This is a genomic window from Clostridium sp. 001, assembly GCF_019056555.1.
Lineage (GTDB): Bacteria > Bacillota > Clostridia > Clostridiales > Clostridiaceae > Clostridium_B > Clostridium_B ragsdalei.
Genome location: NZ_CP020473.1, coordinates 1,441,072 through 1,671,757, shown reverse-complemented (window position 1 = coordinate 1,671,757; position 230,686 = coordinate 1,441,072). Strand labels below are relative to the sequence as shown.

Below are 230,686 nucleotides of genomic sequence, written 5' to 3'. Positions count from 1 at the left end.
TACACCCTGAAACAAAGGTATGGGAAACATGTACACCGTATTTTGAAAAGAGAAACATTCATTTCTATGTCAATAAATGTGGGTTTCATATTGTTGAGTTTTATAACCCACTCCATCGAGATCCAAATATGCCAGAGACTGTAGGTGGAATGCCAGCTGATAAAGGTGATTATTTCTTTAGATTTGAAAAAAATATGAACGGAACTCTTTTATAAATTCCAATTTAAAACAAGACCTTCTGGGGATATATTTAAATTAGGAAGGAGATGGACTTTAATTATGCAAATAAATAAACTTATTTATTTTTTAAGTGTAGCAAATCATTTGAATTTTACTAAAGCAGCACAAGAATGTTATTTAGCACAGTCAGCAATTAGCCAGCAGATTACTTCATTAGAACAGGAAGTTGGATTTCAATTATTTAAAAGAAGTAGTAGAAAGGTTGAACTTACTGAGGCTGGGAAGATATTTTACGAAGAAATAAAAGATGTAGTAGAGAGATATAAAAATGCAGTAAAGAAAGCCGAAAATATTGCCCACGGATTTAAGGGTATGATAACAATTGGAGTGTGCGGAGATATAGAAGAAATATTTTTGCCACAAATATTAAATAAATTTAAGGAAATGTATCCATTAATTGATATTAAGTTTAAAAGGGCATCCTTAGAAGATACAAGGAAACAATTAGAAAATAAGATTTACGATGTGGTATTTACATGGCCCTATGATATTGAGAATTTAAAAAATATTGATTACAAAGTAATATTTGAAGAAGATGCCTGCGCTATGATGAATTCTGATAATGATTTAGCCAGTAGATCCGCTGTTTCTAGAGAAGAGCTTGCTGGAGAAAATAATATAATGGTAGAATATAAAGAAAAAACAAAGAATTATAAGCATTTTTGCAAGTTTTACAGTAAATATAACATCATTCCTAAATCTATTATAACTGTACCGGACGGCAGTATATTAAATTTGATGATAGATTTAAATATGGGTATAAGTATTGTACCTAAAATAATTAAAAAATTAAATAGACCTAAAGTTTCTTTTGTGGAAATAGAAGGAGAACCCCACCCTATTAAATTTTGTTTAGCATATTTAAAGGATAATACAAACCCTTGTGTGGAGTTATTTGTTAAAGAAGCATCTATAAGTTAATCTTATAGATGCATTGCTTTATTGTATTTTTAATAAATAAAAGGAGATGTTATAATAAACGCATAGTACAGGAGGGATATTATGGATAAGAATTCAAATATTTTTAAACCTATTCATATTGGGAAGGTTATATCTAAAAATCGTATTGAAGTTGCGCCAGCAGGAGCATTTTTATGTTCAAGAGATGGTGGAAATAATTCTGAATTTTTAGCTTATCTAAAATCATTAGCCAAATCAGGAGCGGGAATTGTTACCTTAGGAGTTTCATCAGTAGATGAACAAAGCTCAGGAGTACCTGTTACTAATGTTGGAAATTCACTGTATATATCTGATTTAGCTGATATTGCAGAAGTAATTCATAGATATGGAGCATTAGCAAGTATAGAATTAATATCTGGACAATATATGCTTATGCCGCCTGAAGTTGTGGCAACGGGAAGCAGTAAGAAATTAATTAAACATATCATAGAGTTATTTGCAAATGCTGCTGAGAGATGTATGATTGCTGGCTTTGATATGATTATGATTCACGGCGGACATGGAAACGTTCCAGCTATGTTCTTTTCAAAAAAACATAATCATAGAACTGATGAATATGGCGGATCTTTTGAAAATAGATGTAGATTTGGACAGGAACTATTAGAAGCAATACGTGTAAAGGTAGGAAATAGAATAGCAATAGAATATCGTATAAGTGCAGAAGAATTACTAGAAGGTAATTCAGAGATAGAAGAAACTTTAGAATATGCAAAGAAAATTCAAGATAAAATCGATATTATTCATGTATCAAGAGGATTACTTCAAGAAGAAGCGTTACTACCTTATATATTCCAACCAACATACTTTCCACGTGCAATGAATCTAGAGGCAGCTAAAAGATTTAAAAAGGAATTGAATATTCCAGTATCAGTAGTTGGAAGCTTTGATTTAGAAACTGCAGAAAAAGCTGTTTCCAGCGGCGATGTGGATGTAGTTGCCATGATAAGGAATATTTTAGCAGATACAAACTGTGTAAGTAATGCTTATAAAGGCAAGAGTGATCAGACGAGACCTTGTGTACGTTGTAATACTTGTATTAATAGAACACATACACAATTCATACGTTTAAGATGTGCAGTTAATCCATTAATAGGAAGGGAAACTCAATTTCCTGAGATTGTGGAGACTAGACACAGTAAGAAAGTAGTTATAATTGGTGGTGGTCCATCAAGTCTTGAAGCGGCTAGAGTAGCGTCAAAGAAAGGTCATACTGTAGTTATTTATGAGAAAGATAGTGAATTAGGTGGAGCGTTAAAAATGGCTGCTGCTGCATCATTTAAAAAGGATTTAAAACGTTATCTTGATTGGTCAATAAGATCCGTTATCAGTGACCCTAAAATAGATGTCAAGCTTAATACATTAGCAACTCCTGAAAACATACTTGGGCAAAATCCTGATGTCGTTCTAATTGGAGTTGGAGCAAAACCTATCATTCCTAAGTTTACTTTAAGTGGTACTGATAAAGTTGTCTGGGTTGGAGATGTAGAATTAAAGAAGGTTCCAGTAGGTGAAGATGTTGTAATTGTAGGAGCTGGATTCACTGGATTAGAAGCCGCTCTTTCTTTAGCAGAAGAGGGCAAGAAAGTTAAAGTTATAGATATGATTCCAGAAGAAAAAATAGGTGCTGATGGTATAAAAATTAGCATGATTGGACTAAAGGAGTTACTTAAAAAAGCAGGTGTCACCTTTATTTGTGAAGTTAAGTTATCCGATGTAACAATGGAGGGAGCTGTTATAGAAGATAAGAATGGAAACAAGGAAACTATTCCATGCGATACTGTAATTTTATCCTTAGGGGTGAGGGCTGATAAAGAACAAGTTGAATTATTTAGAGACCTAGTAGAAGAAACTTATGTTATTGGAGATTGTAATACAAAAGGTGGCACTTTGTGGAATGCAACAAGAACTGGCTTTGATGCTGCAATGGAATTATAAAAAGATGCTATTATGGTGTTAAAGACTGATTTAGCATATAAAAATCTTAATACAAATAGTAATTTGTTGTGGGGATTAATTTATAAAAGAGGGCGTGTAAGTGAAGAGTGTATATGATATAAAATTGTTCGTGAATCTATATGATTGTTTCATGAGAAAAATCATGTTCCCAAGATGCTTTAATACGACAATAGAAACACATATGGGCATATTAAAAAATGAGTTGAAGGATATACATGGAAAAAAGGTGATAGAGTTGGCTGCAGGAACTGGGAGTACGTCAGAGATTCTACCTATAGACAATTCTTATATTGGAACAGATGTAAGTATGAGAATGTTAAATATAGCAAAATCAAAGTTTAAAAAGATGGGTTTTGAAGATACTGTATTTGAAATAGCCGATGCATGTAATCTTAAATTTGAGGCTGAATACTTTGATTTGGTAATCTGCAACTTGGCAATGACCTATTTTATTAATATAGATGATTTTGCTGATGGACTATACCATATTTTACGGCAGGGTGGAGAATATCTATGCAGTGTTCCAGTGTCGTTAAAGAATGGAAATAAAAAATATAGAATCAATGAAAAAATATCCACACCTCAAAAAATCAAGGATTTATTTGTGAGGCATGGTCTAGTATTTGAACCGCTAAAAAAACAGGCGGGAGAATTATTATATTTTAAAGCATATAAAATTGGGAAACAAATTGATGAAATTTAATAATGATGATTGTTTGACAAATTCCAATTTTAAGTTAAGCATTATAAATTAGTAATTTAGGGGAAGGATGAATGCATGATAAAATGAAATTAAAAATAAGCATGGCATTTTTATGGGTGGCTATATACTTCGTAGTTATGATGATATATACTTTTTTTGATATTGCTATATGGCGAAAAATTACATTAAAGTATTCAAATTGTTTAAATATTGTTTTTATTATAGCATGTGTTATTGCATTTATAATTCTACTTTGTAATAGAACAGGATATAAAGTTAAAATTTTTAAGAATGTAACAATTATAAATATCTTATTAGCAGTGGGTTGCTCTGTGTTATTTTATTTTCTTTTAGATAAGTGCTTTGACCCAATATTTGAAAGCCTTTATCCTGCCAGTGAGCAGGCATATGAAAATACAATACAATCGTTATTAAAAACGCCAATTACGAGTTTACTGCAAGTATGTATTATTGCACCCGTTATTGAAGAAATACTTATGAGAGGATTTGTATTAGGTGGATTAAAAGATTCTTATGGAAATGGCATAGCATTGCTAATATCAGCAGTTTTATTTGCAGTGCTCCATTTTAACATGGTTCAGACAATTTCTGCCTTTATTTGCGGAATTATACTCGGGATTCTTTTTCTTAAAACAGATTCAATTTTGAGTTGTATAATTGCACACATCGGTTATAATTTAATTTCATTTGCTATGATGATTATGCCTTATATAAAGAGATAAATTCCAATACCTCTATAATTATTTATTTAACCTATAGGTTGTACACTGTTATAAGAAAGATAAAAATCTTTTTTCTGCATATCTAATAAATATGCTGGAGCTATTCTTATAATTTTATCATTAACTTTTATTACTATGGTTTCATAAAATTCACTTAAACAATTTAAATTTGTTTTCTTAGTTGAGTATCCTATGATGTCACATTTATAAGTTTCATTTTTATTTTTATAATATATGTCTTTTAAATCAGCTGCTGTACGACTTAAAAGCTTCCATTCCCTTAACTTGTTTATCTTGTCATCTAAAGTGTTAAAAATAATAGTTGAATTTAAATCAACAACTTCATTGGAATCATCAAAACTATTTTCTTTATTGGGAGTTTTGATCAATTCTAGAAATTTGGATTCATTTAAAATTTTTATAGAAGATCCATTTTCATTCAACTCAGCTGCCTTTTCTTCCTTGGAACTCATTCCATTTTCACCTACAAGAGATTTATCCTGATTCCCAACTATTAAGTAATCTGTCTTTTTAGATACACCACTTTTTAATGTGCCACCTAAGTTGACTACTTTTTGCATAGACTCTTTTCTACCTAAACTTTCAAGTTCACCTGTAAAGACTACATTTTTATTATAAAATGGGCTGGATGTATCAATAATATTGTTATTGTCAGGTTTAATTTCAGATATTTTAACTGTATTGAATTTGTTATTAGTGAAACTATTTTTAGTATTATTAATAAAACCTTTTTGAGGATTCAGATCTTTAAAAGTTTTTATTGGAAGGCTAGTATATGTATGACAAAAAGATTCAAGATTTTTTTTATGAGCACGTTTTATACATTCAATTACTAAATTGGCACATGCTACAGCATCATCTAAAGAATTATGATGATGTCCTAAATCTACTCCAAAATATTTGGCACGGTCTTCTAAAGATTTACCAATTCCTTTCCCTCTACATAATTTTGTGGATATAGGTATACTGCAGATATAGTTGAAATTAGGCATAGAAATATCATATTCTAATAAACAATTTTTTAGTACTGACATATCAAATACGGCATTGTGAGTAATTATTATATTATCATCAAAATAAGTATGTATATCGTTCCATATATTAGGAAAAAGAGGTGAATTCTCTATGTCCTTAGGAGTTATTCCATTTATGGATATATTCTTTTTATTAAAATCAAGAGTTGGTGGATGAATTAAAAAGTAATCTTTTTTACATATTTCATTATTTTTTACAGCAGCAATTCCAAGTGAACAAGCACTGTTGAAATTATTATTTGCTGTCTCAAAATCTATTGCTACAAAATCAAATAACATAATAGTTTCCTCCTTATATTTTACCCGTCGTTTCTGTCTTCTTTATCATCTCATAATACTTACATTATACATGTTACTTTCTAAGTAGGTATTATGTCAATATGGTGTATCTTCAGGTAAATCCTTAAATAGTATAGCTGGCCTATCTATTATTTTTTCAATTTTTATATCTGAATTTTTGTTAGATAATGCTACTATAATAATAGCAGTTATTGAAAACGAACTAAAGAATAACAATAAGTATCCTTCTGACATAAAAATCTTAATACAAATAGTAATTTGCAAGCATTGAGAAAGAGGGTATAAAGTAGTATGAATAAAGAAATTACAAATAAAAATTTCTGGGAAAAGGTTGCAAAACTATATACACCAATGCAGGAAAGAAAAAATGCAAAACTATATCGGGAATTATGTGAGATTATATCAAGATCGCTGGATGAGAATATGCAGGTATTAGAATTGGCTTGTGGAACTGGACAACTTACATTTCCACTATGTAAAAAAGTATCTTCTTGGGAAGCAACTGATTTCTCAGAAAAAATGATTGAAGAAGCAAAGGCAAGAGCATCTAATTTACCTGTTACTTTTATTGTACAGGATGCAACGAACCTACCATATGAGAATGGAAGGTTTGATACAGTCGTTATTGCAAATGCACTTCATATTATGCCAAATCCTGATAAAGCACTAATGGAAATTCAGCGTGTGTTAAAAAAAGGAGGATTGCTGATTGCCCCCACATTTGTATATGATGAAAAAATCAATAAGGTACGAATTTGGCTAATGGAAAGAATGGGATTTCATACTTTTCATAAATGGGAATCTGATGAATATGTAGAATTCGTCCGAAAAAAAGGCTTTGATATAATTAATAGTTCTGTAATTGCAGGAAAAATTCTGCCGGAATGTATATTGATTTGTAAAAAATAAATTTAATGAGGTGAAATAAATGAGCATAGAAACAATTTACAATAGGAGGAGTATACGAAAGTATAAATCTAAAGAAATACCAATAGATATTCTTAATGAAATATTGGATGCTGGAAGAGCTGCACCATCGGGAAAAAATAGACAGCCTTGGAGGTTCATTGTGTTTGGTGGAATTAAAAAGGAAGAACTTTTATCAAAAATGGACGATGGAATACAGCGTGAATTAAATGAAGAAGCATTATTATCTAATTCAAGAGATGGAATACCAGATGCAAAGAATACTTTACGAATTATGAAAGAAGCTCCAATTATCATCATGGTTTCTAATACAAACGGTAAATCGCCATTTGAAAATATCACTACGGCAGATGAACGATTTACAGAAATTGTAGATACACTTTCTATAGGTGCAGCTATTGAAAATATGTTGTTACAGGCAGAAGATTTAGGAGTAGGTACATTATGGATTGCAAATACATGTTTTGCATATAATGAACTGGTAAATTATATTGATGTAAAAACACAGCTGGTTGGGGCTGTTGCACTTGGATATCCTGATGAAAAACCAAACCCAAGACCGAGAAAGACGCCAGGTAGCATTATTGAATATAGACTTTAAAAATTTACTTGTATTTTACACAGCATATTCAAAATTATGATTATAAAATTAATTACGAGTTTTTTAGAATGGGATATCTTAAATTTGAGATATCCCATTTATTTATCCATATCATTATAAATTTTTGTTCGTGCCTTAGTGACATCAGAAAAATTTTCTTATGCATCTTTATAATTATTTTCATTAATAAATTTTAATACACTATTAAATGCTTCTTTATATGTATTTTCAAAGTAGAAATTCAAATAGAAATGATAAATTATAGAAAAGTTTTAAATAAGGAATTTAATTACATTTTAAAGAATATTATGTAATGAGGTGATTAATATGAAACAAGAAGAAATAAGCTGCATAGTGGATCATGAAAAATTAAAATTACATATAATATATATTATAATCATTAGTATAGCGGTTATAGCAATTTTCATAACAACGTCGTGTTATTGGAATATCAAATTTGTAGATGAAGTGTCTTTTGCAGTGGCAATATCATCAATAATATTATCAATAATTGCTATAATAGTGACAATAAATGGAGAACAGAAGTCTAATAATACAAAGAACAAACTCGAAAATATATCTGATAATCTTGTAGACGTATCGCGAGAGACAAAGAGCAAATTTGAGGATGCATTTGATAATCTTGCAGATGTATCACAAGAAATAAATGTAGCAGCAAACAGACTGAATCAGATTAATGATATGAAATTTAAAATAGAAGAATTAAATAAAAATTTAGATGGAATGGATTCCAAAATTAGTCATAAATTAAGGGATTTGGAATCGACGATGACTAGCTTAATAGGTAATGAAGCTAATAGTTTAGATAGTGAAGATAATGATAGTTATATTAAAACATTGAAAAATTTCTTAAAATATAGTAAAAATAATACAGATAGGAAAATTATTATTTGTACAATATATTGGATTAATTCAATAAGTGAGATAATAAAAACTAATAAAGATAAAAATTTTAAATTTAAGTATTGCTTTGAGCAATATAACCAATATCTCAATGATATTGGTGGGAATAAAGGTCTTCAATATTATTATTTAGGGGTGGCAACAGTATTTGCTAATAATGTTTGGGTTAAAAATCAAATATTAAACGAAATGGAAGAAAAATACTATAATGAAAAAAGTATGCTGCAAAATCAAGTAGAAAAGAGATTCAACGGCTAAAGCAAAATAGATTAAATAGAGCAAGATTGCTAAAAAACTTGCGAAGAAGATATAATTATTCAAATAAGGAATGGGTATAGATTTGTGTAAAAAACCAAATCTATACCCATTATTTTTAGATGAATATTACTTTAATAAATAGAAACAAACTTTAAAGTTTTATGGTGCCATTTAAGCCTTTATTTGACGGCCAATTGATAATTCTGTTATTAAAATTAATTTCAACATGATCATTTAGAACCCTAATACATATACTTCGAGAATTATTTCTATACTTTAATATATTAGCTAAACATATAGCTTTTTCCAGGCCATCTCCCCTTTGATAGTTGCATACTTCATCTGGTTGAGCCATCCGGGAGCCATTATATATGGATACGTTAGGCATATTCTCCAATGTATTTATAACTTCATCCTCACTTAAGTTTTGGTACATATTAATTGAAACGGGATTTCGCTCTAAGGCTGCCTTGATAAAAGGATCCCATTCAGTCCTGGAAAAATCTCTTAATGCATAAAAAGCAAGATCTGCAGAAACGTTTGTGTCTCTAATAGACTCTAAATAGTTAACAATATCTTCACGGCTCATTTCTGACGATAACTGTATTGGTTCTGCTTTAATAAAATTTTTATTCTTTCCAGGAAGCCTTGGATCTATATTGCAAAATTCATATAGTGAAGTTAAAATCTCCTTTAGAGGCATATTAGGGAAGTTAAGTTCATCCATTACACTGATAATATCATTCTCATCATTAAAATCTACCTTGTGTTTTTTAAAGAATTCATCAAAGTTATTAAGACATATCCTATTTTGTATCGGTTCCTGAGAAAATTCATACTCATCAATCTCAGACAGCAATTTGTCTCTCGTACTCTTATTGATCTTGAAAGAGCTAGTATGTTCATAAGCATAGGCTTTTTCAGCGGGAATATATCTGTCACCTCCGTGATACTCATGCTTAATTTGAAAGAATTTTTGAAGATGGCTTTCCTGTCTAAGAAAATTGCATAATATCTCATAATCTATGTCATGTATAAGGAATTTCTTGAGCTTTTTTTCAAAGCCCATATATACCTCATGATCTATGGTTGCTTCGGGATATACCACATGGACAAAACCTGTGTTATGAGAAATAATTGTAATTTGTTCATTTCGTATTGCTCTTTGAGCTTTTACCGTAAGTTCAGTACCGTTAAACCACATATTTTTAGTAACAATCCTTCTATTATTTGTTACTATTCCACCCTTTACATCTACAAAATTTTGTGAATGAAGTGGTGTTGCAAGCAGGTATATGTCTTTAAGTGGTATTTTACATATTACAAACAGTGCAGCTGCATAAAGAGTAGATAAGGACACACATTCACCTGCACCTTTTTCGTAGTTATTTTTGTATTTAAATGCATTCATTGCTTCTACAGTTTCAGTTTTCCAATAAGGAATCATATTAGAGTTATATTTATCAAGACCAAAATGCCGTCTAATATCCATACTAAAATAATATTTGTCTCCTTCATAACCAAACAAGGCATTACTTCTGCTTATTGTTTCAACATTCATAAAGGGTTCAAAACGTGCTATTTCATTCTCTTTAGTTGTAAGTCCCCATGTATCAATATCCAGATTAAAATCATAATTGTCCATTATATACTGCTTAAGTCTTAATATTTTCCTATATGGATTTAATTTGTCAATATCCTTAAACCATTCATCCTTCTTCCATTCCCATATAATTGGAGACATTATGTTTGCTAGCAAGAGACTATATAGAAGTTCCGGAAATATGAAAATCTCCATATCTGATAGGGTAACTGCTGATGAATATTTTTCTATATCCTTATTATTAAAAATCTCAAACACATCCTTTTTATTGATAAAATTATACTGCTACGTATATAAATTTTAACATCTTCATAGTGTAGCTACAAGTCTAGAATATGGTGAAAATATTATTTATGCTTATGAAATTAAAAGTTTTTTGGTAATTTAAGGTTACTTATGACAGATAAAAGTTTTATTTTTTAAGTGATTCAAGTGATCAATTCTTTTGTTTGTAAATAGTCGAGTCTCTATGAAACTTTATCATAAAAATAATACATTTTTTACATATTTATGGAGAAGAAATAGAACTTGTACTATAATAAAAATATATATTAGGATGTTTAATTTTTTGATTATGTAAATTCCTCAATTATAAAAGCACCCACTAATCAGCTGTGAAGGAGAAAAGATGAAAAGAAATTTAAAGTTTTACGAAACACTGTTTGTGTCAACATTTTCAGTTAGCGCTTTCACCTTTGGGGGCGGATATGTGATTGTGCCATTGATGAAGCATAAATTTGTTGATACACTTCATTGGATTGATGAAAATGAGATGCTGGATATTGTTGCCATTTCACAGTCTTTGCCAGGGTCAATGGCCGTCGATGCTTCTGCTTTGGTCGGCTACCGTCTAGCTGGTATTCCAGGAGTAATTGTGGCGCTTATCTCAACGATTTTGCCACCTCTGGTCATTATAGCTGTTGTTTCACTCTTTTACCAGATGTTTAAAACAAATCCAGTGGTAAATGCTGTTCTAAAGGGAATGCAGGCGGGAATTGCGGCTGTTATTGCCGATGTGGTGATTTCTGGTGGGACTGAAATCTGCAAATCGAAAAACGCTCTTTCAATTTTTATCATGATCGCTTCCTTCTGTACAATTTATTTTCTAAATGCAAATGTCATATGGGTCATTCTGGCGTGTGGTGCACTTGGTGGCATTTTAACAGCTATTCAAAACCGAAAGAAGGTGATGAAAACATGATTTATTGGAAATTGCTTTTGAGTTTTCTACAGGTAGGACTTTTTAGTTTTGGCGGTGGTTATGGAATTCTTCCACTTATTCAGCAGCAGGTTGTCACCCAGAATCACTGGCTGACGATGAAAGAATTTGCCGATGTAGTGACGATTTCTCAAATGACACCAGGACCGATTGTCTTGAACGCTTCCACATTCGTAGGAATGAAAATGGCAGGGGTAACAGGTGCTATTGTGGCGACTTTTGGCTGCGCATTTCCAACGACAGTACTAGCAATTATTGTTGGATACTATTATTACAAGTATCGAGACATGACGCTTGTAAAAGGAATTTTTGAAGGGCTGCGCCCGGCTATTGTTTCTCTGATTGCCACAGTTGGGATGTCCATTTTGTTTTTATCACTGTTCAATGCTGAAGTATTCACTTTGAGTGTATTTTCTCATGTAGATTGGAAAGCTGTAGTCATGTTTCTAAGCTGTTTGTTCATTCTGCGCAAGTGGAAAACGAACCCAATTTACATCATGCTTGGTTCTGGAGTTATAGGGATAGTAGCTTATCTTTTCATGGGGTAATATGAAGGAATGTGTAACTTAGCGGAAAATTCCTTAAATGAACTTAGTTTTCTTACTTTTTCTAATTCCTCATCTTCCAAAACATATTTTAAAAATTGAGGATATAACTTTAAAGCTGTAATTATATCTTCACAGGCCTTATTTTCTTCATTAATTAAGGCATAAAAACAACTTCTGTTGTAATATAAAAAATGTACCTTGCTGCAATTATTAATCCCATTAGATAAAACTTTTATACCCTTTTTTGTATCTTTATATTTATAAATTACCGCTAAATTCAAATAACTGTATTCATAATGCTTGTTTTTATTAATTGATCTCTCATAGAAGCCAATTGCCTTTTTTATCATATTAAACTTATAACAAATTACTCCCATATTGAACAAAGCTAAATAATTATTTGGATCTATTTTTAAAGCTTTTGAAAACTTTTTATATGCAAGATCATTTTGATTTTGTTCTTCATAAATACTTCCTAAGTTTAAATTTGCCCAAAAATCTGCAGGATTTAAACTTAACAGTTTTTCATAAGTTTCTATTGCTAAATCCTTTTCTCCAGATACATCGTAAGCATTTGCTAAGAAAAAGTAAGCCTTATGATAATTTGGATTTATATAAATAGCTTTATTGTATAATTTTATAGCTTGTTCATAATTTTCTTCATCATCATATATTGCAGCTAAACCATAGTAAGCTCTTTCCTCGTAGTCATCTATATTTAAAGCTTCTTTGTAATACGCCTTAGCTTTCTCTGATTTTCCCAAAGTGTCATATATTAAAGCTAAATTAATTATTGAATCTACATCTTCACCATTTGAAAGTTCATAAACTTTATTATATAAATTTAATGCTTTAATTAATTTATTCTCTTCAAAGGCTTTCTCTGCTTTTTCTAAATATTTATTAATTTGTATACCATCCTTCATAAATACACTATTCCTATATAAATTATTTTATTTGAATTATCAACTAACTTTTTTTATCATATTAGTGACTGTAATTTTTCAAATAGTTCTGTATGCTTTTTCTTTAAATTAATTATCTTAAAATTATTATTAACAAAAGTGTGTAATGTGCTTCCTTTTGCAATTTCCTTTTGGTCATTTTCTCTAATAACCGAATAGTTAAATTCGGCTTTAACTGGTGTTAATTCTTTAATCCAAGTTTTTATTATTAGTTTATCTTCATATTTTGCACCCTGTAAGTATCTGCAATTACTTTCAACTAGAGGAAACATTATACCGTCTTTCTCCATTTGTGAATAACTTATACCAGTCTTTTTTATAAACTGTGTTCTAGCTTCTTCAAAGTATATATAATAATTAGAATGATGAACTATACCCATTTTATCAGTTTCTGCATATCTAACAACTACCTTTGTTTCATTTATGTACAAGTTTGACACGTCCTCTCCATGATAGAATTATTATACATAATATTATAACACCATTCATTATAAAGAAGAATCCGTGAGAAGTGAAGATAACTGTCATAAACAGAGTTCTAAGTTTCAGGTGGAGTTTTTTTCTCCATCTGAAACTTATTAACAGGATTCTTAGTGCTTTAGCACTTAGAAGGCGTTATCCTTTAGGAAAAATCGTTATCCAGAGGCGTAGCAGCCGTTATCCCACACTTTATAAGAAGATGGGGGTATTACGGCTGGTAGCCATCGGATAAAAAATAATAGAGAGATATTTTGTATGAAATGATATAATTTACTTATAGGTTAATGAGCAGCGGTAAATTTCTGCAATCTTGAAAGAAGGTGCTTTTTAATGTTTATTGTTTGGGAAGCTCTTTTTGTTTGTAAAAATAGAAGATTAAATATTAAAAAGAATTTATGATAGTAGGCTAGTGGAAAATAAAGTTAATTAAGGGAGGAAGTAAAGAATGTTTGGTGAAAAGTCTAATAAAAGATTTGAGGTAATTTTTAAAGAGGGTACTACATCTGGATATAAGGTGATAGTAGATAAAGAAACAGGTGTTGAATATTTATTTAGTTATGATGGATATGCTGGGGGATTAACGTTGTTGGTTGATAAAGATGGAAAGCCAGTTATTAAATCAGATAATGAATAATATTCTTAATTTGTGTATTAGCAGATAGTTCAAATTCAATTCAAATTTGGACTATCTCATAGGTAATAAAATAAACATTCCTGGCATAATTTAAAAATAGAAGGTGGATTATATATATTAACAAAGGAAGCGCTTTGTCTGCAGAAAGGCTTCCTTTTATTTTTGTCTAAAAATTTAATTATGGAGGTACAAAATGATAGATAATGCATTAAAATCAATACTAAATTTTTTTAAGGGTATTTTTAAAAAAAAGTATAGAGTAATTCCACAGAAAATTAATTTAAAATTCAATCAAAATGGGGAATTTAAAATTGTTCAATTTACAGATTTGCATGAGTATTCTTTCAAAAATAAAAAAACTATAAGGCTTATGGAAAATGTGTTAGACACTGAACAGCCAGATCTTGTTGTGCTAACTGGAGATATTATAGACGGTAGGTTTTGTAAACTAAAAGAACAAGTTAAAAAGGCAATTGCAAATATTGCCAAACCAATGAAAGATAGAAAAATCCCCTGGGCAGTAGTTTTAGGTAATCATGATAATGAATTATGTATGGTAAATAGAAAAAATCAGATGAAAATGTATATGTCGTACAAGTATAATCTTAGTCAAAGCTTTTCAAGTGCAATTGGTAGAGCAGGAGATTATAATCTTATCATCAATAACTCTAAAAATGATAAACCTATATTTAATATTTACATGCTTGATTCAGGCAGCTATGACATAAAAGGGTATGGATATATAAGAAAACAACAAATAGATTGGTATAAAAAATTATCAACTAATCTAAAAAAACAATTTGGCAAGACAATTCCATCACTTATGTTTTTTCATATTCCACTGCAGCAGCAATATAAGGTATGGCAAAGTGGAAAAGCTATAGGAGAAAGAAATGAAAAAGAATCCCCACAATCTGTTGATAGTGGATTGTTTTCTGCACTTATTGAAATGGGGGATGTGAAAGGTGTATTTGTAGGGCATGATCATACTAACGACTATATAGGAGATTTAAATGGTATTACTTTAGGGTATGGGCGTAAGACAGGATACAACTCTTACGGAAAAAAAGGCTTTGCTAAAGGAGCAAGAATAATTATTTTAAATGAAAACAATTTAGAAAAGTTTAAAACATATACAAAAATTTTATCTTACATAAATGTATAAAATATTATCATAAATTTCTACATCATGTAGGGTGAAATGTAAACGTATAAATATTATACTATATACATACAGAAGATTTAAAAAATTCAAGGTTATTTCAAAAAAATTATGGGGGTGAAATAATATGACACCAAAAGAGATGACTGCAGTACGTGATAAAAGAATGTTAGCTGCACTAAACATGGAAAAACCGGATAGAATTCCAATTATGCTTTCCGGGCAGATGTATTTTAAATTTATATGTAAGTTTTTTTAAAATCAAAGAGAGAAGAAGGGAGTTTAAAGTTATGAGTAAAGGTATGAGTAAAGGTAAATCAGCAACTATATTCGCAATATTTTCTTTTTCATTTCTGGTTATGGCACAAGGAGCAACTTCTCCTGCACTTGCAAGTATAGGTCAAGCTTTCCCAAAAATAGATTTTAGTGTAGTGGTACTTATAGCTACATTACCATGTTTAACTACGATTCCATTTTCAATGATAGGAGGAAAATTAGCTGGTAATATTATGACATTTAGAAGTGTTACAATTATTGGAATAATTCTTACTATCATTGGCGGTGCTGTTCCTTATTTTGCAAATAGCTTTGTCCTAATTCTTATTATGAGAGCTATAATGGGAGCTGGCGTAGGTTTAATATCTCCAATGCCATCAGCACTTATTATGAACTTTTTCCAAGGAAAAGATGTAGAAAACCTCATGGGTTACAATAGTGTTATTCAGAATATAGGTGGTATTGTGTTCCAGATGCTTGGAGGATTTTTATGTGTTATTAGCTGGCGAACTACCTTTTTAACTTATCTTTTGGCTGTTATATCTCTTATCGTAGTTATTTTCATGTTACCTGAGCCTGCGAAGGTAGAAAAGGCAAAGAATGAAAAAGTAAAGATGCCTGGTATGGTATATGTATGGTCAACAATTTTCCTAGTTTATACTTTAATAAATTACCCAATGTTAACTGGTATGTCATCTTTAATAGTTGACAATAAATTAGGAACTGCAGCTAGTGCAGCGATGGCGCTTACTATGTTCTCCATAGGTGGAATGTTCACTGGTGCGATTTTTGGAAAATTATATCATATAGCTGCAAAGTACACCATAGTTGTAGGAACGGTTCTCCATGCTATAGGATTTGTGATTTTGATCTATGGTAATAGTGCTTTTATGTTTACTGTTGCAGCAACTATTGTTGGAATGGGATTTGGACTTGTAGTACCAGCTGTAATTATGTATGTTGGTATGCCGGTGCCTCAGTCAGCACAGCCTTTTGCAATTTCTATAGCTCTTGCATTTATGAGTATAGGTGGTTTTGTTTCAAGTTTCTTCTTTGCTTTTGTTAAGAATACTTTTAATATATCATCTATGAGATTTCCATTTGTATTTGGAGCTATATGTCTTGTGATCTACTCAATTGTTCAATCATTGGTTAATTTAAAGACATCAAAGCCAGAGTCAATAAGTGTTGAATAACAGAAGTTAAAGTTATTAGTATAATTTAAGAGGTGTATAAAATGAAAACAGGTCAAAGCTTGTACGATGAACATTTAGATCGTTATATGAAAACTGTAGCACTTATGAAAACTGATAGGACTCCGGTGATGATTAATGGGGATTCCTTTTGTGCAAAACATATGGGTGTGAAACTTTCAGACTTTGTTTCAAACCTTCAATTATCTTGTGATACAATTTTTAATTCTGTATCACAGCTAGGAGATGTAGATGGTTGTGCCAGTAATTATGCAAATCCACTTATGTTTTCCTTTGGATTACTTTCACATGTTAAACTTCCTGGAAAAGAGCTTCCTGACAATCAACTTTGGCAAGTAGTCGAAGCAGAAAATTTGAATATTGAAGATTATGATACCATACTTAGCAAAGGATGGAACAACTTTTTACAGGATTTTTTAGAAAATAGACTAAAATTAGATTTTAATGGACTTAAAGCAACTTTAGATTTTGCTCCAAAAGCAGCCAAAAAATTTGAAAATGCAGGGTATATTGCTCCTACATCTGCATTTATGGGAAATGTCACGGAACATATAAGCTTTGGACGTTCACTGTCTAAATTTATAAGAGATTTATACAAGATGCCGGATAAGGTAGAAGCTGTATTAAATGTTATACAGGAAGAAGAAATTGCTCAGTTGAAACAGCAGCTTGAGGAAGTAAAAAAGAATAAAAAGCAACCTCCAATAATGTTAGGGGGTTCCTGTCGTGGTGCTAGTGAGTTCTTTACGCCTAAACTTTGGGAGAGGTTCATATGGAAATATATGAAGGAGGCAACTGATGTTGCCATTGAGGCAGGATTCAAAGTTATGTTCCATGTAGATTCAAACTGGACTAGAGACTTGGAGTATTTTACTGCATTTCCAAAGGGGTCATGTATCTTCGAATCGGATGGTATAACTGATAAGGAAAAATTTTTAAAGTTACTTGGGGGTCGTATGTGTTTTAAGGGAGATGTGCCTGCACAAATGCTTGTTCTTGCTACGCCGGATGAGGTATATAATTATTGTACTAAACTTATTAAAGATTTTGATGGTACCGGATTAATTCTTTCTTCAGGATGTACAATACCATTTAATGCTAAGGTTGAAAATGTAAAAGCTATGGTTTCAGCTGCTACTGGTAAGTAGAAACAACCAAATTATTTTTGAAACTTACAACGAGAGTAAAAACTATTTTAGTTTACTCTCGTTCTTTTATTAAACAGTTTTTAAAAATACTGCATATTTTCTGTCTGCTATCATAATATGGTTACTAATCCATTCAGATAAAAAATCTATAATTTCTAATATTACTTTTCTTTGATTATCATCTATATCCTCTCTAGAAGCAACTTCATTTATTTTATATACGTAAAATCCATGTTCTTCTTCTTGATCATGAATATGATCATAATTATATTTTTTTAGCATATTTTCTTCATACTCAAAATGATATTTTGTATATTCTAAAAGCTCATCAAGTATTGTCATTATTTCATCATATCTATCATATCCATCATCTAGTACTGCAATATCATAGGCTTTTTTCCCTATTTCCATTAGTTTTTTATGTTGTTTATCTATTTCATCGATATTTAAATTAAATTCTTCTTTCCATTTAAATGCCATTTTGCCATCTCCTTTTTATTAATATAAACTATTAATAAATAAATATTATCATATACTTTCACTAAATGCAAGTGTGTTTATTGTTTTACTTAACTTTCCCAGTTTAAAAACTTTGCGAAGCAAAGCTTTTTTAATTAATAGTTAATAATGAAGAATTAATAGTTAATGTGGATTTTTTCCGTTACACTACAAAAAATCTTTGATTAAGTTTTTCATCACTCGTTTCGATAAAGCGAAACATTGCTGATTTATATAAATTTAAAGATTTTTTGCGGCAGCTAAAAATCATCCTTATTTGATATTTGAACTTTGTTCTTTAAAAAATTTTATATGTGTCAAAGTTGAGTATTTAAGTAAACCTAAAAAATACTTTTGCATTATTAGTATAAGCTAAGCAAAAACTATTAGTAACATATGTTATTATGTATTTAAGGGGTGAAAGTATGAACAAGGAAAATAATTATGAGATTTGTTATGAAAATATGTGTAAGGAATTTGTTAAATATGATCCAGAAGAAGTCGCTAAAAAAAGCAGGGCTTATTATGATCTTGAAAAGAAACAATTTACATTAACCTGTTTTAACAAAGAATACTTAATTTCTTATCCAGATGGAAATATTGTATTAAAGAATAATAGAGATAAAGATCCATCTGTAGATATAAATACAATGCTTATGCTTAAAATGCTTATGCTTAGTTATCTATACAGGTCTGCTAATAGCAGTCTAACAAATAAGTGGGTGCCTCTTAGAGAATTAAAAGGAGTTGGTCATGCTTATCAGGGATTTGCAGATCGCGGTATAGATAAATTAGTTGAGTTTTTCGGGCATAAGGGAGATCTTTTCTTGAAAGCAGGTATTAAGTTAGGTGGAAAAAAAGTTGATGTTGGAGATGTGGGAATAAAGATTGATGTATTACCTAATGTGCCTATGATATTTGGGTTATGGACAGCAGATGAGGAATTTCCAGCAGATGCTGCTATCCTTTATGATTGTTCTGCAGTTAATGAGCTGCATGTAGAAGATTTAGCTGGTTTATGCTCCGAAGCAGCTGATGAAATAATTAGAGCTGCCAAACTAATTCACAATTAACAGTTATAGAGTTCCTAAACGAAAAATCAACTTATACGTGAAATATAATGACAAAATTGAAATCATACTTAAAAACTTTTATAAATAAGTCTTAGCTTGGTATTTTAGAAAATCTTAGAAACTTAGATATGTCTGAGGTACGAGTTTATCTAAGTTTCTTTAGGTTTTCAAAATGCCAAGCTTTAGATTTATTAAAAGCTTTTATGATGATGAAATTTGTCATTATATAATATTGTATAATGTAATTTCCAATTTAGAAAGTTGATTTACAGTTATTTTTAATCCTTAATAATTTTGCTCCATTTAGATGCGGAATCTACCACTACTATTATTACTATAGCAATCATTATTGTCATAAGAAAAGAATTTAATATCATATTTTTAGGAATATAGGTTTTGAATATGGACCATGTACCAGCACCTACAGTAGTAACAAGTAAAGCTAACATTGGAATTAAGGTTATGAGGGCATAACTTCTTTTTTTACTATGCTTTAATATTATAGTAGTTCCTATAGTTAAGGCTAAAGTTGCTAGAAGCTGGTTAGCCACACCAAATATAGGCCAGATAGTTGATATGCTTCCTCCAAACAATAAATATCCCCAAGCAAAAGATACCAAACCACTAGTTATTATAATTCCTGGCCACCAATCGGTCCTTTTCAAAGGTTTATAAACTTTTCCTGCTATATCTTGAACTATAAACCTTCCAACTCTAGTACCTGCATCTATAGTTGTCAATATAAATAGAGCCTCAAACATTATTGCAAATTGATACCAATAGGACATTAAGTATTTTAAAAAGGGTATTCTGGAAAATATATAAGCCATTCCTACTGCTAAAGATACTGCACCGCCGGGTCTATGTGCTATATTCTCTCCAACAAGCTGTGAAAGTTGAGGCAAGTTAACAATTTTATAACCTGCAGCCTGTAGTTTGCTAAAGGCTGCTGCACTAGTATTTATGGCAAAATAGTCTCCAGGTTGAAGAACTGTAGCTGCAATTAGTGCCATTACTCCTACAAAACATTCTGCTAGCATAGCACCATATCCTATCATAGGAATACTTTTTTCATTATCTATAAGCTTTGGCGTAGTTCCTGAGGATATTAAGGCGTGGAAACCTGATATTGCTCCACAAGCTATAGTTATCATCAAGAAAGGCCACAGCGGTCCTGGTATTATAGGGCCTCCACCAGCTGCAAATTTAGTTACTGCAGGCATTGCAATTGTAGGTCTAACAAATACTATGCCTAAAGCTAGGACAAGTATAGTGCCTATTTTCATATAAGAACTTAAATAGTCCCTTGGAGCTAGTAAAAACCATACAGGTAAAGTAGCAGCAAGAAAGCCGTAAGCTGGAAGGACAAGTTTTAATTGGGTTTCGTTAAGAGTAAAATAGCTTGCTAAACTAGATGCCTTGACTGCAGGTCCTAGTACTACTCCTAAAAGTACTAATATAACGCCTATAGCTGAGGCTTCTCCTATCTTTCCAGGTCGAATATATCTCATATATATTCCTATAAACATAGCTATTGGTATAGTAACTGTTACTGTAAAGGTACCCCAAGGATTAGAGTAAAGAGCATTTACTATGACGATGGCAAGTCCTGCCATAGACAAAATTACTATTAAAAGGACTGCTATACTGCTGGCTGTCCCTGTAATCCTACCAACTTCTTCCTTCGCGATTTCTGCTAAAGATTTGCCATCATGTCTAACTGAAGCAAATAAAATTACCATATCATGTACTCCACCACCTAGCACTGCTCCTATAAGCAGCCACAAGTAGCCTGGCATGTATCCAAATTGTGCAGCAAGAACTGGACCTATAAGTGGGCCTGCACCAGCTATGGCAGCAAAGTGGTGTCCAAAAACTACCCATTTGTTAGTTGGCACATAGTCTCTTCCGTCATTAAATTTATTAGCAGGAGTTTCCCTGTCTGGGTCTATCATTAAGACTTTAGTAGCTATGAAATATCCATAATAACGATATGCAATGATTAAAACTAATGCAGCGATAATAACTAAAGTTATTGCGTTCATATTTTGAGACCTCCATTATTCTAAATTGTTATACCTTCCTGGTGATGGCCATGCTCCCCCACCAAAATAGGAATCCATTTCCCTATTTATACTTCTAAATTCGTCATCTTCATAATGTATTGCATCTACAGGACATATTTCTCTGCATTTATCACAGGTTATGCATTTGGTGTCATTAATTTCAAATTTATCATTTCCTTCGTATATTGCATCTACAGGACATTCATTTGCACATTTGTGGCACTTAATACATTTTAAGGTTATAAAATAGCGCATAGTAGCATTCATTATTATCACCTCCCTCATAGTTTTTAAGTTATTACAATGCACTATACTTTATTTATTCCGCATATTTTATAAAAAATACACAAGTATTTGATTAAAAAAGAACCATTGAATAAGTTGAAAAAATATTTAAAATAGCATATATATTATTTGTAATGGCAAAAGGGAAGGTGATATTTATGTATGACCAGCTGGTTAGTTTAATCAGTACCGTTGGGTTTCCCATAGCAGTTAGCATATATCTGCTTATGAGATTTGAAAATAAGATTGACCTTTTAGTCAAATCTGTTGAAAATCTAAAGGCAGCTATATCAGCCGTTATAAAATACCAGGAAAAGAAATAGGCCTAAAACCTATTTCTTTTTCCTTAGCTGAATTGCATAAAAAATTAAATAAAAAATGTGACCATATAAAATGACCACATTTTTTATTAAAAACTATTTTAAATTTTTTGTGCTTTTACTAGTAGAAGAGGTTAAAGCATTTATCATAGCAGTTTCTTGATTCTGAGTAAGGGTACCAGCAGTTACAAGAGTATCTAGCTTAGTTTTTAACAAATTCGTAAATTTTTCTTTCTTAGCTTGAATGTTTTCACTTTTATTAGAAGTAAGTAGATTTTTTATAGCAGTTTCTTGGTCTTTGGTAATAGTGCCTGAAGTTACTAGAGAGTCTAAGAAGTTAGTTTTTCTTGCAGTTTTTTTACTTTGAAAATAAGCTTTACGTTCAGTTTGAGTCATATTTTTGACTTTATCCATTTCAGCTTTTTTTTGAGATTTTTCTTGACTACTGCTATTTAATATAGCAGTTTCCTGATCTTGAGTGATGGTACCTGAAGTTACCAAGGAATCAAGAGTAGTCTTCAATGAATCTTTAGACTTTTCCTTTTTAACTTGAGTATTTGATTTTTTATTAGTTTTAGAAGGAGTTAGAAGATTTAATGCGGCAGTTTCTTGATCCTTAGTGATGGTACCTGCTGTTACTAGAGGATCAAGTTTAGTTTTTAAGAAATTTTCATTATTTTTTGTTTTGAAATTTTTACTAGAACAATATACTGATTTTGGTGTCTTGTTAGAAAGTGAAGCTGCATTAACTGTAGTAAATCCTGTACCAATTGATACCATAAGGGCTAAAGCAGATATTATTTTAACGTTTCTTTTTAACATTTTTAATTACCTCCTAAATATTTCTTTGATTTATCACATAATCTCACTGCTCTGTGACAGCTTTATTACAAATAAGTGAATAGGATGTTAACATTGATAAGTATGGATAAAAGAAGAATAAATAGTAGGAGAAAATTCTTATAAATGGTGATATAATTTATTTATATCCTAATTGATAAAAGTAGTTTATGAGATAAAAATCTTTTAAATAAAGGTGAAAAAGATGTTTCTTAAAATATTTAGATTGATAAGAAGTTTTATATTGGCATCAGTATTGGACAAGTATAAAGAAGAATTTGTTGTAAATATTAATGGAATTAATTTAACTAGGGGAAAAATTACAGCAGTAACTTTCATTGTTATAGAAGCTGCAGAGCTTGTAATTTTGTTTACTATAGGGGAAAATATTTTTCCAAAGAAAACCGACATATATTATTCAACTATGGATATATTACTAATTTTGATAATGATGGTATATTTATTTATATTTGCTAAATTAGAAAATAACATTTCTAAACATGAGACAAGTATTAATGTTGTTGGAGTATCTTTTACAATCATGATATTGTGTTGGTGTGCAGGTGTATCTTTGTTGGATCAATTATATTCTGGGCAGATTATTGTATATGCCATATCAATTATAGCAGTTGCTGTAACTCCGATTTTTAAACCAATTACATTATTGATTATGTATTTAATTGTTCATTTACCATTTCTTTTTCTTCTGCCATATTTTCAGAAATCCAGCGATATATTGTATGCAAATTGTACTAATAGTACTATTTTTTTAATAATATCCTGGATGATATCATGTATAAGATATAAAAATCAAGTAGATGATTTTAACAATAAAAAAATAATACAGAAAAAAAGCGATGAATTAGAACGGGTAAATCAAAAATTAGAAAAACTTTCTCAAATTGATAGTTTAACAGGTATCTTCAACCGTTTTGTATTTGATAAAACAATAGAAGCAGAATGGGATAGGTGCAGACGCTATTTTATACCACTGTCATTAATTATGATAGATATTGATTTTTTTAAGGCATTTAATGATAATTATGGTCATCAAGCTGGAGATGATTGTTTAAGGCAAGTTTCGAAGGTACTTTCATCTTCTGCAAGGCGTTCTTCAGATACTGTTGCAAGATATGGGGGAGAGGAATTTGCTGTTGTACTTACCTACATGGAAAAGGAAAGTGTGTTGGAATTTGCAGAACAATTGAGAAAAAAGGTTGAACAGTTAGCTATTCCACATATGTACTCTTCTATTTCCAATTATATTACCATTAGTTTAGGAGTTTATACTGTTATTCCGTCTGATATGTTATCTATTGAACAATTTATTAAGACTGCAGATGAAGCTTTATATGAAGCCAAAAAATGTCGTAACAAGGTTGTCAGTGCATAGGCAGATTAAGTGTATCAAAAGAAGTTTTGGATGAAAGAAAGTAATATTACTATACAAAACTAACTATAAATAACGTAAATACTGGGGATTCATCATCCCCAGCATAAAGGTAATTATCAATGTATTGAAGAAAGAATATTCTGGTTTATCTAAAACTTAAACATTTAGTAGCTTTAATACATTGATATCCTTATAATAATAGAATGTACGAAATTCAAATTATTATACTGTAAATATCAGTGCAGATAAGATTAGAGCCTATCGTTTAATCCAAGCTCATAAGCATATATAATTTTTGAGGTTGTTTGATTAAAATTAGGAAAATCAATTCCTAATTCTCTTGCGGCTTCCATATTAAATTTATCATTAGAATGTTTAAACTTAATATGAGGGGTTTTATTATTTTTTATGTTTGTCATATATAATCACCTCCATTATATAGTGATAACCAATTATACAACCTTATATTCAGAAAAAGTTATGTATAAAATAAAATTAATTACTTATCGAATTAGTATACTTAGAGAAACTTATTAAGTGATGTTCCTAACTTGTAATAACTAATATTGGCAGCAGTAATCTAATTGAAATTTGTCATTATTGATATGATTTATTGAAATGTGATATACTTACTTATAGAAATTTAAGATTTTAATTAGTATCTTTTATTAATAATAGAATTTAAAAATAAAGGCATATAGTGTATAAAACTTATCCAGGGTTTAGCAAACCTATGTACATAAGAACTCTAATGGATTAAAGCCAAAGAGTTCTTTATACACAGCATAAAACTTGCAGCTTTTGTAAAGCAGGCGAGTTGTTTGCGGATGATAACATTGGATAAATTAAATGCGCTATGTGCTTTTTTTATTTTTAAATATAATAAAAATATTTTATCCGATCGCTACCATTAACACCCCCAGCTTCTTCAAAGTGGGGGATAAGCATTGCTACGCGCCTGGATAAGTTCTTCTAAGGTTCAGATGGAGAAAAGGTATTCCTTATAAGCAAACTCCACCTGAACCTAAGAATCACTTGATAAGGGAGGTAATTGATTAGAACCGTTGATTATCTATTAAACTAACCAAAAGAATTATGATAAAAGTGGTGAAAATTGTAAAAATAATTGTACTGAAATGTAAATGAATAACGTTAAAAACCAATATAAATTAATGCCGAGGAGTGAAAATTCATGTTTCTTATGATTGATAATTATGATTCATTTGTATACAACTTGGTAAGATATTTAGAAGAACTAAATGAAGAGGTTAAGATTTGTAGAAATGATAAATTAACATTGAAAGATGTGGAAAAAATGCATCCAGAAGGGATTATAATTTCTCCAGGACCTAAGTCACCTGAGCAATCGGGCATTTGTGTGGATATAATTAAAAAATTTAGTGGTAAAATTCCTATTTTAGGTATATGCCTTGGACATCAATGTATCGGGTATGCCTTTGGTGCTAATATAATAAAGGGTAAGGAGCCTGTACATGGTAAAACATTCAAAGTCCATCATAAAAATATAGGAGTATTTAAAGAAATCAAAAATCCTGTAGAGGTTACAAGATATCATTCGTTAGTAATAGAAAAGGAAACACTTCCTAAGTGTCTTAATATAACCTGTGAAACTTCAGATGGAGTTATAATGGGGATTAGGCATGAAAAGTATCTTGTTGAAGGAGTACAATTTCATCCCGAAGCAGAGCTCACAGAATGTGGACATGAAATGCTTAATAATTTTATAGAAGAAGCAAGAATGTTTAGTAAGGGGGAATTATATGAAGTTCTTCATTGAAGAAATAAAAACAGAATTAGATGCTTTTGATATTTACTCGCTGTTTAAAGAAGACAGAACAGTTACCATTTTAGACAGCGGCATGGGAGCCGAAGATTTAGGCAGATACTCTTTTATAGGATTAAACTCTTTTACTACTTTTAAATATGAAAATAATATTTGTACTATAAATAAAAAAGAATTTAATGGCGACCCTTTTGACCAACTTAAAAAACTTATTGCAAAGTACAAAATTGAAAATAATACAGAGCTTCCATATATAGCTGGGGCTATGGGATATTTATCTTATGATATAGGGAGAACTATAGAAGAGCTTCCTGTTATGACTATAGAAGAAATAAAAATACCTGACTGCTATTTTTATTTCTATGATAATGCAGTAATAGTAGATAACTTAAAAAAGAAGACTTATATTACATCTTTAGGTATATTAAAGTCAGAAAAAGACAGCATTAATGAAATAAAAGATAAAATATCCAAAGGACATAAAATTAAATATAGAAAAGTAAATGATAGTGATACAAAATTTGTATCAAACTTTGGCAGGGAGGAATATGTAGAAACTGTAGAAAAGGTTAGACAGTTTATAAGAAATGGGGATATTTATATTACAAATCTAACCCAAAGATTCTGCTGTGAAACAAAAAAAGATACTTATGAAGTATATAAAGATTTAAGGCATATTAATCCAGCACCATTTGCTGCATTAATGAATGTTGAAGATTTTAGTATAGTATCTTCTTCACCGGAGAGATTTTTAGAAGTAAGAAATAACCTTGTTCAAACAAGACCTATTAAAGGGACAAGACCTAGAGGTAAAAATAAAGAAGAAGATTTAAAAAACAGACAAGAACTTATAGATAGTGAAAAAGATAGGTCTGAGTTATTAATGATTGTAGACTTAGAGAGAAATGATTTAAGCAAGGTATGCAAGCCATATTCTGTAAAGGTAACAGAACTTTTCAAATTAGAGGAATATAGTACAGTATTTCACTTGGTATCAACTGTTGTAGGAAAATTAAAAGATAAGTATACAGCAATAGATTGTATAAAAGCATGTTTCCCAGGTGGTTCCATAACTGGTGCACCTAAAGTCAGGTCTATGGAGGTAATTGAAAAATTAGAACCTACTAGAAGAAATATTTATACAGGGTGCATAGGATATTTAGGTTTTGATGGTAATGTGGATTTAAATATAGCTATTAGAACTATACTTATAAAAAATGGAAAAGCTTATTTAGGTGTTGGTGGAGGAATTACCTGGGAATCTGATGATGAAGCAGAATATGATGAAACACTTGATAAGGCTAGAGCTTTAATGAAAGTATTATAAAGGGGTGAATAGCAGTTATGATGCTCTTAAATGGTAAGATGGTAGAAGATGATAAAGTTTTTTTAGATACCGGCTTTTACTTTGGAAGAGGACTTTTTGAAACTATGCTTGTAAACAATGATCCACTTTTTCTTGAAAATCATTTATATAGGATAAATAAAGGTCTTTCTATTATAGGAATAGATAAAGAAATTACTGAAGACGAAGTTATGGATGCTGTTAACAAGCTTCAGTGTAATAATTGTGTGCTGAAGTTAGTAGTTACAGAGGAAAATACGTTGTTCAATACTAGAAAGAACAATTATACTGAGGAACAGTATAAAAGAGGTTTTAAAGTTAAAATAAGTTCTGTTAGGAGAAATGAATTTTCTCAGCTTACATACTTAAAATCTTTAAATTATTTAGAAAATATATTAGAACATGAAAAATGTATTGATGATGGATACAATGAGGTGCTGTTTTTTAATACGGAAGATAAACTATCAGAGGGCAGTGTATCTAATGTGTTTTTTACAAAGAATGAAAAAATATATACTCCATCTAAAAAGTGTGGATTACTTGAGGGTACAGTAAGAAAGTTTATAATAAATAACTTCGACGTTACTGAAGGTGAATTCAGTAAGGAGGATTTAATGTCAGCAGATAGTGTTTTTTTAACTAACAGCATTATGGGGATAATGAAAGTCTCTAGTATTTATAATAGAAGCTTCAATGAATGTAGTATTATTAAGAAAATAGAAAAAGTTTATCAAGAACAATTAAAAAAACATTAAATATAAAGTTCCTAAATGAAAAATATTTCTGCACATAAGTTGATTTTTAGCTGCAATATATGAGGGTTTCTAATTGAAATTTGTCATTATATGATATTGTATAAGTTGATTTTTCGTTTAGAAACTCTACAAAATTAATGAAATCTATAATATTGGGAAATATATTGTAAGAGAGGAGGCATAAGTATGGATAGAATAGGTGTCAATAACTTTATTTCCATTATTATAGGAATATTTTTAGTTTTAACCTGTTTTTTAATTTTTTATTTTTTCCAAAAGTATCTCTTTAGTAAATACAAAAATAAAGTAAAGAATATAGCAGATAAAGATGATGATTTAAGCTAGCCCCGTTTCTTTAAGATTAAAGCTGCAAAGAAAAGAAACATTTCTAATCCTGTCTCAACAAATGTAGCCATAAGAGGATATGAGTACAAACTAAAGGTTACTAGATCCAAGCTATTTTTGAAGGAAGTTATACCGATAACAAAAGAAAGTAGTATGGAAGGAAGGACCAGAGACTTATATGCATTTAGTCCTACAATTTGAGATATACCCACGCTAAAAGCCCATATCATACTTGCAGATGCTGTAATTGCTGCACCTATGATAATCATAAGCCAGATAGCTTCCACACGTTCAAAAAAATCACCTAAATGAACAAATCTTGTGAGTTCAAGGCTGACATTAATCATATTTCTAGCTTGTGGATAACTAAAAATTCCTATTGCACTGATAACAAGTGACAAAATGACGAAAGTACCTAAACTGACAGCAGTAAATTTTGCAATAAATCCGTTTTCTGGATGATTGCAAATGGGAATATACATGCCCATAATAATACATATTCCTATAAAGGATAGAATAAGAGGAGTACCTGTTAAAGCTGGGTATAGGCCAGCTTCTAGTTGTGGCTTAAGTCTATCTATTCTTACATCAGGAGTAAAAAACAAAAATAGTACAATACAACTAAATAAATAAAAGGGACCTAAAATTTCGCATACTCTTCCTATTACTTCTATTCCTTTTAAAACAGCGTATCCAACCACAAGATAAGAGGAAATAAGAATTATTTCTACTGGAGTTTTTGGAAAAAATGCAGTATTAAGTATTATACTCAGTCCTCTTTGTAGTGCAGAAGATACGAGCAAGAAGAAAACAGGAAATAATATGCCTATAATTTTGCCTAACCTTTTTCCAAGAATAGTCATGCTGTACTGCACCATATTCTGACCTGGAAATCTTATGCCCATATAAGCATAGACAACAGCAAGGAGTACATCTAAAACCCAGGCTAAAATTACAGATAAACAGGCATCTCTTCTTGCTTGAAAAATTAGCAATCGAATTACGTGCAGTCCGGTAAAAGATGTAATTATACAAAAAAGCATCCATATAAATTGATTTGTAGTGATAACTTCTTTTCTATGCATATTTATTCACCTCAATCCGAAACTTATAACTTATTAAAAAATATTTTTCCAATAGATTCAAGTAATTTTTCTATTAAATCTATGGGAGTTGCCATACCTAAATTTTTACTAGTTTGAAAACATAAAGCTATAATTAATAAAATCACAACACATGATAATTCTTTCCACATTTTTTTTTTAACTAGAGCTATTCCCTCAAGTGTTCCTATTAGTAACGATGAAATAATTACAATTGCAGTCATTTAGCATTTTCCTCCTTGTTTGTCATAACAGGATCTTTAATTATTCCTAAATTAGTTAAATTAATTTTAAAAGTAATGTCATATTTTACATTTGGAAATATTTGAGACCAATTTTTTTTTATACTAATCCATTCTTTTGGATTGTTGTTGTATATTTTGGTTGAAAAACCAATGAAGTCTGTATTTAAATCTTTTTGGGATTTATATATTAATTTATTTAAGTGACTTTTTAGTGTGGATTCAATATCATATTCAAGATTATTTATAGCTGTAGGGCTTATACTAATATTTTCTGCTTGCTCAATAAAAGCATTTCCTCTGCATTCAATTTCCATGTTAATGCCATTTTCCGTAATATGAGGAATTATCACGGCAGATTTTTTAAATACATCTATAGTTACGTTACCACTTATGCCTGATTTAATAGGAAAGATAACTTCATGACCCTTTGCATAATCAACCACCCACAAAAGGCTTTTAGATTCTTCACTTGTAAGTATTCCTATTAAATGATTATTTTTAAAAATGGCCATTTTTTCAACTACAATTTTGGCAGCAGTACTATCTTTTGATTTTTCTATATCGATTACAGGGGCAAAGGCCGATTTTGATTCATTTTTTGACTCTATAATAAAATTATTTATATTTACAGGTACAATAGGTCCATTTTTTTTAAATAAGCTCATCATGGTATTTATAGCACTTGAAGTTGCAGAGTCACCAAGTATTCCACTTTGTAAAATTTCTCCAGCTGATTTATTTGAAACAAATACCCAACTAGTACTTCGAATTTGACGATTTCTATTTAAATAATCCATTGCTTCAGAAACTCCTGATTCTGATTCACATAACTCTCTCGATAAAATGATTACCTTGGCATGTGAAAAGTCCAGTAATTGATGATTATTTTTTGAAAAGTTTTGCATTGCACTAAAAATAGAATGACCAGTGCTTACTTGAATAATAGATTTATTTTCTCTTTTAGATATAGAAGTATCACTTTTTGAATGGCTGGGATTAATAATTTCTAATGTTACAAGAAAAGTGTTATTACTGGATATTTTATCAATACCCATGCCACCCACAACATAAATTTCATTTAGTTCGCTCTTATCACTACTACAACCGTAAAGTGAAATTGAAAATATAAAGATTAAAATATAAAATAATGTTGATTTATACTTCATATTTTGTTATCCTTTCTCGTCTTTGCTGTTTTCTGATGATGATTTTTGCCGATGTAGATTATTAGCATTGGCAAAGTGAGGTCTGCATTTCATATAAGGCCAGGGAAATCTTATTAAAGTATCTTTCAAATCCTTTAAATTTAAGGGGGCTAGCGGAGAAAGATAATTTACACCAAAAGAACTTAATGATGATAGATGGATTAAAAGTATAATGATGCCTAATAAAATCCCATATAGCCCCAAAAATGCTCCTAAACACAGCATGGAAAAACGTAAAATACGAATGGCGTAGCCCATATCATAAGATGGAATGCTAAAAGAAGCTATAGCTGTAATTGCTATAACAATAACCATAATAGGAGAAGTAACCCCAGCTCTAACGGCTGCATCACCTATGACAAGGGCACCAACAATACCTACAGTTTGGTTAGCTGGTGAAGGAAGACGGATGCCTGCTTCTCTAAGTGCTTCAAAAGCTGTTTCCATTAACAGTGCTTCAATAAAAATAGGAAAAGGAACTCCATGGGCAGCTCCCATAATGCTAATAAGTAAAGGTGTAGGAATCATTTCTTTATGATATAAAATAATTGCAACAAAACATCCAGGAAGCAGCAGCGAAAGCACAAAGAAAATTAACCTTATGAAATGTACAAATATGGTAGTAGTATATCTTTCATAATAATCCTCACTAGTTTGCAAAAATTGAATTAAGGTAGCAGGAAGTATTAAAACACAAGGAGTGCCATCTACTAAGACAGCTACTCTACCTTCTAAAATTCCAGCGGCAACTCTATCTGGCCTTTCGCTGTGCTGAATTTGGGGAAACAATGTATAGTGAGTATCTTCTATCAGTTCTTCTATATAGCCGCTTTCTAAAATGGAATCTATGTTTATTTTTCCAATCCTTTCTTTTAATTCTTCAACAATATGGTTATCTACTATTCCTTGTAAATAGGAAATGCTTATTTTTGTCTGTGTTTGTTTTCCAATTATAAAATCTTCAACTTTTAACTCTGGAGATTTAATTTTTCTCCTGAGTTGTGAGATATTGATGGAAATATTTTGTGTAAATCCTTCATTTGGCCCTCTTATGATCTTTTCAACATCAGTTTCCGATACGTCTTTTTCTTTCCATCCAGGAGTTACCACTTCTAAAGCCATATCATCACCGTCTAATAGAAGTATAGTATTTCCATTTAGGAGAGCATTTGTAATTTGCCCAATAGTTGATACTTCACCTATTTTTGTAATTTGAAGAAAATATTTTTTAATTATTTCTACAGTATGATCACATTTTAAATCATTTTCAGTAACTTCTTTAATATTCATGATAGAAGGTAATATGCTTTCATTAATTGACCTTATATCTGAAAGTCCATTAAAAAAAATAAGTACGCAGGAACATTTCATTGAATGTATAACAAATTTATGGTAAACAACATCAGCACAATTTGAAAATAATTCGTGCAATACGTTTAAATTATTTGAAAGAGATTTATTTAAGGGCAAATTATATCTATCATCAGATAACTTTTGCACATAAATAGGATCTGAAGTGTTTTTAGAATTAAAAAACTTCTTCACAATTAAAGATCACTCTCCTAGAAAAAATTATTTTATAATTTATCCGATGACTGCCTGCTCTAATACTCCCACTTATCCAAGTGCGAGTAAAGAGTAGCTACGTCCCTGGATAACGATTTCTAAGCATCTCATGCCAAGAACTCTGTTTATGCTTATTCTCTGCATTACAGGTAAAAATATTCAATTTTCATTTTTGTACTTTTACAAAAAAATATTAATATATTATAATTATACACAGGTATATTTTAAATAAATAATAAAAATATTAGCATATTTTTATTAAATATACATTAAATTATAAAAGAGGGATAGAAAATATGATTGTTACCTGTAGAAATATATTGAATTTACCAGGACTTGAAAAAATGAAAGTTGTAGCTGGAAAGGGAGGTTTAGACAGGGGAATTACCTGGGCACATGTAATAGAAGTCCCTGATGTTAGTGATTTTGTAAAAGGAGGAGAACTTTTATTTATTACTGGTATAGCAATAGGAAATAATTCAGAAGTTCTCCTTAAATTTATTAAAGATATTACCTCTAGAAATTTATCTGGTCTTGTTATAAATATAGGTCCTTATATAAAAGAGACACCTAAAGAAGTTATAGATTTTGCAAATACTGCAGATTTTCCTATATTTGAGTTACCTTTTGAGGTTAAATTGATAGATGTAACTCAAACTATCTGTAGGGCTATTTTTGCACGAAATGCACATAAGGAATCTGTGAATAATTTTATGCGAGAAGTGATTTTTGAAGATATAAATATTGATGAGGAAATGTTGGACAGGGCAATTTTATATGGATACAAAAGAGAAAAGAAATATTGCAGCTTGGTAGTTGATATTGACAACTTTAGTTCTTATATAAAGAAAAAAAATATAGTTGATGAAGAGATTATAGCAAATATAAAAAACCGTGTACAAGATATAGTAGAATACGTTTTAGATGAAAATAATAAAAAATATTTTTATGCAGTTCAAAGTGATGCATTTTATTTTATCGTATGTTCCAGTGTAGAAAATATAGACAGGATTGCAGAATCTATACGAAAGGAAATATCAAAGAGAATGTGTGATATTACTGTAAGCATAGGAATAGGAGATGATTGCAGTGATCTAGAAGATTTTAAATATGTAATACTAGAGGCAATGAAAGCATTAAAGTTATCTAAGATTTTTAGAAAGAAAAATTGTGTTATAAGGTATAAAAGCTTAGGCATATTTAGGCTTTTTTTTGATATAGAAACTAATGCAGAGATGAAAAAACTATTTGATGAAAGTTTACTTAAACTTAAAATGTATGATGAAAAAAACTCCTCTGTGTTAGTAAAAACATTAATTGCATATTTAAAGGAGAATAGAAACTTGGGTAAAACTGCAGAAAAACTGTACATCCATAGAAATACTATAAAATATAGGATAAACAGAATAGAGGAAATATTAAACTGTGATTTGAAGGATGATGAAGCTGTCTTTAATATTATGCTTTGCATAAAAATTGGGGTGTTTTTAAGATTGATTTAAATTCAATTTCTATATGTTGAACAAAAATTTATCCATATATTTGTTTATAGTGGACATACTAATTAAGTTGAAAATATGGTAAATTGTATACATTAAATTTAATAAATAGTTAAATAAACAGCACTTAAATTAACAAATTACAAATTAACTAAGTAAGGTGATGGAATTATGGATTATTCAGTTTTTCAAAGTCCCAAGAAAATAATGTATGGAAAAAATACCGCAAATTTCATTGGAAATGAAGCAGCGGTGTTTGGAAATAAGGCAATGATAGTTACAGGAAAACATTCATCAAAAAAGACAGGTGCATTAGATAAAGTTTACTATAGTTTAAAAGATCAGGGAATAGATCCTGTTATATTTAATAAAGTAGAATCAGATCCTAGTGTTTTTACTGTAAGGGAAGGAGTGAAAGTAGGAAAAGAAGAAAAAGTAGATTTTATAGTTGCCTTAGGTGGAGGAAGTGCTATGGATGCAGCCAAAGCCATAAGTATGGTTATAGGAAATGGAGGGGATATTTTAGATTATGAAAAAGTTCAGCCTAAAACTTATGGAATACCTATTATAGCAGTTCCTACTACAGCAGGAACTGGAAGTGAAGTTAGTAAGTTTTCTATAATAACAGATACTGAAAGAAAGATAAAGATGCTTATTTCAAGTAACTTTATAATACCTGAAATAGCAATTTTAGATCCACTTTTGACTATGATGATGCCGCCTCAAGTTACGGCAGCTACAGGGATGGATGCTTTCACTCATGCAATTGAGGCATATATTTCAAAGGCTGCACAGCCAATGTCAGATACATTTGCAATAAAGGCAATAAATGTTATAAGCAGTAATATTTCACGGTCAGTGCTTAAAGGTGATATTGAAGCCAGAGAAAAAATGTTGCTTGGACAGATGTATGCAGGACTTGCTTTTAGCAATGCATCTACAGCACTTGTTCATTCAATGTCAAGACCTTTAGGAGCTTACTATAAAGTTCCCCATGGAATGGCAAATGCAATTTTGCTTACAGAGGTTATGAAATTTAATAGAGCTTCTTGTGCTGAAAGATTTAAAGTTATAGCGGAAGCTATGGGAGAAAATGTAGAAGGAAAATCTGTAAGAGAGGCAAGCTTGATTGCAGTAGATACTATAAGGTCTATTTTCTTGGAAACAGGACTTCCAGTATCACTTAAAGAAGTTGGTGTAGACAAAGACAATTTTAGAAAGATGGCAGAAGATGCTATGGAAAGCAAAACTACAGCTCTTAATCCGAGAAAACCTACACTAGAGCAGTTAGTAGAAATATATGAAAAGATATATTAAGGAGGAATTCAAATGGCAGTTTTAGAAGATACTGAGTTAGATTTAGAGGTTGATCAAATTAGAGAGTATGATAAAAAGTACAACTTGCATTCCTGGAGTGCACAGAAAAATCTAAAGCCCCTTGTAATTACAAAGGCCGAAGGAATTTATTTTTGGGACAGTGATGGAAAAAAGTATTTTGATATGTCCTCTCAATTAGTTAATGTAAATGTAGGACATGGAAATAAAAAGATAATAGAAGCTATAAAAAGGCAGGCAGAAAAAATGCCATTTATGGGACCTTCCTATGCTGTAGATGTAAGGGCAAAATTGGCTGCTAGGGTAATAGAAAAGGCACCAGATAATATGGCTAAAGTATTCTTTACATTAGGAGGATCAGATTCCAATGAAAATGCTATAAAAATAGCCAAGATGGTTACTGGAAGATTTAAGATATTTTCGAGATATCGTTCTTACCATGGAGCAAGTTTTGGAGCTGCAAATTTAAGTGGAGAGCCAAGAAGATATACTTGTGAACCTGGAATACCTGGATTTGTAAAGTTCTTTGATCCTTATATTTACAGAGAAAAAGTAAGATTTGAAAGTGAAAAAGAAGCTGCAAAATTTTATTTAAGCAAACTTAGAGAGCAGCTTATATATGAGGGTACGGATAAAGTAGCAGCTATTGTTGTTGAAAGTGTAACTGGCAGCAATGGTGTAATCATACCACCTGAAGGTTATCTCCAAGGAATAAGAAATCTATGTGATGAATTTGGAATAGTTATGGTTTGTGATGAAGTTATGGCTGGATGGGGAAGAACTGGAGAATGGTTTGCCTGCAATAATTGGGATGTAAAACCAGATATTATCACATTTGCAAAAGGAATTACCTGTGGATATGTACCTCTTGGAGGAGTAATTGTGAGTGAGAAAATAGCGAAGTTTTTTGATGATAATGTACTTATGTGTGGACTAACATACAATGCACATCCACTAGCTTGTGCTGCAGGCTGCGCAACATTAGATGTATATGATGAAGAAAATCTAATAGAAAATTCTAAGAAGATGGGGGTAATTTTAGGACAAAAATTAGAGGAAATAAAGAAAAAGCATTCGAGTGTAGGAGATGTTAGATATATAGGATTGTTTTCAGCAGTAGAACTGGTAAAAGATAGAGAAACTAGAGAGGCTCTAGTGCCTTATGGAAAAGATCCAGATGGAATAATGTCAAAGATAGTTGGGATGTTAAAAGAGGCAGGATTTTCAACTTATTCTCATGAGAGCTGCTTGATGGTAGCACCTCCGCTTATTATAAATAAAGAAGAATTGGAAGAAGCTATGGATATTTTTGATAAGGTTATGTATTCCATAGATGAATTTGTAAAAAAATTAAAAAAATAAGCGTCCCTTTTCTGCAAAAATAGGACACTCAAAATTAATTAACCAATTATATTATAAACCAATTTAAAAAAATGTAAAGGAGATATTAATTATGGAAGTAAAAGATATGAAAAAAGTAACTTGTGACAAAGACAGGATGGAAGATAAAATCACTACTTTTAGTAAATTTGGTGCTACAGGACACGGTGGAATAACAAGGTTATCTCTATCAGAAGCGGCTCTTCAGGCAAGAGCAGAGTTTACAAAGAGAATGAAATCATTAGGTGCAGATATTGTAACAGATGATATGGGAAATATGTATGCTACTTTCAAAGGATTGGAAGATCTGCCTCATATTGCAATGGGATCTCATTGTGATTCAGTAGTACAAGGCGGAAATTACGATGGAATTTTAGGTGTAATGACTGCAATGGAAGCAGCTGAAACTATAGTTAGGGAAAATATTCCTCATCGCCATCCAATTACAGTTATGATATGGACTAACGAAGAAGGAGCACGTTTTGATCCGGCTATGATGTCATCTGGTGTTGTTACTGGTAAATTTGATAAAGCAAAGATGCTGGCATCAAAGGACCCAGAAGGCGTAACTTTTGGTGAAGCTCTGGATGCAAGTGGATATAAGGGTGATGAAAAAAATAGAATAAATCCTAAAGATTATATGGCTCTTCTAGAACTGCATATTGAACAGGGACCAGTACTTGAAGCTGCCAAAAAGGATATTGGAGTTGTAGAAGGCGTTGTTGGAATGGTTAATTATGAATTCCAATTTATAGGTCAAGCTGGACATGCAGGAACTGTTCCACAAAAATTAAGAAAAGATGCTCTTTTGGCAGCTTCTGAAGCTATTTTATATCTTCACAAGGAACTGGATAAACTTGATGGCAAGTTAGTTTATACTACTGGAAGAATTAACTGCTCACCAAATGTTCATACAATTATACCAGATGACGTTAAATTTACTTTGGATGCAAGACATCAAGATCCAAAAGTAGTACAGCAGGTAGTTGATATAATTAAGAACATTCCATCCGAACTTGCAGGCTGCAAAGTTAGCTACGAGGAATTGTGGGCACGTAAAACTGTCAGCTTCAATAAAGAATTAGTAAATCTGGTTGAAAAAAATTCAAATCTTTATGGATACTCTAATATGAGAATGTACAGCGGTCCTGGACATGATTCTCAATTTGCAGCTGATATGCTTCCTGTAACTATGATATTTGTTCCAAGTATTGGGGGACACAGCCACTGTGAAATAGAAAAAACTCCTCTTGATAATTGTGTAAAAGGTGCCAATGTACTGCTTCAAACTATACTAGACATCGATAAGATGTAAATTTGATTATAAGTTTATCTGATGGCTACCTATTGTAACACTCCCACTTTTATCAAAGTAGAAGATAACAGTAGCTACGCCCCTAGATAATTCATCTAAACTTAGTGGGAGAAGCAAACTCCCACTAAGTAAGATTCATTGATTAAAAGAAAGAGGGGATCTGTATGGAACAGCCAGTAGAAAAAGAAATATATGAATTAGATCAATCCGACACAACTGTTACGGAAAGTAAACTGTACAATGGCGATAACGCACCAGTTCCAGTTAAGGAAAGAACCTGGAATACCTATAATTTCACTGCTCTCTGGATTGGAATGGCTCACTGTATACCTACCTATATGTTAGCAGGAAGCTTGATATCACTGGGAATGAGCTGGAAGCAGGCATTGTTTACAATTACTCTTGGAAATCTGATAGTTTTAGTACCAATTTTATTGAATGCCCATCCAGGTACTAAATATGGAATTAACTTTCCAGTGTTTTCAAGGTTATCCTTTGGGGTATTTGGCGCAAATATACCTGCAATTTTAAGGGCAGTTGTTGCCTGCGGGTGGTTTGGAATAAATACTTATATAGGTGGAAGTGCATTGAATGTATTGTTTTCAGCTATAATTCCAGGATGGAAAACTCTTGGGGGAAGTTTTCAAATAGCAGGACTTAGTTTGCCGTCTGGTATAACATTTATGATATTCTGGGGCCTTGAGATGTTTGTTATATTTAAAGGCATGGAGCAGCTGAAAAGATTTGAAAACTGGGCAGCTCCTCTGGTTATGGTTTTAGCTCTTATTTTGATGGCTTGGTCAGTTAAATCTGCTCATGGCTTTGGACCACTTTTAAGTTCAACGGGGAAATTGCATACTATGAATGACTTTATGAAAGTATTTCCTGCTTCACTTACCAGTATGGTAGGATTTTGGGCAACACTGTCTTTGAATATACCAGATTTCACAAGATATGCAAAAGGGCAAAAAGAACAGTTAATAGGACAATCTTTAGGACTTCCTATAACTATGACAGTATTTTCCGCTATGGGTATAATAATAACTTCTGCTACTGCAGTAATATTTGGCAAAAGCATGTGGAGCCCGGTAGATATAATATCAAAATTTTCAAATCCTTTTGCAATGTTAGTTGGTTTCTTTGGTATAGTAGTTGCTTCTCTTTCTGTTAATATTGCTGCAAACATTGTTTCACCAGCAAATGATTTTTCAAATGTAGCACCGAAACATATAAGTTTTAAAATGGGTGGACTTATTACAGGTATTATAGGAATACTCATAATGCCATGGAAGCTTTTAGCAGATCCTAGTGGATATGTGTATACATGGCTTGATACTTATTCTGGAATACTTGGACCTGTAGCTGCAATAATCATATGTGACTACTGGCTTATAAAAAAGACTAAGGTAAATCTTAAAGATCTGTATCTTATAAAAGGGTTATACACTTATAAGAAAGGTTTCAATCCAAAAGCAATTATTGCACTTGTTTTAGGAATTTTTGCAGCTCTTATAGGTAAAATAGTTCCCAGCTTGAGCGGAATAGTAAATTATGCTTGGTTTGTAGGCTTTGGAGTTTCATTTGCTGTTTATTATTTATTAAGTGCAGGATCTAAAAATTCAGGTAAAATTAATAGCCAACCTGAAGAACTTGAAGAACAAAGCTTTTAGATTATTTTATGAGGTGATAATTATGGATTTGATTATAAAAAACGGAGTTATAATAACGGCTAAAGACACTTATAAAGCAGATATAGGTATAAAGAATGGAAAAATTGTAGCCATAGGAAAAGAAATTGAGGATAGTGGAGAAGAGATAATAGATGCAGAAGGAAAATATGTATTACCAGGGGCAATAGATGCACATACACATCTTGAAATGCCCTTTGGGGGCACCATATCTGCAGATAGCTATGAGGCAGGAACGAGAGCTGCTGCCTGTGGAGGTACAACGACAGTTTTTGATTTTGCACTGCAGCAGAAAGGTCACGGCATAATTCAAACGGCTAGAGAAAGAGATGAACTCTGTGCACCACAAGCTTGTGTTGATTATGCATTTCACGTAGTTATATCTGATTTGAGACCAGAAATTTTAGATGAATTTCAAGCTGCAGTAGATTACGGACTGCCCAGCTTTAAAGTGTATATGGTATATAAAAAGGAAGGACTTATGGCAGATGATGGAGTACTTTGCCAGGTGCTTGAAAAATCCAAAGAAACAGGAGCACTTATTTCAGTGCATGCAGAAAACCCGGATTTAATAGACATAAGAACGGAGAAATATCTGAAAGAAGGAAAAACTTCTGCTTGGTATCACTATATGTCAAGACCTGAATTTGTAGAGGCAGAGGCAGATAAGAGGGCAATACACTGGGCAAAGTCACTAAATGCTCCCCTTTATATAGTACATCTTGCAAACAAAGAAGGCATGGAAGAAGTAAAGAAAGCAAAAGATGAAGGCTATGAAATATATGCAGAAACTTGTCCTCAATATTTATATTTTACAAGTGAAGTTTACAAGAGAGAAGACGGCAGAAATTTTGTATGTTCCCCACCAATGAAAGGAAAAGAAAGTTTAGATGCCCTGTGGGAAGGCATAAAAACAGGTGATATTTCTACCATAGCTACAGATCATTGTCCATTTCAAAGCTCTGAAAAAGATTGGGGAAAAGATGATTTTACAAAGATACCAAATGGATGTATGGGCATAGAAAATATGTATCCATATATGTTGAATGAGGCAAATAAAGGAAGAATTTCCTTTAACAAGGCAGTAGAAGTTTGCAGTGCAAACCCTGCAAAGATATTTGGATGTGATAATCAAAAGGGTAGTATTGTAGTAGGAAAAGATGCTGATATTGTAATCTATGATCCTAAAAAGGAATTTACAATTTCAAAGGATAATATGCATTCTGATGTAGATTATACCATATGGGAAGGAGTTAAATTGAAAGGATATCCAGTTATGACTTTATCAAGAGGAAAGCTTGTATTTAAAGATGGAGAATTTGTAGGAAAACCTGGTTGGGGAAAATTCTTAAAGAGAAAGATAAAGAGGTAATTAGGCATTTTCTTTCAAATGCCCTAATAGGAGGACTTAATATGGAAAAGAAAAATGATATGAGATTTAGTCAGATAATAGAAGAAGTTTCTAGATGTCTTTTATGTTATGATCCACCTTGCAGCAAAGCATGCCCGGGAGGAAAAAATGCAGCAGACATTATAATGTCTCTAAGATTTAAAAATTATAAAGGAGCGTGTCATAAGTTTATGGATGATTTAGATAAATCTGGTGAATGTGGTCTTGCATGCAATAATAAGATGTATTGTCAGAGAAATTGTATAAGGGGAAAAATAGATAGGCCCATAAAGATAAGGATGATACACAAATTTCTTCATGAAGAGAGCTTAAAAGTGGAGGAGGTAATTTAAAATGAGGGACCTTTCTATAGAGTTTTGTGGTATAAAGTGCGAAAATCCATTTTTCTTGTCCTCTTCTGTAATCAGTAATAACTTTGAAATGTGCGCTAAAGCCCTAAACATGGGCTGGGCTGGTGTGGTATTTAAGACTATAGGTTTTTATGTTGCAGATGAGGTATCTCCTAGGTTTGATGTAATAGCCAAAGAGAATACTCCTTTTATAGGATTTAAAAATTTGGAGCAGATATCAGAGCATCCTTTAGAATATAATCTGGAATGTATAAGTAAATTGAAGAGAAAATTTAAAGATAAAGTTATTGTTGCATCCATTATGGGAGAAAATGAACAGCAGTGGACTACACTCGCAGAGTTAGTTACAAAAGCAGGAGCAGATATAATTGAATGTAACTTTTCATGTCCTCAGATGGCTGAAGAATCTATGGGTTCAGATGTAGGTCAAAATCCTGAACTTGTAGAGAAATACTGCAGATCTGTAAGAAGAGGAACTTCACTTCCTGTACTTGCTAAGATGACTCCCAATATAGGAAATATGGTAATCCCTGCAGCAGCTTCAATACATGGTGGCGCAGATGGAATAGCTGCTATAAACACTGTAAAAAGTATAACCAGGATTGATTTGGATAAGTTTTCACCTTATCCAATAATAAATGGTAAATCAGCTATATCTGGATACTCAGGAAAGGCAATCAAGCCTATAGCTCTTAGATTTATAAGTGACCTGGCTAAGAGTGAAGAGCTAAAAGGAATTCCTATAAGTGGAATAGGTGGAATAGAAACTTGGGAAGATGCAGTAGAATTTTTACTGCTAGGAGCATCTAATATTCAAATTACTACAGCTGTTATGCAATATGGATATAGAATAATAAAGGATTTGATAAGTGGATTGTCCTATTATATGGAAGACAAAAAATTTGAAAAAGTAGAAGAATTAGTGGGACTGGCAGTTAAAAATGTAGTGAATGCAGACGAACTTGAAAGGGATTATATAATTTATCCTGAATTTAGAGATCACAATTGTGTTGGATGTGGAAGATGTTATATATCTTGTTTTGATGGAGGGCATCAAGCTATAAAATGGAACTATGAATTTAGAAAACCACAGCTTATTGAAGATAAATGCGAGGGATGTCATTTATGTGCAAATGTATGTCCTACTGGAGATATACTAAGTGGTAAGAAAGTAATTAAAACTATAAAAAAAGTTAAGCAATTAGCTTAGAAATTTAAATAAGTAAGACTATGAGTATGTTAGCTTATAGCCTTATCTTATTTGCAAGAGTTACAGGGCAATTTAATAGTATTATATATTTTTATTATTTTTTCATTCAACATTTTATCAACTAAATCAATGTAATCTCCATCGTATTTTATACTATTATTTAATAGTAATACAGAAATACCGTGTACCACACTCCACATAGTTAATATATCTAAAGATAGATCCTTTTCTTCTGTAGTATTTTTATATACAGATTTTAGGTAATTAATGGCACTTGCTTTAAATACTTGAAAGGCTCCACCTTCATAGGATGAAGTATTATCTTTGCTTATATTTACAGGTTTACTAAAATCGCTTAAGAAAATAAATTTAAAATAATCTGGATTTTCAATCATAAATTTTACATATTGTTTTCCGAGTTCAACAAGTTGTTTTTTTGGATCGGAAGGATATTTGTTTACAATTTCATTCAAAGAGTTTTCAAAGCTTTTTGATACTTCCATAATGATTGCAGAAATGAGTTCATCTTTATTTTTAAAATGTTTATAGGGTGCGGTATGGCTCACGCTGCACATTTTAGCTACTTTTCTTAAAGAAAAATCTTCATATCCACTATTGTTTAGAAGTTCAATTCCCTTTTTTATCATTTCTTCTTTCAAATTGCCATGATGATATTTTTCTTTATCCAACGTTATCTTCCTTTCAAATTGATATATTTAAGGTAATTATAACCTTTGCAGATCATATAGGCAATGTTGTATTAAACATTGCCTGTAAAAGTTAAACATATGAGTAAAGCATTTAATCCTATTATTACACAGGTTATAATCCATCCCACAGTTTTTGTAAGAGGCTTATTGGCAAGGTGCCCCATAAGATCTTTTCGACTGGTTATAAGCAGCATAGGTATTATTGCAAGGGGGAGGGCAAAGCTTAATGCAACCTGGCTTAGCACTAAAGCTTTCATTGGATTCATTCCGAGACATATAATAACCATTGCAGGTGTCATAGTTATAAGTCTTCTAACATTAAGTGGTATATTTAAATTCACAAAACCTTTCATAATAGTCTGTCCTGCTAATGTTCCTACTGCAGATGAAGACAATCCAGATGCAATTAAGGCTATGCCAAAAATTCCACTGGATAAGGAACCTACTAGTGGTTCTAGAGATTTATGTGCCTGTTCGATGGAGTCTACAGCCATTCCATTTTTATAAAATACTGCAGCTGAAACTATTAACATTGCTGCATTTACGATAAATGCAATGTTCATGGCAATTATTATATCAATTCTCTCCATTTTTAAGTGACCAAGTTTAGTTTTTATGCTGTCATTTTTATGATTACGACTTTGAACCAATTGAGAATGCAGATATATAACGTGGGGCATAACAGTAGCTCCTAGCATACTTACAGCTATCAATACAGCACTTCCGTTTGGCAGTATGGGAACAAGGGTATGTATCCCAACAGATGTCCAATCAGGTTTAGCTATAAATAATTCCATAGAATATGCAATGCATATAACAGTTACCAATGTGGTGATTATTGCTTCTATTATCTTTTGACCATATTTCTCCATATATACAATAATATAAGTTGCTAATCCAGTGAGAAGGCCTGCATAAATCATAGGAATCTTAAATAGTAGATACAATCCAAGGGTGCCGCCTAGAAATTCTGCTAAATCTGTTGCCATAGCAGCAAGTTCGGCACAAATCCATAAAAACCAATTGGTTTTTTTTGAAAAAATCATTCCACACATTTCAGGTAGGTTGTGTCCTGTGGCAATGCCTAGCTTTGCAGACATGGACTGGAGGAAGATGGCCATTATATTGCTCCACAGGATTACCCATAGGAGAGTATAGTTAAATTGGGAGCCAGCACTTATATTTGTAGCAAAATTTCCAGGATCTATATAAGCCACGCTTACTATAAAAGCAGGCCCTAAAAATTTGGATAATTCACGACTTTTTCTAAGTATTCCTCTATTTTTCTTTAATACATTTAACTCGTTTTCCATATTCTAAAATTACCTTCTTTATAAAAAATTTGTTAGTCTAGGCTAAAGTTCTTTCACTACTGTAAAATATGTAATGTAGGTTAAAAGTGTTACTGATGCACATGGGAAATAGGGTTATTTAGTAACTAGGACTTAACGTTTTTAACAAACTGTTATGGTATAGATAACATATAGTTAACTTGCAAAATGTATACTTTTTTTGAAGTCAAATTAATGAGGTGTGTTAAATGAGCATAGAGAATGAACTTGAGAAAATATTAGCAGAAAAAAGTATCAATACTGTTTTTCAGCCTATCGTTTCTTTGAAAAATGGTTTTGTTATAGGATATGAAGCACTTAGCCGTGGACCTGAAGGTTCACCTTTGTATTTTCCAGATAAACTTTTTTCGGCTGCAGAAAAGTATAATAAAACATGGGAACTTGAATTTTTGTGTAGGGTAAAAGCCATTGAAAAGGCAAATTCAATTGATAAAAATAAGTTACTATTTATAAATGTAGATCCTAAAATATTTAGAGATGAAAGATTTAAAAGTGGGTTTACAAAGGATTTTTTAGAGAAACACAATATGTCTCCAGACTTAATTATTTTTGAAATTACGGAGAAAACTGCTATAGAAGATTATAAAAGTTTTAAAACTGCTCTTGAAAATTATACTAATCAGGGATATAAAATTGCAATTGATGATACAGGGGCAGGTTATTCAGGACTTAAAACTTTAATGGAAACAAAACCTCATTATATTAAAATTGATATTTCTCTCATAAAAAATGTAGATAAAGATTTATTTAAACAGGAACTTATGAAAACATTTGTAACTTTAGCCAGATCTACTAATATGAAACTTATTGCAGAAGGAATTGAAACGGAAGAAGAACTTTTAACCTTAATTAAAATAGGTGTTTGTGCTGGACAGGGATATTTTCTTCAAAGACCAGCAGGAACATTTTTAGATATTCCTCAAAATGTAAGAGAAAAAATAGCTGATTATAATAAAATATCTGATAACAAAGTTAAATTTGAAAAAAGTTATATTGGAGATATTGCCCAAGAAAATAAAACATTTTTGGTATCAACTAAAAGTGAAAATATAAAAAAATTTTTTGAACAATCAAGTGTTACAGGAGTATGTATAGTAAATGAAGATTTTCCAACGGGTTTAATTATGAAACACAATCTTGATTCTATGCTTGCTACAAAATATGGAATCTCAGTGTTCTTAAAAAGACCTATATCCTTAATTATGGATTGTTCACCTCTTATAGTAGACTATTATGATTCTATAAGTGAAGTATCAAAAACTGCAATGACAAGAGAAAATAGTAAGATTTATGATTATGTAATAGTTACAAAGAATAGCAAATATTGTGGAATTGTAACAGTTAAATGCTTACTTGAATATACAGTGGAATTTGAAAAAAATTATGCAAAAAATCTCAATCCTTTGACTGGACTACCGGGTAATGCTATTATAAATAAAACTCTTAAAGATATGATTGGCTATAAAAATAATTTTTTACTTCTTTATGCTGATTTAAATAATTTTAAAGTATATAATGATACCTATGGTTTTGAAAATGGAGATAAGGTGTTAAAATTTACTTCAATTTTTTTAGAAAATAAAATTAAGGAGTCTTTTCCATACAATAGTTTTATAGGACATTTAGGAGGAGATGACTTTGTGTGCATAATAGAAGATACTGCTGCTAAATGTTATAAATTATGTGAAGAGATGATCCAGGAATTTGATTTGAAAATACTTAATTTTTTTAATGAAAGAGATAAAGAAAATAATTACATAGAATCTTTTGATCGAAAAGGTAATAAAGATATTTTTCCACTTACATCAATTGCATTTGGAGGAATGTATGGAAATGTCAATAGATTTAAAGATGTAGATGAAATTGGTGAATATATGAGCACTTTAAAAAAACAGGCCAAAAGAAATAAGAATAGGAGCGGCTATGTAATTGATGAAGTTTATTAAAATGAGTTCAATTATATTGCAAATTAAATACTAGTATGATACACTGAATAAGTATTAGTGATAACTGATGCTTAGATTTGATTGGATGAACAACATATCTCTTTTAGAAATATATTTGTGAATCGTTTTAGATCTTGATTTTTGGAAAAGGAGGTATGTTTAAATGGCAGATAAAACTATAGTTTGCAAAGACTGTGGAGAAGAATTCGTATTCACTGAAGGCGAACAAGAATTTTATAAAGAAAAAGGTTTTGAAAATGAACCTCAGAGATGTCCTGATTGTAGAAGAAAAAGAAAACAACAGAACAACAGAGGATTCAGAAGATAATAAAGTGTTTATTAAAGCCCTATAGTTTTATGCTATAGGGCTTTTAAAAGTTTAGATGATTTTTACGGAAAGGAAATTGGAAATGACAAACGACAATGTTTGGACTAATAAAAGTACTATGTATCAATATATAAAACAGTATTTACAAATGATGATAGGGTGTATAATAGTAGCCTTTGGATTTAATCTATTTTTAAAGCCCAATGAAATAGCTTCTGGGGGGACGGTTGGAATATCTATATTAGTACAGCATGTATTTAATGTAGAGCCTGCCATTACACAATGGTGTGCAAATATTCCACTGATTTTTGTAGGACTATTTTTTATGGGGAAAAAATTTGCAACGAGAACTGTATTTGGTTCTTTGGTTTTACCTTTATGCATACTTTTTACAACACATTTTCATGCTTTGACATTAAATCCTCTTTTAGGTGCTATATATGGGGGAGTACTATCAGGTATAGGACTTGGCTTAGTTTTTAAAAGTGATGGATCTACAGGAGGAACTTCAATAATAGCTAGTATTGCCAATAAATATACGGCCTTGAGCATAGGAAACTCTCAAGGATTAATAGATGGCTCTGTAATTATTGCTGCTGGTTTTGTATTTGGTGCAGAAAAGGCACTTTATGCGATTATATCCATATATATAACTAGTAAGGCTATTGATTTAATGCAGTTAGGATTTAGTGGATCAAAAGTTGCCTTTGTAATTTCTGATAAATCACAACTAATTAAAAAAGCTGTATTAGAGGATTTAAACAGAGGTGTTACCGTGCTGTCTGGCTTTGGTGGTTATACTGAGGAAAAACGTACAGTTTTAATGGTGGTTATGGATCAATCAGAATTGAACAGATTTAAAACTTTCATAAAAAATATCGATAAAGACTCATTTATAATAATAAGTGATACCCATGAAGTTTTAGGGCAGGGATTTAAATTATATAGTGGAGTTAAGAACAAAAAAATATGAGTAATGATTTGGTAAATAGACGTGATATCAAGTGATTCTTAGACTAAGGTGGGGTTTGCTTATGAGAAATACCTCTCTCCATCTGAGTCTTAGAAGAACTTATCCAGGGGTGTATCAGCCGTTATCTCCCACCTAAAGAGGATGGGAGTGTTACGGATGGTAGCCATCGGATAAATTTATAGTTAATTATTTTCAAAGTTTATAATACAAAACTGTAGAAAATATGTAAACTGTAGTATATAATAATTAATAATTGACAACGGTTTTTTGTAGATTAATATGTTAAAATAGAAATAGGTATGGATAAATTTTAAGATAGAGGCGAGAAATTTGATAGATATAAAAACTGAAAAAGAAATAGGATATATGGCTGCAGCAGGGAAGATACTAGCATCGTGTCACAAAGAAATTAGAAAAATGATTAAGCCAGGTATAACTACTATGGAAATAGATGCTTTTACGGAGAAATATTTAAAAGAAAATGGGGCAACCCCTGAGCAAAAAGGTTATATGGGTTTTCCATATGCTACCTGTGCTTCAGTAAATGATGAGATATGTCATGGATTTCCAAGCAACAAACCTTTAAAAGAGGGGGACATTGTAACTATAGATATGGTTGTAAATTTAAATGGATGGTTGGCTGATTCTGCATGGTCCTATGCAGTAGGAAATATATCTAAGGAAGCCGAGGACCTTATGAAGGTTACAAAAGAATGTCTTTACAGAGGTATAAAGAAAGCTGTTGTTGGAAATAGAATAGGTGACATAGGACACGAAATACAAAGCTATGCAGAGCCACTAGGATATTCAGTAGTAAGAGATTATACAGGACATGGCATAGGAAAAGTAATGCATGACGATGTATGTGTACCACATTATGGTAAGCCGGGAAGAGGACTTAAACTTAGAGAGGGTATGGTAATTACTATAGAACCTATGATAGATATAGGTACTTATTCAACTGTAGTAGATAGTAATGATTGGACAGCACGTACTGCAGATGGAAGTCTTTCAGCACAGTATGAACATACTCTTGCTATAACGAAAAATGGACCTATTATTTTAACTGATCAAGACAGCATTTAAAAAGTAGAAATGAAGCAGCCGTGGATAAGTATCAGCAGTACATGACATTATTCACGGCTATATATTTTTAATAATTAGAAAATAGTGGAACTCAAATTAATTCACAATTTGCAATTCACAGTTTTAGTAGGTTTTTCTTCACTAATGTTGTGAAAAATCTAAAAACTAGTTAGTATGAATATTAAATTTTTAGATTTTTTGTGACAACAGAAAATCATCGTTTCTTGTGAATTGAATATTTCATATTATGAATTATGTTATGATTTACTATATATGATAAATGACATATATAGATTGACATAATAGCCCGTAGGGCTTATTTTTATACGTTAATATATAAATTTGAAAGGAAGGTATTTATGGTAAAAAGTGATATGTCAAAGTTATCTAAAAATGATGAAGTAAAACAAAAATATCTAGGAAATAAAGGCCTTATAATTCTTATTTCCTTATTAAGTGCATTTGTGCCTTTATCTACGGATCTTTATCTTCCAGCCCTGCCTATGATGTCTGAATATTTCCATGTATCGCAGGTTGTTACTAACCTTACGCTCATAATGTTTTTTGTATTTTTTAGCATAGGCATGCTTGTTTTTGGACCTTTAAGTGATAAATACGGACGTAAACCAGTACTTATTATGGGCCTTGTATTTTATTCAATAGGAAGTGTAATGTGTGTATTTGCTCCAAATATGACCTTTTTAATATTTTCTAGAATTATTCAAGCTGTTGGAGGAAGTGCAGCTAGTGCAGTGGCTACAGCTATTGTTAAAGATGTTTACAGTGGCAAAAAACGTGAATCGGTTTTATCTATTGTTCAATCTATGACAGTAATTTCTCCAGCTGTAGCCCCAGTTTTAGGTTCATGGATTTTAAAAGTGACTTCATGGAGAGAAATATTCGTAGGTCTTACCCTCATAGGATTAGCATCTCTAGTAGGATCTATATTGCTAAATGAAACTTTAACAAATTACAATAAAGGTACAGTAATGCAGACATTAGGAAGGTTAGGCGTAGTACTTAAAAATCCAGGATTTTTTTCTATGTTAATTATATTTTCTGTAGTAAATATAGCATGTATGGCCTTTATATCTGCCTCATCTTATATATATCAAGATGGTTTTAAACTTACAAGCGAAGTGTACAGTTATTATTTTACTTTAAATGCAGTGGGAATGTTATTTGGTCCGTTTCTTTATCTTAAGCTTGTAGGTCGTTTTAAACGTGAATCTATCATTGATATTTGCTTTATTGTAATGATAGCTAGCGGTATATTAATTTGTATATTTGACAATAGCAAACCTTGGGTATTTGCATTAGCTCTCTTGCCTTCTACTATAGCATCATGCTGCATGCGTCCGCCAAGTACTAATTTGATGCTTGAGCAGCAGCAGGAAGATACAGGTTCAGCATCCTCACTTATAGGTGGATTTGCAATGATTATGGGAAGTGTAGGCATGGTTATTGTTTCATTTAATTGGTCCAATCAAGTTTTTGTAATAGGGGCTGTAAATGCTGTAATAGGACTAATTTGTGGAGTTGCATGGAAACTAGCTTATAAAAAACCATATATAAGACATTTCTCTGAAATAGATATGGAACATTATGATGTAGCAAAATAAAGATATTTTCTAAATAAAAATGAGTTTATACTCCGGATATTTTTTACAATCACAAGTACGATTAAATACTTTGATAAGTCTAAGCAGAAAATTTATAAAAACATAAGGCCTTTTGAAAACTCATACCTCAGACAATTCAAAAGGCCTAAGTTTTTTATAAATTTTCCACTAAGACTTATATACAAAGTTTTTAAATGTACTTGTTTATTGTAAAAATATGCCTGCGTATAAGCCTATTTTAAGTTATAGAATCTGTATTTGAGTATAAATTAAAACAGTTGTCATACTATGTTAAGCATAAAATTTAAATTATTACATATATGTTTATTTTTCAAAGTGACACTATAGGGATTCCTATTCAAACTTGCTATTATGTGATTTGATATAAGATAACTTTTAATCTAGAAAGCATGTATAAAAATATATTATAGTTGATTCTATAACTATTTGTAAATCAAATAAGAGGACAGAGTTAAATGTGATATTATAAAATTAAATGTTATAATATCTAGAGTTAAGGGGGAATATGTAGTGGCAGATTATAGAGAACTATGGAGTAAATTAGGAATAGATTTAGAAAAACATGATAAATTATGTGCAGTACTTCCAGAATTATACGGTGGCGTTTATTTAACCCAAAAAAATAGACCAGAGGGAATGAATTATTTTAATCTTGTAGTAGCTGAAGTTCATGGATTAAGGATACAGGAACTGGATGACTATAAAGCACAAGGTGGAAAAGTAGTAGGAACGTTTTGTGTGTTTGTTCCTGATGAAGTTATACTTGCAGCAAAAGCAATAGGGGTAGGTCTTTGCTCAGGATCCCAATTTTGGGTTGAAGATGGTGAAAAGGTTTTACCAAGGAACCTATGCCCTTTAATTAAGGCACTTATGGGTGCAAAAGTTGGAGGAACGTGTCCATATTTTCAATCCTGTGATATGCTGATTGGAGAAACAACCTGTGATGGAAAGAAGAAAGCCTGGGAAATATTAAATGACTATGTTCCAGTTCATGTTATGGAATTACCACAGATGAAAAGAGAAAAAAATTGTAAGGCTTGGGAAGAAGAAATAAAGGAATTTATAAGCAAGATGGAAGAACTTACGGAAAATAAGGTAACTGTAGAAAGTTTAAGACAGGGCATAAAGACTGCAAATGCGAAGAGAAGGGCACTTAAAAGATTATATAATTTGAGAAAATATAAGCCGTCTCCAATAAGTGGATTAGATGTTTTATTGATATCGCAAATTGCTTTCTATGATGATCCAGATAGATTTGTAGAAAAATTAAACGAACTATGCGATGAATTGGATGAAAGAGTTAAAAAAGGTGTAGATGAGGGTAAAAAAAGGATTATGATAACAGGAACCCCAATGGCACTGCCCAACTGGAAACTTCATTCTATTATAGAAGGATTAAATGCACAGGTAGTAGTTGAAGAAACATGTACAGGAACTAGATACTTTGAAAATGAAGTTTGTGAAGAGGGAGAAACTATAGACGATTTAGTAAAAAATTTAGCTGACAGATATATGAAGATAAATTGTGCCTGCTTTACTCCAAATACAGGAAGAATTGATGATATAATAAAATATGCAGATGAATATCATGTAGATGGTGTAATTGATTTTAATCTTTCATTTTGCCATACTTATGCAGTAGAACATAAGGATGTAGAAAAAGTGTTAAAAGAAAAGAATATACCTTTGATTCAGATAGAAACGGATTATTCTACAGAGGATTCAGGACAGATAAAAACAAGAGTAGAGGCATTTTTAGAGATGATATAATGTAGGAGATTTATAGTATGGACAATAAAAGATACTATATACTTTTTCCATCTCATACTGAAGGGATGAAGATGGAAAAGTTATTAAAAGGGAGTAAATTAGAATATACAATTGTGCCTACACCTAGGGAAATTTCATCCTGCTGTGGCATATCTATAATGTATAGCAAGAAGGATGAAGAAGAAATAAAGCTGATGGCACAACAGCATAATGTAAAAACCTTAGGTTTTCACTGTGTAGATAAAAAAATTGTGAATCCCTACTTATAAATAACTCAACTTTTTTAGTTAATAATTAAGAGTGAATAATGAATAGTTATTGTGGATTTTTTTCGTTACACTACAAAAAATCTTTAATTAAATCTTTGGTAGCTCGTTTCGCTAAAGCGAAACATGGCTGGTTTATGACTGGTTCTTATAAATTAAAAGATTTTTTGCTATAGCTAAAAATCATCATTCACTATTAACTTTTCATTATTAATTATTAATTTATCTTATATAAAAGGTGGAATTTTGTGATTTACGTAGGTATAGACATAGGTTCTACTGCTTCAAAAGTTTGTATATATGACAGTGGAATTAGGGAAACATTTGCACTTCCAACAGGTTGGAGTAGTGTAAAAACTGCTGGTGTTATAAAAGATAGACTAAAAAAAATAGGATTAGGGAAAGATAATTGTAAAATAGTAGCTACGGGGTATGGAAGAGTATCTGTTCCCTATGCTGATAAAACTATAACTGAAATTACTTGTCATGGAAAAGGCGCTTACTACCTTTTAAAAGATGACTGTACAGTAATCGATATAGGTGGTCAAGACACCAAGATAATTACCATAAAAGGTGGTAGAGTTACTAATTTTACTATGAATGACAAATGTGCAGCAGGTACAGGAAGATTCCTAGAGCTAATGGCTGGCACTTTAGGGTTCACCATAGATGAACTGTGTGAAAAAGCTAAAAGTGGAAATGGAGTTACTATAAGTTCTATGTGTACTGTATTTGCTGAATCTGAAATAACAAGTTTAATTGGAAATGGTACCAGGAGAGAAGATATAGCTTTTGGAGTAGTTGATTCTATTACAAGTAAAGTAAAATCTTTATGTCAAAAGCATGGAGAAGAATTTAATTATTTTTTAACTGGTGGTTTAAGTCAAAATAAGTATATAATAAACACCCTTTCTAAAAAATTAAGCTCACCTGTTAAAAGCAGTAAATTTGGAAGATATGCAGGTGCTATTGGAGCAGCTCTTTTAGCTTCAAAATTAAAATAACATGTTGACTTTGATTTGAAACTGTGATATCCTAAACACAGTAAAAATTAAACAGTAAAAGACCTTTAAAACTAGTCCTGTGAGACTAGGAAGGCATATGTAGAATATAAAATTATTATATTATGGTATAATAATGCCTTCCTTAAAGGAAGGCATTTTTTTACACCTTTAAATTTAGCACGGAGAGGCTGAGAAGGAGGAATTATTAATGTTAAAAGGAAGACATCTAATAGATATAATGGATTTTTCAATAGAAGAATTAGATGAGATATTCAAACTTGCAAATGAAATAATTTCAAAAGAGAAGGATTTTTCAAAGGTATGTGATGGAAAGCTTCTAGCAACCTTATTCTATGAACCAAGTACTAGAACTAGACTTAGTTTTGAATCTGCTATGATTAGGTTAGGTGGAAAGGTAGTAGGTTTTTCGGAACCTAATTCAAGTTCTGTTTCAAAAGGTGAAAGTATAGCAGACACAATAAGGGTAATTGGATGTTATGCAGATATTATAGCTATGAGGCATCCTAAAGAAGGTGCACCTAAGATAGCATCTATGTATTCTACAGTACCTGTTATAAATGCAGGAGACGGTGGTCACCAACACCCAACACAAACACTTACAGATCTTTTAACCATTAAATCTATAAAAGGAACATTATCCAATCTAAAAATAGGCTGCTGCGGTGACTTGAAGTTTGGAAGAACAGTACACTCACTCATAAACGCTATGTCTAGATATGAAAACAATAGTTTTACTCTTATATCCCCGGAAGAATTGAAAGTACCTGATTACGTTAAAAAGGAATTAAATAAAAAAGGTGTTAACTACAGTGAAACTAAAAATTTGGAAGATGCTATAGGTTCTCTTGACATACTTTATATGACCAGAGTACAGAAAGAAAGATTTTTTAATGAAGAAGATTATATAAGACTTAAAGATATATATATATTAAGCAAAGATAAAATGTCTAAAGCGGGAAAAGATATGATAGTACTTCACCCACTTCCAAGAGTAAATGAAATTCCATATGAAATAGACAGTGATCCAAGAGCTTGTTACTTTAAACAAGTTAAATATGGTATGTACGTGAGAATGGCATTAATGCTGAAATTACTTGGAATTAGGTAGGGGAGGAAGATAAATATGCTTACAATAAATAGTGTAAAAAACGGTATTGTAATTGACCATATAAGAGCAGGGTACGGAATGAAAATATTTAATTACCTGGAATTAAACAAGGCAAAGTATTCTGTGGCACTTATAATGAATGCGGTAAGTGAAAAGTTAGGAAGAAAAGATATAATCAAAATAGAAAATAATTTGGAACTGGATTTTACAGTGCTTGGATTTATAGATCCTAACATTACAATTGATATAATAAAAGACGAAAAAATATATAAAAAGATAAAATTGAAACTTCCAGATAAAATTGAAAATATAATAGAATGCAAAAACCCAAGATGCGTTACTTCTGTAGAAAAAAATATACCTCATATTTTTAACCTGGTGGACGAAAAAACAGGGTCCTATAGATGTGAATATTGTGACCAGATATATGAGAATTTATCGAAATATCTTTAAAACAAAGGAAAATTATATTTAAAGAGGGGGCTCTTTATGATTATAGATAAATTGTACGATGATGTTTTAAAAAAGGGAAATGTATGTGTGGGACTAGATACTGCCTTAGAATATATACCAAAACATGTGCTAAGTTCACATGAAAATATAGAAGATGCTGTATTTGAATTTAATAAAACTATAATAGACAGTACTTGCGATGTAGCTGCTTGTTATAAAGTACAAATTGCATACTATGAAGCCTTGGGTATGGAAGGACTCAGGGCCTATAGTAAAACCTTGAAGTATATAAGAAATAAGAAGGTTTTAACGATTGCAGATATTAAAAGAGGAGATATAGCAAAAACAGCAGAAATGTATGCAAAGGCACATTTTAAAGGCGAATTTGAAAGTGATTTCATAACTTTAAATCCTTATATGGGATTTGATACATTAGAGCCTTATTTACCTTACATTAAGAATGACAATAAGGGAATGTTTGTGCTTATACGTACGTCAAATAGAGGAGCAGAAGATATTCAATATATAGATACTAAAGAAGATAAAAAACTGTACAATGTAGTAGGAGAAAAAGTAAATTTTCTTGGAAAGAAATATTTAGGAGGCTGCGGCTATAGTTCCATAGGTGGGGTAATAGGGTGTACTCATCAGGAAGAGGGAGTACAGCTTAGGAGGAATCTAGACAGTGTATTTTTCTTAATACCTGGATATGGAGCCCAAGGGGGAACAGCACAAGACATTGCTGCTTATCTTAAAGAGGGCAATGGCGGTGTAGTGAATTCTTCAAGAGGAATACTTCTAGCATATAGAAAAAGAGAAAACGGTGAAAAGAATTATGGAGAATGTGCTAGAGAAGAATGTATTAGAATTAGAGATGATATATTTAAGGTATTTTCAAAGAAATAACCAGTCAGTATGCTAGTCTATTTTTTATCATACTGCGTCGGTAGAACCCTTAGATAGGATTCACTATCTGCGGAACCTGCCTCCTTGTCTGATAAACAAAGTTCTTAGCACCTGATGCTTAGAAATTGTTATCCATGGACATAGCCGCTCTTTACTCACACTTGGAAAAGAGTGAGTATTAGGGCGGGTTAGTCATCGGATAAAAAATATCCATCGCATCTTTAACTTGTTATTTTCTTTCAAATGCCTTAAGGTATCAAAAAATATTTAGAAATGGAGAAGAAATGTATTGAAAAATGAGTTAAGCTATACCACTGAAAAAGTATATAAAAATGAAAAAACAGCTGAAGGTATTTATAAGCTTGAAATTCAGGGGAAATTTAAGGGCAAACCAGGTCAGTTTTATATGCTGAGATGTTGGAAATTAGAACCGCTGCTTTCAAGGCCTATAAGCGTACATTATTTAGATACAAATAAAATAGTTTTCTTATATCAAGTAGTAGGGCAAGGTACTGAAAAGTTAAGCAAATTGAAAACTGGCGATGAAATAAAACTTTTAGGGCCTTTGGGAAATGGATTTGATATAGAGAATTTGAAAACAAAAACTGCTATTATTACAGGAGGTATAGGAATTGCCCCAATGTTTTATCTTGCTCAAAGCATAAGAAAACAACATGAGAATTGTAAATTAGATCTTTATGCTGGTTTTAGAGATAGTGTATATTCTATAGATAAATTTAAACCTTTTGTAGATGATATACACATTTATACAGAAACGGGAACCCAGGGTACAAAGGGCTATGTAACTGATGAATTTAGGCCTGAACTCTATGATACTGTATTATGCTGTGGACCGGAAGTCATGATGAAAAAAGTAATAAGTATGTGTAGAAAAAAGCAGGTAACCGTATATGTTTCAATGGAAAATCGTATGGCCTGTGGAGTGGGAGCATGTCTTGTATGTACTTGTAGTACTATTAAAGGTAATAAACGAGCATGTAAAGATGGACCAGTTTTCTTAGGAAGCGATATAGTACTGTGACGCTTAAGGTATTTTTAAAGAAATAACTAGTCAGTATGCTGGACTATTTTCTTTCAAATGCCTAAATATAGAAGGGGAAAGGAAGTTTAACCAATTGATAGATATATGCGGTGTGAATTTTAAAAATCCTGTAATCGGAGCATCTGGAACCTTTGGATTTGGTGAAGAATATAATCAAATTTATGATGTATCAAAATTGGGAGGAATATGTTCTAAGGGTCTTACATTAAAAAGAAAAGAAGGAAATGATGGCATAAGAAGCTATGAAACTAAAGCAGGTATATTAAATAGCGTGGGACTTCAAAATCCAGGAGTAGAACATTTTATAAATTTTGAACTTCCTAAAATGAAAAAATTTGATACAGTTGTTATAGCTAACATAGGCGGAACTACTATAGATGATTATGTTGAATCCGTGGAGAAGCTAAGTAGCTCGGATGTAGACATTATAGAACTGAACATATCTTGCCCTAATGTAAAAAGTGGGGGTATGGCTTTTGGAATAAAATCAAAGGTAGCTTATGAAATAGTAAGTGCTGTAAGGAAAGTCTGCAAAAAACCACTTATGGTGAAATTATCTCCTAATGCTGAAGATATCGTAGATATGGCATATAAGTGCTGCGAAGCAGGAGCGGATAGCTTATCCCTTGTAAATACATTTAAGGCTATGGCTGTAGATATTAAAAACAGGAAGGCAGTATTTAATAATATAACTGCCGGATTGTCGGGTCCGGCAATAAAGCCCATTGCATTAAGAATGGTATATGAAGTTTCAAAAGCTGTAAAAGTTCCTGTAGTTGGAATAGGTGGAATAGTAAGCTTTCAAGATGCAATAGAATTTATAATGGCAGGAGCTTATGCAATTCAGGTAGGCACTGCAAACTTTATAAAACCAGATATATGTTTGGATATAATAGATGGTATAGAGAAATATATGAAAGATGAAAATATAAAAGATTTAAGTGAAATAAGAGGAATAATTTAGGAGGACAGTTATGGATAATTTAGTTATAAATACATTGAAAGAAGTAGGAGCACTTTTGGAAGGACATTTTTTACTTTCTTCAGGAAAACACAGTGATAGGTATTGTCAGTGTGCAAAACTTTTACAATATCCTGACAAGGCAAAAGATGTAATAGCAGTTATTGCAGACAAATTAGAGAATGTTGACTATGATAAAATAGTTGGACCTGCAATGGGGGGGATATTAGTTTCCTATGAACTTGCAAGGCAAACGGGCAAACCAGGAATATTTGCTGAAAGGCAAAATGGAAATATGACTATAAGAAGGGGATTTGAAATAAAAGAAGGAGAAAAAATTATAATTTCCGAAGATGTGGTAACTACAGGGAAATCCTCTGTAGAGGTTGCTAAGGTAATTCAGGAATTAGGTGGAGAGGTTGTAGGCATATGCTGCATAGTAGACAGAAGAGCAGAAGGTGTCAAAATAGAATATCCAATTTATAGTGCTGTAAAACTTGATATAAACACTTATGATAAGGAAAATTGTCCTATGTGTAAGCAAGGACAAGAATATGTAAAGCCTGGAAGTAGAGTATTCAAATAAGGGGAAAGAATCAATGTACAATGAACGATGCACAATTAAATTCTTAGATTTTAGATTTTTCATAACACTCACGGAGAAAAATCCACAGAAATTGTGAATTGTGAACTGTGAATTGATTACTTAAAAATAAGCCTATTTCTATAGCACATTAACTGTGTTTTTAGGAATAGGCTTATTTAAGTAAATAGCTTAAATTTGCCTTTCACAATTTTATGGAGTTTTACAAAAAATTATTACTATTTATAAGATTTTTGAGGTATAATAAGTAATGAATTCCTACAATATTATTTATTATATACATGAAGGGTTATAATGATTTTTCATTGCGTATAATTTTATATAATGGATAATCCTTTGGGAATATTAATCAGGGAATCACCACTTTTTATAATGGGTGATTTAACTTCCCATAGTTATTAATACTAAGTATAGGAGGAGTTTTTTAGTGGGTAAACCAAGTATTTTTAGCAAAGAATATGAAAAGAAAATGCAGCGGCATAAGAGAAATAAAGTTATACTTATTGTGGCATGTCTGATGGTAGCAGTGTTAGTTGTAGTTTACATAAGGGGAGCATTTAGGGATGTAGTAAAGGAAACAAGTAAGGTAAAGAACAATATTGTTTCTGAAAACAAACAGACAAAGAATAATACGGATAGTCAAAAATCATCTCAACCAAATACTCAAACTAAGTCTAAGGATGCAGCAAGTCAGAATTCATATAAAATAAAATTGAGTAGTGGAAAAGATGTAAGTTTAATATATCAAGTTAAGGGTAATGACAAAGTATTTAAGGCAGATAGCAGCGGTACATATGATGTAAGCCCATCAGGTAAGAATGCACTTTTGTTTGATGATAAATCTCAGAGTATATTGTTAGTGGATGCAAATGGGAATAAACAGGATATAACAAATCCACAGTATGTATCTACTACAGGAACTGTAATAGCAAAAGATTCTCAATTAACTAATAATCCAGGATATGTATGGTGTTCTTCACCTAAATTTATAGACGACAATAATATTGCCTATGTAAGCCAACTTCCATGGATTGGGAAAACTGCAAAATACGTGTGGATAGAAAGCTTGCAGAATAAGAATCATGTTATGGTTCAGAATATAGAAGGTGAAGATATAAAGTTTCAGGGAATAAATGAAAAGGGACTTACGGCCATTGTAGATGGTAAAACTGTTTACTTAACGGCATCAGGTTCCGTTACCCAGTAGAAGGTGCAGCCTTCTACTGGTTATTTTTACGATAGAAGTATATGATAACTTTGGAGGAATTATGGATATAGGATTGTCATCAGCTAGCTTTTACCCAAATGTAAATACGGAAAATAGTATAGCTTTGATGAAAAATTTAGGATTTAATTTAGGAGAAATATTTTTAAATAGTATCAGTGAATATAGTGAAAATTTTGGAGATATACTTTTGGAACAGAAATTAAAGAACAATTTTACTATAAATTCTGTTCATGCCTTTTCTTCTTCTTTTGAACCTAATTTATTTGATGAATATAAGAGGAGAAGGAATGACGCATTTTTACAGTTTAAACAAGTATGTAAACTAGCCAGAAAAGTTGGAGCTAAGTGCTACACGTTTCATGGAATGAAGCATAAAAAACTCTATAATGTAATTAACTATGATCTGGTTTTTGATGTTTATGATAAATTATTATATACAGCAGGAGAAGAAGGCATAAAACTGTGCCAGGAAAATGTATTTTGGTGTATGTCAGGAAATATTGATTTTTTATATACACTTAGAGAAAAATATGAGGATTCCCTATATTTTACACTGGACATAAAGCAAGCCTATAGAGCTGGAAGGTTACCTGAAGAATATATAGATATTATGTCAGGAGCTATAGAAAATTTACATATAAACGATAGAAATTCAACAAGTTCATGTTTGCTTCCAGGTAAAGGTGATACAAATTATAAGAAGTTATTTTGTAAGCTGCGAGAAGCAAATTATAATAAGGTTGGTATAATTGAAGTGTACAGTGACAATTATAAAGACTATGATGAATTAAAAGTTTCTAAGGATTATATTGAAAAGTGCTTGTAAAAATTAAAAAAAACTATAAAGTTTGAGATTTTTGGTATATAATTATAATACTAAATTTAATTCCTAATAATAAGAAAAATATACAATAAAACCATAAATTTAACTTTTACAATATAATTATTGTGTGTACACCAAAATATTAGTTGAATTTTATGGTGCAATTATATAAAATATCAATATTAAGTTTTACAATTTAAGCAGTAAAGAAAGGCAATGCTCACATCATATAGGAATGTTTATAAATATATGGTATAATAGCATAGTTGATATAAGCATGTATAGTAATTAGTAGGAGGAATTTTATAAATGAATGTTAAGAAGAAAAAGATAGAAGAAAATGTTGTAAAATTGGAAATAACTGTAGAAGCAGAGAAGTTTAATGAATCTATGAAAAAAGCATTTGCTAAAAATGCAAAAAAGTTCAATATACCTGGCTTTAGAAAAGGTAAAGCCCCTATGAATATAATAAAGAAGTACTATGGTGAAGGCGTATTTTATGAAGATGCAATAAATTTCTGCTGTGATGATACATATCCACAAGCTATTAAGGAAAATGATATAAAACCAGTAGATTATCCTGAAATTGATATAGTACAAATAGGAGAAGGAAAAGAATTCATATATACTGCAAAAATAGTTGTATTTCCTGAAGTTAAACTTGGAGAGTATAAGGACTTAGAAGTTAAGAAAAATACATATGACGTAAAAGACGAAGAAGTAGAAGCAGAATTAAAGACAATGCAGCAAAAGAATGCAAGAATAGAAACCAAAGAAAGTGGAAGTATAGAAAAGGGAAATATAGCAGTAATAGATTTTGATGGATTTGTAGATGACAAAGAGTTTGAAGGTGGAGCAGGAAAGGATTATCAGTTAGAAATCGGATCCGGTACTTTCATAGATAATTTTGAAGATCAGTTAATTGGACTTAATGCTGGTGATTCAAAAGATGTTCATGTTACATTTCCTAAAGAATATGGAAGAGAAGAGCTAAATGGTAAAGAAGCTGTATTTAAAGTTACTGTTAAAGAAATAAAGATTAAAGAACTACCTGAATTAGATGATGAATTTGCTAAAGATATATCAGAATTTGATACTTTGGATAAAGTTAAAGAAGATATAAAGAATAAGAAAAAAGAAGCAAATGAACTTAGAACTAAAAGAGAATTTGAAGAAGCAGTTTTAGATAAAGTTTGCTCAAATGCAGAAATCAACATACCAGAAGTTATGATAAAAAAAGAAGTAGATACTATGCTTAAAGATTTAGAATTAAGATTAAAATATCAGGGATTAGACCTTAAGACATATTATCAATATACAAATAATACTGAAGAAAAAGTAAGAGAATATATGAAAGAATCAGCAGAAAAAAGAGTAAGAACAGATTTAGTAATTGGTGAAATAGCAAAAGTAGAAAAGATAGAAGCAACTGATGACGAACTTATGGAAAGAGCAAAAGAAATGGCTGCACAATATGGTAATAAAGAAGCAGAAAAAACTGCAAAACTAATTTTTAATAATCAAAAATCATATTTAGAGACAGATGTGGTTAATGAAAAAGTTGTAAAAATGTTAGTAGATAGTAATAAAGCAACAGCATAGATTATATTTAAATTAATTGCCAGGAGCTTTTCTGGCAATTAATTTAAAATAAAAAAGTTCAAAGGATTCATCCTTATAGATTGATATAAATTAATTTTAATATATATTAATTGCCTTAAATGGTTATATAAGAGGAGGAGAGTTTATGAGTTTAGTACCAGTAGTTGTAGAACAAACAAGTAGAGGGGAAAGGTCTTACGATATTTATTCTAGGCTTTTAAAAGATAGAATAGTAATGCTTAGTGAAGAGGTTAATGATGTTTCAGCTAGTCTGGTAGTAGCACAGCTGTTATTCCTAGAAGCTGAAGACCCTGACAAAGATATATATCTTTATATAAACAGTCCAGGTGGATCAATAACCTCAGGAATGGCAATTTATGATACGATGCAGTATATAAAGTCAGATGTGTCCACTATATGCATAGGTATGGGAGCTTCCATGGGGGCATTTTTGCTTACGGCTGGTGCAAAGGGAAAGAGATTTGCACTTCCAAATGCAGAGATAATGATACATCAACCACTTGGAGGATTCCAAGGTCAGGCAACTGATATTGGAATTCATGCAAAAAGAATATTAGATATAAAGAAAAAGTTAAATACTATAATAAGTGAAAGAACAGGGCAGCCCCTTGAAAAAGTTGAAAAAGACACTGAGAGAGATAACTTTATGACAGCAGAAGAAGCAAAAGAATACGGATTGATAGATGAAGTTATTACCAAAAAGAAATAACCTTTAGTGAGGTGTGGAAATGGCCAAAAATGATGATAAAAAACAACTTAAATGCTCATTCTGCGGTAAAACACAAGATCAAGTTAGAAGATTAATTGCAGGACCAGGTGTATATATCTGTGATGAATGTATAGAATTATGTTCTGAAATAATAAGTGATGAATTTGAAGAAGATGTTCAAATAGATATGACTTCTATACCTAAACCTGTAGAAATAAAAAATTATCTTGATCAATATGTAATAGGTCAGGAAGATGCAAAAAAATCACTGTCTGTAGCAGTGTATAATCATTATAAGAGAATAAATTCAAATAATCAAAATGATGATGTAGAACTTCAAAAAAGTAATATATTATTACTTGGTCCTACAGGATCAGGAAAAACATTGTTAGCTCAAACTTTAGCAAAATTTTTAAATGTACCTTTTGCTATTGCAGATGCTACTACTTTAACAGAAGCTGGCTATGTAGGTGAAGATGTAGAAAATATATTGTTAAAGCTTATACAAAATGCAGACTACGATATAGAAAGAGCTGAACATGGAATAGTATATATAGATGAGATAGATAAAATAGCAAGAAAATCAGAAAACCCATCTATAACTAGGGATGTTTCAGGAGAAGGTGTACAGCAGGCACTGTTAAAGATATTAGAAGGTACAGTAGCTTCAGTGCCACCTCAGGGTGGTAGAAAACATCCGCATCAAGAATTTATTCAAATAAATACTACAAATATATTATTTATATGCGGTGGAGCTTTTGATGGTATAGACAATATAATAGAACGTAGGACTAGAGTAAGCACTTTAGGCTTTGGTGCAGAAATACAATCTAAAAAGGAAAAGGACATAGGAAAACTTTTAAAAGATATAATGCCTGGAGATCTTCTAAAGTTTGGACTTATACCAGAATTTGTAGGTAGAATTCCTATTATAGTAACTTTGGAGGCATTAGACAGGAGTGCTCTTGTAAGAATATTAAAAGAACCTAAAAATGCACTGATTAAACAATATAAAAAGCTCTTTGAATTTGATGATGTAGAACTTGAATTTAAAGAAGATGCACTGGAAGCTATATCAGATGAAGCATTAAAGAGAAATACAGGAGCTAGAGGTCTTAGAGCTATTATAGAGGAAACTATGAAGGATGTAATGTTTGATATACCTTCAAAAGAGGAAATAGCTAAAGTAATAATTGATAAGAATGCAGTGGATACAAAGAAGCCAGAACTTATAGAGGCAGAGGATGGAAAGAGGACACCTATCAAATTAAAAAAATCAAGAACACGAAAGGGCCCTGAAACTGCATAGGTTATTAAAAAGAGAGTACTGGTTTCGGTACTCTCTTTTAAGCAATAGTTAAGTATATAAAATGCTGATATATGAATTTAAACTATTTAAAGTGAGGAGAGAAAGATGGATAAAAACTTAAAAGTTCTTCCTCTAATTCCATTGAGGGGTATTACTGTATTTCCATACATGGTTTTACATTTTGATGTAGGTAGGAAAAAATCCATACTTGCACTAGAAGAAGCTATGCTTGTAGATCAAAAAATATTTTTAACCGCTCAAAAAGAAGCTAAAATTGAAGAACCAGAAGAAGAAGATATTTTTGAAACAGGTACTATTTGTAATATAAAACAAATATTGAAATTGCCGGGAGACACAGTTAGAGTACTTGTAGAAGGTGAAACAAGGGCAGTATTAAAAGAGTGTATAAGTAAAGATCCCTTTTTTAAAGTAGAAGTGGAGATTTTGGAAGACGGAGAAGAGTGTAGCGACAATAAAAATTGTGAAGCTCTAGCCCGTACTATTAAAGATAAATTCGATGAATACATAAAATTGTCTGGAAACATACCAGTAGAAACAATAATAACATTAGATGAATTAAATAATTGTGGAAGATTAGCTGATACTGTAAGTTCATATTTAATGCTAAAGCAAGAAAAAAGACAGGAAATCCTGGAATGTTATGACATAGAAGAAAGACTTAAAAAGCTTTTAAGTGTACTTGTAAATGAAATAGAAATTTTAAAGTTAGAAAGAAAAATAGGAGTAAAAGTAAAAAATAAGATAGATAAAGTTCAAAAAGAATATTATTTAAAGGAACAACTAAAGGCAATACAAGAAGAACTTGGGGAAGATGACGAAGATAAAAAAGAAATGAAAAGGTATAAAAACAAAATAAGTAAAGCAAAGCTTCCTAAAGATGTTAAAGATAAGGCACTGTATGAATTAGATAGATTAAAAAATACAGGAACCTATTCTGCAGAAGGGGGGGTAATAAGAACTTATTTGGATTGGATACTTGATTTACCTTGGAATGCCCAAACTAAAGATAATTTAGAGATAAAGTCTGTTAGAGAAATACTTGAAAAAGAGCATTATGGACTAAAAGATGTTAAAGATAGAATAATTGAATATCTTGCAGCTAAAAAAATGAGTAAATCACTTAAAGGTCCAATACTGTGCCTTGTAGGACCTCCTGGAGTTGGAAAAACTTCTATTGCAAAGTCTATAGCTCATGCTTTAAATAGAAATTTTGTAAGGATGTCCCTTGGAGGAGTAAGGGATGAAGCTGAGATAAGAGGACATAGGAAGACCTATGTAGGGGCTATTCCAGGAAGGATAATATATGGAATGAAACAAGCCAAATCTAAAAATCCACTATTTTTATTAGATGAAATAGATAAGATGAGTGGTGACTTTAGAGGAGATCCTGCAGATGCTCTTTTAGAAGTATTGGATAGTGAGCAAAACAGCACATTTAGAGATCATTACCTTGAGTTAGATTTTGATTTGTCAAATGTAATGTTTATAACTACAGCAAATACCCTTGAAACTGTCCCAAGACCACTTTTTGATAGAATGGAAGTAATAGAGGTATCTGGGTATACTAGTGAAGAAAAACTTCATATATGTAAAGAACATCTTATACCTAAAGAGTTAGAACAAAATGGGGTAGGGGATAATAAAATTATTTTTTCGGATTCAGCTATATACAAGTTAATAGACAGTTACACTAGAGAATCAGGAGTTAGGAGTCTTGAGAGGAGAGTTGCATCCATTATAAGAAAAGCAATAGCAGAGATTATGGAAAAGGGCAGGAAAAATATAAATGTTACTGTAGCTAAAGTAAAATCTTACCTTGGACCTGAAATATTTACTTATGATAAGGTAGATAAGGAAGATAAAGTGGGAGTAGTTACGGGAATGGCATGGACAGGATACGGAGGGGATACTCTTCCTGTAGAAGTAAGCGTAATGCCTGGAAATGGTAAGTTGCAATTAACAGGCCAACTTGGTGATGTGATGAAGGAATCAGCTAAAACAGGATATAGTTATATAAGGGCTAATTCCCATAAATATGGAATAGAAAGTGGATTTTATAAAAACTATGATGTGCACATACATGTTCCAGAAGGTGCAGTACCAAAAGATGGACCTTCTGCAGGAGTCACTATGGTTACTGCAATGATATCTGCACTTAACAAAAATAAAGTAAAACACAATGTAGCTATGACTGGGGAGATAACATTAACGGGAAGGGTTCTTCCTATAGGCGGATTAAAAGAAAAGAGTCTTGCAGCGTATAGGGCAGGTATAGATACGGTTATAATACCTATGGAAAATGAAAAAGATCTTTTGAAAATTCCAAAGACAGTTAAAAGCAAATTGAAATATATACTTGCAGATAATATAGATACTGTACTTGAAAATGCAATCTTAAGAGATAATTAAGCGGGGTATTATTTATGGAAATAAAACAGTCAGAATTTATAATTTCAGCAGTAAGTCCTAGGCAATATCCTGTGGATAACAGAGTAGAAGTAGCTTTTGTAGGTAGATCTAATGTAGGAAAGTCTTCACTCATAAATACCTTAACAAATAGAAAAAAGCTAGTTAAGGTCAGTGCTACGCCTGGAAAGACCAGGCAAATAAATTTTTTCCTAATAAATAATGACTTTTATCTTGTGGATTTACCTGGATATGGTTATGCAAAAGTTTCCAAGAAAGAAAAGGAAAGTTGGGGAAACATAATAGAAAAGTATTTAAATGCTAGACAGCAATTAAAAAAGATAGTGCTTATTTTAGATTGCAGGCATAAACCAACAGCTGATGACATAACTATGTATAAGTGGATTAAGCACTACAACTATGATATTGCTATTGTAGCTACTAAAATTGATAAAGTGTCCAAGAATCAACTGTCTAAGAATTTAAAAATTATAAGAGATACTTTAGAAATTAATGGGAAAGATGAGATTTTAACTTTTTCTGCATTAAACAAGCAAGGAAAAGAGAAAATTTTAGAGGTTTTGGAGTCTACAATAAATTCCTACTAAATGGTAAAATATTAGTGCAGGATTCATAGGATAAAATTTAAATTGATGCAGGCAAATAATAGCAAGGAGAAATTAGTCATGTTTAAATTGGATATTATAAAGGATGTCCTTGTATTTTCAATTGTATATGTACCACCATTTTTAGTGTTTTCAAAGTTTTGGAGAGATAAAAAGAAGAGTAATTTACTATTAGTGTTAATTGGAATAGCCTATGTAATTACCTGTATATTTACGGAAAACTTTATGCCTTTCATATTTGTACTTTTAAACATAAGATATTTAAGACATAGGGATGGACCATATGAATTTGATATAAGAAGATTTAAATTTTTTAAAGCTTTAGCAGCAGTGGTGGTATTTTATTTGATAACTATAGGTATATCTATAACTGAAACTATTATACTTTCTAATTTTAGAGTTGAATTAAAACAGCAGGATATAGTTACACATATGGCTAATATGTCCTTAAATAAATTTTTGATAATGATACCTGTAGTTATAATATTTGCACCTATACTTGAGGAATTTGTATTTAGATGGCTCTTATTTAAAAAAATATTTACTAAAAGAATGGGAGTATATCTGGCTGCAATTTTGAGCAGTTCAATATTTGCAGTAATTCATTTTAGTTTAAATGCATTCCCTATAATATTATGGATTGGCATTTATAATTGCTATTTAATAAATAAAAAGGGATACTGGTATGCAGTGTTCAATCATTGTGCATTTAATTCAGTAACAGTGGCAGCACTTTTATTGCAAAAACTTAATATGATGTAATAATATAAACAGGGAGTGTTCAAAGCAATTTAGAAAATTGCTATTGTAACACTCCCTTTTTGAAGGAGATAATTAAAAAATGTAATTTAATTATTTTTTATTATTATTGGAATTCATAAAACTATTTAATATTTTAGCTGCATCTGGAGAATTTTTAAGTTGTCTTACTGCATCTAATATCTCACTTTTTCCACTGCTATTGTCTTCCGTTTGAGATAATCTCTTTTCCAATTCTGCAAGTTGAGAGTTTATATTGGACTGATTAAACTCAGGCACATTATTTTTCTTGGAAATATCCCCTAAATTTAGATTACTCAACATTGCACCCAATTGGTCATTGGAAGAGTTCCTGGAGTTACCACCTAGGGCAGATATTATTGAGACAAGTTGAGTTATATCTATATTATTTAGAATATCACCTAAATTGAAACCAGTATTGTAATTTTTGCGATGGTGTTTTGACATCATATTCACCCCTTATTTTTAAGTAAATAGATTTGTATTTATTTAAATTAAACATAATTAATTTATAATATATATTATTCATAGGTAAAAAAATTGATACTAAAATTAAAGCTTATACCTAAAATTCTAGATTAAACCAGAACAAGTTTAATTTAGAATAAAGTTTTACTAAAAAGTTTATAAAAAGTAACGATATAAATTATTATAAACACTAAATATATTGGGGGTAAGGACTATGTCTAAAATTTCTAATTTATTAGAAATTATAATAATGCTGCAATATAAAGGTTTAACTACTGCATCAGAATTATCTGAGATTTTGGAAGTGGATAAGAAAACTATATATAGATATATAAGAAATTTGAATGAAGCAAGTGTACCTATATATACAAGAAAAGGAAGAAATGGCGGATTTTATATAGACCAAAATTTTTATATAAAACCTTCCAACTTAAGTGAAAATGAACTGGAAGCTCTTCTTATGGCGGAGGAAATACTTACATCAAAAAATGGTTTTGTGTATGAAAAGGATTTAAAAAATGCTATTTTTAAAGTAAAAAGCGTAAATGTAAATAAAAATGAGGATTTAAGTAAAATAAATAGTAATAAGAATTTCTCAATAAATTATGTGGGAAATATGGAAAATCTAGAAGATAAGATATCTAAGATAAATTATTCTATGAGCAGGGGGAGAAGTTTAAGCATAAATTATTTTTCAGTAAATAAAAATAATTTAACTATGAGAAAAATAGATCCTTACGATTTGATATTTAAAGAAGGAAATTGGTATATAATAGGATATTGCCACATGAAAGGTGATATACGTAGTTTTAAACTAAATAGAGTAAAAAATTTAAAAATTAGTAAAGATATATATATGAGACCTCACACATTTTCACTAAAAGAATATTTGGACAAGAACTGGGGTATATTTATGGGAGATAAAATAAAGGTAGTAATAAAGTTTAGCGAGAAGGAAGCTGCATTTATAAAAGATACTACATGGCATATACATCAGCATATACACCAGCTTGAAGGGGGAAAAATACTTTTTACCATATACTTGAATGAATTGGAGGATATTAAAAAATGGGTACTGAGCTTTGGGGAAGATGCGGAAGTAATTGAACCTATAGAGCTTAGAAAAGATATAAAGAGAGAATTAGAAGAATTGTATAAAAGATATTAAAAATTTTAATTTTTATGAATAATTTGTTTAGAATGGGACATTATAATAAATGTAATTAGGAGATTTAAATCTCCTAGCATCAAGTAATAAAAATGTTATTTGATGTAATAACCCCCCATCCCCCTTGGGACCGCGTGAACGGTCCCTTTTTTATTTAGATCTATACATAGATGCAATTTTAAAATGATATTTTTTTTCACTACTTTTATCTGGTATGAGAGCTAAATTTAGTGTATAGTTTTTTACTATGTTGGTATCTGTGTTAGAGATAGCTCTAAAATTTAATGCCCAGGATAACTCAGAAGTATTTCCATTTGCATCACATTTATTTTCCATGAACAGTGCATCCTGAAATACATAGGAATTGTTTTCACCGGACATGTTACCTATTAGAGACATATTTTCACTGGATATATTAGAATAAAATATATCTTTAGGTTTGTAGGATTCACTTTGAGGAAGTCCCTGGATTAATTTAATAAATGTGCATATAGTATCCTTTCCCATAAAAGTATTGTCATTCTCATAATTATAATTTTTAAATTTATAGTTTAAAAAAATGTAATTTGAAAGTGTCATGTTGTCTCCTTGGAATTTACCAGATATTACTTTTGGCGTCTTGTTGTTTTTACAGTCTATAAATCCTAATATGTTGTTATAATTTGAAAATATATTATCAAATTTATTATTATTGAATGTAAAAACACGTTGAACTGGTTTATTTGCAATGGAACCTTGTACAAATATTTCAGGAATCTTATTCCTGGATACATCCATAAGAATTACTCTAATGGGCCAATAAGGAGAATAACTTTCAATTATAGGGGAATTTCTATCTGTTTGAAAATTAAAGGACTTATCTCCAATTATTACTTTCATTGAATATTTATTTTCATTACGCACAATAGATAATATATCTTCTTTTCCATCACCATTAAAATCTGCTTTTATCTTTTTATTATTTGAAATAGTGTTAAATGAAGGAGAAGAGCTTCTAGATACCATAAAAATTATGACTGCTAATATAAATATCAATAATAATATAAAAAAGTAGATGTATTTTTTCTTTAGAAATATTATCCTGAATTTCATAAATTTCACCTCCACTTAATTATATGAATGTATTATATATTTAATTATTATGTACAAAATAAATTTATAGAAAAAGGGCTTAAATTATATTTAAAGGAGATGATAGAATTTATGCTCAAAAATAAGATAATTACATTTTTATTAATGATAATATTGTTATTTAATTTATCTGCATGTGGGAAAAATACAGAGACACTCAAAAAAAACAGACAGATAAATATATATGTAGGTGTAAAGGACAAAGAATCTTTAAATATAATAAAATTTTTAACAGACGAATATAAAAAGAAAAATCCTAAGGCAAAGGTAAACATAAATAATGCTATAGGAGAAAAAGTGGATGAAAATGTAAGTGAATCCAGTGATATAGATATTGTAATTGCTTCAAGAAATGACATGCTAAAGTTAGTCAGAAAAGGACTTTTGGCGGATATGGGAAATATGTATGAACAAAATAAATTAACTGATAAATATTATACTTCAGTAAAATCTTACGGTAGGTTTAATGATAGATATTATGGAATTGCTGTAATGCCTTATACTATAGAGATACTCTGCAATAAAAGTGCCTTCGATAAGTTAGGCCTAAAAGTGCCAAATAATATAGATGAATTTAATGCTTCTTTAAAGATAATGAACTCTACATCAATGAGAGTACCTGTAGTTCTTAATGAAGGAATGGATATTAATAATACTTTATTTTCTATAATATCAAGCAATATGATTACTATGAAGAAACTTGAAAATATATATGACAGCGGACCTTCTGCATACAAAAAGTTAACTGAGGTTCAAAAAAGTTTCGATTTGTTAAATGATCTTGTAAAAAATGGATCTATAAGCAAAGATACTTTTGAAATAGGAAATGAATCAAGTTTAAAAAAGTTTGATAAAGGAGACATTCCAGTAATAATAGCATCTTCATATTATGTGAACAATTTAAAAAGCAAAAATATAAAATGCTTTGAGTATTATAGTCCAAATTCTAAAAGTCAGTTAAAAGTTCCAATTATGGCAGATGCCATAATGAGTGTTCTTATAAGTAGTAAGAACACAGAAGAGACAAACGAATTTATAAAGTTTGCATTTGGAAAAGATGTTCAAAAAAAGTTAAGTGGCAAAGGTTTTGTAACAGGATTTAAAAATTCAGACATTTCAAAAGATGGTATAAAAAAGTGTGTAATAACTCACTTAGAAAACAGCACGGAAGACAATATAGCATTTATATATAATGTACCAGAAAGTTTTAAAAATAATATATCAAGCAAGGTTGACAGTATACTATCTGGAAAATACACTAAAAATGAATGGAATGAGGTAGTAGATGAGTCCTCTTAAAAATAGGCAGTTACCTTAATTATGAAAGATAACTGCCTTAGATTTTTGCTGCTTACGAGCATTATTCTTTAGAATTTTTTTGGCAGTCTTTACATATGCCGTAAAAATAAACCTGATTACTCAATACTTCGTAGTCAACACAATCTTTAATTTTATCATTTAAATTAGAAAAACAAATTCCTTCTACGTCATCTACTTTCTCACAAACTATGCACTGTATATGAGAATGAGGATGAACATTTCCATCATATCTAAAGTTACCTTCTCCTATATTGATTTCCTGTACTAACTTTACGTCAACTAAAGTTTTTAAAGCTTTATAAACAGTTGCTAGGCTCATAGTAGGATATTCTAGCTGAAGGGCTTTATATATGGTTTCAGCTGAAGGATGCTTCTTAGTAGATTGTAAATATTTGTATACAGCAATACGCTGAGGGGTTAGTTTTAGCTTTTTTTCTCTAAAAATAGAAGTTAAATTATCCATATACACCATCCTTATTTTATAATCTATTCTACTATATAATAAAAGTTATTAGTTGTCAAAATTAAATTTATAGTAATTACTGTTATAAGTGTTATATACTTATATTTATTAAGATAACATGTATATACTTGTTAATAAATATACAATACGTAATTGTAATAAAATCATCATAAATTAATAAAAAGTTATAAAATATATATTTCTTATTATAAAAAGTCTTGATTATTAAGAAAATTGTGGTATTATTAACTTGTAAAAGTTAATAAATTAACATACTTTATACCTAATTCTCATTTAAAATAAGAGAGGAGATTTTCCCTCTTATTTTTTTACGTTTATACTGAAATTTGTATATTTTATTTAGATATTATATAATAACTAAGGTAAGTTAGCATGCATTGCTGGCTTTATGCAGGAGGATAAAACTCATGAATATTTATTTTGTAAGACATGGACAAACAAATGAAAATAATAATAAATATTATTATGGAAGACTTGACGTATCTTTAAATGAAAAGGGTTTAAGTCAGGCGGAACAGACAAAAAACCTTTTAAGTAATATAGACTTTGATGATGTTTATGTAAGTGACAGAAAGCGAGCATCTCAGACAGCTAAGATAATTTTAGAAGGTAATTCTAAGAAAATTGTTATAGATGAAAGATTAAATGAGATGAACCTTGGAAAGTTTGAAGGTAAAAATTACAAAGAAATAATGAAACTTTATCCTGAAGAATGGAAAAAGTGGAGTGATGATTGGAAAAGTGTGTCACCACCTGAAGGAGAAAGTTACGTTGAATTTTATTCTAGAGTAAAAAGCTTTATGGATGATATTTTAAAGTTAAACAAAGATAACGTTTTAATAGTTACTCACAGCGGTGTTATAAGATCAGTTTATTGTTATGTTTTAGATGGTATACTAGATTTTTTCTGGAAATTTGCTTCAAAAAATGGAGACGTTACTCTAGTTAAGTATGAATATAGTAATTTATTTATAGATAGTATTACCCACGTTAATACATAATATTGATTACAATTTTATTCAAATATACTATAGATTATACTAGGAGGAATTACTTTGAAGAATTTAATAAATGATTTTTTTTTAATGGTTCAATTTATGACTAGAATTCCAATTAATAAAAGCTTCTCTTGTGAACAAGAAAATTTTAGGAGAGGCACCGTCTTTATGCCAGTCATAGGACTATTGGTAGGGGGGATTCAATGGATAGTGTACAAACTATGTATAATGGTACTCCCTATAAGTGTAAGTGTAGCTATCATACTTTTACTTGGTATAATGCTTACAGGTGCATTGCATTTAGATGGACTAGGAGATATGAGTGATGGATTTTTTGCTTTTAAAGGTAATGACAAAATTATAGAGATAATGAAAGACAGCAGAATAGGAAGTTATGCTTGTGCTACTATAGTTATGGATATAATATTAAAATACAGTCTTCTTTGTTCTATAGTGCCTAGGTTTTCTTTTATAATAATAGCTGCACCTGTTATAGGTAGATTTTCAATAGTATTTATAGCTTTTATAGGTAAAACGGCTAAGAAAACAGGAACAGGAAACTTCTTTATAGGCAATATAGGAAAGCTTCAGATGTTTTTAGCACTCGTTGTAACTATTGCCATTTTGCTTTGCGGTATGAATCCAAAATATGCTGCTATAATGATACCTTCCGCTTTGATTATGGCACTTTTAATAAATGTATTTTGCAATAAAAAAATCGGAGGCCTTACAGGAGATTTATTTGGGGCAGATAATGAAATGGTAGAAATACTTACTATGATAATAGCTGCTGTTATACTTACTAAGCTATTATAAACAGAGTTATTGGCATGAGATGGAGGATAAAATATGGGAAAGATAACTTTAATAACAGGCGGCAGTAGAAGTGGAAAAAGTACCTTTGCAGAGAAAATTCTTGAAAATGAAGATGACGTACTTTATATAGCAACTGCTGTAGTTACGGACAGTGAAATGAAAAAGAGAATTGAGAAGCATAAACTAAGAAGAAATCAGAAATGGGAAACTTATGAAGGCTTTACTAAGTTAGACAAGGCTATAGAAAAATCAAGCAGTAAATACATAATGTTAGAATGTATAGGAACTATGGTAACTAATATAATTTTTGAAAAAAACTATGACTTTGACAATATTACATCTGAAGACATAGAAAAATTGGAAGAGGATATAATTAAGGAAGTAGACAATATAATATCTTCTATAAAAGATAGTGACAAGCATATTTTAATTGTTACTAATGAAGTGGGATATAGTGTAGTGTCTGAGTATAAGCTAAGTAGAGTATTTGTAGATATTTTAGGAAGGGTTAATCAGTTTATAGCTCGCTTTAGTGATGAAGTATATATGGTAGCTTGTGGTTTGCCTATAAAGCTAAAGTAAATTATTTTTTATTAGAAAGGTTAAATGATATGAAACATAGTAGAAAACTAAATATATTTTTAATTGTCATAATTATAGTTTCTATAATTCCTTTAACTTCTTGTGTAAAAGACAATGTGCAACCTGTTTCAAAAACTGAATATATGCTTGGTACTATATGTACTATAACTGTATATGACAATAAGCCTGAATCAGTTATAGATAAGGCTTTTGTTAGAATTAAAGAAATTGAAAATAAGATGAGTGTAAATAAACCTGGCACAGAATTGGATGCAGTGTCAGATGCTGCAGGCAAGAATTTTGTCAAAGTATCCAAGGATACATTTTATGTTTTAAAAAAGGGAAAATACTATTCAGAGCAGTCATCAGGGGCTTTTGACATAACAGTTGGACCTTTAGTTAAACTATGGGGAATAGGAACAGATAATGCCAGACTTCCTTCTCAAAGCGAAATAGATGAAAAGAAATCACTTATCAATTATAAAGATCTACTATTAGATGAAAAGGATAGTAAGGTAATGCTAAAAAGACAGGGTATGTCTTTGGACCTAGGCGGAATTGCAAAGGGATATTCTGCAGATGAGGCTGCGAGAATATTAAAAGAAAATGGAGTTAAACACGCCATTGTGAACCTGGGAGGAAATATTTTAGCTATAAATACTAATACTAACGGAAAACCATGGAATATAGGAGTACAAGACCCTTTTAAAACAAGAGGAGATCCTGCTGGGGGCTTAAATGTTACAAATAAAACTGTAGTAACTTCAGGCATATATGAAAGGTACTTCGAAAAAAATGGAAAAAAATATCATCATATATTAAATCCCTTTACAGGGTATCCTATGGATAATAATTTAGCTAGTGTTACTTTGGTCACAGATATTTCCATAGATGCTGATGCCATGACTAAAAATATATTTTATCTAGGAGTGGATAAGGGAATGGACTATGTAAACAAAAAAAATGGATTACAGGCCATATTTATTACAAAGGATAAAAAAGTTTATATTACAGATGGATTAAAAGGTAAATTTGAAATTACTAATTCGAATTTTAAGCTTATGAATAAAAAATAATTTTATCTGATAAATAGGATGAAAAGGGTAGAAGTAGAATATATAATTGCTGCACATTATAATATGCGATTATTTGTGAGATGGCAAATAATAAATAGCAAGGAATTATATATAAAACTTGATATATGACAAGTTTAGTAGTATTATGATGGTGACAATATCTATTAGGTAATAATGTACTTAAATAATAAGTACAGACTTGAATTTTATATTGATAAAGATTTGAGTATAAGGTAAGTTCGCTGTATAAAATATATTTAATGTAATTATAATAATGTAGGTGGAGGTATTTAATATGTCTGAAATAACTAAGAATATGACTATAGCTGAAATTATTAAAATGAATCCAAAAAATGCAGAAAGATTGATGACTTTTGGAATGGGATGTGTGACTTGTGGTGAATCTCAAGAAGAGACATTAGAAGAAGCTGCAAACGTACATGGATTAAATGCAGATAATTTAGTAAGGGCATTAAATGCACTATCTTAGGATTAGAATTTGTTAATAAAAAGTATATTAAAAATTAAATGAATATATAAATTAAAAAGTGAAAAGTGAGGTTAAAAATTATGGCAAAGATATCTAAAGATACAACTATAGGTGAAATAGTAAAAATGAAGCCAGCATATGCTGAAACATTGATGAATTTTGGAATGGGATGCATAGGCTGTCCTGCATCTTTAGCAGAAACAGTTGAGGAAGCTGCTACAGTACATGGTATTGATGTTAACAGTTTAGTTAAAGCTTTAAATGAAGTAGAAGATAAATAATAAAAAACATTAAAATAGATAGGATGATAAAATCCTATCTATTTTTGCATTTTGCTGTATCAGCAAGTCTACAGCTATTACATTTATCGTCACAGGATTCCAGATGAATCATTACTTCCGTATTCTGAAGTGAGTGACTCATTTCATTTTCTATGTCATCACACAATTTATGGGCAACTTTTATATGCATATCTTCAGGAAATACTAAATGCACATCTACATATCTTTTATTTCCAGATTTCCTAGTTCTTAATCTGTGAAAACTGCAATATCCGGAACTGTATTTAGATATACAATCTTTTACAATGCTAATTTCCTTATCAGATAATTTTACATCTACTAATGGATTAAAGGCTTTTTTTAACAGACATAAGGCTTCCTTTAAAATAAATAAAGCTACAATTACAGCTATTATAGGATCTAGAAAATGCAGTTTTGTAATCCATATTAGAAAAAGCCCTAAGCCAACTCCAAGGGAAGTATATACATCTGTTTTAAGATGAAGGGCATCTGCTTCTAAAGCAATAGAGTCAGTTTTTTTAGCTACTTTATATAATCTTTTGGATACTAAAAAGTTTATTGCAGCAGAAAAAAACATGACAAAAAATCCCAGACTGGATGAGGCTACTTCTCCTCCGCTTAATATCTTTTTTATAGCTTCTACTATTATCCATATGGATGCAACAAATATAAGCAGTGATTCGATTACACCGGATACATTTTCGAATTTACCGTGCCCGTAAGGATGCTCTGCATCTGCAGGTTTGGATGATATTTTAACAGAAAAAAACGATATTATAGCTGCAATTAAATCCATAGTTGAATGTATGGCTTCTGATAGGATACTAACTGATCCCGTAATTATCCCAACTATTAATTTCATAGTTATTAAACATGCATTAGAAATTATAGAAAGTCTTGCTGTTTTTACTTTTTCATCCATTTAAAAAACATCTCCCCTAAAATTTAGTAGTTATCAAGTGATAAGAACTAATACCTATTATAATAGGACAAAAATCATTATAAGTCAATAGAAAACTACTTCGATATGTATTCTCAATTGATAAAGAAAATTGACTTCAACATAACCTAAATGATAGGGAAATAAACACACAATTTATTATATGTAAATTAAACAAATATGATTATAGGGTTTGAAGTTTGAAAGTAACCTTATACAAAGCATGTAATGACAAATTTCAGCACCATAAAAACTTTTGACAAGTCTAAAACTCGGTATTTTGAAAATCTGAGAACCTTATCTAAACTCGTACCTCAAACATATCTAAGCTCCTAAGATTTTCTAAAATACCTCGCTAAGACTTATGGAAAAGTTTTTAAAGGTGTTTTCAACTTCGTCATTACATTTTGTGTATAAGTTAAAATTTCAATTAGAAACATTATATAGGGTTTCTAAGTGATAATTTAACTTATACTAGGAAACTTCTAGCATAAGCTAATGAATGAATCTTAGCAAAATTAGAATTAAGTTCGTCAAAAAGAATTTTAATATCTGATACTAATTCCCATATACAACTTCTAGCAGATGGTTTAAACAACTTTGCTTTTAGGTTTCTCCACATATTTTCTTGAGGGTTCATATATGGGGAATACCTTGGTAGAAGTACTACCTTCAATTTATCTTTGTTATCATAGTAAAAGCTTTGCATTAGCTTACTTGTATGGGTTTTAGCATTATCCATAAATATTACAATTTTTTTATTAGGATTAAGTTCCATCAGATATTCTATATGCGACTTAATTTTTTCAGATGTTATAGATTCTTGGGAAGAATAAACATCATTGACAGTATGAAAATTATTTAAAATTGAAGTAGACCCTACAATATTTACCCCTTTATGCGAAGCATTCTTCTCTAGTATAGGGGGATTACCTACAGGGCTCCAAGATGAATAGTTGTCCGACTCTATGCTGATACCAGTCTCATCTAATGCATATACAATAGTATCAGATGAAGACTCTAAAGTATCTAGCAGTTTTGGCATTTTTTTTAAAAGCTTCTTGTTCATCTTTATCAGCTTTTGTAGGTTTAGGTTGAGATCTTTTATAAGATATATTATGAGATATTAAAATGGATCTGATAGTTTCATTACAAACTTTTACTCCATATGTTTTTTCAACATATAGAGCTAAAAGCGCTAAAGTCCAAGTATGACATGTAAAATCAAAATCTATAGGGGATTTTTTTAGAACTACGTCTATAAGATCATCAACTATTTCTGGTTCTAATTTAGCTTCACTACCGCCACGATGATCTTTTATAGCTTTGATGCCAACTTCGTTCCAATTTTTAATATGTTTAACTATAGATACTTTACTTAGACCTGTTTCTATCATAATATCTCTATTTGAGCATCCTCGATATCTCATAGTAACCACAGCTAATACTAATCTAGTAAATTTAGAATTCGTAGTGTTTTTTAGCTCAATTAAATCTTCAATTTTATAATCATACAGTGATTCTATTTCAAATGATTTTCTTCCCATAATTAAAACTCCTTTCTCCGTACATTTAGTATTTGGAGAAGAATTTTAATTATTCTGTATAAGTTAATATTTTAGTTAGAAACCCTATAGATTTAGATGGGTATTGTGACTTAAAAATCAACTTATACGTATGAATATTTTTACAATAATGAAGCTCTTTTAAATATTTTGTATATAAGTCTTAATAGTTAGTTCACAATTCACAATTTCAGTAGATTTTTCTCCGCAAGTGTTATGAAAAATCTAAACAATAAGTACTATGAACTTTAAATCTTTAGATTTTCTGTGACAACAGAAAATCATCGTTAATTGTTAATTGCTAATTAGTTACTTAGACTTACCAAAATATTTAACGAGCTGAAGGTTGTAAAAAATATACGAAGTATAAGTTGATTTTTTACTTAGAAACTCTATATTTAAATTAAGAAAATTAACCACCTAAAGTTATATCCTGATCGTTATACCATTTTAGAGCATGCATTAAATGTTCCATTTTAAAATCAGGCCAATAGTCATCTATTATGTAAAAATCTGAATATACAGATTGAACTGGTAAAAATCCACTGAGCCTTCTTCTACCACCCCATCTTATTATTAAATCTACTCTTGATATATCATGGGAATTTAGACTGGATATAATGGAATGTCTATTTGTAGTTGATAAATTTTTAGTTTTACCTAAATCCCATTCCCATCCGTAATTTACTAAAAAATTAACTTTTATTCCCCCTTTACCGAAATTTTTTCTAACCATATAAGGGAGAAGTTCTTTTGGAAACATAGGAGAGTCAGAGTTTCCAACTACTAAAAGAGAAGCATTTTCTTTTGAAAGTATTTTTACAGCTTCTATACAAGCTTTGGTGAAGGCTTTAGCTTGAATTGATGGTCTTTTAGTATTATCTGTAGTGAATCCATAATAGGTTAATTCATTTATCCCTAATTTTTCACATAATTTAAATAATTCTATTCCAGGTTTTAGACCAAAACTATATCCTTTTTCTTTACTTAACCCTCTTTTAACTGCCCAGCGCCTGTTTCCATCTGGAATTATACCTATGTGATTTGGCAGTGCCATTTTTACATCCTCCTCTAGTTTAAGTACTAATTTAAATTATTACCAAGAGTTGGATTATTATTCTACAATGAAAATTAAATATAAAAAACTACAAAGTTTTTTATATTATACGAGTAAATCCTTCTCCTAGTACTTCATTTACATCATTTACAGTAATAAAGGCCTTGTCATCTAAAACTTTTATATAATTTTTTAACTTTAAAAACTGTTTTCTGTCCAAAATGGTGGTTATAACTTCTTTATTGCTATTTTTATAGGCTCCTTTGGCGTAATAGATAGTTGCACTTCTAGATAGTTCATTTACAATATATTTTTTTATATTTTCACCATTGTTACTTATTATAGCCACTTGCTTATAGGAGTTCAAACTTAATATAACTTTATCAATTATAGTAGAGTTCAATATTACTCCAAGAATTGCATACATTCCTTTATTTACTCCAAGTATTAGGGTTGCTGCTATAGTTATTGCGATGTCTGCCATCAAAACAGATTTGCCTATACTTATTTGAGTGTATTTGTTTATTATTTTTGCAATTATATCTGTTCCACCAGTAGAGGCGTTTAAGTTAAAAACAATGCCCATACCTAATCCACATATGAGTATGCCTAATATGAGTTGAATTAAAATATCATTGCTGAAAGGCTTTATATTAGGATACATTTTTCCCATTAAAAGTACAAGAGCAGATATAGAAAAACTACAAAATATGGTTTTACCACCAAACACAGGTCCAATTACAATTATACCAATGGTAAAAAGTATAACTTCCATGCCCATCATTAAAAGACCTATTGGAATACTTGGAAATATACTGTTTATAATTATGGCTATACCGCTTGTTCCTCCAGCTGCTATATGATTTGGAGCTAGAAAAAAATAAGTGCCAAAAGCTACAAAAAGTGAACCTACTAGTATAAGAAAAATATCTTTCAAATTTATTTTCATAAGTCAAAGCCTCCTATATATAATTTCTATTTAATTTCGTAGTTTATTCATCAAAAAAAGCACATAAAACCCAAGTAAGAAATTCTTAGATTTATATGCTCTCATTACACACAAATTCATTGTGAGAATGTCTTTTTAAATTTACTTCCAATAATATTATATAATGATAGATATTTTAATGTCAATGTTATACAATATTTATTAACTCAACTTTCGCAGTTTAAAAACATTGCGAAGCAATTAATTCACAATTAAGGATGATTTTTTTCTGTTAAAACTTCAGAAAATGTAAAATGTAGCACTATTGAAGCAAAGCTTCAATAAGCTTTAAATTTTAAATTTTAAATTTTTCGCAGCACAGTGGAGAAAAATCTACTGAAATTGTGAATTGTGAATTGATTACATTTAACTTGTATTATTTAATTAGTAATATTATAATAAAATAGTAAAGTAAATAAATGTATAAAAGCTATTAAACTTATACAAAATTTATCAAGTTTCGCAGCAAAGCCTTATCAATGAATCTTACTTATTGAAAGTGTTACAGTAGGTAGCCATCAGATAAAATTTAGAATAGTGGGTGATTTTTTTATGCAAGATGTGATTCTTACAGAATCAGGTAAAAAAAAGTTAGAAGATGAATTAGAATACTTAAAAACAGTTAAAAGGGTAGAAATTAAGTTAGCGTTGAAAGCAGCACGTGCACAAGGTGATTTAAGTGAAAATGCAGATTATGATGCTGCAAAAGATGATCAATCTATGACTGAGACTAGAATACAGGAACTTGAAGCTCAGCTCAAAAATGCAGTAATAATAGAAAGCTCTTCAGAAGCAGACGTATTCGATATAAATAAAACCGCATTAGTAAAATTTTGTGACGTAGATGAAACTGAAGAAGTTACCTTAGTTAGTACAGTAGAAGCAGATGTTAAGAATATGAAGATAAGTATAGAGTCTCCTTTAGGAAAGGCACTTTATAAACTAAAAGTAGGTCAAAAGGCAACTGTGGCATCTCCTGATGGAAGTTATGATGTGCAGGTTGAAAAATTATTGTAAAATAAGTGTGTTGAATGTTTTATTTTTATAAGTTAAATTGATGAAAATATGTTGACAAATAATTAGCAGTTTGCTACATTTTATTAAATTAAATATTAAGTTCTTATCAAGAGCGGTAGAGGGACTGGCCCTATGAAGCCCGGCAACCTGGATGTAATCCAACGGTGCCAATTCCAGCAGGTATTACCTGAAAGATAAGAAGTGGAAGAATATTAATCTTCCTGTAGGCTTATCTACAGGAAGGTTTTTTTGAGTATAAAAAGTTTTTAGTGTGATGAAATTTGTTAGTATATGGCTGGTATAAGTAAACTTTCTACTTAGAAACTCTGTATTTTAATTTAAAACTACCTTTTCTTTTTGACGGAAAATCCAAATTTGCCTAGAGGCTTTGAATTTATAGGAAAGTATTCTCCGTGAGAATAACATATGAGATCAGCTTTTTCTAAATGTATTTTGCCCTTATTGTCTATTAGATTTTCATCTACGTGAACTGATGAAATTTCAGCTATAAATAAATGATGGCTTCCAAGAGGAATTATATTTTTAACCTTGCATTCCATGTTAACAGCACATTCTTTAATACAAGGAACGGATATTTTTTCACTTTTTTCTAATTCTAATTTACATTCTTTTATTTTATTAAAGTCTTTGCCAGATTTTACACCGCATAAATCTACAATTCTGGTTAAATTTCTAGAAGGAAGGTTTACTGCAAATTCCATTGTCTCCTTTATGTATTTATAGGATAATCTTTCTGGTTTTATGGCTATAGTAATCATAGGTGGTTTAGTACATGCATTACCTACCCAGGCAGCAGTGAACACATTTATATCTCTATTTTTACTTTTTGAAGTTATAAGTACTGAAGGTACAGGATTCAGCATACAACTGCCTTTAAAAAATATTTTAGACATTGTAAATCTCCTTTTCTATTAAATTATTCTTTTAAAATCTATTTAATATGAAGTATCATGGTAAATGTTGTTATGATAAAAATTTTTGCAATTATATATATAATTTTTATAGATATAAATTTGTAATTATAATTTAGAAACAATATTTTTAAATTACAAAAAGCCCCAAAACCCTTAAATTGAGACATATTCCTTGGGACATAGGGCTTAATTGTTTTATTATAAGACATTTAAACAGTATACTAAAAGTAAACTAATGAGATTTTTTACTTTTAGCCACTTCAACTGAAACTCTTCTTCCCTGAAGTTTTTTACCATTAGTTTTTTTCAATATAATAGAAGATACTCTTTCTGGGACATTTATAAATGTAAATTTATTTAGTATATCTATATCACCTATTTCATAGGCTTCAACTGAAGAAGTTTCACTTATAAATTTTAAAAGTTTTCTAGGAGTTAAATTATCCATTCTACCTATGGATAGGAATAATCTAACATCTTTTTCATCTACAGTTAAGGAATTTTCCTTATAGTCAAAGCTCAATTCTTTGTCAAAAATTATTTTCATAAGAGCAGCTGCTACGTCTACTAGATTGTATTCTTCATCTAATTCAGTTGCTATAGGAATAAAATTTTTATAATTGTCTTCAGATATAATATTTCTAACTTGTTCTTCTATATTTTTATACTTAGCTTCATAAATATCATCTACTGTAGGAATTTCCTTCCTTCTTATCTTGCTTTTAGTAAATTTCTCTATTTGCTTTAAAAGTATGTATTCTCTAGGTGTTACTAAGGAATATGCAATACCTTCTTTGTTTGCCCTTCCGGTTCTTCCAATTCTATGGACATAAGATTCTGTGTCCTGTGGGAGGTCATAATTTATAACGTGGGAAACATTTTCCACATCTATACCTCTTGCAGCTACGTCTGTGGCAACTAAGAATTCAAGGGAACCTTCTTTAAACTTTCTAAGGGTATTTAATCTCTGGTTCTGTCCCATGTCACCGTGCATACCTTCTACATTATATCCTCTAGCTTGCAAACCTTCTACTAATTCATCTACACCACGTTTAGTTTTGCAAAATATTATGGCACTTGAAGGTTCATCTACGTCTAGAATTCTACATAAAGATTCAAATCTATCTTTTTGTTTTATCTCATAGTAATATTGTTTTGTTTTCTCTACAGTTAATGTGTTCTTAGCTATTTTTATGCACTTAATATTTGACTTCATATATCTGGAAGATAACTTTTTTATCTGATCTGGCATAGTAGCAGAGAAGAGCAATGTCTGTCTGTCAGAATTTGCGGCTTTTATTATGTTTTCTATATCTTCTATAAAACCCATATCCAACATTTCATCTGCTTCATCTAGTATTAAGAATTCTATATTGCTAAGATCTAAAGTTTTCCTCTTTATATGATCAAGTATTCTTCCAGGGGTGCCTACTACTACATCTACACCTCTTTTTAAAGATCTAATTTGCCTGTCTATAGGTTGACCACCGTATATAGGTAATAGGGCTACTTTTTTGAATTTAGCAATTCTGGACAACTCATCATTTACTTGAATTGCAAGTTCTCGAGTGGGAGTAACTATAAGAGCTGAGATGTGTTTGCTTTTGGTAGTTATCTTGCTTAACATAGGTGCTCCAAAAGCTAAAGTTTTTCCTGTACCTGTCTGTGCCTGACCGATTACGTCATTCCCATCTAGTATTACAGGGATTGATTCAGCTTGAATTTGCGATGGTTCTTCAAATCCCATATCATCAATTGCTTGAAGAACCTTAGGATCTAAATTTAAATCACTAAAATTAATATTTTCCATTAAAACTCCTCTTTCTTTTTTATATTACAAAACAAAGTTTATCATATCATAGTATATACATATTATCAAATTTTAATTTAATTTTCTGTAATTAACAATTAGTCTAATTTTATGCTCTTTCTATTTCACTGTATATAAATTATAATATAATGTATGATAGTTTTTATTTAAAGAGGAGAATTTATATGTTTGATGCTAGACAAAAAGTTTTACCTAATGGTATAAAACTTATTACTATAAAAAGAGATACTTATATAGCGGCTTTTCATGCTGGAATTAAAATAGGAGCTATATATGAAAGTGTTCAGGAAAAGGGCATATCACATTTTATTGAACATATGCTTTTTAAGGGTACTAAGTCTAGAGACAATAAAAAATTAAACAATGATTTAGAAATTCTGGGGGGAGAATATAATGCATATACAGACAATAATTCTACAGTGTATAGTATTACCTCATTAAGGGAAGAATTAGAAAAGTCTGTGGAAATTATTTCCGATATGTTTATAAATTCTATATTTCCGGATGAAGAAATTGAAAAGGAAAGAGAAGTTATATTATCAGAAATAAAAAGCAGTAAAGATGATATAGAAGCTTATAGTTTTGAAAAAGTAAATAAACTAGCTTTTAAAAAAGGTCCATTGAGATATGATACTGCAGGAGATGAACAGGGAGTAACTAAATTTACAAGGAAAGATTTAATTGAATTTTATAATAATTATTATGTTCCTAATAATTGCTTCATAACAGTAGTTTCTTCTTATGAACACGAAGAGATTTATGATTTGGTATGGAAATATTTTAAAGACTGGAAGTACAAGGAATTTACTAGAAACGACATAATAATTGAACAAAATATACCCTGTAGGGAAGTCTCTTATAAAAAAGATATAGAACAGAGTACTATTGTGTATCTTTTTACTTTTTATGGATTAAATGAAAAAGAGGAATTGGCACTCAAAATATTGAATCATAGATTTGGTGAAAGCAGCAATTCTATTTTATTTAGAAAACTAAGAGAGGAAAAAGGACTTGCTTATGATGTATATACGGATTTGGATTTAACTACGGGAGTAAAGACTCTATATATATATACTTCAGTCAGTGAAAAGAATATAAAATCTGCTATGAATACTATAGAAAAATGCATATATAAAGTAAAGAATGAGGAAATAAAATTTGATGATAATACTATAAACTTAATGAAGAAGATATTAAAAACTGCAGTAGTATTTACCCTTGAAGATGCCACAGATATAGGAAATTATGTTTTACATCAGGCTATAGAAGGTGAAAGTATATATAAATGTATTGATGATATAGATGAAATTGAAAGTATAACTAGAGAAAATATATATGAAGTGGCTAGAACTGTCTTAAAAGATCCAACGATTCATGTTTTAAAAAGAGAATCTAAACGCAGCAGTTTTCACTAATGAAATTATCTGATGGCTACCTACTGTAACACTCCCACTTCTATCAAAGTGGGAGATAACAGTAGCTATGACCCTAGATAATTCATCTAAACTTAGTGGAAGAAACAAAACTCTAAAGAGAAAGCGACTATCATCAAATCAAAGATTTGGGATATCTGCTTTTCCCACTAAGTAAGATTTATTGATGTATAATATGGGGGAGGGCTAGGTTGAGTAATTATACAGTAACTAAAATTGAATTACAAAAGAAAAATAAAGATAGGGTAAATGTATATATAAATGAAGAATTTGCATTTGCCTGCAGTTCAGAACTTGTATATAGTTATGGAATATCAAAGGGAACATCTGTTGATGTGAATTATTTAAAAAGTATAATTGAAGAAGATAATTTTATAAAATGTAAAAGTAGTTCATTGAAAATTATAGAGAGGGTTTATAAAACAGAAAAACAGATTAAGGATAAATTAGTTCAAAAACAATATGATGAAAATGCTATTTCAAGGACTATAAAGTTTTTAAAAGAATACAAATTTGTAGATGATGATAAGTTTACAGAACTTTATATAAAAGAAAAGATTTATTCTCAAGGTAAAAATAAAATAAGATATTCCCTTATTAAAAAAGGAATAAGCGAGGATATTATAAGTAAAAAGTTGGATCTTATAGATGAAGAACAGGAGGAAAAAGCTGCTTTTAACATAGCAGAAAAAAAGTATGCTGTGCTTATAAAAAGCGAAAACAACTTAAGAAAAGTATATGAAAAATTGGGAAACTACTTGGCAAGAAGCGGATATAGTTTTGAAAAAGCAAGGACAGTATCGGATAAAGTCATAAAAAAGTATGCCAAGCTAGAAGATGAGGAAAAGGAAAGTTTTCAAGAAAGTATACAGGAAAAAAGTAAAGATGAACTATATAATCTGGCAAGTAAAAGGTATAGGATAATAACTAAATCAGAAACAGATAGAAATAAAATATATAGGCGGCTTGGAGAATATCTTTTAAGAAGGGGGTATTTATGGACAGATATAAAGAATACATTAAATGAATTATTAAAGGATTAGAATGCTTGTATATGAAGTGATGCACAATCACTATCAATAAATTTTTTGCCATTTAGAGGTGATTATTATTATGAAAGTAAACCCTATAACTTTAATGATAGGGGGAATATTTTTATATCCCATCATAAAGGGATTTTTATTTAAGTTTTCTTCTAATGATTTAAAATTGGATATTGATGATGTAAGCAGAAGCATTTCATTTATAATATCTCTGATAATAGGGATATATTTTGGTAAAAAGATATTTATACAGCATGACCAGGGTATATATGAAAAGATATATAATTTAATACCTCAAAATCTCACACAATACTTTGACAACAATAATTTTATAGTATATGCAGTCCTTCTTCCCATTCTAATATTTATATGTTATAGAATAATAAAATTATTTTTTAATTTAGTAAATCGTATTATTTTCTATCCTGTGTTAGATAGTATAGATAGGTTTTTAAGACCAAAGGGAAATATGTTTAAGAGAATAGCAGGAATGGTATTTGAGCTGCCTAAGGCAGTATGTTATGCTCTTTTAGTTGTATTTGTATTAAATATAATGTCTATATTAAATGTAAGTCCTAAATTGAGCACATACTTAGAGGGCTCAAAGCCTTATAAAAGCATTTGCAAAGAAGTAGTTATTCCCGTTACTAATTCTACTATTGCAAAACAACTGCCAAATGTAATAAATAATTCTTTTAAAATAGTAATAAGAAATGCAAATTCAAATGAAACAAAGAGTGTAGATCAATTAGATAGGGTTAAAAATGAAGCCAATACAGTAGTTTATTATAATGGAGTTACTTTAGATGAAGGAGTAAAATCCAATAGTGAAATAAATAGTTTAGCTAAAGCACTTGCCTCAGAAGGGGGTAATACCAATGAAAGAGCAGAAATGTTATATAATTGGATAGGTACTAACATAAGCTATGACCATGAGAAGGCAAATAAGGTATTGAACAATGAATTCAATGTAAAATCAGGTGCAATCCCAACTTTTTATTCTAAAAAGGGAATTTGTTTTGACTATTCTTGTCTGTATGTAGCTATGGCTAGAGCCAATAACATGAAGGTAAGACTTATAACTGGAGAGGGATTTAATGGAATAAGCTGGGTAAGTCATGCGTGGAATCAAGTATATATCCCTGAAAAAAGTAAATGGATAAATGTGGATACTACCTTTTACAAAGGGGGAAATTATTTTGACAGCAGGAGATTTCAACTTGATCATAAAGATGCACAGATAGCAGGAGAATGGTAGCATAAGTAAGTTCCACTCATATTGTGTTAGAGTGGTACTTACTTATTTTGATTTTGTTATATAGTTTTTTAATATGGCATTTATTGCTTTTTCACAATCAGAGTCCTCATTATTCAGGCACCATGCGTTGTTAAAATATATGAGGGCTTTTTTGTTATCTTTTATCATAGTGTAGCAATATCCCAGGTTAAAAAAGTATTTACTTTCTCTCTTTATATTTAGAGCAGAATTTAATAAGTTAATTGCTTTTTTGTAATCTTTAAGTTTTATGAAACATACTGCTGAATTATACAGTGAGGATGCTTCATTATCTTTTATTTGTATTGCCTTTTCATACATATCAATAGCCTTTTTGTAATCTCTGTCATTGTAGTATTCGTTAGCCTCTTGAAAGTAGCTCATTTTAATCCTCCTCGGTTCCTATGGAATTTCATAGTTCTTTAGTAAATTTATATCCATATTTTCTAAAAATATTCCATTTATATTTAAAAATGTGCTTAGAAGCTTTATATTATTGTAGGATCTAAAGGATTTTAAACAAGGAATACAGTATTTATATAGTAAGATGTAATTGCTTATATAAAGAATTGGGAGATGAGGTAAAATTGAAAAAACATTTTGAAAGTCTTCATATGTCAGATCTAAAGTGTCAGGAAGAGTACATACGAAGAATTCATAAAGTGCAGGATTACATCGAGTATCATTTAGGACAGTCTCTGTCCATTGAGGAACTTTCCAATGCCGCTGGATTTTCTAAATATCATTTCAGTCGGATCTTTCAGGGTATGTTACATGAACCGTTAGCACATTATGTGAACCGGATTCGCATGGAGAGGGCATTGTTTCTGTTGGCACACCGGGCAGATAAAAATATAACGGACATTGCTTATGAACTTGGATTTTCGGATTCAGCTGTATTTTCTCGGGCATTTAAGAATTATTATGGAGTTAGTCCAAGAGAATACCGGAAGGAATATAGCAAGAATTGCAAAGATTCTTTTTTATTGTCTGAGTATAATAAGGACACAGCAAAGAAAGAATGGACGGGTAATCCTTTTTCTGTTACCGGTAAGATTACCATAGAAAATCTCGAGGAAAAACAGGTTGTTTATGTAAGGCATACAGGTACTTATGAGACATTAGCAAAAGAATATGCCAATCTAATAAAGATGTTATTTGTTTATGCAAAGAAACAGCACCTTCTTGTGAATGGTCAGAATTGGCTGCTTGCCATGTACCATGACAATCCGGAATTTGGAGAGGAGAGCCAGTTTCGTACTAGCCTGTGTCTGACGGTTCCAAAGGACATAGCAGTTAAAGAAGATGGAGTTCTTGGCAGGATGGAGTTAGAAGGCGGTCTGTATGCGGTGGGACATTTTCAGCTTCAGAAGGAACAGTTCAGTGATGCCTGGAATTATATGTACCGGGAATGGCTTATGGGCAGTGGCTACATTCCCAGAGATTCATATCCTTTTGAAGTATACCTTAACAATCCGGATGACAGCGAGAGTCATATCATTAAAGTGGACATTTATGTTCCCATTGAGTCCATTCATTTCTAATATGCTTAAAATCTATTTGGGGTGAGTATATGGAACAAATCAACATTCATGGAGCACGAATTCATAATCTAAAAAATATTGATTTAACGATTCCTAAGCATGAACTGGTAGTCATTACAGGCATCAGTGGTTCTGGAAAATCCAGTCTTGCATTTGATATTTTGTTTGAAGAAGGTAAGAACCAGTATCTACGGTCGATTGGCATTATGGCTGGACTTGATAACGAGGATCGGTTCGATACGATTGAGGGAATTGGTCCAACGGTGGCGGTACACCAGAACACCATAAGGCAGAGTAATCCACGTTCTACAGTGGGCACAAAGACTGGAATTCTAAATCAGCTGGCTCTTATCTATGCCAGTGATGGAAAAATTTTGGATGAGCATATGGAACATCTATCTCCAAGTTTATTTCTTTATACAACGGCTGATGGAATGTGTATTAGCTGTAAAGGAAGAGGTTCTTATTATGATATCAATCTTAAGCAGTTAGTTCCAGATAAAACAACAACGTTATTAGAGGTTTATGATAGTCTTAAGGTAACCAGTGGTTTCTTACGGATTTTAAAGAAGAAATACGGTATGTATTTTGATACCTCATTTTGGCAGCTTCCAGAAGATATTCAAGACGAAGTGGTTTATGGAACGTATGATAATGGGAAGCAAAGCTACTGCTTAGAACGGATACTAAGAAATGCTTATGAAAAAGGTGAGGATGTGGAGGAAGTTTATGTGAAAATTATCTGCCCAGATTGCCATGGTGAAAGGGTAGGCGATGATGCGAGAAAAGTCTTTTTTCATGGAAAGCGGATTGGTGAACTGGCACAGATGACACTGGCAGGTCTCCTTGATTATCTAAATGGAATACCTGGAGAAGAACTTTCCCAGTTTAGTAAGAATGCAATAAAAAATGTGAGGCGGAAATTAAATCAGCTGATTAAGTTTCGCTTGGGACATCTAACTCTTTATCGTGAGATGTCATCCTTAAGTGGTGGAGAGGTGCAGCGCATCTTTCTTCATCTTCACCTGGAGTCAAAACTAGATTCACTGATTTATGTCTTTGATGAACCAATGGCAGGATTACATCCATCTGAGAAGCAAAGCATGATTGAAGCGATAAAGGAATTAAGAGATCTTGGTAATACAGTGATTGTGGTGGAGCATGATAAAGAGATGATTAGTCAGGCTGATCATATAATAGAAATTGGTCCGAAAGCAGGTATAGAAGGTGGAACAGTAGTCTACCAGGGGGACTATAAAGACTATGTAAAAGCAGATACACTGCTTAGCAAGTAGCTTTCTCACAAATGTGATATGCCACAATGTGAGAGTAGAACAGATACATTTGATAAGAAAGACTGTATAATCCTAAAACATGCTAATATTCATTGCTTAAAGGACCTTACAGTAGCATTTCCACTTCATGTTATGGTTGGAATTGCAGGGCTATCTGGGAGTGGAAAGAGTTCTTTGATAGAAGACACTTTATTAAAACGCATTACTAGTGCCAGAAAATATGGTCATGCATCTGGTATAACTGGGGTAGAACGGATAAGCAGTTTTGCCAAGATATCGCAGGAGCCTATTGGAAAAAGTGCCATTTCTACACCTGCCTCCTATATAGGAATCTGGGATAAAATCCGCGAGCTTTTTGCAAAACAACCGGAAGCAAAAATAAGAAACATGAATGCTGGATATTTTTCGTTTCATTCCAAAGGGGCATGTCCGGACTGCGGAGGGAGTGGATATGAAAGAATATTTTTGACCTCAAATTTTTCTGTTGATAAGCTCTGTCCTACGTGTCACGGCAAGCGATTTCAGGAAGAGAGTCTTTTGGTGAAATATAAAGAAAAAACCATTACGGATGTGTTAGAGATGAGTATTATAGAAGCTGTTTTTTTCTTTGCAGATCAAAGCAACATTGCAAAACCGCTGCATATCTTAGATCATATGGGCATGGGATATTTAACACTTGGTCAGCCAACTTCTTCATTAAGTGGTGGTGAGGCGCAGAGAGTCAAACTTGCCAAAGAACTGGGGAAGCAACGGGGGGGAAATATGCTTTATGTACTGGATGAACCAACAACCGGGCTTAGCATGTATGATACGGCATTGTTGCTAAAACTATTAGATCATCTAGTTACGAATGGAAATTCAGTGATTATCATTGAACACAATATAGATGTATTAAAAAACTGTGATTATATTATTGAACTTGGTCCAGAAGGTGGAGATATGGGTGGCGAGATAATTGCGAAAGGAACACCAGAACAGCTTACAGCTAATCCAAATTCCAAGACAGGGAGGTATCTTATATGCTCTTGAAGACGAAAATGGAAAAGATAATAAATAGCAGCTATAACAATATTGGAGGAATGATAGTGTTAAAAAATAGTAAAATACTATATGAAAACTACTTTAACGAATGTAATGCTGCTAGTACTTTCCATGTTTTTTCAGTTACCAAAAGTATTGTTTCTATATTGATTGGCATTGCCATAGATAGAGAATATATCAAAAGTATTAACCAAAAAATACTGGATTTTTTTCCCGATTATACAGTTAAAAGAGGAGAAAAGACGATACAGAATGTTACACTTAAGGATATGCTTACAATGACAGCTCCGTATAAATATAAGTCAGAACCCTACACAGAATATTTTGCAAGCGATAACTGGGTAAATAGTGCACTTGATTTATTAGGAGGCAAAGGAAAAATAGGAGAATTTAGATACACTCCTCTCATAGGCCCAGATATTTTGTCTGGTATTCTTGCAAAAACAACTGGACAATCTGTACTTGATTTTGCAGCAAAATATTTATTTTTACCACTGGATATTCATGTGGAAGGCAATATAGTCTTTCATAATAAGAAGGAACAACTTGACTGGTATAAAGAAAAAAATGTTAGAGGATGGGTTGCTGACAGGGCTGGAGTAAATACAGCAGGATGGGGTCTTAATCTGACTACCACGGATATGGCAAAGGTAGGTCAATTATATTTAGATAAGGGAATATGGAAGGGTAAACAAATTATTTCGTCAGATTGGATAAATGAGAGTACAAAGGAACATAGCATATGTAAGCAGTGGAAGCTGTCGTATGGCTATCTGTGGTGGATTATTGATGACAAAGAACATGCTTATGCAGCTATGGGCGATGGTGGAAATGTGATTTATGTCAATACGAAGAAAAAAATGATAGTAGCTATTGCTTCTCTTTTTATACCACGTGCTAAAGATAGATTAAAATTTATTAAAGGGTATATTGAACCAATGTTTGAGAATTTTGCATAAACCATGGCAATAATGGATTGAAGGTTATAAAAACGTTGCGAAGCAAAGTTTCACAAGTTAAGAATTAATAATGAAGAATTAATAATGAAAGATGATTTTTAGCTGTCGCAAAAAATCTTTAAATTTATATAAATCAGCAATGTTCCGCTTTAGCGAAACGAGTGGTGAAAAACTTAATCAAAGATTTTTTGCAGTATAACGGAAAAAAATCCACATTAACTATTAATTCTTCATTCTTAACTATTAATTTTTTACAATCCTGCAATTTAATGAAGCATTATTTTTGTCAGCTTTTTCTCTGCAAGTTCTACTGCTCTGTACATTAGGTAAGCTAAAATTGAAAGTATGATTATGCTGACCATTACTGTATCTAACTGTGATATCTGACCTCCGTATATGATTAAGAAACCAAGGCCTTCTTTTGCTACTAGGAATTCTCCCATTATTACGCCAACCCAGGACAGGCCTACATTTATTTTTAAAGCAGATATTAAAGTAGGTACTGAAGAAGGTATTATAAGGTAAATGAGAACTTGAAGTTTTGAAGCTCCAAAGGTCTTTAGAAGCCTGATTTTATCTCTATCTACAATTTTAAATCCATGAAATACATTTATTATGGTTACAATTACTGAAATTAATATGGTGATTACAATGATAGTTGACATACCATTTCCTGCCCAAAATATTATTATAGGTGCTAAGGCAATTTTAGGAAGTGCATTTAATACAACTATATAAGGGTCAAGTACATCTGAAATGAAGTCAGACCACCAGAGAAGTATGGCAATTATAGTTCCAAGAACTGTGCTAAGTAAAAATCCCAGTATGGTTTCATAACAAGTTATGCCAATATGTCTAAATAGAGTTCCTTCTGCATAGAGCTTTATAAGGTTTTTCCACATTCTAGAGGGTGTACTGGTTAGAAAAGGATCTATCCATCCAAGGTCGCCTGCTATTTCCCATAATGCAAAAAAAGCTATTAAAATTATAAATCTGCTTAATATAACTTTCTTCTTTCTAGTTACTATATTATTTATATATATTTGGTGTTCCTTGTTGTAATCCAACATTAATAATTCAACTCCTTCCATATGCTGTTAAAGTAGATTCTAAATTCTGGATCTTCCCTGCATTTTAAAGGAGAATTATAAGATTCACTGAAAGTTATATCAAATATTTTTTTAATTTTAGCAGGCCTTTTTGAAAGTACTACTATTCTATTTGACATAGATATAGCCTCTGATATATCGTGGGTTACCATTATGACTGTTTTTCTTTCCCTCTTCAATATTTTAAATATTTCATCGCTTATATTTAATCTAGTCTGATAATCCAGTGCTGAGAAAGGCTCATCTAAAAGTAGAACTTCAGGATTTAAGGCAAGAGTTCTTATTAAGGCAACCTTTTGACGCATTCCCCCTGATAATTCGTCTGGATAATAATTTACAAAGTCCATAAGACCATAATTTTTAAGTAAGGAATTTAACTTGTCTTTGTATAAGTCTGGTGATTTATGTTGTATTCTTATACCAAGAGTTATATTGTTCCACACGCTGGACCATTCAAATAGGTGATCTCTTTGAAACATATATCCAAGTTTTGAAGAAGCAGAAGCTAAGGGTTCATTGTCTATAAATATTTCACCACAAGAAGGCTTTATAAGACCTGCTATTATATTTAAAAGTGTAGTTTTTCCACAGCCTGATGGACCTACTATGCTTAAAAATTCTCCTTCTTCTACGGAAAAGTTTATATCAGTCAAGGCTTTAGTAAATCCTTTAAGTGAATGGTAGTTCATAAATACATCTTTTACTGTTAATTTACTCAAAATATCATCTCCCGCCAGTTTACAGTTATTAATTGGCATTTATTAGGCTTAGGCATTTTCTTTCAAATGTCTTATTACAAACTATGATTTATTATATGAAGGCTCGTAATTTATTGTTCCTGACGAAAAGACGATAACAGCACAAAATTCAACACATAACTATGAAAATACTCACATATTAATTTATATTATGGTAGTATTTTAAACTTAAAATTAATTAAGGGGTAACATGTGTTATAATATAATTACTGAATTAGGTTTAAACACAGTTTAAATCCAAATTGTATTGTAACTATGCGGCATATTCGTAGAATTATTTTCTAAATATGGGTTGTGATGGCACATGCTATAAAGCATATGGATAAAAGCTATTATTTCCTGTTTATTGTTAGGTGAAAATATATTACAATATCAATGTACTATTTCAAATTATTATTTTATTAAAAGGTGATTGCTTATGAAAAATTTATTTCATGTAGGTCTTGATGTAGGTTCAACTACAGTAAAAATAGTTATATCAGATATTAAAGATAGTATAGTATATCATAAATACCAAAGACATTTTTCTGATATAAAAAGTACTATAGCTAAAGTTATTAAAGATGCCTATGAAAAATTAAAGGATTCAAATATCACTGTAATGGTTACGGGTTCAGGTGGGTTATCTGTATCTAAGTGGCTTGACATACCGTTTATTCAAGAAGTAGTAGCTTGCACTAATACTATAGAACAATTTATACCGGAGACGGATGTGGCAATAGAATTAGGTGGTGAAGATGCCAAGATAACCTTTTTTGATGGTGGAATTGATCAAAGAATGAATGGAACTTGTGCAGGTGGAACTGGTGCATTTATAGACCAAATGGCATCTCTTCTTCAAACAGATGCGCAGGGACTAAATGAATTAGCTAAAAATTACAAAGTGATTTATCCTATAGCAGCAAGGTGTGGTGTATTTGCCAAAACTGATATACAACCTCTTTTAAATGAGGGAGCTGCAAAAGAAGATATTGCAGTATCTGTATTTCAATCAGTTGTAAATCAGACAATAAGTGGACTTGCTTGCGGAAAAGTTATAAAAGGTAATGTGGCATTCCTAGGTGGGCCACTGTATTTTTTATCAGAACTTAGAAAAAGATTTATAGAAACTTTAAAGCTTACGGATAGGCAGGTGATTTTTCCTGAGAATCCTCAATTGTTTGTAGCACTTGGAGCAGCTATTTCTTCTAAAAATGGAAAAGTTATTTCTGCTGAAGATTTAGTAGACAGGCTTCCTAATTTAAGCAATTCTTCAGCAGATGAAATACAAACTATAAGGCCATTATTTAAAGATGAGAATGAATTAAATGAGTTTAAGAAAAGACACAGTACCAGTGTGGTAAAAAGAGCGAACTTGAATACATTTAGAGGAAACTGTTATCTTGGAATAGATGCAGGCTCAACTACAACTAAGGCGGCACTTATAGATGAAGAAGGAAATTTACTTTATTCTTTCTATAAGGGTAATGAAGGCAGCCCTTTAAAGTCGTCTGTAAGAATATTAAAGGATCTATACAAAAAGATGCCTGAAGGTGCACATATAGTAAGCTCAGCAGTTACAGGTTATGGAGAAAATCTTATAAAAGCAGCACTGCATGTAGATATAGGCGAAGTTGAAACTATTGCCCACTATAAGGCAGCAGAATTTTTCCAGCCTGGAGTAGATTTTATACTGGATATTGGTGGACAGGATATGAAATGTTTGAAGGTTAAGGACAAGGTAATTGACAGCGTAATTTTAAATGAAGCCTGCTCATCTGGATGTGGATCTTTCTTAGAGACTTTTGCTAAATCACTTAATATGAGTGTAGAAGACTTTGCAAAAGCTGCAGAAACTTCCCAAAAACCTGTGGATTTGGGTTCCAGGTGTACTGTATTTATGAATTCGAGAGTTAAACAAGCTCAAAAAGAAGGAGCTTCAGTAGGAGATATATCTGCAGGACTTTCTTATTCAATTATAAAGAATGCTTTATTTAAAGTAATAAAGATGAGAAATTCAAAAGAATTTGGAGAAAAGGTAATAGTACAAGGGGGAACTTTTTATAACGATGCTGTACTTAGAGCCTTTGAAATCATATCTGACAGGGAAGTAGTAAGACCTGATATAGCAGGGCTTATGGGAGCTTTTGGATCTGCAATTATTGCAAAGGAAAGACATCAGGCTGGGTGTGAAAGTACACTTTTAAGTGAAAATGAGCTAGGCAATTTTACATCAGAAGTATCTATGAGAAGATGCGGAAAGTGTGCTAACAACTGTCTTTTAACTGTAAATAAATTTTCCGATGGAAAAGAATTTATATCTGGAAACAGGTGTGAAAGAGGTGCAGGATTAGAACGTAAAAGTCAAGATGTGCCTGATGTTTTTGCCTATAAGTATAAAAGAATATTTAATTACATTCCTCTTAAAAAGAGCGAGGCAAAAAGAGGGATAGTAGGGATACCTCGAGTGTTAAATTTATACGAAAATTATCCATTTTGGTTTACATTTTTCACTGATCTGGGATTTAGAGTAGAAATATCTTCCCGTTCATCAAAGAGAATTTACGAACTTGGAATAGAAACAATACCTTCTGAGTCAGTTTGCTATCCTGGAAAGATGGTCCACGGACATATAATGGACCTTATAAATAGAGGAGTAAATTTTATATTCTATCCATGTATACCTTATGAGAAAAAAGAACAAGAAAATGCAGATAATAACTATAACTGTCCTATAGTAACATCTTATCCTGAAGTTATAAAAAACAATATGGATATACTAAAGGAGAAAGATATTAATTTCAAAAATCCATTCTTGTCTTTGAATAACGAACCCAAGCTCGCAGAGAGACTTGGAGAAGAACTTAAAGAGTTTAATATACCTCAAAAGGAAATATCCTCTGCAGTGGCAAAAGCTTTTGAAGAGAGTAGAAAGGTAAAAAATGATATAAGATCAAAAGGTGAAGAAGTAATAAAATATCTTAAAGATACAGGTAAAAAGGGCATAGTACTTGCAGGAAGACCTTATCATATTGATCCGGAAATAAATCATGGTATACCTAATATAATAACATCTTACGGTATGGCAGTACTTACTGAGGATTCTGTGGCACACCTTGGAGTAGTAGAAAGACCTTTAAGGGTAGTAGATCAGTGGGTATATCATTCTAGATTATATGCTGCAGCAAGTTTTGTAGCTAAACAGGACAATATAGAGCTTGTACAATTAAATTCCTTTGGCTGTGGATTAGATGCAGTAACTACAGATCAAACTCAGGAAATATTAAATAAATACGGAAAGATATATACAGTACTTAAAATTGATGAGGGTAGTAATTTGGGGGCTGTTAAAATAAGAATGCGTTCTCTTAAGGCAGCTATTGAAGAGAGAGATAAATCTGGTTTTAAACCTCATAAAGTTGGAACTGATTATAAAAAAGTACTGTTTACTGAAGAAATGAGGAAAAAGCATACTATATTGTGTCCTCAGATGTCACCTATACATTTTCAATTTCTGCAGGAAGCTTTTAAAGCATCTGGATATAACCTGGAGGTGTTACCTTCTGTAGATAAGAAAGCAGTAGATGAGGGACTTAAATATGTAAATAACGATGCTTGTTATCCTTCCATAATAGTAGTGGGACAAATGATAGAGGCATTAAAATCTGGAAAATATGACTTAAATAATACTTCTTTAATAATTTCTCAAACAGGGGGAGGATGTAGGGCTACGAACTATATAGGTTTCTTAAGAAAAGCACTTAGAGAAGCTGGTATGGAAAATATACCTGTAATATCCCTAAACACAGTGGGATTAGAAAAAAATCCAGGATTTAAAATTACCATTGGACTTGTAAATAAGGCTATGATTGCACTTTTATATGGAGACTTGTTTATGAGAGTGTTGTACAAAGTAAGGCCTTATGAAAAGATACCGGGGTCTGCAAATACCCTTTATAGAAAATGGGTTGATAAGTGTAAGGAAAGTGTTAAAAGTGGAAGTCACAGTGAATTTAAAAAAAATATATACAGCATAGTAGAAGACTTCGACAATCTTGAATTAAATAAAGTTAAAAAGCCTAAAGTTGGAGTAGTAGGGGAGATATTAGTTAAGTTCCATCCTACAGCTAATAACAATATTGTAGATGTTTTGGAAAAGGAAGGTGCGGAAGCAGTAGTTCCGGACTTGACAGATTTTCTTTTGTATTGTGCTTATGATGCTGAATTCAAATATAAATATTTGGCGGGAAGTTACAAGGACAATATCATAAATAAATGGGCAATTAAATGTATTGAATATTTTAGAAGGCATATGCGAAAAGCCCTTGAAAATAGTAAAAGGTTCACTCCTCCATCAGACATTGAAGAACTGGCAAAGTATGCTTCTAAAGTGCTTTCTATAGGAAATCAAACAGGTGAAGGTTGGTTCTTGACTGCTGAGATGATAGAACTTATAAGAAGTGGAACAAAAAATATCGTATGTATGCAGCCTTTTGCATGTCTGCCTAATCATGTAACAGGTAAGGGAATGATAAAGGAATTAAAGAGAAGATACAAGGGAAGTAATATTGCTGCTATAGACTATGATCCAGGAGCAAGTGAAGTAAATCAGTTAAATAGATTAAAACTTATGCTATCTGTGGCATTTAAATCTATGGAAAACGAAGCTCCTACTCAGAAACGGAAAGAGAAATTAGTGCCTAAAGCAGTGCTCGTACAAAGTGGAACTAAATAATATAGGGTTCTAGCTTGAAAGTTACCTTATACAAATCATGAAATGACAAATTTCATTTTGTGTATAAGTTTAAATTTCAATTAGAAAACTCCATAAGTGTAAAATTAAACATTCTATAAAATTATGGGTTTTCTAACTTAAAAATCAACTTATAAGCAAGCATATTTTTACAATAAAGAAGCTCTTTTAAATATTTTGCATATAAGTCTTAGAAAAAAATTCGTAAAAACTTAGAACTTTTGAATTGTCTGAGGTATGAGTTGATTTTTTGTTTAGAAATTCTATAGAGATGATAGAATTTCTAAACATTTTAACATAATTGTAGTATCCTTCATATTAATAATATAAATATTAATGTTTTTGGAGGATTTTATGACTAGAAAGAAGTTTTGCATAAGTTGTATTTTACTCTCCTTTATATTTATAGTTACTATTTTTACGGGATGCGGTGGCAAAAAAGATAGCAAGGCATTAGTTACAGTAAAATTGAATGAGGTAGCGAGGTCTGTATTTTATGCGCCTATGTATGTGGCAATAAATAAGGGAATGTTTAAAGAGCAGGGGATAAATATAGATCTAACAACAGGTCAGGGTGCAGAAGCTGCCATATCAAAAACACAAGAAGACGCAAGCTGTGAGATTACGTCTTCTTAATATTATTATCACATCCAATAAGATTTATTTGTAAAATTTTGTCTTTACCATACCAAACTATATTTTTTATTAAAGAATTTAAAAGCAATTTTTTACTATCAATATCCATTGAAGCAAAGAACTTTTTAAAATCCAAAAGCTGATCTTTTATTGAATTTAAAAATTTTTCAGAACATACAGTTGAATTTGTAGAAGTTGATAATTTAGTTATTTTATTTTCCAAATCCTCATTTTCTTTTTTTATATCAGACATTTCTTTTTTTATTATTTGCAAAATATCTATATTGTCATCCAGAAGGGAGAATTTTCTAATCAAACCTTTAAGAATTTTGTTATTAGCATCAATCTTTTTTTTAAATATAAGTATTTGTTTGGAACACTTATATTTGTTCACCTTATTTGACGGATCTGATTTATAAATACGTAAAAGTGCAGATATATCCAAATGCAAAAAATATTTTTCTACGTATTCTTCTGCCTTATAGGCATTTAGCATTTTATTTTTGCATCTGCTGCTGGCTCTATTTTTTAAATTGCATCGGTAATAGCGTTCTAAGAAATCTTTCTTTTTATTGTAATGAGACCAGGAGGACATGCCTGAGCCGCATTCACCACAAATAATCATCCCTGAAAGCAAAAATTTTCTGCCAGTACCATAGCGAGGAGAAGATTTTTGCTTACTTTCCTCTAGTATATCGTGACACTTTACCCATATATCAGAACTCACAACGGACTCATGTTTTCCCACAGATACAATCCATTTATCTATAGAGTTTTCTTTTTTGCCTCCTGCTTTTTTATTATATACCATAAGTCCGTGCTTTCCGTCAGGGATTCCACAAGTTATAGCTCCTTTACTTTTAAACCAGTTAAATATTCTTTCATCTGCTGTACAGTATACAGGATTTAGTATTATTTGTTGTACAGTGCCCCGGGAAAATTCTCCACCGTTTTTACCTTTGTACTCATTTTTACAAAGATAACTTGCAGTGGAACTAAAATTTTTTTTACTCAAGTATAGTTTATAAATGAATTTTACCAGATTTATTTCAGCTGATACATTGCTTAACTTAAACATTTTTTTCCCTTTACCATTAGAATTTGCATATTTTATAGGTTCAGATTCAAATCCAAGAGGTGGAGTACCTCCGAGCCATCTACCTGTTTTAGCAAGTTCCAGCATATTATCCCGTACTCTTTCTGCTATAGTTTCTCTTTCTAGTTGAGCAAATACTGCAGCTATGTTCATCATGGCTCTGCCCATGGCGGAAGATGTGTCAAATTGTTCCTTAATGGAAATGAAAGATACATTGCATTTATTTAGAATTTCAAGAGTACCTGCAAAATCAGCTACATTTCTTGATATTCTATCAAGTCTGTAGCATATTAAGTGTGTAAATTTTTTCTTTTTTATATCTGCCATTAATTTTTGAAATTGAGGTCTTTTAACATTAGAACCACTAAAGCCTTCATCTTCATATATCTTTATTTCTTTAATATTATCATACATCCGGTTTAAATATTCCTGGCACATATCTACCTGGTTTCCTATGGATTCACCTTTGTCTGTGAATTTTGATTTCCTTGAATATATGGCAGCCCTTATTATGATTATCACCCCCATCTATTTATATAATATTAATCACCTTTTAAAATTAATCTCATATTATGATAAAAATGCTAAAAGGGGTATGGTTATGACCATAAAAGTTATAGTTAATTATCCAAAAACAGAAGAGGCTGTGGAAAAATTAAAAGCTGTTGAAGCTAAGATAGTGCTGGATTATCTTAAAGGTATATTAAATTTTCATGATTTAAATGAACTTATGCGAATGCTTGAAGAAGAAAATATTTAAGTATAAAAAATTCCTACTTCAGTTACAACTTCAGTAGGAAATTTTTTTAGTTTACTATTGACAGAGAGTACATATTGCTATATTGTATATATATGATATATACAATATACATGAAATACATAATTTAAGATAAGGGGTGATTAGTTGGATATCATCATAAGCAACTCCAGCGATAAACCAATTTATGAACAAATATCAGCCCAAATAAAAAACATGATTATAAGAGGTTCCTTGGCTGAAGGATATGCTCTGCCCAGCATGAGGCTTTTGGCTAAAGAACTGAGGATCAGTGTTATAACTACAAAACGTGCCTACACAGATTTAGAGAGAGATGGCTTTATTGAAACAGTAAAGGGAAAGGGAAGTTTTGTAGCAGGCAAGAATATGGAGATTATAAAAGAAGAACAGCTGCGCCTTGCAGAAGAACATTTACAAAAAGCTGTGGATCTTGCAAAGGTAAGTGGCATTAGTTATGAGGAACTAGAAGATATTCTAAAATTATTATATAAAGGAGAATAATTATGGATGAAGCAATAAGTGTTAGGGGATTAAACAAAATTTATAAAAATTTTAGCTTGAAAAATGTTTCATTTTCTGTACCTAAAGGCAGTATCGTAGGATTTATAGGTGAGAATGGTGCAGGAAAAACTACTACATTAAAAGCTATTTTAAATTTGATTAGCAGGGAAAGTGGAGAGATAAAAATACTCGATCATGACAATATAAAAGATGAAAAGTATATAAAAGAACAGATTGGTGTAGTTTTTGATGAAAGTAATTTTCATGACACTTTAAATGCAAAAAACATTTCAAAATTTATGGCAAAGATTTATAAACAGTGGGACAGCAATCTCTTTTTTAGCTACCTGGATAAATTTCAAGTACCTAAAGATAAAATTGTAAAAGAATTTTCAAGGGGAATGAAAATGAAATTGTGTATTGCTGCTGCACTGGCTCATAAGCCAAAACTTCTGATTTTGGATGAGGCAACAGGAGGCCTTGACCCTGTTGCCAGGGAAGAAATTCTTGATATATTTTTGGATTTTATTCAAGATGAAGAACATTCTATTTTGTTATCATCTCATGTAACCAGCGACCTTGATAAGATAGCAGATTACATTACTTTCATTCACGATGGACAGGTAGTTTTTAGCAAAAGCAAAGATGATTTGAGAGAAAATATGGGTATATTGAAATGTGGAACTTCAGATTTTAATAATCTTTCTAAAGAAGAATTTATAAATTACAGAAAAAATCAATTTGGGTATGAGGTTTTAATAAATGACAAATATGATTTTATAAAGAAGCATCCAAAACTTGTGGTGGACAACACTTCTATAGAAGATGTCATGCTATTTTATATTAGGGGTGATAAATAATGAGGGGTTTAATTTTAAAAGATCTATACTCAACTTTCGCAGGACAAAAAGACTAATTTCTCCTTGATATAACAAGGCAAAGCAGCAATAAAACTATCTATTATTGAGTCAATAACGTTCTTTGAAAGAAGAAGTTTTTCAGTTAATACACTTTTTAGAATATCTATAATAATATTCATTACTTCACAAAATTGGATATCTTGAAGTTCATCACAGCATTGATAAAAAAAACCACCAATAGTTCTAACGTCATTATTCTTACGGCTCTCTAAAGTAAGCATAATGTATCTGGTAAAAACTATAGAAGTATGTGAAACCATGGAATCATAAGAACGCCCTTGAAACTCTTTAGCGAGTTTTAGAAAAGACTTGTTCATTTTAAAGAAAACCTCTATATCCCAGCGTTTTCCATAAATTCTTATTATCTCATTGTCATCTAAGGATATATTTGTAGAAATTAAAGCAAGCCATTTTCTACTTCTGTTTCTATCTCTTACAAATACAATTTTTGCTTTTACCTCATTACTATTTTTGTCAGAGCCAATACCTACAATAACAGAAGAAAGAATTTTTGCCTTACCACGCTTTTTTCTTAAATTAGCATAGAGATTTTTAAGGTTCAATAACTTACCGTTGTAATTGTAGTAAACCCTTGGCATTGCTTTGACCATAGCAATAGTATTAAGTTTGAGTTCTAAAATCTGTATAAGAGTTTTTGGGTACGTAAACCAACTGTCAAAAAGAACATATGATGCAGGAATAGCATATTTTGAAACTTGTTTAAGTAAACTAATCATAACCTCAGGTGACTTTAAAACAGCCTCCTTACGAAGTTTAGAACCATTGGTTCTTTTATCAATATTGTGGTTTTCAGGACAAAGTCTGTTTTTCTCCTTTTCGGAAGAAAGCAGAGTGAAAGCAAGAGGTAAAAAAGTATTGCCATCTGACCAACCAAGGGTGAGAAGGCGAAAGCCTTTGACATATTTATGTTCAACATGGTCATGAACTCTTGCAAGAAGTTCAACAGATTTGCTCCTGCACCTACTGTATAAAGAGTCATCAACTACAAGTACATTAACTCTATCTTTTGAAGTAAGTGGTACAATAATATTTTTTATGATTGATGAAGAAAGTAAAAACAAAAACTTTCTCCAATTAAAGTTTGGTGAATTAAGAAATCTATATACAGTATCCTTTGAAAATTGATTATTTTTTCCAGACTCCAAGTTTCTAAATAAGTTTTTTCCAGTAAAAACAAGCATAAAAATATATTGAAATATTTTAATACATGAAAATCCTTTTTCTTTAGAAAAATTGCATTGCCTAAGTATATGTCCAATTTTGTTGTCTTTAAAAAATCTATTTATAGTAAAATTAAATTGTTTATCAGTAGTATCATTTGATATAATAGTATTCATAAGAAACATTCCTTTCTTTGGTGTGGTGTTTTTAGCAATTCTATTATACCAAAAGGAATGTTTTTTTGCTTTATGTGTTTATTCTGAAGGCTTTCGCCTTAATTTTTATGTGCGAAAGTTGAGATCTATATAATTTAAAAAACAATGGCAAAAGTATAATTTTTGTGCTTGTAGTGTTTAGTTTTGTATCTTTTTCACAGAATAACATAGGATTTTTAACTGGTTATACAATACTTTTTGCAAGTATGCTTGTTATAAATACTATGTCGTACGATAACATAGCAAAGTGGGACAAATATGCACTTACCATGCCGGTTGCAAGGAAAGATGTAGTCTTCTCAAAATATCTGGTTTCTATTATATCAAGTCTTATGGGGGCAGCAATATCGGTAGCTTTATGCTTTGCCCAGGAAATTTATAGACATAATTTAGATGCTATGGGGATATTGTCAGTTACTGGAATTATACTGGCAATGGGATTTCTATTTATAAGTTTTATATTACCTATTGTTTATAAGTTCGGAGTAGAGAAATCACGTATTTTCATATTTGTAATATTCATTATACCTTTTGCTGTAATAATGCTTGGAAGATCTAAATTTGCAAAATTAAAGCTTAGCCCTTTAGCTGTACAATATATGAACATTATTTTACAGTATTTGCCTGTTATAGTACTTTTAATAACAATTTTAATTATAGTAGTTTCCTATTCCATATCCGTAAAGATATATAGTAATAAAGATATGTAAAATGTTTAATTTATTCATTTTTACGTATTAATATGATTTTAAATGAGTTGTACAAGTCTTACGATAGATAAAATATTATGTTGATTTATATTAGGGGTGATAAATAATGAATGGGTTGATTTTAAAAGATTTGTATAACTTAAAAAACAGTGGAAAATCTTTACTTATTGCAATTGTGGTCTTCAGCTTATTTTATTTTTTACAGGGCATTAATATGGATGTCTGGGATGTATTTATAATATTTATAGGAAGTACACTTATTGTAAATACTATGGCGTACGACAATACAGCAAAGTGGGATAAATATGCACTTGCCATGCCTGTTACAAGAAGAGATGTAGTCCTTTCAAAATATTTAGTTTCCATTATTGTAATTTTTACCGGAGCAGTACTGGCAACAGCTTTGAGTTTTGCTCAGGGAATTAATAAACATAGCTTAGATGTAATAGAAATATTTACAATCAATGGAGCAGCTATGGCAGGTGGTTTTTTGTTTGTAAGTCTTATGTTACCTGCTATTTATAAATTTGGGGTTGAGAAATTACGTATGCTTATACTTTTAGTTTTTTTAGCACCTGCTGGAGTAGTTATTGTCAAATCCAAATTTGCTAAATTAAGATTTTCTCCTTTATCTATACAATATATACATATTATTTTGCAGTATTTGCCTGTTATATTACTTTTGATAGCAATTTTAGTTATGCTAATTTCCTATTCTATATCCCTTAAGATATATTCTAATAAAGATATGTAAAAGAAATATTTACTTAATGAAAAGATTACTTTTTAATGATTTGTATATAGTTAAAAAGGTAATCTTTTTTTATTGTTAAGAAAAATTTACAAAGTAGAGGTCTTAATTGAGTTTACTTTATATTATAAAAAAAGTAATATTACCATATGAGGATATACTTTGAGAAAGGAAGATTGAAAGATGATTAAAACCAAAGTTGGAAGAGGAATGTCTAATAATCTCCAATCAGCATTAGATGAAGCTACTCAAGATTTTGTTAATCCTAAGTTGATAATTTACTATACGAGTAAAGGTAGGTTTGAACAATTTACCAAATTGTTGCACAATAAATTTCCCAATTCCATATTAATTGGTGCTTCTGCATACAAAGAAATTTGTAAATATGGACTTACGAGTGGTGCATTGCTTGCTATGAGTTTTGAAAATGGCATAGAATGTTCTGCTGGTGTAATTGAAGATATAGACAAGTATCCAGTAAAATATATTCAGAGACTGCAGGATTCCATAAGTAAATTAAAGAATACGGAAAATGCAGTATGTCTTGAATTCTGTGTGGGGACAACCAATAGTGAAGAGAAAGTTCTGTCAACTATTAATTCTTTATTAGAAGTATATGAAATACCTTTATTTGGAGGTACCTCAGCAGATGATGGAGAGTTCCAAACTACTTATGTAGGATTAAATGGAAAGGTATATACTAATAATTGTGTATTTGTGTTAATCAGAAACTTGAGTGGAAGAATAAAAATATATCAGGAAAATATATTTAAGAAGACAAATCACTCTTTTGTGGCTACTAAAGTAGATCCGAAACAGAGGATTGTGTATGAGCTCAATGAAAGACCCTGTGCTGAAGTCCTTGCTGAAAGTTTAAATGTTCCTGTAAGTAGTATTAAAGAACTATTTGATACTCATCCGCTGGGAAGAGTTGTAGGTAATGATCTATACATTTCAGCAAATAGGAATCTAATTGACGATAGAGCAATTTCCTATTACAGCAGACTATATAAAAACACCACTGTGGTTTTACTTGAACCGGATAATTATAAAGAAATATTAAAATCCACCATATCTAAAATAAACAATGATTTTGATCATATCTCATGTGCGATAGTGATCAATTGTATTGCGAGAACCATGCTTTTTGAAAAGGAAGGTTTTGCAGAGAAATTTGCAAAACAATTAGGTGAACTTGGAGATTATGTAGGATTTGCAAGCTATGGCGAACAAATGGGGGATTATCATTTTAATCAAACTATGGTAATTGGTGTTTTTGAATAAATACAAGGGAGGACATATATGCTTAAAATATTTAAAAGAAATGAAGAAGTGGATATGGTAGATAGCAGCTGCAGTGAAAAAAGCAAAGCTAAGTCAAATGTTGATATTGATGAGAATAAATATATTAATTATAGTTTGAATTATATACAAGAAAGAATGTCCAATCTTATGGATAGTGAAATTACAATATCAAAGGCTGTATATGATGTTTCAAATACATTTAATCAAGTTTCTCAAAGTATAAGTAAAATAGAAGATGTGCTAAATAACTTCAATGATAATTTCAGTTATTTTTCGACAAGTTCGAATAATATAAATGCAGCTGCAGATAATTCCATAAAATCTTTAGATGATGCCAAAGTTATTGTTGGTGATTTAGAGAAAAAAATGAGTAATATTCAAAGCAGTATGAATGAATTTGCCGATATGTTTAAGACACTTGAAAGTTCTTTTAATGATATAGGAGAATTATCAAGCAATATCAGTGATATAGCTAATGAGACAAATCTTCTGGCGTTAAATGCTAATATTGAAGCAGCAAGGGCTGGAGAAGCAGGAAAAGGATTTGCAGTTGTTGCTGGAGAAGTTGGAAAACTTGCAGATTCAACTAAAGAATTGGTGGAAGGCATAAATAGAAAGATGTCAGGTATGAATGACAACTTGGGTAAATTATCTGGAGCTATAAAAAATTCTAGTTCAGCTTTAAAGGAAGGAATATCCTCGGCAGAAAGTACAGAACAAGTTTTTACGGAAATTCTTAATTCATCTAAGGAAGTAAAAGAAAGATCGGGAGAAATTAGCAGTTCTATAAGCAGCAATGAGAAAGAAGTTGAAGAAATATCAAATGATATAAGGAACATAATTAACTCTTCAAAAGTTGTAAAAAATGAAATTAGTGATTTAAATATGCAGTCATCCCAAAAGTCAGCAATATTTTCAGATATAATTAATTTTTTAGAACAGCTTGATGCTATTTTTGCAGAAAAGATGAAAGAGAAATAATAGAGATGTAATTAAAAAATACCAGGTAATTTTTGCTGGTATTTTTTATATAATGTTATCCGATGACTACCTGCTCTAATACTCCCGCTTTTCCAAGCTATACATTGCACACATCATTGGTAAGAAATTGGTAAACGAGCTGCAATCCAACCTTGTGCAATATCATTAAGGCGCATTAAACCACGCCATATAACTTTTACACCTGGCTGACCATCGCTTTTACGACCAAGAAATCCACCTAATTTAGCTATCATAAGTACAGCTTCCTGTAGTGTTGGAGGCTGAGTTGGTGGAATAGGTACTCGATTAATTACGCAATGGAGTGCTTGCCACTCATGATCTTGCAGAACTATATCGCATATTGCTTCTGGATTTTGCTCAGATTCGAGCTTTAACCAAAGAAGCTTCCATGCCACTATAGAATATATTGCAAGGGCGTTTTGCAAGCTTTCTGAGGTCTCTAATTGGAGTTCCTCAATATTACAACCACTTTTTAAAGTATAATGATAACGTTCAATTTTCCAACGTTGCCTATACCATTTGATTTTTTCAACTGCTTGTTCAAGGCTTTTTACAAGCAATGTTGTTATAAGAAGCCAATATATAGGTTTAACTCCTTTGGGAGAATTTATCTCCTCTGCCAAAACTAAATATAATTTAAGATTAGGTAATAACTTTGAATCTTTACGATTAACTGGAGGTTTTATTGTAACAGGGCAATATTTGATAGATAATGTAGCTTCTCTAGGTGGACGTTTGTTTTCAGTGTCTCTAGGTATGTTTGTAAGGATTTGACCCATTACAGGACTACTCTCAATTTCTTGAATTAGATGCTTCCCGTTTTCGAGAACTCTCCTTTTTTGGGTGACTCTTACGAGCAAATCTCTTTCTTCCGATACTGCTTTATGGAAGAAATCATAAACGTCAGCTTCACGATCACAAACAGTAACTACATTTATGTATTGTGGAACATCTTTGAGACTTGAATCTAAAGCGTCAAGCCACTTTTGACTTTCTTTATCTGATGTAGAGCGTTCACGTTTGGTAACCCGTTTCCCAAGTTTTTTTGGATCACGTGTCCATACATGTCTTGATAAAATACCAAGAGGGATACCTTCTACTGTTACTGCAAGGGTAGTATGATTTAACAACCCAAGGTCATATTCTGTGTTACCACATATACCTAAACCTCTAGTTGCAGGATGATCTTTATAATCTAATGTGGTGGTATCTTGTATTGCCAAGACAGTGTCATACTTTTTCATACGCTCGATAGTTTGTTCTCTATGGCTCATTAGGATTGCCTCCGGTTTAACTCTATTGTTACTAAAGAATCTGTATGTTGCCTGTGTTGCAGCATAGCTTTTACATGACTGAGGTATTGAACTTTCAGGGTTTTTGTAGAAAGAATTAGCTATTTTAGTTAACCTTTCATTTAGTCTATTATCTGCAAAAGGTGCATCATTAAATTCCTGTAGTACCCAATCATTAGTATGCATATAAGCCTCCTGAAATATTTAATCTTATATGCATATTAATATATTTATTTATCAATGTTCAAATGTATGTTTTGGCTCTGTATACGTTACTTACCAATTAAATTCCAAACTTATGTGCAATGTATAGCTTTTCCAAGTGGGAGTAAAGAGCAGTTACGTCCCTGGATAACGATTTCTAAGCGTCAGGTGGAGTCAAAACTCTATCTGATGCTAAGAACTCTGTTTATGATTGAATTTGAGTTTTCTTGTTTCTATATTCTTCTTCAGTTAGTTCTCCTCTGGCATACCTTTCATTAAGTATGTTTAAGGCATTATTGTTTCCAGCTATTTGGTTATTTGGCTTACTTGATTGATGAAGGTAGCGTATAAGAGCCACAGCAGCTAAAATTGTTAAGGCAATCATACATATCATCATAAAAAGTCCCCAGCCGTATCCCATCATTCCATATCCATAATAACCCATTATTAATATCACCTTCACTTTTTATTGAAAAATAGTTATTAATTTAATTATTTGAATTATATATAAAAATTATTCTTATAAATTTTTTGGCATTTTTTATTGACAAGAAAAGAAAAATAAAATATAAAGAAATTAGAAACATAGAATACTAACTATTAAAAACTCAACTTTCACAGTTTAAAAACTTTGCGAAGCAAAGCTTCGCAAATTAAGAATTAATAATGAAAAATTAATAGTGAAGGATAATTTTTAGCTGTCGTAAAAAATCTTTAAATTTATATAAATCAGCAATATTTTGCTTTAGCAAAACGAGTAGTGAAAAGCTTAATCAAAGATTTTTTGTAGTGTAACGGAAAAAAAATCCACATTAACTATTAATTCTTCATTCTTAACTATTAATCAAAACTTTGTATATCTGAAGGTTGAGTTAAAAAAACAGGTCTTGAAAGGGGTAATAAAATGGAAGTTTTAGAATGCATTAGCGGTAAAAGAAGTGTTCGAGCATATACAGATGAAGTAATATCTAAAGAAACTATAACTAATCTTATAGAGCTTGGAACAAAAGCTTCAACTGGTTCAGGTCTTGAACCATGGGGATTTGTAGTTATTCAGGACAAGGATGAAATAGATTCTTTATCTGAAGCTACAAAACAGTATTTATTGAAAAATATTGAAAAATATCCTTACTTAGGTCAATATGAGAGTTGGTTAAAGAATCCTAAATATAATATATTTAATAATGCAGGTACAGTGCTAGTTATTTACGGAAATAAAGAATCTCACTGGCATGTTTATGACTGCAGTCTTGCAGCAGGCAATATTATGCTTGCAGCCCACAGCATGGGGATTGGGACTTGCTGGATTGGATTTGCAGAAGCTCTATTAAATACAAAAGAATTTAAAGAAAAACATGGGGTACCTGAAAACTACGAATTGGTTTCTACCATGAGTATGGGATATATGAAAATTAAATTGACTCCACCAGAAAGAAAAAAACCTTTAATATTTTCTAAGTAAAATTTATATAGAGTTTCTAGATTGAAAGTTAACTTATATCGAATCATATAATGATAAATTTCATCACGTTAAGAACTTTAATAAGTCTAAAGCTTGGCATTTTGAAAATCTAAGAACCTTAGCTAAACTCGTGCCTCAGGAATATCTAAGCTCCTAAGATTTTCTAAAATGCCTCGCCAAGACTTATGGAAAAGTTTTTAAATGTTCTTTCAATTTTGTCATTATATGTTACTTATAAGTTTAAATTTCAATCGCAAACCCATATAGAATTTTTAAATAAAGTATAAGTCGATTTTTAAATTAGAGGATATATGTTAAAGGATCCTTTTATTTTAAATAATTTTGAGATTATAATATAGGAAGAAATAATATATTATGAAAATAGGAGAATTAATCTTAATTTTTTCTTAAGACTTTCTTTAATATTACTTATCAAAATCACGGTATAATTTGGGCATATAGGAAATCAAGCTATACATTGACATATATATCATTAAATGATATGATTTATTTACAATATATCATTAAATGATATATTGATAAGGGGGGAATTTTATTGAAGGTAAGTCAGATTTGTAAAATCAATCTCTTAATCAAAAATTTGAAGGGATGGATGTGTGAATGATTAAAAAGTGTATATCAGGTCTTCTTGTATCGCTTACTCTTGTCACTTATTCAGCTGTAACACCTGTAAGTGCACAAGCGATTGCTGGGACTGGAACAGCTATAACTGCATCTAAAACTAGTTCAATTGTAGTAAAGGTAAATGATAAAGCAATTATATTAGATCCAAAACCATATGTGAATTCAAATTCAAAAGTTATGATGCCACTTATTCCAATACTTAAACAAATCAGAAGTGATGCTGTTTTACAGGTTAAAGGTAATAATATTACAATAAAAGGTTCTAATGTAAATGTTACATTTACAAGTGGAGATGAGAAAGTAACTGCTAATGGTAAGGCTATTACGCTGTCCACAATTCCAATAGTGAATTATGGACAAGTTTATGTGCCACTTGAGTTTTTTAGTGAAGCATTTAATGAATTAGTTGATTGGGACAGTACTACTCAGATAGTCAAAATATCTGATATGAAAAAAAATACTGAAGATAGCTTGAATAAGCAATTAGTTTATACAAAAGATAAAATAATTGCTGCAAAGTTGGATGATTATTTAACTGCCTTACAAAAATCAGATAATTTTCATGGAAGTGTTTTAGTTGCTAAAGATGGAAATATACTCTTAAATAGAGGGTATGGTATGGCAAACTTCGAACAAAATATTAAAAATACATCTCAAACTAGATTTTTGATAGGCTCAATGACAAAACAATTTACAGCAATGGCAATAATGCAGCTTGAACAAAAGGGACTCTTAAGTGAACAAGATAAACTTTCAAAGTATGTACCTGATTTTCCCCATGGAGACGAAATAACTATCTATAATTTACTAACTCATACATCTGGTATTAAAAGTTTAAATGAGATGCCTGGATTTTTAGATATGAAGCCTGAGGACTTGCAAAATATAAATACTGCAATTAACTTTTTTAAGAATAAACCTCTTGATTTTAAACCAGGTACTCAATTTGAATATTCTAATTCAGGATATTTATTGCTTGGATATATAGTTGAAAAAGTAAGTGGAATGAATTATGAAAATTATTTAAATAAAAATATATTTAAACCACTAAATATGAATGACACGGGAATTGGCTATATAGGAAAAGAAAAAATGTATAATTCAAGTGGATATCAAGGATATTTGGATGTAACACCAATAAGTGATGAAATTATAGTTGATGGTGTACATGGAGCAGGTAATTTGTACTCTACTACAGAAGATTTATATAGATGGAACATGGCACTTGATACAGAAAAGCTTGTAAGCAAGAAAACTATGGACAAAATGTTTTCAAAGTATGTTGAAATGGCAAAAGGAAGCGGCATCTACTATGGTTATGGCTGGATGATAGTTGATGGAGATAATGGTCATGAGGTTTTTCACGATGGAAATGTACTTGGATTTACAAGCAATATAGCAAGGTATACAGATAAAGGTTTAAGTATAATTATACTTACAAATTCAGGGTACTATACTATAAATCCGCTTACATACATGCTTTCAAATATAGCACTTGGAAAAAATAATTATAGTATGCCAAAAGCAAAAAATGTTATAAAACTTGATAATAGTGTATTAAATAAATATATAGGTAAATATAAATCTAAGGATATGGGAGATATTTCAATAACAAATGAAGGTGGACATCTTTATTACTCAGCAGATGGAACAAATCAAAAATATGAGCTTTTTGCTGAATCTCAAGATAAATTCTTTATGAGAATTTTATATGGAGATACTACATTTGATAAAAATTCAAATGGCCAAATTACAGGTATTACCATTAACATGCCTGGTTATGGAATGCAGTATCATGGTGATAAAATTAATTAAAAATTAAACAATATAGTATTTTGTATTAGTAAGGCTGTTGATGAAATATTTTGTCAGCAGCTTTTTGAATTTTAGATTTTCATATACCTGCGTATAAGTTGATTTTTGAGTTAGAAAACCCTATATTCAAAATAGTTTTTATACTATAATGAAAATGTAGAATAAAGGAAAAAATAATATATTATAAAAGTGGGGGAATTAATTGTGAAAGATTTAGAAAGTATACTTGATTATTATAAGAATGAATTGAAATGGGATCCGCCTTTTGCTAAAGCTTTATCTAAATATTGTCCTGATGGATTAAAGGGTTATTTAACCATGCGTGAATCGGTTCAAGAAGGACATTTACCTAAAAAAACAAGAGAATTAATTTTTGCCATATTGGATAGTTTAGATGATGAAGTAAGTGGTGCAAAGTCACATGCTGTTGCTGCCATAGAAGCAGGTTTGACTATGGAAGAATTAGTAGAAGCATTTGTGATTGTAACTATTGTTAAAGGTATTAATGTTTTATGTAAAGCAGGAGTGGAGGCAATAAACGCAGCAGAGAAAAGGTTTGAAGAAATAAACTCTATGAAAGAAAATCAAAAATAGGACAAGTACCACAAAAGCACTTTAAACCATATAAATATAATGGATTAAGGTACTTTTTTATTATTAACTCTGGAGATTGAAAATGATTAGAAAAGTTTCAGGCAAATTCCTTATTTTTGAACAATTTTCTTCCTATAAAATAAGCACCTAGCAAATATATAATGGATACTCCATTTACCATCAGCAAAGAGATTAATGATATATTGTCAGCTCTGAACTTCTCCATAAGACCAAGTACTCCTATAGGCGAAAAGTTACTTGTGATTGTAAGTCTGTCTGAAACAGTTAAAAATATGGAACTTACAATGCCTATAGATATACTAATTGTTGTGTTTTTAAAAAACAAAGATATTATTCCTATAATTAATCCAAATGAAGCAACTGGAATTATTGCAGAAAAATAAATTAATACAATTCTTCCTAAACCATCAAAACTCAATTTAAAAACAAATGCACTTATTGTAAATCCTAATATCAATGTCAAAATAACTACTAGTGCTGAATAAAAAATAATACTAAGTATTTTTGCTTTAAATACATTAACATGATCTTTAGTTAATCTTGCAAAGTATTTCATGTTCCCACTAAAAAAATCTTCACCAAATATGCTAACTGAAAATACAGTCATGAAGAATGCAAAGTATGGTACGACTGTCCTAAATATAAATTCTGTGCTGAATTGCTTTAAAAATATTACACTATTCATGTTCAAGATCTCAATTTTAAGCTGACTGTTGTATTTGCGTGACATAGGTGCATTATTCATTATATGTCCTTTCTCTAAATATATCATATAACATATTGCTGAAATCATGAATATGACAAATACCATAAGTACATATAATTTTTTAGAATGCAGCATTTTTATAATTTCATTTTTAAAAAGTTTGAGTATCAATGTATCAGCTCCTTTTTATTGAATAACTTAAAGTTTAAAAATACAAGAATTATAATGTATATTGAAAATAAGATTATAGAAAATTTATCAGTTTGATTTTTTAAAAGACATTCCCATAGAAATCTTCGTGGAGTTATATTTCCAATTGTCTTAGGAATAAAGTCTGACATTACAATTAAAAGAAATACGAGCAATGATAGTATAGTGCTGTTTTTGTATAGTATAGAAATTAAAACATATATAAGTAATACTGGCATAAGTGCAGTTAAAAACAACAATCCCATTTTTATATCTAAAAGTAAATTAATATGTACTGAATCTTTGAAAATATAGATTACATTTAAAATAGCAAATGTAAAAATTATCATAATGCCTGTTATTAAAATAAGAGAAACTATTTTGCATAAAAGTACTTTTGCTTTGCCTTTATAAATTACAACAAATTTCATGCAGCCAGATTCATAATCACGTGTAATCATATCGGAAGCTATTGGTGCTAAAATTATTGGAAGCATAAACACAAGGGAAGACATATCGTTATAAAGCAAGCTGTGAAAAGTAACTATAGCGGAGGCTTTATCTCCAAATATTACATCATTCAATAAAATGAATATAAATATGATACCTCCATATATTGATATTTTTAAAGGAGTAAAAAATTTTATAAATTCATTTTTTATCATATTAGAGTCCCACTGCTTTCATAAAATAGTCTTCTAGAGAATTAGCACTTTTAAGTAGATTTTTCATAGAATCTTCAACAATTATTCTGCCTTTATTTATCATTGCAACTCTATTACATATATTTTGTACTTCATTTAAAATGTGAGAACAGTATATGAAAGTTGTACCATTTTCCCTAGCTAATTTGTTAATTAAATTTCTCATATCTCTTACTCCTTCAGGGTCGAGGCCATTAGTTGGTTCATCTAATATAACAATTTGGGGTTTAGATAAAAATGCTCTTGCCACTGCAAGCCTCTGCTTCATTCCCATAGAATAATTGCTTACTTTTTTATCTTTATCATCTATCAATTTTACTAATTCCAAAACCTCATAAACTCTCTCTTTGCTGAGATTCAAGACATTTGCATAGAGTATTAAATTTTTATATCCAGATAAATTATTATAAAAGCTTGGATAGTCTATCATGGCTCCTATATCTGAAGGATTGTTTTCTCCATTTTTAAATACATTTTTGCCATCTATGAAGACTTCACCACTTGAAGGTTTTAGTAAACGCAAAATAGTTTTTATAGTTGTTGTTTTCCCAGCTCCGTTTGGACCTATAAAACCATAGATGTCTCCTTTGAATACCTTCATATTGATGTTGTCAATTACTTTTTGACTCTTATAGTATTTACTTAAATTTTTTACTTTTAAAATTGGTTCCATTTTTTATCCTTTCTTAAAAGATTAATTTTTAGTTTGCAAACCTAAACATCCATTACATATTAACAGGTATTAGTGCATATTTTATATATTAGTCCAAAAAGGATGTCCTGAATTCATAAATAGCAGAAGCTGATACGGTTAAGATTAAAAAATTTGCGTTAAAGAAAAAGACACCCTAGTTAGGATGTCCCATGTATATTCTTAATCCATAATTCCTGTATAAACATATTGTCCTCAACGGATGTATTTATAAATACATTATTGTATTTTGTATCTATAGTATCTTTTAAGATATATAAGCCAAGGCCTCTTCCATCTCCTTTAGTTGAAAAACCTTTTTCATATATTTTGTGTATTACTGGTTTCGCATTCCCAAAGTTATTGTGAAGTGCTATAACTACATAATCCTTTTTTACACAAATGCAGAAATATAGCTTAGGCAAATCACATTTCATAGATGCTTCTATTGCATTATCCAAAAGTATTCCAAGTATCCTGCATAAATCCATTATGTTCATATATATTTGAGATATATCTTCTACTATTTCTACTTTTATATTTATTCTTGAGGATAATGCTTTTATTAGTTTTGTAGAAATCAAGGCCTTTAAAGGCAGTATCTTAATATGTTTTAACTTATCTATATTTGTGTTATTCCACTTTATATTTTTGTCTATGTTGAGTACATTATCATAAAAGAAATCCTTGAGATCATTGACATTAGAAGTATCTATATATTCCTTAAGAGGAATAAGCATATTTATGTAATCATGCTTGAATTTTCTCGTTTCACTGTACATTTCTTCAACTACATGTGCATATTCTTCTATTCTATATTTTTCTTCAATTTCTCTTTTTAAATCAATTTCAATTTTTAAACTCTTGTCATAATTATAAATTATTATAAGTATGAGTATTATTGAAATAAGAGGAATTCCAAGAGGAAGATAGCATTCAGTTATAAAATATATTCCAAAATAATTTACTGAATCTACCAGAGGATAAATAAAGAATATACTTAAAGCTATGGGAATACTTATACTGAGAATCATCCTATATCTTATTTGCCGCAGTGAAACTTTTTTAAAATTCCCCAATTTATAAGAAATATGCTTTTTTATTGCATGTATTAAAAGTGTAAAAAATAGTATAATTATGAGTTCAACAATGTAATTTTTAAAAGATATTGTTTTATAAACATCTAATTTTAAAATTCCATTATACATGATGTTAATAAAGTATATTGTAAAAATGGTTATGAGTATTTCTATAGTACTTTTTATGTCTTTACTATTTTTTAATAAAAATATTATTAGTATTGTAAAGATAGGGAGTATTAAAATATATGAACCAGTTTGAAGTACCACTCCAACTACAAAAGATATGACAAAGTACTTTTTCAGTACATTTAAGGTAACCCTATCTTTAAATAATATGTATATTGAAATACAACACAATAAGCTAATTTGCAGTGAAGGGAAGATCACGTCTGTAAAAAGTTTGCTTATGGGAAATTTTTTGATGATCATTTTATAAGACCTCTCTTATATCTAAAAGAAACAAGACATTCTTCTCCATTTACCATAATGATTTTGTTATTTTTCAAATCTATTTCATCAATCTTGTGTTTATTTACAATATAGGACTTATGGCACCTGTAAAAGTTTGGAGTTAGTTTTTGCTCCATATCTTTAAGATTTCCATAAAACTCTATTTGCCTATTTTCCTCATGAACTCTTATCTTATGGGGGGTACTGCTTGTCTCAATAAACAAGATATCAGACAATTTTATATTTATTATTCTAGAATCTTCATTTACTTTAATGTATCCTTCGCTGAAATTTTCTTTAGTATAAGTATTGTAAGCTTTCATAAGACAGCTTGTTACCCGTGCTTTAAAGTCATCTTCGTCTTTAGCAACATAGTCCATTGCTTCAACTTTATATTTAAATACAAGATAGCTCATTTCCATATGAATAGTTGTAAATATTATAAATCCATGTGGATCTAAATCCCTTATCTTTTCACCGAGTTTTATTCCATTTATACTGCTTTTTAAATCAACATCCAGAAAGTAAATTCCAGTTGCTGCATGATCCTGGACATAGTTTAATAATTCCATTGGATTGTGGGTGCACACAGATATATGTAAATCTAAAGATTCCCTCAAAATAGTGTTTTCAATAATTTGTTTAATTTTATCTCTATAAGATTTATTGTCGTCACAAATAAATATTTCCAGCATACTATACCTCGCTTATTATAAAATGATAATATAATTATATCATGATCAATGAATCTTACTTAGTGGGAAAAGCAGATATCCCAAATCTTTGATTTGGTGATAGTCGCTTTCTCTTTAGAGTTTTGTTTCTCCAACTAAGTTTAGATGAATTATCTAGGGGCGTAGCTACTGTTATCTCCCACTTTGATAGAAGTGGGAGTGTTACAGTAGGTAGCCATCAGATAAAATAAGTGGTACGAAATTAAAAATGACAAATCAGTTGTTTATAATTATATGCCGTTACTGCTGCCGTATATTCCAATGATGAAGCTTGAGTTTAGTGAAATATTCTTTGACTGCAGAGGTTCCAGCATTGATTGTATTTGCAGCAGCAACTTATACGTTTATTCGCCTATTCATTTTCTTTGATAACCCTGTATATGCAGATGAAGAAGAAATATTTACTTTTACAAAGCAGGCAGCTGGGATGATTAGCATGATAGGATTTTTGGGCATACTATCTACAATATACTTATGGTTGTAAACAAGCAGATACTTGAGATCCTGAATAATTAATAAAATTTTATGATATATCATGAGGAGTTGTTTAAATGTCAGAATATATTATTCCAATAAAGATAGCAGTAATTACGTTCCCAATTTTTGCAGCATTATTTACTCTGCCATTTTTGATATACCAATATAGAAAACATGGATATATCAATTATTATAGAGCATTTCTGCTATACCTTTTCTTGTTATATTTAATAACAGCATATTATCTTATTATACTGCCATTGCCTAAAACACGGGATGTACTAAGTTTACAGAAACCTGGGACTAAGCACATTCAGCTAGTGCCACTTAAATTTGTGGTAGATATTTTAAGTGAAACAAAGGTTCAGTTAATAAAACCTTCAACTTATTTTCATTTATTTAAAGAAAGAGCTTTTTTACAAGCAGTTTTTAATGGAGTTCTACTGTTACCGCTGGGCATTTATTTAAGCTATTATTTTAAAAACAACATTAAGAAGACTATATTGATATCATTTTGTGTTTCTCTATTTTTTGAACTTACTCAATTAAGTGGGTTATACGGCTTTTACAATGCACCTTATAGAATTTTTGATGTAGATGATTTGATGTTAAACACTTTAGGTGGATATTTAGGTTATATGATAGCACCAGTATTTATGAAATTACTGCCTAATGTTAGTAAGCTGGACGAAAATGTTAAACTTGAGCATATTACTGTTGGTTTTGTAAGAAGATTTTTAGCATTTGCATTTGATTGGTGCATTTTTATTATTTTGTCAATAATTACAAGAGGATATTTAAAAATTTATATATTTGTATTCCTCTATTTTATATTAATTACTTACTTTACTAATGGTAAAACTTTTGGAAAATGGATTCTTAGAATAAAAGTTACAGGTAGGGATGAAAAATTAAAATTTAAAGAAGTATTGATAAGATACGGTGTACTATATTATGTATTTTTTGGAGGAAATTATATAATTTTTAGTAAAAATGCATTAAGTCACAGTATAGGAGGTGGTTATTTCAATTATATTTTAATGATTTTAGTATTTTTATTAAATTTAGCAGTCATTCGAAATATAACAGTACACTTTTTTTCAAAAGATAAAAAATTGTTTCATGATAAAATAAGCAGTACAAGGTTAACAGTGACAAATTAAAATAATGTAATGCTTATAAAAGTGCTATGAATAAATTCAAATTTGATGGGGATTTTCAGCTAATAGTACTTGATTTAATGGTACCTTTCATAGATGGATTTGAAATAATAAGAAGAGTTAGACAAAAAAGTACTGTACCTATACTTGTAATATCAGCAAAGAATATGGAAATGGACAAAGTATCTGCTATAAGTATGGGTGCAGATGATTATATTGTAAAACCATTTTCACTGCCCAAGGCATTTGGGAGAAAATAACAAGTCGAAGATTTTTCCAGAGCTTAAAGCTAAAAGGGGTAACTATTTTTGGTGGAACAGGAGCAGTAAACAAGGACGTTGAAAATGAATTATCAAAGATAACTGGTAAGTAACAAGAAAATAAAATTAGAAAGATGACATACAGGTGTCATCTTTCTTTTTATATAATGTTTAAGAAAGGATGTGCTTAATAATGAAAAAAGAAATACTTGCATTTATTTTTGATGGATATGCTGATTGGGAGAGTGCTTACATATGTTCGGAACTTAATGCACCAGAAACAGAATATATTGTTAAAACTTTAAGTTTTGATAAAGAACCTAAGATATCAATGGGAGGCTTTCATACCATCCCAGACTATTCTATAAATAACTATCCTAAGGAATTTGCAATGCTTTTATTAATTGGCGGAAATGCATGGACGGAAAAGAAAAATAATAATGTTAAACCTATAGTTGATTATGCACTTGATCATAATATTCCAGTAGCAGCAATTTGTGGTGCCACCTTTTTCATGGGCGAAAATGGTTATTTGGATAATAGAAAACATACAAGTAATACATTAGAATTTTTGAAATCTCAGTCACCTCATTATAAAGGAGATAGTAATTATATTGAGAAACAAGCAGTAAGTGATTCCAATGTCATTACTGCAAATGGAACAGCAGCATTAGAATTTGCTAAAGAAATTATGCTATATTTAAAGGTTAAACCTGCAGATGAAATTAATAAATGGTATGAATTTCATAAACATGGAATGTATCAAAAGTAAATTACACTTGAGAAAATAGTATAATTATGATTATTTATATCTAGATATATTTTTAAATATACATTTATAATCAAATGTGTTATAAATGTATATTGCACTCCCAGCCAAGGATAATACCAATAGGCTATATATGATTATAAATTTTACTTTACTATGTTTGTCCAGTTTATAATAGGAATCTGTTTTATACCTAATGGTAAAATTATACGTTTGATAAGCACCTGATGCCATAATAAAAAGTAATATTATCTTACTTTTTAATTTATTTACTGATATAAACAAATATATTAAAAATGGAAATCCAATATAACATAGAATAGGAGATATTGATTCAACTATATGTCCGCCATCAAGAGGCTTTACAGGTATTAAATTGCTCAAATTTATTATTATTGAAGTGAAACTTAATACTAAAAATGTATAATCTCCTGCAATATAATAAATTATATAGCAAATAAGACCACATATCCCTCCTAATAATGGTCCGCCCAGTGCAATAAGTGCATTTTCTTTGCAATTTTTAGGATCTTCATGAGTTATATACGCTCCAATTGGGGTGAACCCTCCAAAAGTGACATTCAGTTTCAAAAATTTTGCTGTAATATAATGTCCCAGTTCATGAACAATAAGAATAGATAGATATCCTACTGCATATTTAAAATTTATAGCAACCCCTAATACTAAAACGGTGAAAGAAATTATTAAAGTATTGGATAATATTTTTTTAACATTTAGCTTCTTATTTAAATTCTTTTTTCCTGTCATTTATGTATCTCCTTGTAATATTTACAGTATTACTTGCAGGAATATTTTTGACAATGCTAAGAATTGTATGGAAGTGTAAATTGAAAATTGAGAGACTTAAACGGAAAGGAATGTAGCCAATAATATAGCAATTAAGAATTCAATCTTGCATAAAGAATACCTTTTTTAATTGCTTCTGCTAATCCTTTAGGATTTTCCCAAGCCATTGAATGTCCTGCTGCTTTTACAATTTCAATATTTATATTGTGTTTTCCAAGCTCAATTTGGTCATCATCTGGAAGAGATTTTTCACCAAATATAAATGTTTTTTTACACTTAAGTGAATACAGCATGTCACGCCATGATGGATTTCCTCCCTCAACTGCAGATTTTGAAATTCTACTAATTGCTGTAGATGAGCAAACTGATAATGCTGATGCCCACATAGAATTATGGATAGTATTTTCATTGATAACTTCATCGAATATACTATTCACAAAGTCGTCTTCTCTAAAGCTCCCAAATTCATAACTTGATGAATCTTCACTGCTTTTATCTAGATTTGATTCGCTTAAAATAATTGCCTCAACACTATCTTTACATTTATCTGCAAGTTCAATTGCAATAGGTCCACCTAAACTATGTCCAAAAATAATAAATTTATGTAGATTTAAACTCTTAACGAAATTATATAAGTACCCTGCATGTTCTTTTACAGTATACAAATAATTATCAGGTTTATCGCTAAAGCCACTTCCAAGCAGATCTACTAATATTCGTCTGTGATTTATTAAATCAACCTGTGCAGCTACTTCTGGATAATCAAATGATCCGGCACATCCTAAGCCATGAATAAATAGTATAGGTGTGTCTTCACCAGGAAAATCATGATATCTCATTTTATTTTTCAAATTGTCTACTATGTATTCTTTCATAAAATCCTCCATATTTAATAAATATACAGTCTTAAATCTGTAATATAAAGTGATAAGTGTTTTTAGATACAAACCTCAAACAAATTCATTATAACATATTTATTGATACTTTTTGAGTTTATGAAAAATTAAGACCAATTTTAAATATGCCTTCTAGTAAATATATGTAGAAATTTTACTTGAAGCTTACGCTGCGTAAGCATTTATATTTATAGATAAGGTTACATTATTTCAAGGAGGGGAAAATATGGATCTTAAGATTCAATATAATTGTTTAAATATTAATTGGGATGACGTATGTGAGATATTGAAAAAAGCTGGAATGTCATATTTTGAAGGAAAGGTGCATGAGAAAGCTTTTAAAAATAGTCATACCGTTATATTTGTTTTTGATAATAATAAATTAATTGGTTTTGGTCGTGCAATTTCAGATGGAACTTACCAAGCTGCAATTTATGATGTAGCAGTATTACCTGAATATCAAGGTAAAAATGTTGGAAGAACAATTGTTAATGGTATTTTAAATCGTATTCCACAGTGCAATTTTATATTGTATGCTTCGCCTGGTAAAGAAGCTTTTTATGAAAAATTAGATTTTAGAAAAATGAAAACAGGAATGGCATTGTTTTACAATAAAGAAAAAATGCAGATAAAAGGCTTTATTGAATAGATCCTGACAAGTGAAAGACAGAAACATTTTTCCAGCCAATTTGCAAAGCACAAGTGCCTTAAGCCCCTTGAATTAAATGGCTGAGGCCACTTTTTTTGCTTGAATGTGAAAAAGTGAAAAACGGTTGCAAAAATTTCAACAGAAGTTGAACCTTAACATGAGATGTATTTAAATAATGGTATAGTAAATTGCATTAGTCCAAATAATAATACTTGAACTTTAACATGAGATGTAAAGATAAAAGATGACAGTAAATATGAGTTTTAGCATGATAGAATATATGGAATAAAATGTTTATCATATATAAATGGAGGAATGATGCCATGGGAGAATTGTCCACCTTGCCCAATATTGGAAAAACAGTTGAACAACAATTAAATCAAGTTGGGATAGAAACGATAGAACAATTAACAAAGATCGGAAGCAGGGAAGCTTGGTCGAGAATAAAAAGCATTGATCATTCTGCGTGTATAAATAGGTTGTATGCTTTGGAGGGTGCCATAGAGGGGATTAGGTGGCATAATCTTTCAGAAGGAGTAAAAGAAGAACTGAAAGATTTTTACAATACATTTAAATAATTGTGCAATTAGTTCACATAATCAAATATAGGATTTCTAATTGAAGTCAGATTCCAAGTTAGAAATCCTATACTTTTAAAAATTAATATTAGCATCCATAAAACTGTAGATATTTTTCAATATTTGATTTTATATATTCGGCACTGTGATTACCACAAAATACATGATTTTGAGAAGTTACGCCTTTTTCCTTCAATATTTTATGTAAAATTAAACAGCCTTCATAAAATCCACCTTCGTCCTTATCTCCAGCATCAAGATATACATCAATATCGGAAGAAATATTATTGTTTCTGGCAATATGTATGGGATCATATTTTTCCCATATATCCATGTCTTTAAAATATGGTTTGTCTTCATCTTCAAGTTTCAGTTCTAAAGCAGGCATATGTCCTCCAACTTTTGAAAACATAGATTGATGTCTTAGGGCATTGTGAAGGGCTGCATAACCACCGGCAGATATTCCACCTATGTATCTTCCTTTTCTATCTTTTATGGTATTAAAGGTTTTATCTGTTAGAGGTATTATTTCTTTTATAAAATAATCTTCATACATTCCAAGATTTATGATTCTATTGCTATTCTCTGGATCAGGTACTTCTTTACAGATTAAGGATGAATTCAAGCCGCGGCTGTTTTCATATCTTGGACATACAATTATCATAGGTTTTATTTTTCTGCTATTTATCATTTCATCGGTTTTAGTATCTATACCAAGCTCAAGAAGTATATTTTCATTTCCACTTCTTCCATGTAGAAAATATAATACAGGCAGGGGAGCTGAGTCATTATGGCTTTCAGGCAAGTATACTGATACAGCCATTTCTTTACGAAGTATATTGCTGTAAAAATTTATTTTTTCTACTTTTGATTTTTTCACTTTTTATCACCACTTTAAAAATTTTGTAATTATTAATAGAAGGTACTTGTATTATAATAATTGTATTGGAGGTATAAAGCAAGAATTGTATTGCTTAAATTTAGCACAATTTTGATCATATATTTGGGTGTTGTTCATATATGATAGTCTGTATTCTATTTTGAATGTATGAAAAATTGATTATTGACTGATGCCTTGGGTACTGGTTTATACTATGAATAGTATCTAAGGGGGAATTTTTAATGAAGATAAGTGAAGTTATGGAGATCACATCTCTTACAAAAAAGGCCATAAACTACTATGAGGAAAATGGACTTATCAGTCCTTCAGTAAATAAGGAAAATAACTATAGGGATTATACTAAAGAAGATATTGAAAAATTAAAGCAAATCTCTGTTTTAAGAAACTTTGATATACCAGTAAAAAAGATTAGAGAAATATTAGTGAACCCTAAAGAAATGGAAAAGATATTTACAGAACATTTAAATAAGATAAAGGCAGAAATTTTAAATATGGAAAGATCCAAGGACATTTTCCAGCTGTGCATAAATGACATTAATTTTCCAAATTCCGATGTAGGCAAAGTTACTGATGACATGATGCTGTTAAAAAGAAGCCTTGACATGAGTGAAAGGGAAAAAGAAGGATATATGAAAAAAGAGCTGACACGCATCTTTCCTGGATTTTTTGGTAGATACATTTGTTTGAAGTATTCAAATTACCTTGATGAGCCAATTGACAGCAGGGAAAAGGAAAATGCCTGGATTCATCTTGTTAAAATACTTGACGACAGTCATGAGTTAAAAGTTAATAAAGAAATATTAGAAAGCATGGAATCAGATGAAATTGATTGGAATTTGCTTGAAGAAATAATTAAAAACAGAGATAAAGATTTTTATTCAATGAATGAAGAAGACATTCAAAATTATGTAGATAATTTGTATGATGCTGAGTTAACTGAAAATGATTTGAAATTATTAGAGCAGTTTATAAATTATGCAAGTTCTAAGGATAATATAAAATATGTGAACGATTTACTTAAATTAATAGATGAAGATTTAAAGGTACTCAGTTCAAAGTACAAAAAATTTCAAAAAAATCTTTCATCAGTTAATTGTGAAATGAAAAAAGTGTACACAGAGAATTCAAAAGTTAGTGCTGATGAAATTGAAAATAATATGGGTACAACTACTTTACCTGAGATGACTTTTGTTGGCTGTGAATATAAAAAAATTATTATACCTGGCAAAACACCTAAGCTAGTTGAGAATTTTAGAAAAAGGATTGATGAAATTAGTAACGTGATAAATCCTGGTGATATTTATACGATAAATGGAATAGACAGTCTACCTCAATATGAAAAGCCTAAAACTTTAATTCACAAATTCAGATTTTCATTTATAGTAGGGGTACAAGTTTTAAAAGCAGAACAAATACCGAAAGACATGCAAGTATTTACTATACCTTCTCATAAGCATGCTTGGTATACTACTTTAGAAAGTAAAAGTTTAAAGAGCTTTATGAAAAATGAAATACCTTTAATTACATTTATTTCCCAGGCACATAAGATTGTTAAGTTTCCCGTGCTGACGTTATATAGAAGTGACTATAAAGGTACCAGGGAGTCAGCTGTTTATAACTATATGCCGGTAGAATAGATGGAACGTACTTGCTTCAGGTACGTTCTCAAATTTTTAAAGCCATTTTATCCTATTTTAACTCACACTTTATTTTGTTTATTATAGTATTATCAGAAATTGTAAATAAATTATCTATAAGATCAGTTCTAAAACTTCCTATACCGGTAACATGCTGAGAAAGTTCTCCGCATATTCCCATAAGTGATACAGCTAAAATAGTACTACCAAATATATCTAAGGAAGAAATATAACTTGCTATAAGTGCAGTAACCATACATCCTGTACCTGTTACCATTGAAAGCATTTCACAGCCGTTTTTTATTAAATATGTTTCGCTGCCGTTAGTTATTACATCTACTGCACCAGTAGCTGCAATAACAGAATTTGTTCTAATGGATAGTTTTTTCACAATTTCTATATTGTCATCTGTTATCTTATCACATTCTCCTGCATCTATTCCTTTTGCATTGCTTTCTATACCACAAATTGATCTTATTTCAGATAAATTACCTTTGATGACGTCTGGATGACACTGAGAAATAAATTTTTTTGCATAATTAAACCTCAATTTACTGCAGCCAACACCAACAAGATCGATTACTTGAGGAATCTTTTCTTTAAAAGCCGTTTTACCTGAAATCAACATGGATTTCATTCTAACATCGGTTATATTTCCAAGGTTAACGCCAAGTGCGTTAGAGGCAGATGTAATTTCAGAAACCTCTAAAGGATGTTCGGCCATGATAGGCTTTGCCCCGATAGCAAGTATTACATTTGCACAATCATTTATTGAAATTGGATTTGTAATATAATGAATAAGGGGTTTTTTTATTTTAACACTGCGTTTTATTTGCAATAGGTTGTTTATCGGTATCTGTTGATTTGTCATAGACTTTTACCCCCAAGTTTTTCTGAATCTTTATAAGCATTCCATTTTTGCTTAATGCTCCTAAAAAAATAAAGGCAATTATTCCACCAATAATTGTAGCAGTAAAGAACAAAGGAATATAAAACATAAGTGAAAGTCCTTTTTTGCCCCAGAAATATGTCATAATAGGCGATGAGACAATAGCACCTATAATACCTGTTCCAATAACTTCACCTAAAACTGCAAAAATTAAAGTATTCTTAGATATTCTATATAAAAGTCCTGCCAAAAAAGCTCCAAAAACAGCACCCGTCAAAGCTAAAGGTGGAATTCCCATAAGAAACATTCTTATAATTCCAATACAAACAGCACAAAGCAGCGCATACCAAGGTCCAAAAAAAACTGCACATGTAATATTTATAACAGAAGACATAGGACACATTCCTTCTATACGAAGAATTGGCGAAATGACAACTCCCATTGCCACCATCATTGCAAGCATAAGTTTTTTTAATAGTTTCGAGTTTCTTTCCATAATAAAATACCTCCATAATAATATTTATTTTCTAAAGTTGTCACATAGGAAATAAACATCATTATTGTAGGCATAATTTTAGAGTAACCAAATAGCAATTCCCTATATGACAAATCATATTGGTCGCGGTCGAAGCTCAAAAGCTTCCTCTCACCTTGAAACACAAGTTCCCTCGCTATTTAGTTGTACTTTTGTTATAAAGCCCCGGGCGCTCCCCCAATGCTTTTTAAATATAAAAAATGGAATATACCTTGTAAGGCACATTCCATTTACACTCATAAAACATATAAAAATAGTATAAATTAAATATTTCCTTACGTCGGCATTATCCGAATCAAGTTATAGGTCGAAGTATATACTTCCTCTCAGCATGCTTAAACAGGCTCCCTTTTTATGAAAATCATACCATATGTTTTCTATGTATGCAAATTTTTTTTATTTTATTATAAATATTTTTTAAATCCTTTAACGACATCATTGTTATATCCAATTGATTCATAAAATTTATGAGCATCTTTCCTCTTGAAAGCCGATACCAACATGGTAAAATAGCAGTCTCTCTTCCTGGCAAAGTTTTCAATAAAAGTCATTAGAGTCTTTCCGATTCCCATCCGTCTACAATTGTTTTTTACAATTACATTTTCAACAACCATAAATGGCTTACATTCGCCGCCAAGGTCCTGGCAAATAATACCTAACAATGAACCAACTAAATTATTATCACCATCTTTTGCTCCAATTAATATATAGTTTTTATTTGAATTAATTAATGTAAACTTATCTTTGAATTTTGGAAAATTTGTTTTTTTACTTAAAAGTTGCTCATATAAATTTGATAAGTCATTTAAATCATCATATGTTATTCTAGTTATAGTAACCAAATTTATTTCACTTCCTTTTTAAAATTCTAAGTTCACATCACATTATAGTTTAGAATTTTACATTTTTTATTGCTTTTACTGCTGTAAATATTGTTTAAAATGCTTTGAAATAAACACTATGCAGAAGGCCATTCTTAAAAATTTTTACCGTGTACATCTGCAGCTGACTGATCTATTTGTGTGCTTTTTTTATTATGCATTCTAAAAGCAGTGAGCACTGCTCCGAAGGCACATACAATAGTCAGAACAATATATACATATCTCATTCCATATACAAAAATATCATCTCTTCCTATAACATAGTCTGTCACACGATATCCAATTTTAATGCTCATAAAACTATATAGGAGACTCGTGGAAAGTATAATTCCTATAATTTGTCCTAAGTTTCTCACAAGAGAATTGACACTGCCGGCTATTCCCAGTTTATTTTTAGGAACTGTTGACATTATGAGTGAATTATTTGAAGGTTGAAATAATGATTGTCCTAAAGCTAATACCACAATATAAATTATAATCTTCGTGATAGAAGAATATTGATTTAAAAATGACAGAAATATAAAACTTATACTCATAAGCAAAAGTCCTAAAAAACTTAAAAGTTTGGAGCCTATTTTATCTGACAAATTTCCTGAAAGCGGAGAAATCACAGCCATGACTAAAGGCTGTACCATCATTATAAGACCTGTTATATTAGAGTTTAGTTTCATTGCATCCTGAAGATAAAAAGGTATTATAATTGTTGAAGCACTTAGACAAATGAATGAAATAGATGCACAAAACAAGCTTAGAGAAAATACATTGTTCTTAAAAATTTTCATTTGTATGAGAGGTTTTTCTATTTTATTTTCTAATACAATAAATACTGCTATAAATAGAATGGATACAATAAATATTGTAATTATAACAGGATTCTTATATCCGACCTTCTGTCCTTGAATCAGGGAACCAAATAAAAGTACCATTGACAGGAAAATAAAGGTTGATCCTTTTACATCAAGTTCACTATTTATTTCTTTATTTTGGGTTTTACTATGAGGCAATACTTTTAAAGCAGTGATAAATGCAATTACTCCGATAGGTACATTGACGAAAAATATATAATTCCAGCTTAAATAGTAGGTAATAAATCCACCTGCAGGTGATCCTATTAAGGTTCCCAAGGCAACAGAGGATGCCAAAATTCCAAGGGCTTTTCCCCTTTCATTTCTTGGAAAAACCTGAGTTATAATACCTTGATTGTTAGCCATGTAAGCTGAAGCACCAATGCCTTGTATAATTCTAAATATAATAAGTTCTGTAAATGAAGTTGAAATGCCGCACATGAAAGAAGCTATAGTAAAGACAACCATTCCAAATTTAAATACCTTCATTTTGCCTATTATATCACCTAGTCTTCCAAATATTAAAATAGTTGAGCAAATCGAGATGATATAACTTGCTACAACCCATTCTATAGACACCATGGGTACTGAAAGTTTTTTTGACATTACAGGCAGAGCTACATTCACAATATTAGAAACAAGACAGGACATAAAAGTCATAGATATAACAACAAGTAAAATTCCGTATTTATTTTTATATTCCATGTTAGTTAGATAACCCCTTTCTTTTTAAAATAGTAGTATTTTATTGATATTTACTAGTGAAACATCTAGATATATAATAACAATATACATATTGAGTTTCATTGAATATATTGATTAATATTAGTACTATATTGATATGAGGAGATGCTGCAATTATGAATAAATCCCAAATTAATTATTATTATAAAGATATGCCCAATAGAAATTTTTTCGTAGATATATTCAAAGTAAAAGTTAATGGGCCGGGAGCTACATTTGAAGAAAACTGGCATGAGCATCTTCAATTTTTTTATTTTATTAAGGGTAGTGCCTTGATCAGGTGTAATTATAAAAGTATTCATGTAAAAGCTGGGGATTTTATAATTGTAAACAGCAATGAACTTCATTACTGTGAAAGCTTATGTGATGATTTAATATATTATATTATAAGGGTTGACCTTTCATTTCTCTTTAGTAGTCAGATGGACTCCTGCCAGACCAAGTTTATGGTACCACTGGCAAAGAACCTTATTTTATTTAAAAATCTAGTTAGAAATGATAAGGACATACTCAATTGTGCAGATAAAATTATTGATGAGTATTTTTCAAAAAGGCTTGGATATGAACTGGCTGTAAAAGCATATATATATGAGATTATTGTATTGTTACTCAGAAAATATGTTGAAAAAATTTTAACAGCAGGTCAATTTAACTGTCGAGTTGATAATCTAAACAGATTAAAAAATATATTTTTGTACATCAACGAAAATTTCACTGAAAAAATAACTTTAGATGAAATTTCAGAAATGGCTCATATTAGTAAAGAGCATTTTTGCAGGACATTTAAACAAATTACAGGTAGATCTCTAACGAATTATATAAATAATCTTAGAATACAAAAAGCAGGTTTATTGCTGCAGAAAACTGATTTAAATATAACAGAAATAGCACTGAATTGTGGATTTAGTGATATAAATTATTTCAGTCGTATATATAAAAAAGTTAAAAATGTATCACCGCTGAATTTTAGAAAAAATTTCTGTAGTAATTCATAGTTAAAAAAGTTTGAAGGATAAAGATATGTTAAAATAATTATTAAGAAGGGAAGCGGATGATATGATTGAAGAGATTTCAGCACGTAGAAGTATAAGAAAATACATAGATAGAGAAGTTGAAAATGGAAAAATACTGCAGGTGATTGAAGGCGCAAGGCTTGCTCCATCAGGAAGTAATACCCAGCCCTGGCATTTTATTGTGGTAAAATCAGAATCAAATAGGCAAAAAATATCACGAGTATGTCATAATCAGAAATGGATGCTTTCTGCTCCAGTTTTTATTGCTTGTGTAGCAGATATACGTTGCAGAATAGATGAAAAAATAGATGTATCATTGGATGAAAACAGTCCGGAAGAGGAACTTAAACAGATAATTAGAGATACTTCAATTTCTGTAGAACATATATTGCTTGGAGCTGATAACCTGGGATTAGGTACTTGCTGGGTTGGATGGTTTGTACAAAATGAAATAAGACCAATTTTAAATATACCTGATGATAAATATGTAGTTGGAATTGTCACACTTGGTTATGCAGATGAAAAGCCTAAACCCCGTCCACGAAAGAAACTGGAAGAAATTATACATTATGAAAGCTGGAAGTAATTGATTATGAATGACAAGGGTAAAATGACAAAAAACCTTATTCTCATAAATGGAACAATGGGTGTAGGAAAGACAGCAGCAAGTAAAGAATTACAAAAACTGCTGCCTAAATGTGTCTTCCTTGATGGTGATTGGTGCTGGAATATATCACCCTTCATCGTTACAGATGAAACTAAAAGGATGGTAATTGATAATATTACATATATGCTAAATAATTTCATTTCATGTTCGGAGTATGAAAATATTATATTTTGTTGGGTAATGCATATGCAAAGTATTCTTGATGATGTATTATCTAGAATAAACGAGAAGGGCTGTAAGGTGTATAAGTTTTCTCTTATATGTTCAGAAAAATCATTAATTGAACGAATTACAAAAGATATTGAAAATGGAACCAGAACAGAAGATGTCATTGATAGAAGTGTTCCCAGGTTAAACAATTATCTAAAAATGGATACAGATAAAATAGATGTAGATGAAATTTCAGCAAAAGATGCAGCAGAAATAATGTATAAACGCATCATAGCAACATAAAAGTAATATGAAATTTATTCACCTAATTCCTTTTTTAAATCTGCTATATAAAGTGACTGCTGTTTTTTTAGATACAAACCTGCAAACAAATTCATTATAGGATTATTTACTGATATTTTTTCTGTAAATTCAATCTGGGTACCATTATTAACAGGACTAAAAGTTCCAATCCAATGACCCTTCATATTTTTATTAGACATGTCAAATTCATATCGCTCATAAGGCTTTTTTAAGGTAATGTTAAATTTAGTAGGAAAATTATTTTTTGTATATTCTGTAAAATAGTTTCCGTCTTCCGAAACATCAATTTTACTTAAATCGCTTCGCCACTCATATTTATTGTTATTTGTAACTACTTCCCATACTTTTTTAATATCTGCTTTAAATGTAGTTGTAATGGTTGATTCCTTCATAATAAACATTCTCCCTCATAAATTTACTATTTATCTATACGGTGTACAAATAAATTATACTATTTTATACAATATATTACTATATTTTGTTAAGTATTTTCCAACTAATTTTGGTGATAGAGATGCCTTAAGCCATTTAAATTCAATGGACGGTGATACTTTTTTTATTGAGTTTATGAAAAGTGAAAAACGGTTGGAAAATTTTCAGCGAATGCCTTTATTATTAAGGACTTTAGGGATATAATGAAAATAGAGAATGGCTATTTTACTGTGGTTGAACCTTAACATAGGATGTATTTAAATAGAGATAACTAAAGTTAATCATTAATAATTGTAATAGTTGAACCTTAACATAGGATGTATTTAAATTGATAATTCGCTCCTTTAAATTTATATTTTAAATCTGTTGAACCTTAACATAGGATGTATTTAAATTGTTCTGCGGTAAGTTTTCCTTTAAATCATCTATACGTTGAACCTTAACATAGGATGTATTTAAATAAATTTATAACATTTCTTCCATTCTCTCTTTTAGGTTGAACCTTAACATAGGATGTATTTAAATAGGAACTTTTAACAAAATATAGTGTATCCATTTTGAGTTGAACCTTAACATAGGATGTATTTAAATGGTGTTTTAATAGGATTTAACGGTAATGCTTTTTCGTTGAACCTTAACATAGGATGTATTTAAATTTTCGTAGCTGTAGATATTGCAAAAGCGCTTGGATAGTTGAACCTTAACATAGGATGTATTTAAATGTATGCTTATACAAAAAATATACATCACTTATTACCAGTTGAACCTTAACATAGGATGTATTTAAATAAAATAATTTTCAAATACTAGATAGAAGCTTCTACGGTTGAACCTTAACATAGGATGTATTTAAATCTTAAAGTGTCTAATGATCTATTTAATTTTTCTTCGTTGAACCTTAACATAGGATGTATTTAAATTTGCTATCCATAGCAGTTATTAATTTTTCTTTTATTGTTGAACCTTAACATAGGATGTATTTAAATAGCTCCAACAGCTATGGGAGTAATCACGGACGTATTAGTTGAACCTTAACATAGGATGTATTTAAATATAGATTTGAAACTGCCAATATGAAAGCAGAACAGGTTGAACCTTAACATAGGATGTATTTAAATACAATTTTACTACCAGTACCCTCTATAGAACCAGAAATGTTGAACCTTAACATAGGATGTATTTAAATGCATATCTTAAACCAAGATACCCCATAACAGTAACTGTTGAACCTTAACATAGGATGTATTTAAATCCGTCAATAGAACCTCCCAAACTTTTTATATTACCAGTTGAACCTTAACATAGGATGTATTTAAATCATTTCTACCCTTCTTCAAATATTCAACAATAGTATGGTTGAACCTTAACATAGGATGTATTTAAATCATTTCTACCCTTCTTCAAATATTCAACAATAGTATGGTTGAACCTTAACATAGGATGTATTTAAATAAGCTTTATTTAAACTTCCCTTGTAGTCCTCTGCTGGTTGAACCTTAACATAGGATGTATTTAAATGCATATTTATAATATGCTTTACTCACTAAAGTTTCTAATGTTGAACCTTAACATAGGATGTATTTAAATTTTTATAATCATTTAAAAATAGTTGAACATCATTTTTGTTGAACCTTAACATAGGATGTATTTAAATGATATTACCTAAAAATAATATAACTACTGTAATTTGGTTGAACCTTAACATAGGATGTATTTAAATCACTAATACAATTATGAACAATATATTATCTCATAATGTTGAACCTTAACATAGGATGTATTTAAATTGCTTTTTAAAAGATATATTTTTAGATTATAACAATTGTTGAACCTTAACATAGGATGTATTTAAATAGTTCAAGGTATTGAAACCTTAAGGCTCTGTGTCCCGTTGAACCTTAACATAGGATGTATTTAAATCGTCTAGCACGCTTTAAAACCTTTAATCTATTAATAGTTGAACCTTAACATAGGATGTATTTAAATTACGATAAAGCAGAGGAAGGGAGAGCAACGACCAAGGGTTGAACCTTAACATAGGATGTATTTAAATGAAGTTTGGTCAACAGCAGTATTAATACTAACAAAGTTGAACCTTAACATAGGATGTATTTAAATGATGATAAAGACACTATTGCACAAACTCTTACATTGTTGAACCTTAACATAGGATGTATTTAAATAGTGCTAATGGATGCATATTTACGCCAGTTCCAAGTTGAACCTTAACATAGGATGTATTTAAATATTTACAAAGAAAGATAAGACGGGAAATATAAAAAGTTGAACCTTAACATAGGATGTATTTAAATAAAACTAATTATAGGTAATGCTTTAAAAGAATATAAGGGTTGAACCTTAACATAGGATGTATTTAAATAAAGCATATTTCCCTTTACTAACCCAATCTTGAACTTGTTGAACCTTAACATAGGATGTATTTAAATAGACCACTAAAATCACCATCAATAGAACCTTCCAAACGTTGAACCTTAACATAGGATGTATTTAAATGAAAAATGTATTATTTTTACAATCTATATATCCTGGGTTGAACCTTAACATAGGATGTATTTAAATTTAAAATTAGCAACACCTTCAGCAATCAAATCAGATAGTTGAACCTTAACATAGGATGTATTTAAATTAACACCCCACCTAATAATTACCGCCCATTTCTCAAGTTGAACCTTAACATAGGATGTATTTAAATCCAGATGATTTTGTGTTAATTGATTCTAAATCTAAGTTGAACCTTAACATAGGATGTATTTAAATAAAAATTAGAGAAAGTCTTATGAGTTTATATGCTTAGTTGAACCTTAACATAGGATGTATTTAAATAAAAAATGACTATTTAAATAATAATTTAATCAATATTGTTGAACCTTAACATAGGATGTATTTAAATTTACAAAAATATTTATGAAAGAAGATATGTTATATGTTGAACCTTAACATAGGATGTATTTAAATAACTACAATGCCTTAAATATATAAAAACTATAGTTAAGTTGAACCTTAACATAGGATGTATTTAAATCTTTTTTAAGACTTTACTTACAACTTTTCTAAACTTGTTGAACCTTAACATAGGATGTATTTAAATAAATACTTTTTTTCTACAGACTTTTCAAGAACTTTTGTTGAACCTTAACATAGGATGTATTTAAATAGTTATATGAGAATTGCATATACATCAATATGGACGGTTGAACCTTAACATAGGATGTATTTAAATAGCTTTAGTATAATATGTTCCCATTGAGAACGCCGAGTTGAACCTTAACATAGGATGTATTTAAATGAAGCAAAAAAAGCTTTCTTTTGGGTGGACACAACCAAGTTGAACCTTAACATAGGATGTATTTAAATCTACTCCAGTAGAAAGAACACTTACAAGTATTGCACGTTGAACCTTAACATGGGATGTATTTAAATTCTGGGACACCTGTTGTAATGCATTTGAATACATTCGTTGAACCTCAACATGGTATATTTTCTGAATAAAAATAATAATCTGTAAATTTTAAAAAATATGTTGAATAGAAAAACATAAATGCTTTATAATTAATACTAAGAAGGATAAACATAAGAGGATGTGGATAAGATTTGATAAAGAAACACGATTTTGATGCAGCGTGGAAATCAATTTTGGAAGCCTTTGAAATAGAAATAGTAGAACTGCTTTTTCCGGAGATATTTAAAAATATAGCATGGGAATATGGAACAGAATCTTTAGATAAAGAACTTCAAGAAATACAAAGAGAAATTTTTGATAGAGACAGTAGTGAAAAAGTAATATCAGATAAAATAATAAAGGTAAAATTAAAAAATAATAAGAGTAAAATATTGTTTATACATGTGGAAGTACAAAGTTATGCCAGCTGTGATGAAGTATTTGGAGAGAGAATGTTCAGATATTTCTATAGAATCTGGGACAAATTTAGGTATAGGTATGAGGACAAATCGGAAATAGTGGCAGCAGCAATATATACATATAAGGGAGAAAGAGGCAAAGACAAGAATTACATATATAGATTACCAGAGATAGAAGAAGACATATTAACGTATAATTTTAGGACAATAGATGTTGAAAATATAAATCTAGAAAATATCAGTGAAGACAACCCGTTAAGGTTAGTGTTTAAAATAGCAAAGAACCTATTAGAAACAAAGGCTGATGATGAAGAAATATATAGGGCAAAGATTAAATTAGCAGAAGAACTAAGAGAATATGAAAAAGTAAAAAACAATGAGCAAATAAAAGCGCTAGTAGACTTTTTAGAATACTTATTTTTAATTGAAGATCCAGAGTTAGAAAAGAAATATGAGGAATATAAAAAGGAAATTGGAGGTGCATTTAAAATGAGTATAGATGAAATCAGAAAATTGCACTATAAGCAAGAGGGAAGAGAAGAAGGACTTGCAAAAGGAAGAGAAGAAGAGAGAGAGCAATCCAGATTGAAGGATGTTGAAAGGGTTATAAAATTACTAAATAAAAAGTTTAAGAATGTAGATGAAACTGTGATAGGAAAGGTAAAATTATTAGACAGTGATAGCCTAAATTCAATTATAGAAGACATATTTGACATAGAAACTATAGAAGATTTGAAAAGATATGGAATTTAAATAATAAAGTATCTTTAAAGTTTTGAAAGTAAGCTTTATGAACCGACCCCCAAAAGTTAGACCTAAAATCTAACGATTGGAGGTTGGTTTTTTATTTGAAATAAAAAAATGACTAGAGAGTTTTGAAAAAAACTTATGGTGTGCTTCAAACTAAATATCACGGGTAGATTTTTTCCAGCCTCTTTGAAGATAGAGGGTGCCTCAATACATTGACATGTAATGGATTGAGGCACTTTTTTTATAAGTTTATGAAAATTGAAAAATGGTTGGAAAGTTTTCAGCTGATACCTTTATTGTTAAGGGGTTTAGGGTTATAATGAAAATAAAGAATGGCTATTTTACTGTGGTTGAACCTCAACATGGGATGTATTTAAATCATTCCAGTATTTGAATATCTTTATTTATTTTGCTAGTTGAACCTCAACATGGGATGTATTTAAATTCACGCTCCTTTATTGCATTATACCACTAACCAATAGTTGAACCTCAACATGGGATGTATTTAAATATAGCTAAATATGGATATTCAATTTAGTCATAATTTAGTTGAACCTCAACATGGGATGTATTTAAATAATGAAGCACAACTATTAATAGCACCAATAACACCAGGTTGAACCTCAACATGGGATGTATTTAAATGAAGTCTGGTCAACAGCAGTATTAATACCAACAAATCGTTGAACCTCAACATGGGATGTATTTAAATTAAAAAGTTAAGCCAAATTAAAAAGAAATTAGAACAGTTGAACCTCAACATGGGATGTATTTAAATAAGAACCAAATAAGATATTGCGATCAAAAGATTTGTTGAACCTCAACATGGGATGTATTTAAATTCAATATATTTTTGAATATCTGTGCTTTTTATATCTGGTTGAACCTCAACATGGGATGTATTTAAATGTGAATTTCTCATTATCAAATTGTACTAATATATTAGTTGAACCTCAACATGGGATGTATTTAAATAAAGAAAAATATAGAGTTTTTATTTTCTCAGCATGGGTTGAACCTCAACATGGGATGTATTTAAATGAAGAGAAGTAGTTGGAACTAAGCGTAATGAGATAGTTGAACCTCAACATGGGATGTATTTAAATGAATGGAGGGATTAAAAGGCATCATTAAAATTTTAAGTTGAACCTCAACATGGGATGTATTTAAATTTAGGAACTTTTACAAGTAGGATATATACACTAGGTGTTGAACCTCAACATGGGATGTATTTAAATGTATCTTCCTTTATACTTGCTTTATACCTATAAGGTTGAACCTCAACATGGGATGTATTTAAATCTGATTAATGTTTTTATTTGATTTTCTACTTCTGTAGTTGAACCTCAACATGGGATGTATTTAAATGCAGCTACTACAGGAAACTGTGCTAATTCAGCTACTGTTGAACCTCAACATGGGATGTATTTAAATAAAATTGAAAAATCAATACCCATTTTTCCACCACGTTGAACCTCAACATGGGATGTATTTAAATGCATATCTTAAACCAAGATACCCCATAACAGTAACTGTTGAACCTCAACATGGGATGTATTTAAATACTCCCTTGTTATGAAGATTGGATTGTATTACGTGTGTTGAACCTCAACATGGGATGTATTTAAATCAAGAATACATTTTAGCATCTTTATCATATACATATGTTGAACCTCAACATGGGATGTATTTAAATGCAACCAAATCCGATATACCCTCTTTAACATGATACGTTGAACCTCAACATGGGATGTATTTAAATTTCCATAGAGCCAATATAAGACACTTAATTTTTAAAGTTGAACCTCAACATGGGATGTATTTAAATTATTTTATTTTTCTTATTGATTATATTATACTACAAGTTGAACCTCAACATGGGATGTATTTAAATCATCCTAAAAAGTTATCTTTTATAGGTATTAACTTTGTTGAACCTCAACATGGGATGTATTTAAATTAATAAAAATCACTCCTTAATATTTTATTTTGTGTTGTTGAACCTCAACATGGGATGTATTTAAATTTAATTTTTTCGCTTATATTAATATTATTATTGCATGTTGAACCTCAACATGGGATGTATTTAAATATATTATGAGTAACAATACAAATAATAATTATTATCTGTTGAACCTCAACATGGGATGTATTTAAATTAATTAAACACTCCTTTATTTATTTTATATTACTAGTTGAACCTCAACATGGGATGTATTTAAATTGCATTATTTTCAATGCTCTTTTTAAGTATCCTTTACGTTGAACCTCAACATGGGATGTATTTAAATAGTTATGTAGCTTTAGGCGATGCTGAATATACCGGTTGAACCTCAACATGGGATGTATTTAAATGATTATTTATGCTGTTAGAGAAAAGGAGGGATTAAGTTGAACCTTAACATGAGATGTATTTAAATATATCTTTTATAGGAGCTTGGACTATCTCAGCTAGTTGAACCTTAACATGAGATGTATTTAAATAAACACCTTGGGATAACTGTATGTCTTCATCATCTGGTTGAACCTCAACATGAGATGTGATTAAATAAGTAATAATTGGAAATAATATATTTTAAGAAAATTATTGAACCATAATATGAAATGTTTTTAAACACTTTATTGGTATAACTTTGAATTATCGTCAAAGTGAGCATAGTTGAACCATAACAAATGTTGTATGAAACAGATTTGTTTAAATTAATTCTAAATATTTCCTAACACTTCAACTTTATTGGTTTTACTATGAATATAAATTTGATCTAGGTACAATAATATAAATGTAAACAAAATTTACTCTATAGAGGATATAAATATAAGAAAATATTGGATTATGATTATCGCCTTTTTTATCATCTACTTAGTAAAATCAACAATAGATATAGATTTAAAGCTAACTATAAAAAGATAATCCTGTTACACTAAATTTATCTAAAAAGCTCCTTGTATTTGCAGGACTTTCCATAAATTAATCGAATAATAACATATATGGAAGACAAATTTTTGTAATATACAAATGAATGGAGGGTGATTATGGAAATAAATGAGATAAACATTAAAGTATACATCCTAGAGAATATTCCCATAGAACAGGCGTTGGAAGATTTAAGCAAATTAATGGATAAATCTTTCTATGAAAATGAGAACATGAAAAGTTTCCACGAAGAAAATATGATGAAAAATTACTGCTTCAACAGCTTGTACCCCTTAGATGTAAAAACTAAGATGTATAAAGAAGGATGCATATATAATTTCCAATTGAGATGCATAGGCTCCAAATTAAAAAATCACTTTTTAAAATTCTTGTCAAATGAATATACCTCTAAGATAAAAGTTCTTGTATGTCAAAGTAAAAACATACCAAAAAGGCCTATAGACAGAATATATAGTATAACCCCTGTAATAGTTAAAATGCCTGGCAGTGAAAAAACTGAATATTGGAGAAATAAATACACTGAAGAAGAATTTTTTGAGTACATAAGAACAACCAGTATAAAAAAATATGAAGTATTGACAGGAGAGGCTGTGGATAAAAATTTAAAGCTGTTTAATTACGCAAAGATAGACAACAAAAAGCCTATAGCTGCTAGTTTCAAAGATAAAAAGATTCTAGGAGATAAAGTAACATTGAATTTGGAAACAAATAGCGATGCCCAAAATATTGCATACATACTCCTTGGAACAGCACTTGCAGACATGAGTCCGAGAGGGTACGGATTTGTGAATTATCAATATATCAAATAGAAAAAGAGGTGAAAATATTTGATAAATGAAATCTGTAAAATATTTAGCAGCAGATATGAAAAAAAAGGTGATGCACTTATTGTGGATAACTATACGCTTTCACCTGGTGACTATGTTGAATTTACATTGGAAGACAGTGGAGACAAAGTAGAAATATTTAGTGTAGACAAGAAAACAGATAAATCACAGGATGATTATAGAAAGTTTGCAAAAATGGATTGTATTAGCGGTCTTATATCTATGAATAAGCCAGTAGATCCGGTAAAGGTAATACACAGTAATAATATGTATACTTTCTATGTGAAAAAAGAAAATTTAGATCCATCTAAGGGAAAGCTGGATGTTGAAGTAATAGATAAATACTATGACATTTTAAAAAGTCCTGGAGGTAAATATAAAAATAAGAAAAAAAGTTTGGAGCTTTATTTAAAGTTTGAAAAAGAACAGGGCAAACCAGATGGAGAACTTATAGACAAAATAAGAGATTGGATAAAGCAAAATATATATAAAATAGCAAGTCGTAAAAGTCTAGATAAAACATACCTTAAATTATTCTATAATACTGATTCTAAAAATTATGAAAGAGAAAGCCAGAGATATATAATACCTAATATCTATAACAGCACGGATTACAATGTTAAGATCGGAGATAAAGTGTATGGACTGCCCGACTTTAATATGGGATTGAATTCAAAAAAGCCCTACCTTGAAAACAAGACTAGAAAAAGCAAGTTACCTGTACTTGTAGATTCAAGTACCATTTTTATGGAGAAAAAATTATTCGATTATTTCATGAACTATGCACAAGAAAAGAAAAATTATATATATGCAGACAGTGACATAGATGCCGTAGACTATAAAGAAAATAAGAAAGATGACTTTAAGGGGTATTTCCTGAGAATAAACAAGGGAAAAGAAGTGGAAATTGCAGACTATGATACCATAACCGAATACAGGTATAAGTTGAAAAAAGCCATAGAAATTCTCCCTATTATAAATGAAGGAGTAGGCAAAGATTTTGAATTGTCCCTTGGAGTTTTAAATAATGTAGGTGAAGTAAAAAGTAGAATAAGTGAAGTGTTCTTTAACAAGTATTTGGAAAATAACTTTTTTACAGAGGCAAAAAGTATAAATTTGAATGATGCAAAAGTTAAAGAGTGCCTTTTGAAATACAGGTATGGATTTTACACCTGGTTTTACAAAGGTGAAGATTTTTTGACAAGCGCATTTTGGAACAGCATGACCTTATATCTTTTGTGTAATTCTATAAATCAAGGAAATATAAACAAGGCAGTAAATCAATTTAACTTAAGGCATGCAGTACTTTGTTATTTTAACAATGAAAAGGGAGGAAAGAGTATGGATGCAGTTGTTAAAAGTGTTCGAAAGAGTATAGACGAAAAGATAAATATTAAAGAAGATCCTGAGTATAAGGTGGAGGCTGAAAATGATGAAGAATATTATTTTTGCATAGGCCAGCTGCTTAAATATTTTTACAGCTTGAATAAGTCTGGAAACAAAAATTATTCTTTTATAAATCCTTTTTTAAATGCAAAAAGCAGTGAGTTTGTAAAGGAAAAATTGAAAAAGTTGTTTATAAAATATGATTATGCTATAAAGCCATCCTTTAGATTTAACAATATGTATTATATGGTTTCTTCCTATAATACAGAAGGAAAGGTGAATCAGGATCTTATAATAGCAGGATTTTTATGTCCCAATTTAATATATAAAAAATTAGGTAATTGCGAAACTCGCTAATAAAAATGAATAAAAGATGTTTAGAAGTTGCAAAAGTATTGTTAGAAGTTTAAAGACAAATTTTTATGATTTGAAATAGCCATATTGATAAAAAAGGGCGCACGAAATAAAGCAAAGTTGGGTTTCTATTTTTTACAAATAAAATTTATGCAATTAATGGTTTTAGGCTTCTAATATATTCATTTTTATGTATTTTATTTGCTACAATAACTGTTATTAGCTGAGTTATACCGGCTAGAAGTAAGTCAGAATGAAGCGTTAGCTCATTTTGTGTCTTACGATCCGCAACGCAATAACTGCCTTTGAAATGGTTGATGTTTTTCTCGACAGCAGTCCTGATTTTATAAGTGTTTTCCCATTGGAGAGTTCCACGAGTAGTTCCAGGATATGCACGAAGATTCTTTTCAGGATAAATGTAAAACATTCTGCCGCAAGAAGATTTTGTACATGGATTTTCACATAGAGTTACACGTTTGCTCTTTTTAGTTTTTTTATTGTATACCCATTTCATTTTGGGACATACGAATTTCATTGATGGAATTCCAGAACGTAAGTGTGTTTTACTGCCTTCTCGTTTCATTGGAAGCGAATGGTCATAAGGACAGCATGGAATACCATTTTCATTTAAAGGGCAGTCGAATTCTTTTGATGCAAGTTTAGTTTTTAATGGAATGAATGCCTTTTCAAATTTCAAATCATGCAAAAGGTATCGATAAATCAGAATGCTGTCAAAAGCAGCATCACCTAAAAAGATTTTTGGATTTATCAAAGGATGTTTTGCAAAGAAATCCATAAGAACAGGTATAAGAGCTTTAGAATCAGCAAGAGATTTATCTTCATCCGGTGAATCAGATTTTTTCTCAATAACAATATCAGGATGTGCTTTTAGAAAATCCTGATTGTAAAATGAAATATCTCTTACAATACCAAGTCCGTTGGTTACAATGCCAAATTTAAAAGCATAGCAAAAATGACCGTTAATGTACATTTGTTGAATGGCCGGATTAGCTGAAGCGTGTGGAGGCATAGAACCATAGGCAGCTTTATAAGGATCATAAGAATCATCTAAAGCATGTACTTTCTTAAAAGTCTTAAGCTGTTTTATGATGCGGTTAGCATACTTAGGGTTGTTTTCAGTAACAAAAGCTTCGATACCAGAAGTATCAAAAATAGTCATAGAAGCAAGTTTGGGGTCAATTTGCTGGCATATTGGTTCAGTAATATCAACGAGATTATCAAATATCAATTGTAAGTCCAGAATAAAATCCTGTTTAAAACGTGTGAATTTAGAAGCATCAGGGACTTTAAGGAAACCGCAGAAATCCCTTAACTCTTGAGAATATTTAAGAAAAATAATCAAAAGGGAATCCGTAGGAATAGAAAAAATGTGCTGCAAAATCAAAGCACGGAGCATGGCGTAAAGACTGTATTTACGGGGCCTTCCAGTAGAAGCATAAAAATGATTTATGAAGGAAGCAGGGATTAAATCATCAAGGTTAATAGTATTTTCAAGTAAAGAAAGAAACTGAGGCTTGTTATTTTCAAATTTTTCTTTGCAATCAGAAAAAATATCTGCCAAAGAAAGCTGTTTATATGGTATCATAAATATATAACTCCTTTCTGAGGTATATGGTGATTTTGTTTCTTTGCAATTCAATTTTACCATAAATCAGTGAGGAGTTATTTTGTTTTGTAACAAAAAATACACCGCATTTATACGGGTTGTAGCGTTTCGCAAACGCCTAATATAAAAAATAAAAACAAGGAGGCAAATTAAATGAACAGAGTATATGGTGTTATCGGAATTAAATCAATTATGGCAAATTGGAATGCTGATTTTAGCGGCTATCCCAAGACAATCAGTGACGGATCTATATTTGGAAGTGACAAGGCACTTAAATACAGTATAAAAAAATATTGGGAAGATAGAGGAGAAAAAATATTATATATAAAATCATTCAAGACTGATAAAGGTAAGATCAGGCCTAGATCTCTTGAAGAACGATATAACCAGGTATTTGATACAACTCTTACTAAAAAAGATGAAAGTACAGTTATACTTAAGAATCTATTTTCTGCTTTAGATGTAAAATCTTTTGGAGCTACATTTGCAGAAGAAGGAAACAACATATCCCTTACAGGGGTAGTGCAGATAGGTCAAGGATTTAATGTGTATGAAGATTCAAGTGCAGAAGAGCAGCAGATACTTTCTCCTTTTAGAAGTGATAAAAAGGCAAAAGAAACAGAAGAGGTAAAAGAGGCAAAGCAGAGTACACTTGGTACAAAAATTGTAAGTGATGAGGCTCATTACTTGTATCCTTTTTATATAAACCCAACTTCCTATAGAGATTATGTGGATATGAAGGTTACAGAAGGTTATACAGAAGAGGACTACAAAAAATTTAAGGAGGGAGCATTACTGGGTGCCACTGCCTTAAATACAAATGCCAAGGCAGGTTGTGAAAATGAATTTGCACTATTTGTTGAAACTGATGAAGAAACTTATCTTCCAAATTTAACCCAATTTATGAAGTTTGAAAAGGGAGAAGATAAAGACATATTGACTTTAAATTTAGAAGAGATTTTGCAGGGTATTGAAGATGATATCAAAAGAATAGAAATTTATTATAATGACTATAAGTTAAAATTAAATAATATACCAAAGGGAGCTGTGCTTTTTAATATATTTACAAGAAAAGAGGTTTAAGGCATGAAAGTAGTAAGGTTCAAACTTTCTGGAAAAACTGCATTTTTCAAAAAGCCGGATGTAAATACTTATTGCTGCTTTACATATGGAAATATACACAAGATAGCTCTTCTTGGAATAATGGGAAGTGTTCTTGGATTTAGAGGCTATAACGAGCAGAGCGGGAATTTTAAGAAAAATGTATATCCTGAGTTTTATGAAAAACTTAAAAACGCCAAAGTTGCTGTAGTGACTATCAATAAGCACGGCTATATATCTAAAAAGGTTCAAGAGTTCAACAACTCTGTTGGGTATGCAAGCAGTGAGAGTGGAGGAAATCTCATAGTAAAACAACAGTGGCTTCAAAATCCTAAGTGGCTGATTTATGTAAAAATAGATAATGTAACAGATGAGTTTTCAAATATGATTAGAAAAAATAAGGCCAAATTTATACCTTATCTTGGAACAAATGATCATTTTGCAGATATAACTAAAGTCAGTGAACTTGAAGTCCATAAAGAAGATGATGTAGACAGAGTAGATAGTATTTTTGAAACGAAGTATTTCAAAATAGATAAATATCAGGATGAAGAAGAGGATACGGATACGGCCTGGAAGTATACAGAATACCTTCCTGTGGCTCTTGACAAAGATCTAAATCAATACCAGTTTTCCGATTTTACGGAGACAAATATGGCTGTAGACTCATTTAATGAAAATGTAGATGTGTATAGAGATGAAGAACTGGACAAAAACTTGTACTTTTTTTAGAAGGTGATTTTTATGTATTTTGATGATGTGGAACTATTTGATTCAGGGTCTTTTATAAATAATTTGGATAATATGTATGCTCATAGAGATAGAAACGACAAAACTAGAAGAGAAAAACTTACCGACCATATAAATTTAACTTACAAATATTTTAAATTTGTATGCAGTGAAAAAAATTTAGATAATGTATTTAACAATTTGCAAAAGAATATTTTAGAAGGTAGAAATGAAGATGTAATTTGTTTGTGGAAGGAAATGCTTGCAAATACAATATACATGCATGACATGGGAAAGATAAATCCCTCATTTCAGTATGCCAATATGTTGAATAAACTCTACAAGGATAATTCGGCAGGAGAAAAAAAGCATTCTCTTTTAGGATCTTATATATATGTGAGCTATTTTAATGGAAGGATAAATAAAATAAAGAAAAGACATGACAAATATTATTTAAAATACTTTATGTATTTAAACTCCTATATAATATCCAGACATCATGGATTTTTAGAAAGTATAGAAGGCTATGGAGAAAAACTGAAGGATTTTTCAGAAAACTATAAAAAGGAAACCTACTACCCTGATTTAAATACGGATGTGCTAGGGAAAAGAGTAATTTACAAGTCCTTTTGTAATTCACAAGAATACATAAAGGATTGCTTCTTAGCAAATAGCAAATTAGATTTTACCCTATACATCTATTCCAAATTACTATTTTCCATTCTTACAGCAGCAGATTATTATGCCACATCCCAGTTCATGAATGGCGAAAAAGTAGATGATATGGGAATTATGGACGATGAATTGAAAAAAAGATTTAGCAGAGATATAGAAAACTATGATATTTTAAAGAGCATAAGAAGTTATGAAAAAAATCCGGTGATAGATGGGAAGTACAGTAATATAAATCAATTGAGATCCGAAATAGCCCTTGAAAGTGAAAAAAATTATTTAAAAAGCAGGAATAGGAACATATATTATTTGGAGGCACCAACGGGAGCTGGTAAAACTATAACCTCCATAAATTTGGCAAGGCATATGTTAAATTCCAATGAGAAAATAAATAAACTCTTTTATGTATTCCCATTTAACACTTTAGTTGAACAGACTGAAAGTGAGTTTATAAAAATATTTAAAAATGACAGTAAAATAAGAGAAAGTATATCTGTGATAAATTCGATAACTCCTATAAAGACAGTGGATAGAGACTATGACGGTGAATCTGATGTAGATTCCAGCAGGAAAATTGACTATGAAAAGTCACTTTTGAATAGGATCTTCATAAATTATCCCTTTGTTATAACCACTCATGTCAACCTTTTTAACTCTTTGTTTGGCACAAGCAGAAAAGAGATTTTTCCCCTTATAAATCTGTGTAATTCCATAATAATACTAGATGAAATACAAAGCTATAAAAATCAAATATGGAAGGAAATAATCAATTTTCTGGATTCATATTCGGAACTTTTAAATATAAAAGTCATAATAATGTCAGCCACCCTTCCCAGATTAAGTAAGCTGGTGGAGGGAAATAGCAATGATTTTATATATTTGATAGAGGACAGAAACAAATATTTCAAAAATCCATATTTTAAGAACAGAGTAAAATTTGAAATGCTAGATTTAGGTGATGAAGAAGAACAGTTTGAAAAGCTTGCCCGTGATATACAAGCTGAAAGCAGAGATAATGGGAAAATACTAATTGAATTCATATTCAAAAAGAGGGCTGATAGATTTTTTGATTATATGAATAAGAACTTTGAAAATAAGTATGGGCATGAAGTTAAAATCATGACTGCCGATGATAATAAAATTGACAGGGCAAAAATTGTAGAAATGGCAAGAGATAAAGAAAAGAAGATTATTTTAATAGCTACCCAGATAATAGAAGCAGGAATTGATATAGATATGGATTTGGGTTATAAAAACATATCCATTTTAGATGCAGAAGAACAATTTATGGGAAGGGTAAACAGGTCCTGCTTGAAAAAAGGAAGGGTGAAATTTTTTAAAATAGATGACTGCAGGGCTATCTACAAAGGTGATGTGAGAAGGGAAAAGGAACTTACTTTAATTCAAAGTGAAGTTCAAAAACTTTTAGAGAAAAAGAATTTTGAAAAGTACTATGAAAAAGTCATAGAAAAAATCAAGTTAAAAAAACAGGAAAGCAATGACCATGGATATGAAGCATTTACTAAAAAATTAGACTCCATAAATTTTAAAGCTGTACAGGACTATATGAAACTCATAGATGAATATCAAAACAAATATACTGTATTTATTTCTAGAGAAATAAAGCTGGAAAACAATGATGTTATATGCGGCGATGATGTTTGGAAAGAATATAAAGATGTTCTAATGGATAAAAATATCGAGTATGCAGAGAAAAAAGTGAAATTATCAAAGATAACCCCCAATTTAGATTATTTCATATATAAGGTAAAAGAAATTCCTGCAGAATACAGTGATATGCTGGGTGATATATATTATATATCAGATGGAGAGAAATATATAAGAGACGGCAGGTTCAATCAGGAAATATTCATAGGGGAAACGCCAGATGAGGCAAATTTGTTTATGTAACTGTTAGGGGAGATGTAAATGAAAATAAACGGTACGCTTATAAATTATTATTTTCACTGCAAAAGACAATTTTGGCTGCATGCAAACAGAATCAACATGGAATATACAAATGAAGATGTAAAGATTGGAAAAGTAATTCATGAATTGAAGGCAGAAGAAAATAAAAATGCAGAAATATCTATAGACAATGTAAAGATAGATAAGATTACAAAGGATTATTTAGTAGAGATAAAAAAATCCGATGCAGATGTAGAAGCAGTAAAATGGCAGGTGTTATTTTATCTCAGTATATTAAAAAACAAGGGAATTTATAGAGAGGGAAAAATTGAATTTCAGGAGAAAAACAAGCAGGACAAAAAAATAATATATGTAAGCCTTACGGAAGAAAATGAAATGAAATTAAAAGAGCTGAATCTTGAAATGGAAAAATTACTTAAAAAGGACATGCCTCCTAAAGTTGGCAAAGTCAAAGGATGCAAAAAATGTGCTTACTATGAATATTGTTATATTTAAGAAGAAGGTGAAACTTAATGGCCAGCGGAACTAAATATTTGATGAGTATGGGAGAACTCAAGCGAAAAGATAATTCTGTTCTATTTCATAATGAAAAAGGTAATTTCTATCTGCCAATAGAATCTACAAGAGAAATATACTGCATGAATGAAATTACAGTAAACAGTAAATTTCTTGATTTTGTTGCAAAGGCAGGTATAGTCATTCACTTTTTCAATTACTATGGATACTACAGCGGTAGCTTTTATCCAAGGGAAAGTCTTGTAAGCGGCAAGGTTACAATAAAGCAGGTGGAAGCTTTTTTAAATAATAGAAATTACATAGCAAAGTCTTTTGTAAGGGGTATAGGGGAGAATATATGTCAGGTACTATATCATTATTACAGGCATGACAAAAAAGAAGTGGAGCCTACAATTAACTGGATAAAAGAAAAAGTTCCAGAGTATTTGGAGGATGGTAATTTAGGTATAAAGCAGATATTGAGAGTTGAAGGGGAAATATGGCAGAGATTTTATGAAAACTTCAAGTACATTTTACCAGAAGATTTTGTACTGAATAAAAGAGTGAAAAGACCTCCTGATAATCCTATAAATGCACTTATATCCTTTGGCAATTCAATTTTATATTCCAAAACTGTATCTCAAATTTACAATACCCATTTGAACCAGACTATAAGTTATCTGCATGAACCATCTGAAGGAAGGTTTTCTTTAAGTTTAGATTTGTCCGAAGTTTTCAAACCGGTGATAGTATATAGAACAATTTTTGAGCTGGTAAACACAAAGCAAATTCAAGTAAACAAGCATTTTGATAAAAAATACAATTACTGTCTTTTGAATGAAGAAGGAAAGAAAATATTTGTACAGGCAATTGAACAGAGATTTGAAAGTGTTTTTGACCACAAAAAGCTCAAAAGGAAAATAAGTTATAAGACAGCCATAAGGTTGGATGGATATAAGCTTATAAAGTATGTAGTGGAAGGTGAAGAATTTAAGCCTTTCAGCCTGAAAAGTATGATGTGATAATTGGAGGAGCTTTATGGGGAAAAATTTTAATTTCAACTATGCTTTTGTGTTTTATGATGTAAATGAGAAAAGGGTAAATAAGGTATTTAAAGTATGCAAGAAATATTTCCACCACCATCAGAATTCTGTTTTTAGAGGGGCTATAACGACTTCTAAAATGATAAAGTTGAAGAGTGAATTAAATAAGATTATAAAGGATAAGGATTTTGTCACAATAATAAAGCTTATGAATGATAGCTGTTTCGAGGAGGATACTTTAGGGATAAATGAAAATAATACTGAAAATTTAATACTTTGATTTTTCCAACCTCTTTGAAGTTTTGAAGTGCTTCAATGCATTGATATGTAATGGATTGAGGCACTTTTTTTATAAGTTTATGAAAATTCAAAAACGGTTGGAAAATTTTCAGCGGATGCCTTTATTGTTAAGGACTTTAGGGTTATAATGAGAATAAAGAATGGCTATTTTACTGTGGGTTGAACCTCAACATGAGATGTATTTAAATTTTGTATGGATATAGTTGAAATATTAAAAATGTATAAGTTGAACCTCAACATGAGATGTATTTAAATATTATTAACTTTTCGCCTTTTTCGTTTGTGTCTGTAGTTGAACCTCAACATGAGATGTATTTAAATCACTATTAATATTTTTTTCTACTCTTTTAGTATATCAGTTGAACCTCAACATGAGATGTATTTAAATCAGAGGAAAATTATTATAAAAAATTACTACAAGATATGTTGAACCTCAACATGAGATGTATTTAAATTTAGAGTTCTGTTATGGTAAACTTTATTATTATGCGTTGAACCTCAACATGAGATGTATTTAAATTTGTAACTAATTGTACCACCAACCTCAATAGAACCGTTGAACCTCAACATGAGATGTATTTAAATAAATAAAGAAACGCCCAAAGGCGATAAACTTACAACGTTGAACCTCAACATGAGATGTATTTAAATTTATTATTTATTTGTTTAGAGTTGATGTTATAACCTAGTTGAACCTCAACATGAGATGTATTTAAATAATCAAACCAGAACAGATAAAAAAAGATATAAAAGGGTTGAACCTCAACATGACATGTACACTTGCAGAAAATTATTTATATAAGTGATGTATTAGCCTATGATATAATAAAAGTATTATTTGTTGGAAGGATTATTATGGAGAAAACAAATAAACAAAATAACTTGTATGAACAATTCTTAAAATATTCATATTGGGACTTAAAAGAATTATTTAAAAATGCAAAAATGAAAGAAGAACAGGATTTTTATATAATGCTATCTAATTTGGTATTGCAAAAAGAATAATAGGTGAGAAAAAATGACTACATATACTATATATAAAGCTTAAAGAAAGGAGCATTTTTGTGTTAACATTGATTGTGTGTGCATAGCAGAGGCTATTGCACAAATACAAATAGCCTCTGTACAATCCTAAAAATGTATATTAGGAGGAGCACGAAATTGGGCTATAAAAAAGCAGCAGATATATTGTCATTAGAACTTGTATCTCAAATTCAGGATTACATTGATGGCGAATATATCTATATACCAAGAAAACAATGCAACAGAAAAACCTGGGGAGAGAAAAGCGGCAGCAGGAATATGTTATTTTACAGAAACCTTGAAATCTACAGTAAATACAGAAAGGGAGCATCTATAGACTACCTTTCTGAAACATACTATCTAGCCCCTAAAACCATACAAAAAATTTTATCAAAAATGAAATAATTAAAATCGTCTTTGGCAGAAAGCTGAAGGCGATTTTTTAATTCTGAAAAAATTTGGAGGTTATTTGCTTCAGCTGCATGCAGTATAATTACAATATATTTAAAGAAATTGAGGTATATAAAATGAACGTATCAATTAGATTGGAAGAAGAAAAAGATTATAAAACTGTAGAATATATGACAAGGGAAGCATTTTGGAATGTGTACAAACCAGGATGTGACGAACACTTAGTTGTCCATAATATAAAAAAAGTATCTGCATTTATAAAAGAGCTGAGTTTTGTGGCAATAGATGGTGATAAAATTGTAGGGAGCATAATCTATTCAAAGGCAAAAATAGTGGATGATAAAAATAGAAAATTTGAAATTTTGTGTATGGGGCCAATTTCAGTACGGCCTTCATATCAAGGACTTGGAATTGGTTCTTTGCTCATGAATCACTCTATTGAAAAAGCAGGGCAGTTAGGATATAAAGCTATAATCATATTTGGAAATCCAAAGTATTATCATCGATTTGGCTTTAAAAATGCAAAAGAATATGGTATTCAAACATCTTCAGGTAAAAATTTTGAAGAATTTATGGTGCTAGAACTTTATAAGGGGGCTCTAGCTGGTATTTCAGGCAAATTCTATGCAGATAAAGTTTTTGAGATAAAAAAGAAGGAACTGGAGGCTTTTGAAAAAGAGTTCCCATATAAAGAAAAACTGATAACAGATACTCAGTTAAATCAAAAACAGTAAATTAAGGAGAATATATAAAATGAAACTGGAGACGGAAAGACTGACTATATGTCCTTTGAACTTGGAGCAATTCAAACTTCTCTTAATTGGAGTAGACAGTATGGAAAAGGCACTTGAATTAAATAGTTCAGGTGAACAGTTAGATGAACATACTCAGGAAGCAATGGAAGGGCTTTATAAGCAAGCTGAAAAAAATGCAAAAGAATATTTTTGGTATACAAATTGGCAGATCATATTGAAAGAATATAACTTGTCCGTTGGAAGTGCTTGTTTTATGGGATATCCTGATGAAAGTGGAACTGTTGAGATCGGATATGGCATTAATGAAAAATATAGGTGTAGAGGTTATATGACAGAAGCAGTGAAATCAATCTGCAAATAGGCAATGAATCAGAAAAATACTTTAAGAATTATTGCAGAGACGGAAAAACAAAATACTGCATCCCAAAAAGTTTTGCAAAAAAGTGGTTTTATAAAATATAATGAAGACAATGGAAATTATTTTTGGGAGATGAAAGAATGAAGCTAAAAGTTTTAGTAGATAACAACACCTATATAGATAGGTATTATTTTGGAGAACCTGCTGTTTCATATTATATTGAAGATGAGGACACTAAGATTCTATTTGACACAGGTTATTCTGATATATTCTTGAAAAATTCAGCTGCATTGGGGGTGGATTTAAAGAACATAGATATAATTGCTGTTTCACATGGACACAATGACCATACAGGAGGACTTAAATATTACTTTCAAAAAAACTGTAAAAATAAGATTTCAATACTTGCCCACCCTGATGCATTTAAGGAAAAAACAGATGGAGATTTAAAGATTTGTTCTCCTATTTTGGAAGAAGAGTTAAAAGAAAAATGTAATCTGATTCTTTCCAAAGAACCTAAAAAAATTAGCAAACATATAACCTTTTTAGGAGAGATACCAAGAACGAATGATTTTGAAAATAAAAAACCTATAGGAAAGCAGGCTTCAGGGAAAGCTTTGGTTGATGATTATGTAATGGATGATACAGCACTTGTGTATAAAAGTGAAAAGGGCATTTATGTCATAACAGGATGTTCTCACAGTGGCATATGCAATATAGTTGAATACGCAAAAAAAGTTTGTAGCCACAGCAGGGTACTTGGAATTATAGGGGGATTTCATTTATTTCAAGTTAACTCCGGGGTTAGAAAAACTATTGAATATCTAAGAAAAAATAATGTGAAAGAGTTGTATCCCTGTCATTGTACCTCCTTTGCTGTTAAAGCAGAAATACATAAATATTTACCTATAAAGGAAGTAGGAGTGGGGCTGGAAATAAACTGGTGAATTTTGGATTTGTTTGATACATAAAGTATGATATAATTACCACTAGTATTTTATTAAGAAATTATCTAGTGGCATATAAGCTGTTATCTCACGTCTAAAGGGAGAGGCAGGGTGGCCATTATTGCAAATAGGAGGATGAACATGATGGATTTAGGTTTAACGGATAAAGTAGCTTTAATAACTGGAGGCATTCGGGGGCTTGGGAGAGCTATTGCAGAGAAATTGGCGGCAGAAAAAGTAAAAATAGTAGTAACGGGAACTAATGAAGAAAGAGCAAGAAAAGCGGCAGATGAAATATCATCAGCTTATGGTGTTGAAGCCCTGGGTTTAAAGCATGATGTGAGTTCAGAAGAATCGACAAAAGAAGTTGTAAAATCTATAATTGCAAAATTTAAAAAGATAGACATATTGATAAATAATGCAGGTGTTACAAGTGACGGCATAGTGATGACCATGAAAAAAGAAAATTGGGATAAGGTAATAAGTACAAATCTTACCGGGACATTTAACTGTACTAAGCTTGTATCAAAACAGATGTTAAGACAAAGATCAGGAAGCATAGTAAATATAGCAAGTGTTGTAGGCATAATAGGAAATGTTGGTCAGGCAAATTACGCTGCTTCAAAAGCAGGAGTTATTGGGTTTACAAAGGCAACTGCAAGGGAACTGGCAGGCCGTGGTATAGTTGTAAATGCCGTTGCTCCAGGATATATTTCAACAGACATGACATCTGTACTTTCTGATAAGGTAACTGAAGAGATGCTGTCTAAAATTCCAATGAAAGCTTACGGAAAAGCAGAAAATGCGGCAAATGCAGTTTTGTTTCTTGTTTCAAATATGTGCCAGTATATTACAGGGCAGGTCATCAATGTAGATGGTGGAATGGCTATGTAAATGGATATTGTTTTTAAAAAGAATAATACATAGAATTTTAATGAAGTCTTATTTAAATTCACCTTTAGCAGTTATTGCTTTAAGGTGAGTTTTTTATTTTAAATAAAATAACTATTGCTAACGTAACAATGTTATGTTACACTGTTTTTGAAAAAGAAATTATTGAGAGGAATGAAAATATGGAAGAGGAAAATCTAATTTCTAAAAAAGAATTGCTTAAAGTAACAGGTATTTCCTATGGCCAATTGTATAGATGGAAGAGAAAAAAATTAATACCTGAGGAATGGTTTATAAAAAGGTCCAGCTTTACAGGTCAGGAGACGTTTTTCCCAAGGGTGGAAATACTGGATAGAGTAGAAAAGATCAAGAATTTTAAAGATGACGTATCTTTGGATGAGCTTGCAAACATATTTTCACCAAATCTTTCGAAAGTGATTTTAAAAGAAAGTGACATATCATCACGTAACGTTGTTTCACAACCTACTTTCACATTATATAAAGATGTTCATAAAGAAAACAGTGAATTCAATTTTAATGAACTGCTGTTTATGACTATAGTAGATAGGTTTTTAAAATCTGGTAAAGTGAGTTTGGAGGAAGCTAAATTAGTACTCGATACTCTGGAAAAAAACTATGAGAAATTTTATGGAAGATATTGTGATGTAGTACTTATAAGGAAGCTTGGAGTTGCTGTATGTTTTTTAATGCTGATACCAAATGAAGTATATGTTGAAACTGAAGCCATACTTGTATTAAAGATAAATGCAGGGGAATGTGTGGAACAATTAAAATCAAAATTAACATTATAAAATAAAGGAGAGTTTTAAAATGGAAGAGAATTTGCAAGATGTAAAAATTTCTGGAGCTGGAATAATTAGAGGTGGAAAGTATGACGAAGTTAAAATAAGTGGGACTGCTAAAATGAATGGGGATATAGAGTGCAGCTCTTATAAAGTATCAGGATCTTCTAATGTGAGCGGAAATTTAAAAAGTAAAATAACTAAAATCAGTGGCAGTACTAAAATATGTGGAAATCTTGATTGTGAAGAAATAACCGTAAGTGGATCTTCTCATATAGTAGGCAGTGTTACTGCAAAAAAAGTTAAAATAAGTGGATCTTCTCGTATGGATAGTAATTTGCATACGGAAGAAATATCAATATCAGGTTCAGCATCCATAAGTGGAGATTGTGAAGCAGAAAATTTTAATGCAAGAGGAGGCTTTAATATAGACGGATTATTAAATGCAGGAAATATAGATATAGAGATGTATGGAAAATGCACAGTAAAAGATATAGGCGGCGAAAATATAAGTGTTAAATTGGGAGAAGGTCATTTTTTCATGAAGATGATAAATCTTTTCTCAAATTCTGCAAGACTTGTAACAGGCACAATTGAAGGAGATGATATTTATCTTGAAAATACATGTGCAAAAGTAGTAAGAGGAAATAATGTTACTATAGGAGCTAACTGTGATATCGAGACAGTGGAATATAGAAATAAAGTAGATGTTGGCAAAAATTCTAAGATAGTTTGTAAAAAAATAGCTGATAATTAAAGAAATAATGAAAAGAAGTAAACTCTCAGGTTAGTAGAACTATTTACTATTTAAAGTAGAAAGATATGAAAGAAGTTTGAGCTGGCTTGGAAATAAACAGAGCTCTTGGCATCAGATGGAGTTTTAACTCCATCTGATGCTTATTAACAGAATTCTAAGTGCTTTTAGCACTTAGAAGGCGCTATTTATAATTCATACTTTAGAGTTAGAGGCAGTAGAATGAAAAAATGTTGACATACAAATTTTGTGATGCTATTATATTACCAATGGTAATTACCACTGGTAATAGGGATGGTGAATTAGGATGAAGACTGATAAAAGCCAAATAACTAAAGAGATTATTTTAGAAAAAACTTTGCAATTAGTAGACCAAAATGAAGGAATTAAAAATGTTACATTGAGAGATATAGCTAAAAAGGTAGGATGTGCTCATACAAACTTATATAACTATTTTGGCAGCTTAAGCGAAATACTTTGGGAAGCCTTGGGACAAGTATTGATCAAGATGATAAATTATTCAAGACATAATTTAACTTTTAAAGATGATCCAGAAAAAGATTATTATGTGCTCCTATCTAATTTTATTGATTTTTCATTAGATCATATTGGATTGTACAAACTTCTTCGGATGGAATCCATAGGTGGAGAGCCTTCCAGTGAAGTAATGAACATAGTGACAAGTGCAAGAAAAGAATTTGATAAGAATATTTTAGAAGCAGCTGGGGGCAAGTTATCAGAAGAAAGGGCAAGCTTTGTAAGTGATGTATTTTTTGCTTACTTACACGGCGAAATTTCACTGTGGATTAACAAGCGGAGACTTAGGATTAGTAAAGAAGACACTAAAGCTAAAATTTTGTCAAATCTCAAGCAGCTGTTTCAAGAATTAGTCATCATGAAATAAATTATGTTAAATGGAGGGATTACAATGAAAAAAGTACTGCAGGTTGTATTAATTTTGTTAGTTGTTATTATAGTGGGAACCATTCTATTTTTTAAGTGGGTAGTAAATGCTAATTCAATAGTTCATAAGAGTGATGAGAGAAAATTACTTTTAAGCAGCAGTAGTAAAAAAGCACTGGTTATTTATCAGCCATCAAGAACTAAGTTAACATCAACTATGGCAAGCAGTATAGCAGAAACTTTGCAAAAATCAGGCTATGAAGTTACAATTAATTACCCATCTCAAGAATTAAACTATGACATTTCTAAATACGACGTACTTGTTTTTGGAACTCCTATTTATGTCGGAAAGTATTCAATCGTTCTGGAGTCCTATATGAAGACAATTAAAGATTTTTCAAATAAAAGAGTGATGATATTTTCAACTGGTGGAGATAATAAGGTAACAAAAGAAATAGATCCCTTAGTGCAATTAGCAAAGGGAGCAGACAAAGTTGAAGGTATAAAACTTTTAAAAGGACAAACAACTAAGGCAGCAGATGCAATAAAGAATTTAGCTGGAGAGTAGAGATAATGAAAAAATATTTAAGGTATGCAGTTCCTAACTTCATTACTTTGCTAAGGGTAGTTTTAACAGGAATATTTACTTTATTTTTGAATAAAAAGCTTGCTTTAGATAGAAATGATGAGTTATTTACTTATTTAGTAATGATTTTTTTTGCAATATATGTAACTGACTTTATAGATGGAAAAATTGCCAGGTATTTTAAATCAGTTTCAAGTTTTGGAAGTTTTCTTGATGTTTTAGCAGACTTTTTGTTTATATTGTGTGCTACAGGAATACTTATAAAATATAAACTTATTGCCTGGTGGTTTTTAATTGTAATAATAGCAAAGATCATAGATTTCTTTGTAACTTCTAAAATCATAAATAATTATAAATTAGGGGTAAAGAAAACTTTTGTATTTGATTTTATGGGAAGAGCAGCTGCTATTTCATTTTATATAATGCCTTTTATTGTACTTTGCATGAATGAATATTTAAATGGTAGATGTATTTTTTTCGCCCTGTTTTTAACATATATGAGTACAATCATTGCTCTAATATCCCTATTTCAAAGAATAATCTTATGTATTCAAATTAAGAGAAGACAAGCTGTAAAGCATGATGGTTCCACAATTTAACCCATGCATGCAGGTTGTCCTCTTATCATATCATCTTTTACAATTCTTGCGGATAATAATCCTAAATTAATTTCAATTGTATATTTAAATGTTATTTTAAGGACTACCTTTTCGTTTAGTTAATTGCTTTCAAGTAAAATACAATATTTATTGTAATAAATGTAAATATAGTTTATAGGTATAAATCTATAATATATGTTATAAATTAGTACTAATAAGAGTAAAATAATCCACTATTCATACCAATAAATGTTATTTGTGTAATTGTTTTTTAGACGTTTTTTATTTTCAATAAAAATATATGTATTTTATTGAAATAATTGTATTAGCATAATATTGAATTAAGGTAATAAATAATAATATATGAAAGTAATTGACATTTGTACCAATAAATATTATTATTATATTTAAGAAATCGCTTTCAAAACATTAATTGGTTGATTTCAAAAATGCAGGAGAAATATACAAAGAAATAATCCTAATTATATAAAAAAATCAAATCTTTACATATATGGTTTGGATGTTTTTATATATCCTGGGTTTTTTGAAATAAAAATAAATATAATGGGGGGAAAGAAATATGAAATTTAAGAAGATTGCTGCTTTAGCAGCAACAGCAGTTTTAACAGTTGGTATATTTGCTGGATGCGGCGGCGCAAGCCAGCAGACAAGCTCATCGAATTCATCAAGCAAGAAAAAGGTAATTGGTTTTGCACAGGTTGGAGCTGAAAGTGGTTGGAGAACAGCAGAAACTAGTTCCATTAAGGAAATCCCTAAATTAGATCCAAACTTTGAACTGAAGTTCTCTGATGGTCAGCAAAAACAAGAAAATCAAATAAAAGCTATAAGATCTTTTATAGCTGAAAAGGTTGATATAATTGCATTGGATCCTGTAGTAGAAACTGGTTGGGATACAAGTATTGAAAGAAGCAAAAAATGCTAAAATACCAGTTGTTATAGTAGATAGAAATGTAAAAGTAGCAGATAATTCTCTTGTTACAGCTTTTCTTGGGTCAGATATGGAAGAGGAAGGTAAGAGAGCAGCTAAAGTCGTAATTGATAAATTTGGGAAAGATGCAAAGCTTAACATAGCAGAGCTGCAAGGTACTGTTGGATCAACAGCTATGATAGGACGTCAAAAAGGTTTCAATGAAACTATAAAAGATTGTCCAAACTATAAAATCATAAAATCACAAACTGGTGATTTTACTCGTGCAAAAGGTAAGGAAGTTATGGAAGCATTTTTGAAATCTGATGGAGATAAAATTAATGTTTTGTGGTCTCACAATGATGATATGGCAGTTGGAGCTATACAAGCTATAGAGGAATATGGTAAAAAACCAGGAAAAGATATTTTTATAGTTTCTGTTGATGGTATTAAAGATATGTTCAAGTTAATGGCTGATGGAAAGTCAAATGGTATAGTTGAGTGCAATCCTCTTTTAGGACCTCAATTAGTAGAAACTTCAAAACAAGTATTGAGTGGCAAACTTAAGGACAAAATTGTACACACTAAAGAGGGTGTATTTACTCAAGATCAAGCTAAAAAAGAATTACCTAATAGAAAATATTAGAATTGTAAATCATAATGTATGAATTGGATATTCCACATTCATACATTATGAAATTTTTATAAATGGGGGTGAAATTAATGGATGAAAGCGATATTGTTCTTAACATGGAAGGTATATGCAAATCTTTTCCCGGGGTTAAAGCTCTTTCTAATGTAGATTTTCAACTTAAAAAAGGTGAGATACATGCTCTTATGGGGGAAAATGGAGCTGGAAAGTCAACTCTAATTAAAGTGCTTACAGGGGTTTATGAAATAGATGAAGGAAGCATAATTTTAAATGGAAAAAAAATTATTATTAAATCAACCCGTGATGCTCAGGAAAATGGAATAAGCACTGTTTATCAAGAAGTTAATTTGTGTCCAAACATTACTGTAGCTGAGAATATTTACATTGGAAGAGAACCAATGAAAAGGGGATTTATTGATTGGAATACCATGGATGAAAATGCATCAAAATTATTGGAAGATAGATTAAATTTAAAAATAGATGTAAAAAAATTATTATCTAGTTATTCTGTTGCAATTCAGCAAATGGTGGCTATAGCAAGAGCTGTAGATATATCAAGTGGAATATTAATACTTGATGAACCTACGTCTAGCTTGGATAGTAATGAAGTTAAACAGTTATTTAGTATTATGAGAAAGTTAAAATCTGAAGGCATGTCAATTGTGTTTGTAACTCACTTCATAGATCAGGTTTATGAAATTTCAGATAGGATAACAATACTTAGAAATGGAGAATTGGTTGGAACTTATGCTGTAAAAGATTTACCTCAAATGGATTTAATCTCGAAGATGATAGGAAAAAAGTACGAAGAAATGGTAAAAGAAAATAAACAATTATCTCATGACTATTACAGTAAGGAAGATAAAAATTTGATAGAAACTAAACAATTTGGCAGAAAAGGAACTATAGATTCTTTTAGTATGAATATAAAAAAAGGTGAAGTACTTGGACTAGCAGGACTTTTAGGTTCTGGAAGAACTGAATGTGCTAAATTGTTGTTTGGTATAGATAAATCAGATCATGGAACATTGATCATTGATGGCAAGGAATATTCATATATTTATCCTCAAAAAGCTATTCAGGAAGGTTTAGGACTTTGTCCGGAAGATAGAAAAGCAGCAGGCATAGTTGGAGAACTAACTATAAGAGAAAATATAATTTTGGCCCTGCAATCTATTAAAGGAATATTTAAATACATTCCAATGAAAAAACAGCAGGAAATTGCTGAAAAGTATGTTAAACTTCTAAATATTAAAACTCCTAGTATAGAGCAGAGAATTGACAATTTGAGTGGTGGAAATCAACAAAAGGTTATACTGGCAAGATGGCTTGCCACAGATCCTCAGATTTTAATCTTGGACGAACCTACAAGAGGTATTGATGTAGGTGCCAAAGATGAAATAAAAAAATTAATTATAAAATTAGCAAAAAAAGGTATGTCAATTATATTTATATCTTCTGAACTCTCAGAAATAGAAAGTTGCTGCGATAGGGTGCTTGTACTTAGAGATAGAAAAATTATAGGGGAGTTAGCAGGAGAAGAGGTACAAGAATCTAATATACTTAAGATTATTGCGGAAGGAGGCAATATTAGTGCATAATACTAAAACTTCCAATATATTTATGAAATTTTATCATATGCAGATATTTTGGCCGGTAGCAGCATTAATTGCGCTGCTTTTATTGAATTTTTTAGTAAGACCAGGTTTTCTTAATATAACAATTAGGGATGGACACTTATTTGGAAATGTAATAGATATACTTAATCATTCAGCACCACTTATATTAATATCTTTAGGTATGACAATAGTTATTGCCACTCAAGGAATAGATATTTCTGTTGGATCTATAATTGCTATAAGTGCTTCTGCTTCCGCAACAGTTATAGTTGGAGGTGGTTCTGTTCCAGAGGCAGTGTTATCAGGAGCAATAGTAGGAGTACTTTGTGGAATATGGAATGGTTTCTTGGTAGCTTATATTGAAATCCAGCCTATGGTTGCTACCCTTATTCTATACATAGTTGGAAGAGGTATAGCCCAACTTATTACAGGTGGCCAAATACTAACATTTACTAATAAGTCATTTATTTTTATAGGAACAGGATATATTTTTTTACCTGTGGCAATAATTATTGCTGCTGTAATTGTTTTTGCAATTTATTTACTTATTAGAAAGACAGCATTAGGTTTATTTGTTGAATCTATAGGTGTAAATAGCAGTGCTAGCAAATACTGTGGTATAAGGGCACGAAAAGTTATTTTCTCACTGTATATTATATCTGGCATTCTTGCAGGTATTGCAGGCATTATTTTATGCTCTAATATAAAGAGTGCAGATGCAAACAATGTAGGATTATGGATGGAATTAGATGCTATATTAGCTACTGTTATTGGAGGAACTTCCATGGCAGGTGGTAGATTTTATTTAGGAGGAACAGTAGTAGGAGCAATATTTATACAAGCCTTAACAACAACCATTTATAGTATGGGAGTGGCTCCAGAAATTACTCTTGTAGTTAAAGCTATAGTAGTTATAATAGTTTGTATTATACAATCTGAGGCATTTAGAAAAATGCTAGTAAGAAAGAAATCAAAAAATAATACAACTAAAAGTAAACCTGAAAAAGAGGTGGCTCGTGTATGATAAAAGGGTTAACTAATAAGAAGAAAATTTTTAAATTAAATTCATCATTTATTTCGATTTACGCTACAATTGGTTTGTTTATAGTATTATTTTTAATTGGATCTGTTATGTTTAGTGGATTTTTTTCAGGACAAGTATTAGCAAACCTTTTTATAGATAATGCTTATTTAATAGTTTTAGCTATAGGTCAGACTTTTGTTATTATTACAGGTGGAATAGATCTTTCTGTAGGTTCTATGATAGCTTTTATAAGTATGATTACTGCAAGTTTATTGCAAAATGGAGTTAATCCATTTTTGGTTATGATTTTTGTTTTAATTGTAGGAATTGTATTTGGAACAGTTCAGGGGATATTAGTAGAAAAATTTGATCTTCACCCATGGATTGTAACATTAGCAGGTATGTTTTTTGCACGAGGATCAAGTTATGTTATAAGTATAAATACTATAAGTATTAAAAATCCGGTATTTACTGCTATTTCAGGTTTTAGAATACCCATTGGGCCAGGTGTAGCTATATCCATTAATGTAATTGTTAGTTTGATAGTAGCTGCAGTTGCTATATTTGTATTAAAGTATACGAGGTTTGGTAGAACCGTATATGCAATTGGCGGAAATGAAAATTCAGCTATGCTAATGGGCCTAAATACTGGAAAAGTTAAAATTCTTGTTTATACTGTATCTGGTTTTTGTTCTTCTTTAGCTGGGCTGTTATTTACTTTATATACACTATCAGGTTACGGTTTACATTGTATGGGAACGGAGATGGATGCCATTGCAGCTTGTGTAATAGGAGGAATATTACTAACAGGGGGATCAGGATATCCTATAGGACCTGTATTTGGTGTTTTAACTATGGGTATAATTCAAAGTCTTATAATGTTTCAAGGAAATCTTAATTCTTGGTGGACAAAGATTGCAGTAGGAATGTTGCTATTTATATTTATTGCACTGCAGAGAATTATTGTTATTAGAGAAGAAAAGAAAAAGGTTGTTATAAGCTGATGAGTTTTATATTTAAAGTTAGGATAAAATAAAAGGTGTTCAATTCATAATTGTTCACCTTTTATTTAGTTTATTTTTTATTTTACGAACGTACTTAATAGACAAGTTATGAAAGCAATTAGGCCAATTAACAAAAATCCTACCATTTTTATAATTATAATGTTAAATAGGCTTAAAAGGAACAGAGATATTACTAATATAGTTGCAATTGTTGCTAATGTATCTAATAACTTTTTTAATGCTTTATGATTTACATGAGTTGAAGAACCATCTTTAATTCTATTTAATGTAGTGTAATAAGATATACAAGGTAGTCCTGTAACAATAGTTATTATTAATGTTATTATTAATGTAGGTATTAAAATAACACCAAAAATTTTTATATATATGTGAGGTATATAATTATATTTAGCAAGTGATACTAAAATAGTAAATAAAATAGAGCATACAATAAAGCATAAAAGTGATGGCACTGCGATTTTTTTAGCTAATTTATACTGGCTTATATATTTTTCTGATTTGGTATCACTGTCTGTATAAATTGGTTTTGTGTCTTCAGGGGCACTGAATATATGCATTGAATTTGATGCAGAACATATATGATTCCATCCTGCTTCTTTAAAGTATGAAAAGTATTCTTCATCTGCATTATATCTATAATCTAGAGAATATTGCAGTTTTTCAGGTTTAGCTTTTTTGAGTTTGTATCCCATAAAGCTAAATTTATATAAAACCCAGCCTTTACTTGCATAATCAGAGAGCATTTCCATTTCTTCCTCTTCTCCAAAAGCTACTCCTTTGCTCATAACATATTTTGTGTTGGACATATACTATAACATCTCCTCGTTGTTAAATATTTCTTCTGCAATTTGAACCATCTTACGTTTCCTTTCAACTTCATTTTTTAAAAATTGAATGCCTTTATCTGTAGCAATGTAAACTTTTTTTTGATCTGATTCCTCTGTAAGTTTTATGAGTTTTGCATCAAGAAGTTTTTTTATACTTGTATATAAAGATGCAGGACCTATTGAAAACTTGCCTTCTGACATTTTTTCAACGGATTTCATAATCAAATAGCCATGTTTAGGTTTTATTAAAGATAGCAAAATATAATAGTAGGTGTCTGTAAGTTCACCCATTTCTAAAGAATTAGTTCTAGCCATTTTTACCTCCTATATATCATTAAATGACATATGATTTAATATACTATATCATTAAATGATATACATGTCAATTATTTATTACTCATTAGTAGGTTGCAATAATATGTGTGTGATTATGGAATAAATGTGTAAATATATATGATTTATACTATCAGTTGATAATATAAATCATAGTAGAAAATCATGCTTTATATATTGACAATAATAGATTAATAATATATCATAAAATAAAAGTATATTATCAACTGATAATTACTTAATCATATTAAAATTATTGAAAAGAGGTGCTTTAATGAGTTTTTTCTCAAGATCATCAGAAAAAAATAGATATGGAGATAAGCATCGAGGTAGTAACTATTATAAAAGAGAAGGATTGTTAAGCCGTATATTGAGAAGGTTTGGTTCACTTTCCAATTCAGGCAGGAAATATAATAACAAGTATTCTCACAGTTCACATCAAAATCATTATTCCGATAGACGGCATTATTCAAATCAGAGACATCATAGAAGATATAAAAGTTCATGGTCATGATATCGTTTTTTAAGAGAAAGGTATATCCAGCAGGCTGTTTTATTAATGAATATAAAGTTATAAGACTAATAGGTGAAGGACGGTTTGGTGTATGCTATTTAGTTAACTTAGGTGGCAAGGAATATGTACTAAAAGAGATTAAACCTAAGGCTATTAAAAAGAATGGAAGTAAAATTATCTTTGAGAAAGAAATACTTTCATCTATTGAACATCCATCAATTCCTAAAATATTTGATACAATAATAAATGATGATATGTATGCTTATATTTTGGAATACAAAACGGGAAAGACGATAGAAGAGATGCTTTTTGAAGATAATCACGTATTTACACAACCGGAGATTTATGAGGTGGGGAAAAGGGTTATAAATATAATAAAATATCTCCATGACAACAATATAGTTCATAGAGATATAAGGGTACCCAATGTGATTCTTCATGAAAATAATGTGCATCTTATTGATTTTGGACTTGCAAGATTCATTAATAATGAGAGGTATGTACCTTCTGCAGACTTTTCATATTTTGGCCACTTATTGCTTCATTTACATTACTCTTCTTTTGAAAAAAGCAGCAGAAAATCAAAACCCTGGTACAGTGAGCTAGAGTTAACGGAAAAGAATATAATGTTTTTAAAGAAACTTATAGGTATTAAGGAGAATTATAAAAATATCATTGAGGTTGAGGATGATTTTTGCAAGGTATTTGGCTAGTTGAATTACCGGGCTTTTCCAGCTGATTTATCCGATCGCACTACCATTGCTAACACCCCCATCTTCTATCAAAGTGGGGGATAAGCACTGGTACGCGCCTGGATAAGTTCTTCTAAGGTTCAGCTGGAGAAAGTCATCCTTATAAGCAAACTCCATCTGAACCTAAGAATCACTTGATAATCAAGTTTGTGATTATAAAAATATAAATTGATTTTTTATTTATTTCTACATTTAATTTTCTGTATTTGTAGTAGAATAGTTTTAAATGATCAATTTATATAAGTGTGGAGGCTAATTTATGAAATTATTATTGACCAACGACGATGGAGTTAATGCAAAAGGAATATATGCATTAGCTAAAGAATTAGAAAAAAAGCATGAAGTGATAATTGTTGCGCCGGATGTTGAAAAAAGTGCCAGCAGTCATTCTATAACAGTAAGAGATCCTTTATTTGTTAAACAAGTGAAGCTTGAAGGAATAAAATCTAAAGCCTACAGCGTCACTGGTACACCTGCAGATTGTGTAAAGATTGCAATAGATAAAATTGTAGATGGAAATGTAGATATGGTTTTATCCGGAATAAATAATGGATTGAATATTGGATTGGACGTGTTGTATTCCGGTACGGTTTCTGCAGCTATTGAGGCTGCCATTAATAAAATACCTTCACTGGCTGCATCTATGGAAGTTGAAGATGGAGTTGAAGGAGAATATGAGGATGCAGCAAAATGTGTTTCAGGAGTACTGGAAAAGCTTGAAGATAGATATATAAAAGATGATGTTGTATTTAATTTAAATATGCCCATGAAGATAAAAAAAGGAATTAAAGTGTGCAAAATTGGTGAAAGAGGATATACTGGTTATTTTATAGAGGTGGATTCTAAAGATGAGGGAAAGACTTTTCAATTAAAAGGTAAGATGAGTGATTCTCTTGTTATTGACACAGATGGATATTTTATAAAACAAGGTTATGCTACTTTAACACCACTTCACTATGATCTCACTAATTTTAAACTGCTTAAACAGGTTGATAAAATTTTTAACTAATAAAAATGTATAAAAACTTGTGTTTTTGTAATGGTAGCAGATAAAACTATGCAGCAGGTACTTAGCAAAAGTTGTGATATTGGATTTTGTGGGCCGGAGCAGACAATATATATATATAACCAGAAGAGAAAGGATTACCCCGTACTTTTTGCACAACTTACAACTACAGATGGTTCTTTTTTAGTTGGTAGAAAAGCGGAAAAAAACTTTGATTGGAAATCTGTAAAAGGCAAAAGTATAATTGGGGGAAGACCTGGTGGAGTTCCTGAAATGGCTCTGGAGTATGTATTGCAGAAAAATGGAATTCAACCTGGAAAAGACGTTAACTTGATGACTAATATTGCCTACACTGCAACAGGAGGAGCTTTTAAATCGAAAACAGGGGATTACGTTGCACTTTTTGAACCAACAGCTAGTATGCTTGAAAAAGATAAAACTGGATACGTAGTTGCTTCAGTAGGTAAATCTGCTGGTGTGCTTCCATATACCTGTTATTTTTCAACTAAATCATATATGGAAAAGAATCCACAGACTATTCAAAAATTCACTGATGCAATTCATCAAGGACAAATATGGGTTCAAAAACACAGTGACAAAGAAGTGGCTGAGGCTATAAAATCATTTTTCCCTGGAACAGATGAAGATATCTTGATTTCTGTAGTGAAAAATTATAGAGCTATAAATGCCTATGCGACTACTCCAGTTATAAAACAGCAGGATTTAAACAGACTTGAGGATATAATACAAAACTATAAACCTAGTTTAATACCTTCAAGACCAGACTTTAATAAGATAGTTAATAACTCTTTTGCAGAAAAAGCTATTAAATAACTTATAGCATTTCGAAATGAAAATAAACTTATACACATCAATAGATTATTAGTAATTGAAAATTACATTTAAGTTAAGAATTAATAGTGAAAAATGAGTGAAAATTAATTATAACTATTAATTCTTAACTATTAATTTTAAATTTAAACTCTTCCCACACATAACTTTTGATATAATGGAATAAAATACAATTAAAGTTTTTTGCTGTGTGAATGGTGGGTGGTGTAAATTTTGAATGGTGAATATTTAGATTATGTAGAAGATTATGCACGAAAGGTTGATTTTAAGAAAATAGGAGAAAATCCATTTTATTTTGAAAAAGTGTATAGAGACATAAGTATGAAATTTGAAGATCTATATGGGGTTTCATATAATGAAATGGATGAAGTATATATTCCAGGAACGTTATTAAATGCAGATAATAAAAAATTTGTTGCTGTATTTTTTATAAGTGTAAGAAGTGGCGGGATAAATTATGGAGCTATTATATTTCATCCTAAATATGGTCTTGTAGATGAAGATGATTTTCAAGATGTATTATCGGAAGAAGAATACCTTTCTATGATACACTATAAATATAGATTGTGTGTAAAATTATTGAATGATTCGCCAGGAAATATGTTTAAAAAATACTAGTTGTATGAGATTGACGTATATAGAGTTTTACTATAAAAATTAAATGCGGTATACTAAGACATTATCACAATTCAATCATAAAACGTTTCAAAATGAAAATAAAATTTCTTGACAGGTTAAAAAATAACGTTATAATAGAACTATATAAATTTGAATTTGTTAACTGTGAAAAAGAGGATTAGAGATAATGGAGTATAAAGAGAGGAAAACTTGTTAGTTGAGAGGTTTTCTATATGGATTATCTTGAAGGTAGCTTTGGAGTTTCTTTGCTGAAATAACAGTAGGTAAAGACGGTTTTCTTAATCGTTATTTTTTAAGAGCCTGTATTTACAGGAAAAAAGGTGGTAACGCGGGTCTTCGTCCTTTATGGATGAAGGCTTTTTTTGATTTAAGAATGTAAATACTTGAATTGGTATTAATATTAGAATATCTAATAATTAGGAGGAGATTTGATGGCACAAAAGAAAGAAATGGCAACTACTTATAACCCAAAAGAATTTGAAGACAGACTTTATGATCTTTGGCAAGAAAAAGGATATTTTACACCCAAAGCAGATAAAAATAAAAAATCGTATACAATAGTAATACCACCTCCAAATATTACAGGAAAATTGCACCTTGGACACGCGCTAGATGATACTATACAGGACATAATAATAAGAACAAAGAGAATGCAAGGCTACAGTACATTATGGCTTCCGGGTGAAGATCATGCAAGTATTGCAACTGAGGTAAAAGTTGAAAAAGAACTCCTAAAAAAGGGAATAGAAAAAAAGAAAATAGGAAGAGAAAAGTTTCTTGAAAAAACCTGGGATTGGAGTAATGAATACAGGGGTAGAATAAGAAACCAGGTAAAGAAGCTTGGTTGCTCTGCAGATTTTACAAGAGAGCGATTTACTATGGACGAAGGCCTCAATAAGGCAGTAAAAAAGTTCTTTGTAAAACTATATAATGATGGCCTTATATATCAGGGAAACAGGATAATAAACTGGTGTCCTAAATGTCAGACAGCTATATCCGATGCGGAAATCGAGTATGAAGAGCAGCAGGGACATTTTTGGCACATAAAATATAAGATTATAGGCAGTGACGAATACCTTGAAATTGCAACTACAAGGCCTGAAACAATGTTTGGAGATACAGCCATTGCAGTTAATCCTAAAGATGAAAGATATAAGCATTTAGTAGGAAAGAAAGCTATACTTCCAATTATAAATAGGGAAATACCTATAGTTGAGGATGACTATGTAGACATGGAGTTTGGTACAGGAGCAGTTAAGATAACACCAGCTCATGACCCTAATGACTATCATGTAGGAAAAAGACATAACCTTCCTGAAATAATAGTAATGAATGAAGATGGAACTATAAAATTACCTGGAACAAAATATGATGGGCTTGATAGATATGAAGCTAGAAAGTTAGTAGTAGAAGATTTAGATAAGCAGGGATATTTGGTTAAAATCAAAGAACATGCACATAATGTAGGATGTCATGACAGATGCGGTACTACTATCGAACCTATGCTTTCAAAGCAGTGGTTTGTAAAGATGAAATCATTGGCAGAACCTGCTATTAAGGTTGTAAGAGATAAAAAGGTTAAATTTGTACCTGAAAGATTTGAAAAAACTTACTTCAACTGGATGGAAAATATTCAGGATTGGTGTATTTCAAGACAGCTCTGGTGGGGACATAGAATTCCTGTTTGGTACTGTAAGGATTGTGGCGAAGTTATAGTAACAGATGGAGAAGCTACGAAATGTACAAAGTGTGGTTCAACTAACTTAGAGCAGGATAAAGATGTACTGGATACCTGGTTTAGTTCTGCACTATGGCCTTTTTCAACACTTGGATGGCCAGATAAGACAGAAGATTTGAAATGCTTCTACCCTAACAATACTCTTGTTACAGGATACGACATAATATTCTTCTGGGTTGCAAGGATGATATTCTCAGGTCTTTACTGTATGGATGACATTCCTTTTGAAAATGTACTTATACACGGTATCGTAAGAGATTCTCAAGGAAGAAAAATGTCAAAGTCCCTTGGAAATGGTGTAGACCCAATAGAGGTAATAGATGAGTATGGAGCAGATGCTCTTAGATTTACTCTTATTACAGGAAATGCACCAGGAAATGACATAAGATATTATCCAGAAAGAGTTGAAGTATCTAGAAATTTTGCAAACAAGATATGGAATGCTTCAAGATTTGTACTTATGAATATAGATGCAGATTTGATGAATAAGTATAAAGACTGCAAAGATTACAGTGGTGCAGATAGATGGATAATGTCCAAATTAAATACTCTTGTAAAAGAAGTTACAGACAATATAGAAAAATTTGAACTTGGAATAGCTTATCAGAAATTATATGATTTTATATGGGGAGAGTTATGCGATTGGTATATAGAACTTGTTAAACCTGTTATGTATGGTGAGGATGAAAAAGCTAAGGGTGTGGCATACAACGTGTTAAACAATGTATTATCTACAAGTTTGCAGTTATTACATCCTATAATGCCTTTTATAACTGAGGAAATATATACTCACCTTTATACAGAGTATGAATCCATAACTATATCAAAATGGCCAGAATATAATGAAAGCCTGAAAGATTTAAAGGCAGAAAAAGATATGGAATATATTATAGAGGCTATTAGAGAAATAAGAAATATTAGAACAGAAATGAATGTACCATTTTCTAGAAAAGCAAAAATTATGGTTCATGTAGCTGAAAAAGATGCATATGAAGCTTTTCAAAATGGAGAAGATTATTTTAAAAAATTAGCTTCTGCTAGTGAAGTTGAATTTTTAAAAGATAAAAATGATGCACCAAAAAATATAGTATCAGCAGTAACTAGAGGAGCAGAATTATTTATTCCACTTTTTGATCTGGTAGATATGGATAAGGAAATTGAAAGACTTAATAAGGAAAAAGAAAAACTAGAGGGAGAAATAAAGAGGGTAGAAAACAAACTTTCAAATGAAAAATTTGTTGCTAAGGCACCGGAAGCTGTGGTAAATGCAGAAAGAGAAAAAGGTGACAAATACAAAGAAATGCTGAATACTGTAGTTGAAAGATTGGAAAATATAAAATAAAATCTAATTTAGATGGGGATTAAACTCCATCTAAATTAAATTTAACTTATCCAGAGACGCAGTCATGGGATAAAATAAAATATGGGGATGTGTTACTATGAATTATGATGAAGCAATCGAGTACATAGAAACTACTGCTAAGTTCGGGAGTAACTACGGACTTGATAGAACACAAAAAATGCTGGAGCTTTTAGGTAACCCACAGAAGAAAATAAAGACAATACATGTGGCAGGTACTAATGGTAAAGGCTCTATTACTGCAATGATAAACAGAATACTAATGCAAGCTGGATTTAAGGTAGGTATGTACACTTCACCTTATTTAGAGGTGTTTGAAGAGAGAATTCAGATAAATGGTACTAATATACCTAGAGATGATTTGAGCAGGGTAGTAACCAAAGTATCAGAAACTGTTAAAAAGGTTATTGAGCTTGGATATGAAAATCCTACTGAATTTGAAATAATTACCTGTGCCATGTTTTATTATTTTTATGAAAAGAAAGTTGATATAGCTGTAGTTGAAGTGGGACTTGGAGGAAGACTGGATGCCACAAATGTTATGGCACCATTTTCAAAAGAAGAAGATGGAGGAGTATTACTTAGCATAATTGCCTCTATAAGCTATGATCATATGCAAATACTAGGGAATACCCTAACTGAGATAGCTCATGAAAAGGCAGGAATAGTTAAGCCTGGTATACCCGTAATACTTTATCCTGAAGAAAAAGAAGCAGAAGAAGCTATAGAAAAGGTATGCAGTGAAAGGGGAAGCACACTTATAAAGGTTCCTTGTGATTGTGTAGAGCCTGAAGATCAGAAAAAAATCAACAATAACAGTAAAGAATATGTGCAAAAGATAAAGGTACATACAAAAAAAGAAGATTACCATATTGAGTTATCCCTTTTAGGTAGACATCAACTTACAAATTGTGCTTGTGCACTATTTGCTATAGAGGAACTGTCTAGATATGGATTTCATATAGATAAGCAGACTATATTAAAAGCACTTTCTAATGTGAAATGGATTGGAAGACTTGAAGTAATGCACCGTAAACCACTAGTTGTAATAGATGGCGCACACAATAGAGAAGGAATTTCCATGCTGAGGAAAAACTTGTGCAGCTATTTTAACTACAATAAGATGATACTTATACTTGGTATACTTGCAGATAAGGAAGTTGAAGTAATGGTAAAAACTATTGTTCCTTTAGCGGAGAGAGTAATAGCCGTTACCCCAAACAATACAAGAGCTGAAAATTCAAAAGAGTTAAAAGGTGTCATAGAAAAATATAACTCTAAATGTGAAGCTTTGGATAGTTATGAAGATGCTTACGAAAAGGCACTTTCCTACTGCGACGAAGATGATATATTATTGATATCGGGTTCTCTTTACATGATAGGCGACATGAGGAAAATTATAAGAAAGCACAGTAACTGCAAATAAGTTTGAAGTTATGGCTTTTAACTAAAAATAAACTTATGCTCCGAATATTTTACAACCACAAGTACGGTTAAATATTTTGATAAGGCTAAGCAGAAAATTAAAAAAACCTAAGGACTTTTGAAAACTCGTACCTCAGACAATTCAAAAGTCCTAAGTTTTTTTATAAATTTTCTACTAAGACTTATATACAAAATATTTAAATGTACTTGTTTATTGTAAAATATTTCTACACATAAGTTTATTTTTGTATAAAACCTATAAATCATAAATATTATTTGGATTTATATGGGGTTTGTAATTGAAATTTCAACTTATACATAAAATATACTAACAAAATTGAAATTACATTTAAAAACTTTTATAAACAGAGCTCTTGGCATCAGATGGAGTTTTGACTCCACCTGATGCTTAGAAATCGTTATCCAGGGACGTAGCTGCTCTTTACTCCAACTTGGAGAAGTGGGAGTATTAGAGCAGGTAGTCATCGGATAAATAAGTCTTAGTTTGGTATTTTAGAAAACCTTAGGTACTTAGATGTGTTTGAGGTACGAGTTTATCTAAGTACCTTTAGGTTTTCAAAATACCAAGCTTTAGACTTATTAAAAGTTTTTAGTGTAATGAAATTTGTTAGTATATGACTGGTATAAGTGAACTTTCTAATTAGAAGATCTATATGTTAAATAAATTTTTTACTTACGGCTTAAAACTAATTTTTTAAGGGCGGTTGCAAATTGATCAGGACAGGAAGTCCCTTTTCCACTGCAGGAAATTCCCTCTAATTTTTCAACAGCTTCAGCCACATCCATTCCTTCTACTAATTTTGATATACCTTGTAAGTTCCCATTACATCCTCCTACAAAATTTACATTTCTAATTTTGTTTTCTACAACATCAAAATTTATTTGACTTGAACAAACTCCTTTTGTTACATAACTGTACATTTCATCACCTTGTTTCATATAAAATAATGTATTAACAAAATAATTATATAGAATATAAAGTTAATATACAACAAAATAAATTAATTAATTAGTATTACCTATTTTAGTTAACCTTCATATTATAGTTGTAAGGGGGCGATGGTGTGTTGGAGTATCTTTATATATGCAGCACTTCTTCTGATACGGTATCAAAGGTGAATTTGGATGATTTTCATGAAGAAACTAGAATACATTTAAAATCTGAGGACATGACCTATAGAGTTGGACCCCATGGTGTATGTTTAAGTGATTCTAAACTTATAACGGCAAACAAATATAGTAACAGCATATCTATAATAGACATGAAAAATGAAATTCAGGAAGAAACTTATTACGTTGGGGCATGCTGCAATGATATTATTACCTATAAAAATAATGCATATGTAATATGCAGTGATTTAAACAGCTTACTTGTTTTTGATCTTAGCATGAGAAGAGTAGTTGAAGAAGTTCCCTGTGGAAATCTTCCTTACAGTATATGTTTGAATAAGGAAAGAAAGCTGCTAGTAATATCTAATATGGAAGATGATAGCATAACCTTAATAGACTGCAAAAAAAATGAACGTATAGCTAACATAAGAGTAGGATGCTATCCTACTAAGGCTGTGTTTGCAGTGGATGGACAGCATATACTTATCTGTGAAAGCAATATAGGATCGGAGTTTAGGGGAAGTATAGCCATATTATCACTTAAAAACTATAAAATTATAAATAGAATTATTGTGGGAAATTCGCCAGTAGACATATACTGCAGCAGTAGATACTGTTTTGTATCTAATTTTGGAGATGGTACAATAAGCGTTTTGGATATAAATAACTATAAGGAGAAAAAGAGGTTGATTGTAGGGGGGATGCCTGCAAGTATATTAAAACGAAGGGGAAGTTTATATGTGGGTGATAATTATAACAATCTATTGATAAAGGTAAATTTAAAAGATGAAAATAAAAAATATATACCTATAGGTGGAGAACCTACAGGTATGGTTGTGAAATAAATATTTAATCTTCCATAAGTAATTCAACTATTTTATAATAAATTTCTGAAAAGTTTTTTTCCCACTTTTCACATAGATTTTGGGCAGTTTTTTTAGAGTCCACATTTAGTTTCAAGTTCATTAAGATGGAATTACTTTCTGATATTTTTAAATTTACCATAAAGCTGTTTTTATGTTTAGTTGTATAGTTGGCATTTACTGAAATTTTACTTTTTATGTCATTAAAACGCTCGTCTATATAGCTGTCTAATATATCTATTTTATCTTTGGAAATTCTATTTCCGAAGAGGGACAACACCTTTATGCCTTTTTTTGTAATTATAAATTTATGGTTACTTTGAGAATCTATCTGCTTGATAAAATTAGAAGATAGAAGCTCATTTAAATATTGCTGAAGAGTAAAATAATTTATGAAGTCATTTTCCAGTATGACTTCGGTTATTTGATTATTGGAAATAGGAAAATTGATTTTTTTAAATATATAAAGCAGAAGTAATTTATTTTCTGCTAGTTCTAAAGTGTTTTCAAACATTTAAAATCCTCTCCATTGAATTAAGAATACTAAAATAATATATATGTATATTATAGCATAGTTGTATAAAATATTTGAATGCATATTTTTGAATGTAATATATCTACAATAAATTTTTTCAATTTTGTAATATTTGTTGTTATAAAATACTATATAAAATTATGAAATAAATATATTGTGGAGGTAAAAATTGAAATCAAGATGTATAAAAAAAATATTTATGGTGTCCATATTATTGCTTATAGCTATTGGCGTATCATTATTTGCAAATTATAGATATGAAGGGGCATTTGCAAGAGTAAATAGGAAATTACCTATTTACTGTGTTGACACAAAAGATAAAAAAGTTGCTATAACCTTTGATGTTAGTCTAGGAGGTGAATACATTGATAAAATATTAAATGCACTGGATAAATATAATATAAAAGCTACATTCTTTGTAGTAGGGGACTGGGTTGATAAAAATCCTGATAAACTAAAGGAGATATATAGTAAAGGACACGAAATAGGAAATCATTCAAATAGGCACCCTGATATGACGAAAATATCTAGAGATAAAATTATTGAAGATATAAACATAAATGAAGCTAAAATAAGAAGTATAACAGGAAGTGGAACAAAATTGTTTAGATGTCCTGAAGGGTCTTATAATGACGATGTAATAGATACAGTAAAGAAATCAGGATATTACTGCATTCAATGGGATGTAGATAGTATAGACTGGAAAGAGCAGGGGGCAGATCTTGAATACAACAGGGTTATAAAAAGTACAAAACCTGGTTCTATATTACTATTTCATAATAGTGCAAAGTATACACCACTTAATTTAGAAAGGGTAATAGTAAACTTAAAGGAAAAAGGATACAAGTTTGTTAAGGTAGGAGATTTGATATACAAAGATAACTATAAAATGGACTATGACGGAAAGCAGATGAGAAATTAATATGACTTATATTAAGCAGTTATTGAAAAACACAATAAATATGTATTATAATGGCAATGAGGGTAAGTATCAATGATTGGATTACTATTTAGAAAATAGTATAAAAAAACATATCCTGTTTAAAATAATTTTAAAACATATATTTTAACAGGAGGTAATAAAGATGCAATCTATAGAAGTTATTGAAACTAATGCCCAGTTTAAGAGATATTTGGTAGAGCTTTTTGATTTAATGAATTTAGACTATTGCACTTTTACAGACAATGATGTTAGTAGAAGGGTAAATTATGTAGTGCTAAATTCTATAGATGGGAGATACAAGGTTTTAGATGGAGATTATTGTTTTGTAAATATGGATTTAATAAGTAAAAAGAAAAATAATGTAGATATATCCGGTTGCATCATAACCTATGGACTGGGAAGTAAGAATACGGTTACTATATCGAGTTTAGACTATTCTAGTGGATTTGTATATTGCCTCCAAAGGGATATTATATATGAGGGAAAAAGGGTGATTGAAGCTCAGGAAATTCCAGTTAATATGCTACTCAAAGATATTGATGAGCTTTACGCAGCTGTAGTAGCTATAACTATAGGTCTTATGGAAGACAAGTGCATTTATGATTTGATCAAAAATAAAACATTTATGACTTTAAGCTAAATTATAAGTATATTTTTGTTTTTTGATGAATAACTATATGATAGTGAAACATTTAAAACTAAGGGAAAGAGGGGTTTATGATGGACAATTTAATGTTAAACAATAAGATCTATCTTGAAGGTACAGTAGCTTCAGAATTACAATTTAGCCACGAAATGTATGGAGAGGGTTTTTACACCTTTAATGTTGAGGTTCCTAGATTAAGTGAAAGTAAGGATATACTATTCATTACAATCTCAGAGAGGCTTATAGGTGGAATGGATATCAAAGTTGGAACTGATGTAATAATAGAAGGACAGCTTAGGTCCTACAATAAATTTGTGGATGGAGCAAACAGATTGATATTAACTGTATTTGCAAGAAATATAGATTTTTGTACTGAAAGGAGTAAAAATCCAAATCAAATTTTTCTTGATGGATTTATATGTAAGGAGCCAGTTTATAGGACAACTCCCTTTGGCAGAGAAATCTCAGATATGCTTCTAGCTGTAAACAGAGCTTATAATAAGTCTGATTACATACCTACTATTGCTTGGGGAAGAAATTCTAGGTTCTGTAAGTCATTAAAAGTAAGTGACAATATAAGGGTTTGGGGAAGATTACAGAGTAGAGAATATCAAAAAAAGATATCGGATACTGAAATTGTAAAGAAAATAGCGTATGAAGTTTCTATATCTAAGATGGAAAAAGTTAACAGAGAGAATGAAAAAGCTCAAGAAGAAATGCAAGGAAAAGAGGAAAAAGAACAGCCTAAAAATGAAGATGAAAATAGCTTACAGGATAACATAGGTGATAAACGTATATCATAAACAGAGTTCTTGACATCAGATGGAGTCAAAACTCCATCTGATGCTTATTAACAGGATTCTTAGTGCTTCAGCACTTAGAAGGCGTTATCCTTTAGGGAAAATCGTTATCCAGGGACGTAGCTGCTCTTTACTCACACTTGGAGAAGTGGGAGTATTAGAGCAGGTAGTCATCGGATAAACAGAATCTGTATTTACAGGGTATAGACCTTGTCCTTGAAATTTAAGGAGGTTATACCCTGTATTTTGTAGGTAAATTATTTTCTTAAATCTGATAAAATTTTAGTTTTGCCTTTAGTTTTATCATCTACTGACTTTACTATTTTTGCTGGACTTCCAGCAGCTACAACTCCTTCAGGTATATCTTCTGTTACTACTGAACCTGCTGCAATTACAGAGCCGGTTCCAATTTTTACTCCTTCTAAGATTACGGAGTTAGCTCCTATAAGTACATTGTCACCTATCTCACAAGGTGATTTACTAGGTGGTTCTAAAACTCCAGCTACTACAGCTCCAGCACCTAAGTGAACATTTTTACCAAGTTTTCCTCTAGCACCTACTACTGCATTCATATCTATCATAGTGCCTTCACCTATTTCTGCACCTATGTTTATAACTGCTCCCATCATTACTACTGCATTTTTGTCTATTTTAACTTTATCTCTTATAATAGCACCAGGTTCAATTCTAGCATTCATGTTTGTTAAATCAGCAAGGGGAATGGCTGAGTTTCTTCTGTCCTGTTCTATTCTAAATTGAGTAATCTTATCTTTGTTTTGTTCTAAAAATTTTGATATTTCATCGCTTTCACCAAAGAGAATGTAAAAATCACCACTATTATAATTTTCTATATTTCCTAAATCACAATTTGATATGTCACCTTTAAGGTAAACTTTGACTGGAGTAGATTTCTTAGCCTCTTTTATATACTTTGCTATTTGGTATGGATCTGTAAGATCATATTTTGCTTCCATTTTAAATCATCCTTTCCATTTTATTTATAATGAATAAATTTTAGTCTTTTATAGTAAGCATAACTACGTTTTTAGTTTTTTAAGCAAATTATAACATATAAAAGTTTAAGTATGTAGATAATTTGTATTTAATATCAGGATTTTTTTGTGCAGTTTTTAAGTATTTCACCTATTTGCTCATGGGTAAATTTATAAGATGTCTTACAAAAGTTACATTTTAATTCTTCAGTTTTTCCTTCATTATAAATTTCCTCTAAATCTTTTTCGCCTATGCTTATAAGAGCCTTTTCAACTCTTTCCCTTGAACAATCACATTTATAAGTAGGTGTTAGTTCATCTAATATCTTTAATCCCATATCCTTAAAGATATCATTTAATATTTGTGAAATACTCATGCCCTTAGCTAACATATTTGATATAGGTGGAATTTCCTGTAATCTATATGTAACTAAGTCTGTAAGCAGATCTTCTGCTCCAGGAAGCATCTGAATTATGAATCCTCCTGATGCCTTTATACTTAAATCTACATCTACAAGAACTCCAAGGGCTACTGCAGATGGAGTTTGCTCTGAAACTGTAAAGTAGTAAGCTAGATCATCTCCTATTTCTCCAGTTTGTATAGGAATTTTGCTGGAGTAAGGTTCTCTAAGTCCCATATTTCTTATTACAGTTAAATTTCCATTAATTCCAATGATACCACCTACGTCTAGTTTTCCCTTACTATTTGGGGGAAGATCTGCAGAAGGGTTTCCTATATATCCTTTTACATGACAGTCGGCATAGGAAGTTACAGATATTCCTTTAGCTTCACCGCCTCCTGAAATTATAAGGGATAAACTATCTTTAGGTGATTTTAACATTGACCCCATAAGGCTTCCTGCCGTGAGCATTCTTCCAAAGGCTGCTGCAGCTGTAGGAGCACATTCATGGATTTTAACAGCTGCATTTACTAGATTTGTAGTAGAGGCTGCTATTATTCGAATGTTATCATCTTTAGCTGTAGCTCTTATTAATTTATCTATCATTTAATTTCCATCTCCTAATCATACGTGTATTAAAGTTTAGTTACTATATATGATATTCTTTCAGAAACATCAGTTACAGTTTTATCACTGTAGTTGTCCAATTTATTTATAATTTTAAATCCACAATTTTTCAATGCGGATTCTATGTACTCACAGGTATAAGCTCTTTCACGATGGTTTTCATCAAATCGTTTATAAAAATCCTTATGACGTATGAAAAATGTGAGGTACATGTCCACAATATCATCTTCTAAATAATTTTCCCATATATAGGTAATATCTTCATCGTCGTAAGTATAGGTATTGTTACCTAGTATATTTGTAATTTTGTAATAGGAATTTATATCAAATAGGAATATTCCATTGTTTTCTAAATGATTGGACACACTTTTAAAGTAATTTTGTAATTCTGATTCTTTTAATATATAGTTTGTAGAATCAAGACAGCAAGTTATGAGATTGAATTTCCTGTTTAACTCGAAATTAGTTATGTCTTGACATATAAAGTTTACTTTTAATCCACTGTTCCTAAGCTTTATATCTGCTTCTGATAGCATTTCACTGGATAAATCTACTGCCCAGGTATTTTTAAAATAAAATGCCAACTTTTCTGTCATATTACCTGTACCACAGGCTAAATCCAGATAATTTTCTCTATCTATATTTAATTTTTCACATATGTTTATAATTTTTTTAGCCCATGAGCTGTAATCTATATCGCTGTTTATTAGATTGTCATATATATGAGCAAATTTTCCATAACAGTTCATTTTTATTTCCGTTATGAGATTTTCATAACGGTCTTTAACTCCCTTCTTACAGGTATTTTTATAGGTGTTTAAAGTTAAAAAAGGTAAAATTGTATTTATCAATTAATATTATATATTTTTAAGGTATAAGTCAAATTTATTGTTTATCTTTGCTTTTATGATTGTTTATTAGATTTTCATTTTTAGGTATATTTAATTCTTTTTTTCTCTTAGTCATCATGCCGCCAATTCTTCCGGTTTCTTCAGCTGTTAAACTGCTCCAGCCAAGTGAAGTAACTTTCTCTTTTAATCCTAGTTCTTCAGCTATTTCATATTTTAATTTTTCTCTGAGTTTTTCAGCTTCTGTAAGCTCTCTGTTTGATTTCAATTTTGCCTTTATAATTTTTTTTAATGGAGTTTTTGACATTGATACCATCCTCCCACTTTTACTATAGATTATTTTTACCCCAAAAGCGAGATTTATACATACTATAATTATTATAGAATAAATACATAATATACTATAATAATTATAGTATATATTTTAAATATAATACACATTTAAAGGAGCAAATTCGATGATATTAATGTAACTATAAGGATATTATGGAAATTAATAAGTTTCCTAAGTAGAATTATTATTTGACTTTTAAACAAAAACAATCAATTTTATTCTAAAGCGCATTATATATTGCATATAATGCATTAAGCAGTATGAAGTATGCGCTATTTTTAATTCCCAATAATATTTATTTCTATGAACATATTTCAAAAGTTTAGTGTAAAATATTTAGTAAGATATATTTAAAATTAAATAGGTTATCTTTATTAAGATATCATGGTATTATATTTAATAATAGATCTTAAACTTAAATATTTAATCAATTTATATTATAAAATTTTTAGGAGGAATATTAAAATGAGTTGTAACGTGGCAGTAGTTGGATGTACTGGAATGGTAGGAAGAAAATTTATAGAGGTGCTGGAAGAAAGAGATTTTCCAATAGAAAAATTGTATTTGTTTGCATCTGCTAAATCAAGTGGAAAAATATTAAAATTTAAAGATAAAGATTATACTGTAGAGGAATTAAAAGAAGATAACATAAAAAATAAAAAAATAGATATTGCTCTTTTCTCAGCAGGTGGAAGTGTAAGCCTTAAATTTGCACCTGTATTTTCAAAATATGGTGCAGTAGTTATAGATAATAGTAGTGCTTGGAGAATGGATAAAGAGGTACCTTTGGTGGTTCCTGAAGTAAATCCAGAGGATATAAAATGGAATAAAGGTATAATTGCAAATCCTAATTGTTCGACTATACAAGCCATAGTGGCAATTAAACCTCTTTATGATAAATATGGAGTAGAAAGAATTGTATATTCTACATACCAGGCTGTATCTGGCGCTGGAATGGGAGGATATAATGATTTACTAGAAGGATATAAGGGAAATGCACCTAAGAAGTTTCCATATCCAATAGCAGGAAATATACTTCCTCATATAGATGTATTTTTGGAAAATGGATACACTAAAGAAGAAATGAAAATGGTAAACGAAACAAGAAAAATATTACATGATGATACTTTGAGAGTTACAGCTACTACAGCAAGAGTACCAGTAACTTATTCTCATAGTGAAAGTATAAATGTAGAACTTAAAAAAGACTTTAAAATAGAGGATATTTTTGAATTGTACAAGAATGCTACTGGAGTAGTGTTAAAAGATGATGTGGACAATTTAGTATATCCAATGCCAATAGAGGCAGCAGGAAAAGATGAAGTATTTGTAGGAAGAATAAGAAGGGACTTTAGCGTAGAGAATGGATTAAATCTATGGGTTGTAGCAGATAACATAAGAAAAGGCGCTGCTACTAATGCTGTTCAAATAGCAGAATGCATAGTTAAGGATAAATAACAATACATTTTAAGATGATAAGCATATTAAATTTCAATTGAGAAGGGGTGCTTTTAATGAGCTTATTTAAAGGTTCAGGGGTAGCTATTATTACCCCATTTAATGATAATGGGGTGGACTTTGATAAATTAAAAGAATTGCTTGAGTGGCAAATAAAATCAGGCACAGATGCAATAATAATTTGTGGGACTACAGGTGAAGCTTCCACTATGACTGAAAAGGAAAGAAAAGATACAATAAAATTTACAGTAGATACTGTTAATAAGAGAATACCAGTTATTGCAGGTACAGGCAGTAATTGTACAGAATCTGCCGTAAACATGAGTAAATGGGCAGAAAGTATAGGAGTAGATGGAGTTCTTGTAATCACACCTTACTATAATAAAACTACACAAAAGGGATTGATAGAGCATTTTAAGGCAGTGTCTTCAGCTATAAAAACTCCTATTGTAGTATATAATGTACCTGGAAGAACGGGATTAAATATACAGCCTAAAACTTTAAAAGAATTATGCAAATTGGATAATGTGGTAGCTGTTAAAGAAGCCAGTGGAAATATAAGTCAAATTGCTAAAATGAAAGCTCTATGTGGGGATGATATTGATTTATATTCTGGAAATGATGATCAGACAGTTCCTATAATGTCTTTAGGAGGGCTTGGAGTTATATCTGTTCTAGCAAATATTATTCCTAAAGATATGCATGATATGTGTAAATTATTTTTAGAGGGCAATGTAAAAGAAGCACTAAAGATGCAATTAAAGGCCCTTACACTTATGAATACTATGTTCATAGAAACAAATCCTATACCTATAAAAACTGCTATGAATGTTTTGAATATGAATGTTGGAAATTTAAGACTTCCACTTTGTGACATGTCTAAGGAAAATTTGGATGTTTTAAAATCAGAGCTTAAAAACTATGGACTTTTAAAATAAAAAACAAGTCTATTTAAATTATTGTGTAAAACGAAAGTTAACTTTCTTTAATTTAACGTGAAAGATTTATTTCTTTCACGTTAATCAATATGTGACTTTGTAATTAATGATTATTAAATAGTTTGAGGAGAGGTTTAAATGATTAAAATTATACTAAGTGGATGTAATGGTAAAATGGGAAAAGTAATAACCAATTTAGTAGAGGATTTCCCGGACTTATCCATATCTGCAGGAATAGATAAGAAAAATGAAAAATTAGAATTTCCTGTGTTTACCAATATATTAGAATGTAATGTAGAAGGAGATGTGATATTAGACTTTTCAAGACCGGATTCCTTGGATTCACTTCTACAATATGGTAAGAAACATAATATAGGAATTATATTTTGTACTACAGGATATAGTGAAGAACAAATTAAAAAAATTCAGGAAGCCTCAAAGTCTATTCCAATTTTTAGATCTGCCAATATGTCTATAGGTATAAATGTCATAAATAAAGTATTAAAAGATGTAAGTGCTCTTTTATATAAAAACTTTGATATAGAGATAATAGAAAAACATCATAATCAAAAAGTGGATGCTCCAAGTGGAACAGCATTACTTTTAGCAGATACAATAAAGAATTCTATACCAGAAAAGGTTGACTATGTAAACGGAAGAGAAGGAATTAGAAAGAGAGTTCACAACGAAATAGGCATTCATGCCGTAAGAGGTGGAACTATAGTAGGAGAACATGAAGTTATATTTGCAGGTCAGGGTGAGACTATTGAGATAAAGCATACTGCTATTTCAAGAGAGGTTTTTGCCGTAGGAGCACTTCATGCTTGTGAGTTTATGTATAAGAGAGAAAAAGGCTTTTATTCAATGGAAAATGTAATTAATGGTAAATAATATAAAGGGCTGTTCACTAATTAGTGTGTCAGCCCTTTTAAAGTGTACATATGTTTTTAAACAATTGACCATTAATAATGGAAAACTATGGAGGGTTTATTTATATTTTTAAAGTGCCTAACCATTTTTCTATTTTTGATAGAGATAATTTAAGTTCTTCCATACTGTAGGCATAAGATATTCTCACATGAGCTTCTCCACCTGGTCCAAAAGCTGAACCTGGTACTATGGCTACACCACCTTCTTTTAGAAGTTTTTCACAGAAATCATTGCTGTTCATGCCAAATTTTTTTATTGATGGAAATATGTAAAAAGCACCTTTGGGTAGGTTTACCTCGAATCCCAAGGATTTTAACCTGTTGAAAACATAATCTCTTCTTTCCATAAATTTAGACTTCATGTAGTTTACATCTTCCATACAGCTTTTTAAACCTTCATAAGCTCCCCATTGAGAAATGGAAGGAGCACAGGATACATTGTATTGGTGCACTTTTATTATCTCATTCATAAAGTATGTGTTTGCACATACATAGCCTATTCTAAGACCTGTCATTGAGAACATTTTGGAAAAACCACCTATTAAAATAACTTTATCCTTTATTTCCTTGTATTGTGCAATAGAGTAATAATTTTTTTCAAAGCATAATGAAGCATATATTTCGTCACTTAACACTAATACATCATTTGCTTTCAGTAAATTAAATAAATTAGTACTGTCTTCTTTAGACAAAATAGCACCTGTTGGATTACAAGGATAGGAGAGAACTATTAATTTAGGATTTTCTTTCTCTAATATTTTTTTTAAACTGTCAAAATTAATAGAAAAGTCATCGTTTAAACTGTAGTTTAGTACACTTCCACCTAAAATTTTTACACAGCTTTCATAAGCAGGATAGGCAGGGGTTGGTATCAATACTTTATCACCTGTATTTACAAGAGTTGCAAATACATCCATTAAAGCTTCGCTTCCGCCTATGGTAATGCAGGTTTCTTCTGCAGTATAATGTATGTTTAAATTTGCAAGATATTTTGATATTTCTTCTCGGAGCTCTATAATTCCAGCATTTGAGGTATATCCGGTTTTATTTTCTTCAATAGACTGTATCATGGCTGCCTTAATTTTTTTAGGTACATTAAAATCAGGCTGACCTAAGGTTAAAGATATGGCATCCGGGTAGTTAACTAACTTGTTATAAAATTTTCTAATACCTGAAAGTTCTATAGAACTAATATTTTTTGATATACTATTCAAATTTTCACTTCCAATCTATATATTTATTTATTTGAATTGTACTCTAATTCATAAAATTATTCCACTTTTTATATATACGTATATTTTCATTATGAAATAAAACACTAGTAAAGTGGAGGTGTAATTTTTGAGAAAAATATCTTTTGTATTATTGTTAATTTTGTTTTTCCCTAATGCATCGATAATTAGAGCTAAGGAATCCAAGAAAAACCTTGGAATACTGGTAGATATTACAGAAGAAATGCTGTATCTTATTGATAAAGATAAAAACACAATTATAAGAAAATATCCTGTGGCTAGCGGTAAATCTGAAACACCTTCACCTATAGGAACTTGGAAGGTTGTCAGTATGGCTTCTTGGAGCGGAGGCTTTGGCACAAGATGGATAGGATTAAATGTCCCCTGGGGTAAATTTGGAATACATGGTACAAATAAACCGCATAGTATAGGAGGTCAGGCTTCTCATGGATGTATAAGAATGCTTAACAGCGATGTAGAAGATTTATATAATTACGTTTATTATGGTATGATTGTAGCTGTTTATGGCGGTCCGTATGGCCCCTTTGGAAAAGAATTGAGAATATTAACCCCTGGAGTTCGGGGAGCAGATGTGTATGAAATACAGAGAATGTTAAAAGATGCGGGATACTACTGTGGAAGTATGGATGGTATCTATGGAGAGAGTATGAAAAAATGTGTGATGAAATTTAGAAGGGATAATAAACTTCCGGAAAGCCATGATGTGGATAAGAATTTTTATAAAAAGCTTAGAATAATGTTGATGGACTAATTTCCACAATAATAGCTACTATTGCATAGGCTTATTATTTGTGATATATTTTGTGCACCATAAGTAATTGACTTTTAGCTGTATTACAATACTCTTCATACAATAAAAAAAGCAGTCCATTGAATAGACTACTTTTTTATGGAGGCGCCATCCAGATTTGAACTGGAGATAAAGGTTTTGCAGACCTCTGCCTTACCACTTGGCTATAGCGCCATTATTGGAGCGGAAGACGAGATTCGAACTCGCGACGTTCACCTTGGCAAGGTGACGCTCTACCACTGAGCCACTCCCGCATATTTTAAATCTGGTGGCCAGACCAGGAATCGAACCAGGGACACGAGGATTTTCAGTCCTCTGCTCTACCGACTGAGCTATCTGGCCAAAGACAATACATTATCTCGAATATTTATAAACTACACTCTAAAGAAGTAATAGTATATAAATTGGTGGGCACAACAGGGCTCGAACCTGTGACCCTCTGCTTGTAAGGCAGATGCTCTCCCAGCTGAGCTATGCGCCCTTACGACAATATTGTCACAACAGTTAATATTATATCTTGGTATATGTATATTGTCAATACTTGTGCATTAAATATTTGTAATAATTTTATCTAATGGCTGCCTACTATAATATTCCCACTAAATAAGATTCATTGATAAATTAATTGGGTATTTCTGGAGAATTTAGCTGTCGATATTTGACAATAGAAATTTGAATATAGATTTATTTTAGACACATACTATTTTGGAAGGGAGTGTTGAGAGGTGCTGTTATTGACTATGGTATATAGTAAAGAAAGAGAGTGTATAATCCAGGGAATAAGAGATTTAAAAGAATATTTTAAAAATAAGAATGTGCTCATTGGAATATATGAAAATATTGAAAAAGGTACTCACTTCCTTAAGGTGTTTTGTGATGGTGAAATTAACAATAAACTTATGAATATATTTAATATGTGTGTTTCAAATATAATTTACAATATATTGGTAGATGAATTTTATGAAAAAGATGCTATGCTTTTTTTATCAGATACGTATTTCTTTTTAAAATATGAAGATTTAGAGAAAATTGGAGAAAAGAGCATGGAAGTATTAAAGGGAAGAAGCACAATTATAGATGAAAATTCCATTTACTGTATAAATAAGAAAAACGATATCTTGGATAAAATATCAGATTGTATGGCTGAAAATAAGGAAATAAACGTAGATGGTTTTATAACTTTTAGAAAAAAAGAAATTTTCAATGATTTAGAGGTCATAGTTGATAAAGTAGTTGAAAAATATATGGTAGAAAAAGAATACGATGAATTTATAAAACTTTTAAAGTATTTTGTGGATATCCAAGAGAGCAAAATAGATTATGTAAATATAATTATTGATAATGATGGAAGCTATATTATAAAAAATAAAAAAGGAGAAGAAATAACAGATAATTTTTTTAGAGATTTAACGGAATTAAGATATGGTAGTGATACTCATTCTGATGATATTTTAATAAGTGCACTTATAACTAATTCACCTGAAAAAGTAGTTATTCACTGTGTGGAAAATTGTAAAAATACAGAACTTATTGATACTATTAAAAAAGTGTTTACGCATAAAGTACAATTTTGTAACAATTGCAGTATCTGCAAGACTATAAAAAATAGTTTAAATAGGGTGTAGATATTTTTAATTAATAGTTAATAATGAAGAATTAATAGTTAATGTGGATTTTTTCGTTACACTACAAAAAATCTTTAATTAAGATTTTCACCACTAGTTTTGCTAAAGCAAAACATTACTAAGAACTGACTTATATAAATTTAAAGATTTTTTGTGATAGCTAAAAATCATCCTTTACTATTAATTTTTCATTATTAATTCTTAACTTGCGAAGCTTTGCTTCGCATTATTTTTATATTAACTCAAAATTTCATATATGCGAAAGTTAATATTCAGAGTATGATTTAATTTTTTATGTAGAAGTCTTCGTATGCTATAGAATTGGACAACTATTGAATAAAAAAATTTACATTCTTATATTGACATACCCCTTGTAGAATAATATAATAAGCTCAAATAGGATAAAGACCATGAAAAGGAAAAGTAAGTAAATCAATTACCTTAAGAGAGAAGGATTTTAAGCTGAAATATCCTTTAGGCAAGATTTATTGAATACCACCTTTGAGTTGCATACTGAAATTAAGTAAGTATTTCCCGCTAATCTGCGTTATGGATTCAAAGATAATAGCATATTGCTTTTAATTTTTTAATTAAAGCAGTCAGTTTAATATTATAAGTAATTGTGAAAAAAGTTTTAATTTACATCTAGTGTGTGTAGTGCATTTTTTTTGCAGTATATTTATTTGTTTTATAAAAGATTAATGCTATTAATTTGGGTGGAACCGTGATAATACTCGCCCCATTTTGTGGGAGAGTTTTTTTATTGCTTAATTTTAAGTTTCAAGTACTGTTTGAAGGTAAATTCAGTATAAAACTAATTATATAAGGAGGAGTAAATATGATAAAGATAATCTTAAAAGATGGTAAAGAACTTGAAGTAGAAAAAGGATTAAAAGTAGCTGATATTGCAGCAAAATTAAGCACTTCACTTGGTAAAAAGGCTCTAGGAGCTAAAATAAATGGTAAAGTAGAAGAACTTAACAAGGAAATTAATGAAGATTGTAAACTTGAAATTTTGACATTTGAAGATGAAGATGGAAAAAAGATATTGAGACATACTGGATCTCACATACTTGCACAAGCAATTAAAAGATTGTATCCAGAAGTGAAATTGGCTATAGGACCTTCTATAGATGATGGATTTTACTATGATATGGATGCTGATTTTTCATTTACACCGGAATTGCTTGAAAAAATTGAAGGTGAGATGAATAAGATAATAAAAGAAAATGAAAAATTGGAGAGATTTGAACTTCCAAGAGATGAAGCTATAAAATTAATGGAAGAAAAGAATGAGCCTTATAAAGTTCAGCTTATAAAAGATTTGCCTGAAGATGAAGTTATATCTTTTTATAAACAGGGAGATTTTGTAGATTTATGTGCAGGACCTCATGTACCATCAACAGGTAAAGTTAAAGTTGTAAAACTTCTTTCGATTGCAGGAGCTTATTGGAGAGGAAATGAAAAGAACAAAATGCTCCAGAGAATATATGGTACTGCCTTTGAAAAAAAGAATGACCTTAAAGATTATTTAACAATGATGGAAGAGGCTAAAAAGAGAGATCATAGAAAGCTTGGAAAGGAACTTGATCTTTTCAGCATACATGAAGAAGGACCTGGATTCCCATTTTTCCATCCAAAGGGAATGATCATAAGAAATGAACTTCAAAATTACTGGAGACAAGTTCACCACAAAGCAGGATATGATGAGATAATGACTCCTATTATATTAAATGAAGAATTGTGGCATCAATCAGGACATTGGGATCATTATAAAGAAAATATGTATTTTACAAAAATAGATGATGAAGATTATGCTATAAAGCCAATGAACTGCCCTGGTTCTATACTTGTTTATAAGAACAAAATACACTCTTATAGAGACCTTCCTATAAGATATGGTGAAATGGGAATTGTTCATAGACATGAAAAATCTGGAGCTCTTCATGGACTCATGAGGGTAAGATGCTTTACTCAAGATGATGCTCACATATTTATGACTAAAGATAATATGAAAGATGAAATAGTAAAGGTAATAAAACTTATAGACAGTTTCTATAAAGTATTTAAATTTGAGTATTTCGTTGAATTATCAACAAGACCTGAAGATTCTATGGGAAGTGATGAAGACTGGGAAGCTGCAACTGAAGGACTTAAAGATGCATTAAAAGCAGTAGGACTTGATTATAAAGTAAATGAAGGAGATGGAGCTTTCTACGGACCTAAGATAGATTTCCACTTAAAAGATTCCATAGGAAGAACTTGGCAGTGTGGAACTGTTCAATTGGATTTCCAGATGCCAGAAAGATTTGATTTAACTTATGTTGGAGCAGATGGGGAAAAGCACAGACCAGTTATGGTTCACAGAGTTGTATTTGGATCTATAGAAAGATTTATAGGAATTTTGATAGAGAACTACGCAGGAGCATTTCCAGCTTGGCTTGCACCAGTACAAGTTGAAGTAATGAATATTACTGATGCTCAAGATGACTACGTAAATGAAGTAGTTGAAAAGTTAAAAGAAAATGATATAAGAGTAGAATCAGATATGAGAAATGAGAAGATAGGATATAAGATAAGAGAAGCTCAAATGCAGAAAGTTCCTTATATGATTGTACTAGGAGAAAAAGAAATGAAAGATAAAACTATATCTGTAAGAAGTAGAAAAGGCGGAGATATGGGAACTATGGCACTAGATGACTTCATTTCAAAACTTAAAGATGAAATAGATAAAAAAATAAGCGATATATAATTAAAATTATATATTGACTATAAGCTATAACAATAGTATAATATAACTCGTTAAGAAGAAACTAGCCGTTTCTCACCTTACGGCACAGCCAGTAAGGTTATGAAGATTTCTTAATTAAAAGGATTCTTTATTATTGATGTATTCAAAGGACGGCGGTAGCTGTCCTTTTTTATATGCTTTGTTAAATTCCACCTAGGAGGTGAAAATCATTAATAAAAGTTTTCTTATAAATCAGGATATAGTAGAAAAAGAACTAAGAGTTATTTCAGATGATGGAAGTCAAATGGGAATTATATCATCAAAAGAAGCATTAAGACTTGCAGAAGAAAAGGAATTGGATTTGGTTATGATATCTCCAAATGCAAAGCCACCGGTTTGTAAAATTATGAATTATGGGAAATTTATGTATGAGCAGGTTAAAAAAGATAAAGAGGCTAGAAAAAAACAGAAAGTTGTTAATATAAAAGAAGTTAGATTTAGCCCTAAAATAGAAGAACATGATATTTCCATTAAAGCTAAAAATGCAAGAAAATTTTTACTTGCAGGAGATAAAGTTAAAGTTACTGTAAGATTTAGAGGAAGGGAAGCTGATTATTCCTTTATAGGTAAAAAAATTTTAGATATATTTCATTCTAAACTTCAGGATGTTTGTGTAATAGAAAGGCAACCTAAGCTTGAAGGAAGAAACATGATAATGTTTTTATCAGCAAAGAAAGCATAATTGAGAGGAGGAATTTATTATGCCAAAAATGAAAACTAAAAGAAGTGTAGCAAAAAGATTTAAGATTACAGGAACTGGTAAGTTAAAGAGATCAAAAGCTTTTAAAAGTCATATACTTACAAAGAAAAGTGCAAAAACTAAAAGAAATTTAAGAAAAGCAGGACTTGTTTCAGAAACTCAAGAAAAAATCATGAAAAAATTAATGCCTTACGTATAATTGAAGGATTCTAAAAGGAGGTTTTACTATGGCAAGAGTAAAAAGAGCAGTGAACGCTCGTAAACATCATAAAAAAATATTAAAGCTTGCAAAAGGTTATTATGGCGGAAAAAGTAGATTATTTAGAACTGCTAATGAAACAGTTTTAAGGGCTCTAAGATATTCATATATAGGAAGAAGATTAAAGAAGAGGGACTTTAGAAAGTTATGGATAGCTAGAATAAATGCTGCAACTAGAATGAATGGACTTTCATATTCCAAGTTTATAAATGGAATAAAGACTGCAGGCATTAATATGAATAGAAAGATGCTTTCAGAAATAGCTATAAATGATCCTAAAGGATTTACTGAATTAGTTGAAGTAGCTAAAAAACAATTAAATGCATAATATTATATTACATAAGGAGTACAGCATAATTTTGCTGTACTTTTTTATAGGCAAATTATCATAATAAGGTGGACTATTATGGATATAATTAAAAGTAAAGATAATGCACATATAAAAGAAGTAAAAAAGTTAAAGGAAAAGAAATACAGGGTTCAGGAGGGCAAGTTTTTAATAGAAGGCTTTAGGTTTGTAAGAGAGGCGCTTTATTCTGATTTCAAAATATCTTCAATTTTTCTAAGCAATGATTTTACAGATAAGTGGAGAAAATTTTTGTTAAAAGAGAATTTTGAGTGCAATTTTCCTGTGTATCTTATGGAAAATAGTGTATTTAGAGCTATGGTAAATACTGAAAATCCCCAAGGAATAGCTGCGGTAGTGGAAAATAGAGAATTGAAAGTTAAAAAGGAAAATGGATTTTATGTATTGGCAGATAAGATTCAAGATCCAGGCAATATGGGTACTATAATAAGAAGTGCACATGCTTCTGGAGCTTTAGGGGTTATAATTACAAAGGGAACGGTAGATATATATAATGAGAAGACGTTGAGATCAACAATGGGATCTATATTTCATGTACCTGTAATATATGATGGAGACTTGAAAAAAGTAGAGCTTCTCAGGAAAAGTGGATTTAAGTTGATAGGAAGCTCTCTAGATACGGATATTAGCTTTTATAGTGCAAATTTAAAGGGAAAAGTTATAATTGCAGTGGGAAATGAAGGCAACGGTCTTAGTAAAACCATACAGAATGTTTCTGATATAAAGGTAAAGATACCAATGCCAGGTGGTGCTGAATCATTAAATGTATCCACGGCGGCGTCTATAATGATGTTCGAAGCAGTAAGACAAAATTTAATTTAATGTTGACAATGTGTAAATATATATGTAAAATTTAAAGATATAAACAGAATTCTTGACACCATTTAGAACAGGTAGTCATTGGATAAATAATAAAAGTTGAATAAGAATATTTACTGTGAAAGAGAAAGTAGATATATGATTTTTATCAGAGAAAAAAAGTCATGGCTGAAAGCTTTTTTTAAAACATTATATATTGAAGTTCCTCCTGGAGTACTGGCTGTGAAATTATAATTAGTAGTCAGCGGTTAATTATCGTTAAAATATACAAAGAGGATATTATTTTCTAATAGTATCAATTTGGGTGGTAACGCGGATCAAAGTTCGTCCCTTAGAGGGATGGGCTTTTTATTTTGTTTTAAATTAAAAAGATTGTAGTGAAAGGAGAGTTTAAAATGAAAGAAGAATTAAAACAGATAAAGGAAAATGCCTTTAGCGAATTAAAAAATAGAAAGTTAGATATAGAGGATATAAGAGTTAAATATTTAGGCAAAAAGGGAGAACTTACAAAAATACTCAGGGGCATGAAGGATCTTTCCAAAGAAGAAAGACCTGCAATTGGTAAGCTTGCCAATGAAGTGAGGAGTGCACTGGAAGATGCTATAGAAGAGGCATCAAAAAAGATAAAATCAAGTGCTACACAAGCAAAACTGCAGAATGAAACCATTGATATTACTATGCCTGGTATAAAGCAAACTGTAGGAAAGCGTCATCCGCTAGAACAAACACTAGAAGAGATGAAACAGATATTTATTTCTATGGGATTTACTATAGAAGAAGGTCCTGAAGTAGAGAAGGATTATTATAACTTTGAAGCACTTAATATACCTAAAAATCATCCAGCAAGGGGTGAACAGGATACCTTTTATATAAATGACAATGTAGTTCTTAGAACTCAAACTTCTCCAATACAGGTAAGAACTATGGAAAAACAAAAACCTCCAATAAAAATGATATCTCCAGGTAAAGTTTATCGTTCAGATTCAGTGGATGCAACTCATTCACCTATATTTTATCAAATGGAAGGTTTAGTAGTTGATAAAGGTATAACTTTTGCAAATTTAAAAGGTACTCTTGAGTTATTTGCCAAAAAGTTGTTTGGAAATGACGTGCATACAAAATTCAGACCTCATCATTTCCCATTTACAGAACCTTCTGCAGAAATGGACGCTACTTGTTTTGTATGTAATGGAAAAGGATGCAGGGTATGTAAAGGTGAAGGATGGATAGAACTTTTAGGATGTGGAATGGTTCATCCACAGGTACTTAGAAATTGTGGAATAGATCCTGAAGTTTACAGTGGATTTGCTTTTGGAATGGGTGTAGATAGGATGGTCATGTTAAAATACGGAATAGATGATATAAGAAACATGTATGAAAGTGATATGAGATTTTTAAATCAATTTTAATAGAGTTTCTAAATTGAAATTGACATATCCACCGAATATAATAACAAATTTCATCACCATAAAAACTTTTAATAAGTCTAAAGTTCGATATTTTGAAAATCTAAGAAGCTTATCTAAACTCGTACCTCAAACATATCTAAGCTTCTAAGATTTTCTAAAATATCTCACTAAGACTTATCAAAAAAGTTTTTAACCGTGATTTCAATTTTGTTATCATATTGGCGGATATAGATTCAATTTCATTTAGAATCTTATGTTAAATTTCTATCTTAAAAATAAAATTCATGCGCAGATATATTTTTACAATAAAGAAGCTCTTTTAAATATTTTGTATATAAGTCTTAGAAAAAAATTCGCAAAAACTTAGAACTTTTGAATTGTCTGAGGCACGAGTTTTCAAAAGTTCTTAGCTTTTTTAGAATTTTTTACTTAGACTTATCAAAATATTTAATGAGCTGAAGGTTGTAAAAATATCTCGGAGAATAATTTTATTTTTAACTAGAAAGTCTATCAAGATTAAAAATTTGAAAGGAGATTTTTGTATGAAAGTTCCAGTAAAATGGTTAAAGGATTATGTTAAAATAGATATTCCAGGAAAGGAATTAGGAGATAGATTGACTTTAAGTGGTTCAAAACTTGAAGAGGCAATTGTAACTGGAGATGAAATTCAAAATGTAGTTACAGGTAAGATACTTAAGATAGAAAGTCATCCTCAGGCAGATAAACTCGTTGTATGTCAGGTGGATGTAGGAAAAGAAGAGCCTATTCAAATTATAACAGCTGCCACTAATATGAAAGAACAAGATATAGTTCCTGTAGCACTTCATGACTCTACACTTCATGGTGGAGTAAAAATAAAAAAAGGAAAACTAAGAGGTCTTATGTCAAATGGAATGTTTTGCTCTGAGGAAGAGCTTGGCATAGCAGGAGATAAGCCTGTATATGGACTTATGATTTTAAAAGAAGATACACCAATTGGAAAGGACATAAAGGAAGTACTTGATATGACAAGTACTATACTTGATTTTGAGATAACTTCAAATAGACCTGATTGTCTTAGTATGATAGGAATGGCAAGGGAAACTGCTGCAACTTTAAATGAAAGCTATAAAATGCCAGAATTAGATTATAAGCCTTCTTGCAGCGAAAATATTCAAAACACATTAAAAGTAGAGATAAAAGATAAGCTTTGCAAAAGGTATATGGCAAGGGGCATAAAAGATGTAAAAATAGAGCCATCACCTTCATGGATGCAGGAGAGACTTTTAGAAGCAGGTGTAAGGCCAATAAACAATATAGTTGATATAACTAATTTTGTAATGCTTGAAATAGGAGAACCTATGCATGCTTATGATGTAAGGGAGATAAAATCGGGGACTATAGTTGTAGAGAGAGCTAAAGATGGAGAAAAGTTTACTACTCTTGATGAAGAGGAAAGGCAACTAGATCAGAATATGCTTACCATTAAAGATGGAGATAGGGCTATCGGACTTGCAGGAATAATGGGAGGTCTTAATTCTGAGATAAGAGATGATACTTCTTCTATAGTATTTGAGTGTGCTAACTTTGATGGGACTAATATAAGAGTTTCTTCACAAAAGTTGGCACTTAGAACAGAAGCTTCAGGTAGATTTGAAAAGGATCTTGATCCTAATTTAGCTGAAATTGCTATGAACAGAGCTTGCAATTTAGTTGAGATGCTAAAAGCAGGAAAAGTTATGGAAGGTACAATTGATGTATATGATGAAAAAATTGAACCTCACAGCGTAGACGTTGATTCCAACTGGGTAAATAAATTTTTGGGTACTGAAATACCTAAGGAAAATATGGTAGATTATTTAAATAGACTGGAATTAAAAACTCAGCTTAAAGGAGACGTTTTACATATAGATGTTCCTACTTTTAGGGGAGATATAAATATAAGAGAAGATGTGGCAGAAGAGGTGGCTAGAATATATGGATACAGTAATGTACCTACTACTGTAATAGAAAGTGTAAGTACAAGAGGAGGAAAGAATCCAAAGCAAAAGCTGGATGATAAATTGGTAGAAACACTTATTTCAAGTGGATTAAATCAATCCATAAGTTACTCTTTTGTAAGTAGGAAAGTATTTGATAAAATACTTTTACCTGAAGATAGCAAGCTTAGAAATGCTATAGCTATAAAAAATCCTTTGGGAGAAGACTACAGCATAATGAGAACAACTACATTAGCGTCTATGATGGAATGCTTAGGTAGAAACTATTCAAGAAAAAATGAGATTGTAAGGTTATTTGAAATTGGAAGAGTGTATCTTCCACTAGAAAATGGTGATACTTTACCTGAAGAAGATAATATTGTAACCATTGGAATGTATGGTGAATGTGATTACTTCAATTTAAAAGGTATAGTGGAAAACATATTAGATACCTTAGGAATAGAGAAGATTTCTTTTAAGAGAGAAAGCGATAATCCAACTTTCCATCCTGGGAGAACAGCTGCCCTTTATGTAAATAGAAAGTTAGCAGGAGTGCTTGGAGAAATTCACCCAACTGTATGCGAAAATTATGGTATAGATGAAAGATGTTATATTGCTGAATTAAACTTAGATGTTTTGTATGAACATGCTGATTCAGATAAGAAATACAGACCTCTGCCTAAATTCCCTGCAGTTTCTAGGGACCTTGCAGTTTTAGTAGATGACAATATAATGGTACAGGAAGTAGAGGACATTATAAGAAAGCAGGGAGGAAATATCCTAGAGAAAGTTAAGTTGTTTGATGTTTATAGAGGAAAACAGATAGAAAGTGGAAAGAAGAGCATAGCTTATTCAATATCTTATAGAGCTGAAAATAAAACTCTTACAGATAAAGAAGTTAATAAAGTTCATAGCAAAATAATAAGATCACTAGAGCATAATTTAGGAGCACAACTTAGACAATAAGGATTCATTGATCAATAAGGCTGGATGAATTTAATGTTCATCCAGCTTATTTTATGATGCTTTAGCTCTTTAAGGTAAAATAAAATATTTCATATGTGAAGAATTTGTGATAGAATGTTGTTATAAAGAATTGGAAACAGCATGATCTAAGAGGGTGTTTAAATGAATATGGTGACGGTTTTTATAAATGGAATTGAATATAATTTAAAAGGTGACGAGCAAGAAGAATACCTACATAAAGTAGCAAGTTATGTAGATAAAAAAGTTAAGAGTATTATAAAAAATAATAGCAAATTAAGCACTTCCTCAGCAGCTGTTTTATCGGCACTTAATGTAGCAGACGATATGTTAAAAGCTCAGGAAAAAGAAGGTCAGTTGTCAGGAAGAGTGGAGGAGTTAGAAAGAGTAGGAAAAGTATACGAGGATCAGATCAGTTCTTTGAGAAAGCAGCTTAGGTATACGGAGGAACTTAATGCTGAACTTAAAATAAAACTAAAGAATAGCAGTAGTAGTGAGGCTTTAAAAGAAAAAGACGAGAAAATAAGCAAATTAGAAGAAGAAATAAAAATTATAAAAGAAGAAGCTCAAAAGTATATGAATGAAAATACCAAAATGGTGGCACAAAACAAAGAACTGAAATTTCAAGTACAATCGGGTAAGTATAAAATAATAGATCTTCAACATAAGCTAGAAGAAAACCAGATAAGTCTGGCAAAAGAGAGAAAAAAGAAAAATGCTCTTTTAAATAATGGAGTAAAATAAAATCCGAACTGACGATGGTCTTGGTTCGGATTTTATTAGTGAGTGAATAAATTTAAATATTTAAACAGGAGAAGATGGAATAATGAAAAAAGTAGAATTATTAGCTCCAGCAGGAAATTTAGAAAGTTTATATGCGGCAGTTCAAGCAGGGGCAGATGCTATTTATCTTGGAGGAAATAAGTTTTCTGCAAGGGCTTATGCTTCTAACTTTGATGACAAGACAATGGAAGAGGCAGTGGAATATTGCCATCTATATAATGTAAAGGTATATGTTACTATAAATACTATAATGAAAGAAAAGGAATTAAAAGAAGCTTGTAAATATGCTGAGTTTTTGTATAATGTAGGAGTAGATGCCCTTATAATACAAGATATAGGATTGGCATCTCTTTTAAGAGAAAAGCTTCCTGAACTTGAACTGCATGCTTCTACTCAAATGACAGTACATAATGGAGAAGCTGCTTTGTCTTTAAGCAAACTAGGTTTTAAAAGAATAGTACTTTCTAGAGAACTTTCATTAAAAGAAATAGAGTATATATCTAAAACTCTCAAAATAGAAACGGAAATATTTATACACGGAGCTCTTTGCGTTTGCTATTCTGGACAGTGTCTTATGAGCAGTATGATTGGAGGAAGAAGTGGAAATAGAGGCAGATGTGCCCAGCCCTGCAGGCTTCCCTATGAAATTGTAAATAAGAAAGATAAAGATAAGGATAAGGGGTATATTTTAAGTCCAAAAGATATGTGTGCTATTGAAGATATTAAGGAAATAATAGAAAGTGGAGCAAGTTCCTTGAAAATAGAAGGAAGAATGAAAAGACCGGAATATGTGGCAGGAGTTGTATCGGAATATAGAAATGCCATTGATAATTTCTATCAAGACGGTAAAAAATTAAAGGATTTATCTTATATAGAAGGCAGTAAAAAAAGACTTTTGCAATTATTTAATAGACAGGGATTTTCAAAGGCTTACTTGTATAAAAATACTGGAAAAGATATGATGGCGTATTCTTTCCCTAAGAATACAGGTATAGAAATAGGTGAAGTAAATAGTGATAAAATCGTTCTACTTACTGAAGATATATCAGAAGGAGATGGAGTGAGAATTGGAACTAGTGGTTTTACTATTTCTAAACTGGTGAAGTCCGGAAAAGAAACTGCAAAGGCTTATAAGGGAGAAAGGGTCAAAATCTTTCCAGCAAATTATAAAGCAGGAGATAGGATATATAAAACCTCTGACTTAATTCAGCTTCAAAAGTTAGAAAAGATATATGAAGATCATTATGGCAAGAAAATTAACTTATGTTTAAAAATACAATTTGAAGTTGGAAAGCCAGTTACTTTGTACTGCAATTACGATAAAAATGATTTTAGGGTAGAAGGACAAATAGTAGAAGAGGCTCTAAAGCAGCCTTTGAGCAAAGAGAGAATATATAAAAGTTTAAATAGAACTGGAAATAATATATTTAAATTTGATAGCATAGAATTTGAAATATTTCAACCTGGATTTTTGCCTATATCTGATTTAAATGAAATTAGAAGAAAACTTTTAGATGAAATCAAGCAATATATACTAAATAGAAATAAAAAAAGTAGTATTTCAAGCAAAAAAGTATATGGAGTATCTGTGCTGAAAAATAATCTTGATAAAGTATATTTACCGCCTAAAATGGTATTTGTAAATACTAATGAGCAATTAAAGGCAGTGATGGAATCAAGTTTTGAACACATATGCATAAATCCATTTAAACAAATTAAAATAAATAATTTAAATAATCTTGAATCTAAAAAAATATATATTAAAGTTCCCAATATAGTTAAAAACGAATTTAATTATATAGAGAAATTTATAGATAAAAACTTAAATAAAATTGAAGGCATAGTTACTGCAAATTTAGGTATAATAAGTAAGTTTAGAAATAAGCTAAATATATTAGGTGATTATAAGTTAAACATAACAAACAGCTGTGCACTGGATTTTTATAGCAAAATTATGAATGGATCTTGTTTAAGTGTGGAACTAAGTAAACATGAAATAAATGAGCTAATTAGAAATAGTAATTTTAAAGCTCAAATGTTTGTATATGGAAAAGTGGAGCTTATGGTAAGTGAGTATTGTGCTATAGGAAGCACTTTTGGAGGTAAAACTACTTCTAAAAATTGTAAAGGTGCTTGTAAAGAAGGGGAGTTCTTTCTTATAGACAGAAAGAAAAAAGAGTTTCCATTAGACACGGATGAATTCTGCAGAAGCTACATATATAATTCTGTTGCAACTAACCTTATACCACATATAGAAGAACTTAGAAATATGGGAATTGATAGTTTTAGAGTAGATTTTATTGATGAAAATTATAGCAAGACTAAAAAAATATTAGAATGCTTTGAAAAAGAAGAATTTCATGGTGATTTTAGTGAGTTTACCAGAGGACATTATAAAAATAGTATAGAGTAAGGCTACGGGTAACACAAAATTAAAGTCATTTGATCTGAAGGGATTGGTAAATTTAAATGAACGAAAAATCATTAAAGGTTTTAGAATTTTATAAAGTTAAGGAAAGATTAAAGGATTACGCAAATACTGGAGCAGCTAAAGATTTAATAGAAAAATTAAGCCCTTATGACAACCTGTATGAAGTGAGAGAACATTTGCAGGAAACAAGAGAAGCTTTAAAACTTCTTGTAACTAAAGGCAATCCTCCTTTTGAAGGGGTTTATGATGTAAGACAGGGTATAAAAATGGCAGGAAAAGGTTCTACATTAATGCCAGGACAAATTCTTAAAATAGGAGCAATACTTAGGGCTGCGAGGAGAATTCAGAAGTATATAACTGTGTCGGAAGATGAAGAACATTTTAAAATTATAGAAGATATATGTGCAGGTATTGTTCCTTTAAAAAATTTAGAAGATGAAATTTTTATAGCTATAGAAAGCGAAGATGAAATATCTGATAAGGCAAGTTCTCTTCTCTACAATATTAGAAAAAGTCTAAAAGATAAAAATGCTTCAGTAAGAGATAGGGTAAATTCACTTATAAGAAGTTACTCTGATTATCTGCAGGATAACTTATATACCATGAGGGGAGACAGGTACGTGCTTCCTGTAAAAGCGGAAAATAAGTCATCCGTGCCAGGACTTGTCCATGATCAAAGCTCAAGTGGGGCAACTCTTTATATAGAACCTATGGGACTTGTAAATTTGAACAATGAAATAAAGGAACTAAAATTAAAGGAAAAAGCAGAGATAGATAGGATATTAGCTGAACTGTCTCAGCAAATATATGATAATATAACTGTAGTTGAAAGAAATGCAGATATAATATGGGAACTTGATTTTATATTTGCTAAAGCTAAATTTGGCAGTGAGTTAAATGGAAACATTCCAAATGTAAGTGAAAATGGAGTAGTTAATATTATAGAAGGAAGGCATCCACTTATAAATAAAAAAACAGTAGTACCTATGGATGTATATATAGGTAGAAATTTTAGCTGTTTAGTTATAACAGGACCTAATACAGGAGGAAAAACTGTAACTCTCAAAACTATAGGGCTTTTACATATTATGGCGCTAAGTGGACTTATGATACCTGCTAGGGAGAATTCTACTGTAGGATTTTTTACAGAGGTATTTGCAGATATTGGAGATGAACAGAGCATAGAGCAGAATTTATCTACATTTTCATCACATATGACTAATATAGTAAATATTATTGAAAAGTTTGATGAAAAATCTCTTGTGTTGTTTGATGAATTAGGTGCAGGTACTGATCCTACAGAAGGTGCAGCTCTTGCAGTATCCATACTTGAAAACTTAAGAAAAAGAGGATGCACTATAGTAGCTACAACTCATTACAGTGAATTAAAAGTGTATGCTTTAAAAAATGAGGGAGTGGAAAATGCATCTGTAGAATTTGACATAGAAACTTTGAGACCTACTTATAGGCTTATGATAGGAGTACCGGGAAAGTCTAATGCTTTTGAAATATCTAAAAGGCTTGGACTGCCAGATTTTATAATAGAAGATGCTAGAGAAAATATAGCTAGCGATGCCTTACAATTTGAAGATTTAATTCAAAGCCTTCAGGAAAAGAAATCAAAAGCTGAAACTTTTGCTAGAGAAGCAGAAATACTAAAAAGTGAGGCAGCTAAAATCAAAGAAAAGTATGAAGAAAAAGCAAGTAAACTTCAAAATATAAGAGATAAGGCTATCATTGGAGCGCAGAGAGAGGCAAAAGAAATAATAAGAAGTTCTAAAGAAGAAGCAGATAAAATTCTAAAGGATATGAGAGAACTAGAAAGAATGGGATACACTTCTTCTGTAAGACATAAATTAGAGGAAAATAGAAAAAAACTTAAGGATAGATTAGAGAAAACTGAAGAAAAGTTGTATGATAATAAAAATGATGTTGGAGAAGAGCTTAAATCTGTAAAAGAAGGGCAGGAAGTATTCATACCTTCATTAAATCAAAAAGCAGTGGTACTATCTAAACCTGACAGTAAGGGGGAAGTACAGGTTCAAGCAGGAATCATGAAAATAAGTGTGAAGTTGAAAGAATTGAGAACTTCTAGTGGCAATTCAAAAAGTGAAAAGAAAAAGTTAAAAAGAGAAGCTAAATTAAATTTAAGAAATGTTTCAAGTTCAGTGGATTTAAGGGGAATGGACTCTATAGAGGCAACTTATACTGTAGACAAATATTTAGATGATGCATACATGGGAGGACTTAAAGAAGTTACTATAATACACGGTAAGGGTACCGGAGTGCTTAGAAATTCTATAACTGATATGTTAAAGAAGCATTCTCATGTAAAGAATCACAGGCTTGGAGAATATGGTGAAGGTGGCACAGGAGTTACAATAGTTGAATTGAAATAAGGAGTGTGGCTGGAGTGATATTAGTAAGTGCATGCTTGTGTGGCATTAATACTAAATATAATGGGCAAAATAATCTTTGTGAGAAAGTACTAAGTCTTGTGAAAGAAGGAAAGGCGCTGCCCTTATGTCCAGAACAGTTAGGTGGATTGAAGACTCCTAGAAACCCTTGCGAAATATGTGGCGGTACAGGTAAAGATGTGATAGATGGAAAAGCTGCTGTAATAAGTTCTAATGGAGAAAATTTTACAAGTGAATTTTTAAAAGGAGCCTATGAAACTTTAAAAGTAGCTAAGGCATGTAATATAAAAGAAGCTATTTTAAAGTCTAAAAGTCCATCCTGCGGTTTTGGTAAAATTTATGATGGAAATTTTAGTGGAAATATTATAGAGGGTGCCGGAGTAACAGCAGAACTTTTAAGCAAAAACCATATAAAGATATATGGAGAAAATGATTTTAATAAGGCATTTGAAAGAAAATAGGCTGGCATATGGATTAGTTATTTCTTTGAAAATGTCTAAACTTAATATTTAAATAAAATGAGTTATTTTTAATAAAATATTACTTGAAAGGGGTGAAGAACTGCTAAATATTAAGAAATTTAATATTTGGCGGCATTATTATGAATTATAAAGATGTATTAAAAAATGCAAGGGAAAATTTAAATGGAAGCTGCAGGGTATGCCCTGCCTGTAATGGAAACGCCTGTGCTGGAGAAGTGCCAGGTATGGGAGGAAAGGGAACAGGAGATTCTTTTAAAGAAAATTTTAATTCTCTGAGCAAATGTAAATTAAATATGAGAGTTATACATGATGCTAAAGATCCTGACACCTCAATAGAGTTATTTGGAAAAAAGATGGACATACCTGTTTTTGCAGCACCTGTATCAGGAACTACTTTGAATATGGGTGGAAAGTTTACTGAAGAAGAGTATATTTCCTCGGTTATAGGAGGATGTCTGGATGCAGGAATATATCCTATGGTAGGAGATACAGCAGTAGATTCTTTTCTTATAACTAATCTTGAAAAGCTTAAAGAATTTAATGGAGAAGGTATAGCTGTAATAAAACCTTGGGAAAATAAAAATGTTATAAGTAAAATAAAACTTGCTGAAAAAGCAGGAGCTTTTGCAGTAGGTATGGATATAGATGCTGCAGGATTAATAACTTTAGCACTTCATGGAAAACCTGTAGGGCCTAAGACTTTGGAAGAAATAAAAGAAGTTGTGGAAAGTACAAAACTTCCCTTTATATTAAAGGGAATAATGACTCCAGATGAAGCAGAACTTGCAGTTAAAGCTGGAGTAAGTGCCATAGTTGTTTCAAACCATGGTGGAAGAGTTTTAGATCAAACTCCTGGAGTGGCAGAGGTACTTCCAGAGATAGCTAAGGCGGTTAAAGGCAAGGTTACAATACTTGCAGATGGAGGTGTGAGAAGCGGTGTGGATGTACTTAAAATGCTTGCATTAGGAGCAGATGCCGTACTTATAGGAAGACCTTTTGTAACTGCATCTTTTGGAGGTGCGAGAGAAGGAGTAAAATCCTATGTAGAAAATTTGAAGAGTGAACTAAAGTCAGCTATGGTTTTGACAGGTTGTAAGTCTGTTAAAAATGTAGATGGTAGAATACTTTATCAATGAATCTTACTTAGTGGGAAAAGCAGATATCCCAAATCTTTGATTTGGTGATAGTCCCTTTCTCTTTAGAGTTTTGTTTCTCCCACTAAGTTTAGATGAATTATCTAGGGGCGTAGCTATTGTTAGCTCCCACTTTGATAGAAGTGGGAGTGTTACAGTAGGTAGCCATCAGATAAATAGAATCTAAGCAAAAAATCAATTTATACTACGGATATTTTTTACAACCTTCAGTTCATTAAATATTTTGATAAGTCTAAGTAAAAAATTCTAAAAAAGCTAAGAACTTTTGAAAACTCGTACCTCACACAATTCAAAAGTTCTAAGTTTTTACGAATTTTTTCCTAAGACTTATATGCAAAATATTTAAAAGAACTTCATTATTGTAAAAATATGGCTGCGTATAAGTTGATTTTTAAGTTAGAAAGCATTTGTAATATATTTAATGAATTTCTCATGTTTAAACGTATTGTTTGTAAAAGTTAAATTGTATCATATGTTGGTAAATTTCATCATCATATTTTCTTAATATAAGTCAACTTTTAGTTATATAAATCTATTTCAAATATGAAACATTTATGAAGTATATTATATGCTTAACTTTTACAGTTTGAATATTATACGACAACATCCATAAATCTAAATATATGGATGTTCTTTGACAATTGAATAATGCAGTAAATTTGTAGAATAATACTATTTTACGTTTATTAAAAAAGTATGCAATATTTGACATATAAGTATATTATAATTATCATAAAGTTAAAACATAGTTTATTATGAATTAAAGTTTTCTTTATGGGAGGGTATATCAAATGAAAAAAATACAAAAACAATCAAGTAAATTAATTTTAATTATAATAACATTTGTATTTGTTATTATAGGTAGTAAAGTATATGCATTACAAATTACAGATAACAGAGTAGTAGATAAAAATAAAAATTGGATTGTAAAATTCTCAGATAATATCTGCTTAGATGATTTAACTAAAAATTCAATAGCAATAAAGGACGTAAATGGCAATTCATTAAATTTAAACATTAGATTGTGTGACGATGGCAAAAGTATTTTAATTGCTCATCCATATGAAGGATATACACCTGGAGATTATACCTTATATTTAGGAACAAATATACATTCATTAAGCGATAAAAAACTAAAAAAACAACAAGTTTTACATTTTGGAGTGCCAAGTTTACCTATTGAGGAGAGTAATGTTGACAAAGTAATGTTATATGGGAAAAGTGGAGAAAAGTGTATACCTAAAGACGAACAAGTAAAGATTATAGAATTATTAAATAGTATAAAAGTATATGATTATTTTGATTATGCAGCTGCTTTTCATTCATGGGCGCCACCTATGTCTGCAATAGAGGTATATACAAAAAATAATAATAATATTGAAATTACGGATGGAGGATCTAATGATAGTATTTGTATAAACTATGAATATTATGCTAATCAACCAGAATTAAAACAAATATTAAGCGAATGTTGTAAGTAAACTGGGTTTTATAATTTAAAATTCACACCATCTATTTTGCTTTTTATAATTATTAAGAAACGTAATATTCTATAGAACATTGTATTATTCAAATTTGAATTTTATAGTGCTTTTTTTATTCGTAAATCAAATATTATGTTGATGTATTAAAAATTTATGATAGATAGATTTTTAATTATAAAGAAGTAAAGGATGCCTATGAACGCATCGAAAAATATATACGTAAAACACCATTAGAGAAATCCTATTATTTAGGAGATAAAAATAGAAAATATTTCTTTAAACTGGAGTTTTTTCAAAGAGCAAAAAGCTTTAAAATTCTGGGTGCGTTAAATAGAATATGGAAATATTAACACAAACTACTTTACATTATGCAGTAGTTTGTGTTAATATAAAAATGTACTTCATTATATGAAGTAATTCCTATTATAAAGATGAGGTGTGGAATGGAATTTGAAAAGGAAGTTTTAAAAGGATATATAGACACAATGATACTGTCAGTTCTGTATGAAAAGGATATGTACGGTTATGAAATATCAAAGAGAATTAAAGAAAAGTCTAATGATGAATTTCAAATGAAAGAAACTACACTATATGTATGTTTAAAAAGATTAGAAAAGAAAAATTACATTGAAGGTTACTGGAATGATGAAAAAAATACTGGTGGAGGAAGAAGGCGTTACTATAAAATTTTAGAAGAAGGAAAAAGGTTTTTTAAAGAAAAGACGAAAGAATGGAAGGCATTACAAAAGATAATGAACCGTTTCGTTTTAGATACTGATGAGTAAAGAGTTGATTCAAATTAAGTTTGGGAGGGGAAGGTCATGGACAGAATTAATAACTACATTAAGCAAATTTATAAAAGCTTTAATAATAAAGATAAAGATGTTAAGATATTAAAAGAAGAAATGAAAACTCACTTGAATGAAAGAACAAAAGAACTTCAGAATAAGGGATTAAATGAAGATGATAGTATTGATATTGCTATAAAAGAGTTCGGACCAGTAAAGGAAGTAGATGCTGAATTATCATTAATTATTTCAAAACAGAAAAAGTTTTGGAAGTGTTTGTTTTTATGTGCTATAATTATTTACTTAATTGGTGCTGCACTAGGGTTAACATATAATAAAAATGAGATTACTTTTTCTAAAAACGGTTTTGGTACCCACTACTATAAACAGTCTTCCTATATAGTTAAGTATGAGCTGCAGGATATTTTAAAAAGTGAAGATAGTTTTAGTAAAGACACTGAAAAAAAAATAACTGAAAAACTTGATAAATTTAATTCTCAAAACAATAATGGTATTTATTATTGTTCTGTATGGAAAGATCATAAAAAATTATTTTCATACAATAAAGAAAATGAAATTCCAAGTAAAGAAAATGAAATTCCAATGTCAGAAAAGTATACTAATTTGTCAACACCCTTTATCTATGCTAAGGATCAAAAAACTTTAAAATATAGTGTTAATTTCAAGTTTACAAAGAGTCAATATACGCTAGATTTTAAGGGAGCGGTTGAGTATCAGAATTTGTATGATAAGAGTATTTGGAGTAAATTTAGAAATTATAGCTATATCTTATACCTTGCATCATGGATAGTATTTGCTATAGCATTTTTAGGCATAATTTATTCAGAAAAAAAATTACCTATATTTTTTATAGTATTAGTTTTTCTAGAAACTGGGGGTTTATTTTATCTACTCTTTGATAAACATGGTTTGGTTGAATTTATGTCAAGATTCACCATAGCAGCAATACTTATTACTGGATTAATATCTGCAATCTTATATAAAAAGATAAATTCAAGGCAAGTATTTTAGGTTTATGAATTTATGGTATATTAAGTTAAGTATGAGCAACTTTTAAATGATTATTTCAAACAATATTATATTGTTATTTTGCTTAGCTTAGTTATCGGAAACAAGGCGCATTACTTGTTAGTGCGCCTTGTTTCAATACATTGATTATTTTAATTTTATGGTAAACTTAGAAGTATCATATAATTTATAAAAGTCTTCTAGATTTGATGTACCTATTTTGTATTTTTTATCCTTAGAGACACCTTTAAAATACATTATAAAGTCATGCTGATTTGATGGATTTATGTTAGTATTATATCTATTTTCACTGAGTATACTTTTATTAGTTTGTTCATCTAATAAAAGTAATTTTTGTGATTGCTCAATAGGTATTTTTATAGATTATATTGTATAGTTATTTCTAAGACTTTTATACAAAATATTTAAAAGAACTTCATCATTGTAAAGATATGACTGTGCATAAGTTGATTTTTTAATTTAGAATATCCATATAGGTTTTCAAAATGCCAAGCTCTAGATTTATTAAAAAATTTTTCAAACGTAATTTCAATTTTGTCATCATATTTTCCGAATATAAGTCAGTTTTTAGTTATATAAATTTATTTCAAATATAAAACATTAATAAATTGAAAATAATAAATAATTATGAAGTAAAAATTATCTATATAATTAGGAGAAATAATAAAATGAAAAGTACTAATATTTATGTTATTCATGGTTATACATCTTCCAATCAAGCAGAGTGGTTTCCATGGCTAAAAGAACAGTTTAAAAATAGTCCTGTTAAAATTCATATTCCTAACATGCCTGATTCGGATAATCCTCATCTTGAACCCTGGCTTAAACATCTTCGTAAAAATGTTTTGGATATTGATGAAAATACGATATTTATTGGTCATAGTCTGGGATGTGTTACGGCACTTCGCTATATTCTTGAAAAAAACATAAAAATTAAAGGTGCAATACTTGTTTCAGGTTTCATAAATGAAAATCCCATGGAGAAACAAACAGAAGGCCTACAAGAATTTGTAGATGGACCACTTGACATTGCAAGAATAAAAAGTCTAGTTCAATCAAGAATTGTTATTACTGCAAAAGATGATGATATTGTTCCAACCAAAGCAACACAAAAATTAGCCAAAGAGTTAGATGCAAATCTTATGATCCTTTCATCAGGAAAGCATTTTATTGCTCGTGATGGATATATTGACTTTCCTGTTTTATTGAATGAAATCCAGAATTTAATTAATGCTTAATATTCTCATTGTAAATTTTAGGGTCGGTGTGATTATATTCATAATATTTTTATTTTATAAGTGATCATTTAAATGAAAGTATATAGTAGAAATTGACTTGCATTAGATTTAAGTGATACAATATAAGCTAAATATTTAAAACTGCGATGAGAAGAAGTAGAAATCATAAGTTTTCAACAGAAAGCTACCGGTTGATGAGAGGGGTAGAAAACAGATTTTGGAATACATCTCTGAGTGGTACACTGAAAAGATTTATCCGATGGCTACCAGCCGTAATACCCCCATCTTCTTATAAAGTGGGGGATAACGGCTGCTACGCACCTGGATAACAATTTCTAAGTTTCAGATGGAGAAAAAAACTCCACCTGAAACCAAGAACTCTGTTTATATCTTAGTAGGCTGTTGCCGGGTGCGACCGTTATATCGCTAGGGTATAAGCCTTTTGTGCCGTACCCGATGAGGTTTATACAGTGATGTATAAATAAATTTTGAGGTGGTAACACGTGAGTAAAACTCCCGTCCTTTGCGTAATGCAGCGGACGGGAGTTTTTAATTTTTTGTTTATAAGAAAGGATGACAGAAATGAAAGATTTTGAAGAACAGTTTAAAATTATTATGAAAGGTGTAAGTCAGGTTGTGAGCGAAAAAAATTTAAAACAAAAGCTGGAGAAAAGTGTGTCCTCAGGAATACCTCTTAGGATTAAACTTGGACTTGATCCTTCTGCACCAGATATACACCTTGGTCATGCAGTTGTACTTAGAAAAATCAAACAAATGCAAGATTTAGGACATCAAGCAGTAATCATAATTGGTGATTTCACTGGCAAAATTGGTGATCCTTCAGGAAAAAGCAAAACCCGCAGACAATTGACAACGGAGCAGGTGATTGAAAATGCTAGGACCTATGAAAAACAGGTATTTAAAATACTTGATAGAGATAAAACAGAAGTTAGGTTTAATAGCGAATGGTTATCTAAACTTAATTTTGAAGATGTGTTAAAGCTTGCTGGAAAAGTTACTGTTGCAAGAATACTAGAAAGAGATGATTTTGAGAAAAGATATAAAAACAATAAACCTATAGGATTACATGAATTTTTTTATCCATTGATGCAAGCATATGACTCTGTGGCGGTAAAGGCAGATATTGAAATGGGTGGCACAGATCAAACCTTCAATGTTTTAATGGGTCGTACACTACAAGGAGATTATAGCCAGGAAAGTCAAATAGCTTTATTTATGCCTTTACTTGAAGGCACAGATGGTGTTGAAAAAATGAGTAAAAATTTAGGAAATTATATTGGAATATGCTAGGATGATATTTCAATTTTGTCATAATAATAAGTGGAAATATTATCATAAACTACTTTACATTATGCAGTAGTTTGTGATAATATAAAAATGTACTACATTATATGAAGTAATACTTATTATAAAGATGAGGTGTGAAATGGAATTTGAAAAGGAAGTTTTAAAAGGATATATAGACACAATGATACTATCAGTTCTGTATGAAAAGGATATGTACGGTTATGAAATATCAAAGAGAATTAAAGAAAAGTCTAATGATGAATTTCAAATGAAAGAAACTACACTATATGTATGTTTAAAAAGATTAGAAAAGAAAAATTACATTGAAGGCTACTGGAATGATGAAAAAAATACTGGCGGGGGAAGAAGGCGTTACTATAAAATTTTAGAAGAAGGAAAAGGGGTTTTTAAAGAAAAGACAAAGGAATGGAAGGCATTACAAAAGATAATGAATCGTTTCGTTTTAGATACTGATGAGTAAAGGGCTGATTCAAATTAAGTTTGGGAGGGGAAGGTCATGGACAGAATTAATAACTACATTAAGCAAGTTTATAAAAGTTTTAATAATAAAGATAAAAATGTTAAGATATTAAAAGAAGAAATGAAAACTCACTTGAATGAAAGAACAAAAGAACTTCAGAATAAGGGCTTAAATGAAGATGATAGTGTTGATATTGCTATAAAAGAGTTTGGACCAGTAGAGAACGTACCTAGATTTGTGTAAATCAAATCTAGGTACGTTCTTTTTATGTATGGAGAAATGGTAATAGTGGTAATAATAAGTATAAATAATTTTTGAGAGGAGATCTAAACATGAATATACTGGAAGTGCCAGACATTGATTTAAAAAAGGAATTAAAGAAGTGTAATAGTATGGAGGACTTAGTAGGCAAAAATGGACTTATGCAAAGGCTATTTGGAGGTATAATACAGCAGTTTTTAGAGGCAGAAATGGAAGAACATCTCGGAAGGGAAAAATATGCAAGGCTCCCTGATGAAGATAAAGACTATAGAAATGGATACAGTTCTAAAAACATTAGAACCAGTTTTGGCCCGGTTAAAGTAGATGTACCAAGAGATAGAAAGTCTGAGTTCGAACCTAAGATAGTCAAGAAATATGAAACTGTCTGTAATGAACTTGATAAGAAAGTTATAGGTTTATATGCACGGGGTATGTCTGTAGATGATATAAAATCAGAGATAGATGAACTTTACGGAGTAGATATATCCCCTGCAATGATATCCAAAATTACAGATAAGGTCATGGATACAGCACTAGCATGGCAAAATAGAGCCCTTGATCCAATGTATCCTATAGTATATATGGATGCCTTATATTTTAAAGTCAGAGATGAACATAGAATTGTAAATAAGGCTGCCTATGTTTGTATGGCACTTGATGTGAAAGGCCATAAAGACATACTTGGAATATGGGTTGGGGAACAGGAAGGAGCAAAATATTGGTTATCTGTATGCAATGATCTTAAAAACAGGGGTGTTAAAGATATTTTAATAGCCTGTATGGACGGACTTAAAGGACTTCCAGATGCAATTAAAGTAGTTTTTCCTGAAGTTAACATACAGAATTGTATAATACACCAGATAAGAAATTCTATAAAATATATACCATCAAAGAATGTTAAGGCTTTTATGAAGGATTTAAAAGAAGTATATAAGGCTGTTAATGAAACAATGGCAAGTCAGGCATTACAATCACTGAATGATAAATGGGGAGATAAGTATCCTATAGTTTTACAGTCATGGCAAAATAACTGGGAAAATCTATCTACATATTTTGATTTTCCTCAAGATATAAGAAAAATAATATATACAACTAACGCTCTGGAAGGTTTCAACAGGCAGCTTAGGAAATTCACTAAGATAAGGACAGTATTTCCTACAGACGATTCCCTTCTAAAAGCTCTATACCTGGCCACCGAGCAGATAATGCTAAAATGGACGTCACCTTCTGCAAACTGGGCAAATACACTGGCTCAATTAACCATAATGTTTAAAGATAGAATAGAGCCGTATATATAAAGATAAAGCCTGTACTATTTTGTATAAAGATGAATAATAATAGCATTATTGCTAACAATACTATTATTAGAAAGCTAAACCACACTATTATTAGTTATTTCCTAAAAAATAAAAATTACTACAAGAACTTAATCCTATAGTAATTTCCAAATAAATTTTATCCCATCTATTCTATTTTACACAAACCTATGGATGTTCCCGACCAGTAAAGGAAGTAGACGCTGAATTATCATTAATTATTTCAAAACAAAAAAAGTTTTGGAAGTATTTGTTTTTATGTGCTATAATTATTTACTTAATTGGTGCTGCACTAATCTTATCATTTAATAAAAATAATATTATTTTTTCTAAAAACGGTGCTGGTACCCACTACTATAAACAGTCTTCCTACATAATTAAGTTTGAAATAGAGGATATTTTAAAAAATGAAGATAACTTTAGTAAAGACACTGAAAAAAAAATAACTGAGAAACTTGATAAATATAATTCTAAAAACAATAATGGTATTTATTATTGTTCTGTATGGAAAGATCATAAAAAATTCTTTTCATATAATAAAGAAAATCAAATTCCAACGTCAGAAAAGGATACTGGTGCTGAAACATCCTTTGTCTATGCTAATGATGAAAAAACTTTAAAATATAATGTTACTTTCAAGTATACAAGAAGTCAAGATGAACTAGATGATAAAGGAATGGCTGAGTATGGAGATTTGTTTGGGAAAAGCACTTGGAGTAAATTTGAGCATTATGGATATATATTATACTTTGTATCATGGATAGTATTTGCTATAGCATTTTTAGGCATAATTTATTCAGAAAGAAAATTACCTATATTTTTTATAGTATTAGTTTTTTTAGAAACTTGCGGTTTATTTTGCATACTCTTTGATGATAAACATGGTTTGTATATATTTATGTCAAGATCCACCACAGCAGCAATACTTATTACTGGATTAATATCTGCAATCTTATATAAAAAGATAAATTCAAAGAAAGTATTTTAAATTTGTTAATTTATGGTAGATAGACTTTCTTTTTATCTGATGGCTACCTACTGTAACACCTCCACGTACACAGCGAAAGCGATTATCAAAGTTGGAGGTATTAGAACTCTTGAGCTTCAGCAATTTAAAGTTATTATGCTATGCATAACATTAGCTATACCACTAGATAACTCATCTAAACTTAGTGGGAGAAACAAAACTCTAAAGAGAAAGTGATTCACTTTAAGTCAAACATTTAAGTTCTCTGCTTTTCCCACTAAGTAAGATTCATTGATACATAAAGATAAGCAAGTTGATTTATAAAACAACTAGTATGACAATAATAAAGCTGAATTTAATAATTTTATTATTTCTAAAATATATGAGAGTATTTTACAATACAGTGTTAAATAATAAAAACCTTCTCTTATTATATAGAATATAATTTACAAAAAAGGTATAATAATCTATAAGAGGGAGATGTATAAATTGAAAAATAAGTTTATAATGGTATCTTTTTTATGTGTTTTTATATTATTTTCGCCTAGTGTAAAAGCAGCTAATTTTATTAATAATCAAACAGTAGTTTCAAGCAAAACTTGGACAATTAAATTTACAGATAATATTGGGTTTGACGATGTAACTAAGCAGGGTATAACTGTTACAGACGGCTCAGGTGATGTCCTAAATGTAGGTATTCATTTAGGACAGGATGGAAAAACAGTTATAGTAACAGCTCCAAAAGGTGGATATACATCAGGAGAAAGCTACATATTGAATATTGGTAATAAAGTACACTCTACTAAAGGGAAGGTATTGAAGAATGAATACAAGCTACATTTTAGTGTTAAAAATAACACTAATAGTGATAATATAGTAACTTTCAAAGATAAAAAATTGGAACAATTAATAAGAAATAAAATAAGTAAATTAACTGGAGATATTTATAAAAGTGATATTAAAAAAATAACAGAATTAAATATAAGATATTGCGGAATTCAAGATATTAGTGGAATAGAGAAACTAACTAATTTGCAAGAACTTAATTTGAGTGGCAATGACATTCGTTGTATAGATGTATTAAAGAATTTAACTAATTTAAAACGACTTATTTTGTCTGATAATCCAATTAGTGGTACAGATATACGATCTTTAGAAAATGCTTTACCTGGATGCGAGATTATTGATATGGTTGTAGCTAAAAAACCTAATATATATTTATATCCAGAGAAAACGGAAGAATTATCAGTAAATGTTACACCTAAAGGTAAGATAATTAAATCAATTCCGAAATATAATGCAGGATGGAAAATAACAGTTGACCCAAGTGGAAAGATTGACAATACTTATGATTTTTTGTTTTATGAAGCTTCACTTAATTATAAATTTACCTTAAATAAAGGATGGATCATAAATGAAGGTAATTTTAATGAAGAAATGAATAACATATTGACTTCCATAGGTTTAAATTCAAAAGAAAAAGTAGATTTTATTGAATATTGGTCAAAAGAGTTGAAATGGAAAAGCAGTAGATATGCAGCATATTATCTTGATCCGAAAGAAATAAATGAAGCAATTAAACTTAATTTATCTAAGAAACCTGATTCAATTTTGAGAGCTTATTTCTATTTTGTACCCCTTAATAATAATGAAAATTTAGACATTAAGAAACCAAAAATAAATAAATTTAAGCGTAATGGATTCACGGTTGTTGAATGGGGGGGAATTTGCAAATAATATTTCTAACTAAAAATTGAACTTATACTTAGGGATATGCTGACAAAATTAAAAGTTTTTATTGTAATGAAATTTGTCAGCATATCTCGTGGTATATTTTAATTTTTTGTTTGAGAAATATATTATTTTACTACTTTGATATACTCTACTTCAGGATCTTCTGTACCTTGAACATACAATCCAGTATCTTTTAGTTCTTGTACGTAGTCTACAATTTCTTTTGTTATTTCCTCGCCGGGGCAAAGTACTGGTATTCCAGGAGGATATGCCATTAAAAATTCTCCACTTATCATGCCTATACTGTCTTTTAATAGTACTGGCGTTTTTTCAGAATTAAAGGCATCTCGTGGAATCTCTAATTGTCTTGGTATAGGAGGTATATCCAGAAAATCTGATTTCCTATATCCTCTCCCATAGTATTCTGTGCTTACTTCCTCTAGTGCATTTATAAGAGCATCTATACTTTCTTTAGTATCTCCAAAAGAACCAACAGCTAAAATATTATATAAATCTGAGAGTTCCATTTGTATATGATACTTATTTGATAAAATCATATCTAAGTCATAACCTGTAATACCCAAATCTCTACAGGTTATGGTTATTTTGGTAGGATCAAGGGACACTACGCCAGGATTGCCAACTATTTCTTCCCCAAAACAGTAGAATCCTGGGATATTGTTGATTTTATACCTGGCATAACTTGACAGATCAATAGCTTTATCCAGCAGTTCTTTCCCATGGAGAGCTATTTGTCTCCTGGCACAATCCAGTGAAGCCATTAAAACATAAGAAGGTGAAGTTGTTTGCAGTAGAGATAAAACTTGTTGAACCCTGTGTATATCGATACGTTCTGAACGAACATGAAGCAGTGAACACTGAGTCATAGCTCCTATTATTTTATGAGTACTTTGGGAACACATATCGGCACCAACTTGCATAGCTGATATTGGTAAATTATCATTAAAACCAAGGTGTGGTCCATGGGCCTCGTCTACAATTAAAGGAATATCATAACTGTGTACTATATCTGATATTTTCTTAATGTCTGCAGCTACTCCATAATAGGTAGGGTTTATAATTAAAACAGCCTTTGCATCAGGATTTTGTTTTAAAGTATCCTCTACGGTTTCAGAAGTAACACCATGGGCAATTCCTATTGTTTTATCTAGTTCAGGCTGCATATATACAGGTATTGCACCACTTAATATAATTCCAGCAGTAACCGATTTGTGAACATTTCTTGGAATTATTATTTTATCTCCTGAATTCACTACAGATATAATCATGGTTTGTATAGCTCCGGATGTTCCATGCATTGAAAAAAAAGCGGCATCAGAGCCATAGGCATCTGCAGCTAATTGTTGTGCCTTTTTTATTGGACCAGTAGGATGGTGAAGACTATCCACTAATTTAAATACGGTAACGTCAATTTTAAAGGGATTTTCCCCCATAAAATTTTTAAACTCTTCGTCTATACCATTCCCTTTTTTATGACCTGGTACATGAAAAGGGATGGTATTCCTATTTACGTATTCCATTAATGCGTCAAACAGTGGAGTTTCACTTTGATCTAATTTATACACCTTGATAAAGCACCTTCCTTCATAAAAAATACCCTTTAATTCTTGGAATTAAAGGGATAATCATACTTAGCAAAAACTAATATCATTATATGTTAATTCACGTAGAGATTCAATAATACCAATTTATATAAATAAATTAACCTAAAATTAAGAAATAAGTTATATATATATATTATGAGGTAAAAATATGGTTGTATACATGTTTTTAGATATAGTTTATAGTATAATAGTAAATGTTAAATATTGCATATAGGAGGTAAAGATATGTATAGAGAAAAATATGAATATTGGTTGAGTTCACCTTATGTGGATGACGATGGAAAAATAGAACTAAAAAATATAGAGGATGAAAAGGAAATAGAAGATAGATTTTATAAGGATTTGGAGTTTGGTACAGGAGGTCTTAGAGGCGTAATAGGTATAGGCACCAATAGAATGAATATATATACTGTGGGAAAAGCTACAGAAGGATTATCAAAATATCTTATAAAAAAGTATAATACAAATATTTCCGTATGCATAGCTTATGATTGCAGAATAATGTCCAAAGAATTTGCACAGGCTGCTGCAAGTAATTTATGTGCGAATGGTATAGAAGTAAATCTTTTTAAAACTCTTCATCCAACACCAATGCTCTCCTATGCGGTAAGAGAACTTAAAAGTAAGGCAGGTGTTGTTATAACAGCATCTCATAACCCAAAGCAATATAATGGATATAAGGTATATGGGGAAGATGGTGGACAGGTAACAGATGATTTTGCAAATGAAATACTATCTTGTATAGAAAGTATCAGTGATTTTTCAGAAATAAAACATATGGATTTAAAAGAAGCTGAAAACAAAGGTATACTTCATATGTTGGGAGAAAATATAGATAAATCCTATATAGAGAAGGTAAAGAACCTTGCTATAAGGAAAGATCTTATACAGTCGCATGCAAAAGATTTAAAAATAATATATACTCCACTGCATGGAACTGGTAATATTCCAGTGAGAAGGGCGCTTAAGGAACTTGGATATGAAAATGTGAATATAGTAAAAGAACAGGAAAGCCCAGATGGGAGTTTTCCAACAGCAGAATATCCTAATCCAGAAGATCCTAGAGTTTTTAAACTGGCTTTAGATATGGCACAGGCTATAAAGCCAGATATAATATTTGGAACAGATCCAGATTGTGATAGAATAGGGATAGTAGTGAAGAATGTAGAAGGCCAGTATAAAACACTTACTGGAAATCAAGTAGGTGTTCTTTTAACCCATTATATTCTTTCATCCTTAAAGGAAATTGATAAATTGCCGAAAAATGGTGTTGTGGTAAAAACTATAGTAACTACGGAGATGGTTCAAGATATAGCAAAAGAATATGGAGTAGAATTAGTAAATGTGTTAACTGGATTCAAATATATAGGAGAAAAAATAAAAGAATTTAAAAGCAAGGAAAATAAAGAGTATATATTTGGATTTGAAGAAAGCTACGGCTATCTGGCAGGAGATTTTGTAAGAGACAAGGATGCTGTAATTGCAGCTACGCTTATATGTGAAATGACGCTGTACTATAAAACGAAGGGCATGAGTCTTTACGAGGCTCTATTAAATCTGTATAAAAAATATGGATTTTATAAAGAAAAATTGATTTCAGTAGAACTTAAAGGAAGAGAAGGTCACGAAAAAATAGAAAAAATTCTCCAGTACATGAGGCATTCCATGAAAAGAACACTTGGTGATGCAAAAATAGTTAAAAAATTAGACTATAAGTTAAGTGTAGAAAAAGATTTAATAAATATAAATGAAAATATAATACATTTACCTAAGTCAAATGTGCTGAAATTTATTATGGAGGATAAGTCTTGGTTTGTAGTTAGGCCTTCGGGAACGGAACCTAAAATAAAAATTTATCTTTCAATAATAGGAAACAGCTTGAAAGATGCTGAAGAAAAAATGAATGTATTTGAGAAAAGAGTTATGAAAATAATAGACGATGTAAATTGCTAATAAATTGTGTAGGTGGTAAATTAATGGATATAAAATCACATTTTGCAGAAAAATTATCTAAATTATTATTTGTAGAAGTAAATGAAAAAAGTTTAGAAAAAATATTTAAAGTTACTTTCCCAGAATATATATATTTGCCTTTAAGTTCTAAAAATATAGTTGACAATGTTAAAATTAAAAACAATATGGATAGAATACCAATAGGGTATTTTATTGAAGGCATGTTTTACGTATTAGGTGCAGATGAAAATTTTAAGTTTAGCAAGCAGTATAAGAGCATAATAACCGGAAATAATGAATACATTAGATTTATAAAAGGTATAATAGCAAAGAATGTTAAAAATAAAGAATATGAAGATGCCTATATATTATTAAAAGGGTTATCTACTATGGAAGATTCTATAGAAATATATGACAAACTTATAGCTATGGTAGATGAGATTAGAAAAACCAACAAAATATATAAGGAAGAGGAATTGCAAATATTAAAAAGAGCCGAATCCAAAGAAAATTATGCACTGCCATATCTTTATGAATCCCTTATTAAAAGAGAAGAGGGAGATTATGAAAAAGCATTGTTTTATATAAATAACTATGTAGGAAAAGGCGGAAAAGAAACCTTAGAAATAACAGATATGAAAGAAGAACTTAAATCTATTGTACACTATGACAGGGGAAAAGAGCTTTTAGAAGATAATCCTGAAGAAGCATTAAAATTGTTAATACCTCTTATGGATACTTTTGGAGATAATGCTTCCTTGTATTACTACATAGCAGTTGGATATAGAAAACTAGAAAATTATGAAAAGGCAATTTATTACTTAAACGATGCACTTAATATAGACAGCAGTATAGTAGAAATTGTAAATGAAATGGGCATAAATTATGCATCTATTGGAGACTATGAAAAGGCTATAGCTTATTTGAGAAAAGCATTTGAAGCCACTAGATCCGTAGAAATATGCACTAATCTTATAATGTGCTATTTGGACTCTGGAAATTTACAAGATGCAAAAAAACATCTGGAAATCGCAAAGAAAATAGATCCTAAAGATGAAGTAGTCATTGAAATAGATAACTTTATTAAGAAGATTGAAAAAAAGTAATCCTATGTAACATGATAGGTAATTGCGAAACTCGCTAATAAAAATGAATAAAAGATGTTTAGAAGTTGCAAAAGTATTGTTAGAAGTTTAAAGACAAATTTTTATGATTTGAAATAGCCATATTGATAAAAAAGGGCGCACGAAATAAAGCAAAGTTGGGTTTCTATTTTTTACAAATAAAATTTATGCAATTAATGGTTTTAGGCTTCTAATATATTCATTTTTATGTATTTTATTTGCTACAATAACTGTTATTAGCTGAGTTATACCGGCTAGAAGTAAGTCAGAATGAAGCGTTAGCTCATTTTGTGTCTTACGATCCGCAACGCAATAACTGCCTTTGAAATGGTTGATGTTTTTCTCGACAGCAGTCCTGATTTTATAAGTGTTTTCCCATTGGAGAGTTCCACGAGTAGTTCCAGGATATGCACGAAGATTCTTTTCAGGATAAATGTAAAACATTCTGCCGCAAGAAGATTTTGTACATGGATTTTCACATAGAGTTACACGTTTGCTCTTTTTAGTTTTTTTATTGTATACCCATTTCATTTTGGGACATACGAATTTCATTGATGGAATTCCAGAACGTAAGTGTGTTTTACTGCCTTCTCGTTTCATTGGAAGCGAATGGTCATAAGGACAGCATGGAATACCATTTTCATTTAAAGGGCAGTCGAATTCTTTTGATGCAAGTTTAGTTTTTAATGGAATGAATGCCTTTTCAAATTTCAAATCATGCAAAAGGTATCGATAAATCAGAATGCTGTCAAAAGCAGCATCACCTAAAAAGATTTTTGGATTTATCAAAGGATGTTTTGCAAAGAAATCCATAAGAACAGGTATAAGAGCTTTAGAATCAGCAAGAGATTTATCTTCATCCGGTGAATCAGATTTTTTCTCAATAACAATATCAGGATGTGCTTTTAGAAAATCCTGATTGTAAAATGAAATATCTCTTACAATACCAAGTCCGTTGGTTACAATGCCAAATTTAAAAGCATAGCAAAAATGACCGTTAATGTACATTTGTTGAATGGCCGGATTAGCTGAAGCGTGTGGAGGCATAGAACCATAGGCAGCTTTATAAGGATCATAAGAATCATCTAAAGCATGTACTTTCTTAAAAGTCTTAAGCTGTTTTATGATGCGGTTAGCATACTTAGGGTTGTTTTCAGTAACAAAAGCTTCGATACCAGAAGTATCAAAAATAGTCATAGAAGCAAGTTTGGGGTCAATTTGCTGGCATATTGGTTCAGTAATATCAACGAGATTATCAAATATCAATTGTAAGTCCAGAATAAAATCCTGTTTAAAACGTGTGAATTTAGAAGCATCAGGGACTTTAAGGAAACCGCAGAAATCCCTTAACTCTTGAGAATATTTAAGAAAAATAATCAAAAGGGAATCCGTAGGAATAGAAAAAATGTGCTGCAAAATCAAAGCACAGAGCATGGCGTAAAGACTGTATTTACGGGGCCTTCCAGTAGAAGCATAAAAATGATTTATGAAGGAAGCAGGGATTAAATCATCAAGGTTAATAGTATTTTCAAGTAAAGAAAGAAACTGAGGCTTGTTATTTTCAAATTTTTCTTTGCAATCAGAAAAAATATCTGCCAAAGAAAGCTGTTTATATGGTATCATAAATATATAACTCCTTTCTGAGGTATATGGTGATTTTGTTTCTTTGCAATTCAATTTTACCATAAATCAGTGAGGAGTTATTTTGTTTTGTAACAAAAAATACACCGCATTTATACGGGTTGTAGCGTTTCGCAAACGCCTAATGTAACATGAATGTGAAAGGAGATTTTAAGGTGAATGTAAAAAAAGCTATAATACCAGCTGCTGGACTTGGAACAAGATTTTTGCCTGCTACAAAGGCCCAACCTAAGGAAATGCTGCCTATAGTAGATAAGCCTACCATCCAATATATTATAGAAGAAGCAGTAGCATCTGGAATAGAAGAAATTTTAATAATAACAGGAAAAAATAAAAGGGCAATAGAAGATCACTTTGATAAATCCGTAGAATTGGAACAGGAACTGGAGAATAAAGACAAGAAAGATCTTTTGAAAATGGTACAGGATATATCAAATATGGCAGATATATATTACATAAGACAGAAGGAACCTAAGGGTCTTGGACATGCAATAAGTTGTGCAAAAACTTTTGTTGGAAATCAACCTTTTGCGGTAATGCTCGGTGATGATGTGGTAGATAGTAAAGAACCTTGCCTAAAACAGCTTATAAAATGCTATGATGAATATAAAACTTCAATTATAGGTGTACAGGAGGTTCCTAAAGAATACGTAGATAGATATGGTATAGTAAAAGGAATGTATATAGAAGATAAGGTATACAAAGTTAAAGATTTAATAGAAAAACCTAAAGTGGAAGAGGCTCCGTCTAATATAGCCATACTTGGAAGATATATAATAACACCATCTATATTTGAAATATTAGACAACACTACTCCAGGAAAGGGAGGAGAAATTCAACTCACAGATGCCCTGAGAACTTTAGCTCAAAATGAAGCTATGTATGCATATAATTTTGAGGGAAGAAGGTATGATGTGGGAGATAAACTTGGATTTTTACAAGCCACTGTGGAATATGCCTTGAAGAGAGATGAACTGAAAAAGCCTTTTATGAAATATCTTTTGGATTTAAAAGAACAAAAGATATTTAAAGAAGTTTATGATGATATAACTTCTAATTCTCATAACAAATAGAGTTTAATAAAGCTGCATCTATAATTTTAGAATTTATGTAAAATTATAGGTGCAATTTATTTAGTAACAAAAAATTAATTAATTTATCAATGCTACTGGTGAAATAGAACAGCAGTATTAAATTGTGTGATGTGTGACATTACCTGTTAAAAAATATGTTGAATAATTTTGTTTATGATGTAAAATAGATAAAGGGAGTTTTTATATAAAATTTTTACAATAATTTAGGAAGTGTTGAAATGCAAAAAGACAGAAAACTCATAGTATACGATATATTATTTCTTATAGGTTCCTTATATTTTGCCTTATTACTTAAATTTGATTTTAATATACAGCAGGAATATATAATATTTTTAAAAATTTCAGTTATTCCTATGGTAATTATAACTTTAGTATTTAACAAAGTTTTTAATTTATACGATAGTATATGGAAATATGCATCAGTAGAAGAGTTAATTTCTATTGTATATTCTGTTTCTGTATCAAATATTATATTTGTAATTTACAGCTATTTTATAAATTATAAATTTCTTGAAAATAGGTATTATAGATTTCCATATACTGTACATATAATTTTTTGGATATTATCTGTGCTAACCTTAGGTGGAATAAGATTTATATACAGGTTACTTCAAGATAAAAGCGTAGGACAATATAAAAAGATAAGAAATAAAAGACTTCTTATAATTGGTGCAGGAGATGCATCGGCAGTGCTCATAAAAGAGATAAAGAAAAATAGAAATTTTAATTATGATGTAGTTGGACTTGTAGATGATGATGAAACAAAAAGAAAAAAGTTGATAAATGGTATAAAAGTTTTAGGAGGAAGAGATGACATACCAAGAATATGCAAAGAAAGAAGCATAGAAGAAATAATAATTGCAATGCCTTCTGCAGATATCAAGACTAAAAGGGAAATCATAAATATATGCAAGAGTACAAAATGCAAGCTTAAAACTTTGCCTGGCATATATGAAATGATAGATGGAAATTTAAATATGAGCAAATTAAGAGATGTAAATATAGAAGATCTTCTTGGAAGAGACGAAGTTAAGCTTAACAATGAAAATATAAATAAGTACATAAAAGATAAGGTTATAATGGTCACAGGTGGTGGAGGATCTATAGGATCTGAATTATGCAGGCAGATAGCTAGATTTGGTCCAAAGCAACTTTTGATACTAGACATATATGAAAATAACGTTTATGACGTGCAGATGGAATTAAACTATAATTATTCAAAATTAAATAAAGCCATAATTATAGCTTCTATAAGAGATGAAGATAGATTAAGAAGTATATTTGATAAATACAGACCAGAAGTAGTTTTTCATGCAGCTGCTCATAAGCACGTTCCACTTATGGAAGGTAATCCGGCAGAAGCTGTAAAGAATAATATAATTGGTACCTATAATGTACTGAAATGTTGTAATGAATTTAAAGTGGATAAGTTTGTTCAAATAAGTACGGATAAGGCAGTTAATCCAACTAATGTTATGGGAGCTTCAAAAAGGTTTTGTGAAATTATGGTGCAGGCTTTTGATGAAGTTAGTGAGACTGAGTATGTAGCTGTAAGATTTGGAAATGTTTTAGGAAGTAATGGTTCGGTAATTCCACTTTTTAAAAAGCAAATAGCCCATGGGGGACCTGTTACGGTAACCCATCCTGAAATAAATAGATTTTTTATGACTATACCTGAAGCAGCACAGCTTGTAATTCAGGCAGGTGCCATAGCCCATGGTGGAGAAATTTTTGTACTTGATATGGGAAAACCCGTAAAAATAGTAGATCTGGCTAAGGATCTTATAACTTTATCTGGATATGAACCTGATGTGGATATAAAAATAGAATATACAGGTTTAAGGCCGGGAGAGAAATTATATGAGGAACTTCTTATGAATGAAGTAGCTTTAACTTCCACAGAACATGATAAGATATTTGTTGAAAAACCAGGTAAAATAGATATGACTTTTGTTGAGGAGTCTATAAAACAGTTTAGAGAAGTGGTAAATGAAGATAAAGAGGAAATAATCAAACTTATAGAGGAAAAAGTACCAACCTATAAGAGAAAAAAATAGCAAAAGGATGAATAAGCCATGAAGAATGTACTAGTTATTTCACATATGTATCCCTCATCTTCTAACAGCGTTTTAGGTATTTTTGTCCACAAACAAGTGCAAAAACTCATAAATGAAGGCTGTAGGGTAAAGGTTGTGTGCCCTGTTCCCTATGTACCAGCTTTTTTAGGGAACATAAAGAAGTATAAAGCCTACATTGATATTCCATCTAAAATGGTACTTGATGGTGTGGAAGTTTTTTATCCTAGATATATAGAATTTCCAGGAGGGTTATTCCTTCAATACTCAGGATTTTTTATGTACTTAGGTATAAGGAAAGTTATAAGCAAATTGTATAAAAAGTTTAAGTTCGATGTAATACATGCACATACAGCTATACCTGTAGGATTTGCAAGTATAAGTCTTAGTAAGAAGTATAAAGTGCCTTTTGTAGTGACAATTCATGGTCAAGATTTTCAATATACTATAAAAAAGAATAATATGTGTAGAAAAAATGTGACTAAAGTTTTGAAAAGTGCAGACAAAATAATAACTGTCAGTAATAAACTGAGAAATATTATAGAAAAGAAGGAACTTTTAGATAAAACAGTAGTAATAAATAATGGAATTAACCCAGAAGAATGTGTAGCAGATAAGCAGATTGAGCTAGAGGGAGATTATGTAATGCTCAGTGTGTCTGCGTTAATAAAGACAAAGGGAATAGATTTGAATATAAGAGCTGTCTCAAAGCTTGTAAATATATATCCTACTATAAAATATTACGTAATTGGCGATGGAGAGGAATACAGGAACTTAAAAAGGCTTGTAGATAATTTGAGTTTAAATAAAAATGTGATTTTTCTAGGAAAGTTACCTCATTCTCAAGTAATAAAATATATGTCCCCAAAATGTGATGTATTTGCACTTCCAAGTTGGCAGGAAGGTTTTGGAATAGTGTATATAGAAGCAATGAATAGTGGTATACCCGTTATAGGTGTTAAAGGTCAGGGAATAGAGGATGTTATTGTGGATAAAAAAAATGGATTTTTGGTTGAACCTCATGATTTAGATGATCTAGTTTGTACTATAGATTACATATTAAGTCATAAGGATAAGGCTAAAATTGTAGGTGAAAATGGGAAGAAAACAGTATTAAGTGAGTTTACCTGGCTTAGAAATGCTCAGAAAACTATTCATATATACAATGAGATTATGAGGTGAAAGAATATTGAATATTGCAATGATACTTACAAATGGATTTGATCCTGACCCCAGGGTATATAAAGAGGCGAAGTCTTTGACAAAACTTGGCCATAAAATTACTATATTATGTTGGGATAGGGAAGGAACTTATATTGATAAGCCTGAAGAAAATTTGAATGGTATAAAAATAATAAGATTTTTTGGAAATGCCCAGTATGGAAGTGGATATAAGCAGGCTTTTAAATTTTTAAATTTTAAAAAAGATGTATATAACTATTTAAAAAATAAAGATTTTCAGGCACTTCACTGCCATGACTTTGATGGACTTTTTATAGGTTTTGGTATAAACAAAAAACTTAAGTTAAAATTAATATATGACGAACATGATCTTTTTTATCTGTACTTTTATAACAGAAAAGGATTTTTAAACAAATGTATCTATAATTTAATAATTTTAATGGAAAGACATATGTTAAGAAAAGTAGATATTCACATAGTAGTTACCCCAAAAATGAAGGAAGTTTACAGTAAAATAAGTAAAAATATTTACATAGTGAACAATGCTCCTTATAAAAATCTATTTAATAATATAGAAAAAACGCCAAGTGATAAACTTAGAATTGGTTTTATAGGATCTGTCAGATATTATGATGAGATGAAAGCATTAATTGATGCTTCTCAAAAATATAGCAAGTTTGTGCAAATAGTTGTTTGTGGAAGGGGAATATACTCTGAAAAGCTTGCTGAATATTCAAAAAAATTTTCAAATGTAGATATAAAAGGAGCTTATCATATAGATCAATTAGAAGAACTTTACAGGAACATAGATGTAACTTATGCCTTTTATCCTGGAGATACGGCTACTATATCTATGCCAAATAAATTTTATGAAAGTATAATAACTGAAACTCCTGTTATTGCAAACAAGGTTACAGAATTTGGATATGAAGTTTGCAAAAACAATTTTGGATATGGAATAGATGGTGGTAATCTTAAGGATACACTAGAGCATATCATAGGAAAACTCATAGAAGATCGGGAAGAAAAGAAGAGCATAGTAGACAATATGAAAAGATTGAAGAATAATTATTTCTGGGAAGCCAATGGACCGATATTAAGTAAAATATATGAAAAGTAAACTACTTCCAGAAAACTGAGAGGAAGATTTGTATGTATAATAAGGATACAGTTTCAATAATAATTCCTGTGTACAATGAAGAAATACATATAGAAAAGTGCCTTAATTCTATAATAAATCAAACTTATGATAATATTATTGAAATATTGGTTTTAGATGGTATGTCTACTGATTCAACTAGAGATATAATAGGAAAATTTGAAAATGAGAAGATTAAAATAGTAGATAATCCCCAAAAAATACAATCTGCAGGCTTAAATAAGGGAATAAAAATGGCAGAAGGAGATATAGTTGTAAGAGTAGATGGTCATGCACTTTATGATAAAAATTATGTAAGTGAATGTGTAAGCACTTTAAATAAATTAAAATCACAAAATGTAGTAAATGTAGGAGGACCTACTTATCTTTTAACATCAAAATCTTATATAGAAAATTGTATTGTATTTTTACATGAAAGTAAATTTGGAATAGGTGTAGCTAAATTTAGACAGAAAGATTACCAGG

General features: G+C 30.6%; 213 protein-coding genes, 4 tRNA genes, 4 pseudogenes, 3 CRISPR repeat arrays, 2 riboswitches and 3 other annotated features (2 of these 229 running past the window's edge). Of the genes and pseudogenes, 159 read left to right on the top strand and 62 right to left on the bottom strand.

Features of this window, described 5'->3' with window-relative positions:
- The 5 genes from B5S50_RS07590 to B5S50_RS07570 form a co-directional block, all read left to right on the top strand.
- Positions 1 to 215, top strand: partial view of a GNAT family N-acetyltransferase gene (locus B5S50_RS07590; RefSeq protein WP_217303495.1) — the 3' portion only. 319 nt of this gene lie to the left of the window's left edge; 215 of the gene's 534 nt are visible here — the last part of the coding sequence; the start codon falls outside the window, past its left edge; the stop codon is at positions 213 to 215.
- Between the two features lie 64 nt (positions 216 to 279).
- Positions 280 to 1,161, top strand: coding sequence for a LysR family transcriptional regulator (locus tag B5S50_RS07585; RefSeq protein ID WP_065078606.1), 882 nt, complete (start codon positions 280 to 282; stop codon positions 1,159 to 1,161).
- A gap of 81 nt (positions 1,162 to 1,242) precedes the next feature.
- Positions 1,243 to 3,135 carry an FAD-dependent oxidoreductase gene (locus tag B5S50_RS07580; protein WP_065078607.1) on the top strand — a complete coding sequence of 631 codons (1,893 nt, stop codon included), beginning with the start codon at positions 1,243 to 1,245 and terminating at the stop codon, positions 3,133 to 3,135.
- Positions 3,136 to 3,235: 100 nt separating this feature from the next.
- The gene (locus B5S50_RS07575; RefSeq protein WP_065078608.1) at positions 3,236 to 3,859 is read left to right on the top strand and encodes a class I SAM-dependent methyltransferase; all 624 of its coding nucleotides are present in this window, start codon (positions 3,236 to 3,238) and stop codon (positions 3,857 to 3,859) included.
- 71 nt (positions 3,860 to 3,930) lie between these two features.
- On the top strand, positions 3,931 to 4,602 hold the full coding sequence (locus tag B5S50_RS07570) for a CPBP family intramembrane glutamic endopeptidase (RefSeq protein WP_065078609.1): 672 nt from the start codon (positions 3,931 to 3,933) through the stop codon (positions 4,600 to 4,602).
- A gap of 26 nt (positions 4,603 to 4,628) precedes the next feature.
- Here B5S50_RS07570 and B5S50_RS07565 read toward each other — a convergent pair whose 3' ends face one another.
- Positions 4,629 to 5,936: an exonuclease domain-containing protein gene (locus B5S50_RS07565; protein ID WP_217303494.1), complete on the bottom strand. Its 1,308-nt coding sequence runs from the start codon at positions 5,934 to 5,936 to the stop codon at positions 4,629 to 4,631.
- Positions 5,937 to 6,032: 96 nt separating this feature from the next.
- Positions 6,033 to 6,173, bottom strand: a complete 141-nt coding sequence (locus tag B5S50_RS07560; RefSeq protein WP_217303840.1) for a hypothetical protein — start codon at positions 6,171 to 6,173, stop codon at positions 6,033 to 6,035.
- A 75-nt stretch (positions 6,174 to 6,248) separates the two neighbouring features.
- Between B5S50_RS07560 and B5S50_RS07555 the strand changes: the two genes are divergently transcribed.
- The 3 genes from B5S50_RS07555 (at position 6,249) to B5S50_RS07545 (ending at position 8,667) form a co-directional block, all read left to right on the top strand.
- Positions 6,249 to 6,866: a class I SAM-dependent methyltransferase gene (locus B5S50_RS07555; RefSeq protein WP_217303493.1), complete on the top strand. Its 618-nt coding sequence runs from the start codon at positions 6,249 to 6,251 to the stop codon at positions 6,864 to 6,866.
- 19 nt (positions 6,867 to 6,885) lie between these two features.
- Positions 6,886 to 7,485 (top strand): nitroreductase family protein, encoded by a 600-nt coding sequence (locus B5S50_RS07550; protein ID WP_217303492.1) that lies wholly within the window; start codon positions 6,886 to 6,888, stop codon positions 7,483 to 7,485.
- A gap of 327 nt (positions 7,486 to 7,812) precedes the next feature.
- A complete protein-coding gene (locus tag B5S50_RS07545) occupies positions 7,813 to 8,667 on the top strand; it encodes a hypothetical protein (protein WP_217303491.1) in 855 nt (284 codons plus the stop codon).
- Between the two features lie 151 nt (positions 8,668 to 8,818).
- On the opposite strand, the gene B5S50_RS07540 is transcribed toward B5S50_RS07545, so the two are convergent.
- Complete coding sequence (locus tag B5S50_RS07540) at positions 8,819 to 10,528, bottom strand: hypothetical protein (protein WP_217303490.1); 1,710 nt, start codon at positions 10,526 to 10,528, stop codon at positions 8,819 to 8,821.
- A 370-nt stretch (positions 10,529 to 10,898) separates the two neighbouring features.
- On the opposite strand from B5S50_RS07540, the gene B5S50_RS07535 reads away from it, so the two are divergent.
- Both B5S50_RS07535 and B5S50_RS07530 read left to right on the top strand, forming a co-directional pair.
- On the top strand, positions 10,899 to 11,471 hold the full coding sequence (locus B5S50_RS07535) for a chromate transporter (protein ID WP_217303489.1): 573 nt from the start codon (positions 10,899 to 10,901) through the stop codon (positions 11,469 to 11,471).
- Positions 11,468 to 12,037 carry a chromate transporter gene (locus B5S50_RS07530; protein WP_217303488.1) on the top strand — a complete coding sequence of 190 codons (570 nt, stop codon included), beginning with the start codon at positions 11,468 to 11,470 and terminating at the stop codon, positions 12,035 to 12,037. Before B5S50_RS07535 ends, B5S50_RS07530 begins: the two co-directional genes overlap by 4 nt.
- Here B5S50_RS07530 and B5S50_RS07525 read toward each other — a convergent pair.
- Together B5S50_RS07525 and B5S50_RS07520 are read right to left on the bottom strand one after the other, a co-directional pair.
- Positions 12,019 to 12,963, bottom strand: a complete 945-nt coding sequence (locus tag B5S50_RS07525; protein WP_217303487.1) for a lipopolysaccharide assembly protein LapB — start codon at positions 12,961 to 12,963, stop codon at positions 12,019 to 12,021. The two genes, B5S50_RS07530 and B5S50_RS07525, sit on opposite strands and share 19 nt — an antisense overlap.
- 56 nt (positions 12,964 to 13,019) lie before the next feature.
- Complete coding sequence (locus tag B5S50_RS07520) at positions 13,020 to 13,433, bottom strand: thioesterase family protein (RefSeq protein ID WP_217303486.1); 414 nt, start codon at positions 13,431 to 13,433, stop codon at positions 13,020 to 13,022.
- A gap of 494 nt (positions 13,434 to 13,927) precedes the next feature.
- Between B5S50_RS07520 and B5S50_RS07515 the strand changes: the two genes are divergently transcribed.
- From B5S50_RS07515 to B5S50_RS07495, 5 genes are all read left to right on the top strand, one after another.
- The gene (locus B5S50_RS07515; RefSeq protein WP_217303485.1) at positions 13,928 to 14,116 is read left to right on the top strand and encodes a DUF6440 family protein; all 189 of its coding nucleotides are present in this window, start codon (positions 13,928 to 13,930) and stop codon (positions 14,114 to 14,116) included.
- A gap of 193 nt (positions 14,117 to 14,309) precedes the next feature.
- Positions 14,310 to 15,281 (top strand): metallophosphoesterase family protein, encoded by a 972-nt coding sequence (locus B5S50_RS07510; RefSeq protein WP_217303484.1) that lies wholly within the window; start codon positions 14,310 to 14,312, stop codon positions 15,279 to 15,281.
- A gap of 124 nt (positions 15,282 to 15,405) precedes the next feature.
- Positions 15,406 to 15,537, top strand: a complete 132-nt coding sequence (locus B5S50_RS07505; protein ID WP_217303483.1) for a uroporphyrinogen decarboxylase family protein — start codon at positions 15,406 to 15,408, stop codon at positions 15,535 to 15,537.
- A gap of 31 nt (positions 15,538 to 15,568) precedes the next feature.
- The gene (locus B5S50_RS07500; RefSeq protein ID WP_254306732.1) at positions 15,569 to 16,750 is read left to right on the top strand and encodes an MFS transporter; all 1,182 of its coding nucleotides are present in this window, start codon (positions 15,569 to 15,571) and stop codon (positions 16,748 to 16,750) included.
- A gap of 41 nt (positions 16,751 to 16,791) precedes the next feature.
- Entirely contained in the window at positions 16,792 to 17,916 is a 1,125-nt protein-coding gene (locus B5S50_RS07495; RefSeq protein WP_065077052.1) for a uroporphyrinogen decarboxylase family protein, read from the top strand.
- A 69-nt stretch (positions 17,917 to 17,985) separates the two neighbouring features.
- Here the strand turns inward: B5S50_RS07495 and B5S50_RS07490 are convergent, their stop codons facing one another.
- On the bottom strand, positions 17,986 to 18,396 hold the full coding sequence (locus tag B5S50_RS07490; RefSeq protein WP_065077051.1) for a bacteriohemerythrin: 411 nt from the start codon (positions 18,394 to 18,396) through the stop codon (positions 17,986 to 17,988).
- Between the two features lie 443 nt (positions 18,397 to 18,839).
- Between B5S50_RS07490 and B5S50_RS07485 the strand changes: the two genes are divergently transcribed.
- Complete coding sequence (locus tag B5S50_RS07485; RefSeq protein WP_217303482.1) at positions 18,840 to 19,487, top strand: DUF3786 domain-containing protein; 648 nt, start codon at positions 18,840 to 18,842, stop codon at positions 19,485 to 19,487.
- 278 nt (positions 19,488 to 19,765) lie between these two features.
- On the opposite strand, the gene B5S50_RS07480 is transcribed toward B5S50_RS07485, so the two are convergent.
- Both B5S50_RS07480 and B5S50_RS07475 read right to left on the bottom strand, forming a co-directional pair.
- Positions 19,766 to 21,532: a carbon starvation protein A gene (locus tag B5S50_RS07480; protein WP_065077049.1), complete on the bottom strand. Its 1,767-nt coding sequence runs from the start codon at positions 21,530 to 21,532 to the stop codon at positions 19,766 to 19,768.
- Between the two features lie 15 nt (positions 21,533 to 21,547).
- Entirely contained in the window at positions 21,548 to 21,820 is a 273-nt protein-coding gene (locus tag B5S50_RS07475; RefSeq protein WP_065077048.1) for a DUF362 domain-containing protein, read from the bottom strand.
- Between the two features lie 176 nt (positions 21,821 to 21,996).
- Here B5S50_RS07475 and B5S50_RS07470 point away from each other — a divergent pair, with 176 nt between their 5' ends.
- Positions 21,997 to 22,161, top strand: a complete 165-nt coding sequence (locus tag B5S50_RS07470; protein ID WP_065077047.1) for a YvrJ family protein — start codon at positions 21,997 to 21,999, stop codon at positions 22,159 to 22,161.
- 93 nt (positions 22,162 to 22,254) lie between these two features.
- On the opposite strand, the gene B5S50_RS07465 is transcribed toward B5S50_RS07470, so the two are convergent.
- Positions 22,255 to 22,980 carry a hypothetical protein gene (locus B5S50_RS07465; RefSeq protein ID WP_217303481.1) on the bottom strand — a complete coding sequence of 242 codons (726 nt, stop codon included), beginning with the start codon at positions 22,978 to 22,980 and terminating at the stop codon, positions 22,255 to 22,257.
- A 223-nt stretch (positions 22,981 to 23,203) separates the two neighbouring features.
- Between B5S50_RS07465 and B5S50_RS07460 the strand changes: the two genes are divergently transcribed.
- On the top strand, positions 23,204 to 24,391 hold the full coding sequence (locus B5S50_RS07460; RefSeq protein WP_065077045.1) for a GGDEF domain-containing protein: 1,188 nt from the start codon (positions 23,204 to 23,206) through the stop codon (positions 24,389 to 24,391).
- A 251-nt stretch (positions 24,392 to 24,642) separates the two neighbouring features.
- Here B5S50_RS07460 and B5S50_RS07455 read toward each other — a convergent pair whose 3' ends face one another.
- Positions 24,643 to 24,810 carry a hypothetical protein gene (locus B5S50_RS07455; RefSeq protein WP_154104926.1) on the bottom strand — a complete coding sequence of 56 codons (168 nt, stop codon included), beginning with the start codon at positions 24,808 to 24,810 and terminating at the stop codon, positions 24,643 to 24,645.
- A gap of 773 nt (positions 24,811 to 25,583) precedes the next feature.
- Between B5S50_RS07455 and B5S50_RS07450 the strand changes: the two genes are divergently transcribed.
- The 4 genes from B5S50_RS07450 (at position 25,584) to B5S50_RS07435 (ending at position 28,640) form a co-directional block, all read left to right on the top strand.
- On the top strand, positions 25,584 to 26,189 hold the full coding sequence (locus tag B5S50_RS07450) for an aminodeoxychorismate/anthranilate synthase component II (RefSeq protein ID WP_065077044.1): 606 nt from the start codon (positions 25,584 to 25,586) through the stop codon (positions 26,187 to 26,189).
- Entirely contained in the window at positions 26,173 to 27,522 is a 1,350-nt protein-coding gene (gene pabB, locus B5S50_RS07445; RefSeq protein WP_217303480.1) for an aminodeoxychorismate synthase component I, read from the top strand. Before B5S50_RS07450 ends, pabB begins: the two co-directional genes overlap by 17 nt.
- A 17-nt stretch (positions 27,523 to 27,539) precedes the next feature.
- Positions 27,540 to 28,295 (top strand): aminotransferase class IV, encoded by a 756-nt coding sequence (locus B5S50_RS07440; RefSeq protein WP_065077042.1) that lies wholly within the window; start codon positions 27,540 to 27,542, stop codon positions 28,293 to 28,295.
- Between the two features lie 186 nt (positions 28,296 to 28,481).
- Positions 28,482 to 28,640 carry a hypothetical protein gene (locus B5S50_RS07435; protein ID WP_154104925.1) on the top strand — a complete coding sequence of 53 codons (159 nt, stop codon included), beginning with the start codon at positions 28,482 to 28,484 and terminating at the stop codon, positions 28,638 to 28,640.
- On the opposite strand, the gene B5S50_RS07430 is transcribed toward B5S50_RS07435, so the two are convergent.
- Genes B5S50_RS07430 through B5S50_RS07415 form a run of 4 tightly spaced genes read right to left on the bottom strand, consistent with a single transcriptional unit; the run spans position 28,637 to position 32,738 of the window.
- Complete coding sequence (locus B5S50_RS07430) at positions 28,637 to 29,725, bottom strand: endospore germination permease (protein WP_217303479.1); 1,089 nt, start codon at positions 29,723 to 29,725, stop codon at positions 28,637 to 28,639. The genes B5S50_RS07435 and B5S50_RS07430 overlap by 4 nt on opposite strands.
- A 23-nt stretch (positions 29,726 to 29,748) precedes the next feature.
- Positions 29,749 to 29,967, bottom strand: coding sequence for a hypothetical protein (locus B5S50_RS07425; RefSeq protein WP_217303478.1), 219 nt, complete (start codon positions 29,965 to 29,967; stop codon positions 29,749 to 29,751).
- Complete coding sequence (locus tag B5S50_RS07420; protein WP_065077039.1) at positions 29,964 to 31,154, bottom strand: Ger(x)C family spore germination protein; 1,191 nt, start codon at positions 31,152 to 31,154, stop codon at positions 29,964 to 29,966. Before B5S50_RS07420 ends, B5S50_RS07425 begins: the two co-directional genes overlap by 4 nt.
- Positions 31,155 to 31,160: 6 nt before the next feature.
- Positions 31,161 to 32,738, bottom strand: a complete 1,578-nt coding sequence (locus tag B5S50_RS07415; protein WP_065077038.1) for a spore germination protein — start codon at positions 32,736 to 32,738, stop codon at positions 31,161 to 31,163.
- Positions 32,739 to 33,055: 317 nt separating this feature from the next.
- On the opposite strand from B5S50_RS07415, the gene B5S50_RS07410 reads away from it, so the two are divergent.
- The 8 genes from B5S50_RS07410 to preA all read left to right on the top strand — a co-directional run bounded on the left by B5S50_RS07410 (position 33,056) and on the right by preA (position 42,947).
- Positions 33,056 to 34,261 (top strand): PucR family transcriptional regulator, encoded by a 1,206-nt coding sequence (locus B5S50_RS07410; protein WP_217303477.1) that lies wholly within the window; start codon positions 33,056 to 33,058, stop codon positions 34,259 to 34,261.
- Positions 34,262 to 34,429: 168 nt separating this feature from the next.
- Positions 34,430 to 35,575, top strand: a complete 1,146-nt coding sequence (locus tag B5S50_RS07405; RefSeq protein WP_065077036.1) for an iron-containing alcohol dehydrogenase — start codon at positions 34,430 to 34,432, stop codon at positions 35,573 to 35,575.
- A 12-nt stretch (positions 35,576 to 35,587) separates the two neighbouring features.
- The gene (locus tag B5S50_RS07400; RefSeq protein WP_217303476.1) at positions 35,588 to 36,955 is read left to right on the top strand and encodes an aminotransferase class III-fold pyridoxal phosphate-dependent enzyme; all 1,368 of its coding nucleotides are present in this window, start codon (positions 35,588 to 35,590) and stop codon (positions 36,953 to 36,955) included.
- Positions 36,956 to 37,061: 106 nt separating this feature from the next.
- A complete protein-coding gene (locus B5S50_RS07395; protein ID WP_217303783.1) occupies positions 37,062 to 38,288 on the top strand; it encodes a Zn-dependent hydrolase in 1,227 nt (408 codons plus the stop codon).
- A gap of 164 nt (positions 38,289 to 38,452) precedes the next feature.
- Positions 38,453 to 39,958 carry an NCS1 family nucleobase:cation symporter-1 gene (locus B5S50_RS07390; protein ID WP_065077034.1) on the top strand — a complete coding sequence of 502 codons (1,506 nt, stop codon included), beginning with the start codon at positions 38,453 to 38,455 and terminating at the stop codon, positions 39,956 to 39,958.
- 22 nt (positions 39,959 to 39,980) lie between these two features.
- Positions 39,981 to 41,348, top strand: a complete 1,368-nt coding sequence (gene hydA, locus B5S50_RS07385; RefSeq protein WP_217303475.1) for a dihydropyrimidinase — start codon at positions 39,981 to 39,983, stop codon at positions 41,346 to 41,348.
- A 41-nt stretch (positions 41,349 to 41,389) separates the two neighbouring features.
- Positions 41,390 to 41,719, top strand: coding sequence for a hypothetical protein (locus B5S50_RS07380; protein ID WP_065077062.1), 330 nt, complete (start codon positions 41,390 to 41,392; stop codon positions 41,717 to 41,719).
- A 1-nt stretch (position 41,720) separates the two neighbouring features.
- Positions 41,721 to 42,947 (top strand): NAD-dependent dihydropyrimidine dehydrogenase subunit PreA, encoded by a 1,227-nt coding sequence (preA, locus tag B5S50_RS07375; RefSeq protein WP_217303474.1) that lies wholly within the window; start codon positions 41,721 to 41,723, stop codon positions 42,945 to 42,947.
- A 47-nt stretch (positions 42,948 to 42,994) separates the two neighbouring features.
- Here the strand turns inward: preA and B5S50_RS07370 are convergent, their stop codons facing one another.
- Entirely contained in the window at positions 42,995 to 43,636 is a 642-nt protein-coding gene (locus B5S50_RS07370; protein WP_065077031.1) for a TetR/AcrR family transcriptional regulator, read from the bottom strand.
- A gap of 71 nt (positions 43,637 to 43,707) precedes the next feature.
- Positions 43,708 to 44,970: an Nramp family divalent metal transporter gene (locus B5S50_RS07365; RefSeq protein WP_065077030.1), complete on the bottom strand. Its 1,263-nt coding sequence runs from the start codon at positions 44,968 to 44,970 to the stop codon at positions 43,708 to 43,710.
- A gap of 227 nt (positions 44,971 to 45,197) precedes the next feature.
- Between B5S50_RS07365 and B5S50_RS07360 the strand changes: the two genes are divergently transcribed.
- The 22 genes from B5S50_RS07360 to B5S50_RS07255 all read left to right on the top strand — a co-directional run bounded on the left by B5S50_RS07360 (position 45,198) and on the right by B5S50_RS07255 (position 68,648).
- Complete coding sequence (locus B5S50_RS07360; RefSeq protein WP_065077029.1) at positions 45,198 to 46,955, top strand: GGDEF domain-containing protein; 1,758 nt, start codon at positions 45,198 to 45,200, stop codon at positions 46,953 to 46,955.
- Between the two features lie 163 nt (positions 46,956 to 47,118).
- A complete protein-coding gene (locus B5S50_RS07355) occupies positions 47,119 to 47,283 on the top strand; it encodes a zinc-ribbon domain-containing protein (RefSeq protein ID WP_013240204.1) in 165 nt (54 codons plus the stop codon).
- Between the two features lie 82 nt (positions 47,284 to 47,365).
- On the top strand, positions 47,366 to 48,256 hold the full coding sequence (locus B5S50_RS07350; RefSeq protein WP_065077028.1) for a YitT family protein: 891 nt from the start codon (positions 47,366 to 47,368) through the stop codon (positions 48,254 to 48,256).
- A gap of 330 nt (positions 48,257 to 48,586) precedes the next feature.
- Positions 48,587 to 49,342, top strand: a complete 756-nt coding sequence (gene map / locus B5S50_RS07345) for a type I methionyl aminopeptidase (RefSeq protein ID WP_065077027.1) — start codon at positions 48,587 to 48,589, stop codon at positions 49,340 to 49,342.
- Between the two features lie 359 nt (positions 49,343 to 49,701).
- Positions 49,702 to 50,964: a multidrug effflux MFS transporter gene (locus B5S50_RS07340; protein WP_065077026.1), complete on the top strand. Its 1,263-nt coding sequence runs from the start codon at positions 49,702 to 49,704 to the stop codon at positions 50,962 to 50,964.
- A 531-nt stretch (positions 50,965 to 51,495) separates the two neighbouring features.
- Positions 51,496 to 52,755: a double-cubane-cluster-containing anaerobic reductase gene (locus B5S50_RS07335; protein WP_217303473.1), complete on the top strand. Its 1,260-nt coding sequence runs from the start codon at positions 51,496 to 51,498 to the stop codon at positions 52,753 to 52,755.
- 17 nt (positions 52,756 to 52,772) lie between these two features.
- Entirely contained in the window at positions 52,773 to 53,024 is a 252-nt protein-coding gene (locus tag B5S50_RS07330) for a DUF3343 domain-containing protein (RefSeq protein ID WP_065077024.1), read from the top strand.
- 245 nt (positions 53,025 to 53,269) lie between these two features.
- Positions 53,270 to 54,025, top strand: a complete 756-nt coding sequence (locus tag B5S50_RS07325) for an acyl-CoA dehydratase activase (RefSeq protein WP_217303472.1) — start codon at positions 53,270 to 53,272, stop codon at positions 54,023 to 54,025.
- A gap of 208 nt (positions 54,026 to 54,233) precedes the next feature.
- Entirely contained in the window at positions 54,234 to 55,154 is a 921-nt protein-coding gene (gene pyrB / locus B5S50_RS07320) for an aspartate carbamoyltransferase (RefSeq protein ID WP_063556176.1), read from the top strand.
- Positions 55,155 to 55,169: 15 nt separating this feature from the next.
- On the top strand, positions 55,170 to 55,607 hold the full coding sequence (locus B5S50_RS07315; RefSeq protein WP_063556175.1) for an aspartate carbamoyltransferase regulatory subunit: 438 nt from the start codon (positions 55,170 to 55,172) through the stop codon (positions 55,605 to 55,607).
- A 36-nt stretch (positions 55,608 to 55,643) separates the two neighbouring features.
- Positions 55,644 to 56,513, top strand: coding sequence for an orotidine-5'-phosphate decarboxylase (gene pyrF, locus B5S50_RS07310; RefSeq protein ID WP_065077022.1), 870 nt, complete (start codon positions 55,644 to 55,646; stop codon positions 56,511 to 56,513).
- A 289-nt stretch (positions 56,514 to 56,802) separates the two neighbouring features.
- Positions 56,803 to 57,555: a dihydroorotate dehydrogenase electron transfer subunit gene (locus B5S50_RS07305; RefSeq protein ID WP_217303471.1), complete on the top strand. Its 753-nt coding sequence runs from the start codon at positions 56,803 to 56,805 to the stop codon at positions 57,553 to 57,555.
- Positions 57,556 to 57,649: 94 nt separating this feature from the next.
- Positions 57,650 to 58,540 (top strand): dihydroorotate dehydrogenase, encoded by an 891-nt coding sequence (locus B5S50_RS07300; RefSeq protein ID WP_217303470.1) that lies wholly within the window; start codon positions 57,650 to 57,652, stop codon positions 58,538 to 58,540.
- A 10-nt stretch (positions 58,541 to 58,550) separates the two neighbouring features.
- The gene (gene pyrE, locus B5S50_RS07295) at positions 58,551 to 59,123 is read left to right on the top strand and encodes an orotate phosphoribosyltransferase (protein ID WP_065077019.1); all 573 of its coding nucleotides are present in this window, start codon (positions 58,551 to 58,553) and stop codon (positions 59,121 to 59,123) included.
- Positions 59,124 to 59,568: 445 nt separating this feature from the next.
- Positions 59,569 to 60,348: a hypothetical protein gene (locus B5S50_RS07290; protein WP_217303469.1), complete on the top strand. Its 780-nt coding sequence runs from the start codon at positions 59,569 to 59,571 to the stop codon at positions 60,346 to 60,348.
- Positions 60,349 to 60,409: 61 nt separating this feature from the next.
- Complete coding sequence (locus B5S50_RS07285) at positions 60,410 to 61,195, top strand: sugar phosphate isomerase/epimerase (RefSeq protein ID WP_065077018.1); 786 nt, start codon at positions 60,410 to 60,412, stop codon at positions 61,193 to 61,195.
- 306 nt (positions 61,196 to 61,501) lie between these two features.
- Positions 61,502 to 62,794, top strand: coding sequence for a trigger factor (gene tig / locus B5S50_RS07280; protein ID WP_217303468.1), 1,293 nt, complete (start codon positions 61,502 to 61,504; stop codon positions 62,792 to 62,794).
- Between the two features lie 145 nt (positions 62,795 to 62,939).
- A complete protein-coding gene (gene clpP / locus B5S50_RS07275) occupies positions 62,940 to 63,524 on the top strand; it encodes an ATP-dependent Clp endopeptidase proteolytic subunit ClpP (RefSeq protein ID WP_013240188.1) in 585 nt (194 codons plus the stop codon).
- Positions 63,525 to 63,543: 19 nt separating this feature from the next.
- Positions 63,544 to 64,833 carry an ATP-dependent Clp protease ATP-binding subunit ClpX gene (gene clpX / locus B5S50_RS07270; RefSeq protein ID WP_013240187.1) on the top strand — a complete coding sequence of 430 codons (1,290 nt, stop codon included), beginning with the start codon at positions 63,544 to 63,546 and terminating at the stop codon, positions 64,831 to 64,833.
- A 105-nt stretch (positions 64,834 to 64,938) separates the two neighbouring features.
- Positions 64,939 to 67,263, top strand: coding sequence for an endopeptidase La (gene lon / locus B5S50_RS07265; protein WP_217303467.1), 2,325 nt, complete (start codon positions 64,939 to 64,941; stop codon positions 67,261 to 67,263).
- Between the two features lie 14 nt (positions 67,264 to 67,277).
- Positions 67,278 to 67,868, top strand: a complete 591-nt coding sequence (gene yihA, locus B5S50_RS07260) for a ribosome biogenesis GTP-binding protein YihA/YsxC (RefSeq protein ID WP_217303466.1) — start codon at positions 67,278 to 67,280, stop codon at positions 67,866 to 67,868.
- Positions 67,869 to 67,946: 78 nt separating this feature from the next.
- Positions 67,947 to 68,648, top strand: a complete 702-nt coding sequence (locus B5S50_RS07255; protein WP_065077013.1) for a CPBP family intramembrane glutamic endopeptidase — start codon at positions 67,947 to 67,949, stop codon at positions 68,646 to 68,648.
- 90 nt (positions 68,649 to 68,738) lie between these two features.
- Here the strand turns inward: B5S50_RS07255 and B5S50_RS07250 are convergent, their stop codons facing one another.
- Positions 68,739 to 69,113 (bottom strand): hypothetical protein, encoded by a 375-nt coding sequence (locus B5S50_RS07250; RefSeq protein ID WP_065077012.1) that lies wholly within the window; start codon positions 69,111 to 69,113, stop codon positions 68,739 to 68,741.
- 235 nt (positions 69,114 to 69,348) lie between these two features.
- Between B5S50_RS07250 and B5S50_RS07245 the strand changes: the two genes are divergently transcribed.
- Positions 69,349 to 70,302 carry a YafY family protein gene (locus tag B5S50_RS07245; RefSeq protein ID WP_065077011.1) on the top strand — a complete coding sequence of 318 codons (954 nt, stop codon included), beginning with the start codon at positions 69,349 to 69,351 and terminating at the stop codon, positions 70,300 to 70,302.
- Between the two features lie 150 nt (positions 70,303 to 70,452).
- Here the strand turns inward: B5S50_RS07245 and B5S50_RS07240 are convergent, their stop codons facing one another.
- Positions 70,453 to 71,394 carry a VCBS repeat-containing protein gene (locus B5S50_RS07240; protein WP_065077010.1) on the bottom strand — a complete coding sequence of 314 codons (942 nt, stop codon included), beginning with the start codon at positions 71,392 to 71,394 and terminating at the stop codon, positions 70,453 to 70,455.
- A 111-nt stretch (positions 71,395 to 71,505) separates the two neighbouring features.
- Between B5S50_RS07240 and B5S50_RS07235 the strand changes: the two genes are divergently transcribed.
- Positions 71,506 to 72,732: an ABC transporter substrate-binding protein gene (locus B5S50_RS07235; RefSeq protein WP_065077009.1), complete on the top strand. Its 1,227-nt coding sequence runs from the start codon at positions 71,506 to 71,508 to the stop codon at positions 72,730 to 72,732.
- Between the two features lie 61 nt (positions 72,733 to 72,793).
- On the opposite strand, the gene B5S50_RS07230 is transcribed toward B5S50_RS07235, so the two are convergent.
- On the bottom strand, positions 72,794 to 73,216 hold the full coding sequence (locus B5S50_RS07230; RefSeq protein ID WP_065077008.1) for a Fur family transcriptional regulator: 423 nt from the start codon (positions 73,214 to 73,216) through the stop codon (positions 72,794 to 72,796).
- Between the two features lie 428 nt (positions 73,217 to 73,644).
- Here B5S50_RS07230 and cobC point away from each other — a divergent pair, with 428 nt between their 5' ends.
- The 6 genes from cobC (at position 73,645) to B5S50_RS07200 (ending at position 77,480) form a co-directional block, all read left to right on the top strand.
- A complete protein-coding gene (gene cobC, locus B5S50_RS07225; protein ID WP_217303465.1) occupies positions 73,645 to 74,238 on the top strand; it encodes an alpha-ribazole phosphatase in 594 nt (197 codons plus the stop codon).
- 54 nt (positions 74,239 to 74,292) lie between these two features.
- On the top strand, positions 74,293 to 75,051 hold the full coding sequence (cobS, locus tag B5S50_RS07220) for an adenosylcobinamide-GDP ribazoletransferase (RefSeq protein ID WP_065077006.1): 759 nt from the start codon (positions 74,293 to 74,295) through the stop codon (positions 75,049 to 75,051).
- 33 nt (positions 75,052 to 75,084) lie between these two features.
- Entirely contained in the window at positions 75,085 to 75,633 is a 549-nt protein-coding gene (gene cobU / locus B5S50_RS07215; protein ID WP_065077005.1) for a bifunctional adenosylcobinamide kinase/adenosylcobinamide-phosphate guanylyltransferase, read from the top strand.
- Positions 75,634 to 75,662: 29 nt separating this feature from the next.
- Complete coding sequence (locus B5S50_RS07210; protein ID WP_217303464.1) at positions 75,663 to 76,709, top strand: FAD:protein FMN transferase; 1,047 nt, start codon at positions 75,663 to 75,665, stop codon at positions 76,707 to 76,709.
- 295 nt (positions 76,710 to 77,004) lie between these two features.
- Positions 77,005 to 77,199: a DUF1858 domain-containing protein gene (locus tag B5S50_RS07205; protein ID WP_065077004.1), complete on the top strand. Its 195-nt coding sequence runs from the start codon at positions 77,005 to 77,007 to the stop codon at positions 77,197 to 77,199.
- A gap of 80 nt (positions 77,200 to 77,279) precedes the next feature.
- A complete protein-coding gene (locus B5S50_RS07200; RefSeq protein WP_065077003.1) occupies positions 77,280 to 77,480 on the top strand; it encodes a DUF1858 domain-containing protein in 201 nt (66 codons plus the stop codon).
- 34 nt (positions 77,481 to 77,514) lie between these two features.
- Here B5S50_RS07200 and B5S50_RS07195 read toward each other — a convergent pair whose 3' ends face one another.
- The 5 genes from B5S50_RS07195 to B5S50_RS07175 form a co-directional block, all read right to left on the bottom strand.
- On the bottom strand, positions 77,515 to 78,423 hold the full coding sequence (locus tag B5S50_RS07195) for a cation diffusion facilitator family transporter (protein ID WP_065077002.1): 909 nt from the start codon (positions 78,421 to 78,423) through the stop codon (positions 77,515 to 77,517).
- Positions 78,424 to 78,910: 487 nt separating this feature from the next.
- A complete protein-coding gene (locus B5S50_RS07190; protein ID WP_065079513.1) occupies positions 78,911 to 79,486 on the bottom strand; it encodes a transposase in 576 nt (191 codons plus the stop codon).
- Positions 79,449 to 79,988, bottom strand: coding sequence for a winged helix-turn-helix domain-containing protein (locus B5S50_RS07185; protein WP_217301872.1), 540 nt, complete (start codon positions 79,986 to 79,988; stop codon positions 79,449 to 79,451). The genes B5S50_RS07190 and B5S50_RS07185 overlap by 38 nt, the downstream gene beginning before the upstream one ends.
- A 430-nt stretch (positions 79,989 to 80,418) precedes the next feature.
- Entirely contained in the window at positions 80,419 to 81,063 is a 645-nt protein-coding gene (locus B5S50_RS07180) for an undecaprenyl diphosphate synthase family protein (RefSeq protein WP_065077001.1), read from the bottom strand.
- A 100-nt stretch (positions 81,064 to 81,163) separates the two neighbouring features.
- Positions 81,164 to 82,012 carry a YitT family protein gene (locus B5S50_RS07175; protein ID WP_065077000.1) on the bottom strand — a complete coding sequence of 283 codons (849 nt, stop codon included), beginning with the start codon at positions 82,010 to 82,012 and terminating at the stop codon, positions 81,164 to 81,166.
- 591 nt (positions 82,013 to 82,603) lie between these two features.
- Here B5S50_RS07175 and greA point away from each other — a divergent pair.
- Positions 82,604 to 83,068, top strand: coding sequence for a transcription elongation factor GreA (gene greA, locus B5S50_RS07170; RefSeq protein ID WP_013240169.1), 465 nt, complete (start codon positions 82,604 to 82,606; stop codon positions 83,066 to 83,068).
- Positions 83,069 to 83,168: 100 nt separating this feature from the next.
- Positions 83,169 to 83,269: riboswitch (SAM riboswitch) on the top strand.
- 143 nt (positions 83,270 to 83,412) lie between these two features.
- On the opposite strand, the gene B5S50_RS07165 is transcribed toward greA, so the two are convergent.
- A complete protein-coding gene (locus tag B5S50_RS07165; protein WP_065076999.1) occupies positions 83,413 to 83,982 on the bottom strand; it encodes a flavin reductase family protein in 570 nt (189 codons plus the stop codon).
- A 253-nt stretch (positions 83,983 to 84,235) separates the two neighbouring features.
- Positions 84,236 to 85,813, bottom strand: coding sequence for a DEAD/DEAH box helicase (locus B5S50_RS07160; protein ID WP_065076998.1), 1,578 nt, complete (start codon positions 85,811 to 85,813; stop codon positions 84,236 to 84,238).
- Positions 85,814 to 85,998: 185 nt separating this feature from the next.
- On the opposite strand from B5S50_RS07160, the gene B5S50_RS07155 reads away from it, so the two are divergent.
- From B5S50_RS07155 to B5S50_RS07145, 3 genes are all read left to right on the top strand, one after another.
- Positions 85,999 to 87,249, top strand: coding sequence for a pitrilysin family protein (locus B5S50_RS07155; RefSeq protein ID WP_065076997.1), 1,251 nt, complete (start codon positions 85,999 to 86,001; stop codon positions 87,247 to 87,249).
- 209 nt (positions 87,250 to 87,458) lie between these two features.
- Positions 87,459 to 88,310 carry a recombination regulator RecX gene (gene recX / locus B5S50_RS07150; RefSeq protein WP_065076996.1) on the top strand — a complete coding sequence of 284 codons (852 nt, stop codon included), beginning with the start codon at positions 87,459 to 87,461 and terminating at the stop codon, positions 88,308 to 88,310.
- Between the two features lie 70 nt (positions 88,311 to 88,380).
- Positions 88,381 to 89,568: a transglutaminase family protein gene (locus B5S50_RS07145; RefSeq protein ID WP_065076995.1), complete on the top strand. Its 1,188-nt coding sequence runs from the start codon at positions 88,381 to 88,383 to the stop codon at positions 89,566 to 89,568.
- Between the two features lie 42 nt (positions 89,569 to 89,610).
- Here the strand turns inward: B5S50_RS07145 and B5S50_RS07140 are convergent, their stop codons facing one another.
- Positions 89,611 to 89,970, bottom strand: coding sequence for a tetratricopeptide repeat protein (locus B5S50_RS07140; RefSeq protein WP_065076994.1), 360 nt, complete (start codon positions 89,968 to 89,970; stop codon positions 89,611 to 89,613).
- 230 nt (positions 89,971 to 90,200) lie between these two features.
- Between B5S50_RS07140 and B5S50_RS07135 the strand changes: the two genes are divergently transcribed.
- From B5S50_RS07135 to B5S50_RS07125, 4 genes are read left to right on the top strand one after another with little or no spacing between them, the layout of a single operon-like run.
- Positions 90,201 to 91,130, top strand: a complete 930-nt coding sequence (locus tag B5S50_RS07135; RefSeq protein ID WP_065077059.1) for a GyrI-like domain-containing protein — start codon at positions 90,201 to 90,203, stop codon at positions 91,128 to 91,130.
- 29 nt (positions 91,131 to 91,159) lie between these two features.
- Positions 91,160 to 92,425 carry a hypothetical protein gene (locus B5S50_RS21535; protein ID WP_254306731.1) on the top strand — a complete coding sequence of 422 codons (1,266 nt, stop codon included), beginning with the start codon at positions 91,160 to 91,162 and terminating at the stop codon, positions 92,423 to 92,425.
- A gap of 18 nt (positions 92,426 to 92,443) precedes the next feature.
- On the top strand, positions 92,444 to 93,454 hold the full coding sequence (locus B5S50_RS21530) for an ATP-binding cassette domain-containing protein (protein ID WP_254306730.1): 1,011 nt from the start codon (positions 92,444 to 92,446) through the stop codon (positions 93,452 to 93,454).
- On the top strand, positions 93,445 to 94,425 hold the full coding sequence (locus B5S50_RS07125) for a serine hydrolase (RefSeq protein ID WP_065076992.1): 981 nt from the start codon (positions 93,445 to 93,447) through the stop codon (positions 94,423 to 94,425). The genes B5S50_RS21530 and B5S50_RS07125 overlap by 10 nt, the downstream gene beginning before the upstream one ends.
- A gap of 266 nt (positions 94,426 to 94,691) precedes the next feature.
- Here the strand turns inward: B5S50_RS07125 and B5S50_RS07120 are convergent, their stop codons facing one another.
- A complete protein-coding gene (locus tag B5S50_RS07120) occupies positions 94,692 to 95,495 on the bottom strand; it encodes an ABC transporter permease (protein WP_065076991.1) in 804 nt (267 codons plus the stop codon).
- Positions 95,495 to 96,253 carry an ABC transporter ATP-binding protein gene (locus B5S50_RS07115; protein WP_065076990.1) on the bottom strand — a complete coding sequence of 253 codons (759 nt, stop codon included), beginning with the start codon at positions 96,251 to 96,253 and terminating at the stop codon, positions 95,495 to 95,497. The genes B5S50_RS07120 and B5S50_RS07115 overlap by 1 nt, the downstream gene beginning before the upstream one ends.
- 457 nt (positions 96,254 to 96,710) lie before the next feature.
- Here B5S50_RS07115 and B5S50_RS07110 point away from each other — a divergent pair, with 457 nt between their 5' ends.
- Both B5S50_RS07110 and B5S50_RS07105 read left to right on the top strand, forming a co-directional pair.
- Positions 96,711 to 101,006 carry a 2-hydroxyacyl-CoA dehydratase gene (locus B5S50_RS07110; protein WP_065076989.1) on the top strand — a complete coding sequence of 1,432 codons (4,296 nt, stop codon included), beginning with the start codon at positions 96,711 to 96,713 and terminating at the stop codon, positions 101,004 to 101,006.
- A gap of 372 nt (positions 101,007 to 101,378) precedes the next feature.
- A complete protein-coding gene (locus B5S50_RS07105) occupies positions 101,379 to 101,660 on the top strand; it encodes an ABC transporter substrate-binding protein (protein WP_065076988.1) in 282 nt (93 codons plus the stop codon).
- Here the strand turns inward: B5S50_RS07105 and B5S50_RS07100 are convergent.
- Complete coding sequence (locus B5S50_RS07100) at positions 101,647 to 103,284, bottom strand: recombinase family protein (protein WP_217303463.1); 1,638 nt, start codon at positions 103,282 to 103,284, stop codon at positions 101,647 to 101,649. The genes B5S50_RS07105 and B5S50_RS07100 overlap by 14 nt on opposite strands.
- 73 nt (positions 103,285 to 103,357) lie before the next feature.
- On the opposite strand from B5S50_RS07100, the gene B5S50_RS07095 reads away from it, so the two are divergent.
- From B5S50_RS07095 to B5S50_RS07085, 3 genes are all read left to right on the top strand, one after another.
- Positions 103,358 to 103,516, top strand: coding sequence for a hypothetical protein (locus B5S50_RS07095; RefSeq protein ID WP_154104924.1), 159 nt, complete (start codon positions 103,358 to 103,360; stop codon positions 103,514 to 103,516).
- Between the two features lie 144 nt (positions 103,517 to 103,660).
- Positions 103,661 to 104,035 (top strand): GntR family transcriptional regulator, encoded by a 375-nt coding sequence (locus B5S50_RS07090; protein WP_065076987.1) that lies wholly within the window; start codon positions 103,661 to 103,663, stop codon positions 104,033 to 104,035.
- A 2-nt stretch (positions 104,036 to 104,037) separates the two neighbouring features.
- The gene (locus B5S50_RS07085; RefSeq protein WP_217303462.1) at positions 104,038 to 104,895 is read left to right on the top strand and encodes an ABC transporter ATP-binding protein; all 858 of its coding nucleotides are present in this window, start codon (positions 104,038 to 104,040) and stop codon (positions 104,893 to 104,895) included.
- A gap of 29 nt (positions 104,896 to 104,924) precedes the next feature.
- On the opposite strand, the gene B5S50_RS07080 is transcribed toward B5S50_RS07085, so the two are convergent.
- Positions 104,925 to 106,313 carry a transposase gene (locus tag B5S50_RS07080; protein WP_217302540.1) on the bottom strand — a complete coding sequence of 463 codons (1,389 nt, stop codon included), beginning with the start codon at positions 106,311 to 106,313 and terminating at the stop codon, positions 104,925 to 104,927.
- Positions 106,314 to 106,477: 164 nt separating this feature from the next.
- Here B5S50_RS07080 and B5S50_RS07075 point away from each other — a divergent pair, with 164 nt between their 5' ends.
- From B5S50_RS07075 to B5S50_RS07060, 4 genes are all read left to right on the top strand, one after another.
- Positions 106,478 to 107,062, top strand: coding sequence for an ABC-2 transporter permease (locus tag B5S50_RS07075; protein WP_254306729.1), 585 nt, complete (start codon positions 106,478 to 106,480; stop codon positions 107,060 to 107,062).
- Between the two features lie 106 nt (positions 107,063 to 107,168).
- Positions 107,169 to 107,816, top strand: a complete 648-nt coding sequence (locus B5S50_RS07070; RefSeq protein WP_217303461.1) for an ABC-2 transporter permease — start codon at positions 107,169 to 107,171, stop codon at positions 107,814 to 107,816.
- A gap of 180 nt (positions 107,817 to 107,996) precedes the next feature.
- Positions 107,997 to 109,097 carry an FIST signal transduction protein gene (locus B5S50_RS07065; protein WP_217303460.1) on the top strand — a complete coding sequence of 367 codons (1,101 nt, stop codon included), beginning with the start codon at positions 107,997 to 107,999 and terminating at the stop codon, positions 109,095 to 109,097.
- Positions 109,098 to 109,115: 18 nt separating this feature from the next.
- Positions 109,116 to 110,099 (top strand): methyl-accepting chemotaxis protein, encoded by a 984-nt coding sequence (locus tag B5S50_RS07060; protein ID WP_217303459.1) that lies wholly within the window; start codon positions 109,116 to 109,118, stop codon positions 110,097 to 110,099.
- Between the two features lie 113 nt (positions 110,100 to 110,212).
- Here B5S50_RS07060 and B5S50_RS07055 read toward each other — a convergent pair whose 3' ends face one another.
- Positions 110,213 to 111,598: an IS4 family transposase gene (locus B5S50_RS07055; protein WP_217302042.1), complete on the bottom strand. Its 1,386-nt coding sequence runs from the start codon at positions 111,596 to 111,598 to the stop codon at positions 110,213 to 110,215.
- 223 nt (positions 111,599 to 111,821) lie between these two features.
- Positions 111,822 to 112,061 (bottom strand): SHOCT domain-containing protein, encoded by a 240-nt coding sequence (locus B5S50_RS07050; RefSeq protein ID WP_242872079.1) that lies wholly within the window; start codon positions 112,059 to 112,061, stop codon positions 111,822 to 111,824.
- 459 nt (positions 112,062 to 112,520) lie between these two features.
- Between B5S50_RS07050 and B5S50_RS07045 the strand changes: the two genes are divergently transcribed.
- The 3 genes from B5S50_RS07045 (at position 112,521) to B5S50_RS07035 (ending at position 116,132) form a co-directional block, all read left to right on the top strand.
- Positions 112,521 to 113,078, top strand: a complete 558-nt coding sequence (locus B5S50_RS07045) for a nitroreductase family protein (protein WP_217303458.1) — start codon at positions 112,521 to 112,523, stop codon at positions 113,076 to 113,078.
- Positions 113,079 to 113,699: 621 nt separating this feature from the next.
- Positions 113,700 to 115,538, top strand: a complete 1,839-nt coding sequence (locus B5S50_RS07040; RefSeq protein ID WP_217303457.1) for a serine hydrolase — start codon at positions 113,700 to 113,702, stop codon at positions 115,536 to 115,538.
- Between the two features lie 204 nt (positions 115,539 to 115,742).
- Entirely contained in the window at positions 115,743 to 116,132 is a 390-nt protein-coding gene (locus B5S50_RS07035) for a carboxymuconolactone decarboxylase family protein (RefSeq protein ID WP_065076979.1), read from the top strand.
- 97 nt (positions 116,133 to 116,229) lie between these two features.
- Here B5S50_RS07035 and B5S50_RS07030 read toward each other — a convergent pair whose 3' ends face one another.
- The 5 genes from B5S50_RS07030 to B5S50_RS07010 all read right to left on the bottom strand — a co-directional run bounded on the left by B5S50_RS07030 (position 116,230) and on the right by B5S50_RS07010 (position 120,670).
- Positions 116,230 to 117,030: a hypothetical protein gene (locus tag B5S50_RS07030; RefSeq protein ID WP_065076978.1), complete on the bottom strand. Its 801-nt coding sequence runs from the start codon at positions 117,028 to 117,030 to the stop codon at positions 116,230 to 116,232.
- Positions 117,027 to 117,713: an ABC transporter permease gene (locus B5S50_RS07025; RefSeq protein ID WP_217303456.1), complete on the bottom strand. Its 687-nt coding sequence runs from the start codon at positions 117,711 to 117,713 to the stop codon at positions 117,027 to 117,029. Before B5S50_RS07025 ends, B5S50_RS07030 begins: the two co-directional genes overlap by 4 nt.
- 1 nt (position 117,714) lies before the next feature.
- Entirely contained in the window at positions 117,715 to 118,425 is a 711-nt protein-coding gene (locus B5S50_RS07020; RefSeq protein WP_065076976.1) for an ABC transporter ATP-binding protein, read from the bottom strand.
- Positions 118,426 to 118,604: 179 nt separating this feature from the next.
- Positions 118,605 to 119,954, bottom strand: coding sequence for a sensor histidine kinase (locus tag B5S50_RS07015; protein WP_217303455.1), 1,350 nt, complete (start codon positions 119,952 to 119,954; stop codon positions 118,605 to 118,607).
- A complete protein-coding gene (locus tag B5S50_RS07010; protein WP_217303454.1) occupies positions 119,951 to 120,670 on the bottom strand; it encodes a LytTR family DNA-binding domain-containing protein in 720 nt (239 codons plus the stop codon). The genes B5S50_RS07015 and B5S50_RS07010 overlap by 4 nt, the downstream gene beginning before the upstream one ends.
- A 319-nt stretch (positions 120,671 to 120,989) precedes the next feature.
- On the opposite strand from B5S50_RS07010, the gene B5S50_RS07005 reads away from it, so the two are divergent.
- The 4 genes from B5S50_RS07005 (at position 120,990) to B5S50_RS06990 (ending at position 123,378) form a co-directional block, all read left to right on the top strand.
- Positions 120,990 to 121,193, top strand: coding sequence for a hypothetical protein (locus B5S50_RS07005; protein WP_217303453.1), 204 nt, complete (start codon positions 120,990 to 120,992; stop codon positions 121,191 to 121,193).
- 67 nt (positions 121,194 to 121,260) lie between these two features.
- Entirely contained in the window at positions 121,261 to 122,349 is a 1,089-nt protein-coding gene (locus B5S50_RS07000) for a VanZ family protein (protein WP_217303452.1), read from the top strand.
- Positions 122,350 to 122,375: 26 nt separating this feature from the next.
- Positions 122,376 to 122,606, top strand: a complete 231-nt coding sequence (locus B5S50_RS06995) for a response regulator (protein ID WP_254306728.1) — start codon at positions 122,376 to 122,378, stop codon at positions 122,604 to 122,606.
- A gap of 193 nt (positions 122,607 to 122,799) precedes the next feature.
- The gene (locus tag B5S50_RS06990) at positions 122,800 to 123,378 is read left to right on the top strand and encodes a type 1 glutamine amidotransferase family protein (RefSeq protein WP_217303451.1); all 579 of its coding nucleotides are present in this window, start codon (positions 122,800 to 122,802) and stop codon (positions 123,376 to 123,378) included.
- A 30-nt stretch (positions 123,379 to 123,408) separates the two neighbouring features.
- Here the strand turns inward: B5S50_RS06990 and B5S50_RS06985 are convergent, their stop codons facing one another.
- Both B5S50_RS06985 and B5S50_RS06980 read right to left on the bottom strand, forming a co-directional pair.
- The gene (locus B5S50_RS06985) at positions 123,409 to 124,143 is read right to left on the bottom strand and encodes a site-2 protease family protein (protein WP_217303450.1); all 735 of its coding nucleotides are present in this window, start codon (positions 124,141 to 124,143) and stop codon (positions 123,409 to 123,411) included.
- A 131-nt stretch (positions 124,144 to 124,274) separates the two neighbouring features.
- Complete coding sequence (locus B5S50_RS06980; protein ID WP_217303449.1) at positions 124,275 to 125,057, bottom strand: alpha/beta fold hydrolase; 783 nt, start codon at positions 125,055 to 125,057, stop codon at positions 124,275 to 124,277.
- A gap of 247 nt (positions 125,058 to 125,304) precedes the next feature.
- On the opposite strand from B5S50_RS06980, the gene B5S50_RS06975 reads away from it, so the two are divergent.
- Positions 125,305 to 125,727, top strand: a complete 423-nt coding sequence (locus tag B5S50_RS06975; protein WP_217303448.1) for a GNAT family N-acetyltransferase — start codon at positions 125,305 to 125,307, stop codon at positions 125,725 to 125,727.
- Between the two features lie 323 nt (positions 125,728 to 126,050).
- Positions 126,051 to 126,305: a TfoX/Sxy family protein gene (locus B5S50_RS06970; RefSeq protein WP_217303447.1), complete on the top strand. Its 255-nt coding sequence runs from the start codon at positions 126,051 to 126,053 to the stop codon at positions 126,303 to 126,305.
- An 88-nt stretch (positions 126,306 to 126,393) separates the two neighbouring features.
- On the opposite strand, the gene B5S50_RS06965 is transcribed toward B5S50_RS06970, so the two are convergent.
- A complete protein-coding gene (locus tag B5S50_RS06965) occupies positions 126,394 to 127,185 on the bottom strand; it encodes an esterase family protein (RefSeq protein WP_217303446.1) in 792 nt (263 codons plus the stop codon).
- Between the two features lie 242 nt (positions 127,186 to 127,427).
- On the opposite strand from B5S50_RS06965, the gene B5S50_RS06960 reads away from it, so the two are divergent.
- The gene (locus B5S50_RS06960; RefSeq protein ID WP_217303445.1) at positions 127,428 to 128,843 is read left to right on the top strand and encodes a MerR family transcriptional regulator; all 1,416 of its coding nucleotides are present in this window, start codon (positions 127,428 to 127,430) and stop codon (positions 128,841 to 128,843) included.
- Positions 128,844 to 128,895: 52 nt separating this feature from the next.
- Here the strand turns inward: B5S50_RS06960 and thiM are convergent, their stop codons facing one another.
- From thiM to B5S50_RS06940, 4 genes are all read right to left on the bottom strand, one after another.
- Positions 128,896 to 129,681, bottom strand: coding sequence for a hydroxyethylthiazole kinase (gene thiM / locus B5S50_RS06955; protein ID WP_217303781.1), 786 nt, complete (start codon positions 129,679 to 129,681; stop codon positions 128,896 to 128,898).
- Positions 129,659 to 130,228: an energy coupling factor transporter S component ThiW gene (thiW, locus tag B5S50_RS06950; RefSeq protein WP_217303444.1), complete on the bottom strand. Its 570-nt coding sequence runs from the start codon at positions 130,226 to 130,228 to the stop codon at positions 129,659 to 129,661. Before thiW ends, thiM begins: the two co-directional genes overlap by 23 nt.
- 294 nt (positions 130,229 to 130,522) lie before the next feature.
- A riboswitch (TPP riboswitch) is annotated at positions 130,523 to 130,628 on the bottom strand.
- A 43-nt stretch (positions 130,629 to 130,671) separates the two neighbouring features.
- Positions 130,672 to 131,109 carry a GNAT family N-acetyltransferase gene (locus B5S50_RS06945; protein WP_217303443.1) on the bottom strand — a complete coding sequence of 146 codons (438 nt, stop codon included), beginning with the start codon at positions 131,107 to 131,109 and terminating at the stop codon, positions 130,672 to 130,674.
- Positions 131,110 to 131,243: 134 nt separating this feature from the next.
- On the bottom strand, positions 131,244 to 132,698 hold the full coding sequence (locus B5S50_RS06940; RefSeq protein WP_217303442.1) for an MFS transporter: 1,455 nt from the start codon (positions 132,696 to 132,698) through the stop codon (positions 131,244 to 131,246).
- A 155-nt stretch (positions 132,699 to 132,853) separates the two neighbouring features.
- On the opposite strand from B5S50_RS06940, the gene B5S50_RS06935 reads away from it, so the two are divergent.
- From B5S50_RS06935 to B5S50_RS06925, 3 genes are all read left to right on the top strand, one after another.
- The gene (locus B5S50_RS06935; protein WP_217303441.1) at positions 132,854 to 133,732 is read left to right on the top strand and encodes an AraC family transcriptional regulator; all 879 of its coding nucleotides are present in this window, start codon (positions 132,854 to 132,856) and stop codon (positions 133,730 to 133,732) included.
- A 61-nt stretch (positions 133,733 to 133,793) separates the two neighbouring features.
- The gene (locus B5S50_RS06930; RefSeq protein ID WP_217303440.1) at positions 133,794 to 134,336 is read left to right on the top strand and encodes a nitroreductase family protein; all 543 of its coding nucleotides are present in this window, start codon (positions 133,794 to 133,796) and stop codon (positions 134,334 to 134,336) included.
- Between the two features lie 6 nt (positions 134,337 to 134,342).
- Positions 134,343 to 134,870 carry an AAA family ATPase gene (locus B5S50_RS06925; protein ID WP_254306727.1) on the top strand — a complete coding sequence of 176 codons (528 nt, stop codon included), beginning with the start codon at positions 134,343 to 134,345 and terminating at the stop codon, positions 134,868 to 134,870.
- A gap of 14 nt (positions 134,871 to 134,884) precedes the next feature.
- On the opposite strand, the gene B5S50_RS06920 is transcribed toward B5S50_RS06925, so the two are convergent.
- Positions 134,885 to 135,283 carry an SRPBCC family protein gene (locus tag B5S50_RS06920; protein WP_217303439.1) on the bottom strand — a complete coding sequence of 133 codons (399 nt, stop codon included), beginning with the start codon at positions 135,281 to 135,283 and terminating at the stop codon, positions 134,885 to 134,887.
- 273 nt (positions 135,284 to 135,556) lie between these two features.
- Positions 135,557 to 138,830: a CRISPR direct-repeat array (repeat unit 30 nt; unit sequence GTTGAACCTTAACATAGGATGTATTTAAAT).
- A 105-nt stretch (positions 138,831 to 138,935) separates the two neighbouring features.
- On the opposite strand from B5S50_RS06920, the gene B5S50_RS06915 reads away from it, so the two are divergent.
- The 3 genes from B5S50_RS06915 (at position 138,936) to B5S50_RS06905 (ending at position 145,457) form a co-directional block, all read left to right on the top strand.
- Positions 138,936 to 139,955, top strand: a complete 1,020-nt coding sequence (locus B5S50_RS06915; RefSeq protein WP_217303438.1) for an Rpn family recombination-promoting nuclease/putative transposase — start codon at positions 138,936 to 138,938, stop codon at positions 139,953 to 139,955.
- 346 nt (positions 139,956 to 140,301) lie between these two features.
- Positions 140,302 to 142,640: direct repeats of the CRISPR family, unit length 30 nt; unit sequence GTTGAACCTCAACATGGGATGTATTTAAAT.
- A 345-nt stretch (positions 142,641 to 142,985) separates the two neighbouring features.
- Positions 142,986 to 143,696 carry a CRISPR-associated endoribonuclease Cas6 gene (locus tag B5S50_RS06910; RefSeq protein WP_217303437.1) on the top strand — a complete coding sequence of 237 codons (711 nt, stop codon included), beginning with the start codon at positions 142,986 to 142,988 and terminating at the stop codon, positions 143,694 to 143,696.
- A gap of 18 nt (positions 143,697 to 143,714) precedes the next feature.
- Positions 143,715 to 145,457, top strand: coding sequence for a hypothetical protein (locus B5S50_RS06905; protein WP_217303436.1), 1,743 nt, complete (start codon positions 143,715 to 143,717; stop codon positions 145,455 to 145,457).
- A gap of 258 nt (positions 145,458 to 145,715) precedes the next feature.
- On the opposite strand, the pseudogene B5S50_RS06900 reads toward B5S50_RS06905, so the two are convergent.
- Positions 145,716 to 147,060, bottom strand: a pseudogene (locus B5S50_RS06900) (transposase).
- Positions 147,061 to 147,234: 174 nt separating this feature from the next.
- Here B5S50_RS06900 and B5S50_RS06895 point away from each other — a divergent pair.
- The 21 genes and pseudogenes from B5S50_RS06895 to yjfF all read left to right on the top strand — a co-directional run bounded on the left by B5S50_RS06895 (position 147,235) and on the right by yjfF (position 166,607).
- Positions 147,235 to 148,164, top strand: coding sequence for a type I CRISPR-associated protein Cas7 (locus tag B5S50_RS06895; protein WP_217303435.1), 930 nt, complete (start codon positions 147,235 to 147,237; stop codon positions 148,162 to 148,164).
- Positions 148,165 to 148,167: 3 nt separating this feature from the next.
- Entirely contained in the window at positions 148,168 to 148,914 is a 747-nt protein-coding gene (cas5b, locus tag B5S50_RS06890; protein WP_217303434.1) for a type I-B CRISPR-associated protein Cas5b, read from the top strand.
- A gap of 12 nt (positions 148,915 to 148,926) precedes the next feature.
- A complete protein-coding gene (cas3, locus tag B5S50_RS06885; protein ID WP_217303433.1) occupies positions 148,927 to 151,494 on the top strand; it encodes a CRISPR-associated helicase Cas3' in 2,568 nt (855 codons plus the stop codon).
- An 18-nt stretch (positions 151,495 to 151,512) separates the two neighbouring features.
- Positions 151,513 to 152,007 carry a CRISPR-associated protein Cas4 gene (locus tag B5S50_RS06880; protein WP_217303432.1) on the top strand — a complete coding sequence of 165 codons (495 nt, stop codon included), beginning with the start codon at positions 151,513 to 151,515 and terminating at the stop codon, positions 152,005 to 152,007.
- A gap of 17 nt (positions 152,008 to 152,024) precedes the next feature.
- Entirely contained in the window at positions 152,025 to 153,029 is a 1,005-nt protein-coding gene (gene cas1b / locus B5S50_RS06875; RefSeq protein WP_217303431.1) for a type I-B CRISPR-associated endonuclease Cas1b, read from the top strand.
- Between the two features lie 16 nt (positions 153,030 to 153,045).
- A complete protein-coding gene (gene cas2 / locus B5S50_RS06870; protein WP_063601504.1) occupies positions 153,046 to 153,330 on the top strand; it encodes a CRISPR-associated endonuclease Cas2 in 285 nt (94 codons plus the stop codon).
- 178 nt (positions 153,331 to 153,508) lie between these two features.
- A CRISPR array of direct repeats spans positions 153,509 to 154,134; the repeat unit is 30 nt; unit sequence GTTGAACCTCAACATGAGATGTATTTAAAT.
- A gap of 71 nt (positions 154,135 to 154,205) precedes the next feature.
- Positions 154,206 to 154,355, top strand: a complete 150-nt coding sequence (locus B5S50_RS06865) for a hypothetical protein (protein ID WP_217303430.1) — start codon at positions 154,206 to 154,208, stop codon at positions 154,353 to 154,355.
- Between the two features lie 156 nt (positions 154,356 to 154,511).
- Positions 154,512 to 154,778, top strand: coding sequence for a CD3324 family protein (locus tag B5S50_RS06860; protein ID WP_254306726.1), 267 nt, complete (start codon positions 154,512 to 154,514; stop codon positions 154,776 to 154,778).
- Between the two features lie 122 nt (positions 154,779 to 154,900).
- Positions 154,901 to 155,518, top strand: coding sequence for a GNAT family N-acetyltransferase (locus B5S50_RS06855; protein ID WP_217303428.1), 618 nt, complete (start codon positions 154,901 to 154,903; stop codon positions 155,516 to 155,518).
- Between the two features lie 19 nt (positions 155,519 to 155,537).
- Entirely contained in the window at positions 155,538 to 155,900 is a 363-nt protein-coding gene (locus tag B5S50_RS06850) for a GNAT family N-acetyltransferase (RefSeq protein ID WP_254306725.1), read from the top strand.
- A 137-nt stretch (positions 155,901 to 156,037) separates the two neighbouring features.
- Positions 156,038 to 156,844 carry an MBL fold metallo-hydrolase gene (locus B5S50_RS06845; RefSeq protein WP_217303427.1) on the top strand — a complete coding sequence of 269 codons (807 nt, stop codon included), beginning with the start codon at positions 156,038 to 156,040 and terminating at the stop codon, positions 156,842 to 156,844.
- A gap of 141 nt (positions 156,845 to 156,985) precedes the next feature.
- Positions 156,986 to 157,738: a 3-oxoacyl-[acyl-carrier-protein] reductase gene (gene fabG, locus B5S50_RS06840; RefSeq protein ID WP_217303426.1), complete on the top strand. Its 753-nt coding sequence runs from the start codon at positions 156,986 to 156,988 to the stop codon at positions 157,736 to 157,738.
- A gap of 179 nt (positions 157,739 to 157,917) precedes the next feature.
- A complete protein-coding gene (locus B5S50_RS06835; protein WP_217303425.1) occupies positions 157,918 to 158,547 on the top strand; it encodes a YhbD family protein in 630 nt (209 codons plus the stop codon).
- 19 nt (positions 158,548 to 158,566) lie between these two features.
- Positions 158,567 to 159,295 (top strand): polymer-forming cytoskeletal protein, encoded by a 729-nt coding sequence (locus B5S50_RS06830; RefSeq protein WP_065078810.1) that lies wholly within the window; start codon positions 158,567 to 158,569, stop codon positions 159,293 to 159,295.
- 304 nt (positions 159,296 to 159,599) lie between these two features.
- Positions 159,600 to 160,196, top strand: coding sequence for a TetR/AcrR family transcriptional regulator (locus B5S50_RS06825; protein WP_217303424.1), 597 nt, complete (start codon positions 159,600 to 159,602; stop codon positions 160,194 to 160,196).
- 24 nt (positions 160,197 to 160,220) lie between these two features.
- Positions 160,221 to 160,763 carry a flavodoxin domain-containing protein gene (locus B5S50_RS06820; RefSeq protein WP_217303423.1) on the top strand — a complete coding sequence of 181 codons (543 nt, stop codon included), beginning with the start codon at positions 160,221 to 160,223 and terminating at the stop codon, positions 160,761 to 160,763.
- Positions 160,764 to 160,768: 5 nt separating this feature from the next.
- Complete coding sequence (locus B5S50_RS06815) at positions 160,769 to 161,380, top strand: CDP-alcohol phosphatidyltransferase family protein (protein WP_217303422.1); 612 nt, start codon at positions 160,769 to 160,771, stop codon at positions 161,378 to 161,380.
- Positions 161,381 to 161,960: 580 nt separating this feature from the next.
- Positions 161,961 to 162,954, top strand: a pseudogene (locus B5S50_RS06810) (ABC transporter substrate-binding protein).
- A gap of 77 nt (positions 162,955 to 163,031) precedes the next feature.
- The gene (locus tag B5S50_RS06805) at positions 163,032 to 164,561 is read left to right on the top strand and encodes a sugar ABC transporter ATP-binding protein (protein WP_217303421.1); all 1,530 of its coding nucleotides are present in this window, start codon (positions 163,032 to 163,034) and stop codon (positions 164,559 to 164,561) included.
- 22 nt (positions 164,562 to 164,583) lie between these two features.
- Positions 164,584 to 165,603 carry an ABC transporter permease gene (locus B5S50_RS06800; RefSeq protein ID WP_065078833.1) on the top strand — a complete coding sequence of 340 codons (1,020 nt, stop codon included), beginning with the start codon at positions 164,584 to 164,586 and terminating at the stop codon, positions 165,601 to 165,603.
- On the top strand, positions 165,600 to 166,607 hold the full coding sequence (gene yjfF, locus B5S50_RS06795; protein WP_065078804.1) for a galactofuranose ABC transporter, permease protein YjfF: 1,008 nt from the start codon (positions 165,600 to 165,602) through the stop codon (positions 166,605 to 166,607). The genes B5S50_RS06800 and yjfF overlap by 4 nt, the downstream gene beginning before the upstream one ends.
- A gap of 77 nt (positions 166,608 to 166,684) precedes the next feature.
- Here yjfF and B5S50_RS06790 read toward each other — a convergent pair whose 3' ends face one another.
- Together B5S50_RS06790 and B5S50_RS06785 are read right to left on the bottom strand one after the other, a co-directional pair.
- Positions 166,685 to 167,434 (bottom strand): DUF2812 domain-containing protein, encoded by a 750-nt coding sequence (locus B5S50_RS06790; protein WP_217303420.1) that lies wholly within the window; start codon positions 167,432 to 167,434, stop codon positions 166,685 to 166,687.
- A 3-nt stretch (positions 167,435 to 167,437) separates the two neighbouring features.
- The gene (locus tag B5S50_RS06785; protein ID WP_065078802.1) at positions 167,438 to 167,770 is read right to left on the bottom strand and encodes a PadR family transcriptional regulator; all 333 of its coding nucleotides are present in this window, start codon (positions 167,768 to 167,770) and stop codon (positions 167,438 to 167,440) included.
- A 292-nt stretch (positions 167,771 to 168,062) separates the two neighbouring features.
- On the opposite strand from B5S50_RS06785, the gene B5S50_RS06780 reads away from it, so the two are divergent.
- The 7 genes from B5S50_RS06780 (at position 168,063) to B5S50_RS06750 (ending at position 176,075) form a co-directional block, all read left to right on the top strand.
- Positions 168,063 to 168,302: a hypothetical protein gene (locus B5S50_RS06780; RefSeq protein ID WP_083985592.1), complete on the top strand. Its 240-nt coding sequence runs from the start codon at positions 168,063 to 168,065 to the stop codon at positions 168,300 to 168,302.
- The gene (locus tag B5S50_RS06775; protein WP_217303419.1) at positions 168,299 to 169,015 is read left to right on the top strand and encodes a protein kinase family protein; all 717 of its coding nucleotides are present in this window, start codon (positions 168,299 to 168,301) and stop codon (positions 169,013 to 169,015) included. The genes B5S50_RS06780 and B5S50_RS06775 overlap by 4 nt, the downstream gene beginning before the upstream one ends.
- Positions 169,016 to 169,313: 298 nt before the next feature.
- Positions 169,314 to 170,063 (top strand): 5'/3'-nucleotidase SurE, encoded by a 750-nt coding sequence (surE, locus tag B5S50_RS06770; protein ID WP_217303418.1) that lies wholly within the window; start codon positions 169,314 to 169,316, stop codon positions 170,061 to 170,063.
- Between the two features lie 30 nt (positions 170,064 to 170,093).
- Positions 170,094 to 170,894, top strand: a complete 801-nt coding sequence (locus B5S50_RS06765; protein ID WP_242832229.1) for an ABC transporter substrate-binding protein — start codon at positions 170,094 to 170,096, stop codon at positions 170,892 to 170,894.
- Positions 170,895 to 171,125: 231 nt separating this feature from the next.
- Entirely contained in the window at positions 171,126 to 171,530 is a 405-nt protein-coding gene (locus tag B5S50_RS06760) for a hypothetical protein (protein WP_217303417.1), read from the top strand.
- A 156-nt stretch (positions 171,531 to 171,686) separates the two neighbouring features.
- Positions 171,687 to 171,898: a binding site (T-box leader), on the top strand.
- 84 nt (positions 171,899 to 171,982) lie between these two features.
- Positions 171,983 to 174,631: a valine--tRNA ligase gene (locus B5S50_RS06755; protein ID WP_217303416.1), complete on the top strand. Its 2,649-nt coding sequence runs from the start codon at positions 171,983 to 171,985 to the stop codon at positions 174,629 to 174,631.
- Positions 174,632 to 174,728: 97 nt separating this feature from the next.
- Positions 174,729 to 176,075 (top strand): folylpolyglutamate synthase/dihydrofolate synthase family protein, encoded by a 1,347-nt coding sequence (locus tag B5S50_RS06750; RefSeq protein WP_217303415.1) that lies wholly within the window; start codon positions 174,729 to 174,731, stop codon positions 176,073 to 176,075.
- A 689-nt stretch (positions 176,076 to 176,764) separates the two neighbouring features.
- Here the strand turns inward: B5S50_RS06750 and B5S50_RS06745 are convergent.
- Positions 176,765 to 177,016 carry a TIGR03905 family TSCPD domain-containing protein gene (locus tag B5S50_RS06745; RefSeq protein WP_013240091.1) on the bottom strand — a complete coding sequence of 84 codons (252 nt, stop codon included), beginning with the start codon at positions 177,014 to 177,016 and terminating at the stop codon, positions 176,765 to 176,767.
- A 146-nt stretch (positions 177,017 to 177,162) separates the two neighbouring features.
- Between B5S50_RS06745 and B5S50_RS06740 the strand changes: the two genes are divergently transcribed.
- A complete protein-coding gene (locus B5S50_RS06740) occupies positions 177,163 to 178,050 on the top strand; it encodes a YncE family protein (protein WP_217303779.1) in 888 nt (295 codons plus the stop codon).
- A gap of 4 nt (positions 178,051 to 178,054) precedes the next feature.
- Here the strand turns inward: B5S50_RS06740 and B5S50_RS06735 are convergent, their stop codons facing one another.
- Positions 178,055 to 178,582, bottom strand: a complete 528-nt coding sequence (locus B5S50_RS06735) for a DUF4364 family protein (protein ID WP_065077800.1) — start codon at positions 178,580 to 178,582, stop codon at positions 178,055 to 178,057.
- Between the two features lie 220 nt (positions 178,583 to 178,802).
- On the opposite strand from B5S50_RS06735, the gene pdaB reads away from it, so the two are divergent.
- The 3 genes from pdaB (at position 178,803) to B5S50_RS06720 (ending at position 180,995) form a co-directional block, all read left to right on the top strand.
- The gene (gene pdaB / locus B5S50_RS06730; RefSeq protein ID WP_167351559.1) at positions 178,803 to 179,525 is read left to right on the top strand and encodes a polysaccharide deacetylase family sporulation protein PdaB; all 723 of its coding nucleotides are present in this window, start codon (positions 178,803 to 178,805) and stop codon (positions 179,523 to 179,525) included.
- Between the two features lie 163 nt (positions 179,526 to 179,688).
- A complete protein-coding gene (locus B5S50_RS06725; protein ID WP_065077798.1) occupies positions 179,689 to 180,186 on the top strand; it encodes a hypothetical protein in 498 nt (165 codons plus the stop codon).
- Positions 180,187 to 180,266: 80 nt separating this feature from the next.
- Positions 180,267 to 180,995, top strand: a complete 729-nt coding sequence (locus B5S50_RS06720) for a single-stranded DNA-binding protein (RefSeq protein ID WP_065077797.1) — start codon at positions 180,267 to 180,269, stop codon at positions 180,993 to 180,995.
- Between the two features lie 254 nt (positions 180,996 to 181,249).
- Here the strand turns inward: B5S50_RS06720 and dapD are convergent, their stop codons facing one another.
- The 4 genes from dapD to B5S50_RS06700 all read right to left on the bottom strand — a co-directional run bounded on the left by dapD (position 181,250) and on the right by B5S50_RS06700 (position 184,167).
- Positions 181,250 to 181,966 (bottom strand): 2,3,4,5-tetrahydropyridine-2,6-dicarboxylate N-acetyltransferase, encoded by a 717-nt coding sequence (gene dapD / locus B5S50_RS06715; RefSeq protein WP_065077796.1) that lies wholly within the window; start codon positions 181,964 to 181,966, stop codon positions 181,250 to 181,252.
- Between the two features lie 134 nt (positions 181,967 to 182,100).
- The gene (hslO, locus tag B5S50_RS06710; RefSeq protein WP_217303414.1) at positions 182,101 to 182,991 is read right to left on the bottom strand and encodes an Hsp33 family molecular chaperone HslO; all 891 of its coding nucleotides are present in this window, start codon (positions 182,989 to 182,991) and stop codon (positions 182,101 to 182,103) included.
- 29 nt (positions 182,992 to 183,020) lie between these two features.
- Entirely contained in the window at positions 183,021 to 183,761 is a 741-nt protein-coding gene (locus B5S50_RS06705; RefSeq protein WP_217303413.1) for a class I SAM-dependent methyltransferase, read from the bottom strand.
- 136 nt (positions 183,762 to 183,897) lie between these two features.
- Positions 183,898 to 184,167, bottom strand: a complete 270-nt coding sequence (locus B5S50_RS06700; RefSeq protein WP_217303412.1) for a small, acid-soluble spore protein, alpha/beta type — start codon at positions 184,165 to 184,167, stop codon at positions 183,898 to 183,900.
- A gap of 492 nt (positions 184,168 to 184,659) precedes the next feature.
- Between B5S50_RS06700 and B5S50_RS06695 the strand changes: the two genes are divergently transcribed.
- The 3 genes from B5S50_RS06695 to dapB all read left to right on the top strand — a co-directional run bounded on the left by B5S50_RS06695 (position 184,660) and on the right by dapB (position 187,481).
- A complete protein-coding gene (locus B5S50_RS06695) occupies positions 184,660 to 185,652 on the top strand; it encodes an aspartate-semialdehyde dehydrogenase (RefSeq protein WP_065077792.1) in 993 nt (330 codons plus the stop codon).
- Between the two features lie 56 nt (positions 185,653 to 185,708).
- Complete coding sequence (gene dapA, locus B5S50_RS06690; RefSeq protein ID WP_013240080.1) at positions 185,709 to 186,590, top strand: 4-hydroxy-tetrahydrodipicolinate synthase; 882 nt, start codon at positions 185,709 to 185,711, stop codon at positions 186,588 to 186,590.
- A 138-nt stretch (positions 186,591 to 186,728) separates the two neighbouring features.
- Positions 186,729 to 187,481, top strand: coding sequence for a 4-hydroxy-tetrahydrodipicolinate reductase (gene dapB / locus B5S50_RS06685; protein ID WP_065077791.1), 753 nt, complete (start codon positions 186,729 to 186,731; stop codon positions 187,479 to 187,481).
- Between the two features lie 100 nt (positions 187,482 to 187,581).
- On the opposite strand, the gene B5S50_RS06680 is transcribed toward dapB, so the two are convergent.
- On the bottom strand, positions 187,582 to 188,733 hold the full coding sequence (locus B5S50_RS06680) for a pyridoxal phosphate-dependent aminotransferase (protein WP_065077790.1): 1,152 nt from the start codon (positions 188,731 to 188,733) through the stop codon (positions 187,582 to 187,584).
- 127 nt (positions 188,734 to 188,860) lie between these two features.
- On the opposite strand from B5S50_RS06680, the gene B5S50_RS06675 reads away from it, so the two are divergent.
- Positions 188,861 to 189,523: a L,D-transpeptidase family protein gene (locus tag B5S50_RS06675; protein WP_065077789.1), complete on the top strand. Its 663-nt coding sequence runs from the start codon at positions 188,861 to 188,863 to the stop codon at positions 189,521 to 189,523.
- Between the two features lie 139 nt (positions 189,524 to 189,662).
- On the opposite strand, the gene B5S50_RS06670 is transcribed toward B5S50_RS06675, so the two are convergent.
- The 4 genes from B5S50_RS06670 to B5S50_RS06655 form a co-directional block, all read right to left on the bottom strand.
- A tRNA-Cys gene (locus B5S50_RS06670) sits at positions 189,663 to 189,736 on the bottom strand.
- Between the two features lie 5 nt (positions 189,737 to 189,741).
- Positions 189,742 to 189,816 (bottom strand) — tRNA-Gly (locus B5S50_RS06665).
- 12 nt (positions 189,817 to 189,828) lie between these two features.
- Positions 189,829 to 189,904: transfer RNA gene (locus tag B5S50_RS06660), tRNA-Phe, on the bottom strand.
- A 63-nt stretch (positions 189,905 to 189,967) separates the two neighbouring features.
- Positions 189,968 to 190,043, bottom strand: a tRNA-Val gene (locus tag B5S50_RS06655).
- A gap of 244 nt (positions 190,044 to 190,287) precedes the next feature.
- Here B5S50_RS06655 and ytxC point away from each other — a divergent pair.
- From ytxC to B5S50_RS06540, 23 genes and pseudogenes are all read left to right on the top strand, one after another.
- Positions 190,288 to 191,187, top strand: coding sequence for a putative sporulation protein YtxC (gene ytxC, locus B5S50_RS06650; RefSeq protein WP_065077788.1), 900 nt, complete (start codon positions 190,288 to 190,290; stop codon positions 191,185 to 191,187).
- Between the two features lie 838 nt (positions 191,188 to 192,025).
- Entirely contained in the window at positions 192,026 to 193,939 is a 1,914-nt protein-coding gene (gene thrS / locus B5S50_RS06645; protein ID WP_217303411.1) for a threonine--tRNA ligase, read from the top strand.
- A 46-nt stretch (positions 193,940 to 193,985) separates the two neighbouring features.
- Positions 193,986 to 194,116: a sequence feature (ribosomal protein L20 leader region), on the top strand.
- A gap of 22 nt (positions 194,117 to 194,138) precedes the next feature.
- Entirely contained in the window at positions 194,139 to 194,660 is a 522-nt protein-coding gene (gene infC, locus B5S50_RS06640) for a translation initiation factor IF-3 (RefSeq protein ID WP_217303410.1), read from the top strand.
- A gap of 19 nt (positions 194,661 to 194,679) precedes the next feature.
- Positions 194,680 to 194,877: a 50S ribosomal protein L35 gene (rpmI, locus tag B5S50_RS06635; RefSeq protein ID WP_013240073.1), complete on the top strand. Its 198-nt coding sequence runs from the start codon at positions 194,680 to 194,682 to the stop codon at positions 194,875 to 194,877.
- 28 nt (positions 194,878 to 194,905) lie between these two features.
- The gene (rplT, locus tag B5S50_RS06630) at positions 194,906 to 195,265 is read left to right on the top strand and encodes a 50S ribosomal protein L20 (RefSeq protein WP_013240072.1); all 360 of its coding nucleotides are present in this window, start codon (positions 194,906 to 194,908) and stop codon (positions 195,263 to 195,265) included.
- A gap of 78 nt (positions 195,266 to 195,343) precedes the next feature.
- On the top strand, positions 195,344 to 196,126 hold the full coding sequence (locus tag B5S50_RS06625) for an RNA methyltransferase (protein WP_217303409.1): 783 nt from the start codon (positions 195,344 to 195,346) through the stop codon (positions 196,124 to 196,126).
- A gap of 106 nt (positions 196,127 to 196,232) precedes the next feature.
- Positions 196,233 to 196,458, top strand: a binding site (T-box leader).
- Positions 196,459 to 196,518: 60 nt separating this feature from the next.
- On the top strand, positions 196,519 to 197,532 hold the full coding sequence (pheS, locus tag B5S50_RS06620) for a phenylalanine--tRNA ligase subunit alpha (protein WP_217303408.1): 1,014 nt from the start codon (positions 196,519 to 196,521) through the stop codon (positions 197,530 to 197,532).
- 542 nt (positions 197,533 to 198,074) lie between these two features.
- Positions 198,075 to 200,456 (top strand): phenylalanine--tRNA ligase subunit beta, encoded by a 2,382-nt coding sequence (gene pheT, locus B5S50_RS06615; protein ID WP_217303407.1) that lies wholly within the window; start codon positions 198,075 to 198,077, stop codon positions 200,454 to 200,456.
- A gap of 162 nt (positions 200,457 to 200,618) precedes the next feature.
- A complete protein-coding gene (locus B5S50_RS06610) occupies positions 200,619 to 201,218 on the top strand; it encodes a cell division protein ZapA (RefSeq protein WP_013240068.1) in 600 nt (199 codons plus the stop codon).
- A gap of 82 nt (positions 201,219 to 201,300) precedes the next feature.
- Positions 201,301 to 203,670 carry a DUF3656 domain-containing protein gene (locus B5S50_RS06605; protein ID WP_217303406.1) on the top strand — a complete coding sequence of 790 codons (2,370 nt, stop codon included), beginning with the start codon at positions 201,301 to 201,303 and terminating at the stop codon, positions 203,668 to 203,670.
- A 56-nt stretch (positions 203,671 to 203,726) separates the two neighbouring features.
- Positions 203,727 to 206,087, top strand: coding sequence for an endonuclease MutS2 (locus B5S50_RS06600; protein WP_217303405.1), 2,361 nt, complete (start codon positions 203,727 to 203,729; stop codon positions 206,085 to 206,087).
- 14 nt (positions 206,088 to 206,101) lie between these two features.
- Complete coding sequence (locus B5S50_RS06595; RefSeq protein WP_065077779.1) at positions 206,102 to 206,566, top strand: DUF523 domain-containing protein; 465 nt, start codon at positions 206,102 to 206,104, stop codon at positions 206,564 to 206,566.
- 140 nt (positions 206,567 to 206,706) lie between these two features.
- Positions 206,707 to 207,723, top strand: a complete 1,017-nt coding sequence (locus B5S50_RS06590) for an alpha-hydroxy-acid oxidizing protein (RefSeq protein ID WP_217303404.1) — start codon at positions 206,707 to 206,709, stop codon at positions 207,721 to 207,723.
- An 809-nt stretch (positions 207,724 to 208,532) separates the two neighbouring features.
- Positions 208,533 to 209,222, top strand: a complete 690-nt coding sequence (locus B5S50_RS06585) for a hypothetical protein (protein WP_217303403.1) — start codon at positions 208,533 to 208,535, stop codon at positions 209,220 to 209,222.
- A gap of 446 nt (positions 209,223 to 209,668) precedes the next feature.
- Positions 209,669 to 210,010 carry a PadR family transcriptional regulator gene (locus tag B5S50_RS06580; RefSeq protein WP_217303402.1) on the top strand — a complete coding sequence of 114 codons (342 nt, stop codon included), beginning with the start codon at positions 209,669 to 209,671 and terminating at the stop codon, positions 210,008 to 210,010.
- 36 nt (positions 210,011 to 210,046) lie between these two features.
- Positions 210,047 to 211,045 (top strand): permease prefix domain 1-containing protein, encoded by a 999-nt coding sequence (locus tag B5S50_RS06575; RefSeq protein WP_217303401.1) that lies wholly within the window; start codon positions 210,047 to 210,049, stop codon positions 211,043 to 211,045.
- Between the two features lie 686 nt (positions 211,046 to 211,731).
- Positions 211,732 to 212,301, top strand: coding sequence for an alpha/beta hydrolase (locus B5S50_RS06570; RefSeq protein WP_217303400.1), 570 nt, complete (start codon positions 211,732 to 211,734; stop codon positions 212,299 to 212,301).
- 582 nt (positions 212,302 to 212,883) lie between these two features.
- Positions 212,884 to 213,606, top strand: a pseudogene (gene tyrS, locus B5S50_RS06565) (tyrosine--tRNA ligase); the annotation flags it as partial.
- A 142-nt stretch (positions 213,607 to 213,748) separates the two neighbouring features.
- Positions 213,749 to 214,090, top strand: coding sequence for a PadR family transcriptional regulator (locus B5S50_RS06560; RefSeq protein WP_217303399.1), 342 nt, complete (start codon positions 213,749 to 213,751; stop codon positions 214,088 to 214,090).
- 36 nt (positions 214,091 to 214,126) lie between these two features.
- On the top strand, positions 214,127 to 214,333 hold the full coding sequence (locus tag B5S50_RS06555; protein ID WP_254306724.1) for a permease prefix domain 1-containing protein: 207 nt from the start codon (positions 214,127 to 214,129) through the stop codon (positions 214,331 to 214,333).
- 89 nt (positions 214,334 to 214,422) lie between these two features.
- Positions 214,423 to 215,649 (top strand): IS256 family transposase, encoded by a 1,227-nt coding sequence (locus B5S50_RS06550; RefSeq protein WP_217303398.1) that lies wholly within the window; start codon positions 214,423 to 214,425, stop codon positions 215,647 to 215,649.
- Positions 215,650 to 215,917: 268 nt separating this feature from the next.
- Positions 215,918 to 216,655, top strand: coding sequence for a hypothetical protein (locus tag B5S50_RS06545; RefSeq protein WP_254306723.1), 738 nt, complete (start codon positions 215,918 to 215,920; stop codon positions 216,653 to 216,655).
- Between the two features lie 468 nt (positions 216,656 to 217,123).
- Positions 217,124 to 218,371, top strand: coding sequence for a leucine-rich repeat domain-containing protein (locus B5S50_RS06540; protein ID WP_217303397.1), 1,248 nt, complete (start codon positions 217,124 to 217,126; stop codon positions 218,369 to 218,371).
- Positions 218,372 to 218,493: 122 nt separating this feature from the next.
- On the opposite strand, the gene B5S50_RS06535 is transcribed toward B5S50_RS06540, so the two are convergent.
- Positions 218,494 to 219,954, bottom strand: a complete 1,461-nt coding sequence (locus tag B5S50_RS06535; protein WP_217303396.1) for an aminotransferase class I/II-fold pyridoxal phosphate-dependent enzyme — start codon at positions 219,952 to 219,954, stop codon at positions 218,494 to 218,496.
- A gap of 264 nt (positions 219,955 to 220,218) precedes the next feature.
- On the opposite strand from B5S50_RS06535, the gene B5S50_RS06530 reads away from it, so the two are divergent.
- Together B5S50_RS06530 and B5S50_RS06525 are read left to right on the top strand one after the other, a co-directional pair.
- Positions 220,219 to 221,946: a phospho-sugar mutase gene (locus tag B5S50_RS06530; RefSeq protein ID WP_217303395.1), complete on the top strand. Its 1,728-nt coding sequence runs from the start codon at positions 220,219 to 220,221 to the stop codon at positions 221,944 to 221,946.
- Between the two features lie 23 nt (positions 221,947 to 221,969).
- Positions 221,970 to 223,052 (top strand): tetratricopeptide repeat protein, encoded by a 1,083-nt coding sequence (locus B5S50_RS06525; protein WP_217303394.1) that lies wholly within the window; start codon positions 221,970 to 221,972, stop codon positions 223,050 to 223,052.
- A gap of 296 nt (positions 223,053 to 223,348) precedes the next feature.
- On the opposite strand, the pseudogene B5S50_RS06520 reads toward B5S50_RS06525, so the two are convergent.
- Positions 223,349 to 224,693, bottom strand: a pseudogene (locus B5S50_RS06520) (transposase).
- 173 nt (positions 224,694 to 224,866) lie between these two features.
- On the opposite strand from B5S50_RS06520, the gene galU reads away from it, so the two are divergent.
- The 5 genes from galU to B5S50_RS06495 all read left to right on the top strand — a co-directional run.
- Positions 224,867 to 225,784 (top strand): UTP--glucose-1-phosphate uridylyltransferase GalU, encoded by a 918-nt coding sequence (galU, locus tag B5S50_RS06515; RefSeq protein ID WP_217303392.1) that lies wholly within the window; start codon positions 224,867 to 224,869, stop codon positions 225,782 to 225,784.
- 239 nt (positions 225,785 to 226,023) lie between these two features.
- Positions 226,024 to 227,862, top strand: coding sequence for a nucleoside-diphosphate sugar epimerase/dehydratase (locus tag B5S50_RS06510; RefSeq protein WP_217303391.1), 1,839 nt, complete (start codon positions 226,024 to 226,026; stop codon positions 227,860 to 227,862).
- 18 nt (positions 227,863 to 227,880) lie between these two features.
- Positions 227,881 to 229,062: a glycosyltransferase gene (locus tag B5S50_RS06505; RefSeq protein ID WP_217303390.1), complete on the top strand. Its 1,182-nt coding sequence runs from the start codon at positions 227,881 to 227,883 to the stop codon at positions 229,060 to 229,062.
- Between the two features lie 7 nt (positions 229,063 to 229,069).
- On the top strand, positions 229,070 to 230,182 hold the full coding sequence (locus tag B5S50_RS06500; protein ID WP_217303389.1) for a glycosyltransferase: 1,113 nt from the start codon (positions 229,070 to 229,072) through the stop codon (positions 230,180 to 230,182).
- 32 nt (positions 230,183 to 230,214) lie between these two features.
- Positions 230,215 to 230,686, top strand: the beginning of a protein-coding gene (locus B5S50_RS06495) for a glycosyltransferase family 2 protein (protein ID WP_217303388.1). Its footprint extends 530 nt past the window's final position; only the first 472 of its 1,002 coding nucleotides appear in the window; the start codon lies at positions 230,215 to 230,217; its stop codon lies beyond the right edge, outside the window.

What these genes read in the sequence shown, in the direction of transcription:
- B5S50_RS07210 (WP_217303464.1), top strand. Translation starts at nt 75,663, where the DNA reads ATGAAACATAGTAGAAAACTAAATATATTTTTAATTGTCATAATTATA.
- B5S50_RS06720 (WP_065077797.1), top strand. Translation starts at nt 180,267, where the DNA reads ATGGACAATTTAATGTTAAACAATAAGATCTATCTTGAAGGTACAGTA.
- B5S50_RS07430 (WP_217303479.1), bottom strand. Translation starts at nt 29,725, where the DNA reads ATGCATAGAAAAGAAGTTATCACTACAAATCAATTTATATGGATGCTT.
- dapD (WP_065077796.1), bottom strand. Translation starts at nt 181,966, where the DNA reads ATGGAAGCAAAATATGATCTTACAGATCCATACCAAATAGCAAAGTAT.
- B5S50_RS06755 (WP_217303416.1), top strand. Translation starts at nt 171,983, where the DNA reads ATGGCACAAAAGAAAGAAATGGCAACTACTTATAACCCAAAAGAATTT.
- B5S50_RS07340 (WP_065077026.1), top strand. Translation starts at nt 49,702, where the DNA reads ATGGTAAAAAGTGATATGTCAAAGTTATCTAAAAATGATGAAGTAAAA.
- B5S50_RS06775 (WP_217303419.1), top strand. Translation starts at nt 168,299, where the DNA reads ATGATATCGTTTTTTAAGAGAAAGGTATATCCAGCAGGCTGTTTTATT.
- pabB (WP_217303480.1), top strand. Translation starts at nt 26,173, where the DNA reads ATGAAGTTCTTCATTGAAGAAATAAAAACAGAATTAGATGCTTTTGAT.
- B5S50_RS06830 (WP_065078810.1), top strand. Translation starts at nt 158,567, where the DNA reads ATGGAAGAGAATTTGCAAGATGTAAAAATTTCTGGAGCTGGAATAATT.
- pdaB (WP_167351559.1), top strand. Translation starts at nt 178,803, where the DNA reads ATGGTGTCCATATTATTGCTTATAGCTATTGGCGTATCATTATTTGCA.
- B5S50_RS07120 (WP_065076991.1), bottom strand. Translation starts at nt 95,495, where the DNA reads ATGTTGGATTACAACAAGGAACACCAAATATATATAAATAATATAGTA.
- B5S50_RS07000 (WP_217303452.1), top strand. Translation starts at nt 121,261, where the DNA reads ATGTCAGAATATATTATTCCAATAAAGATAGCAGTAATTACGTTCCCA.
- B5S50_RS07135 (WP_065077059.1), top strand. Translation starts at nt 90,201, where the DNA reads ATGTCAGATCTAAAGTGTCAGGAAGAGTACATACGAAGAATTCATAAA.
- B5S50_RS06585 (WP_217303403.1), top strand. Translation starts at nt 208,533, where the DNA reads ATGAAAAAAATACAAAAACAATCAAGTAAATTAATTTTAATTATAATA.
- B5S50_RS07200 (WP_065077003.1), top strand. Translation starts at nt 77,280, where the DNA reads ATGGCAAAGATATCTAAAGATACAACTATAGGTGAAATAGTAAAAATG.
- surE (WP_217303418.1), top strand. Translation starts at nt 169,314, where the DNA reads ATGAAATTATTATTGACCAACGACGATGGAGTTAATGCAAAAGGAATA.
- B5S50_RS06910 (WP_217303437.1), top strand. Translation starts at nt 142,986, where the DNA reads ATGGAAATAAATGAGATAAACATTAAAGTATACATCCTAGAGAATATT.
- B5S50_RS07440 (WP_065077042.1), top strand. Translation starts at nt 27,540, where the DNA reads ATGATGCTCTTAAATGGTAAGATGGTAGAAGATGATAAAGTTTTTTTA.
- B5S50_RS06985 (WP_217303450.1), bottom strand. Translation starts at nt 124,143, where the DNA reads ATGACAGGAAAAAAGAATTTAAATAAGAAGCTAAATGTTAAAAAAATA.
- pheT (WP_217303407.1), top strand. Translation starts at nt 198,075, where the DNA reads ATGAAAGTTCCAGTAAAATGGTTAAAGGATTATGTTAAAATAGATATT.
- B5S50_RS07165 (WP_065076999.1), bottom strand. Translation starts at nt 83,982, where the DNA reads ATGTCTAAAATATTTTTTAAAGGCAGTTGTATGCTGAATCCTGTACCT.
- B5S50_RS06835 (WP_217303425.1), top strand. Translation starts at nt 157,918, where the DNA reads ATGGAAGAGGAAAATCTAATTTCTAAAAAAGAATTGCTTAAAGTAACA.
- clpP (WP_013240188.1), top strand. Translation starts at nt 62,940, where the DNA reads ATGAGTTTAGTACCAGTAGTTGTAGAACAAACAAGTAGAGGGGAAAGG.
- B5S50_RS07055 (WP_217302042.1), bottom strand. Translation starts at nt 111,598, where the DNA reads ATGCATACTAATGATTGGGTACTACAGGAATTTAATGATGCACCTTTT.
- B5S50_RS07205 (WP_065077004.1), top strand. Translation starts at nt 77,005, where the DNA reads ATGTCTGAAATAACTAAGAATATGACTATAGCTGAAATTATTAAAATG.
- B5S50_RS06790 (WP_217303420.1), bottom strand. Translation starts at nt 167,434, where the DNA reads ATGTCCAACACAAAATATGTTATGAGCAAAGGAGTAGCTTTTGGAGAA.
- B5S50_RS06765 (WP_242832229.1), top strand. Translation starts at nt 170,094, where the DNA reads ATGGTAGCAGATAAAACTATGCAGCAGGTACTTAGCAAAAGTTGTGAT.
- pheS (WP_217303408.1), top strand. Translation starts at nt 196,519, where the DNA reads ATGAAAGAAGAATTAAAACAGATAAAGGAAAATGCCTTTAGCGAATTA.
- B5S50_RS07145 (WP_065076995.1), top strand. Translation starts at nt 88,381, where the DNA reads ATGAAAGTAAACCCTATAACTTTAATGATAGGGGGAATATTTTTATAT.
- B5S50_RS07465 (WP_217303481.1), bottom strand. Translation starts at nt 22,980, where the DNA reads ATGTTAAAAAGAAACGTTAAAATAATATCTGCTTTAGCCCTTATGGTA.
- B5S50_RS07450 (WP_065077044.1), top strand. Translation starts at nt 25,584, where the DNA reads ATGTTTCTTATGATTGATAATTATGATTCATTTGTATACAACTTGGTA.
- B5S50_RS07040 (WP_217303457.1), top strand. Translation starts at nt 113,700, where the DNA reads ATGATTAAAAAGTGTATATCAGGTCTTCTTGTATCGCTTACTCTTGTC.
- B5S50_RS07420 (WP_065077039.1), bottom strand. Translation starts at nt 31,154, where the DNA reads ATGAAGTATAAATCAACATTATTTTATATTTTAATCTTTATATTTTCA.
- B5S50_RS06940 (WP_217303442.1), bottom strand. Translation starts at nt 132,698, where the DNA reads ATGGAATATAAAAATAAATACGGAATTTTACTTGTTGTTATATCTATG.
- greA (WP_013240169.1), top strand. Translation starts at nt 82,604, where the DNA reads ATGCAAGATGTGATTCTTACAGAATCAGGTAAAAAAAAGTTAGAAGAT.
- B5S50_RS06600 (WP_217303405.1), top strand. Translation starts at nt 203,727, where the DNA reads ATGAACGAAAAATCATTAAAGGTTTTAGAATTTTATAAAGTTAAGGAA.
- B5S50_RS07395 (WP_217303783.1), top strand. Translation starts at nt 37,062, where the DNA reads ATGAAAAAAGTAACTTGTGACAAAGACAGGATGGAAGATAAAATCACT.
- B5S50_RS06975 (WP_217303448.1), top strand. Translation starts at nt 125,305, where the DNA reads ATGGATCTTAAGATTCAATATAATTGTTTAAATATTAATTGGGATGAC.
- B5S50_RS07245 (WP_065077011.1), top strand. Translation starts at nt 69,349, where the DNA reads ATGTCTAAAATTTCTAATTTATTAGAAATTATAATAATGCTGCAATAT.
- B5S50_RS07250 (WP_065077012.1), bottom strand. Translation starts at nt 69,113, where the DNA reads ATGTCAAAACACCATCGCAAAAATTACAATACTGGTTTCAATTTAGGT.
- B5S50_RS06505 (WP_217303390.1), top strand. Translation starts at nt 227,881, where the DNA reads ATGAAGAATGTACTAGTTATTTCACATATGTATCCCTCATCTTCTAAC.
- B5S50_RS07105 (WP_065076988.1), top strand. Translation starts at nt 101,379, where the DNA reads ATGACTAGAAAGAAGTTTTGCATAAGTTGTATTTTACTCTCCTTTATA.
- B5S50_RS07390 (WP_065077034.1), top strand. Translation starts at nt 38,453, where the DNA reads ATGGAACAGCCAGTAGAAAAAGAAATATATGAATTAGATCAATCCGAC.
- B5S50_RS07435 (WP_154104925.1), top strand. Translation starts at nt 28,482, where the DNA reads ATGGATAGAATAGGTGTCAATAACTTTATTTCCATTATTATAGGAATA.
- hydA (WP_217303475.1), top strand. Translation starts at nt 39,981, where the DNA reads ATGGATTTGATTATAAAAAACGGAGTTATAATAACGGCTAAAGACACT.
- B5S50_RS06570 (WP_217303400.1), top strand. Translation starts at nt 211,732, where the DNA reads ATGAAAAGTACTAATATTTATGTTATTCATGGTTATACATCTTCCAAT.
- B5S50_RS07230 (WP_065077008.1), bottom strand. Translation starts at nt 73,216, where the DNA reads ATGGATAATTTAACTTCTATTTTTAGAGAAAAAAAGCTAAAACTAACC.
- B5S50_RS06745 (WP_013240091.1), bottom strand. Translation starts at nt 177,016, where the DNA reads ATGTACAGTTATGTAACAAAAGGAGTTTGTTCAAGTCAAATAAATTTT.
- B5S50_RS07400 (WP_217303476.1), top strand. Translation starts at nt 35,588, where the DNA reads ATGGCAGTTTTAGAAGATACTGAGTTAGATTTAGAGGTTGATCAAATT.
- B5S50_RS06550 (WP_217303398.1), top strand. Translation starts at nt 214,423, where the DNA reads ATGAATATACTGGAAGTGCCAGACATTGATTTAAAAAAGGAATTAAAG.
- B5S50_RS07100 (WP_217303463.1), bottom strand. Translation starts at nt 103,284, where the DNA reads ATGGGGGTGATAATCATAATAAGGGCTGCCATATATTCAAGGAAATCA.
- B5S50_RS07475 (WP_065077048.1), bottom strand. Translation starts at nt 21,820, where the DNA reads ATGAATGCTACTATGCGCTATTTTATAACCTTAAAATGTATTAAGTGC.
- B5S50_RS07045 (WP_217303458.1), top strand. Translation starts at nt 112,521, where the DNA reads ATGGAAGTTTTAGAATGCATTAGCGGTAAAAGAAGTGTTCGAGCATAT.
- cas2 (WP_063601504.1), top strand. Translation starts at nt 153,046, where the DNA reads ATGGGGAAAAATTTTAATTTCAACTATGCTTTTGTGTTTTATGATGTA.
- B5S50_RS07235 (WP_065077009.1), top strand. Translation starts at nt 71,506, where the DNA reads ATGCTCAAAAATAAGATAATTACATTTTTATTAATGATAATATTGTTA.
- thrS (WP_217303411.1), top strand. Translation starts at nt 192,026, where the DNA reads ATGATAAAGATAATCTTAAAAGATGGTAAAGAACTTGAAGTAGAAAAA.
- B5S50_RS07380 (WP_065077062.1), top strand. Translation starts at nt 41,390, where the DNA reads ATGGAAAAGAAAAATGATATGAGATTTAGTCAGATAATAGAAGAAGTT.
- B5S50_RS06525 (WP_217303394.1), top strand. Translation starts at nt 221,970, where the DNA reads ATGGATATAAAATCACATTTTGCAGAAAAATTATCTAAATTATTATTT.
- B5S50_RS06605 (WP_217303406.1), top strand. Translation starts at nt 201,301, where the DNA reads ATGAAAAAAGTAGAATTATTAGCTCCAGCAGGAAATTTAGAAAGTTTA.
- B5S50_RS06995 (WP_254306728.1), top strand. Translation starts at nt 122,376, where the DNA reads ATGAATAAATTCAAATTTGATGGGGATTTTCAGCTAATAGTACTTGAT.
- B5S50_RS07160 (WP_065076998.1), bottom strand. Translation starts at nt 85,813, where the DNA reads ATGGAAAATATTAATTTTAGTGATTTAAATTTAGATCCTAAGGTTCTT.
- B5S50_RS07080 (WP_217302540.1), bottom strand. Translation starts at nt 106,313, where the DNA reads ATGAATACTATTATATCAAATGATACTACTGATAAACAATTTAATTTT.
- B5S50_RS07190 (WP_065079513.1), bottom strand. Translation starts at nt 79,486, where the DNA reads ATGCCAAAACTGCTAGATACTTTAGAGTCTTCATCTGATACTATTGTA.
- B5S50_RS07525 (WP_217303487.1), bottom strand. Translation starts at nt 12,963, where the DNA reads ATGAAGGATGGTATACAAATTAATAAATATTTAGAAAAAGCAGAGAAA.
- pyrE (WP_065077019.1), top strand. Translation starts at nt 58,551, where the DNA reads ATGGATAATTTAGTTATAAATACATTGAAAGAAGTAGGAGCACTTTTG.
- B5S50_RS07085 (WP_217303462.1), top strand. Translation starts at nt 104,038, where the DNA reads ATGGATGAAGCAATAAGTGTTAGGGGATTAAACAAAATTTATAAAAAT.
- B5S50_RS06560 (WP_217303399.1), top strand. Translation starts at nt 213,749, where the DNA reads ATGGAATTTGAAAAGGAAGTTTTAAAAGGATATATAGACACAATGATA.
- B5S50_RS07195 (WP_065077002.1), bottom strand. Translation starts at nt 78,423, where the DNA reads ATGGATGAAAAAGTAAAAACAGCAAGACTTTCTATAATTTCTAATGCA.
- cas3 (WP_217303433.1), top strand. Translation starts at nt 148,927, where the DNA reads ATGTATTTTGATGATGTGGAACTATTTGATTCAGGGTCTTTTATAAAT.
- B5S50_RS07065 (WP_217303460.1), top strand. Translation starts at nt 107,997, where the DNA reads ATGATTAAAACCAAAGTTGGAAGAGGAATGTCTAATAATCTCCAATCA.
- B5S50_RS07455 (WP_154104926.1), bottom strand. Translation starts at nt 24,810, where the DNA reads ATGACAAACATAAAAAATAATAAAACCCCTCATATTAAGTTTAAACAT.
- B5S50_RS07025 (WP_217303456.1), bottom strand. Translation starts at nt 117,713, where the DNA reads ATGATAAAAAATGAATTTATAAAATTTTTTACTCCTTTAAAAATATCA.
- B5S50_RS07070 (WP_217303461.1), top strand. Translation starts at nt 107,169, where the DNA reads ATGAATGGGTTGATTTTAAAAGATTTGTATAACTTAAAAAACAGTGGA.
- B5S50_RS06925 (WP_254306727.1), top strand. Translation starts at nt 134,343, where the DNA reads ATGAATGACAAGGGTAAAATGACAAAAAACCTTATTCTCATAAATGGA.
- B5S50_RS07530 (WP_217303488.1), top strand. Translation starts at nt 11,468, where the DNA reads ATGATTTATTGGAAATTGCTTTTGAGTTTTCTACAGGTAGGACTTTTT.
- lon (WP_217303467.1), top strand. Translation starts at nt 64,939, where the DNA reads ATGGATAAAAACTTAAAAGTTCTTCCTCTAATTCCATTGAGGGGTATT.
- B5S50_RS06805 (WP_217303421.1), top strand. Translation starts at nt 163,032, where the DNA reads ATGGATGAAAGCGATATTGTTCTTAACATGGAAGGTATATGCAAATCT.
- dapB (WP_065077791.1), top strand. Translation starts at nt 186,729, where the DNA reads ATGATTAAAATTATACTAAGTGGATGTAATGGTAAAATGGGAAAAGTA.
- B5S50_RS07060 (WP_217303459.1), top strand. Translation starts at nt 109,116, where the DNA reads ATGCTTAAAATATTTAAAAGAAATGAAGAAGTGGATATGGTAGATAGC.
- B5S50_RS07020 (WP_065076976.1), bottom strand. Translation starts at nt 118,425, where the DNA reads ATGGAACCAATTTTAAAAGTAAAAAATTTAAGTAAATACTATAAGAGT.
- fabG (WP_217303426.1), top strand. Translation starts at nt 156,986, where the DNA reads ATGATGGATTTAGGTTTAACGGATAAAGTAGCTTTAATAACTGGAGGC.
- B5S50_RS07330 (WP_065077024.1), top strand. Translation starts at nt 52,773, where the DNA reads ATGGACAATAAAAGATACTATATACTTTTTCCATCTCATACTGAAGGG.
- B5S50_RS07140 (WP_065076994.1), bottom strand. Translation starts at nt 89,970, where the DNA reads ATGAGCTACTTTCAAGAGGCTAACGAATACTACAATGACAGAGATTAC.
- B5S50_RS07125 (WP_065076992.1), top strand. Translation starts at nt 93,445, where the DNA reads ATGCTCTTGAAGACGAAAATGGAAAAGATAATAAATAGCAGCTATAAC.
- B5S50_RS06980 (WP_217303449.1), bottom strand. Translation starts at nt 125,057, where the DNA reads ATGAAAGAATACATAGTAGACAATTTGAAAAATAAAATGAGATATCAT.
- B5S50_RS07570 (WP_065078609.1), top strand. Translation starts at nt 3,931, where the DNA reads ATGCATGATAAAATGAAATTAAAAATAAGCATGGCATTTTTATGGGTG.
- yihA (WP_217303466.1), top strand. Translation starts at nt 67,278, where the DNA reads ATGGAAATAAAACAGTCAGAATTTATAATTTCAGCAGTAAGTCCTAGG.
- B5S50_RS21530 (WP_254306730.1), top strand. Translation starts at nt 92,444, where the DNA reads ATGCCACAATGTGAGAGTAGAACAGATACATTTGATAAGAAAGACTGT.
- B5S50_RS06575 (WP_217303401.1), top strand. Translation starts at nt 210,047, where the DNA reads ATGGACAGAATTAATAACTACATTAAGCAAATTTATAAAAGCTTTAAT.
- yjfF (WP_065078804.1), top strand. Translation starts at nt 165,600, where the DNA reads ATGATAAAAGGGTTAACTAATAAGAAGAAAATTTTTAAATTAAATTCA.
- B5S50_RS06705 (WP_217303413.1), bottom strand. Translation starts at nt 183,761, where the DNA reads ATGAACTGTTATGGAAAATTTGCTCATATATATGACAATCTAATAAAC.
- B5S50_RS06845 (WP_217303427.1), top strand. Translation starts at nt 156,038, where the DNA reads ATGAAGCTAAAAGTTTTAGTAGATAACAACACCTATATAGATAGGTAT.
- B5S50_RS07110 (WP_065076989.1), top strand. Translation starts at nt 96,711, where the DNA reads ATGAAAAATTTATTTCATGTAGGTCTTGATGTAGGTTCAACTACAGTA.
- B5S50_RS06610 (WP_013240068.1), top strand. Translation starts at nt 200,619, where the DNA reads ATGAATATGGTGACGGTTTTTATAAATGGAATTGAATATAATTTAAAA.
- B5S50_RS07180 (WP_065077001.1), bottom strand. Translation starts at nt 81,063, where the DNA reads ATGGCACTGCCAAATCACATAGGTATAATTCCAGATGGAAACAGGCGC.
- B5S50_RS07050 (WP_242872079.1), bottom strand. Translation starts at nt 112,061, where the DNA reads ATGGGTTATTATGGATATGGAATGATGGGATACGGCTGGGGACTTTTT.
- B5S50_RS07580 (WP_065078607.1), top strand. Translation starts at nt 1,243, where the DNA reads ATGGATAAGAATTCAAATATTTTTAAACCTATTCATATTGGGAAGGTT.
- pyrF (WP_065077022.1), top strand. Translation starts at nt 55,644, where the DNA reads ATGATTATAGATAAATTGTACGATGATGTTTTAAAAAAGGGAAATGTA.
- B5S50_RS07015 (WP_217303455.1), bottom strand. Translation starts at nt 119,954, where the DNA reads ATGATCATCAAAAAATTTCCCATAAGCAAACTTTTTACAGACGTGATC.
- B5S50_RS06895 (WP_217303435.1), top strand. Translation starts at nt 147,235, where the DNA reads ATGAACAGAGTATATGGTGTTATCGGAATTAAATCAATTATGGCAAAT.
- B5S50_RS06920 (WP_217303439.1), bottom strand. Translation starts at nt 135,283, where the DNA reads ATGAAGGAATCAACCATTACAACTACATTTAAAGCAGATATTAAAAAA.
- B5S50_RS06590 (WP_217303404.1), top strand. Translation starts at nt 206,707, where the DNA reads ATGAATTATAAAGATGTATTAAAAAATGCAAGGGAAAATTTAAATGGA.
- cobC (WP_217303465.1), top strand. Translation starts at nt 73,645, where the DNA reads ATGAATATTTATTTTGTAAGACATGGACAAACAAATGAAAATAATAAT.
- B5S50_RS06555 (WP_254306724.1), top strand. Translation starts at nt 214,127, where the DNA reads ATGGACAGAATTAATAACTACATTAAGCAAGTTTATAAAAGTTTTAAT.
- B5S50_RS06735 (WP_065077800.1), bottom strand. Translation starts at nt 178,582, where the DNA reads ATGTTTGAAAACACTTTAGAACTAGCAGAAAATAAATTACTTCTGCTT.
- B5S50_RS06880 (WP_217303432.1), top strand. Translation starts at nt 151,513, where the DNA reads ATGAAAATAAACGGTACGCTTATAAATTATTATTTTCACTGCAAAAGA.
- B5S50_RS07010 (WP_217303454.1), bottom strand. Translation starts at nt 120,670, where the DNA reads ATGCTGGAAATATTTATTTGTGACGACAATAAATCTTATAGAGATAAA.
- B5S50_RS06580 (WP_217303402.1), top strand. Translation starts at nt 209,669, where the DNA reads ATGGAATTTGAAAAGGAAGTTTTAAAAGGATATATAGACACAATGATA.
- B5S50_RS07175 (WP_065077000.1), bottom strand. Translation starts at nt 82,012, where the DNA reads ATGAAAATAAATTTGAAAGATATTTTTCTTATACTAGTAGGTTCACTT.
- B5S50_RS07480 (WP_065077049.1), bottom strand. Translation starts at nt 21,532, where the DNA reads ATGAACGCAATAACTTTAGTTATTATCGCTGCATTAGTTTTAATCATT.
- clpX (WP_013240187.1), top strand. Translation starts at nt 63,544, where the DNA reads ATGGCCAAAAATGATGATAAAAAACAACTTAAATGCTCATTCTGCGGT.
- B5S50_RS06785 (WP_065078802.1), bottom strand. Translation starts at nt 167,770, where the DNA reads ATGGCTAGAACTAATTCTTTAGAAATGGGTGAACTTACAGACACCTAC.
- B5S50_RS06780 (WP_083985592.1), top strand. Translation starts at nt 168,063, where the DNA reads ATGAGTTTTTTCTCAAGATCATCAGAAAAAAATAGATATGGAGATAAG.
- B5S50_RS07095 (WP_154104924.1), top strand. Translation starts at nt 103,358, where the DNA reads ATGACCATAAAAGTTATAGTTAATTATCCAAAAACAGAAGAGGCTGTG.
- B5S50_RS07490 (WP_065077051.1), bottom strand. Translation starts at nt 18,396, where the DNA reads ATGGCATTTAAATGGAAAGAAGAATTTAATTTAAATATCGATGAAATA.
- B5S50_RS07425 (WP_217303478.1), bottom strand. Translation starts at nt 29,967, where the DNA reads ATGACTGCAATTGTAATTATTTCATCGTTACTAATAGGAACACTTGAG.
- B5S50_RS07350 (WP_065077028.1), top strand. Translation starts at nt 47,366, where the DNA reads ATGACAAACGACAATGTTTGGACTAATAAAAGTACTATGTATCAATAT.
- B5S50_RS07155 (WP_065076997.1), top strand. Translation starts at nt 85,999, where the DNA reads ATGTTTGATGCTAGACAAAAAGTTTTACCTAATGGTATAAAACTTATT.
- B5S50_RS06530 (WP_217303395.1), top strand. Translation starts at nt 220,219, where the DNA reads ATGTATAGAGAAAAATATGAATATTGGTTGAGTTCACCTTATGTGGAT.
- pyrB (WP_063556176.1), top strand. Translation starts at nt 54,234, where the DNA reads ATGTTAAAAGGAAGACATCTAATAGATATAATGGATTTTTCAATAGAA.
- B5S50_RS06850 (WP_254306725.1), top strand. Translation starts at nt 155,538, where the DNA reads ATGAAACTGGAGACGGAAAGACTGACTATATGTCCTTTGAACTTGGAG.
- B5S50_RS07405 (WP_065077036.1), top strand. Translation starts at nt 34,430, where the DNA reads ATGGATTATTCAGTTTTTCAAAGTCCCAAGAAAATAATGTATGGAAAA.
- B5S50_RS07365 (WP_065077030.1), bottom strand. Translation starts at nt 44,970, where the DNA reads ATGGAAAACGAGTTAAATGTATTAAAGAAAAATAGAGGAATACTTAGA.
- B5S50_RS06695 (WP_065077792.1), top strand. Translation starts at nt 184,660, where the DNA reads ATGAGTTGTAACGTGGCAGTAGTTGGATGTACTGGAATGGTAGGAAGA.
- hslO (WP_217303414.1), bottom strand. Translation starts at nt 182,991, where the DNA reads ATGATAGATAAATTAATAAGAGCTACAGCTAAAGATGATAACATTCGA.
- B5S50_RS06855 (WP_217303428.1), top strand. Translation starts at nt 154,901, where the DNA reads ATGAACGTATCAATTAGATTGGAAGAAGAAAAAGATTATAAAACTGTA.
- B5S50_RS06725 (WP_065077798.1), top strand. Translation starts at nt 179,689, where the DNA reads ATGCAATCTATAGAAGTTATTGAAACTAATGCCCAGTTTAAGAGATAT.
- B5S50_RS07510 (WP_217303484.1), top strand. Translation starts at nt 14,310, where the DNA reads ATGATAGATAATGCATTAAAATCAATACTAAATTTTTTTAAGGGTATT.
- B5S50_RS06825 (WP_217303424.1), top strand. Translation starts at nt 159,600, where the DNA reads ATGAAGACTGATAAAAGCCAAATAACTAAAGAGATTATTTTAGAAAAA.
- B5S50_RS07315 (WP_063556175.1), top strand. Translation starts at nt 55,170, where the DNA reads ATGCTTACAATAAATAGTGTAAAAAACGGTATTGTAATTGACCATATA.
- cas5b (WP_217303434.1), top strand. Translation starts at nt 148,168, where the DNA reads ATGAAAGTAGTAAGGTTCAAACTTTCTGGAAAAACTGCATTTTTCAAA.
- B5S50_RS06510 (WP_217303391.1), top strand. Translation starts at nt 226,024, where the DNA reads ATGCAAAAAGACAGAAAACTCATAGTATACGATATATTATTTCTTATA.
- B5S50_RS07185 (WP_217301872.1), bottom strand. Translation starts at nt 79,988, where the DNA reads ATGGGAAGAAAATCATTTGAAATAGAATCACTGTATGATTATAAAATT.
- thiW (WP_217303444.1), bottom strand. Translation starts at nt 130,228, where the DNA reads ATGGAAAGAAACTCGAAACTATTAAAAAAACTTATGCTTGCAATGATG.
- B5S50_RS07470 (WP_065077047.1), top strand. Translation starts at nt 21,997, where the DNA reads ATGTATGACCAGCTGGTTAGTTTAATCAGTACCGTTGGGTTTCCCATA.
- B5S50_RS07285 (WP_065077018.1), top strand. Translation starts at nt 60,410, where the DNA reads ATGGATATAGGATTGTCATCAGCTAGCTTTTACCCAAATGTAAATACG.
- cas1b (WP_217303431.1), top strand. Translation starts at nt 152,025, where the DNA reads ATGGCCAGCGGAACTAAATATTTGATGAGTATGGGAGAACTCAAGCGA.
- B5S50_RS07550 (WP_217303492.1), top strand. Translation starts at nt 6,886, where the DNA reads ATGAGCATAGAAACAATTTACAATAGGAGGAGTATACGAAAGTATAAA.
- B5S50_RS07410 (WP_217303477.1), top strand. Translation starts at nt 33,056, where the DNA reads ATGATTGTTACCTGTAGAAATATATTGAATTTACCAGGACTTGAAAAA.
- tig (WP_217303468.1), top strand. Translation starts at nt 61,502, where the DNA reads ATGAATGTTAAGAAGAAAAAGATAGAAGAAAATGTTGTAAAATTGGAA.
- preA (WP_217303474.1), top strand. Translation starts at nt 41,721, where the DNA reads ATGAGGGACCTTTCTATAGAGTTTTGTGGTATAAAGTGCGAAAATCCA.
- B5S50_RS06800 (WP_065078833.1), top strand. Translation starts at nt 164,584, where the DNA reads ATGAAATTTTATCATATGCAGATATTTTGGCCGGTAGCAGCATTAATT.
- B5S50_RS06700 (WP_217303412.1), bottom strand. Translation starts at nt 184,167, where the DNA reads ATGTCAAAAACTCCATTAAAAAAAATTATAAAGGCAAAATTGAAATCA.
- B5S50_RS06815 (WP_217303422.1), top strand. Translation starts at nt 160,769, where the DNA reads ATGAAAAAATATTTAAGGTATGCAGTTCCTAACTTCATTACTTTGCTA.
- rplT (WP_013240072.1), top strand. Translation starts at nt 194,906, where the DNA reads ATGGCAAGAGTAAAAAGAGCAGTGAACGCTCGTAAACATCATAAAAAA.
- B5S50_RS07515 (WP_217303485.1), top strand. Translation starts at nt 13,928, where the DNA reads ATGTTTGGTGAAAAGTCTAATAAAAGATTTGAGGTAATTTTTAAAGAG.
- B5S50_RS07240 (WP_065077010.1), bottom strand. Translation starts at nt 71,394, where the DNA reads ATGAAATTCAGGATAATATTTCTAAAGAAAAAATACATCTACTTTTTT.
- B5S50_RS07495 (WP_065077052.1), top strand. Translation starts at nt 16,792, where the DNA reads ATGAAAACAGGTCAAAGCTTGTACGATGAACATTTAGATCGTTATATG.
- B5S50_RS07565 (WP_217303494.1), bottom strand. Translation starts at nt 5,936, where the DNA reads ATGTTATTTGATTTTGTAGCAATAGATTTTGAGACAGCAAATAATAAT.
- B5S50_RS07505 (WP_217303483.1), top strand. Translation starts at nt 15,406, where the DNA reads ATGACACCAAAAGAGATGACTGCAGTACGTGATAAAAGAATGTTAGCT.
- B5S50_RS07585 (WP_065078606.1), top strand. Translation starts at nt 280, where the DNA reads ATGCAAATAAATAAACTTATTTATTTTTTAAGTGTAGCAAATCATTTG.
- B5S50_RS06935 (WP_217303441.1), top strand. Translation starts at nt 132,854, where the DNA reads ATGAATAAATCCCAAATTAATTATTATTATAAAGATATGCCCAATAGA.
- B5S50_RS07360 (WP_065077029.1), top strand. Translation starts at nt 45,198, where the DNA reads ATGAGCATAGAGAATGAACTTGAGAAAATATTAGCAGAAAAAAGTATC.
- B5S50_RS06960 (WP_217303445.1), top strand. Translation starts at nt 127,428, where the DNA reads ATGAAGATAAGTGAAGTTATGGAGATCACATCTCTTACAAAAAAGGCC.
- B5S50_RS07555 (WP_217303493.1), top strand. Translation starts at nt 6,249, where the DNA reads ATGAATAAAGAAATTACAAATAAAAATTTCTGGGAAAAGGTTGCAAAA.
- dapA (WP_013240080.1), top strand. Translation starts at nt 185,709, where the DNA reads ATGAGCTTATTTAAAGGTTCAGGGGTAGCTATTATTACCCCATTTAAT.
- B5S50_RS06990 (WP_217303451.1), top strand. Translation starts at nt 122,800, where the DNA reads ATGAAAAAAGAAATACTTGCATTTATTTTTGATGGATATGCTGATTGG.
- B5S50_RS06970 (WP_217303447.1), top strand. Translation starts at nt 126,051, where the DNA reads ATGGGAGAATTGTCCACCTTGCCCAATATTGGAAAAACAGTTGAACAA.
- B5S50_RS07255 (WP_065077013.1), top strand. Translation starts at nt 67,947, where the DNA reads ATGTTTAAATTGGATATTATAAAGGATGTCCTTGTATTTTCAATTGTA.
- B5S50_RS06750 (WP_217303415.1), top strand. Translation starts at nt 174,729, where the DNA reads ATGAATTATGATGAAGCAATCGAGTACATAGAAACTACTGCTAAGTTC.
- B5S50_RS07485 (WP_217303482.1), top strand. Translation starts at nt 18,840, where the DNA reads ATGAACAAGGAAAATAATTATGAGATTTGTTATGAAAATATGTGTAAG.
- B5S50_RS07500 (WP_254306732.1), top strand. Translation starts at nt 15,569, where the DNA reads ATGAGTAAAGGTATGAGTAAAGGTAAATCAGCAACTATATTCGCAATA.
- B5S50_RS06865 (WP_217303430.1), top strand. Translation starts at nt 154,206, where the DNA reads ATGGAGAAAACAAATAAACAAAATAACTTGTATGAACAATTCTTAAAA.
- B5S50_RS06625 (WP_217303409.1), top strand. Translation starts at nt 195,344, where the DNA reads ATGGATATAATTAAAAGTAAAGATAATGCACATATAAAAGAAGTAAAA.
- B5S50_RS07545 (WP_217303491.1), top strand. Translation starts at nt 7,813, where the DNA reads ATGAAACAAGAAGAAATAAGCTGCATAGTGGATCATGAAAAATTAAAA.
- B5S50_RS21535 (WP_254306731.1), top strand. Translation starts at nt 91,160, where the DNA reads ATGGAACAAATCAACATTCATGGAGCACGAATTCATAATCTAAAAAAT.
- B5S50_RS06930 (WP_217303440.1), top strand. Translation starts at nt 133,794, where the DNA reads ATGATTGAAGAGATTTCAGCACGTAGAAGTATAAGAAAATACATAGAT.
- B5S50_RS07535 (WP_217303489.1), top strand. Translation starts at nt 10,899, where the DNA reads ATGAAAAGAAATTTAAAGTTTTACGAAACACTGTTTGTGTCAACATTT.
- B5S50_RS07460 (WP_065077045.1), top strand. Translation starts at nt 23,204, where the DNA reads ATGTTTCTTAAAATATTTAGATTGATAAGAAGTTTTATATTGGCATCA.
- rpmI (WP_013240073.1), top strand. Translation starts at nt 194,680, where the DNA reads ATGCCAAAAATGAAAACTAAAAGAAGTGTAGCAAAAAGATTTAAGATT.
- cobU (WP_065077005.1), top strand. Translation starts at nt 75,085, where the DNA reads ATGGGAAAGATAACTTTAATAACAGGCGGCAGTAGAAGTGGAAAAAGT.
- B5S50_RS06820 (WP_217303423.1), top strand. Translation starts at nt 160,221, where the DNA reads ATGAAAAAAGTACTGCAGGTTGTATTAATTTTGTTAGTTGTTATTATA.
- B5S50_RS07355 (WP_013240204.1), top strand. Translation starts at nt 47,119, where the DNA reads ATGGCAGATAAAACTATAGTTTGCAAAGACTGTGGAGAAGAATTCGTA.